The organism is Massilia sp. IC2-477, from assembly GCF_020707265.1.
Lineage (GTDB): Bacteria > Pseudomonadota > Gammaproteobacteria > Burkholderiales > Burkholderiaceae_D > Telluria.
The window spans coordinates 340533-569061 of the sequence record NZ_JAJFEQ010000001.1 but is presented as its reverse complement, the minus strand read 5'-3'; the positions used below and the strand labels follow the sequence as shown (position 1 = coordinate 569061).

Below are 228529 nucleotides of genomic sequence, written 5' to 3'. Positions count from 1 at the left end.
GTCGAATGCGTCGGCCAGCTGGGCGCGGCTGTACTTGCTGGTCCCGCGCATCAGCATCGCCGACGTCATCCCCGAGATCATGCTCTTGCCGAACAGGTTCTTCTCATCGCCCATGTGCTGGCTCAGGCGCACGGTCACGGTCTCGCCCCGGTTCTTCTTGGGGAGCAGCGCCAGCTTCACGCCGCCTGCGGTCGTAAGCGTGGTGCGCTTCATGATGTTGGCCTGGCTGGGGTCGAAGTCTTCCGACACCAGGCTGGAGGCGGACGGCTTGTAGTCCTTCATCACGGTTTCGACCGGCGGCGCGGCCGGGATCACGGCGCGCACCGGCGCGTCCTCGGGCAGGAAGCTGCCGGTGACGCGGTTGCTGCGCACGAAGTAGCGGCCGGCGCTGGCAGCCACCTCCTCCGCCTTGACGTTCTTGATGCGCTCGCGGCCCAGGAAGTACAGGCGCCAGTCGCCCAGCGCGATCGCCTCGGACAGGGCGACGCCGAAGCCCTGGGCGTCGTTGATGCTGCGTTCCAGGCTGTTGAGCCAGGAACGGCGCACGCGCTCCATCTCCTCTACCGTGGGCGGCTGCTTGGCCAGACCCTCGACCGCCTCGGTCAGCGCTTCGCGCACCGGCTCGATCGGCTCGCCCTTCTTCACGACGGCGCCGTAGAACTGCAGGCCGGGGGCGTAGCCGGTCTGGCCGAAGCTGAAGACCTGGCTGGCCTTGCCGGTTTCGACCAGCAGCTTGTGCAGGCGGCCGTTGGGCGCGTCGCCCAGGATCTCGGAGGCGAAGCCGAGGGATTCCGAATCGGCCTGCAGGTCGGACGGGATCTTGTAGCCGGCCGCGACGATCTGGATGTCGCCCTGGCGCCGCACGGCGAAGCTGCGCTCGCCGTCCTGGGTCGGCTCGACGGTCCAGAACTGCGGCAGCGTGCGGGTCGGCTTCGGGATCGCGCCGAACAGGCGGCTGATCGTGGCCAGGGTCGCATTCGGCTCGAACTTGCCGGCTACCAGCAGCACCGCGTTGTCGGGCTGGTAATAGGTGCGATAAAAGGCCTGCAGGTTGGCGATCTTGACGTTCTCGATGTCGCTGCGGTTGCCGATGGTCGAGCGGCCGTAGCTGTGCCAGTCGTAGGCGATGCTCTGCATGCGCTTGAACAGCACCTGGGCCGGCGAATTCTCGCCGCTCTCGAACTCGTTGCGCACCACGGTCATCTCGGAAGCGAGGTCCTTCTGCGCCACCGGAGAGTTCACCATGCGGTCCGCTTCCATCTGCAGCGCCCAGTTCAGGTTATCCGGGGAGGCCTGGAACACTTCGTAGTAGTTGGTGCGGTCGAGCGAGGTGGTGCCGTTGAAATCCATGCCGCGGCGCGCGAACTGGCCGGTGATGTCCGGATTCTTTTTGGTGCCCTTGAACAGCAGGTGCTCGAGCAGGTGGGCCATGCCGGTCTCGCCGTAGTTCTCGTGGCGCGAGCCGACCAGGTAGGTGACGTTCACCGTCACGGTCGGGCGCGAGGCGTCCGGGAACAGCAGCACCTTCAGGCCGTTGGCCAGGCGGTATTCCGTAATGCCCTCGGCCGACGGGCCCAGGCTTACGCCCTTGGGCAGAGGCGCGCTTTTCGGCTGCGGCGCCGCCCAGGCGGCGCCAGCCATCACGAAGCAGAGGCTGCCCGCCACCAGGGGCGCGGCGATGCCACGCTTGATCGTCATGCGGTTCATGGTGTCCTGTCATGTTGGCAGGACAATTCCGTCCTGCATGTTCTTGAACAATGCAGGATGGTAACAGAGCGATCTGCTATTGGCGGGCGCGGCGTTCGTGCGCTTGTTGATATGGACTAATACGGGAGAGTTCTCCCATCTCTTCGGCCAGGAATTCGAGCAGGTCGTCGGCGCTGACGATGCCGGCCAGGCTGCCGTTATTGTCGATCACGGGCACGCGGCGGATGCCGCGCAGGCGCATGCGCTCGATGGTCTCGTAGACATCGTCGGTCTCGCGCGCGGTGAGCAGGTCGTCGGTCATGATGTCGCCAACCTGCAGGCTGGCCGGGTCCAGGCCGGGGGCGATGACCGAGACCACGATGTCGCGGTCGGTCAGGATGCCGACCGGGACCCTGGCGCCGTCGAACTGGTCGACGACGATGACGTCGCCCACGTGCAGGCGGCGCATCATGAGGGCCGCGCCCTGCACGGTTTCGTCACGGGTGCAGTGGGCGGCTTCGCTGGTACAGATGTCGCGGATGTGCATGGTGTGGTCCTCCCCACCCCAAAACAAAACTGGCGCTACGACTTTCATCATAGCGCCAGTTCCCGAATCCGAAAGGTCTTATGCAGCCGGCTTCTTCTCGTCCGGCGGCGGCACGAAACAGGCGTCGGCCACCTGCAGGTCGTTGTCCTTGGCGAAGTTCAGCACGAAGTGGTAAGCCAGCGGCTCGACCTTCTGCAACTCGCGGCTGACCACCACGGCTTTCACGCCGTTGACCAAGGTCGGGTGGACCCAGGGGGAGAATTGCAGGTGGGAGTTACGACCGGCGACGCCGGGTGCGAAGCACGACATGACCCCGCACAGGCGCTCGGCCCAGTCGCTGGGACGGAACTGCCTGCCGTTGCTCGTGATGCCCAGGATAAAAAACTCGTCCTTGAGTTTCTTCTCCGTGGTCTGGGGTAAGTCGGCCATAGTGCTGCTTGCTGAAACAAGAATACTGCGTGGATGAACAACCTCAGCTCAGTATTATATCTTATAGAAGACTGGCGGACGAGACCCGGCGCGCGAATTCGGCCGGGCCGTCGTCATCCAAGCCACACCACGCTCGACAGCAGGAGCAGCAGGATCATCCACAGGATCAGCGCCCGCCACACCAGCCCTACCGTGCTCTGCAGCGCGCGCAGGTTCGGTTCCTCGCCCGGCAAAACGTCGGCCTCGCTGTCGCCCAGGTCGACCGTGGCCGCATCCGCCGGCAGCAGCTGCGGCGCGTTCTCGTTGGGCGTACCCAGGCGCACGCCCATCGCCCCGCCGCCCGCAGCCAGGATGATGCCCTTCGATTCGTCGGCCCAGCGCCGGGCGAAATTACGCCAGGCATAGATGGCGTCCTCGAAGTTGCCGACCACGGCAAAGGCCACCGCCGTCAGGCGCACCGGGATCCAGTCGATCCAGTAAAAGGCCTTGGCGGCGAACAAGCCGAAGGCTTCGTTGCGCATGTGGTCGGGTTCGTTCCAGGCGCGCGCCAGGTATTCGGACACGCGGTACAGCACGGCACCCGCCGGCCCGAGCGGCATCAGGAACCAGAAGAATACGCCGAATACGTTGCGGTGGGTGGTGATCAGGGATTTTTCGACGGCCACGCGGCAGATCTCGGTGGCGTCCATGCCGACCGTGTCGCTGCGGGTCCATTCGGCCAGCAGCTGGCGCGCGCCGGCTTCGTCGCCCTGGTTCAGGGCCAGCTGGATCGAGGTGAAATAGTGGCTGTAGTGGCGGAAACCCAGGGTCAGGTAGACGATCAGGACGTTCCAGGCAAAGGCCAGCAGCAACCAGTTGTAATGGATCAGGACCCAGTACACCAGCCAGGTCGGGAGGATCAGCGCCAGCATCATCAGGATCCAGCCCATGCGGCCATTCTTCTGCTCGCCCGCATTGAACCAGCCTTCGATGCGCATCGCGAATCCCTTGATGCCAGCGTAGACCTGGTTGTCGGCGCGCAGCGGCTTGAGCTGCTCGATGATCAGCGCGACGAGGATGGAGAAAAATGTCATTCAGGAATCCTTTTTTGTTCTGGCAATACTGTGCTGCCCGCTACGATAGCGGAGAAGCCTGCCGGAATCAAATGACGAGGTGGAGGAAAGTTTCGGTTAGCAGCGTGGGTATATACCGCATCTTGCTGTGTTCACAACATACTTGTTACACTCATCCTTATCGTGTTCTGACAAACCAGACGTCGATGCCTTCAAAGACTGGCGGTGCCAAGTGAACACTCATAAAGGCAAGCAATGAGCTATTTCGTCGAATCACGTTGGGGTGGAAGCGAAGATATTCCGCCTGTGGAGCGTATGCGCGAACTCATTGCGGAACTCGACGTCAAGGATGAGGAACATCCGGATACATGGCTGACGCACAATAGTTCAGGATGGAGTATTCGCTTAGACGAAGACCATTTCGCCTACTTCGAGAATGAAGAATGCGAAATAATCGGCCACATGGCGAACGTCTCTGCAGCGCAGGCTTTAGAGCTATGGTTATGTCTGGCCAAAGACGGCCCAAACGCGGTCTCCGCTCTTAAGTGGATCCCAGGGTCGCGGCCGATCAGTCAGCAAGAAATTGATGAGCGAACAGTCAAGGCAAACGAAAGCCTGCTCGCCTCCGATCGCGCATTTTATGACCAGCTCGGTCCGGAACTCACTGACGCTGTCTGCAGAATGCAGGACTGTGAACGCGGCCGAATTCGATACAGCGTATTCTGCAAAATCCACCATTTTGAGCAGATCCGCCACCGCCCTTGCCCGTTCTCTGATTAACCAAGGTCGTTCGTGGTCACCCTAGCCCGAGGGCGATAGCTTCACGCCCGCAGGAAGTGGTACAGGTTGCGCAGCATGGCCGCCGTCGCCCCCCAGATGAAGTAATCCTGGTAAGGCATCGCATAAAACGTGCGCCTGCCCTGCCCCTCCGGCAGCATTACCGAGCGGCGCTCGTGGTTGGCGCCGGACATCAGGAAGCTCAGGGGGACTTCGAAGATCTCGGCCACCTCGCCCGGATCGGCGCTCAGCGCGAACGGCGGGGTGACGATGGCCACCACCGGCGTGACGCGGTAGGCGCTGATGGTGACGTGTTCCGGCAGCACGCCGATGATCTCGACGTGGCGACGGTGCAGGCCGATCTCTTCCTCCGCCTCGCGCAGGGCGGTTTCGATCGGCGAGGAGTCCAGCTCTTCGGCGCGGCCGCCTGGGAAGCTGATCTGGCCGGCATGGCTCGATAAGTGATCGGTGCGCTTCGTCAGCAGCACGTGCAGGCCATCGGGTCGTTCGACCAGCGGCACCAGGACGGCGGCGCGGCGCAGGCGCAGGGCGGGTGCGGCCAGGGCTTCATCCGAGGCTTCCGGATCCCAGGGCAGCGTGCGCGCAAAGCGGGCGCGTACGGCTTCCACGCTCAGCTGGGCAGGCGCCAGCGCGGCCTCGCCCGCAAGGCCTTCGACCGGCATCTGGGTGGGATCGAACACGGACTTAACCAAAACACATTCCTCTAGCACATAAAGAAAAAGGCATCCTTGCGGATGCCTTTTTCAGAACACAGACGCTATTACTCAGCAGCAGCAACGGTAGCTGCTTTACGCTGCGGCAGCTTTTCCTTGATACGTGCCGATTTGCCCGAACGTTCGCGCAGGTAGTACAGCTTCGCACGACGCACGTCACCACGACGCTTCACTTCGATCGAAGCGATCAGCGGCGAGTACAGCTGGAAGGTACGCTCGACGCCTTCGCCCGACGAGATCTTGCGAACGATGAAGTTCGAGTTCAGGCCGCGGTTACGACGCGAGATGACGACGCCTTCGTATGCCTGGGCGCGCTTGCGGTTGCCTTCGACGACGTTGACGCTGACGACCACGGTGTCGCCCGGTGCGAAGTCAGGGATGCTGCGGCCGAGGCGCGCAATTTCTTCTTGCTCGAGTTGTTGGATCAGATCCATTTTTATCACTCCAAAAACCATCTTGCTGGCGCTGTGTGGATGCCCAGTAGAGGATGGGGTTGAACATGCGGGCAACATGCCCGCCGTCGCATACGCCTTGCGGCATATTCTTACTCGGCAGGCTTGTTCAGCTCTGCCAGAAACTTTTCGTCCAGCTTCGTCAGCTGGCCGGCGGCACGCGCACGCTCCAGCTGGTCCGGCCGTTTCTTCAATGTCGCCTCCAGCATGCGCTGGCGGCGCCATTTCATGATCTCGGCGTGGTTGCCGCCCATCAGCACGGGCGGCACCGGCTCGCCTTCGTACACTTCCGGGCGCGTGTAGTGCGGCGAATCGAGCAGGCCATTGACGAAGCTGTCTTCGACCGCCGAGGCTTCGTCGCCCAGCACGCCGGGCAGCAGCCTGACTACCGCATCCATCAGCGCCATCGCCGGCAATTCGCCACCCGACAGCACGAAGTCGCCGAGCGAGATTTCCTCGTCAACGCAGCGGTCCAGCAAACGCTGGTCCACCCCTTCGTAGCGGCCGCACAGCACGACCAGTCCGGGCTCGTCCTTCAGCGCCACGACACGTTCGTGCGTCAGCGGTTTGCCCTGGGGCGACATGAACACCACGCGCGGCGCCGGCAGGCCCATCTCGACCTGGCGCGCCTTGGCGGCAGCGATCGCGGCTTCGAGCGGCTTGGCCAGCATCACCATCCCGGGGCCGCCGCCGTAGGGGCGGTCATCCACGGTACGGTGGCGGTCCTGCGTGAAATCGCGCGGATTCCAGATCGCCAGGCCCCAGCGCCCCTGCTCGATGCCGCGCCGGGTCACGCCCGACTGCGTCAAGGCAGCAAACATCTCTGGAAACAAGCTCACGACGTCAAACTGCATCGGGACCTCGCTTCACATTAGACAGGTCAATAATCCAGACCCCAGTCCAGGGTAATCAGCTTTGCGCCGAGATCGACCTTCTTGACGAAGGCGTCGACAAACGGCACGAGGCGCTCCGACACTTTCGCATCCGGAGCACCAGCATCTTCTGATGCCACGGGCGTGATCCGGAGGATCGACTGCGCGCCGTTGTGCATCATGTCGGTCACCTTGCCGAGGGCTTCGCCCTCCAGGTTGACCGCATCCAGCCCGATGAGATCGGACCAGTAGTATTCGTCTTCTTCGAGTTTCGGGAACTCGCTACGCGACACGTGCACCGCTGCGCCCTTGAGCGCTTCGGCGTCGTTGCGGTCGCGCATGCCGACCAGGGTGGCGACCACGTCGCCGCCATGCATCTTTGCCGTACGTACCGAGACGGAACGCAGGGCCGGCTTGTCGAGCCACCAGGTTTTGACCTTCAGCAGCGCGTCGGCGTCCACCGAGAACGGAGTGACGCGCAGGCCACCCACGATCCCGAATGCGCCGGACACATAGCCGACCTGGACCAGGTCGTCGGGCACTGCCCCGCTTGCTGCTGAATCGGTCAAACCTTGAACCTGATGCTTAATTAAGCAGCCGGGGTCTGGTTGGCAACCAGGCGAGCGACGGTCGGCGACAGTTGTGCGCCAACGCCTTGCCAGTGAGCCAGACGGTCAGCAGCGATACGCAGACCAACTTCAGCGCCCGAAGCCATCGGGTTGTAGAAACCGATGCGCTCGATGAAACGGCCATCGCGACGGTTACGCGAATCGGTTGCAACGATGTTGTAGAACGGGCGCTTTTTTGCGCCGCCACGAGCCAAACGGATAACGACCATAATATTTCCAAAAAGTTGTATTGGACGGAGAAAGCCGACGATTATAGCGCGTAAGCCTAGATAGGGGCAAGCGTTTATAGCAACACGGCGGACACGCAGCGTGAGGTTCGGCGAATTGAGCATTATCGCTTATTTTTCGCCACATGACCACCGCCGGGCGCTCCGCCCTACTCCTCGCCCATCAGCACGCGCAACATCCGTGCCGGATTGGCAAGGAAGTCGCGGGTGACGCGGTAGTGTTCCGTATCTTCGTAGGCGACTTCGCGGATGCCCTCTTCGCTGAAGGCGTAGATGGTGGCGTTCGGGTAGGCCATCAGGATGGGCGAATGGGTGGCGATTACGAACTGGCAGCGTTGCCCCACCAGGTCGTGCATGCGGCTCAGCAGCGCGAGCTGGCGCTGGGGCGACAGGGCCGCCTCGGGCTCGTCCAGCATGTAGAAGCTCTGGCCGCCGAAGCGCTCCATGAACAGGGTGAGGAAGGATTCGCCATGCGACTGCGCGTGCAGGGACTTCCCGCCAAAGGAGTCGATGCTCGGCGGACCACCGGGCCCCTGGTCGAGGCGCTCGATCTCGCTGCTGACGTTGTAGAAGCTTTCGGCGCGCAGGAAGAAGCCGTCACGCGGGCGCTCGAAGCCGCGTACGAAGCGCAGATACTCGTGCAGGTCGGAATGCGAGGCACGGGTGGCGAAATTGAAGTTGCGGCTGCCGCCCTCGGCGTTGAAGCCCATGCCCACGGCGATGGCTTCCAGCAGGGTCGACTTGCCGGAGCCATTTTCGCCGACGAGGAAGGTTACGTTCGGATGCAGCGCCAGGCGCTCGAGCGAGCGGATGGCCGGCAGCGTGAACGGGAACAGCGGCGGGTCGACCGGGGCGGTCGGCTTGAGCTGGACTTCCGCCAGGTAAGAGCGTGTCTTGAACATGGTTTAGGACCGATGAGCTTTGGCGGGTTCACGCAATGCGTGCCTTCCTTGTCATTTTGCACGATACTGCTGTCTTCCTGAACTTTTGGCAATGCTCATGGCTGTCGCGCACAAGAACAAGACCTTCGCCACCCTGCTCGCCCTGCTGCTGGGGGGCTTCGGTGTCCACCGCTTCTACCTGAAGGGCGGCACCGACCGGCTCGGCTTGCTGCACCTGTGCAGCCTGCCGCTCGTGGGCATCCTGTACGGCGCGGTGAAGCCGCATCCGTTCTATGTGGTGCTGCCATTGCTGGTGTCGTATATCGCGGGCTTCGTGGAAGGCCTGATCATCGGCCTGACGCCGGACGAGGCATGGGATGCGCAGTACAACCAGGGCAGCGGCAAGACGTCGCGCTCGAACTGGATGCTGGCGCTGCTACTCGTGCTGATCCTGGGAGTGGGAGCAATCGTGCTGATCGGGACGATCGCGCGGGTGTTCGATCTGCTTTATACGGGTGGGTCGTACGGCTGACGACGTTCATGCAGAACTTGAGTTCCCGCCTACGCGGGAACAGTGCCACTGGCACTATTCCCCCCAAGTTTATAAGCGGACCACTAGCTGTTAAACAGGCCGCCGACACCCGACTAGTCGTGCTCCTTGTCGTCGTCCTTGTCATGATCCTTGTCGTGATCATGATGCTTGCCCAGCTTGCCGGCTTCGTCGACCAGGTCGTGCTGCAGGTGGTCGAGCTTGCGCGCGAAGATGCCGAGGCGTTCCAGCGCGCTCTTGATGAAGGCCTTGTGTTCGTACAGTTCCTTCTTGTACTTCCAGGCCTTCTTCTTCCACTCCTCGCGCTCCTTCTTGTACTCGTCGCGCTCCTTGCGGTATTCGTCGCGCTCCTTCTTGAACTCGGCCCGCTCCTTCTTGCACTTGCAGTAGTCGCGCTCCTTGTCGTCGTCCTTGCCGTCATCCCTGTCCCGGTCGCGGTCGTGGCCGCAATCTTTGTCGTCGTCGTGATCGTGGTTGTCGCCGTATTTCTCGATACCCATGATGATCTCCTCGTCGAGCCGGTGTGATGGAGGGCCGCACGGCTCATGTGCGGCTTGATGACAAGGTAGTTCCATAAGGATGAGATCGCCTTGAGCCAAACTAAGTATTGCGATACATGTTTATAGGCACATTTCCTTTGCACATAATGGATTTGGTGCAAAGATTATTTGCAGACACCTAGCTGTTTGGAAACAGCCTCAACGCAAAGCGACAGACAATAAAAAAGCGGCCCGCAGGCCGCTTCCGGAAGAGCGCAGGACGCTCTTAGAACTGCTCCACCTCCAGCGCCAGCACACCCGGCGCGCCTTCGACGATCGCGGTACGCAGGCCAGGGGCCGAGGACAGCACGTGGTCGGCGAAGAAGCGCGCAGTCGCGATCTTGGCGCGCAGGAAGGACGCGTCGCCCTCACCCGCCGCCAGCTTCTTCTGAGCGACCACGGCCGCACGCGCCATCTGCCAGCCGCCCAGCACGATGCCGGCCAGCTTCAGGTACAGCACGCTGCCCGCGAACACGGCGCGCACGTCCGACTTGGCGTTGGCCACGACGAAGTCCACCACTTGCTCCAGCGCGGCGGAACCGAGCGCCAGCTGGCGGCGGATGGCCGCAAACTCGTCACCCTGCAGTTCGCCCAGCTGCGCCTCGGTTGCGCGCACCTGTTCGATCAGCGACTTGGCCACGGCGCCGCCGTCACGCACGGTCTTGCGGCCGACCAGGTCGTTGGCCTGGATCGCGGTGGTGCCTTCGTAGATGGTCAGGATCTTGGCGTCGCGGTAGTGCTGGGCCGCGCCGGTCTCTTCGATGAAGCCCATGCCGCCATGGACCTGCACGCCGTCGCGCGCCACGTTCTCGCTCATCTCGGTCGACCAGCCCTTGATGATCGGGACCAGGTATTCGTACACCGACAGGTTGGCCTTGCGCGTTGCCTCGTCCGCGTGGTTGTGCGCCAGGTCGGACAAAGCGGCGCCGACGTAGGCCAGCGCGCGCGCCGCCTCGGTCTGCGAACGCATCGACATCAGCATGCGGCGCACATCCGGGTGGTTGATGATGGCGACCGGACCAGGCGAGCCGGCCACTTCGCGCGACTGGATGCGGTCCTTGGCGAACGCCACGGCCTGCTGGTAGGCGCGTTCGGCCAGGCCGACACCCTGCATGCCGACGCCGAAGCGGGCCGCGTTCATCATGATGAACATGTATTCGAGGCCGCGGTTCTCTTCGCCCACCAGGGTGCCGATGGCGCCGCCGTGGTCGCCGAACTGCAGCACGGCGGTGGGCGAGGCCTTGATGCCCAGCTTGTGTTCGATCGAGACGCAGTGCGCATCGTTGCGCGCGCCCAGCGAGCCGTCTGCGTTCACCAGGAACTTCGGCACGATGAACAGCGAAATGCCCTTCACGCCCGGCGGCGCATCGGGGGTGCGCGCCAGCACGAGGTGGATGATGTTCTCCGCCATGTCGTGCTCGCCGTAGGTGATGAAGATCTTGGTGCCGAAGATCTTGAAGGTACCGTCGCCCTGCGGCTCGGCGCGGGTGCGCACGGCGGCCAGGTCGGAGCCGGCCTGCGGCTCGGTCAGGTTCATGGTGCCGGTCCACTTGCCGCTGATGAGCGGCTCGAGGAACAGCTTCTTCTGTTCGTCGGAGCCGGCGGTGAGCAGCGCCTCGATGGCGCCGTCGGTCAGCAGCGGCGCCAGCGCGAAGGACAGGTTCGCGGCGTGCAGCATTTCCATGCACGGCGTGGCGACCAGCTTCGGCAGGCCCTGGCCGCCGAATTCGCTTGGGTGCTGGATGCCCTGCCAACCGCCGTCCGCAAAGGCGCGGAAGGCATCGCGGAAGCCCTTCGAGGTGGTGACGCTGCCGTCGCGCCAATAGCTCGGCTCCTTGTCGCCGGCGTGGTTCAGCGGCGCGATGACTTCGCCGCAGAACTTCGCGCTCTCTTCCAGCACGGCGTCCACGGTGTCCGGGGTCGCATCTTCGCAGCCGGGCAGCTGGTTGATCTCGGCCAGGTTTGCCAGCTCGTTCAGCACGAACTGCATGTCTTTCAGCGGGGCTTGATAGCTCACCTTTGTCTCCTGATTTAGACCTGCGACGTCGAACGCCACAGGATACGTACGCTATAAAGTACAACGTCGTTCCCGCGCAGGCGGGAACCCAAGTTTGTTCGCGTTTCCGATCACGTCAAACGCAATCACATCGCATCGAAATTGGGTTCCCGCCTGCGCGGGAAGTCGGAGGCGCCGGTGGCGCGTACGACGGTTTTACGGACAGGGGCTGAGAATTAACCCAGTTCCTTGACCAGCTGCGGCACGACTTCGAACAGGTCGCCCACCAGGCCGTAGTCAGCCACCGAGAAGATCGGCGCTTCCGGATCCTTGTTGATGGCGACGATGGTCTTCGAGTCCTTCATGCCGGCCAGGTGCTGGATCGCGCCCGAGATGCCGACTGCGATGTACAGGGTCGGGGCGACGATCTTGCCGGTCTGGCCGACCTGCCAGTCGTTCGGCACGAAGCCCGCGTCCACCGCAGCGCGCGAGGCGCCCATGGCGGCGCCCAGCTTGTCGGCCAGCGGCTCGAGCAGCTTGAAGTTCTCGGCCGAGCCGATGCCGCGGCCGCCGGACACGATGATCTTGGCGGCGGTCAGTTCCGGACGGTCCGACTTGGCCAGCTCGCGGCCGACGAAGGAAGACTTGCCGACGTCGCCGACGGCTGCTACCTGCTCGACGGCGGCCGAGCCACCGCTTGCGGCGGCGTCGAACGCGGTGCCGCGCACGGTGATGACCTTCACGCTGTCGCTCGACTGCACGGTGGCGATGGCGTTACCGGCGTAGATCGGGCGCTCGAAGGTGTCCGGGGAGTCGACCTTGGTGATTTCCGAGATCTGGGCCACGTCCAGCTTGGCGGCTACGCGCGGCAGGATGTTCTTGCCGTAGGCGGTGGCCGGAGCCAGGATGTGCGAGTAGCTGCCGGCGATCGCCAGGATCTGCTCGGCGACGTTCTCGGCCAGGCCATCGGCGAAGTGCGGCGCATCGGCGACCAGCACTTTCGCGACGCCGGCGATCTGGGCGGCTGCTTCTGCAGCCGCACCGCAGCCGGAGCCGGCGACCAGGATGTGGACTTCGCCGCCGCACTGGGCGGCCGCGGTCACGGTGTGGTGGGTAGCGCCCTTGAGGGAGCCGTTGTCGTGTTCAGCAATGACGAGTGCGACCATGTTCTTTCCTATGTATGAGGGACGCTGCGATCAGATGACTTTGGCTTCGGTGCGCAGCTTCTGCACCAGGGTCGCCACGTCCGGGACCTTGACGCCGGCCGAGCGCTTGGCCGGCTCGGTGACTTTCAGGGTCTTCAGGCGCGGGGTCACGTCGACGCCCAGGTCTTCCGGCTTGATGGTTTCCAGCGGCTTCTTCTTGGCCTTCATGATGTTCGGCAGCGTCACGTAGCGCGGCTCGTTCAGGCGCAGGTCGGTGGTCACGATGGCCGGCAGCGACAGGGCGACGGTTTCCAGGCCGCCGTCGACTTCGCGGGTCACGGTCACTTTACCGTCTTCCAGCACCACTTTCGATGCGAAGGTGGCCTGCGGCCAGCCCAGCAGCGACGCCAGCATCTGGCCGGTCTGGTTCGAATCGTCGTCGATTGCCTGCTTGCCAAGGATGATCAGCTGCGGCTGCTCCTTGTCGGCCAGCGCCTTCATGATCTTGGCCACGGCCAGCGGCTCGGTCTCGACACTGGTCTCGACCAGGATGCCGCGGTCGGCGCCGATCGCCATACCGGTACGCAGGGTTTCCTGGCACTGGGCCACGCCCACCGACACGGCGACCACTTCGGTGACCTTGCCGGCTTCCTTCAGGCGCGTGGCTTCTTCCAGCGCGATCTCGTCGAACGGGTTCATCGACATTTTGACGTTGGCGATATCCACGCCGCTGCCGTCGGATTTGACGCGGACCTTGACGTTGTAGTCGACCACGCGTTTGACGGGTACCAGGACTTTCATAGGGTGCCTTTAGAAAATGGAATGGGTGACAGACGAAAATGGCCTAGATTATAAGAGAAATTCGGCTTCAGGTCGAAATTAAAGCACGATCGTGCGATTTTTAGTTAGAGGATTCCGACTAAATCGTCATCATGCCGGAATCGGGAAACTGAAAACGGGGCTGGCGCAGGCCTGCCCCGCCGTTGCGATGCGCTGTGGAGGATTATTTGCGGCGCATCAGGAAGGTGAACTCACCGTTCTCGACGGTGTGGGCCAGCAGGGCGTTGCCGGTCTGCTTGGCAAACGCCTGGAAGTCGCGCACGGAACCGGTATCGGTTGCCACGATACGCAACACCTGCCCGCTCTCCATCTCGGCGAGTGCCTTCTTGGCTTTGAGGATCGGCAGCGGGCAGTTCAGCCCGCGCGCATCCAGGTCTCTCTGGAATTCCATGGTATCAATGTCGATAGTGATGTCGCTCATCGCTTGCCTGCTCAGTAGGAGGTGCTCGGAAGTCGAATACTACTCCTTTTCCGGCAGTATGACGCAGCGCACCAAAATAGTCACATATTGTTGCATGACTGCAACCGATTGTAAAATTATCTATGCTTGCGCACCATGACGCGACACAAGCATTCATGGATGGCACTGCCCTGGTGCGACACCCCGTAAATGCGGTTCAGCACCGCAATTGCAAGCGAGCACGGCATCGAACTTCCATGTCGGAAAAGATTACACAAAATGGAAACGTTACCAATCCCGTTTCGCTAAGTCCTTGATTCAGCAAGGAACCGCTTAGTTGGCACAGGTTTTGCACTTCTGGTAACTCCACAACAAGGAGACCACCATGTTTGCAAACCTGCTTCGCACTACCCTGCTGTGCACTGCGTTCTTCCTGAGCGGCGCCAGCGTCGCCGCGCCGATCGAATTCGTCCCGCCGAATGACGCCACCGGCACCGACTACGCTGCCGCCAACGACAGCTGGTGGATGGGTCGCGGCATCACCTTCGGCGTCGACACGCGCCAGTCGCTCACCAGCATCGGCTTCCGGCACGACCTGAGCAACATGGATGTGACATACGGCCTGTACGAGATCTCGACCAACGGCATCACGCTGAACAAGCTGAATACGCTCGCCAGCGGCGGCTCCACCGTCAGCACCAATGGGCGCGACTGGATCGACTACGCGCTGGGCGGCGTCGTGCTCGAGACGGGCCGGCTGTACCTGCTGGAGTTCGCGTTTGCCGGGGAGGCCAACAGCAACTTCTACTACAACAACGAGAATGTGCAGTGGAACCAGGGCGCGTTCATCGGCCTGGATGGGGCAATGGGGCCGGAGGTGCAGAACTTCGTGGTGGCGGCGTTCCGGCTCGATGCCACGGATGCAGCGGCGGTGCCGGAGCCGGGTTCGATCGCCTTGTTTGTCATCGGTGCAGCAGCGCTCGTCCGTCGACGCTCGCGCCGCTGATCCGTAGGGTGGGCGGGGTATTTCAGGCCAGTGGCCTGAAATACGAACGCCCACGCGGTGATAGTTGATGCTCGATGTGCCGAGCAGGCTGATCTTGCTTGGTTTGAACGCGTGGGCTGCGAAGCCGCCCACCCTACAAATACAAAACGCCGCCCGAGGGCGGCGTTTCACTTGGCATGGAGCGCCGCTTAAGCGCGCTCACCCACCCAGCCGGCCACGCCAGCCAGCGCTTGCGGCAGACCCGCCGGATCGGTACCGCCGGCCTGCGCCATGTCCGGACGGCCGCCGCCCTTGCCGCCCACCTGCTGGGCGACGAAGTTCACCAGCTCGCCGGCTTTCACTTTGCCGGTCGCGTCCTTGGTCACGCCCGCGATCAGGCTGACCTTGCCGTCGGCGACGCTGGCCAGCACGATGGCGGCGGTCTTCAGCTTGTCCTTCAGCTTGTCCATGGTTTCGCGCAGCGCGGTGACGTCGGCGCCTTCCATGGTCGCGGCCAGCACCTTGATGCCGTTCACGTCCACCGCCTTGGTCAGCAGCTCGTCGCCCTGCCCTGCGGCCAGCTTCGACTTCAGGGTCGCCACTTCCTTCTCGAGCGACTTGACCTGGTCCTGCACCTGCGCGATACGCGACGGCAGTTCGTCCGGGCTGGTCTTCAGGGCGCCGGCGGCTTCCTGCAGCTTGCGGTTGATCGACTGCACCAGCGCCAGCGCGCCCTCGCCGGTGACGGCTTCGACGCGGCGGATGCCGGCAGCGACGCCGCCTTCCGACACGATCTTGAACAGGCCGATGTCGCCAGTGCGGGTGACGTGCACGCCGCCGCACAGCTCTTTCGAGGAGCCGATGTCCAGCACGCGCACGGTGTCGCCGTACTTCTCGCCGAACAGCGCCATCGCGCCGTGCTTCACGGCGTCGTCAAACGTCATGTGCTGCGCCTGGGTGGCGTGGTTCTCGAGGATCTCGCGGTTGACGATCATCTCGACCTTGGCAATCTCTTCCGCGGTCAAAGGCGCGCCGTGGCTGAAGTCGAAGCGGGTCTTGTCCGGATCGACCAGCGAGCCTTTCTGCTGCACGTGCGGGCCCAGCACTTCGCGCAGGGCCTTGTGCATCAGGTGGGTCGCCGAGTGGTTGCGGATGGTGCGCGCACGCTTGCCGGTGTCGACCTGCGCGTCGACGGTGTCGCCGACCTTCAGCGTACCTTCGCGCAGCACGCCGTGGTGACCGAAGACTTCCGCCTGGATCTTCAGGGTGTCTTCGACTTCGAACACGTTGCCACCCGAGCGGATTTCGCCCTGGTCGCCCACCTGGCCGCCCGACTCCGCGTAGAACGGGGTGGTGTCGAGCACCACGATGCCTTCCTGGCCGGCCTTCAGTTCCTGCACCGACACGCCTTCCGAGTACAGGGCCAGCACGTGAGTGTTGTGGGCCAGCGATTCGTAGCCGACGAACTTGGTCTTCTCGCCCGCGTACTCGACCTTGGCGGCCATCTTGAACTTGCCGGCGGCACGCGCGGTCTTCTTCTGCTGCTCCATGGCGGCCGTGAAGCCCTCTTCGTCCAGGGTCACGCCGCGCTCGCGGCAGATGTCGGCGGTGAGGTCCAGCGGGAAGCCGTAGGTGTCGTACAGGGTGAAGGCGGTGGCGCCGTCCAGGTTCTTGGCATCCTTGGAGAGTTGCGCTTCCAGGATCTTCATGCCGTTTTCCAGCGTCTCGCCGAAACGCTCTTCCTCGGCCTTCAGCACCTGCGCCACGCGCGCTGCCGCTTCGTGCAGTTCCGGATAGGCGGTGCCCATCTCGATGTCGAGGTCTGCGACCAGCTTGTGGAAGAACGGCTTCGTCTGGCCCAGCTTGTGGCCGTGGCGCAGCGCGCGGCGGATGATGCGGCGCAGGACGTAGCCGTGGCCTTCGCTGCTCGGGATGATGCCGTCGACGATCAGGAAGGACGCGGCGCGGATGTGGTCGGCGATGACCTTCAGCGAGTTGTTGTTCAGGTCAGTGGCGCCGGTTTCGCGGGCGGCGGCCTTGATCAGTGCCTGGAACAGGTCGATCTCGTAGTTGCTGTGCACGTGCTGCAGCACGGCGGCCAGGCGTTCCATGCCCATGCCGGTGTCGATCGACGGCTTCGGCAGCGGGGTCAGGGTGCCCGACTCGTCGCGGTTGAACTGCATGAACACCAGGTTCCAGATCTCGATGAAACGGTCGCCGTCTTCTTCCGGCGAGCCCGGAGGACCGCCCCAGATGTCGGCGCCGTGGTCGTAGAACACTTCGGTGCACGGACCGCAGGGACCGGTGTCGGCCATCTGCCAGAAGTTGTCCGATGCGTAGCGCGCGCCCTTGTTGTCGCCGATGCGGATGATGCGCTCTTTCGGCACGCCGATCTCGTTGGCCCAGATGTCGTAGGCCTCGTCGTCCTCGAAGTAGACGGTGACGGTCAGCTTCTCGGCAGGCAGCATGTACACCTTGGTCAGCAGCTCCCAGCAGTAGTTGATCGCGTCGCGCTTGAAGTAATCGCCGAAGCTGAAGTTACCCAGCATTTCGAAGAAGGTGTGGTGACGCGCGGTGTAGCCGACGTTTTCCAGGTCATTGTGCTTGCCGCCGGCGCGCACGCAGCGCTGCACGGTGGTGGCGCGCGAGTACGGGCGCGTATCCAGGCCCAGGAACACATCCTTGAACTGCACCATTCCGCTGTTGGTCAGCAGCATGGTCGGGTCGTTGCCCGGCACCAGCGGGCTGGAACGGACGATGGTGTGGCCTTTGGACTCGAAGAACTTGAGGAACTTTTCGCGGATTTCGGAGGATTTCATGTCGTAGGGGCGGAATGAGGGAGCGTGCGCTATAAAAAAACGATTATAGCGTAGCTGCTTGCGGGAATATTAGTCCGGGTGATATTTACGGGGTATGGGGAAAGGTGCCGCGGCGGGGGTGCGTCGAAACTTGGGTTCCCGCCTGCGCGGGAACGACGGTCTTGAGGCTAATGGAAGAATAGTGCTGCGATTATTTCAACTGTCGCCATAGCACGTCGTCCCGGCGTAGGCCGGGACCCAATTTGACTTTTGCAGTTTAACGAAGCAGCGACAGCACCGCCCGCGGCTGACTATTCGCCTGCGCCAGCATCGCCGACGCCGCCTGCTGCAGGATCTGCGCCCGGGTCAGCCCCGCCGCAGAGCCGGCGTAGTCGATGCCCTCGATCCGCTCCTTGGCCGCCGCCATATTGGTGGAGCCGGCCTGCAGCGAGTCCGCCGCCATGTCCAGCCGGTTGCCGGACGCCCCCGCCACCACGCGCTGCTGGTTGACGTATTCCAGTGCCTGGTCCACGTGCAGCAGCGCCACCGCGCCGCGTTTCATGTCCAGGTTCGCCAGGCCGAGCGCGGAAGCGTTGATGGCGCCGAACTGCAGGTCGATCAGGTCGCCCGCGTTGTCGCCCACCTGTACCTGCACCCGGCGCGTGCCGGTCACCCCGCCCAGCTCCGGATACACCACGTCGAAGCCGCTCAGGCCATCGCTGGCATTGTTGTCGCCGGTATCGGCAACCACGCTGCGCGCGGTCTTGACGGCCTTGCCGTCGGCGTCGAAGCCGCCGATGGCGCCCGTGTCGGCATTGGTCACATTGATGCGGGAACCGATGTAGGCGACTCCGTTGTTGCCGAAGTCGGTAAGGAAGGCCCCCGTGCTGGCGATCCGGCCACCTGTCACGGCGTTCAGCGCGGTGCTCAGGTCGGCGCTCTGGTTCTGGGTCAGGTACTGCATGACGCCCTTGATGCCACCCTCCACGCCCAGGCCCTTGAGCTTGTCGTGCAGGTAGCGCGAGGCGACGTATCCACCCTCGTAACTGAAGCCGCCCCCTGCGATGGTGCTGACGATACCGGCCGCGGCGGCAGGATTCACCCGCTCGTCGGCGCCATGGATGAGTTCCGCCGTGCCTTCGATGAACCACTGCGGCAGCGCATTGAAGTTCATCGAGCGCGACATGATGGCGTGCGCCATCTCATGCGCGATGATGCGGTCGCTGTAGAAGGGCGCGCCGCCGCCGTCGGCGGTGGTGCCGGTGCCGAAGTCGGCCATGTCGATGTTCAGGTGGACATTGGTGAACTTGCCGCCGGAGATCGTGCCCGATACCGAAGCGAGTGTGTTGGAGGCGCCGTCGCTGTCTTCGAGGTTGACGGTGAGTTTGACGCCGTCCGCCTCCAGGCCGAACAAGTCCTTCAGCATCTTTTCCGATGAGCTCAGCCAGCCCGTCTTGAGTCCGTCGATCACTGCCCGCTTCTTTTCGTCCTGCCCGCCGATGCTGAGCCGGTCCTGCGAAAAAATGGTTTCGCCATTGAACTCGGTCTGCGCCGCCACCTGGTTGATGTGGTTCAGGATCTCGTTCGCCTCGTTCTGCAGCGTGGTGCGGTCCTTGTCGCCGTAACTGCCGTTGCCGGACGCGACCGCCAGCTCGCGCAGGCGCTGCAGGCTGTCGCCGATGTTGGCCAGCGCGCCGTCCGCCACCTGCAGCATCGAACTGCCGTCGCTGATGGCGCGCATCGCCTGGGTGTTGCCGCGCAAGCCGGCGTCCATGCGCGCGGCAATGGCCTGCCCTGCCGCGTCGTCCGAGGCCTTGTTGATGCGCGTGCCCGCCGTCAGGCGGTTGATCAGCGATTCCTGGGCGGCGACGTGCTTGCCCAGGCTGCGCTGGGCGCTGAGCGACAGCGAGTTGTTATTGATTGACAATGACATGACAGTCATCCCGTTTTGGCAGTTGTCACAACTTATCGACAACCGGTCAATTTTCTGAAGGGCGTTCTTAAAATATTTACATGGCCACTTCAGGCCATGTTGGGCCCGATCAAATCGATGCGGTCCGTGCAGAAGGCTTCGACGCCCCAGTCCAGCAGCTCGCGCGCCCGTGCCGGCTCGTTGACCGTGTAGCAGAACAGCCCGAAGCCGGCGTCGCGCACGGCCCGGGCCAGGGCCAAGGTCAGGTGGCGGTGGTTGGTGTGGATCGCGACTGCGTCGATGGAGCGCGCCAGCGGTTCCCAGCCGGGCGGCAGCTCGCTCATCAGGAAGGCGCGCGGCAGCTCGGGGGCGGCATTGACCGCGGCCTCGAGCGAGGCCAGGCTGAACGAGGACAGCAGCGGCACCCGGTCCAGCTCACCGGCCGCGATCTGGTCGGCGAACATGGCGCGCGTGATGCGCGCCACTGTCTCGCCGGTCTCGCGGTCGAAGCCGCGCGCCGGCTTGAGCTCGATGTTCATCCAGATGCCATTGGCCTTGCAGTACTGGGCGAATTCGACGAACAGCGGCACCGGCTCGCCCCGATAGTCTGCGCCGAACCAGCTGCCGGCATCCATCCGCGCCAGCTCCAGGGCGTCGTAGTCGAACACATGGCCGGCGCCGCTCACGGTGCGCCCGAGATAGGGATCGTGCATGACCACCGGCACGCCGTCGCGCGCCAGCATGACGTCGAATTCCACCGCGCGAAAGCCGAACTCCATGCCGCGCTTCAGGCCCGCAAAGGTGTTTTCGGGAGCCAGCGTGCCGCCGCCGCGATGGGCCAGGATCCGGGGATATCGCCACATGCTCACACCTCCGCCAGGTCAGGTAAGCGGGTAGCTGCCGATCTGCCGCCCCATGACCAGGAACAGCACCACGTTCAGCACAACCGTCAGGTAGAACTTCCACTGGAACGACGTTTTCGACGTCTTGTGCCGCAACCACTGCTGGGCCAGCAGGCCGCCCGGCCAACCGCCGCACAGGCCGAGCAGCAGCAGGGTCGATTCCGGCGTGCGCCATTCTCCGCGCCGGGCCGCCGACTTGTCGATCGCATAGGCCACGAAGCAACCCAGGCTGATCGCCAGGTAGGCGCCGCCGACCGCCAGCGGCAAGTCCCACGCGGCGGTCGCGGCAGCGTAGAGGACGGCGAACAGCAGGAGCGGCAGGTAGGGCATGCGACGAGCTTAACCCGCTTTCCAGGTTGATGTCCACATGGAAACAAAATACTTCTTTCCCTCGGCGGGCGTTCGATACCGAACAGAGAATGCGAGGTCAAAACCCTACGCTCGACCTTCGAACCAGTCAAGCAAGGAGTACGACATGGCATTTGATCTCGGCAATTTACTGAATCAGTACCTGGGTGGCGCCAACGCCAACCAGCAGCAGGCCCACGACGACTTCGACCGGGTGGCGCAAAACGCGCCCCAGGACGCGTTGGCGCGCGGCCTGTCGGGCGCGCTGCGCTCCGACCAGACCCCGCCCTTCCCGCAGATGGTCAGCCAGATGTTCGGCCAGAGTAACCCGAACCAGCGCGCCGGCATGCTGAACCAGCTGCTCGCCACGCTCGGCCCGGCCGTGCTGGCCCAGCTGGGCAATGGCGGCCTCGGCAACCTGTTCGGCGGCCGTACGCCAACCCAGGTGACGCCGGAACAGGCTTCGCAGGTTTCGCCCGAACAGGTGCGCGAACTGGCCGAGAAGGCCGAACAGCAGAACCCGAGCATCGTCGACCGGATGGGCGACTTCTATGCCCAGAACCCGACCCTGGTCAAGGCCATCGGCGGCGCCGCGCTCGCCATCGCGCTCGGCCACATGGCGCAGAACATGCGCCGCCAATAATTCATCCACCAACACGAGAGGACTGTATGGGCATCCTGAGCAATATCTTCAGCAAGATCTTCCCGAAATCGCACGCCGCCAACAAGGGCCCGGCAGCACAGCCGCAGGCCCAGGCGCCGGCTGCACCGCAGGCCGCGCCCCAGGCAGCGCCACAGGCGGCTCCACAGGCTGCCCCGCAAGCCCAGCCGCAGGCCGCGCCGGCCATGATGGACCAGGTGGACGTCGAGGAAATCCTGACCACGATGCAGAAGTCCTCGGGACAACAGCTGAACTGGCGCACCTCGATCGTCGACCTGATGAAGCTGCTCGGCCTGGACAGCAGCCTGCAGGCGCGCAAGGAGCTGGCCGCCGAGCTGCACTACACCGGCGACACCAGCGACTCGGCCTCGATGAACATCTGGCTGCACCGCCAGGTCATGAACAAGCTGGCGGCGAACGGCGGCAAGGTTCCCGCTGATTTGCGTGACTAAACCGGGCTAGTCGGCCAAGGACGTATTGGCCGGCGTCCCGCACGAAAAGCAAAAGCGGGCGAATGCGTTCTTGCGGCTGCTGCAGCGGCCGCAGCGGTCGAACAGGCCGATGCCGCAGTGCGGGCAGAAGTCGACGCTCGTGTCCTTCAGGTCGACCGGCCGCTCGCAGCCCGGACACACGCCCTTGCCCAGTCGGGCCAGGGCGTTGTCGTAGCGCAGCGTCTGGCGGCGTTGCACGTCCGGCAGCGCTTCCGCTTCCCTCTGCCGCGCCAGGTAATGCTGCAGCGCTTGAATCGCGTAGCGACCCACCAGCACCGTTACCGCAATGCCGACCAGGTAGCGCACATAGCCGCCGTAGCTCGGCAGGTAAGGCACGAGTTCGAAGAAGAAGGCGAACAGTGCGAAGAAGATGAATCCCCACACGAAGGGCCAGTACTGGCTCTGGCGCTTGCGCGCGAACAGCCAGCCGGCCAGCACCAGCAGCGGCAAGGTCACTGCCAGGCGATACAGGAACACCCGCAGTTCCTTGGCCGTTTCCGCTTTCGCATAGGCGGCGCGCGCCGGTGTTTCCATGCGTTCCCAGCTGGCTTGCGCACGCTGCAGGGCCTGCTCGGCGTCGAGCATGCGCTGCTGCTGGGCCTGCACAAGCGACAGCGCGCTGCGCTCGTCGGCTTCGAGTTTATCGAGCCCACGGGTACGTTCGATCAGCTCGGGATCCTGGTCGGGACGGGCGGTGGCGCGGCGCGTGGCCAGCCAGTTGTCGAAGGTCTCGCGCGCCGAACGGGTGTTGGCGCGCGCCACCTCGTGCTGCTGGGTCGCCTGCTCCAGGTCGAGCTGGGCCGCCTCGCGCCGCGCCCGCGCTGACGCTTGCCCGGCGCGCAGTTCCGCTACCCGGGCCGGGTCCATGAACTGCTCCAGTGTCAGGGGCTGTTCGACGTCCCACAGGTTGCCGACAATCTTGCCGCCGAGGCCGATCAGGAAGGCGGCGAATGCGAACGCGACCAGCCACAGGGCGCGCTGCATCCATTTCTCGGTGAGGCGCAGGCCTTTGCTCATGGGATTCCTCCGATGACGATGAAGGTCCTAGCTTGCCACCGAAAGAACGTGCGCTCCAGCATCAAAGGCAAGAGCGGCACGCGGTACGACGTTTGGTATCAGGAAGCGATACCCGTAGGGTGGACGGGGTAATTCCGGGCAGTGCCCGGAATTACGAACGACCGCGCGTTCAACATGTGCACGCGCAGTCGAATTGCGAGCCAAAGTCGGACGCTTAGAAGTACGACAGGCCCAGCGCTTTTTTCACCTCATCGGTGGTCTGCGCCGCCACTTCGCGCGCCTTCATGGTGCCTTCCTTCAGGATCTGCAGCACCTGGCCACGGTCCTTGGCGAACTCTTCGCGGCGGGCGCGGATCGGCGCCAGCATGTCCTGCAGGATGCCTTCCAGGCGCTTCTTGACCACGCTGTCGCCCAGGCCGCCGCGGGTGTAGTGGGCCTTCATCTCTTCCAGGCCCGCCTTGTCGGTATCGAAGGCGTCGAGGTAGATGAAGGCGACGTTGCCTTCCAGGTGGCCCGGGTCCGACACCTTCAGGTGCAGCGGGTCGGTGTAGACCTGCTTGACCGCGGCGCGGATCTCGTCGGCGCTGGCGCCCAGGTTGATGGTATTGCCGAGCGACTTGCTCATCTTGGCGCGGCCGTCGATGCCCGGCAAGCGGCCGACTTCCGGCACGATCGCCTTGCACTCGACCAGGATGTCCTTGTCCGGGCTGTAGGTACGGTTGAAGCGGCGCACGATCTCGTTGCACTGCTCGATCATCGGGATCTGGTCTTCGCCCACCGGCACCACGCTGGCCTTGAAGGCGGTGATGTCGGCGGCCTGGCTGGCCGGGTAGGTCAGGAAGCCGGCCGGGATGTCGCGTTCGAAACCACGCTGGATGATCTCCTGCTTCACGGTCGGGTTGCGCTCCAGGCGCGCCACGGTGACCAGGTTCAGGTAGTAGAAGGTCAGCTCGGTCAGTTCCGGGATCTGCGACTGGATCAGGATGGTCGTACGGGCCGGATCGATGCCCACTGCGAGGTAATCGAGCGCCACTTCCACCACGTTCCGGTGTACCTTACCGATGTCATCCATGTTGTCGGTCAGCGCCTGGGCGTCTGCCAGCATGACGAACTGGCGGTAGCTGTCCTGGTAAGCGACGCGGTTGCGCAGGCTGCCCACGAAGTGGCCGAGGTGCAGGGGACCGGTCGGACGGTCGCCGGTGAGGATGATGGGTGCGGTGTTGTTTGGGGTCGTGGAGCTCATCGGGTTTCCTTGTTAGTGCCCCGATCCCTGCCGCGCTAGATGTGAAAACGCCACCCGGATCGAGGCGGCGTTAGTCGAAATGCAGATCATTCCTGTGGCCGCGCGTTAGGAGCGGCGCCACCAGGTCAACAAAAGATGATGTGCTTTCGGAAAATTCATGGACCGCATGGTTGCAGGTTGGCGCGAGGATGTCAACCGCTTCGGGTCCCATGGCCTGCGGGCCGGCTCCCCTTTCGACACTTTATTTCCTGGGACGCCGAACTGTAGGGAATTTGTTGTTAGAAAACTAATATTTGGTGAAACTGATGAATCCACAAAAGAGCACGAACAGCCAAATCCCCCCACTGGAACTGTGGGGCGGCCTCGAATGCACGGTCAACCGTGTCCGCGACGAGTACTTCAGCCAGCTGGAGCGCAATGGCCACCACGGCCGCGCCTGCGACATCCAGCGTTTCGCGTCCACCGGCATCCGCGCAATCCGCTATCCCGTGCTATGGGAACGCACCGCGCCTGACGGCATCGACAAGGCCGACTGGAGCTGGGCCGACGAACGCCTGGGCGCGCTGCGCGACGCCGGCGTGACGCCGATCGCCGGCCTGATCCACCACGGCAGCGGTCCGCGTCACACCAGCCTGGTCGACCCGGCCTTCCCCGAGCAGCTGGCCGAATACGCCGGCGCTGTGGCGGCGCGCTATCCGTGGATCGAGTACTACACCCCGGTCAACGAACCCTGCACCACCGCCCGCTTCGCCGGCCTGTACGGTGTCTGGTACCCGCACGGCCGCGACGACCGTACCTTCATCGAAGCCCTGCTGGTGCAGTGCCGCGCCGTGGTGCTGTCGATGCGCGCGATCCGCGCCGTCAACCCGAACGCCAAGCTGGTGCAGACCGACGACCTCGGCAAGACCTACGGCACGCCGGAGCTGGCGCATGTCGCCGAGTTCTACAACGAGCGCCGCTGGCTGGCCTGGGACCTGCTGTGCGGCATGGTCGATGAACACCACAAGCTGTGGAAGTACCTGACCAAGACCGGCATCCCGGCCGAAGAATTCCTGTGGTTCCGCGATAACCCCTGCCCGCCCGACATCATCGGCGTCAACTACTACGTCACTTCCGAGCGCTGGCTGGATCACCGTCCGGAACGCTTCCCGGAACACCACCGCGGCGTGGCCGACGGTATTCCCTGCGCCGACATCGAGGCCTCGCGCGTGCTGGCCACGCCGACCCCGGGCATCGCCCCGCTGCTCAGCGAGACCTGGGACCGCTACGGCATCCCGCTGGCCATCACCGAAGCCCACATCGACGCCAACCGCGAAGACCAGCTGCGCTGGCTGCTCGAGATCTGGGAAGCGGCCCAGCAGTCGCAGCAGAACGGCGTCGACGTGCGCGCCGTCACCGTGTGGTCGCTGCTTGGCTCCTTCGACTGGAACAGCCTGGTCACGCAAAACAAGGGCTACTACGAGCCGGGTCCCTTCGACGTGCGCTCCCCTAAGCCGCGCCCGACCGCGCTGGCCAAGATGATGAAGGAACTGTCGTCGGGCTCTCCGCTGTCGCACCCGGTGCTGCGCGGCCAGGGCTGGTGGCGCCGCCAGGGCCGCTTCCTGTGCCACCCGCCGGTGGCCACGCCCGCGGCCCTCACCTCGATCTCGGCCGACGGCCACCGCCTGGTAGGCACGAGCGCCGCGCCGATCCTGATCCTGGGCGCGACCGGCACTCTGGGCCGTGCCTTCGCCCGCGTCTGCCGCAAGCGCAACCTGTCCTACCGCCTGCTGTCGCGCAAGGACATGGACATCGCCGACGCCGCCTCGGTCGAACGGGCCCTGGCGCAGTACCAGCCCTGGGCCGTGATCAACACCTGCGGCTACGTGCGCGTGGACGATGCCGAGAACGACGCCGAGCGCTGCTTCCGCGAGAACACCGCCGGCCCGGCGATCCTGGCCGCCGCCTGCGCGCGCCATGGCGTGCACCTGACTACCTTCTCCAGCGACCTGGTGTTCGACGGCAGCAAGGACCGCCCGTATGTGGAGTCCGATCCGGTGGCGCCGCTCAACGCCTATGGCCGCAGCAAGGCCGAAGCCGAAGTCGCGGTGCTGGACGAGAACCCGGACGCCCTGGTGGTGCGCACCAGCGCCTTCTTTGGGCCGTGGGACCAGTACAACTTCGTCACCCTGGCGCTGAATGCCCTCGAGCGCGGTGAACCCTTCGTCGCCTCGAACGACCTCACCATCACGGCAACCTATGTGCCGGACCTGGTGCATGCTTGCCTGGACCTGGCGATCGACCGCGAGGCCGGCATCTGGCACCTGTCCAACGGCGGGGAGCTGACCTGGGCTGAACTGGCACTGAAAGCGGCAGAGCGGGCCGGCTTGGATGCGAGCCGGCTGGAGGCGCGGTCGATTGCCTACCCTGCGGCGCGTCCAGCCTACTGCGCCTTGACGAGCGAGCGCGGCATCCTGCTGCCGCGCCTGGACCAGGCACTGGACCGCTACCTCGAACTGCGCAATGTGGAGGATCCGGAAATCGAGGAACTCCAGCACACCGCCGAAAGCCGCCAGCCGGTGGCCAGCGGGCACCGGCAGCAGGAAGAAACGCCGCCGGAGGCGGTGCAGGCGGGGAACTGCTGATAGCGTAGTTAAAGTCAACTTGGGTCCCGGCCTGCGCCGGGACGACGGTTTCGCAGTCGCATGTCGATAGCAATGCCGTCAGTACGCAACCTAAAGACCGTCATCCCGGCGAAGGCCGGGATCCAAGTTTGTACCGCAGCCCCTAGCCTCCCAGCCCCGCTCCCACGTTACAATCCGGCCAACAACAACCTTTGGCCGCCCCCACCGTGCAAGAGCAACACGCCTTCCCCTTCCTGCGGGAGATCCTGCTTTTCCTGATCCTCTCCGGCATCCTGATCCCCATCCTGCAGCGCCTGCGCATCAACCAGGTGATCGGCTTCCTCGCCGTCGGCACCCTGGTAGGCCCCTTCGGCCTGGGCCTGCTGGCGGACGACCTGCCTTGGCTCGCCTTCCTCACCTTCCCGCGCGACGAAGGCATCTCGATGCTGGCCGAGATCGGCGTGCTGTTCCTGATGTTCATGATCGGCCTCGAGCTCTCGGCCGCGCGCCTGTGGGCCATGCGGCGCTGGGTGTTCGGCGCCGGCACCGCGCAGGTGCTGGCCAGCGCTGCGCTGATCGGCGGCGCGCTGGTGCTCTACGGCCTGGATGCGCAGGCATCGATCATCCTCGGCCTGGTGCTGTCGCTCTCCTCCACCGCCGTGGTGATGCAGCTGCTGGCCCAGCAGCAAACCACCGGCAGCCGCCTGGGCCAGGCCGCTTTCGCCATCCTGATGCTGCAGGACCTGGCCGTGGTCCCGATCCTGCTCCTGATCGGCGCGCTCGGGCGCGGTGCCGGCGACGGCGTCGCCATGCTCGCCCTGACCACGCTGGCCAAGGCGGCGATCGCGATCGCCCTGATCTACCTGGTCGGCGGGCGTGTCGTCCACAAGCTGTTCCGCGCATTCGCCGAGCACCGCCAGCCCGACGTCTTCATGGCCCTGATCCTGCTCAGCACCTTCGGCATCGCGGGACTGTCCGCGGCCGCCGGCCTGTCGATGGCGCTAGGTGCGATGATCGCCGGCCTGCTGCTGGCCGAGACCGAGTTCAAGCACGAAGTCGAGCTGATGGTCGAACCATTCAAAGGCCTGCTCATGGGCCTGTTCTTCATGACGGTCGGGATGAGCATCGACACCCGCCAGATCCTGGACGCGCCGCTGCTGCTGGCCGGCGCGGTGGCCGGCCTGGTGCTGCTCAAGGCGCTGGTGGTGGCGCTCTTGGGCCGCATTGGAGGCCTGCCCTGGGGCCGCGCTGTGGAGGGCGGCCTGCTACTGGGCCAGGGCGGCGAATTCGCCTTCGTGGCGATCGGCTACGCCATCACCTCCAAGGTGCTCGAGCCAGGCCTGGGCGCGCAGGTGATGCTGGTGGTCGGCCTCACGCTGTTCATTACGCCGCTGCTGGCCCGTATCGGCCGCGGCATCGGCGACCGCCACGAACACGCGCAGCACGAACAGGACGCTGCGGCCGACGACGGGGAACTGGCCTCGGCACGTGGCCGCATCATCATCGCCGGCTTCGGCCGCGTGGGCCAGCAGCTGGCCAAGCTGCTGGGCGAACAGAACATCCCCTTCGTCGCCTTCGAGTGCGACGCCAAGCTGGTCTCGAAACTGCACGCCGAAGGCAAGCCGGTCTACTTCGGCAATGCCTCGCGCCCGGAACTGCTGCGCCGCGTGCACGCCGACGAATCGCCCGCCATCGTGCTGACGATGGACCATCCGGCGTCCGCGATGCAGGCGGTACGCGGCATCCGCCGCGAATTCCCGCACGCGCGCCTGTTCGTGCGCTCGCGCGACGAAAAGCACGCGCGCGCCCTGCGCCAGGCAGGGGCCAGCGTGGTGGTACCGGAGACGCTGGAAGCAAGCCTGCAGCTGTCGGCCTTCGTGCTGGAGGCAATGGGGCTGGACGAGCGCACCGTGGACGGGATCGTCGACCACGAGCGCGATCTGGTCACGGCCAAGCTGCTGGAGCCCGAGCGCACGGCCTGACTTCGCTTGGCCCGCATGGCCTGGCGTAGGTGCTTACGCCTTCTCATGCAGCGACCGCTCCGCTGCGCGTGCGCCCCACCATGCTGCCTCTTCAAACACGGAAAGGCCGGACAGATCGGCATGCGCGAACTGAATAGGTCCGCGCGCGTCACGCAGGGCTTCCAGTCCAGCATTGGAGCGAAAGCCCGGCCGCGGCACCGCCATCGCATGCGCACGCAAGGTGATGTCCACCCGTTCCACGCAGGGCGCAAACGCCCAGTCATAGGCTTCCTTCAGGTCACTGCTGGCCAGCTCAAGCAGTTCGCCCGGACTGGCAGACTGCAGCCAGCGCCGCGCTTCCACCGGCGTGCGTGCCGATAGGGCCGTGTAGGCCGTGAACACGGTCTTTTCGGGTGGGCGCGAGCGGATGTCCTGGTGGGTAGAAACGACGTAGCCGAGCCCCCTGCCCTGGTAGACGACGTTGTCCCAGGCCAGCTGGGCATCGGGCAGCTCGCGCGGGAAGTCGCGCATCAGGAAGTTTGACACCATCCAGGGCGCGTTGTCCGGCAGGTGCTCCCTTGGATCGAAACCGTAGCGCCCGATGTCCTCGACCACGCGGCTGGCGACGAACAGCGGCATCGCGCAAATCGCGCGCCGCGCCTTGACGAGGAAGCTGCGCGGCTGTCCCTTCTCCAGCACGAAGCACAGCGCCTCGACCTTGCCGTCCACTTCGCGGACCGAAGCCGCCGTTCCCGCACGGCGGCGCGGCCCCGCTCTTGCGGCCAAGGCCTCGGCCAGCGGCGCCAGCCCGCCGGGCCAGGTGAGGAGCGCATTCTCGTCGGCGTTGGCGGCCTGGCCGCAGCGGCCGGCAAAATAATGGATGCCGGCCCAGGCCGAGACGCGATCGATGCCGGCGCCGTAGTCGTCACGGCAGCAGTAATCCAGGTACCAGCGCAGGGTCGCGGAGCGGTAGCCCTTGTCGCCCAGCCACTGGGCAAAGCTGAAGCGATCGAGCGCGGCAAATTGCGGATCGCTGGAGGACAGCACCAGCGGGAACACGAAGGCGCGCCGGCCATCGCTACCGCGCGCATGGCGGTAGCGGGCCATCTCGTCGAAGAACTGCTTGTGTTCGGCGGCATCGCTCGCATCCGTCGGCACCAGGCCCTCGTGCCAGACGCCGTCGCGCAGCAGGCGTTCTTCCGGACCGTGCAGGATGAAGCGTTCGTCGTAGTAGGGCTTGTCCTTGTCGGCGTCGCGCAGCAGGATGCCGAGGTCCGCCAGCATCTCGCGCACGTGGGTCGATTCCGGTCCCGGCAGCGGCAGGTAGTGTGCGCCCGTCGGGCAGGCCAGGTCGCCGTAGCGGCTGCCGGCGGCGTTGCCGAAGGCTTCGGGGCCGTCGAGCAGGAGGAAGTCCCCATGGCCCAGCTTCCCCAGCTTCCATGCCGCACTCAGCCCGGCGATGCCGGAACCGAGGATGACGACATCGGTCTCGATCATTTGCGATGGCGGCGGCAGCTGACCGCGGTCGCGCAGGTAGTGCCCTTCCGCCCGCCCGGGGTAATGCACCGAGGGCGCCACCTCTTGCCAGCGGTAGAAGCCGGCCGCGGTCGCGAGGCCCGCCGCGCCGGCACCAAGCGCCGTCATCAGGAAGGAACGGCGATCCATCAGCGGATCACCTGGCGCCAGTCTTCCTCGAACTCGCGCACCAGCGACTGGGTGTCGAGGCGGTTCGGCACCATTGGGCGGCGCGGCATGTCGGGCGGCCAGTCGAACATCGCGCGCGTGGTGTCGCCATTCAGATAACGCATCGGCAGACGGTAGCTGGTGGGCGGTACGAAGCGGCCCTGGGGCGAAGCCATGATGAAGCCCCATTCGCCGAAGGACGGAACATACAGGTGATAAGGCCAGGTCTGCAGGCCGACTTCGCGCAGGGTCGCTTCGATGGTCCAGTAGGCGTTCGGCGCAAAGAACGGGGACGTCGACTGCACCGCGATCAGGCCATTGGCCGCCACGTGCTTGCGCAGCATGCCGTAGAAGGGCACCGAGTACAGCTTGCCGAGGGCAAAGCTTGACGGGTCCGGGAAGTCGACGATGGCCACGTCGTACATGCCGGCTTCTTTCTGCAGCCAGATGCCGGCGTCGGCGTTGATGATCTTGACCCGCTTGTCCTTGAGCGCGCCCTTATTCAGTTTTACCAGTTCGGGCCGGGTGGCGAATGCGCCCGTCATAGCCGGATCAAGGTCGACCAGGGTGACTTCTTCCACCTGCGGATAGCGCAGGATCTCGCGCAGCGCCAGGCCGTCGCCGCCGCCCATCACCAGCACCCGCTTGGCCCAGGGCAGCGACTGCATCGCCGGATGCACCAGCGCTTCGTGGTAGCGGTATTCGTCGCGCGAAGAGAATTGCAGGTTGCCGTTGATGTAGAGGCGCAGGTCATCCTTCCAGCGGGTGATCACCAGGCGCTGGTAGGGCGTGGTGGTCGAGTACACGACGTCGTCGCCGAACAGGCCATGCTCGCCCCACTCCACCATGCGGTCCGAAAAGCCAAAACCCAGCACCAGCGTGAACAGCACCACGCAGGCGCGGATCGCCTTGCCGCGCAAGTGGGTCAGCTCGGCGCGGAACACGTACAGGGTCCACATCGCCACGCCGACGTTGAGCATCCCGAACAGGAAGCCGGTGCGCACCAGGCCCAGGGTAGGTGCCAGCACCAGCGGGAACAGCAGCGACACGGCCAGTGCGCCCAGGTAGTCGAAGGTCAGCACGCGGCTGACGATCTCGGCGAACTCGGTGCGGCGCTCGTTCAGCGCGCGCATCACCAGCGGTACCTCCATGCCGACCATCGCGCCGATCATGAAGACGGTCAGGTACAACACCGTGCGGAAGGGGGCGCCCATCCAGGTGAAGGTCATGAACAGCATGGCGGCGGACACCCCGCCGATCAGGCCGACCGCCAGCTCGATGTCGATGAAGCGCGACAGCACGTCTTCGTCGCGCACGTATTTCGAGAAGTGCGCACCGACGCCCATGGCGAACAGATAGCAGCCGATGATGGTGGAAAACTGGAGCACGGAGTCGCCCAGCAGGTAGCTGGACAATGCACCAGCAATAAGTTCGTAGGCCAGTCCGCAGGAAGCGACAACGAATACCGACAGGATCAGAATTTTTTTGGTCATTGAACAACTTTTGTTCTAAGATCGCTGCTGCAATCCCGATTATTTTCTTTGGAGAATGTTGTGCCCGCCATCCTAAACTATGTGCTGCATCTTGCGACGGCAATCGCGCTGGTTCTGGCATTTTTTGTGGTGTACACGCGGGTCACGCCTTACGACGAAGTGCTGCTCATCCGCCAAGGTAATTGCGCTGCCGCGGTCTCGCTGGGCGGCACCCTGCTCGGCTTTTCGGTGACGATCGCCTCGGCGCTGATGCACACCGACGACTACTACGAATTCTGCGGCTGGGCCGCACTGGCCATGCTCATCCAGGTGCTGGTGTTCGTGATCGCTACGCGCCTCTTGCGCATGTCGAAGGACCAGATCGAGCACAACAACCTGGGCTTCGGCACCCTGCTCGGGTCCATCTCGCTGTCGATCGGCCTGATCAACGCCGGCAGCATCTCCTGATTTCATCCCACGCGCATAAAGAGGAACCATCATGTCTCTCGGCTCATTCATCAAGAAGCAGTTTCTCGACGTCCTGCAATGGAACGAGGAAGGCGAAGGGGTTCTCGCCTGGCGCTACCCGATGGAAGACTTCGAAATCCAGAACGGCGCCACCCTCGTCGTGCGCGAGTCGCAGGTCGCCGTGTTCGTGGACGAAGGCCGCGTGGCCGACGTGTTCGGCCCGGGCACGCACCGCCTGACGACATCCACCCTGCCAGTGCTGACCAACCTGAAGAACTGGGACAAGCTGTTCGCTTCGCCCTTCAAGTCGGACGTGTACTTCTTCAGCACGCGTGTGCAGACCGGCCGCAAGTGGGGCACGCCGCAGCCGGTGACGATCCGCGACAAGGATTTCGACATGATCCGCGTGCGCGCCTTTGGCATGTACTCGTACCGTATCGCCGATCCGCGCCTGTTCTTCACTGAGATCAGCGGCACCCGCGCCGTCTACACCCGCGAGGAAGTCGAAGACCAGCTGCGTGGCCTGATGCTGGCCACCATGGCCAACTCGCTGGGCGCGTCGAAGATCGCTTTCCTCGACATGGCTGCCAATCAGACCCTGATGGCGCAGCAGATCCGCGGCGACCTGGCTACTGCCTTTGGCCGCTACGGCATTGGCCTGGACGAATTCAACGTCGCCAGCGTCAGCCTGCCGGAAGAGCTGCAGGCGGCCCTGGACGAACGCATCTCGGCCGGCATGAAGGCCAGTCTGGGCGCCGACAAGATGGGCGGCTTCACCCAGTTCCAGGTGGCGAGCAGCATCCCGCTGGCGGCCCAGAACGAAGGCGGCATTGCCGGCATCGGCGCCGGCGCCGGCGCGGGCATCGCCATCGGCCAGGCCATGGCCCAGGGCATGCAGGGAGCGTTTGCCCCGGGCGTCGCTACGCAGCCGCAGCCGGCCAGCGTTCCGGCCGGTTCGGAATCGATCGAAGACCGCCTGGCCAAGCTGAAGGGCCTGCTGGACAAGGGCCTGATCTCACAGGGCGACTATGACAGCACCAAGGCCGAGCTGCTCAAGAAACTGATTGGCTGATGCAGACCGTTTCCTGTCCTTCCTGCGGCGCACCGGTTGAATTCCGCTCGCACGCCTCCGTCCTGGCGGTGTGCGAGTACTGCCGCGCGACCGTACTGAAGGAAGCGGGTGCGGTACGCGACCTCGGCAAAATGTCCGAGGTGCTGGAAGACTATTCGCGCATCCAGATCGGCACGTCGGGCATCCTGGCGGGACGCAGCTTCACGGTGGTGGGCCGCATCCAGCAGCGTTACGCCGCCGGCATGTGGAACGAGTGGTATGTGCTGTTCGACGACGGCCTTGATGGCTGGCTGGGCGACAGCTCGGGCCAGTACGTGATGACCACCAGGCGCGAGCTGGCGCCCGGCTGGCCGGCGTTTGACGCTATCCAGGTCACCCGCCAGTACGACATCGGCTTCGGCCCTTACGTCGCCTCGGACAAGCGGGTAGCGAAATGCACCGGCGGCCAGGGCGAGCTGCCCTTCCGCGTCGGCGAAGGCTGGGAAGCGCGCGTGGCCGACTTCCGCCGCGGCCCGAGCTTCGCCACGCTCGACTATTCGGATGGCACACCCCCTCTCCTCTACGCCGGCACTGCCGTCACGCTGGAAAGCATGAAATGCCAGCTGCTGCGCGACGACGAGCAGATCAAGGCGAGCGCCGGCAAGTACCGCGGCAAGGTCGACATATTGCAGTGCCCGTCCTGCGGTTCCTCGATCCGCTACGTCCCCGGCCTGGCGGCGAACTGCGTCTGCCCCTCCTGCACGGCGCGGCTCGATGCCTCGACGCCCAAGGTCGAGGTGCTGCTCAAGGGCGAGCAGAATGAACGCGTGCCGTTTACCCTGACCCTGGGCGCGATCGCGAAGATCGGCGGCTACGACTACCGCGTGCTGGGCGTGATGCGGCGCGAGGACAACGAGGGCGAGGCCTGGAACGAATACCTGCTGTACTCGACCCAGGGCCCTTTCTTCTGGCTGATCGAAACGAACGAAGGCTGGTCGCGTTCGGACGTGATGGACGACTGGCCCACGCCGCCCCTGCCGGCCATGAACACGGTGCAGGTCGATCACATCGAATACAAGCGCACCTGGGTCTACCAGGCGCGCGTGCTGTATGCGGCCGGCGCCTTCAACTGGCGGGTCGCGGCCGGCGACGTGGTCCACGTGGCCGAGTACGAGCATGGCCAGAATGGTCTCGCGGCCGAGCACACCAACGAAGAACTGACCTGGTCGCGTTCGACGCCGGTCGCGGAAGACCAGGTGCGCGCCTGGTTCAAGCTTCCGGTCGCGGCGAAAGAGGCAAAGGCTGCCTTGAGCGGCAGCGACATCGCGTGGAAGGCGCTGCTGTGGATGTTCGGCCTGAACTTCATCCCGCTGGTCGCCAACTTCGGCACCACGCTGGCCTGGATGCTGGTCGGGATGATCGCCCTGTTCCTGCCGCTGCTGCTGACGCCCGAAAAAAAATGAATGTGCCTGCATGAGAACTAAATTCATCCTCTACGCCATCGTGGTAACCGTCATCACCACCATCATCTGCTGGGTCAGCATGGCGTCTTCCGCCCGCAGCAGCGGCGGCAACAGCTGGCGCAGCCACAGCTACGGCAGCGGCAGCGGCGGCTACTCGGGCGGCGGTCACAAGTGACGATTGAACATCGCCCTGCGGGCATCCATCTGCTGGCCGACCTGGCCGGCATCGACGGCGGCCTACTGGCCGACCCTGCCGCCATCGACACCCTGCTGCGCGACGCGGCGCTGGCGGCCGGCGCCCACATCCTGCACAGCCACTTCCACGCCTTCGGACCGGAACAGGGCGTGACCGGGGTGCTGCTGCTGGCCGAATCGCACATCTCGATCCACACCTGGCCCGAGCACGGCTTCGCCGCGGCCGACATCTTCATGTGCGGCGCCGCGCAGCCGGAACGCGCACTGGCCGTCATCGACGCGGCGCTCAGGCCCGCCCACCGTTCGGTGCGGACGATCCCGCGCGGACAGCTATAATCCGGCTTCGCTCGCCTATACAACCCAGCAGGAACAAGATGACGCAATCCGGTACTCCTTCCAGCGCGCTGCCGAAGGCGCTCGGCCATATCCGCGTGCTCGACCTGTCGCGCGTGCTCGCCGGCCCGTGGTGTTCGCAGAACCTGGCCGACCTCGGCGCCGACGTGATCAAGATCGAACGCCCCGGCAACGGCGACGACACCCGCGCCTGGGGCCCACCCTACGCCAGGGATGCGCAGGGACGCGACACCAGCGAAGCGGCGTATTACCTGTCGGCCAACCGCGGCAAGCGCTCCGTCACGGTGGACATCGCCAGCAGCGAAGGCCAAGCCCTGCTGCGCGAACTGGTCAAGCATTGCGACGTCGTGCTGGAAAACTTCAAGGTAGGCCACCTGAAGCGCTACGGCCTCGATTACGACAGCCTGAAAGCCATCAAGCCCGACCTGGTGTACTGCTCGATCACCGGCTTTGGCCAGGACGGCCCGTATGCGCACCGCGCCGGCTATGACTTCCTGATCCAGGGCATGGGTGGCCTGATGTCGGTCACCGGCGAACGCGACGACCTGCCGGGCGGCGGCCCGCAGAAAGCAGGCGTGGCGCTGACCGACCTGATGACCGGCATGTACGCGACCGTGGCCGTGCTGGCGGCGCTGACCCACCGCGACCGCAGCGGCGAAGGCCAGCACATCGACATGGCCCTGCTCGACACCCAGGTGGCAATGCTGGCCAACATGGGCAGCAACTTCCTCAACAGCGGCAAGCCGCCCAAGCGCTGGGGCAATGCGCACGCCAACATCGTGCCCTACCAGACCTTCGCCTGTGTCGACGGCCACATCATCGTCGCCACCGGCAACGACGGGCAGTACCAGAAGTTCGTGGAAGCCGGCGGCCGGCCGGAGCTGGGCCTGGATCCGCGCTTCGCGACCAATCCGCTGCGCGTGCAGAACCGCGATGTGCTGGTGCCGATCCTGGCCGGGATGGTCAAGGAAAAGAAGCGCGACGAATGGATCGCGGTACTGGAGTCCGTGGGTGTTCCCTGCGGGCCGATCAACGACATCGGCGAGGTCTTCGCCAACGAGCAGGTACAGGCGCGTGGGGTCGCGATCGAGCTGCCGCATCCGGCAGCGGGCACCGTCAAGCTGGTGAGGAACCCGATCAGGATGTCTGCCACGCCCGCAACCAGCGACAAGGCCCCGCCCCTGCTGGGCCAGCACACCGACGAAGTACTGCACGAAGTGCTGGGCCTCGGCGAGGCGGAGATTGCCGCCTTGCGCGGCAAAGGGGTCCTCTGATTATCGTAGGGTGGGCGGCTCGTGATCTGGTCCACTGGACCAGATCACCCCACGCGGTGATCGCTTGTCGCAAGATCATCGGGGCGCGAAAGCGGAGCCGATAACAATGACCGCGTGGGCGGGAAGACCCGCCCACCCTACGATTCAATGCAGCTGGTGCTTGAGGTCCGACAGGACGTCATGCACCCGCGTCACCACCGAGGCGACCTGGGGCGACGGCTGGGCGCTACGGCACATCCGTTTCGCTTCGTCGCCCATCTCTTCCAGCCGGTCGATGCATTCAATGATGTCGGACTGGTCGTTCGACTGCATCACGCGCTGGGCCTGCGGCATTTCGTGGGCGATCTTCTGGATGCAGTCGCGGATCTCGCTGGGTGCGCCCTGGTCGTTCCTCGTGACCTCTTCGGCCTGGTTGACGGTTTGCTGGATCTGGCTGAAACGCTGTTGAATTTCGGCAGGTTGCAACATGATTGACCTCCTGAAAGTAGTGCGGCGAATCCGCTGGAATCAATCACTTTAGTCTTCCTGCCGGGGATATCAAGCACACATTTCAGCCGTGCCCGTGTCAACCCTGGGGCAAGGGGCGCTTGCGCTCCAGGCGCCACAGTTCATAGCGTTCCGCCCCGGGTGCGACCTGGCCGGAGAAGTGCCGGTTCAGCGCGCTCGCGGTGAAGACCAGCGCACCGTCCGGCCCAAGCGTGAGCGTATCGGGCCAGTACACTCCGTCGCTGGAGGCCACCAGTGCCATGCGCCCCGTTCCCGGATCGAACTGGACGATGCCGTTGCGGGTGACATCGGTCAGGTAGAGCTTACCGTCCCCGGCCACCACGATGCCATCGGTATTGCCCCCGACCTCGCCCAGGTCGCGCAGCGCCGCGCCCAGGCCCTGCTCGTCCACGCGCGCATCGCGCAGCAGCCCCGTAGGCATGGCGTAGGCCCGGGTCCCGCTGGTGACGGCCCAGTACAGGGTGTCCCCGTCGGAGGACAGGGCAATGCCGTTCACCCCCAGGACCAGCGGCTTGCCTGGCCAGACTTCCTCGCCATGCGACTTCACGCTCAGCCCGGGCTGGGGCAGCACGGCAGGATGGCGGTCGAGCACCCTGCGCGCGCGGCCTGATGCGAAGTCCACGACAATGAGCGCGGCCTGGTTGGCTGGCGCGCTGCGCAAGCCGCTGTCGGAAACGTAGGCCACCCGGCGCCGCTCGTCTACCACGATATCGTTGAGGAAGCTGCCCTTTCGATCCGCCACGCCGTCGAGCGGAATCCGCTTGACCGTCCTGCCGCTGCGCAGGTCGAGCACGACGATCTTCTGCGCACCCGCCGGCGCCTCCGCTTCGCCAGCAACGAAGCCCTGGTCGAGCGCCCACAGCCAACCGTTGCGCCGGTCGATATGAAAGCCCAGCACGTTACGCAGGTGGGTTGCGGGAGCGGCCCCGGTCGCATTCGCGGCCAGCGACGGGAAGGCACGCAGGCGCGCCGGGCCTTCGGTACTGGTCGTGTCGAGGATGCTCAGTGTGGCCGGCGCATCGGCCGCCACCAGGCGCGGCGTGCTGACGAAGGCGCGCCCGGCGCCGTCGAAGTGGATGCCGGCGATCGGCGCATTTACCGAGTTCGCGAACGGCGCCGGCACCTTGCCCGCACGCGGAGCGTCCCAGCTGACGCCCGCATAACTGCGCCAGCGTTCGAGTACGAGCCCGTCGTCGGCCACGGCGGAGCCGGCCAGCATCGTGGCTGCCAACAGGCCAAGGATTCGCTTGTTCATGCTCGCCTCCGCCATCACAGGATCGAACGATAGCTGCCGCCTTCGACCCGCACGGCCGCGCCATTGGTCGCGGCGCCGAGCGGGCTTGCCAGCAGGGCCACCATCGCGGCCACTTCGTCGGCCTCGATCATGCGGGCGATCAGCGAGCTTGGACGATAGGACGCGAAGAAATGGGCTTCGATCTCGGCATCGGTCATCCCCGGACGCGGGGCAGTCTGGCGCAGGTAGTCGACAATGCCTTCGGAGCGGGTGGCGGCAGGCAGCACGCTGTTCACCGTCACGGCGGTGCCGCGGGTCAGCTCGGCCAGCCCGCGCGCTACCGCCAGTTGCGCCGACTTGCTCACACCGTAGTGGATCATGTCGGGCGGGGTAAAGGCTGCCACTTCACTGGACACGAAGATGACCCGTCCGGTGGCGCGCGCCAGCATGCGCGGGAAGTACTCGCGCGCCAGGCGTACGCCTGACATCACGTTCAGGTCGAACATGCGCAGCCAGTCCTCGTCCGTGATCTCGGCGAATGGCTTGCCTTCGTAGTAGCCGAGATTGTTGACGAGGATGTCGATGTCCCCGGCCTGCTCGGCCACGCTGGCGGCGCCGCCGGGCAGCGCCAGGTCGGCCAGCACGGTCGTGACGCGCGCGCCCGCTGCGGCCTCGCGGATGCTGGCTGCGGCTGCCGCCAGCTTGTCTTCGCTGCGCCCGGTAATGGCGACCGCGGCGCCCTCCTTCGCCAGCGTGCGGGCGATCGCCAGACCAATGCCAGCGGTGGCGCCGGTGACCAGCGCGCGTTTGTCCTCCAGTTGCAAGTCCATGTGCTTCCTTTCCTTGAAAATGAAGCCCGACTGTATTCTTTGCACAGGAAGAGATAAACTGGCTTGAAAACAAATTATTTGTTCTCGGGAGGACAAGATCAGCCGACAGTTCGATTACCTGGATGACCTGGAAGGCTTCCTGGCAGTGGCAGAGCATGGATCGTTCACGGCCGGCGCGGTGGCCTTGTCGACCACGGCGTCGGTGCTCAGCCGCGCCGTCATGCGCCTTGAAAACCGGCTCGGTGCGCAACTGCTGCGCCGGACCACGCGCCGGGTGACCCTGACCGACACCGGCCGCCAGTATATGGAGCAGGCGCGCGCCGCGTTCACGCTGCTGGGCGACGCCGAACGCGAGGCTGGCGGCCAGGGGGACGCGCTGCGGGGACGGGTGCGGATGAGTGTTCCGACCACCTATGGCCACTTCCGCCTGCCTGCCGTGCTGGCCCGGTTCGCAAGCGACTACCCGCAAGTGAAGGTGGAGCTCAACATCACCAACCGCAGCGTCGACCTTACCGCGGAAGGTTTCGACCTGGCGGTCAGGCTGGGGGAATTCAAGGACAGCGGCCTGGTCGCGCGCAAGCTGGCCGACGAGGCGCTATGCCTGGTCGCAGCGCCCACTTATCTCGCCCACGCCGGCACCCCGCGCGCGCTGGCCGACCTCGCCGGCCATGCCTGCCTGCCCTTCATCCTGCCGCGCACCGGCCGTATCGCGCCATGGGTGTTCCGCGACGGCGGCGCCGATGTCGAATGGAGCGCGCCGGCGACAATCGCCGTCTCCGATGACGTGCTGGGGGTCGTGTCGCTGGCGGTAGCCGGCATCGGGATCGCGCAAAGCTACGATTTCATCGTGCGCGAGCACCTGGCGAGCGGCCGCCTGGTCGAAGTGCTGCCGCAGCTGCGCGGCCGCAGCCGGCCCTTCTCGGTGTTGTACGCGCCGCACCGGCGCCAGTCCGCGGCAACGCGGGCGATGATCGCCCTGCTGACCGCAGCCTGAGGATTCAGTCCGGATCCGCCACTGGCAGCCAGGCCGGTTTCGTATCAAGGTACAGCTCCCGCTCGACCGGACCGGTATAGGGCGCATCCAGGGTGCCGAGGGTGACGGCGATCCGCTGGGGCGACTCTTCGCTGCGCCAGAACAGCGTGGAGCCGCATTGGCGGCAGAAGGCGCGCCGGCCGTGGCTCGACGACGCGTACTCCGTGATGAAGGCATCGCCCTGTTCGATCGTCAAGCCGGCGCGGGCAAGGTTGGCATAGGTCCCGGCGCCGGCGCCGTGCTGCTTCTGGCACATCGTGCAGTAGCAGTGGCTGGCGCTTTCGACGGGACCGGCGGCGCTATAGACGACGGCGCCGCACAGGCAGCTTCCTCGTAACATGAATGGCTCCTCGTGGTGGTGAGTCCATGCATTGTAGAGCTTAGCGGGCCTCGATGTACTGGAGCAGCTTCGACACCGGGATCAAGACGACAGCAAGCGCCATGAAGCAGAGCGAGGCCTGCCGGAACTTCCATCCCTTCTCCGTAAAGTCACTCTTCTCGCGCCAGAAGAACACCCGCAACGGGTCCTGTTTCCCGGGACGCAGATGGGCGTTCGCGAGCACCGAACAGGCGATGGATGCCGCGATCGAGGCATACAGGGCATAGGTCGCAAGGACGGAGCAAGGCATGTCAATATCGCGCTTCGAGGGTCAGGCGCGCCATCGCATAGCCCGGAAACACCCTGGTCCGGCATTGCGTGCCGCTGGCGTCGGTGTAGACCGAATCGTCCAGGAAGTCCTGGCGCAGGATATTCGACACGGCGAAGCGCAGCTGGTACTTGGGATTGAATTTGTACAGCGCGTACATGTCGAGGTCGCGCCGCACGCTCTGGTAGCCGGACTGGTTGAGGTTGATGCGTACCGGTCCGCCGCTCTTGAAGGCGAAGCTGGAACCGGCCGACAGCTTGCCGCCAGGTGCGCGCCAGTCGACGCCCAGCGTGGCGGACAGGGGTGTCTGCTGGTCGAGCCGGTTGTGCGGCCCCGGTACCTCTTCCACACGCGACCAGTTGCGCGAGATGCTGGCGCGCAGGTCGAGGTCGGGGCCGCCCTTGCGCACTGCCGACAGCGGGAACTTGGCCTCCAGTTCGAGGCTGCGCGTCACCGCGTCGCCGTCGTTGACGGGCGTCTGGATCCAGCGGCCATTCTCGAGAATCAGTCCCTGGCGCGTGAAGTCCTGGATGCGCCGCACCGACACGCTGGCGCTCAGCAGGGCCTTCTCGGCCCAGTAATGCTCGTAGGAGGCGTCGATGCCGGTCGCCAGCTCCGGCTTGAGGTCCGGGTTGCCGCGGTAGTCCGGGTCGGTCTGGCTGTTGTTGGGCGTGGTGAAGCGGCGCGGGATCAGGCTGCTGGCGGCCGGCGCCTTGTAGGTGCGCGTCAGGGCCAGGCGCAGCTGGTCGCGGCTGTCCGGCAGCTTGTACAGGGTCTGGGCCAGCGGGCTCCAGACGCTGCTGCGGTTGGTCGTGGTGGCGAAGGTATTGCCCTCGCTGGTCGTCTCCAGGCCTTCCCAGCGCAGCCCAAGGTACATCGACCAGCGCGGCGTGAGGTTCCACTCGTCCTGCACGAACAGGGCCAGGCGGCCGAGCTTCGCTTCGTAGCGCTCGTCCGAGTATGCGCTGCGGCCGCCCTGCGGGAAAGCCTCGTCCTCGATGCGGGCGTCGTCGCGCAGGGTGTAGCCGCCGTCCCAGCCCATCGACAGCGCATGGTCCTTCTTCCAGGACGTCGCATACTTGCCGGTCGACGTGAGGCCGCGCTCCGAGGTGCGGCTGAGCACCAGGGCGTCGCGGCCGCGCAGGCCCATGCTGTCGTCGTGCTCGCGCCAGGTGCCGCGGTTGCGCATGCCGTTCACGCCCAGCTTGAGGTCGATTTTCGCGCCTTCTCCCAGCTCGCGCACCCAGTTCAGGTCCGAGCGCAGGATCGCGTTGGTCCCCTTGCTGTCGGTGTCGCGCACGTCGTACAAGGGCGCCTGGCCGAGCAGGGTGTCGGTGACGGCGTAGCCGTGGTAATCGTTGCGGTTGGCGGCCACCAGCGACTGCCAGGTAAGCGTGCCGCCCTTCTTGCCGGTCCAGTTGATGCGCGGCGCCAGGCTGATGCTGTAGGGCGTGCCCTGGTCGTGGGCGCGGGTGCGGCGCAGCATGGCCAGCCGGCCGTCCGGGGTGAGCGCGGATTCCTCGACCGGGGACTGGCGGTCGTAGTCAACCATCATGGCGTTGGCGCTCACCGAATACGACATGCCCTCGACCCGGTCGGACATCTGCAGGCTCGCGCTCGGGTTGCTCGCATCGCGGCTCCTGCCGACGCCGGCACGCAGCTCGCGCTGCGCCTTCTGCACCGACTTCTTGAGCACGATGTTGATGGTGCCGGCGATCGACTGGGTCGAGAATTCGGCGCTGGCCGCGCGCAGGATCTCGATGCGTTCGATCACGTCGGGCGAGAGCTGGTCGATCGAAAAGCCGGCCGGCGCGCGCTCGCCGTTGATCAGGATCTGCGTATAGCCACTGCCCAGGCCGCGCATGCGGATCTCGCCGCCACGCCCGGACGCGCCGCTCACGGTGATGCCCGGCAGGCGCTTGAACACGTCGAGTACCGAGGTGTCGCCGTAGCGCTTGATCTCTTCGCTCGTCACCACGATCTTGCTGGCCGTGTCGTCGCGGCGCGGGTCGTAGGTGTTGGCATTGCCCTTGATTTCAACCTGCTGGATCTTGTCCGGCGTCGCGGCTTTCTTCGTCGTGGCCGGCGCGCTGGTAACGGAAGTGGCACTGGTCTGGGCGTAGGCTGGGAGCGCGGAAATACAGAGGGCAATGAGCGAGGGGCGAAGCATGGGAGTACAGCCAAAAGACATGTGGGGACGGGCATTGTGCCCTACTCCGCTTGCTCTACTGTTACTTTTGCTAAAACAATTTATTTGGCATAAATGCTCTACCGTGGTGCCGCTTGGGTAAGCTATACGGTGTCCATGATGACCAAGCCCAGCCTGCCATGCGCCTTCGACTCGTCGTCCCGTTTGCCGCCGTATCAACGCTGCTCTGCCTGCCGGCGCAAGCCCAGTTCCATACCCCGTTTCCGGATTGGACCAGCGCGAAGAGCGCGCGATCGGCGCTCCACGATCCTCCCATCAGTCCGGTTCCCAACTGGTACGAAGTCCGCCTCGGTACCTGGCAAGTACCCCTGGAGACCGTCGCGCACATGGTGTCCCTGATCGATGCCCGGCTCGTCTCGAACAAGCTGTTTGGCGACAAGGCACGCATCGCAAAGTACGCCATCCAGTTTCGCGGCGAAACACGGGAAGATCGTCGTGTGGTACGGCTTGCGGGCGCCTGCCAGGTCTTCGACACCCCCGCATGGGAACTGTCGGCGCAGTTCATGCACGTGGACGATGGCGGGCAGTGCTTTTTTGACGCCGAATACGATCCGGTGGAAAAGCGTCTCAGCTATTTCACCTACCACGGCTACGCATGATGTCGAGGTTGTCAGTTATCCTGCCAGCCTGTTCACGCAAGCGGCAATTACCTGGAGTTGCGATGTCCATGTTCCGACCATATCTGAACGCGCTACTGGCGAGCCTTATGTTCTCCGCCTGCGGCCTGTCGTCCGCCGCGCCCTACCCCAATACCAGCAACTTCGGCGTCCCGTTTTCCGAAGATGAATCCTGGTACCGCCAGTGCATGCGCGTGGCGCAGCGCAGCGCGCCGGATCTCGGCAGGGTAAAGGAGCCGGCGCCGCGCTGCAATGCGGGCGACCTGTATTACGTCAAGCGCAGCCAGGCCCTTACCTCGCCTGCGGAGTGGCGGCAGGTGCGCGAATGCGCGCTGGCGCAGGAGGACGATGCGGTCCTCATGATGCTGTACGCGAACGGCTTCGGCGTCGCGCGCGATCCCGATATCGCGATCCACTATGCCTGCAAGCTGGAGTTCATCGCCAAGGCAGAGATGGAAGCACGTATCGCCCATCTGGCGGGACCGCAGGGCGCCGGCGCCGTGTTCGACCAGTGCGACCACATCACCAGCGGCTACATGGGTGCCGTATGCGCGGGCATTCGCGAAGGCCAGGCGGACCGTGTGCGCAAGGCGCGCCTCGAGCGCACGGTGGCGGCGCTGCCGGGTCCTGCCCGCGACGCGCTCGGGAAGCTGCGCCAGGCGGCCGAGCGCTATGCCGGCACTGCCGAGACCAACATGCAGGGAACCGCCGCCCCCGGCCTGGCGATTGAGCGCGAAGGCAAACTGCTGGCGCAATTCGACGAATTACTGTTTGATGTCCTCGGCAAGCGCCTGCCCGCCGCTTCGCCGCAAGATCTGGCACGGGCCGACAAGGAACTCAACACCGCTTACCGCGCCTTGATGGCGCCGACGCCGGCCGAGCGCGAACGGCCGGACCGGGTCGGTGACTCGACCATCACCCGCGCCGACGTGCGCCAGGCGGAGCGTGCATGGATCGCCTACCGCGACAGCTTTGTCACCTTCCGCGCCAGGCTGCCGTCCGGACCGGCGCCGGAGGCGATCCAGCTTGCGCTGACCAGGCAGCGCCTTGCGGAGCTCAAGCGGATCATGGAATATCGCCGGTGATGTGCTATCGAAGATGTCCAGGATCACGGCTATCCGTGACGCTCGACGCTGGCGCCAAGGACCGCAGCCGCAGCGCGATCGCCAGCGCCACGCCCAGCAGTGCGCCGAGCACGGCCACCACGCCGCTCCATCCCCAGTGCTCCCACACGTAGCCCGTGAACCACCCGACCACGCTCGAGCCGACGTAATAGCAGAACAGATAGATGCCCGAGGCCAGCGCCTGTGGCGGCCGCGCGCGCCGGCCCACCCAGCTGCTGGCCACCGAGTGCGCTGCAAAGAAGCCGAAGGTCGCGAGCCCGACGCCGAGCACAATGGCGAACACCGACTCGTGCAGCGTCACCAGCAAGCCCGCAATCATGACCGCCATGAACAGCCACAGCACATTGCGCCGCCCGAGCCGGTCCGCCAGCTTCCCCGCCCACATCGAACTGAACATGCCGAGCAGGTAGAGCAGCGACACCGCGCCCACCGCGCTCTGGCTCAGGTTGAACGGCGGCGCCAGCATCCGGTAGCTGATGTAGTTGTACAGGCTGACGAAACAGCCCATCAGCAGGAAAGGCAGCACGAACAGCCAGGGCAGTCCTTGATCACGCAGATGGATGCGCAGGCCGTCGAGGAAGCCCGGCCCGTGCACCCGCTTCGTTGCGCCATGGCGCGAGGGTGGCAGGCTGCGCGAGAATTCCCAGGCCGCGTACAGCCCGGCCGCCCCCAGCAGGCCGACGGCGACGCGCCAGGAAACGAAATCGCTGATCACCGAGGACAGCACGCGCCCGCTCATGCCCCCGAAGGCGCTGCCGCTGATGTACATGCCCATCGACAGGCCGAGCGAGCCGCCTTCGATCTCGTCGCTGAGGTAGGCCATTGCCACTGCCGGCAGGCCGCCCAGCACGAAGCCGAGCAGGACCCGCACGCCGACCAGCTGGGTGTAGTCGACAGCGAAGCTCGACAGCAAAGTCAGCAGCGCGCCGCCAACCATCGAGGCCACCATCAGCTGCTTGCGGCCAATGCGGTCGGCCACGCTGCCGGAGGCCAGCAGCGCCACGGCCAGCGTGGCGGTGGACACCGACAGCGCCAGGCTCGATTGGGCGGGCGTGAGGGAAAAGTCGCGCGCCAGCAGCGGCATCAGCGGCTGGACGCAGTACAGCAGAGCAAAGACGGAAAAGCCGCCGAAGGCCATGGCGCGGTTGATGCGGCGGAATTCAGGGCTTCCCGCCGCGATCCGCCCCTGCGCCGCGCCGTTCATGGGGCCTTACGGCAGGTCCGGGTCGAGCTCGGAACCGGCGTAGTTTTCCAGCTCGGTGAAAAGCTGCTTCATGGTGGCCTTGGTGCCGATGTGCTGCAGCACCGTGCAGTGCTCGCGGTAGGTCGCGATGCGCTCGGCGATGATCGGCTGGTGCGCCGCCGGGACCTGCGCCATCAGCTCGGCCCATCCGCTTTCAAAGTCCGGCTTGTTCTTGCGCACCGATTTCACGAGGCGTTCGAACTCCTTCTGCCCGGTGCGCGCCGTGACGCGCCCGCCGCCCTCGACCGCGAAGATGATCGCCAGCGCGATCACGCCTTCGGCGTTCAGGTCCGGGTCATTGATCGGCCCTTCGTAATGATGGCGGCGGATCCACTGCGCCGCGCGCACGATCGCCTGCACCCCCTGCCGCTGCTTGAGCTGGCCGAGGTAGCGCTCGTAGCCGCTCCAGCTCTCGCCAGGATCGGCCGTGCACAGGTCGACGAACAGTTCCTTCAGGCGCCGCTGCGCATACACAGGATCGACGTCATACTCGCCCACCAGCGTGTCTTCGGGCAGTGCGGACAGTTCCTTCACCAGGCGGAAGCCCTGCTGGAACACGAGCTCGGCGCCCTCCTCGATCAGGATATCGAGCGCGTCGAGGTCGTCATCACTGTCGCACAAGTGCTCCAGGCCGAGCGAGACTCCGCCCACGGTCAGGAGCTGTGCACGCTGGATGCCTTCGGCGGTGCGGTCGTTGGTGAACTTCTCGGCCACCATCGCCGTGATGCCGGCCAGCTCGTCGGCCAGCACCACGGCTTCGTCCGGGGTTGCTTCGCCGGGCAACAGCTTGATCACCCGCACCAGGCGCGGCGGCTTCTCGATGACGATTGCAGGCAACATGGATCCTGGCGCTCCGCTCACGAGAAGATGTCCGTGCCCATGCTGCGGCGGGTACCGCGGCGCGGCATGCTGCGCACCGACGGCACCTGCTTGCGCAGGCGGTACAGAAGTTCGCGCGTCGTGCGCTGCATGAAGGGCGATTCCTCGTCCGGGTCGTCCGGCAACTCGACGTCGGCCATCTCGGCGCTGTGGCGGAATTCCGGGAACAGCTCGAGCAGCGAGCGCTCCCAGCCGTCTTCACTGGCCTTGGCCAGGTCGACCGCCAGCGGCGCGATATCGCTGTCACCGCTGGTCTGGGCGGTGACGTAGCGGCCCTTGGACAGGATCTCGCCGGCCACTTCCAGGATTTCCTTCGGCGCCAGCGACCACAGGATGGCGAACACGGTGGCGCCGTGGTCGGTGGCGGAAGCTTCCTGCAGCAGCTCGTGGCGGCGGTCTTCGTCGTCGTTGGCGTAGACGATGCCGTGCACGTGGTTGAACAGGTTCTCGGCGATGCGTTCCGGATCGTCCTCGATCAGGTTGTCCGGCCAGGTGGCCGCGATATAGGCCAGGCTCTCGGCCCAGGCCTTGGGCGGCACCAGCAGGGTCGCGACCGAGGTCTTGGCGCCGTCGAAGCCGGAAAGGTGCAGTGCGGTGACTTGCGGCGGCAGGGTCGACAGCACTTCGACGACCGCGTAGTCGCCATGCTCGTCGGCGGCCTGCGAGAAGGCCTCTTCGGCGTGCTCGAGCGAGCCGGCCAGCACCAGTTCGCTGACCTGCTTCGTCAATGCCGGCAGGTTAGCTTTGTTGGACTCGTCGCTCATTCGCGTTCTCCTCCTTCCGGATCGAACAGCTGGGTGAAGTCGTCGCTGGCGGCGGTGCCGTCCATGTCGTCGTCCTCATCGCCCTCATCGCCCTCGCCGAGGCGGGCGAGATCGCGGTCTTCGTCTTCCCACCTAGCCTGGTTCTTGTACAGGAAGGCCGTGATGATCGCCTGGCGCGCCAGTTCCGGGTAATTCGCCGTCATGGCTTCGTACATGGCGCGGCCCTGTTCGCCGTCGCACTCGGCCATCGCGAACACGCGCGCCGGGTCGGTGCCTTCGTAGTCGGCAGCCTCGCGCATGAGGCCTTTCGGATCCTTGAACTTGATGCAATCAACGAGCGCGAAGGCCATCAGGTTGACGTCGTCCAGGCCCGAGCCGCCGGCATATTCCGAGACCAGCGCGCTGACCATCATGTCGTAGTTCTTGCGGTTGGGCGGATCGCCCAGCGTGCCCTCGATCTGCCCTTCCAGTTCGCGCGACTGGAACGAGAATTCGGGATGTACGTTCTTCATTGTTGTGTCCTGTTGATTCGTGGGGCGCGGCTGCGCCGGGCGGTCAGGCCTGCAGGTTCACGCCGTTCAGCGCGAATAGCGAGCGCCACAGCTCGAAGGCTTCGGCCTCGGCATCCAGCACGATGCGGTGGTTGACGCTCTGGTTGTATTCGGCGCGCTTGGCCGGGTCGGACAGCACCTCGTAGGCCTTGGTGACGGCCTTGAAGCGTGCTTCGGCGCCCGGGGCCTGGTTGCGGTCCGGGTGGTAGCGCATCGCCAGCGAGCGATAGACCTTCTTGATCTCGTCGTCGCTGGCATTCGGCGCGACGCCGAGGATCGCATATAAATTTTCCAAAGAAACTCTCCCGGCAAAGCCGTCAGGCAGCGCCGCAAAACGGCAAAAACGAGATTATCCTATAGAAAACGGCAACTTGCCCAGAAGGCAGGCGCTCAGTGGCGAACCGGCGCTTGTGGGGATTGCGGCTTCTGGTCGGGGGCTTGCGAACGGGCTGTCGTCAGGGGCGGCAGCGGCATGCCGGCCTGGGCCAGCAGCCAGGCACGCACCAGTTCCGGATGGGTGGCGAGGGTTTTCATGTTGAGCCTTGCGAATAGACCTAGTTGTCCCCAGTATGTATTCATATAATCGGGCTGACCGTGCGCTCCACCACATACTGGGGCGGCTGCCTCCTGCGTTACGGTAAAATGTCCGTAACTTACCTATCCAAAACTTTTTTTCATGAGCAACGAAAAGAACACCCCGGCGGCTGCGGGCAATCCCCCGTCGTCGAATTTTCTGCGTGCCATTATCGAGCACGACCTGGCAGCGGGCACCCATGCGCGCGAGGGCATGCCGCCCGTCATCACCCGCTTCCCGCCGGAGCCGAACGGCTACCTGCACGTGGGCCACGCAAAATCGATCTGCCTGAACTTCGGCCTGGCACGCGACTATAACGGCCGCTGCCACCTGCGTTTCGACGACACCAATCCGGAGAAGGAAGACCAGGAATACGTCGACACCATCATGGATTCGGTGAAGTGGCTCGGCTTTACCTGGGAACAGGGCGACGGTGAATACCTGCACTACGCCAGCGACTATTTCGACAAGCTGTACGAGATGGCGGAATACCTGATCCGCGAAGGCAAGGCCTATGTGGACAGCCAGTCTCCGGAAGAGATGGCCAAGAACCGCGGCAACTTCAGCACGCCCGGCACCAACTCGCCTTTCCGCAACCGTCCGGTGGAAGAGTCGCTGCAGCTGTTCCGCGACATGAAGGCCGGCAAGTACAAGGATGGCGAGCACATCCTGCGTGCCAAGATGTCGGAAGACGCGATGTCCTCGCCGAACATGACCAACCGCGATCCGGCACTGTACCGCATCCGCCATGCGCACCATCACCGTACCGGCGACGACTGGTGCATCTACCCGATGTACGACTACACGCACCCGATCTCGGATGCGCTGGAGTCGATCACCCATTCGATCTGCACGCTGGAATTCCAGGACCACCGCCCGATGTACGACTGGCTGGTCGACACCCTGGCCGACGGCGGCTTCTTCCCGCGCCCGGTGCCGCGCCAGTACGAGATGGCGCGCCTGAACCTGACCTACGTCGTCACCTCCAAGCGTAAGCTCCGTCAACTGGTGGACGAAGGTGTGGTGACCGGCTGGGACGACCCGCGCATGCCGACCATCGTCGGCCTGCGCCGCCGCGGCTATACCCCGGAATCGATCCAGCTGTTCTGCGAGCGCATCGGCGTCTCCAAGGCCGACGGCTGGATCGACATGAGCACGCTGGAAGGCGCGCTGCGCGACGACCTCGATCCGAAGGCGCCGCGCGCGATCGCCGTGCTGCGTCCGCTGAAGCTCATCGTCGACAACTTCCCGGAGGGCGAATCGGTCGAGTGCTCCTCGCCGGTCCACCCGCACCATCCGGAAATGGGCGTGCGCAGCTTCCCGTTCACGCGCGAGCTGTGGATCGAGCAGGAAGACTTCATGGAAACCCCGACCAAGGGCTACCACCGCTTCACCCCGCCCGTTGGCGACCAGCCCGGTTCGCGCGTGCGCCTGAAGTACGGTTTCGTGGTCGAGTGCACCGGCTTCGACAAGGACGAGAGCGGCAAGGTCACTGCCGTGCACGTGAAGTACTTCGAGGATTCGAAGTCCGGCACCCCGGGCGCCGACAACTACAAGGTCAAGGGCAACATCACTTGGGTCAGCGCCGCCACCGCGCTCGAGGCCGAGGTGCGCCTGTACGACCGCCTGTTCACGGAACCCCAGCCGGACGCCGGCGGCAAGGATTTCAAGGCCGCGCTCAACCCGAACGCGCTGGAAACCGTGACCGCCTACCTGGAGCCGGGCATGAAGGATGCGGTGCGCGAGCAGCGCTTCCAGTTCGAGCGCCACGGCTACTTCGTGGCCGACCGCGTCGATTCCCAACCCGGCAAGCCGGTGTTCAATCGCGTCACCACACTGAAAGACAGCTGGGGCAAATAAGAGCGCCTAACAATTCCCCCCATGGCAGCGTTGGATCGTCTCGCCGTACTAGCGTACTGTCTTCGTGGTCCGCCACTGCGGCGATCCGCCTTGCCCTGGGGGTTTTGTTAGACGCTCAAAGCCGCTGTCGACTGAAAAGGGCCGCGCATGCGCGGCCCTTTTCATTGCGAAACGTTTCCATTTTGTCTACTTCGTTGCATTGCCGCTAAACCTATCAAACCTGATAGGTTCTTCGTTTCCTAAACAAGCTTAGCGTATGAATGTTTGTCGCATTAACGCGACGAGTTCACCTAGCAAGCGAGTTTACGGATCATGTCTTCCCGCCGTCCCCACAACCATCTTGTCGCCATACCGACTGTGATGCTGACCGGGGCCTTGCTGTCCGTGACGGTCGGCACCGCGCTCTATCTGGCCACAGCCCATGCCATCGAAAGCGATGCCGAAACGCGCTTTCGCGGCATGGCGCGCACCGCCCAGTTCGCGATCGACGCCCGCATCAAGAGCTATACCGACGTCCTGCGCGGCATGGCCGGCCTGTTCCACGCCAATCCCAAGGCCAGCGCCGACGATTTCCGCCACTATGTCGAGCAGCTCGACACGCCGCGCAACTTCCCCGGCATCCATGCCATGAACTACGCGCGCGCCGTCGGCCCGTCTGAACTGGCGGCCGTGGACGCGGACGTGCGCCGCCGCCTGCGCCAGTACGGCATGCCCGAGCCTGCCAGGAAGCTACATCCCGTGCCGGGACGCGACAGCTATACGATCATCGTCTACATGGAACCGGCCAACCCGGAAACGCTCGACAAGCTCGGCCTCGACCTGGAAGCGCGCAGCTACATCCGCAGTACGGTGGAGTCGGCGCGCGACAACAATTCCTTTACCTCCTCGGGCCTGCGCGTCAATGTGATGCCCGACTCCGGTCCGCGCCAGAACATCCTCGCGATGCGCCTGCCCGTGTACCGCAGCGGCGTGCCGATCGATACCGTCCTGCAGCGCCGCGCCGCCTACATTGGCACCGTCGGCATCGGTTTCGGGCTCAGCACGATGGTCAACGGCGCACTCGAGGGCTTCCCGGTCGACGGCGTGCGCCTGGTGCTCACCGACCTCGACGATGTCCCTTTGGAGCCTGGCGAGGCGCAGCCCAGCGCGGTCCTCTACGACAGCGACTGGACCGCGCGCATTGCGCCACTGCCGCGCGAAGCCGACCTGCTGCGGGCCAGCCTCCGGATCGAGTTCAAGAAGCGCCAGTGGCGCGCCGATTTCAGCATCCCCCGTTACGCGATGTACACGCGTTTCGACTTCTATTACCCCTGGCTGGCCGCCCTTGCCGGCACGCTCAGCACCGCCTTGCTCTACGCGCTGTTCCAGACCATGGCCTCGTCGCGCCGCAGCGCCCTGCGCATGGCCGAGGACATGACGCGCGAGCTGCGCGCCAGCCAGTCCAAGCTGCAGGCCACCAACGAGAAACTACGCCAGCTGGCCGCGCATGCCGAACAGATCAAGGAAGGCGAACGCAAGCGCATCGCGCGCGAGATCCACGACGAACTCGCGCAGAACCTGCTGGCGCTGAAGATCGAGGCCGAGATCCTGGCCAACCGCACGCGCAGCCGCCATGGCCGCCTGCACGAGCGCGCCAGCGCGACGGTGCGCCAGATCGACCTCACCATCCGCAGCGTGCGCCAGATCATCAACGACCTTCGCCCGAACGTCCTCGACCTCGGCCTGGCCGCCGCAGTCGACTGGCAGGTCGCCGACTTCGCGCGCCGCACCGGCATCGAATGCGAACTGGTCGAAGACGAGACCGAACACCATCTCGATGACCAGTGCGCCACCGCGCTGTTCCGCATCCTGCAGGAGTCGCTCAACAACGTGGCGCGGCACGCGCGCGCGAGCCGCGTACGCATCGACCTGCACCAGCACGCCGACATGCTGACCATGACCATCCGCGACAACGGTATCGGCATGCAGCCTGGCAGCCGCAACCGCAGCGGGTCCTTCGGCCTGGTAGGCATCGAAGAACGCGTCAATATCCTTGGCGGCAGCTTCTCGATCAGCAGTGGTCCCGACACGGGCACCACCATCGTCGTCAGCATTCCCTTGGCGGCACATGCATCCGACTCGCCCTCCCTCTCCTCGCAGGACAATGAGGTCACGTTTCCGCTGATTGCCTAGGTCCCTGGCGCTTTTTTTCCTGTGTTGTCGTGTTTCTACACAGCAGTTTCTTGGTTGACAGAGGTCAACATTGGAACTGACCGTACGCAGGACAATTTTTCTCACTGGCACCGCTCAACACAGGGTGCCTGGCTTCCGATTAACGCCCACCCTCATCCAGGAGGACCCTCTGCAGTACCGCTTCAACTAGGGATAAAAAAGAGTGCCTCAACCAACAGATCTACAACAAAAGGTGATAACTATGTTGACCAATGAATTCGCAGCTTTCGAAACGCTGGATCTCGATCCGATCAAAATGAAACTGATGCATGTGCACTCCGGCGAAGGCTGGACCGCGCTGCGCGCCGATGCCGTGGAGACGGAATACCGCCGTTTCCTCTTCCTGATGAAGAAGTACCCCAATGCAGAGGCATCGCCAACGGTTGACGTGGATATCTTCTGGCACTACCACATCCTCGACACGCTGAAGTACGCCCGCGACTGCGAAGCCGTGTTCGGCTACTTCCTGCACCACTATCCCTATGTCGGCATGGGCGCCAGTGCGAACGATGACGACCACGCCGCCGGCGGAGAGCGCATGCGCAGCATCTACGAAGCGGAATTCGGCACCGGGGCTGCGGCCAACAGCGCGCACGCATACTGCGCCGGGCCGGGCATGCCGCGCGAAGCTGCCATCGCCGCTTACGCATACTGCGCCGGACCGGGCAAACTGCGCCAGGCTAGCGACGCCGCGTTCGCATACTGCGCCTCGCCAGGCACGCCGCGCGAAGCTGCCAACGCTGCCCACGCATATTGCGCCGCGCCGGGCAAGCCGCGCGAAGCCGCCAACGCCGCCGCCTACGCCTACTGCGCCTCGCCGGGCCAGCCGCGTGAAGCCGCCAATACTGCCTATGCATACTGCGCCTCGCCGGGCCAGCCGCGCGAAGCCGCCAACACTGCCTATGCATACTGCGCCTCGCCAGGCCAGCCGCGCGAAGCCGCCAACGCTGCCTACGCATACTGCGCCGCGCCGGGCCAGCCGCGCCAGGCTGCCAGGGCGACCTACGCGTACTGCGCGTCGCCGGGTACCCCGCGCGAAGCCGCCAACGCTGCGTATGCCTACTGCGCCTCGCCGGGCAAGCCCACGCAGGTACAGCGTGACGCCGCAGCAGGCAAGGAACTGGCACACGCCGCCTGAACCCTTCCCCTCACGGCCGGGTGGCGACGTTTGCGTCCCCCCGGCCGTTCTTTTTGGCGCTGTCACCGCTACGTGTAGAAATTGAACTGCTGAGCCGCATGGATGTCCAACCTGGGTCGATGATCAGGAGGGACCATGAATGCCGCCGGCTTTCGTCGTTTGCTGCAGCAGGCAGGCTTGCTCAGCCGCCAGCAACGATCACTGCTGATCGAATTCCTGCGCCCGGCGCTTGGCCTGGATCAGGTGTGCGAAGCCATCGATGGGGCCCGGCCTGTTCCCCTGTGTTGTCCCGGCTGTAGCGGCACTCGGCATTATTGTCACGGCCTCGATCGTGGGCTGCAGCGCTACCGCTGCCGCGCTTGCGGCCGCACCTTCAGCGCCTTGACCGGCACGCCTCTCGCCAGGCTGCGCCACCGCGCGAAATGGATCGACTACCTCAGGGACATGCTCGACTCTCGCAGCGTGCGCGCGGCAGCCAAGCGTATCGGAGTGCATCGCAACACCAGCTTTCGCTGGCGTCATCGATTCCTTGACGGGGCGCGGCTGGACCAGCCCGAGCGCCTCGCGGGCATTGCTGAGGCGGACGAGATGTTCATCCTCGAATCGCAAAAGGGTTCGCGCTGCCTGGACCGGCCTGCCCGCAAGCGCGGTGGCAGCGCACACAGCCGGGGCATCAGCCACGAGCACGACTGCATCCTGGTGGCCCGTGACCGCAACGGTCAGACCTGCTCCTGCGTGACCGGACGGGCTGCGGTCACGGCCAGGCAGCTGCACCGGCACCTGCTGCCCGTGCTCGACCCCGACGTCCTGTTGGTGACCGATGGGCATGTTGCGTACCGCACTTTCGCGCGCGAGGCCGGCATTGCGCATGCGTTTGTGAACCTGCGGGCCGGTGAGCGCATGCGCGGCGCCGTTCATGTGCAGAACGTCAATTCCTATCACCAGCGTCTGCGCAGCTGGCTTTCGCGTTTCCATGGCGTGGCCTCACGCTACTTGCCAAACTACCTTGGCTGGCGCTGGGCGCTCGATGAAGAGCGTATTACCGAGCCTGAGCATCTGCTGCGAGCAGCAATCGGCATTTTCCACATCCAACGCTGACAGCGCCTTCTTTTTTCAGGCCGCGAGCGGCTGCAGCGCGTCCGTAGGCTTGACCATCAGCGCACGCAGTTCACGAATGCTGAACTCGCTCTCCTCATGCATGCGCAGCAGCAGCGTGGCGCCGATCGGCAGGATGTTGTGGCGGATCTTGCTGATCACCGGCGGCGCCACTTCGAGCACGCGCGACAGGGCGGCGTCGTTCTTCAGGCGCAGCCTGGCGATGATGGCGTCGAGGAGACGGTTGGGGTCGTATTCCGCGCCGGGCGGAAGGCGTCTGATGGGCATGGGACTCTTTCAGGATTGTTAAATATTTGTCACTTTCCGTGATCTATCGCGATTTATTTGCATACAAGGCCGCAATGGCATCATTTGTATGGCTTTTCTCGTCAAGGGCGAAATGATACACATTCAGCATGTTATTTGCACAAGATGCTGCTGTTTTTGAAGGCATGCTCCAGACGTGCGCAGGCCTCCGAGGCAGGCCGGATGGATGGAAGATTGGAGAGGCCGTCCCGACCGGGGACGGCAAAGGCTTACTTCTTCTTGCCGGACTTGGCGAGGCTGGCCTGGTACAGGTTGCGCGCGTCCGTATGGGCGCGGTCGAGGGTGCGCATCTCGGGCTTGTCGTCGTGCGCCACGAAGTATTCCTTGTCCTGCGCATCGACGACGATCTTGATCGCGGCGGCGTCCGGGATGCCGTATTTTTCGACGATCAGGGTGGTCACTTCGTCGAGGTATTCTTCGTAGGTCATGCTGGCCTCTTTCATTGGGAGCCCGATTGTACTCCGCGCGCCAGCGCCGCGGCCACGTCGGGATAGCGCAGGCGCACGCGCAGCTCGCGCTTCAGGCGCGTATTGTCGAGGCGCCGCGACTCCGACATGAAGGACAGCAGCATCGGCGTGACCACCGCCTGCAGTTCGCTGCGCGGCAGGCGCGGCGGCCGCGCCAGGCCATATGCATCGGCCACGGCGTCGAAATACTCGCCCATCTTCATGCGGGTGTCGTCCACCGCATGCACCACGCGGCCCGGCAGGCCACGCAGCAGCGCCAGCGCGACGATGCGCGCCAGGTCGTCGGCGTGGATGTGGTTGGTGTAGACGTCGTCTTCCGGCCGCAGCGCCGGCGTGCCCTGTTCCAGGCGCTTGAGCGGCAGGCGGTCGGCGGCGTAGATACCCGGCACGCGCAGGATCGCCAGGCGCGCGCCATTCGCCACGGCCCAGGCGCGCAGCACCTGTTCGGCGTCGACGCGGCGCTGCGCGCGCGCATTGCGCGGCGCCACCGGGCGCGTCTCGCGTACCAGTTCGCCGCCGCAGTCGCCATACACGCCGCTGGTGCTCACGTAGACCAGGCGCCGGGCCTGGCCGAGGACGGCGACCAGGTGGCGCGTGCGCCGGTCGATGCCGCCCTCGGGCTGCGGCGGCGCCAAGTGCAGCACCCAGTCGGCCAGTCCGCGCAGGCGCTGCAGGCTCGCAGGCCGGTCGAGGTCGGCCACCACCGGCACCGCGCCGGCGGCGCGCAGCTCGGCGCAGCGCTCGCGCTGGCTGGTCAGGGCGAACACGCGGAAGCGTCCCGCGAGCAGGGGCAGCAGGCGCATGCCCACGTCGCCGCAGCCGACGACGAGCAGGCGCGGGCGTCCAAATGGCGTCGATTGGTTCTTCATGGGCTCAGGCCAGCAGCTCGTCGGCGGCGCTGGCCGCGGCGCAGGCCAGCACCGGCATGGCCACGATCAGGCCCAGCCCCAGCAGCAGCATCGACAACAGCAGCATCAGTGTGCCCAGCACCGCCACCGTCAGGAAGGGCAGCGGATTGCGCAGCGAAGCGGCCACGCTCAGGCCCAGCGCGCGCGCCACGCCGATTCTCCGTTCCACCACCAGCGCCGGCGCCAGCCACAGCGTCGACAAGGCCAGCCACACCAGCAGCTGGGCGGCGGCGAACGCATAGAACAGGCCCTTGCCGATATGCGCAGCGCTGTACATCCCCTGCATCGCGGCGCCGGCCCCGATCGCGCCGACGAGCATGAGCTGCGCCAGCGAGGCAAGGCCGACCACGATGGCGAGCGCCCACAGCGCCGGATTCTTCCAGACGCCGCTGCCGGCCAGGAAGACTTCGCCTCCGCGCGCCATGCGGCACCAGGCCGCGACAATGCCGAGGTAGACGGTGGCGAGGACAGGCACCAGGATGCTGGCCCGCGGGATGAACAGCCACAGGAGGATCAGCAGGCCGGCGCTGAGCACCGCCAAGGGCTGCCAGCGGCGCTGGAACATGGACCAGCCGGCAGCCAGCCAGGCCAGTCCCCGGCCGTGGGGCGCCTGGTGGATCGTCAGGGTCGGGGTATCGCTGGCTTGCATGGCGCTTCCTTCAAAGGGTCGGTTCGGTGCCGCAGGATTGTATCCCAGCCCGGGTAGCGTCTGCGGCCCCCGCCCTGCTCCGTGTAAAATAGCCAAGACATTCCAATAGCAACATCAGAGCATCCATTTATGACGTTCCAGATCACCGTCCAGCCCAGCGGCCACCAGTTCAGCTGCGAAGCCGACGAAACCGTCCTCTCCGCCGCGATCCGCGCCGGCATCGGCCTGCCTTACGGCTGCAAGAACGGCGCCTGCGGTTCCTGCAAGGGCAAGGTCCTCGAGGGCGAACTGACCCACAAGCCGCACCAGCAGCGCGCCCTGAGCGACATCGAGAAGACCCAGGGCATGTCGCTGTTCTGCTGCGCCGTGCCGCAACAGGACCTGGTGATCGAGGCGCGCGAAGTGGGCGGCAGCTCGGATTACCCGGTGCGCAAGATGCCGACCCGGGTCGCCGGCATTCGCAAGGCCGCGCCCGACGTGGCCATCGTCACGCTGCAGCTGCCGGCCAACGAGGCGCTGGCCTACCGCGCCGGCCAGTACATCGAATTCCTGCTCAAGGACGGCAAGCGCCGCGCCTACAGCATCGCCTGCGCGCCCTCGTTCAGCGGCCCGCTCGAACTGCACATCCGCCACCTGGCGGGCGGCCTGTTCACCGACCACGTGTTCGGCGCCATGAAGGAGCGCGACATCCTGCGCTTCGAAGGCCCGCTCGGCACCTTCTTCCTGCGCGAAGAGTCCGACAAGCCGATCGTGCTGCTGGCATCGGGCACCGGCTTCGCCCCGGTCAAGGCCCTGGTCGAGCACCTGATGCACCTGAAATCGACCCGCCCCGTGCGCCTGTACTGGGGCGGCCGCCGTCCCCAGGACCTGTACATGGACGAGCTGTGCCGCGCCTGGGAAACCACGCTGCCGGACTTCCAGTACGTGCCGGTGATCTCGGACGCGCTGCCTGAAGACGCCTGGCAGGGCCGCGCCGGCTACGTGCACGCGGCCGTGATGCAGGACATCCCGGACCTCTCGGGCTACCAGGTATACGCATGCGGTGCGCCCATCATGGTGGAATCGGCGCGGCGTGACTACGTGGCGCAGTGCGGACTGCCGGAAGACGAGTTCTTTGCGGATGCATTTACGTCCGAGGCGGACCTCGCGTAGCGTGGGCGGGTCTCCCGCCCACGCGGTGATAGTTAGCGGCGAGATCATCCGGCGCGAAACAGGAGCTAGGACCGATCACCGCGTGGGGTGCATCGTGCCGGTGGCACGATGCACGAGCCGCCCACCCTACGAAAGTCCAAATTTCGGGCACAATGCATAGCGATCCCTAGCATTGTCCCGAAAGCCCTTCATGTCCCTGCTGTCCTCGTCCAGCGGCCTGGCCGTTCTGCGTAACCGCAACCTCTCGTTCTACCTCTCGGCGCGCTTTCTCGGCACCCTCGCGGTGCAGATGCAGAGCGTGGCCATCGGCTGGCAGGTCTACCAGATCACGCGCAGCCTGTTCGACCTCGGCCTGATCGGCCTGGCCCAGTTCGCGCCCTTCCTGGTGCTGATCCTGTGGGCCGGCCACGTGGCCGACCGCTATAACCGCCGCAACATCGTCCTGCTGTGCATGGCCACGCAACTGCTGTGCAGCCTGCTGCTGGTGGGCTTCACGGCCAGCGGCAGCAGCGTGGTGTGGCCGGTGTTCGCGATCCTGGTGCTGTTCGGCTCCGCGCGCGCTTTCATGATGCCGGCCTCGCAGGCGGTGCTGAAGAACCTGGTGCCGGACCGCGACTTCAGCCAGGCCGTGGCCCTGAGTTCCTCGACCTTCCACGTGGCCGTCATCGCCGGCCCGATCATCGGCGGCCTGCTGTACGCCTTCGGCCCGATGACGGTGCACATGGTGGCCGCCAGTCTGCTCACGGTCGCGGTGCTGTGCATGGCCGGCACCCGCGCCGCGCCGCAGGCGCGCAGCCAGGGGCCGGTGAGCCTGGCGTCGCTGCTGGAAGGCCTGCGCTTCGTGTGGTCGCGCCCGATCGTGCTGGGTGCGATCTCGCTCGACCTGTTCGCGGTGCTGTTCGGCGGCGCCACCGCCCTGCTGCCGGCCTACGCCCACGACGTGCTGCACGCCGGCCCAGAAGCGCTCGGCCTGCTGCGCACCGCACCGGGCCTGGGTGCGGCCCTGTGCTCGATCCTGCTGGCCTTCTTCCCAATCACGCGCCGGGTCGGCCTGTGGATGTTCGGCGGCGTCGCCGTGTTCGGCCTGTGCACCCTCGTCATGGGCATGACCGACAGCTTCCCGGTGGCCCTCGGCGCCCTGTTCCTGCTCGGCGCGGGCGACATGGTGAGCGTCTACATCCGCCACCTGCTGGTGCAGTACGAAACGCCGGACGACATCCGCGGCCGCGTCAGCGCGGTCAATTCGGTGTTCATCGGCGCCTCCAACGAGCTGGGCGAATTCGAATCCGGCGTCACCGCCGGCTGGCTCGGCCTGGTGCGCGCCATCCTGCTCGGCGGCGCCGCCACGCTCGCCGTGACCGGCCTGTGGGCGCTGCTGTTCCCGGTGCTGTCGCGCATGGACCGCTTCCCTCACCACGAGAAAGAACAGGAGCGGGCCAGGGCATGAAGCGCCCCGTGCTGAGCGTGCTGGTGGTGGAGGACCACCCGACCATCGCCCGCCAGCTGGTCGGCTTTCTCGAGGGGCTCGGCTGGCAGCCGGACCACGCGGGCACCGGAGAGCTGGCCATCCGGCTCGCTACCACGCAGCCCTACGACGTGGTGCTGCTCGACCTGAACCTGCCCGACATCGACGGCCTGCAGGTATGCCGCGCAATCAAGGCCGGGGCGCCGCGCAACGTGCCGGTGCTGATGCTGACGGCGCGCGACGCGTTCGAAGACAAGGCGCAGGGCTTTCGCGAAGGCGCCGACGACTATGTGCCCAAGCCTTTCGACCTGCGCGAAGTCGCCCTGCGCTGCGAGGCCTTGGCCCGGCGCGGCGCCCTCTACCAGCCGCAGGAGCTGCGGGTCGGGCCATTCACGCTGATGCCGCGCGAACGGCGCGCACTCTACGGCGACGCACCGCTGGCGCTGACCCAGACCGGCTTCGCCATCCTGCTTATGCTGTGCCGCGAGCACCCGCATCCGGTGCCGCGCTCGGCGCTGGTCCAGCACTTGTGGGGTGCGACCCCGCCCGACAGCGATGCGCTGAAGTCGCACATCTACACGCTGCGCAAGACGCTGGAAGCGGCCGCCGGCCGCAAGATCCTGGCCACCATCCTGCAGCTCGGCTACCGCCTCGACCTGGATCCGCCCGGCGATGCTTAGATCGATCCGCCGCAGCCTGTTCGCCGCGCTGGCCGGCTTCACGGTCCTGATCTGCCTGGGTTATACGGGCCTGGCGGTGGTGATCGCCTACGTCACCGAAGACATGCTGGTCGGGCGCCTGCTGGAACGCGAGGCCCGGGCCATCGAGCAGCACGCCGCCCGCCACGGCGCGCTGCCGCGCCCGTCCAGCGACCTGGTCGCCATCCACGCCAGCCACGCGAGCCTCCCCGCGGCGGTACTCGCCGCCACCACTCCCCTGCAGGAACGCGCCGAAATCTTTACCGACACCGGCCAGCACTACCACCTCCTGGCGCGCGAGCTGCCGGGCCAAGGCCGCGTCTACCTGCTGGCCGATGTCGCGCCGGTGCTGGTGGTGTCGAAAGTGGTGCAGGACGTGGGTGGGGTGCTGATCTTCGTCGCGCTGCTGCTGATCGCGCTGGCCCTGCTGCTGGCCTGGCTGCTGGCGCGGCGCCTGGTGCTGCCGCTGCAGGTGCTCGCGCGCGAAGCGCAGGCCCTGGCGCCCGGCGCCACGCCCGCCTTCAGCGCGCGCGGGCGGCTTGACGAGATCGGCGTGCTGGCCGAGCGCCTCGACACCAGCTTCGGCGCGCTGCAGGCCGCGCTGAGCCGCGAGCACGATTTCACGCGCGACGTCGGCCATGAACTGCGCACGCCCCTGACGGTCATGCGCAACACGCTGGTCCTGAGCGAAGGCCGTGCGCTCGGCCCCGAGGAACTGGCGCAGCTGCGCAGCGGCCTGCACGACATCGGCGCCACCATCGACGTCCTGTTCGCGCTGGCGCGCAGCCAGCAGCTCGGCCAGGAAAACGTCGACCTGTGCGCCGTCATCGAGACCTGCCTGCTGCGCCTGCCCGGCGCAGAGGATTGGCACGAGGAGCGCTTCAGCCTGTCCTTGCCGGAGCGGCTGCCGGTGCTCGGCAACCGCCAGCTGGCCGGCATCCTGCTCAACAACTGCATCGGCAATGCCCTGTTCCATGGCGGGCCGCAGGTCGTGCTCGCGATCGCGTGGGAAAACGGGCGGCTGTGCATCGCCAACAGCGTGGATGGAGAGCGGCGCGGCCAGGTCCAGGGCTTCGCGCACGGACAGCTGCTGTTGCTGCGCGCGGCGCAGGCCATGGGCTGGGACATCGCCTTTCATCCGGGCGTCAAGGACTACCGGGTCGAGATCACGCCGCGCCACGCGGCCTGAAAAAGCGGGCGGATTTCACCGCGATTTCACCTGAGGATCCGTACGCTGGTGGCTCCATCACTACGGAGTCGCCATGAAACACATCCTGATCGCCTTCCTCGTCCTCGCCGCCGGGTGCGGCAGCGCGCTCGCCCAGGTGAGCAGCCTGGTCCACAAGGAAGAAAAACGCCGCTACATCGTCTATACCCCGCCTTCGTACGCGAGCGACACCCGGCCCTACCCGGTCGTCTTCAACTTCCACGGCAGCGGCATGAGCATGGCCGAGCAAATGCTGTACACCGGCATGAACCGGGCCGCGGACCGGCACCGCTTCATCGTGGTCTACCCGAAAGGCATCAAGGAAGACTGGAACGTCGGCTTCGGCCAGCCCTACCTGGGCGGCAGCGACGACGTCGGCTTCACCGAGGCGCTGCTCGCCAAACTCAGGAAGGACTACCGCATCGATGCCAGCCGCGTATACGCCACCGGCCTGTCGCGCGGCGGCTTCTTCGCGCTGCGCCTGGCGGCCGAGCTGCCGCAGACCTTCGCCGCCGTGGCCTCGGTGGGCGGACCCACGCCGGAGCCGGTGGTCCAACACCACGGCAAGCCGGGCAAGGTAGGCGTGATGCTGGTCCACGGCAGCGCCGACCAGGTGGTCGCCTACGACGGCAAGGCCACTGGATACCTGTCCGCCGTCGACAGCCACCGCTACTGGCTCAAGCACAACGGGCTGCTGGCCAGCGCCGAGCAGTCGCGCGTGCTCGACACCGACAAAGCCGACGGCACCGAGGTCCACTACCTGGAACAGGGCGATGCCGACACGCGGGTGGCCCTGGTAACGGTCAAGGAGGGGGGCCACACCTGGCCGGGCGCCGATGCCTTCAATGTGGGCCTGCCGATCGGAAAGACCACGCGCGACGTCGATGCCAACGAGCTGATGTGGCAGTTCTTCCAGCGGCACCGCCGCTGAGGCGACTCCTGAATATGGTCGGCCTTGCAACTTGCGGGGCCGACCCCACCTGTCATAACGGGACGCGGCCAAAATCGCGCCGCAGGTAAGATGTAAGCGTTATGACAACAGGAGCAATCACATGCAGATCAACGTCAATACCGACCGCACCATCACCAACCACCAGGGCCTGGACGAACACGTGGAAACGGTTGTCCGCAGCTCGATCGATCGCTTTGGCGAGCACATTACCCGTGTGGACGTGCATCTGAGCAATGAGAACAGGGAAAAAGGCGCCGACGGCGGCAACTATTGCATGATGGAAGCACGCGTCAGCGGCTACCAGCCGATCGTCGTCCATGAGCACTCCGACGACCTGCGCCAGTCGATCAAGAACGCCGGCGGCAAGCTGGCGCGCGCCCTCGACAGCGCCCTCGGCCGCCTGCAGGACAAGAACAAGCATACCTCCCCGGCCATCGACGATCCGCTGTCGGACAAGCACCTGACCGATTCGTGATCCACTCGCGCACGCCCTGCTCCTGGGCGTGCGCGTGTATCAGGCAGCGCCTTCCACCATCGCCCGCAGCTCGCGCAGGTAGCGCAGGCCGGCCAGTGCGCGGCTGCCGTACCACGACATCATCTCTCCGTCGACCAGGAACACCGGGATGCCGAGCTGCTTCTCGAGCGCGTCCGCATGCGCTTCCGTAAAGCGGTAGGGTTCGGTCGACAGCAGCACCGCATCGAGCTGGTCGACCAGCCCTTCCGACCACTCGAAGCGCGGATAGCGCGCCTGGCCCAGGTCCGGCACGCGCCAGCCCAGTTCGGCCAGCATGGCGGCGATGTAGGTGTCTTTCGATACGCTCATCCACGGGTCTTGCCAGATGCAGTACAGGACGGTGCGTTGCGGCGCCCGTGGCATGGCCTGCAGGGTCGCGTATTCCTGTTCGAAGGCAGTGCACCAGCGTTCGGCCGCCCCTTCCACGCCGAAGATTCCTCCCATCAGGCGCGCCAGCGCCAGGTTGTCCGTTGGGACCAGCGGGTGGGTGACGACGATGTTCGGCACGAACTCCGCCAGCCGCTCGACGGTCGGCTTTTCGTTCTCGTCGATGTTCACCACCAGGTGGGTCGGCGCCAGCTTGCGAATCTTTTCGATGTTGACGTCCTTGGTGCCACCCACTTTCGAGATACGCTCGACGATGTCCTTCGGATGGATGCAGAAGCCGGTGCGGCCGACCAGTTGCTGCGCCAGGCCGAGCTCGCACAGCAGTTCGGTGATCGAGGGCACCAGCGAGACGATGCGGGCGCCCTGCGCCGGAGGGTGGGAATGGCCGAGCGCGTCGATGTAATGGGAGGAATTCGTCATGGCCGCCATTTGACCACTGTTGTTTCTGGAACGCCACCCCATCCGCATGAGTTGCAATGGGTTATCATTCCATGTCGTAATGACGCTTTCATTAGAGAATCCCCTTGGACCCGATCGGCACCTTCGGTGCATCCCCCTACGCCGTGCGCGACCTGCAGCTGTTCCGCGACGCCGACGACCCGGCCGTCACGGCCGCGCTCGCCCCTTGCACGGTGCTGCGCGTGGCGGCCGGCCAGCGGGTCGAGGACGGCCTGCGCGCGCGCCTCTACATCGTGCTGTCCGGCACGCTGGAGGTGGCGCCGGACGCCCACAGCGGCAATGAGGATACGGGCGTCACCCACGTGCTGCCCGGCGAAAGCGTGGGCGAGCAGGCGGTGCTGGACGACGCGGTCAACCTGGCGGCAATGACGGCGCTGGAAGACTGCGAACTGCTGGTGATCGAACCGGAACTGGTGTGGCAGCTGATCGACCGCTCCAACGTGCTGGCGCGTAACCTGCTGCGCCTGCTGTCCTTCCGCGTGCGCGCCGCCAACGCCCAGCTCAGGCGGCGCCAGAAGCTGGGCGAGTTCTACCGCCAGCTCTCGCTCAACGACGGCCTGACGGGCCTGTACAACCGCGCCTGGCTCAACGAAATGCTGCCCAAGCTGGCTGCACGGGCGGGCCAGGACGGCAGCCCGCTCTCGGTCATCATGATCGACCTCGACCACTTCAAGCGCTTCAACGATACCCACGGCCACATCGCCGGCGACGCCGCCCTGTCCGCCGCCGCGAACATCATCCGCGAGTCGCTGCGTCCCTCCGACTTTGCCGTACGCTACGGCGGCGAAGAACTGATGGCGGTGCTGCCCGATACCCAGACCGGCCTGGCCGAGATGGTGGCGCAGCGCCTGGCCGAACGCCTGCGCACGGCCATCGTGTTCCCCGACATGCGCCTGCCGCTGCCCCACATTACCGGCTCGTTCGGCGTGGCCAGCCTGCCGCTCGGCGGCACCGAGCACGAGCTGGTGGCGGCGGCCGACGCCGCCCTGTACCGCGCCAAGCAGGCCGGTCGCGACCGCGTCAGCATTTAGTTCGGTCTCGAGCGCTGATCGCGACGGCTGACGCCGCGCCCATTCTGTGCCACCATGGCGCCTGCCCGCTACAGCACAACAATTCATGAGCACGCATACCTTCCTCTGGCACGACTATGAAACCTTCGGCGCAGTCCCCCGCCGCGACCGCCCGGCCCAGTTCGCAGCCATCCGCACCGACGCCGAACTGAACGAGATCGGCGAACCGATCATGCTGTACTGCCAGCCGGCGCCGGACTTCCTGCCCGATCCGCAGTCCTGCCTGATCACCGGCATCACGCCCCAGCACTGCCTGGAACACGGCGTGCCGGAACACGAATTCGCCCGCCACATCGAGGCCGCCTTCAGCGAGCCGGGCACGGTCGGGGTCGGCTACAACACGATCCGCTTCGACGACGAAGTGACTCGCCACCTGTTCTGGCGCAACCTGATCGACCCGTATGCGCGCGAATGGCAGAACGGTTGCGGCCGCTGGGACCTGCTGGATGTGGTGCGCATGACCTATGCGCTGCGTCCCGACGGCATCGAGTGGCCGATGAAGGAAGACGGCAAGCCCAGCTTCCGGCTGGAAGACCTGAGCAGGGCCAACGGCCTGGTGCACGACGCAGCCCACGACGCGCTGTCGGACGTGCGCGCCACCATCGCCCTCGCCCGCCTGATCCGGCAAAAGCAGCCGAAGCTGTTCGACTTCTGCCTGGAACTGCGCCGCAAGGACCGCGTCGCCGCCGAGATGGGCCTGCACCTCGAGCCGGCGCAGCGCCAGCCCTTCCTGCACGTGTCCGGCATGTTCCCGGTCGAATACGGCTGCCTGGGCCTGGTGTGGCCGCTGGCCCAGCATCCGACCAACAAGAACGAGGTCCTGGTGTGGGACTGCCGCCATGATCCATCGGAACTGTTCGACCTGGACATCGACACCATCCGCACCCGCATGTTCACCCGCAGCGCCGACATGCCGGAAGGGATGACGCGCCTGCCGATCAAGAGCGTGCACCTGAACAAGTCGCCGATGCTGGTAGGGAACCTCAAGACCCTGCACCCGAGCATGGCGGCGCGCTGGGACATCGACCTGGAACGCGGCCGCGCCCATGCGGCCCTGGCAGCGGCCGGGCGCAATATGGCGGCGATCTGGGCCGAGGTGTTCAAGAAGCCGGCGTCGAGTGACGAGGTCGATGTGGACGAAGACCTGTACGGCGGTTTTGTCGGCAACGGCGACCGGCGCAAGCTGGAGTCGCTGCGTGCCGAAAAACCGCAGGCCCTGGCCGGCATGCGGCCCTCGTTCGAAGACGAGCGCCTGGGCGAGCTGTTCTTCCGCTACCGCGCCCGCAACTTCCCGCAGACCCTGTCGGAAGCGGAAATGCAGCAGTGGGAGGCGCACCGCGCGGCGCGCCTGTTCGATGGCGCGAACGGGGCGCGGACGGTGGACCAGCTGTTTGCAGAGATCGATGCGCTGTCCGAGAATGCGGACGAGCGGGCGGAAGAGATCCTGGGGGCGCTGTATGACTATGCGGAGGGGATTGCGCCGAGCAGGTATTGATGTTTGGTTCGCATCTGCACAACGAACTTGGGTCCCGGCCTGCGCCGGGAGTCATGGGCGCCAGTGGCGTTCATGACGGTTCTTAGGCTAACTCAAGAATATCGTTACCGTACTTTCAAGCGTTAGCCTGAGCACGTCATCCCGGCGCAGGCCGGGATCCAATTTCTTCAGCAATCCACCAGCGTAACCTTACCCCCGCGCCCCATTAATCGCATCCCGCGTCTCCATCGCCACCCGCCGCGCCGCCGCCGCGAAATCCTCACCCGCCTGAGGCGCCGCATACAGGATCGCCCGCGACGAATTGATCATCATCCCGGCCCCATTCGCCGTACGCCCCGCCTTGACGGTCGCCTCCACATCCCCACCCTGCGCCCCGACACCCGGGATCAACAGCGGCATATCGCCCACCAGCTTGCGCACCTGCGCGATCTCTTCCGGGAAGGTCGCCCCCACCACCAGCGCCAGCTGGCCGTTGCGGTTCCACTTCGTGGCCACCAACTCGGCCACGTGCTGGTACAGCGGGCGTCCGCCCACGTCCAGGAACTGCAGGTCGGAGCCGCCCGCGTTCGAGGTGCGGCACAGCACGATCACGCCACGGTCGGCCCACTCCAGGTAGGGCTCGACCGAATCGAAACCCATGTAGGGGCTGACCGTCACCGCATCCGCGCCATAGCGATCGAAGGCTTCGCGCGCGTACTGGTGGGCGGTGGCGCCGATGTCGCCGCGCTTGGCGTCGAGCACCAGCGGGATGTGCGGATAGCGTTCACGCAGGTAGCGGCAGATTTCTTCCAGCTGTGCTTCCGCACCGAGCGCCGCGAAATAGGCGATCTGGGGCTTGAAGGCGCAGGCCAGGTCGGCGGTAGCGTCGATGATCGCCTTGCAGAACTGGACGATGCCGTCCGGCTGTCCCTGCAGGTGGGCGGGGAAGCGCGCCAGGTCAGGGTCGAGTCCGACGCACAGCAGGGAATTGTTGCGGGTCCATGCAGCGGATAGTTTGTCGATGAAAGTCACGTCGGGCCCCTTGATGGTCGAATATTGCAAACCCAATATTGTACCCGCGAGCCATGCCGCTCCACGATGATGCGCCAGAAGATCTTTACATCATGTATATTTTGACCATTCGACAACTTGCCATGGACAAAACGATCATGACATCTACCCTCTTCTCCCGTTGGACCCGTACCCTGGCCGTGGCCCTCCTGACCGGCACCCTGCTGTCGGGCTGCGGCTATAACGAGTTCCAGACCAAGGACGAGGCCACCAAGGCGGCCTGGGGCGAGGTGGTGAACCAGTACCAGCGCCGCGCCGACCTGATTCCAAACCTGGTGAACACCGTGAAGGGCTATGCCTCGCACGAGCGCGAAACCCTGGAATCGGTCACCCGCGCACGCGCCGCCGCGACCAGCTTCCAGATCACGCCGGAAGTGCTGAACGACCCGGCCGCCTTCCAGAAATTCCAGCAGGTGCAGGGCGAGCTGTCCGGCGCGCTGTCGCGCCTGATGGCCGTCTCCGAAAAGTATCCAGACCTGAAGGCCGACACCAGCTTCCGCGACCTGCAGTCGCAGCTGGAAGGCACGGAAAACCGCATCACGGTCGCGCGCCAGCGCTACATCGCTTCGGTGCAGGACTATAACGTCACGGTCCGCAAGTTCCCGACCAACCTGACGGCCATGATGTTCGGCTACGAAGCCAAGCCCTCGTTCACGGTCGAGAACGAGAAGGCGATCTCGACGGCGCCAACGGTCGACTTCGGCAAGTAAGCGGACGTACACGATGCAGCTAGCTAGCGGCCAACTTCTGCGTTTCCTGCGTTCCCTGTGGCTCCTGCTGCTGGCGGGCCTGCTGGCCGGCCCGGCTGTTGCGCAGCTGAAGCCTGTGCCGCCGCTCACGGGGCGGGTGGTGGACGAAGCCGGCATGCTCGACGCCAGCCAGCGCGAGCGCCTCACGGCCGTGCTGGCCGACTACGAGGCGCGCACCGGCAGCCAGATCGCGGTCCTGCTGGTCAAGTCGACCGAACCGGAAGCCATCGAACAGTTCAGCATCCGCGTCACCGACGCCTGGAAGCTCGGACGCAAGGGCATCGACGACGGCGTGCTGCTGATGGTAGCGCGCGACAACCCGAGTTCGCTGCGGCGCCTGCGCATCGAGGCCGGACGTGGCGTGCAGGGCGTGCTCACCGACGCCCAGTCGAAACGCATCCTGCAGGACGTGATCGCTCCGCACTTTCGCCAGAACCATTATTACGAAGGCTTGGTGGCCGGCGTGGGCGCCATCGCGACCTTGCTGAACAAGGAAAGCTTCCCGGCCCCGGCCCAGCAGCAGCTGCCGCAGCGCCAGGTCCAGCAGGATAGCGGCGGTTTTTCGCTGTTCGGCATCATCCCGCTCCTGATCGGCTTCTTCGTACTGCGTTCGCTCTTCAAACCGCGCCGCAGCCGGCTGTCGCCCAACCACTGGGGCCATCGCCGCAGCAGCGGGCTGGGCGACGTCGCCACCGGCATCATCCTCGGTAACGTCCTGGGCGGCATGGGCCGTGGCGGCGGCTTCGGCGGCGGCGGTGGCGGATTCGGTGGCGGCGGCTTTTCCGGCGGTGGAGGCAGCTTCGACGGCGGCGGCGCCTCGGGAGACTGGTAATGGGTTTCACACAACGATTCAAGCGCGCCTGGCGCCACCTGGGCAGCAGCAGCGCGGACGCCAAACGGGCCTTCCCCGAGGCGACCCTTGGCGCAATCACCGAGGCCATCACGGCCGGCGAACAGACCCACCGCGGCGAAGTGCGCCTGATCGTCGAGAAGGCCCTGCCTTTCGACGACGCCTGGGACGGCGTCACCAATCGCCAGCGCGCGCTGGCCCTGTTCGCCGACTACGGCGTGTGGGACACGGAAGACAATTGCGGCGTGCTCATCTATATCAACCTGGCCGAGCACAAGGTCGATATCGTGGCCGACCGCGGCATCGACCGCCGGATCGACAGCGCCACCTGGCAGGCGGTGTGCCGCACCATGACCGAGGGCTTCAAGGCCGGCCGCTTCCACGACGCGACCCTGGCCGCCATCGGCCAGGTGAACGAACTGCTGCGCCAGCACTTCCCGGCGAACGGCAACCGCAGCAACGAATTGCCGGACAAGCCGCTGATGCTGTGAGCCGGCGGCCGGAGCGGCGGCGCTTCGGCTGCCTGTTCGATTGAGGCAGGTCTGCATTCGGCCGCCGCAGCTCACTACGATCGGAGCATTCCTGGATGATGCAGACCGCCTTGGCCAATCAGACCACGACCACCCCGCCTCGCCTGGCGCGCTGGCATCCCCGCATCGCACCCCGGCCCCTGCTTGCCGCTACCTGCCTGGGCGCCTGCATGGGCTTGCTGGGCACGCTATGCGCGCTGCTCGTGCTCGGCCTGGCCCTGCAGTTCCTGCCGCCCGAACTATGGGGCGATTCCGCCGCAGCCAGCCTTGCCGGGCTCGGCCAGGACAGGATCTTCGTGCTGGCGATTCTGTATGCGCCGGTGATCGAAACCCTGCTCGGGCAGCTGCTGCCGGTGGAGCTGGCGCGGCGCCTCGGCGCGCCAGCCCTTGCCTGCGTGCTGCTGAGCGGCCTGGTATTCGGATGCGGCCACCTGGTAAACGGCGGCCTGGTCCACGCGCTGACGACGTTTTTCAGCGGTATGGTCTTTGCCTGCGCCTATCTGGCGATGCGCTGGCTCGGCATCGGACCCGCCTTCCTGGCGGCAGGCAGCGCGCACGCCGTACAGAACGGCACAATCCTGTATCTCATCGCACCCCTGTTTCCAGGAAGCGCCTAGCAGTCGCCAGCCAACCAGCCCGTGGAGGCGGAATGAAACGCTGTATCCCTTTGCTCGCGATCCTGATGGCACTGGTGTGCCCGCCCTCGCCCGCCGCCGAGCCGGTACTCGCCCTGAAGGCCGGCCGCGTATTCGACAGCCGCGCCGGACGCGTGGGCGGCCCCCAGGTCATCCTCGTCGAAAAAGGCCGGATCAGCGCGATGGGCCCCGGGCTTGCGATCCCCGACGGCGCGACCGTCATTGACCTGAGCGGCTACACGGTGATGCCGGGCCTGATCGAAGCCCATGCCCACCTGCTGCAGGAGCATCCCGGCGACGAGCACAATACGCTGACGGTCACCAAGGCGGTGGTCATGGAAGGCGATCCGCTGCGCGCACTGCGCGGCGCCGCGCGTGCCCGCAGTTATCTCGAGGCCGGCTATACCACCGTCCGTGACCTCGGCAACGCCGGGCGCTTCGCCGACGTGGCGCTCAAGCGCGCCATTGACGAGGGCTCGGTGCCCGGCCCCCGGCTGTTCGTCTCCGGTCCCGGACTGGCGCCCGAAGGGGGCCAGGTGCCGAACCTGGCGCCGGGCCACGCCGGCCTCATCGACGGCGACTACCGCATCGTGCGCGGCGCCGAGGATGCGCGCATCGCAGTGCGCGAGAACGTCTACCATGGAGCCGACCTGATCAAGATCTATTCGAACAGCTCGCCCAACCGCACCCTGCTCTCGCTGGCGGAGATGAAGGCCATCGTCGAGGAAGCGCATCTGTACAAGCTGAAGGTCACCGCGCACGCCACCACCGACGAAGCGATCGAACGCGCGCTCGAAGCCGGCGTCGACGCCATCGAGCATGGCTACAAGCTCAGCGACACCACGCTCAGGCAGATGCAACGTAAAGGCGTGTTCCTGGTGCCGACCGACATGGATGTGTCGCTGGCCGAAAAGCAGGTGCGCAAGCTGAACATGCCGCTGACGCGCGAACAGGTCGTCGGCCTGGCCAAGCCCTATCATGAACGCCTGCGGCGCGCGCGCGACACCGGCGTCACCATCGCCGCCGGTTCGGACATGTACATGGGACTGGGGCCATCGCGCGGAGAAGCGGCCAAGCGGGTGCTGTTCGCCTATGCCGAAGCGGGACTGGGCACGCGCGAGATCCTGCAGGCGGCCACCATCAACAATGCGCGCCTGCTCGACCAGGAGGGGCTGGGCGTGCTGGCCGAGGGCGCGCACGCGGACATCATCGCCGTGGACGGCAATCCCCTCGACGAGCTGGCGGCGATCGAACGGGTCGTTTTCGTCATGAAGGGCGGCGTGGTGGCGAAGGCCTTGCCCCGCTAGCCAGCGCCCTGCCGCGCAAGATCGATACAATGGCGGCTTTCCTGTTTTCCATGAAAGTATGCACGCCATGAAACTAGCCAACAAAACCGCCATCGTGACCGGCGCCAGCCAGGGCATCGGCCTCGCGTGCGCTACCCGCCTGGTGCAGGAAGGCGCGCGCGTCATGCTGGTAGACATCCGTCCGGAGGGCGCGGATGCTGCCGCGGCGCTCGGCGAGGCGGCGCGTTTCTACCAGGCGGACGTCAGCATCAAGACCGAGGTCGACGCAATGGTTGCCGCCACCCTGGCAGCCTTTGGTCAGATCGATATCCTCGTCAACAATGCCGGCGTCACCCATGCGGCCAGCTTCCTCGACCTGGAAGAAGACGACTTCGACCGCGTCCTGCGCATCAACCTGAAGTCGATGTTCCTGTGCAGCCAGGCGGCCGCACGCGAGATGGTGAAGCGCCAAGCCGGCTGCATCATCAACATGTCCAGCGTGAACGCCGAGCTCACCATCCCGAACCAAGTGCCGTATGTCGTGTCGAAAGGCGGCGTCAACCAGCTGACGCGCGTGGCCGCGATCAGCCTGGCCGAACATGGCATCCGCGTGAACGCCATCGGCCCTGGAACCATCCTGACCGAGCTCGCCAGGAAAGCCGTGCTCGGCAGTCCGGAAGCGCGCCACACGATCCTGTCGCGCACGCCGCTCGGACGCTGCGGCGAACCCGAGGAAGTGGCCGCCATCTGCGCCTTCCTGGCGAGCGATGACGCCTCTTACATGACGGGCCAGACCCTGTACGCCGACGGTGGCCGCATGGCGCTGAACTACACCGTGCCGGTGCGCGACTAGGAGCGCCTACACGCTCCGGGGCGGCAGGAACGGCTTGTCGGAACAGATATATGAAAAAACCATGTCTGGTATCCGTATTCTAAATTGGACATATATCGGGCCGGCCAACATAATGGCACCTGTCTCCACTATTCTCCTCCAAGAAAATAGTTTTAAGCCCGCCTAGAGCGGGCTTTTTTTTTGCCCTTCGCGACCGCGCGTCCTGCGCGATATTGTTGAGATCATGGCCGGGCCGTACAGTTCGGGCACAGCGGCTCGCATTTGATCCCTGTCACAGCGTGGTCACAATCAAGCCATATACTTTGAATCACCTGCCGTACACGCAACCGATATGCCTGATGGCAGCAGGTGTGCTGCACCAGCGTGCAACACACCAACCGATTACGTCTCTTGGCCCGATCTTGGGTTGTGCCCACCAGTTCCTGGTGGGCATTTTTTTCTTCAGTGGCAAGGCACCAACAAAAACTTCCGGCAAGGCTTGAAGCCGCGCCGTATTTGGCTATCATGAATCTCCCGCCCTGCGATTTTCCTCATCTGCAGGGTTGCGGAGACAACACAACAAGATAATGGGAGCCTGTCCTATGAATCTACGTGTATCCGAGAGCTACGCACATCCGCAGGAATCCGCCGCCGGACGCCGCCAGCATGCCGACGGCAGGCTGGTGCTCAGTGAACTCAATCCCCTGGCCGTCATCGACCGGCTCGACGACGACAGCGTGCCGCTGAACCTGCTGACTTTCGGCAGCGTGCGCGAGATCTGTCCCAAGTGCCGGCAAACCCACCTCAAACTCGTGCTGCGGCAGAACAGCGTTCGCATGGCACACCTGTTCTGCGCCGACTGCGAAAGCTGTTTCGACGCCCACTACGCGAACGGCGCACCCGCGCTGACGATCTGAGCCTGCGGCTGCCCGGGGCGGCCGGTCGGTGTGGCCAGTAACAAGATCGGCATGGTATCGTTGGCATTTGCCCAACGCCGCACCGCCATGCCCGCTTTCCTGTCGCTCCTGCTGCTCGATCCCCGCCTGCGTTCCGCCCGCATCAAGGCAGCCCTGCTGCTGTACGCGGGCGTGGTCGTGGCCGGCTCGGTTCCGGGAGCGCGTGCCGAGGTCGGCGAATTCGCGCCCGGCGTCGTGCTGCACGGCCTGACCTACGCCTTCCTGACGCTGCTGTGGTTCCTCGGCAGCACGGGAAGCGGCCAGGTGCGCGCCGCCAAGGCCGTGCTGGCGATCGCCCTGATGGGCGCCGGTGACGAACTGGTGCAGAGCTTCCTGCCCTACCGCAACGGCGACGTGCGCGACTGGATGGTCGACGTGGCCGCGGCGCTGCTGACCAGCACCGTGCTGGCCGCCCTCGTTCCCCGACAGGCCGCGGCCGACCGGCACTGACCTCCTCTCCCCCCGAAAAATCCACCGTCCCGGTGGCCTCCTTGACGCAGCTCAGCTTCAACCCGAGTCAGCTGGAACGCTGACGCACTTCCCGCCTCTCACTCCAGTGGCACGTGGCATCGTCACGCATCCGATTGAACATCCACGATCGAACATCCACCATAAGGAGTAAATCATGAAGCAAAAACACCAGAGCACCATCCTGGCGGGCTTGCTGGCTGTATCGCTGAGCCTCGCCGGGTGCTCCAGCATGCGCGGCGGCGGCGACACATCGAGTGGCGCGAGCGGCAGCAGCGGCACGAGCGGCAGCACCTCGGGCGGTTCCAGTGGCACCACCGGCGCCACCGGCACCGGCGGCTCCAGCAGCTACGGCTCGGGCAGCGCCACCGATGCTTCCGGCAACCCGACCGGCAGCAGCGGCAGCTCGAGCAGCATGGGCACCATGGGCACCGGCACCTCCGGTTCAGGCAGCTCCGGCAGCTCGGGTAGCTCGGGCAGCTCGGGTAGCTCCGGCAGCTCGGGCAGCAGCAGCGCTTCCAGCTATGACCAGTCCGGCAGCTCGGGCGCGATGGGCAGCACCGGTTCGTCCGGCTCGGCGGCGACCGGCACCTCGACGGCCGGCAGCGCCTCCCCCAACAGCACGGTGCTGGCGATCGAGGTCATCCCGCGCGCCAGCGGCAGCATGGGCAGCTCGGGCGCCTCCGGCAGCACAGGGTCGAGCGGCGCCACCGGCTCGAACAGCTACCGCGTCACGGTGCGCATGGACGACGGCAGCACCCAGGTCGTGACGCAGGACACCACGCCGGACTTCCGCAGCGGCGACCGGGTCAACGTCACCAGCGGCGCCATCCAGCGCTGAGGCGCGCCGCACCAAGGCCAGGCCACAAAAAAACAGCGCACCGAAACCGGTGCGCTGCTCAGTCTTGCTGCCCGGCAGAGCCTTATGGCATGCCGGTGCCGCCAGGGATGCCGTCCCCTTCGGTCTCGATGTCCTTGCGCTGCAGCGCCACATTGCGCGTGGCGGCGCTGATGACTTCCAGCGGCAGCTTCGGCGTGCGGTCCGCATTGAGCAGGCCGTTCGCCTCCTGGAAGGTGTCGGTGAACTGGGTATAGCAGAAACCGCTGAACATGAAGGTCTCGTTCACCACCCGCAACAGGTCGCGGTACAGCGACAGGTAGCTTTCCGCCGAATGGGCGCGCGAATAGCCCCAGGTGGTCTTGTCCGCATCCGGATCCTGCTTCGGATCGTAGGCGATGCCGCCGAACTCGGTCAGCACGATCGGCTGGCCGCGGTGCGGGAAACCGTCCAGTGTCAGGATGCGGCCGCCCGGACGCCGTTGATCGAACAAGGTGCGCACCGGGTCGGTGACGGCGTAGCGCGCCTGCAGCTTTTCCGGATCGCAGTCGTAGTCGTGGATGCCGAGAATGTCGGTGGCCGAGGCTTCCCAGCCGTCGTTGCCGATCACCGGACGGGTCGAGTCCAGCGTGCGCGTCAGGTGGTACAGCGCCTCCACCGCGTTGCGGTGCGCCTGGGTGAGCGTGAGGTTCGGCACGCCCCAGGATTCGTTGAAGGCAACCCACACGATGATGCAGGGGTGGCTGTAGTCGCGCTGGATCGCCTCGGTCCATTCGCGCACCATGCGCGTGATCGCACGCGAGCTGAAGCGGTAGGCCGAGGGCATCTCTTCCCATACCAGCAGGCCCAGCTTGTCGGCCCAGTACAGGAAGCGCGGGTCCTCGATCTTCTGGTGCTTGCGCACGCCGTTGAAGCCCATCAGCTTGACCAGCTCGACGTCGCGTTTCAGGTGCTCGTCGGACGGCGCGGTCATGAAGGATTCCGGCCAGTAGCCCTGGTCCAGCACCAGGCGCAGCTGGTAGGGACGACCGTTGAGCATGAAGCGGTCGCGGTTGATCGATACCGAGCGCAGCGCCGTGTACGAGCGGATGCGGTCGAGCACCTTGTCGCCGCAGCGCAGGGTCACTTCGGCGTCGAGCAGGGTCGGGCGTTCCGGGCTCCACAGGATCTCGTTGCGCGAGTCGTCGATGCCGGGGTCGGACAGCGCGATCTTGCGGTTCGCTTCGCCCGCCAGCAGCTTGTAGTAGTCGTCCGCCAGCAGCTGTTCGCCGTGCCAGATCTTGACCTCGACGAACAGCTCCTGCTGGGTATGACCGGCGGCGAATACCTCGCAGCCGATCTCGTAGGTCTCGAAGATCGGGGTCCAGCGCAGCGAAGCGATATAGGTGTCCTCGACCTGCTCGACCCACACGGTCTGCCAGATGCCGGTGGTGCGCGGATACCAGATCGAGTGCGGCTCCAGCAGCCAGTCCTGCTTGCCGCGCGGCTTGGCCAGGTCGGCCGGGTCGTCTTCGACGAACACCGTGACCACCTGCCTGCCGTCCTCGTTCATGACGCCGGTGATGTCGGCCGAGAACGGCGTGTGGCCGCCCTCGTGCTCGGCCACCAGGCGGCCATTGACCCAGACCCGGGCCGCGTAGTCGACGGCGCCGAAGTGCAGGATGGTGCGCTTGTTGTTGGGCGCCAGCTGGAACTCGCGTTCGTACCAGACGGCGCGGTGGAAGCCGGTATCCTGGATGCCGCTCAACTCCGTCTCGACCGCGAACGGCACGTTGATTTCATGGGTCCATTCCGGCGCGCCGTCCGGCAGCCGGTATTTCATCTCGTCGTCAAAGCAGAAGCGCCACTTCCCGTTCAGATTGATCCAGTTGTCGCGCACCAGCTGGGGACGGGGGTATTCAAACTGATTCATTGTTGTCCTTTCTGTTCAGTCGGTACCGGAACCAGGATCCGGCCCTGTCGTCCTTGCTTGCTGTTATAGGCCGCCAGCGCGGCGGCGGCCGCTTCCTGTGCCTGCCCTGCCCGGCACAGCGCCACGCAGGCGCCGCCGAAGCCGGCGCCGGTCAGGCGCGCCCCGAGTACGCCGGGCGCGGCGCGCAGGTGCTCGCACAGCTCGTCCAGCTCGGGGATCGACACTTCGTAGTCGTCGCGCAGGCTGAAGTGCGAGGCGTTCATCAGTTCGCCGAAACGCTCGGCGCTGACGCCTTCGGCCGCTTCCAGCACGCGCAGGTTTTCCATCACCACGTGGCGGGCGCGCTCGCGCATCGGCGAGGGCAGCGTCTCCACCGAGGCGGGATCCGTCACGTCGCGCAGCGCCTGCACGCCCAGCTTGCGCGAGGCTTCCTCGCATTCGGCACGCCGTTCGTTGTACTTGCTGGCGGCCAGCTTGCGCGCCACGCCCGAGTCGATCACGATCAGCTCGGTATCCGCGGGCATCTTGACCAGGCGGTGCTCCAGCGTGCGGGCGTCGATGAACAGCATGCTGGTCTCGTCGGCCAGGCTGGACGCCATCTGGTCCATGATCCCGCAGTTCACGTGGGCGTATTCGATCTCGGCGCGCTGGGCGATGCGCGCCAGCTTCACGTCGTCGAGCTCGAAGCCGAGCAGTGCGCGCAGCGCGCGCAGGGTCGCCACCTCGAGCGCGGCCGAGGACGACAGTCCCGAGCCGACCGGCAGGTTGGTGGTGATGTAGACGCGCAGCGGCGGCACCTCCACACCCTCCGCCTGCACCAGCCGGATGCAGCCCTCGACGTAGCTGCCGTAGCCCTGCGGCGCGCTGCCGTCCTGGGCGAAGGTGACGGTGTTGTCGAAGGTCGGCGAATAGAAATGGAAATGGTCGTCGCCGCTGCGGCTCATCGCCACCATGGTGCCCTGGGGCGTGGCCACCGGCAGCATGAAGCCGTCGTTGTAGTCGGTGTGCTCGCCCAGCAGGTTGACGCGTCCGGGCGCCGACGCGTTCACTTCCGGCGCGCCGCCGAAGAAGGTGTCGGTGTTCATCATGTTGCTTGCGCCTCCAGCCAAAGGGGCCGCTTGCGGCCATGTACGTCCGCCGCCGGCCAGCCGGGGTCGAACGTGAGATTCTCGAGCCCATCGGGGCCGAGCAGGAAAGTGTCTTCGATTTTTACGCCTGCGAAGCTCGGGTTGAATGCGAACGCCATGCCCTCTTCCAGCTGGGTCGCGGTGCTCGGTCCGGCCACGATCTCGCGCGCCTTGTAGCCGGTGATGCCGCCTTGGTGGTGCTCGCGGATCGCGTTCTCGCGGTCGGCGTGGTGATAGGCCGCGGCGAGCGCGTGGTACACCGCCGACAGCGACTTGCCCGGCTCGACGGCCGCCAGGCCCGTGGCCTCGACCTCCATCAGCGCGCGCTGCTCGTCCACCGGCGCCGCCCCCGCGAAGGACACGAAGCGGGTCAGATTGGCATACAGCCCATGGCGGCGCGCACAGAACACCAGCATGGCGCGTTTTCCCAGCGGTTCATGGGAGGGCGTCGGATGGCGCCAGGCCGGCAGGCGGCGCTCGCCGGCGGCCAGCACCAGCGCCGGATGGATACCGCGCCGCCACAGCGCTTCGGCGCCGGCCCCGGCCAGCCCCTGCTCGGTCCAGTCGGGCCGCGCGCGGCGCAGCACCTCGCCCATCGCCTCGGCCGCCTCGCGTCCCAGCGCGCGGTAGCGTTCGCGCTCGCTCTGTCCCAGTACCAGGCGCCGCTGGCGCAGCGCGTAAGGCAGCGGCTGCTCGCCGCCCTGCGGGCGGTCCGACATGATCGTGCGCCCGGCCGCCGCGTTCTGCACGTAGCGTTCGCGCAGCTCGGGCTCGGCCCAGGGCTCGACGTGGTAGGTGAAACCCTCGGGCAGCTCTTCGGCGCGCAGGCGCTCGGCCTCGATGGCGTCGGTCAGGATGCAGGCCTCTTCAGGCGTGACCAGCACCTCGGCCACGCCGCCGTCGGTGGTATGCAGCACGGCGCTCGATCCGCCCGCCGTCACCCAGGCGAACCAGTCGACGCCGCGCAAACGGATCGCCCCCGCGTTCGCCGCGGCCAGGTGCGCACGCAGGACCGCCAGCTTGTCCGCGACCTCGAGGGCGCGTGGCTGGAGTCCGGTCATGCGCGCCCCTCCCCGGGCCCGCTGTCGCCATCCAGGCTGACCTCCACCTGCTGCAGTTCGTAGGCGGTGGTCTCGGGCAGCACGTCCATCGCGAACATGCCGGCCGCCAGCTCGGTACCGGCCAGGTATTTCAGGCGGTCCTTGGTGCGGTATGGCGGATAGAACTGCGCGTGCAGCTGGGTTTCCGGATGCTCGGCGCCGTCGGTCGGCGCCTGGTACCAGGCCATCAGGTAAGGGAAAGGCCGGTTCCACAAGGCCTCGAACTTGAGCAGCACGGTCTTGAGCGCGCGCGCCAGGCCGGCGCGCTGCGGCGGCGTGAGCGCCGCGAAATCCTTGCAAGGCGCGGTCGGCATCACCCACACCTCGTAGGGGTAGCGGGCGCAGGCCGGCACGAAGGCGATCGCATGCTCGTCCTGGTACAGCACGCGCTTGCCATCCGCCGCCTCGTCGCGCGCCATGTCGCACAGCAGGCTGGTGCCGTGCTGCAGGAAGTATTCGCGCTCCTGGGCCAGCTGGCGCGCCGGCACCGCCGGCACGAAGGGATAGGAATAGATCTGGCCGTGCGGATGGTGCAGGGTCACGCCCACCTCGGCGCCGCGGTTCTCGAACGGCAGCACGTAGTGGATGTTCGGACGGCTGCCGATACGCTGGGTGCGGTCGCCCCACGTGTAGAGCAGCAGCTCGATGCGCGACAGCGGCAGCGAGGCCAGCGAGGAATTCGGGTCCTGGGTGAACACCACCACTTCGCAGTGGCCGTTGGCCGGCGCGGTCGGCACCGTCACGGTGGGCGGATCATGCGATTCCAGCGCCAGCGAGGGGAAGCGGTTGTCGAACACCGCGATTTCGTAATCACCGGCCGGCATCTCGGTCGGGTGCTGCGGGTCGCTGATCGGCGCCAGCGGGTTGTACTGCGGCGGCGGCTGGTAGGTGCGGTTCTGGCGGAAGGCAGCATAGGTCACCCACTCGCCGCGCAGCGGATGCCAGCGCAGGTGCGGATTGGCATGCTGGGGATCGGGGAAAGGACTGGGCGCAGTCAGGCCTTCCGGAATGGGCTGGTTGCTGTACAGGGTGATGTTGCGTCCGTCCGGCTTCTTGAGATCTTTGCTGTGCATGGCATCCAAAAAATGTCGGGCAATTGGCTTGTTAGTGAAGCAAATGCGCGCAAGCGGGCACCGGGGATCCCGGTCTGCTCGCGGTCTGTAACAATGATCCTATCATGCTGCTTTCGCCACATTTTCCCTCTAGAACCGAGGGATTTTCCGGTCGTCAATGACGTGGCGCCAGAGGGGAAAAGCCGCTCTCGAAGCCTGCCCCGCCGCTCCTAGGGAAAGGCGAAAAACCACAGTCGAGGCAGCTCACTTTTGTAAGTACATTCCTACAGCACGATGAGAAAATTTTACACATTTCAGCGCGGTTAATGCCTACGAACTCAACATGATCACGATGTTGAGCACTGCCGGTGAATGGGCAAAAAAAAGCCCCGGCGCTGCCGGGGCTCATGGCGTGATGGCGCGGGCTTACTTCGCCAGTTCGACCAGCACTGCCGTGTACATTTGCAGATTCAGCAGCAGCTGCTTCTCGGTGATGAACTCATGCTCGGAGTGGCCGGTATAGACCTTGCCGGGCATTGCGGGACCAAAGCTGACCGCGCCGGGGAACAGGCGCGAATTGGTGCCGCCGCCGACCGACACCGGTTGCGGGTTCTTCATGCCGGTGAAATAGGAAAACACGTTCATCAGGATCGGCAGCTGCGGCGCGCTCTTCTGCACCCAGGGATCGCTGATGCGCACCGTGACGTTGGCCAGCGGCAGGCGGCGCGCCTGCCATTGCGCCAGCGCCTCGTTCACCTCTTTGGTGAGCTGTTCGTTGCTCTTGCCCTGCGGGCGGCGCATGTTGATCGAGACTTCGATGCCGTCCTCGCGCTGCTTGATGACGGTCGGCGCGAAGCTCATCGGGCCCATGAAGCTGTCGCGGTAGGCGATGCTGCCGAACTTCTCGCCGTAGATGCCGGTGCCGACCATCTCGTTGAGGAAGTTCACCACGCCGCCGGCGACCGTATTGGCCCAGGGGCGCACGGCCAGCGCGTCGGCCAGCATGCTGACCGCGTTCACGCCGTCTTCCGGTTTCGAAGAGTGGGCCGACACGCCCTTGGCCTTGATGCTCAGGGTGCTGTCCTGCCAGCTGAAGCTGTACTGCATGCCCTCCTGTTTCGCGCCGCGGGCACGCACCGCCTTCTCAATCTCCGGCGTGGCATTGGCGATGACGGCGTTCGCATCTTCTGGAATCTGGCTGCCGAAGAAGCCGCCGCCGAATTCCGCCACATACGGCTCGCCCGCCGGCGCGGCCACGGCGGCCGCCTTCGGCACCGTCACGGCCACCGTGCCATAGCCCTTCTCCGCCGTCACCGCCGGGTATTCGGCGTCGAGCGTGATGTTGACCTGCGGCGGCTGGTGGGTCTTGAGGAATTCGACCAGCGGGGCCCAGTCCGATTCCTCGCCCATGTACACGTAGAGCTCGATGCGCTTGGACAGCGGCAGCCCCTTGTCCTTGATTGCCTTCATTGCGTACAGCGCGGTGGCGATCGGACCCTTGTCGTCCTCGGCGCCGCGCGCCAGCAGCTTGCCCGGCTCGCTGGTCCGGTCCAGCACAAAGGGCGACTTCTTCCACTTGCTGGGGTTGACTGGCTGCACGTCGCCGTGGGTGATCACGCCGACCCGCTCGCTGCCATTGCCCAGGCCGATGACCACGGTCCAGCCGTGGTCGGTGTAGTCCAGGCCCAGGCGCTGGGCCTCGAGCTTGAGCGCTTCCTTGAACGCGATGTGGACGGGATTCTTGTCGGACGGGACGGCCTTGTCGGCCACCGTGTTGTAGCTCACCAGCTTGGCGAGGGTGTCGACGACGTCCTTGCGGTAGGTGGTCGCCGCGTACTTGGCGGTCTTGACGGCGCTGTCGCTTGGAGCGCTGTTCGACTTCGTGGCCGCTGCCGCCGGCAGGGAAAGGGACGCCAGCAGCAGGCTGGCAAGCATCGTTTTTTTAAGCATGGGTTGCCGTCTCCGAAATGCACAGTGCGTGTTGCAAAGCGAAAAGAGTCTAGCACAGGCGTGTGCGCCCGGCAGGCGGCCTTCGGTTATCGTGAAGGCATGTGCATCCACCGGAGTGTTCCATGACCGCCCGCAACGTCCACCGCCTGCATCCCGCGATGCGCGACGATATCGGCGACCTCATCACGCAGCGTCCCCTGCCCGGCCGCCTGGTCGACCAGATCGATCCCTTCCTCTTCCTCAACCACCACGGACCGCAGACCTATCCGCCGCACAATCGCGGCCTGCCCTTCGGCCCGCATCCGCACCGCGGCTTCGAGACCGTCACTTTCATCCTCGAGGGCAGCCTGGCGCACCGCGACAATGCCGGCCACGAAAGCGTGATCCATGCGGGCGGGGTGCAGTGGATGACGGCCGGGCGCGGCATCGTGCATGCGGAAGTCTCGCCGCGCGAATTCCTCGAACGCGGCGGCCCGGTCGAGATCCTGCAGCTGTGGGTCAACCTGCCCTCGCGCCTGAAGATGAGCGAGCCGGCCTATGTCGGCCTGCAGCGCGCGGACATCCCTGTCCTGTCACTTGATGAAGGCCGGGTGAGCCTGCACCTGATTGCGGGGGACTATGAAGGCCAGGCTGGACCGATCCGTTCGCTCACCGGAGTGTTCATGAGCACGGTCGAGATGCGGGCGGGCGCCAGCATCCGCTTCGGCGGACTGGATGGGCGCAACGTGTTCCTCTACGTCGCGCGCGGGGTGGTGCAGGTCGGCAGCCATGCCGACCTGGTGAGCCCGATGCACCTGGTGGAACTGGACGAAACCGGCGATACGGTCGAGATCAACGCGAGCCAGGACGCGGTACTGGTGTTCGGCCATGCCGACCCGATCCGGGAACCGGTGGTATCGCATGGCCCCTTCGTGATGACGACCCGCGAGGAGATCGCGCAGGCCATCAGCGACTATCAGGCGGGGCGCTTCGGATCAGCGCTGGGCTAGCGCGACGTAGCGGCCGGCCAGGTTGGTGATGCGCACGGTGTCAGGCAGGCGGCGGCTGTTCGGGCGCTCGAAGGAGAAGCGCAGGTCCTTGCCGACGGCCACGAAGCGGCTCTTGCCGACGTGGACGATCTCGGTCGGGCCGTCACCGAAGTCGGCGTACAGGGTGCGGGTCTTGCCGTCCACCTTGCCGGTCACGGTCAGCATGCGGCCATCTTCCAGCTCGAAGAGGCCCTGCACATTGTCGAACATGAAGGGCGCCATCTGCACCTGGCGCGGCTGGGCGCCGACGACGTCGACGCGTTCGGTGCCTGCGCCCTGCGGAGCGGCGGTGGCGGTGAGGGTGAAGAAGGTGGCGGCGGCGGCCAGCAGCAGTTTGGTGCGCATGATGGGTACTTCCTTTCAGGTCGAAGTGAATGGTCCGGACCTGTGCGGCTGTTTGTTCGCGCCGCGCGGTCCACATAATCAGTTTCGCCAGCGTTTTTCTCGGTTTGTCTGGCGATGAGGGAAGTCTAGCGGGATGCCGCACAAGCTCAAGCGGCTCGCGCCGAAACGTCGGAAACGCGTGACGAAACGTCGAAAACGCGGACCAGACGGGAGGTACATATTTGTGCCTTGCGCAGACATCTGCACGCCGTGCAGATGTCTCGAATCGCCTGGATTGGCGGGCGAAACGCCGAGTTCGAAGGAAGCTGCCGAACGTGCGTCTGCATGTCGCGCAATGCCTTACAGTAGGGCTGTTTACCTTCTAACCAAGACCGTCCATGCACCCCATTCCCCTCGTCGCCACCACGCGTGGCTACCCCGACACCGGCAAGGTCATCGAGAACGTCCACGCAGGCTCGATTGCGGTGGTCGATGTCCGCGGCCGCCTGCTGTACGCCGGCGGCGACCCGCACTACCCCACCTTCACGCGTTCGGCGCTCAAGCCCTTCCAGGCCCTGCCCTTCATCCTGTCCGACGGGCCGGCGCGCTTCGGCTTGAGCCGCGACGAACTGGCGCTGCTGTGCGCCAGCTACTCCGGCGAGGACAAGCACCTGGAAGGCGTGCAGTCCATCCTGAACAAGATCGGCCTCGACCCCGGCCACCTGGAATGCGGCTGCGCCACGCCCCTGTTCTACGAGTTCACCGGAGAGAAGCCGCCGCAAGACCGCAGCTGGACCCCGCTGCACCACAACTGCTCGGGCAAGCACAGCGGCTTCCTGGCCTGGTGCCGCCTGCATGGCGCGCCTACCCGCGGCTACGTCGAGCCCAGCCATCCGCTGCAGGGGGCGATCCGCAGCACGCTGGCCGAGGCGGTCGGGATGCCGGCCGAGCACATGCCGACCGGGATCGACGGCTGCTCGGCGCCGAACTACGCCATGCCCCTGTCGAAGCTGGCGCACCTGTATGCGCGCCTGGCGCAAGGAGCGCGCGACCCCCAGCTGGGCGGCGCCATGGGCCAGCTGTGCGATGCGATGACGGCGCGCCCGGACCTGGTCTCGGGCACGGCGCGCACCGACCTGGCCTGGATGACGGCCGGCGGCGGCGACTGGGTGGCCAAGATCGGCGCCGACGCCGTGCAGGCAATCGGCATCCGCTCGGCGGGCCTCGGCATCGCGATCAAGATCGCCGACGGCAACCCGCGCGCCCTGCACCCGGCCGTGTACGGCGTGCTCGAGCAGCTTGGCCTCTTGAACGAGGAGCGGCGCGCCCTGCTCGAACCCTACCGCCAGCCACCGATCCGCAATGCGCGCGGCACGGTGGCGGGCGACATCCGCACCCTGTTCACTCTCGCGCCGGCGCCAGATTCCGGACCGTAACGTACGCATGCCAGGCCGGGCGCCATCGTAGGATGTTCCGGAACCGACTCTGGGGGTGCAATGAACCTGTTCCGACTCGATGTGCGCGGCCTGCTGCCGCGCGCCTGCCTGGCCTGCATCCTGCTGCTGCTCGCCGTCCTGCTGGGCGGCTGCGCCACCACGCTCTCGTCCAGCGAGGGCGCGCAGGTGGCCGGCAAGACTTACGTCGTCACCGGCGCCTCCAGCGGCTTCGGGCGCGGCGTGGCCGAGCGCCTGGGCGGCCTGCGCGCCAACGTGGTGCTGGCGGCGCGCCGCGTCGAGCTGCTGAACGAGGTCGCGGCGCGCGTCAACGCCGCCGGCGGCAGCGCGCTGGTGGTGCAGACGGATGTCGCGCGGGCCGAGGACGTGCAGCGCCTGCTGGCGGCCACGGTGGCGCGCTACGGCCGGGTCGATGTCTGGATCAACAACGCCGCCGTGGGCGGCATCGGCGTTTTTGACGCCATCCCGCTGGAAGACCATGCGCGCATCGTCGACGTCAATCTCAAGGGCGTGATCTACGGCAGCCACGTCGCGCTGCGCCAGTTCAAGGCGCAGGGAGGCGGCACCCTGGTCAACATCGGCTCGGTCGAGAGCGAGGTGCCGCTGGCCTACCACGCCTCGTATGCATCGACCAAGGCCGCCGTGCTGGGCCTGGGCCGGGCCCTGAACGAAGAGCTGCGGCTGGCCGGGGTGGGCGAGCGCATCAAGGTGGCGACGGTGATGCCCTGGGCCGCCGACACGCCCTTCTTCGCCAACGCGGCCAATTATTCCGGCCACCGCCCGCGCATGCTGGCGATGGACGACCCTTCGAAAGTTGTCGAAGTAATCGTGCGCGCTTCGCTTTACCCGAGCGAGGAAGTGCCGGCCGGCTGGAAGGCGCGCGGCGCCGTGTGGTCGCACAAGATCGCGCCCGACCTGACCGAGCGCATCTCGGCCAACATCGCGCATGCCGAACAGTTCGAGAAGGCGCCGCCGACGCCGACCACCAGCGGCGGCGTGCACCAGCCCAACCCGGCCGCCACCGGCATCGACGGCGGCGTGCGCGCCCGCATGCGCCAGGAAGACGAAGCGAGGAAAACGGGCACGACGCCCTGAGCGTATCTAAGCTGCGAGGCGGCGCAGCATGGCCGCGATGGCGTCGATCACGCTCGCATCTTCCCAGTAGCTGTTGTGGGCCAGCGGGTTCCAGCTGCGCAGCAGCAGGCTGGCGACGCCGCCGCTGGCGTTGACGACGCGGTCTTCCACCAGTTCGCGGTAACCGCCCGGCAGCGGCTGCAGCGGCCAGCCGAGGATGTCGTCCGGGTCGTAGAAGTTGATCCACTTGAACAGCGAAGTCGGACGCTCGATCGGGATGATGTGCATCACCTTGTGGGCGGCGATGAAGACCGGGATGTTGCAGCCGGTGGTGACCAGCGCGGCGCAGGTGCCCGCGCCCAGGAAGCTCTTCTCGCTGGCGGTGAGCGCGCGGCCCAGCGTGCTCGAAGCCCAGGCATCGATGTTGCGCCAGATGCCGGCGCCCACCGGGTGGCCCCTGGCCGCTTTCTGGGCGTCGTAGATATAGCTCGACAAGACCTGGCAGCCGAGCGACTGGGCCGCGAACACCACCGGCATGTCGGGACGCACGGCGTGCGCCGACAGCAGGGTTTTCGCGATCTCGCCCTGGGCCAGTTCGTAGACCGAACCGGGGATCTCCTTGCGGTTTTCCAGCCCGGCGGCGTCGCCGAATCCGAACAGCACGAACTTGCGCAGGTCTGCATAGCGCACCGTGGCATGCGCGCGGGTCTGCTCCCAGATGCTGTTCTGGTTGTCCTGCAGGATCTTCTGGTAGTACACGGAGCGCATCACCACCTGCCCCGCCAGCGCCCCGAGCCGCCCGCGCAGGCTGTCCATCAGCCCGTCGGCATAGGTGGGCGGGGTTTCCCCCATTCCGTGCACCGTGATCAGCGCCACTTCAGCCATGGCATCCTCCCCTACCTGCGGGCGCGTCTGCTGTCCTGCGCGCCTCGATATTGATGGGGACAGCCTACCACTTTTCCTGCCCATGCACCCGTCCCGCGCTGCCGTGCGCGCCTGCGCTACCATGGGGGTTTTCAGCCTCGACCACGCCCATGCCGGAAGTCCTCTTCAGCCGCTACCGCGAGCTCATTCGCGGCCTCGACCTGGCGCAAGTTACGACGCCCGCGCAGATTCCCGAGTCCTTCCTGCTCGGCCGTGAGGGGCGCTACAGCGCCCACTACATTCCCTTCGAATCGGTGCACGCACAGGCGCGCGTGGTGGTGGCCGGCATCACGCCCGGCTTCGCCCAATGGAAGAACGCCATGCGCGAGGCGCAGCGCCAGCTGGCCGCCGGCAGGGGCGACGACGAGGTGCTGCGTGCGGCGCGCCTGGCGGGCGCCTTCAGCGGCGCGATCCGGCCCAACTTCGTGGCCCTGCTCGACGCGATCGGCGTGCAGCGCTGGCTCGGCATTGCCAGCTGCGCCAGCCTGTTCGGGGCGGATGCCGGCCTGGTGCAGGTGGGCGCCATCCTGCGCCACCCGATCTTCGTCGACGGCAAGAACTACAGCGGCTCGCCCTCGCCGCTGCGTCAGTCCTTCCTGCGCGATCAGGTACTGCGCTGGTTCGCCGAGGAAGCGCGGATGCTGCCGGACGCCCTGTACATCCCGATGGGCGCCAGCGTCAGCGAGACGCTGGACTGGCTGGTGGAAGAAGGGGTGATTGCGCGCGGGCGCGTGCTGCATGGCCTGCCGCATCCGTCGGGCGCAAATGCGGAGCGCGTGGCCTACTTCCTGGGCCGCAAGGAGCGCGCCGCGCTCTCGGGCAAGACCAACGGCGCCCAGATCGACGCGGCGCGCGCGGCCCTGCTGGCGCAGATGGATGAGCTGCTCGTCCGTAGGGTGGGCGGGTTTTCCCGCCCACGCGGTGATCGCTAGCGGCAAGATCATCCGTCACGATCACGGAGCCCGTCGCGATCACCGCGTGGGCGGCAGCCGAGCAATCGGTCGTGCAGACGATCGGGTGGAGCCGACCACCCTACGCAATAGACAATGCAAACTCCGTGACCCCATCCACGCCGCCACGCAGCTGATCGCCCGGCCTGAGCGCGGCGACGCCGGCCGGCGTGCCGGTATAGATCAGGTCTCCCGGCGCCAGCGTGACCAGGCCGGACAGGTAGCTGATCACCTCGGGAATCGACCAGATCATCTCGTTCAGGTTTCCCTCCTGGCGCAGTGCGCCGTTCACTTCCAGCCAGATGCGCGCATCCTGCGGGTGGCCGAGGGTGGCGGCGGGAATCAGGGGGCTGCACGGCGCCGAGGCGTCGAAACCCTTGGCCATGTCCCAGGGCCGGCCCGCGTCTTTGGCCACGGCCTGCAGGTCGCGCCGCGTCAGGTCCAGGCCCACGCCATAGCCCCAGACCAGGGCCAGCGCATCCGCCGGGTCGACATTGGCGCCGCCGGCGCCGAGCGCCACCACCAGTTCGACCTCGTGGTGCAGGTCTTGGGTGGCGGGCGGGTAAGGCACGGCGGCGCTGGCCGGCACCACGGCGTCGGCCGGCTTGGTGAAGAAGAAGGGCGGCTCGCGGTTCGGATCGCTCCCCATCTCGCGCGCATGGGCGCCGTAGTTGCGGCCGACGCAGAACACGCGGCGGATCGGGAAACGCTCGGGAGATCCCGCCACGGCCAGCGAAGGCTGGGCCGGAGCAGTAATGACGTAGCTGGACATGCTGATCCTTTCATGGACTGGACGCCCATGATAACCGGCTGCACCCGGTGGCGTCAGGCCTGGCGGTCGACCGAGAACCTGAAGCGCGACTCGGTCTGGTATACCTCGCCCGGACGCAGGATCACGTTCGGGAACTGCGGCTGGTTGGGCGAATCGGGGAAGTGCTGGGGCTCGAGGCAAAAGCCGCTGCGGTGGGCGTAGACCTGGCCCTTGCCCTGGAGCGACCCATCGAGGAAGTTCCCGCTATAGAACTGCACGCCCGGCTCTTCGGTGAACAGTTCCAGCACCCTGCCCGACTGCGGCTCCAGCACGTGTGCGGCCCGGGTCATCGCCTTGCCCTGCGGCTTGTTGAGGGCGAAGCAGTGGTCGTAGCCCTGGCCGTTGGCCAGCTGCGTGTCCGCTTCATTGATGGCCGCGCCGATCGGGCGCGCCTTGCGGAAGTCGAAGGGCGTCGCTTCTACCGGCGCCAGCGCCCCGGTGGGAATCGACTCGCCGTCGATCGCAACGAAGGTATCGGCATCGATGGTGAGCAGGTGCTCCAGGATGCTCCCGCCGCCCGCCAGGTTGAAGTAGCTGTGCTGGGTCAGGTTGACCGGGGTGGCCTGGTCGCTCACGGCGTGGAAACGCACCACCAGTTCGTTGTCGTCGGTGAGTTCGTAGACCACGCTGACGTCCAGCCTTCCCGGATAGCCCTGCTCGCCGTCGCGGCTGGTGTAGCGCAGGCACAGGCTGTCGCCCTCGATGGTGGCCTGCCATTTGAGCTTGTCGAAACCGGGCGCGCCGCCGTGCAGGTGGTTGTTGCCGTTGTTGGTCGGCAGGCTGAATTCTCGGCCGTCGAGCGTGAAGCGGCCGCGCGCGATGCGGTTGCCATAGCGCCCGATCAGGGCGCCGAAATATGGGCTGTCGGACTCGTAGGGGGCGAGCGTGTCGAAGCCCAGCACGACGTCGGCCAGCCTGCCGTCGCGGTCTGGCGCCAGGAGCTCGGTGATGACGCCGCCGAAGTCGATGATTTTGGCCACCATGCCATTCGCGTTGGCGAGGGTGAACCGGGTGATGGTCTCGCCATCGCGGGTGCGGCCGAAAGGCGCTTGCGTGATACCGGTACGCACGTTGTGATCGTCCTTGGTCTAGTGAATGGGCCGATCCTAACATGGGCCACGGACAGCCCGCGCACGCGGTCCGGCCGGGGTCAAACGAGCGCTTTCGTTACGCATTTACAACAACCGCCTCAGTAAAAACACGTAGTTTGCGCTGGCTCGTGCGGCTTTTTGGCTACGCACACATCCTTCACAGAAACCGAATAAGCAAAGAGTTAATGTTTCGTGGCATCATTTCGATGGCACTGGTAAGGTAAGCTTTTTGCAAGCGCGCGTATTGTCGCGATTTGTCCTGCCCCGGTACTGGTCGACAACGAGAACGGCGTTCGGAAACCCCATTCAACCACTGGAGATGTCAATGAAAAAGAAGAGCCTCGCCATCGCGGTATTATCCCTCCTGCCCCTGGCGGCTGCCCATGCGCAGACCAGCGTCCAGATCTACGGCATCGCCGATGCATCGATCGGCATCGAAGACACCGACGCACCGGGCGAAGACAGCCGCACCGTGATCAGCTCGGGTACGCAGTCCACCAGCCGCATTGGCTTCCGTGGCACCGAAGACCTGGGCAACGGCCTGAAAGCGCTCTTCAACATCGAAGCCGGCGTCGCCCTCGACAACGGCGCCTCGGATGCCGCCGGCACCTTCCAGCGCCGCGCCGTGGTCGGCCTGCAAGGCTCCTTCGGCACCATCACCATCGGCCGCGAGTACGGTCCGATCGCCGCGGTGGCGCAGTCGGCCGACCCGCTGGGCCATGGCTTCTACGGTTCGACCCTGACCGGCTTCGGCACCGGCCGCCTCACCCGCCGCCTGTCGAACTCGGTCAACTACAAGAGCGAAGCACTGAGCGGCTTCACCGTGCTGGCCGCCTACAGCGCCGGCGAGCGCCAGACCAGCGACCCGTCGGGCAGCCTGGTAGGCGCCGCGGTCGAATACAAGAACGGCCCGCTGTACCTGGGCGCCGGCTACCAGCAGACCGAACGCCTGGCCACCGGCGACGACAAGGAATGGACCTTCGGCGCGGGCTTCACCGCGGGCGCCTTCGACTTCCGCGCGGCCTACATGGAAGCCGATCCGGAAGGCGTGAACAACGAGTTCAAGTACACCACCGTGGGTGGCGTGTACACCGCGGGCCCGAACAAGTTCTACGCTTCGGTGCACCAGCAGAAGCTGGAAACCGGCGCCAAGGGCAACGGCTTCTCGCTGGCCTACAGCTACACCCTGTCCAAGCGCACCAACCTGTACACCAGCTACGGCCGCGTGCGCAACAACGCGCGCGGCGTGTTCGGCCTGTCCTCCGCCGGCGGCACCTTCGCACCGCCGACCACCGCACTGGGCGCCGATCCGTCGGTGTTCAACGTGGGCGTGCGCCACTCGTTCTGATCAGGCAAACGCCAACAAAAAGGGCAGGCCTCGCGGCCTGCCCTTTTTTTGTAGGGTGGTCGGCTGTGCCGACCGCGCGTTCAGCCAACGCATGAACAGTCGTTTTGGCCGTTCGAATCTGCTTTGAACGCGCGCACGGCAAAGCCGCCTTTCGTGGCCCGGTGCACCCTACCTATTACGCCGCCAGTGCCTTCAGTGCACGTTGCGGCGCGCGCACCGCTGCTGCCGGTGCCGGCGCCTGAGCCGCTTCACCGCCGGCGATGCGGAACACCGCCATCGCCTCGTTCAGCTTGGCCGCCTGTTCCTGCATGGCCTCGGATGCCGCCGCCGCCTGTTCCACCAGCGCCGCATTCTGCTGGGTCACGTGGTCCATCTCGACCACGGCCTGGTTGATCTGCTCGATGCCGGCGGTCTGCTCCTGGCTGGCCGAGCTGATCTCGCCCATGATGTCGGTCACGCGGCGCACGCTGTCCACGATTTCCTGCATGGTGGCGCCGGCTTCGGCCACCAGCTGGCTGCCGCTCGCGACCTTGTCGGTCGAATCGTTGATCAGGGCCTTGATCTCCTTGGCGGCAGCGGCCGAGCGCTGGGCCAGGTTACGCACCTCGGTCGCCACCACGGCAAAGCCGCGTCCCTGTTCGCCCGCACGCGCCGCTTCCACGGCGGCGTTCAGCGCCAGGATGTTGGTCTGGAAGGCGATGCCGTCGATCACGCCGATGATGTCGTTGATCTTGCCGGCCGAGGCGTCGATTTCGGTCATGGTGCCGACCACCTGGCCGATCACGGCGCCGCCACGCTGGGCCACCTGGGAGGCCGCTTCGGCCAGCACGTTGGCCTGGCGCGCGTTGTCGGCGTTCTGCTTGACGGTGGAGGTCAGTTCTTCCATCGACGACGCGGTTTCTTCCAGCGAGCTGGCCTGCTGCTCGGTACGGCTTGAGAGATCCTGGCTGCCGGCCGCGACTTCCGACGCCGCCACGGTGATGGTCGCGGTGCCGCTGCGCACGGTGCCGACGGTGTGCGCCAGGTTTTCGTTCATGGTCTTCAGGGCCTGCAGCAGCTGGCCGGCTTCGTCGCGGGTCGTCACTTCGATGCGGCTGGTCAGGTCGCCGGCAGCGACCGTATTCGCCACTTCCAGCGCGCGCTGCACCGGACGGGTGATCGAGCGCGTGATCGACCAGGCCACGAAGGCGGCCAGGCCCAGGGCCACGGCGCCCAGCGCCCACATCAGGCGCACCGTGCTGTCGTAGGTACGCTGCGCTTCCGCGGCCTTCTCGCTGGCGATGGCCTTCTGCAGTGCGGCCTGGTCGTTCACCGCCTTCTTCAGCTGCACCAGCAGCGGACGCAGTTCTTCAGCCAGGTGCTGGCGCGCTTCTTCGTGCGAGCCGGCATTGACGTGCTTGATCAGCTGCTCCTGGCCCGCCGTATAGCGGTCGGCGTGCTGGTTCATCTGCGCCAGCAGCTCGCGGGCTTTAGGATGCGCCAGGGTCTTCTCGAGCTCGTCGAGTACGCGGTCGATTTCCTTGCGCGACGCAAGGACTTCCTCGACCTGTTTCTGGCGATCCGCCTGTTCTTCGGTAAGCATCATGTTGCGCAGCGCGATCGCGATGTCATTGATTTCGCCGATCAGGCGCGTGGTCGCCTCGATCCGGGGCATGCGGTTGTTGACGATTTCGTCGGTGCCGGCATTGACCCTGCCGAGCATCATGTTGCTGGTCGCGATCATGCCGACGAGCATGATGCAGATGACGCCGAAGCCGAGGCCAAGGCGCTTGCCGATGTTGAGGTTTGCGAGGTTCATGGTAGTTCTCCGTAAGTGCGTGCGGGCGTCCTGCCCGGCATGTGTCGGCTTTATGCCGCTTTTTGTACGTTGGTAATCAGGCCGAGCTGTTCCGAGCTCATCAGCTTGTCGATGTCGAGCACGATCAGCATGCGCTCGCCGACGGTGCCCAGGCCGGTGATGTAATCGCCGTCCGCGGTCGTGCCCATCTCGGGCGCCGGACGCATCTGCTCGTCGCTCAGGGTGACCACGTCCGAGACGCTGTCCACCACCATCCCGATCACGTGGTTCTTGATGTTGAGGACGATGACGACGGTGAACTGGTCATAGACCGGCTCGCCCAGCTTGAACAGGATGCGCATGTCGACGATCGGCACGATCGAGCCGCGCAGGTTGGTGATGCCCTTGATGCAGGCCGGCGCACTCGGCAGCATGGTCGGTTCTTCGTAGCCGCGGATTTCCTGCACCTTCAGGATGCTGATGGCGTATTCTTCCTTCGCCAGGCGGAACGACAGGACTTCGTTGTCTTGGTTGCTCTTGGTATCCATCTTTTTTTGCTTTCGTTGACTTTCGCACAGCGCACAATTGCCGTAGCGCAAAATACATTACGTCCAAAACAGTGCAGACTCGATGGTGAAAAGGCAAAAGCGGGCAGTTTTTTTCCAAACCGGTGCATGCGTATTGCGTAGGTACAACGCTCGTATAGATGAGTTGGCTACTTCTCTTATCGCGATGAAAATTTAAGGAACGCCCGTTCGTTCTATTTCCACGTTGGCACGACTCCTGCATGGTGTTGTACATGCAGAACAGGAGACGACGATGATCATCCGCAGACTCGATGCACGCGCCATCGGGGAAGTGCGCACCCAACTGGCCACCCTGCTGCTCGATGCGGTGGCGGACGGCTTTTCGCTCGGTTTCCTCGCCGGGCTCGACGACCAGCAGCTCGACGCCTACTGGAGCGGCGTGGCAGCCGACGTGGCGCGCGGCAGCCGGGTGCTGCTGGCGGCCGAACGCAACGGGCTGCTGGTGGGCACGGTCCAGCTCGACCTGTGCCAGAAACCGAACGGCAGCAACCGCGCCGAAGTGCAGAACATGCTGGTGCATTGCACGATGCGCCGGCGCGGGGTCGGCTATGCCCTGCTCGAGGCGGCCGAGGTCGAGGCGCTGGCATTGCGCCGCGGCCTGCTGTTCCTCGACACCGAGGCCGGTTCCGGCGCCGAGCAGTTGTACCAGAAGGCCGGCTATACCCGGGTGGGCGAACTGCCCGACTATTGCTGCAGCCCGAACGGCCACTGGCGCGCCACCGCGATCTACTACAAGACCCTGTTCTCGCGCGCACGGCGCTGAACCGATGGCAGTATGTGCACGCCAAAGGTGTGCATGAGCGAAATGTCACGTAGAATCAGGCATTACCCTGAGTCCAAGAGACAACGTGACCGGCACTTCTCCCCCGATCGTCCGCAGGCCGCTGCGAGCCTACCTGCTGTGGCTGGTACTCGCCACCCTGCTGCCGGGGGTTGTCGGCGCCACACTGCTGTTCGTCCACCAGTACCAGAAGGCGCGCGCCCAGATCGAGCAAAAGACGCTGCTGACGGTGCGCGCGCTCGTGCACAGCACCGACAACAAGTTCCTGCAGGCGCAATCGATCGCCCAGACGCTGTCCACGACCGACGCTTTCAAAGAAGGTGATCTGGCTGGGGCGCACCAGGAGGCACGCGCTGCGCTGAGCTTCACCGGCAAAGGCATGAATGCGGTACTGCGCGACCGCAGCGGTCAGCAGCTGTTCAACACCACCGTCGCTTACGGCACGCCGCTGCCGCGCCATCCCACGCCCAGTATCGAGCGCGTCTTCGCGACTGGCCGGCCGGTAGTGTCGGATGTCTTCCAGGGCGTGTTGCGCAAAAGTGTGCTTGCCAGCGTCGACGTGCCGGTTTCGGTGGGTGGCCAGGTACGTTTTGTGCTGAGCATCGGACTCGGGCCGGAAGAATTCGATGACCTCCTCACCCCGAAATCCGTCCCCGATGGCGCAGTTGCGTCGCTGTTCGACCGCAATGGGACCATCTTCAACCGCAATCTCAACCGGAACAAGTCGATCGGCCAGCCGATCAACCCGCTGCTGCGCGCCGCCGCCCAGCGCAGCGATGAAGGCATCATCGCGTCCATTTCGCGCGAAGGCAGGCCCTTGACCAGCACCTTTGCGCACTCGCCCTACAGCGGCTGGGGCGTGGTCATCGGCATCCCGCGCGAGTCGGTGCGCGCCGAGCTGACGGACCAGCTGGCCCTCATGGCCCTGGTCGCCCTGGCCCTGTTCGCGATCGGCCTGTGCCTGGCCTGGCTGATCGGCGGGCGCCTGGCGCGTTCGGTGCAGGCCCTGTCGGGGCAGGCGCTGGCGCTGGGACGCGGGGAGACACCGCCGCCGCTACCCGAGGTGCACGTGCGCGAGGCCGCTGACGTGGCGGCCGCGATCGGCGACGCCAGCACGCTGCTGGCCGAACGTTCGCGCCAGCTGGCGGCCAAGGAGTCGGCGCTGCGCGAAACGCACATGCTGGCGCGCTTCGGCACCTGGCAGTGGAACCTCGACAGCGAGGAGATCGAGGTCTCGGCGTCGGTGCCGCACATCTTCGGCCGTGCAATGCCGCCCTTCGCCGAGCAGCGCGGCGCCGTGCTGCTGGAAGAATCCTGGCTGCAGGTGCAGCGCCTGACCGGCGATCTACTACGCGTGGGCGGCAGCGGCAAGCTGCAGCTGCACGCGCTGCACGCCGACGGCCACCGCATCTGGCTCGACTACCGTTGCGAAAGCGTGCACGGGCCGGACGGCCGCGTGGTGGCGCTGCGCGGCACGATGCAGGACATCACCGAGCGCGTGCGCGCCGAGGAAGCCTTGCGCCAGGCCGACCAGCGCAAGAACGAATTCCTGGCGATGCTCGCGCACGAGCTGCGCAACCCGCTGGCGCCGATCTCGTCCGGCGCCCAGCTGCTCGGCCAGGACGGGCTGGACCCGGCGCGCACCCGGCAGATCAGCGCCATCATCGCGCGCCAGGCGCGCCACATGGCCGGGCTGGTGGACGACCTGCTGGACGTCTCGCGCGTCACTCGCGGCCTGGTGGTGCTCGCGAAGGACCGGATCGACATCAACGCGGTCGTGCTCGACGCCGCCGAACAGGTGCAGGCGCTGGTGCGCGACAAGGGCCACCGGCTCGACCTGCGCCTGCTGCCCCAGCCCTGCTTCGTGCTGGGCGACCGCAAGCGCCTGGTGCAGGTGGTGGGCAACCTGCTGCACAACGCCGCCAAGTTCACCGACCGCGGCGGCGAGATCACGGTGGTGCTGAACGCCGGCAGCGACGCGCTGCTGCTGGAGGTGCGCGACAACGGCATCGGCATGCTGCCGGCGGAACTGGAGCGCGCCTTCGACATGTTCGTGCAGGGCGAACGCACGCCCGACCGCTCGCTCGGCGGCCTGGGCATCGGCCTGGCGCTGGTGCGCAGCCTGGTCGAGCTGCACGGCGGCACCGTAGCGGTGGCGAGCAGCGGCCAGGGCATGGGCACCACCTTCACGGTGCGCCTGCCGCGCTGCGCGGAACGCGGCGCGTTGGACGCGGAAAGCAGCGAAGGCGTGGCAGCCGAGGGTGGGCGCCTGAAAGTGCTGGTGGTGGACGACAACGTCGATGCCGCCCAGGTGCTGTCGATGGTGGTCGGCAGCATGGGCCACGAGGTGCGGGTCGAACACGGCTCGCACGCGGCGCTGGCGCAGGCCTCGAACTTCGCGCCCGATTTGTGCCTGCTCGACATCGGCCTGCCCGAGATGGACGGTTACGAACTGGCGCGCCGCCTGCGCGAGCTGCCGGCCACGGCCCACGCGACCCTGGTCGCGGTGACCGGCTACGGCCAGGACCAGGACCGCCGCAACAGTGCGGCGGCGGGCTTCGACCACCACCTGGTCAAGCCGGTGGACATGGAGGCGCTCGACCGGATCGTGGCCGCCGAGTCGACTAACGCTTGACGCTTCCGAAGGGGTCGCCCTTCTTCCACGTCGGCATGGCGGGCGCGTTCGCCACCGCGTAGCCGAGGTTCAGGGTGAACTGGGCCTGCTGCACCATGCCCGACAGGTCCCAGTCGGCGCGGTATTCGTCGCTGACCTGGTGGTAGTCCTTCTTGAAGCCCACCATCTTCTCGCTCGACGCGGTGTGGTCGTGCGCGAACTCGAAGTGCCCGTCGCCCGAGAACACGGCCGAGCCCACGTTAAACGCCGGCACGCCGGCCTTGGCGAAGTTGAAGTGGTCGGCGCGGAAGTAGGAACCTGACAGGTCGGGGATGGTGGGCGCGAGCTTCAGGCCCATGCCTTTGGCCACCGTTGCCGCGGTCTCGTACAGGCTGCTGCGCTCTGCGCCCGGCACCCCGATATCGCGGGTAGGGCCGACGAAGTTCAGGCTGTCGAGGTTCAGGTCGGCCGCCGTTTTTGCCAGCGGCACCACCGGGTTCTTGACGTAGGCGGCGCTGCCCAGCAGGCCCTGCTCCTCGGCCGCCGGCCACAGGAAGACCTGGGTGCGGCGCGCCGGTTTCTTCACGGCCTCCTGGGCCATCGCCAGCAGCGCGGCGGTGCCGGAGGCGTTGTCGATGGCGCCGTTGTAGATCCGGTCCCTGCCCTTCTGCGTGCCTTCGTCGATGCCCATGTGGTCCCAGTGCGAGGAATACACCACCGCCTGCTCCTTGAGCTTCGGGTCCGTGCCCGGCACGATGCCGACCACGTTGTACTGCTCGACGCTGCGGATCGCGGACTTCAGTTCGACCTTGGCCGCCACCTTCAGGTCGACCGGCCGGAAGTCGCGCCGCTCGGCCTGGGCGCGCAGGGTATCGAGCTCGAAGCCGCCGGCCGCAAACAGCTCGCGCGCCGTGTCTTCGTGCAGCCAGCCTTCGATCGGGTTGCCCGGTCCGGCCAGGTGGAAGCGCTCGTGGCCGAAGCCGTTGGCCGGCACGCTCCATGGATACGAAGACGACGGCAGCGTGTGGATCAGCAGCACGCCGGCCGCACCCTTGCGCACCGCTTCCTCGAACTTGTACAGCCAGCGTCCGTACCAGGTGTAGGCCTTGCCGTCGAAGCGCTTCGGTTCTTCCGCGGTAGGCTGGGGGTCGTTGACCATCATGACCAGGATCTTGCCCTTCACATCCACGCCCTTGTAGTCGTCCCACTGTTCTTCCGGGGCCGAGACGCCGTAGCCGACGAACAGCAGCGGCGCGTCGAAGGCGAGCTCGGTGCGCCCGCTGCCGGTGCCGAACACGATGCCCTTGCCGATCTCCGGAGTGATGCGCTTGCCGCCGGCCTGGAAGCTCACCGCGCTGCCGGGGAGCAGCCTGGTGCCTTCGATCTCGACCTTCTGGCGGTAGCCGCCGCCGGGGATCTCCTTCAGGCCGATGATCGCGGCCTGCGTCTCGAGGTAGCGCACCGCCAGGTCGCCGCCGCGCTGGCCGGTGCCGCGGCCTTCGAACAGGTCGTCGGCGAGGAAGGCCAGGTGGCCGCGCAGCACCGGTTCGGCAATGCGCGGGGCCTGCTGGGCGTGGGCCGCGGAGGACAGGACCAGGGAAGCTGCAAGGGCAAGACGGGAAAGTCGCATCGGGTATTCCATTCGGGAGAGGCCTGCTTGGCAAACCCCCATCTTAGCGCAGCCCACCGGGACTTGTTTATACTTGCTGTTTATTTAATCGGGAGCTGCCATGACGATGAACCGACGCACGGCCGCGAAGACCCTGGCGGCACTCGCTGCCCTGCCCATGGCCACCCAGGCCGCGCCAGAACAGAAGGAAGCGACACCCATGTACGGATTGATCGGAAAAATGCGCGCCCAGCCGGGCCAGCGCGACGCCCTCATCGCCATCCTGCTCGAAGGGACGGGTGCGATGCCGGGCTGCCTGAGCTACGGCATCGCCAAGGACAAGGCGGACCCTGATGCGATCTGGATCACCGAGACCTGGGATAGCCAGGCCAGCCACAAGGCTTCGCTCTCGCTGCCCGCGGTGCAGGCCGCGATCGCCAGGGGTCGCCCCCTGATCGCCGGATTCGGCGAACGCTTCGAGACCGAACCGGTCGGCGGCCACGGCACCATGAGCAAGCGCAGCGCCTAGGTTCTAAGCGGCGGTCGGTGCGCCGGCGAACGGCCGCGCGTCGGCCGGCAGGTCGATCACGAAAGCGGTGCCGTCTTCCACCGAGCTGGACATGATGACGCTGCCGCCGTGCGCTTCGGCGACGCGCCGTACATAGGGCAGGCCCACGCCCCAGCCCTGGCCCGGTCCCTGGCTGCCGGCGCGGCGGTAGAGCTGGAAAATGCTTTCGCTGTCTTCCGGCGCGATCGGCGGTCCCTGGTTATGCACCATCACCTGCACACGCTCGACCGTGGTCGACAGGGTCACCGTGATCGGGACCTCGCGCGATCCGTACTTGATCGCATTATTGACCAGGTTCTCGATAGCGCGGCGAATCGCCTCTCCGCACCACCAGCCTTCGACCGGATCGTCACCCAAGGCCAGCTCGATGGCGTGGAAAGGCTCGGCCGACTGCACTACGTCGCGCACCAGCGCCGCCATGTCGAAGCGCTCGAGGCGCAGCCGTACCGGCCCGGTCTTGCAGAAGGCGATGCGGTCGAGCAGCTCACGCGTCATGCCGTCGATGCGCTGGGTGCTGGCCACGATCTTCTCGGCGAAGCGGCGCACGTTCTCGTCGCTGGAAGTATGGTTGATCATCTCGGCTGCCAGCTGGGCGGTGGACAGCGGCGTTCGCAGGTCGTGCGCCATCGAGGCGACGAACTGCTCGCGCAGGGCCGCCTGCACCACCGTGAAGGCGTTCGCGCTTTCCCGGATCGTGGCATCGACGTGGGCGAACAGGGTGGCGCGCTGGCCCTCGTCGAGCGTCACGCCATGGCGTCCCAGCTCGCGCACCAGCACGTCGCGGAAGATCTGCAGCTCGTGAATCAGGGCGGTGGCATCGTACAGCGTCAGGCGCGCGCGCTCGCCGCCATGCTCGCTCGCCAGCGCGCCGAGGTCGGTGACCACGCGCGCCGAATAGTTTGGCGTGAGCAGCGCAGCCAGGGTGTCGAAATAGGCCGGCAGCGTGTTCTCGAGGACCGGCAGGGAAAGATCCTCGGCCTGCGGAACGGCACTGCGCACCTCGTCCATCCAGGCCTGCAGCACCTGCCCGCGCAGGGCGACCATGGCGCGTGTGATGGGGAAAAGCTCGGGATCGTCCGGCGACAGGTGTCCGGTCAGGTTTGCACTCATGCCTCAGCCGTGTTGTCAAAGTAGAACGTCAACCCAGTCTACACGACGGCTATCCTGGACGGCGCGTGAATGCTCATGACGTGTTGCGCCGCCGGGTCAGCCCAGCCACAGGCGGTAGCCGACCCCGGTCTCGGTGAGCAGGTGGCGCGGCTGGGCCGGGTCGTCCTCGAGCTTGTGGCGCAGGTGGCCCATGTAGATGCGCAGGTAGTGGCCGCTCTCCGCATGGCCCGGCCCCCACACGGCGCGCAGCAACTGGGGAGCGGTCAGGACCCGCCCGGCATTGCCGACCAGGACCGACAGCAGCCGGTATTCGGTCGGGGTCAGGTGCACATGCTTGCCGTCGCGCGTGACGCTGCGTTCCTGGGGATAGACGGCCACGCTGCCGAAGCGCACGCTGCCGTCCTCGCGGGTGGCGGGCTGGCGCTGGCGCCGCAGGGTCGCGCGCACGCGCGCCAGCAGCTCGCCGGTGCCGAATGGCTTGGTGAGGTAGTCGTCGGCGCCGGCGTCGAGCGCGCGGATCTTTTCGCTTTCCAGGCTGCGTGCCGACAGCACGATCACCGGCGCCGCCGACCACTTGCGCAGGTCGGCGATGAAGTCGATGCCGTCGCCGTCCGGCAGGCCGAGGTCGAGCACCACCAGGTCGGGGCGGCGCGTGCCGGCGTCGATCAGGCCGCGCGCCATGCTGGCGGCTTCGTGCACCTGCCAGCCTTCCTGCTCCAGCGCGGCGCGCACGAAGCGGCGGATCTGGGGTTCGTCTTCGACCAGCAGCGCGGTCGGCTTGTCACTCATGTGGGCTATCCGTAGGCAATTCGGGTTCGGGGGTCGCGGGCGGCTGGCCGGCGGGCAGCGAAAACACGAAGCCGGCTCCGCCCAGCGGCGAAGCGCAGGCGCGGATGCGCCCCCCATGGGCCTCGACGATGGCGCGGCAGATCGCCAGCCCCAGGCCCACGCCCGGCAGCGCCGATTCGCACTCGCCGCGGGTGAACTTCTCGAACACCGCTTCCTCGCTGCCGGGCTTCAATCCGGGACCGCTGTCGAAGACCATGACCTCGACCAGCGCGTCGCGCACGGCCGCACCGATTTCGATGCGCGAACCCGGCGGCGTGTATTTTGCGGCATTCTCGAGCAGGTTGCACAGCACCCGCTCGACCAGCACGGCGTCGAAGCGTAGCAGCGGCATGTCGTGCGGCAGGCGCACGGTCACGTGGTGCCGGCGCAGCGCGGCGCTGCTGGCGCGCAGGGCCGCCCCGACCACCTCTTCCAGCGCCTGCCAGTCGAGGTTGAAGCGCACCTGGCCGCTTTCGATGCGCGCCATGTCGAGCAGGTTCGCCACCATGGTGACGAGGCGCAGCGACTCGTCGTGCAGCGCCTGGGCCAGCTCGCGCGGCGCCTGCGCCAGCGGCGGCTCGGCACGCAGCAGCGACTCGGACAGGCCCACCAGCGATGTGAGGGGCGTGCGCAGGTCGTGCGACAGCGCCGCCAGCAGCGAGTTGCGCAGGCGCTCGGATTCCATGCCCACCAGCGCCGACTGCGCCACCTCCACGTAATGCACGCGCTCGAGCGCGATCGCGGCCAGCGCCGCCAGGGCGTCGAGCTGGCGGCGCTGCTCCGGCCCGAGGGTCCAGCGCCCGCGTTCCGGCCCACCCTGCGGCTCGATCGCCAGCACGCCGCGGGTACGCATCGGCGCCACTAGCGGCAGGTAGAACACGGAACTGGCCGGCAGCGTGTCGGTGCCCAGACCCGCAACCTGGGCATGGTCGAAGGCCCATTGCGCGATTCCGGCATCGAAGCCGGGCGGCGGAGCATCGGGCAGCACCAGCTTGCCGTCGGCGTCCGGCGCGAGCAGGGTCGCGCGGGCGCCGAAGGCTTCCTGGACCAGGGCCTGGGTCGCTTCGACCACCTGTTCCGCGACCAGCACGCCGGACAGCTCGCGCGCGAATTCGTAGAGGGCGCGCACGCGCTGCTCGCGCCGCGCCGCCACCCGGGCCTGGAAGCGCAGGCCGGCCGTCAGGTGGCCGGTGATCAGGCCGACGGCCAGCATGACCCCGAAGGTGATCACATACTGGAAATCGGACACCGCCAGGGTGAAGCGCGGCGGCACGAAGAAGAAGTCAAAGCAGGCCACGCCGACGCAGGTGGCGGTCACGGACGGCGCGCGCCCGAAGCGCACCGCCACCAGCACCACCACCAGCAGGAACAGCATGGCGATGTTGGCCAGGTCGAGCCAGGGCAGGAGCGGCGTGACGGCAGCCGCCGTGAGCAGGCTGGCGCCGGCCGCCACCAGGTGCGGCAGTGGGCGTATCCTGCCAGCGGGCGCCTGTGCCGCCGGTGGGCGCGGGGTGGTGGACGGCGCGACGGCGGGCGCGCCGACCTCGATCAGGTCGAGCCCGGGCGCCAGCCGCGCCAGGCGGCGTGCCACCTGGCGCTGCCAGGGCCAGCGCAGGTGCGAGCGGCCCAGGGCGATCTTCGACAGGTTGTGGCTGCGCGCATAGTCGACCGCGGCCTGGGCCACCTCCCCGTCCGCCACCGTGGCAGTGGTCGCGCCGAGGTCCTCGGCCAGCGCGAGCGCGGCCAGCATGCGCGCGCGCGCCGCCGCCGGCAGGCGCGCCAGGCGCGGGGTTTCCACGTACAGCGCGTGCCAGCCGGTGCCCAGCTGCGAAGCCATGCGCGCGCAGCTGCGTACCAGGTGCTCGCCGGCGGAGTCTGGCCCGATGCACAGCAGCAGGCCGGCCCCGGTCTTCCAGATGTCCTCGATCGACTGCTCAATGCGCCAGGCGCGCACCTCGCCTTCGACGCGGTCGGCGGTGCGGCGTAGCGCCAGTTCGCGCAGCGCGATCAGGTTGCCCTTCCTGAAGAAGTTGTCGGCCGCTCGCTCGGCCTGGGCCGGCTGGTAGACCTTGCCCTGCTTCAGACGCTTCAATAGCGCATCGGCTGGCAGGTCGACCATCACGATTTCGGCCGCCTCGTCGAACACGCTGTCGGGGACCGTTTCGGCGACGCGGATGCCGGCGATGCCCCCCACCACGTCGTTCAGGCTTTCCAGGTGCTGGACGTTCACCGTGCTCAGGACGTCGATGCCGGCCTCCAGCAGTTCTTCGACGTCCTGCCAGCGCTTGGGGTGGCGCGAGCCCGGCGCGTTCGAATGCGCCAGTTCGTCGACCAGGACCACGGCCGGACGCCGCGCCAGCGCCGCATCGAGGTCGAATTCGCCGATGCGTACGCCGCGGTGCTCGACCTGGCGGCGCGGCAGCTGCACCAGGCCCTCCAGCAGCTGCGCCGTTTCCTGCCGTCCGTGGGTCTCCACCACGCCGACCAGCACCTCCCTGCCCTCGGCCTGCAGGCGGCGCGCTTCCTGCAACATGGCGTAGGTCTTGCCCACGCCGGCCGAAGCGCCGAAATAGATGCGCAGCCTGCCGCGCGCCGCGCTGCGCTCCTGGGCATGCATCTGCGCCAGCAGGGCATCGGGGTCGGGGCGTTGGGGGACGTTCAGCGGCATGGTTCAGCGAGTATCGCGCACTTGGGCGTCGAGCGCCAGATTCAGGGCCAGCACGTTGACGCGGGCCTCGTCGAACAGGCCCAATACCGCCTGTTCCGCGTGCGCATCGATCAGCTGCTGGACGTCGGCCAGGGCCAGGCCGCGCGCCCTGGCCACCCGGGCCGCCTGCCAGCGCGCACCCGCCAGGCTGATCTCGGGATCGAGCCCGCTGGCCGAGGCGGTGACCAGATCTTGCGGGATCGGAGCGCCGTTGTCCGGATCGGCGGCGCGAAGCGCCTCGGCGCGCCCCTTGACCGCCTCCAGCAGGGCCGGATTGAGCGGCCCCTGGTTCGAGCCGGAAGAGCCGCCGCCGTTGTAGGGCGCCGGTGCGGTTGCCGAGGGACGGCCCCAGAAATACTGCGGCGCTTCGAAATGCTGGCCGATCAGGCGCGAGCCGACTACCCGGTCGCCCTGCTTCAGCAGGCTGCCGTTGGCCTGGTCCGGAAAGGCGGCCTGGGCGATGCCGGTGACCAGCGCCGGGTAGGCGAGGCCGCAGACCAGGGTGAGTGCGCCAAACAGGACAAGCGCGGGACGGAGAATGGATTGCATACGCGATTCCTCAAACAAGGTTCAGGGCGGTCAAGACCATGTCGATCAGCTTGATGCCGGCGAAGGGCAGCAGGATGCCGCCCAGGCCGTACACCAGCATGTTCCGGCGCAGCAGGCTGGCGGCCCCGATTGCCCGGTAGCGCACGCCCTTCAAAGCCAATGGAATCAGGAACACGATGATCAGGGCGTTGAAGATCACCGCCGACATGATGCTCGATGCGGGACTGGTCAGCTGCATGACGTTAAGCGCCTGCAGCGCCGGATAGGTGCCGACGAAGGCGGCCGGCACGATGGCGAAGTACTTGGCGATGTCGTTGGCGATCGAGAAGGTGGTCAGCGCGCCGCGTGTCATCAGCATCTGCTTGCCGATCTCGACGATCTCCAGCAGCTTGGTCGGGTTCGAGTCGAGGTCGACCATGTTGCCGGCTTCCTTGGCCGCCTGGGTGCCGGATGCCATCGCCACCGCGACATCGGCCTGGGCCAGCGCCGGCGCGTCGTTGGTGCCGTCGCCGGTCATGGCCACCAGCTTGCCTTCCCCTTGGTAGCGGCGGATCAGCTCCAGCTTCTGCTCCGGCGTGGCCTCGGCGACGAAGTCGTCCACGCCCGCCTCGGCCGCGATGGCGGCGGCGGTCAGGCGGTTGTCGCCAGTGATCATGACAGTCTTCACGCCCATGCGGCGCAGCTCGGCGAAGCGTTCGCGGATCCCGCCCTTGACCACGTCCTTGAGTTCGACTACGCCCATCACCTGGCCGCCGTCGGCCACCACCAGCGGGGTGCTGCCGCGACGCGCGGCGGCGTCGGCGATTGCTTCCACTTCGGCGGACCAGGTCGCGCCGAGCGCTTCCACGTAGGCGCGGATGGCGCTGGCCGCGCCCTTGCGCAGGCGGCGAGCGCCGATATCCGCGCCGCTCATGCGGGTCTGTGCGGTGAACGGAACGAAGCTGGCGCCCAGGGCAGACATGTCGCGCTCGCGGATATTGAAGCGGCTCTTGGCGAGCACCGCGATGCTGCGCCCTTCCGGGGTCTCGTCGGCCAGCGAGGCCAGTTGCGCGACGTCCGCCAGTTCCTGTTCGCTCACGCCCGGCGCCGGCAGGAAGGCGGCGGCCTGCCGGTTGCCGAAGGTGATGGTGCCGGTCTTGTCCATCAACAGCACGTCGACGTCGCCCGCCGCCTCGACCGCGCGGCCCGAGGTGGCGATGACGTTGGCGCCCATCATGCGGCTCATGCCGGCCACGCCGATGGCCGACAAGAGGCCGCCAATGGTGGTGGGAATGAGGCAGACCAGCAGCGCGACCAGCACCGTGATCGTCACCGGCTGCCCTGCCCCCGCGGCTTCCACCGAGAACAGCGAGAACGGCAGCAGGGTCACGGTCACCACCAGGAATACGATGGTCAGCGCCACCAGCAAGATGGTGAGCGCAATCTCGTTTGGCGTCTTCTTGCGTGAGGCGCCTTCGACCATGCCGATCATGCGGTCGAGGAAGGTCTCGCCGGGGTCGGCCGTGACGCGCACCACCAGCCAGTCCGACAGCACGCGGGTGCCGCCGGTGACGGCGCTGAAGTCGCCGCCGGACTCGCGGATCACGGGGGCGGATTCGCCGGTGATGGCGCTTTCGTCGACCGAGGCGACGCCCTCCAGCACCTCGCCGTCCACGGGAATCACATCGCCCGCCTCGACCAGGAAGTGCATGCCCTTGCGCAGCTCTTCCGATTTCACCGGGTACCAGGTAGCGCCGTGGTGCGGCGACGGCAGCTTCTTGGCCATCACGGTCTGTTTCAGGCTGCGCAGCGACGCCGCCTGCGCCTTGCTGCGGCCTTCGGCCAGGGCTTCGGCGAAGTTCGCGAACAGCACCGTGAACCAGAGCCAGGCCGCGGTCGCCGCGATGAAGCCGGCGGGCGCCTCACCCTGGCCGGCAAAGGCATCGATCGCCAGCAGGGTGGTCAGGATGCTGCCCGCGTAGACCACGAACATGACGGGGCTGCGCAGCTGGGTGCGCGGGTGCAGCTTGCGGAAGGAGTCGGCGATGGCCGGGCCGAGCAGCGTCGAGTCGAAGAGGCTCAAGCTGCGGCGCCCTGGGATCGCCTGGGGAATGGTGGTGTCGATGACAGGTGGTTTCATGATCATTTGGCGAACAGTTGAAGATGCTCGACCACCGGGCCCAGGGCGAGCGCCGGCACGTAGTTGAGGATACCGACCAGCACGACGGTACCGGCCAGCAGGCCGACGAACAGCGGACCGTGGGTCGGCATGGTGCCGGCATTGGCAGCGAGGCGCTGGCGCGCGGCAAGCGAACCGGCGATTGCCAGCACCGGGACGATCACGCCGAAGCGGCCGAACCACATCGCCACCGCCAGCAGGGTGTTGTAGAACGGCGTATTGGCGGAGAGGCCGGCGAAGGCGCTGCCGTTGTTGTTGGCGGCGGAGCTCAGCGCATACAGGACTTCGGAGAAACCGTGCGCCCCCGGGTTGGCGATGCCGGCCTTGCCGGCGCCCGCCACCACCGCGATCGCTGTGCCGACCAGCACCAGGCAGGGCGTGATCAGGATGACCAGCGAGGCCATCTTCATTTCGAAGGCGCCGATCTTCTTGCCCAGGTATTCCGGGGTGCGGCCGATCATCAAGCCGGCGATGAAGACCGCCAGGATGGCGAATACCAGCATGCCATACAGGCCCGATCCGACGCCGCCGAAGACCACCTCGCCCAACTGCATCAGCACCATCGGCACCATGCCGCCCAGGGGCATGAAGGAGTCGTGCATGGCATTCACCGCGCCACAAGAAGCGGCGGTGGTGACGGCCGCAAACAGGCTCGAGCCAGCGATGCCGAAGCGGGTCTCCTTGCCTTCCATGTTGCCGGCGGCGGCATCGACGCCGAGTGACGTGAGCAGAGGATTGGTCGCGCTTTCCGCCGCATAGGTCAGCATGGCGGCGCCGACGAACAGCACGGTCATGGTGGCGAGCACCGCACAGCCCTGGCGCATGTCCCCCACCATGCGCCCGAAGCTGAAGCACAGGCCTGCGGGAATCAGGAAGATGGCGATCATCTGCACGAAGTTCGACAGTGCGTTCGGGTTTTCGAAGGGGTGAGCCGAATTGGCGTTGAAGTAGCCGCCGCCGTTGGTGCCCAGCAGCTTGATGGCTTCCTGCGAAGCCACTGGTCCCATCGGGATGCTCTGGGTCGCGGCCTCCAGCGTATGCGCATCGACATGGCCTGAAAAATTCTGCACCACGCCCTGGCTGGCGAAGAACACGGCGAACACGATCGACAGCGGCAGCAGCACGTACAGGGTGGCGCGGGTCAGGTCGACCCAGAAATTGCCGATGGCGCTGCTCGAGCGGGCGGCAAAGCCGCGGATCAGCGCAAAGGCAACGGCGATGCCGGTGGCGGCCGAGAAGAAGTTCTGGCCCGCGAGCGCGACCATCTGGGTCAGGACGCTCATGGTCTGCTCGCCGCTGTAGCCCTGCCAGTTGGTGTTGGCAACAAAACTGACGGCGGTGTTGAACGAAGAATCGGGGCCGACGTTGGCCATGCCTTCGGGATTGAGCGGCAGCCAGGCCTGCATGCGCTGCACGCCATAGACGGCAATGGCGCCCACGGCGTTGAAGGCGATCAGCGCCAGCGCGTACGCTTTCCAGGTCTGCGCTGCGGTACAGCCCTCTCCGGCCGCGCGGTAGAACAGCGCTTCGATCTTGCCCATCCAGCGCATGCCGGGAACGGCAGCGCTATCGGCAACACGGGCCATGAACAGGCCCAGGGGATAGCCCAGCAGGAGCAGGACCAGCAGGAAGACCGCCAGCAGCGGAACGAAGTCGGAGAACATGCTCACAGGTCCTCCGCCTTGAACAGGGCCACCAGCAGGTAGACCAGCAGCCCGGCGGCGACCAGGCCGCCGACGATGTAGAAACCGTTCATTGCTTGCCCCCCAGCTGCTCGCAGCCGGCCAGCAGCAGCCAGGTCAGCACAAAGAAGAGGAGGAAGGCGCCGATGAAAAGGACGTCCATGGGTACTCGCTTTCGACGTTGTTGTTATGGGAAGGAGCGTAGTGGCGCCGCGCGAAACGGGGCGTAAAAAGGGCGTGGCGCCGTGTAAACGCGTTGTAAACGCGCTGTACCTAGAAGATGGCGCCGACAGTCAGCTGCAGCGCGCTCTTGCCGAGGAACTTGCCGTTGGCAGGCGAGGCGTAAGCGATCTTGCCGGCGTTGGTGCCGATCACGGCCAGGGTCACCGTCGCGGGGCCATAGGCACGGGCGGCGCCGATCTTCCAGTCGGTATAGCTGGCCGCACCGTTGTTTTCGACACGCTGGCGGCCGGCGTGCAGCTGCACGGTAAGGCCGTCGCCGGCGTCGATGCTGGCGCCCATGTCGAGGTAGCCGCTGCCCTTGCTGTCGACAAAGCCGAACAGGTTGGTGGTCGCGTGCGAGTACTTGACGTAGGCCGGGCCGTAGCCGATCTGGCCGTAGACTTCGGTGGTGTGGGCGTTGGCAAAGCCGCTCACCTTGCCCAGTTCATTGCCGGCATAGAGGTAGCGCAGGACACCGGCGTCGTAGCTGAAGCCTGGAGCGAACTCGCCACGCTTGCCGCCGTAGAGGTCCAGTTCGAGCTTGCCGTCGCCGCCTGCGTCCTCGATCCATTTGATGGTCGAGACCCAGGCGCCGGCATACCAGCCGGACGAATGCGCGTAGTCGGCGCCGCCCTGCAGCGCGGGCTGCAGGCGGGTCTGCGAGATGCCGCGGTAGCGGTAATCGCTGGTGACGGCGGCGTTGAAGGTGGTTTGCGCGTGGGCGCTTGCGGCGAGGGAGGCGCCGGCCAGGATGGCGGCGTGGATCAGTGCTTTCATGGTGTCCTGCGTGTTGTTGTTGGAGCAGGTGAAAGCGTATGGTTTGGGGTGTAAAAACGGGCTAAAAGCTTCGGTGCGGGGTGTAAACGGGATGTATAGGTGCTGCGGGGGAGTGGGCCCCGGCCTGGGCCGGGGCGACGGATCATGCTTTGACAGTGCTCTTCAGGTATTGCATGTATTTGGCGACGCCGGTAGCCACGTCCGTGAACGGCTCGGTGTAGCCGGCGGCGCGCAGCGCGCCAATGTCGGCCTGGGTGAAGCTCTGGTACTTGCCCTTCAGTTTGTCCGGGAAAGGCAGGTATTCGAGCAGGCCCTGTTCGACGAGCTGCTCGAGGGTCAGCGCCGGCCTGCCTTCGTTGGCCAGGGCGTTGACGGTGGCGACGGCCAGGTCGTTGAAGGGCTGGGCGCGGCCGGTGCCGAGGTTGAAAATGCCGCGCTGGTCCGGGTTATCGAGGAAGAACAGGTTCACCTTCACGACGTCTTCGACGTAGATGAAGTCGCGCATCTGGGTACCGGCCTCGTAGCCTTCGTTGGCGCCGAACAGCTTGACCTTGCCCTCTTTCTGGAACTGGTGGAACTGGTGGAAGGGAACCGAGGCCATCGTTCCCTTGTGCCCTTCCAGCGGGCCGTAGACGTTGAAGTAGCGCAGGCCCACGACCTGGCTGCCCTTCCCCATCCCGTGCTGCTGCCAGTAGCGGCGCATGTACTGGTCGAACAGGAATTTCGAATACCCGTAGACGTTGAGCGGGCGCTCGTACTGGCGCTCTTCCTTGAACACGCTGCCGCCGCCGTACACCGCGGCCGAGGACGCGTAGATGAAGGGAATGCGCTCGCGCTGGCAGTACTCGAACAGGGCGATCGTGTACTCGTAGTTATTCGCCATCATGTAGCGGCCGTCCGTCTCCATGGTGTTGGAGCAAGCGCCCTGGTGCAGCACGGCGCTGAACTTGCCGTCGAATTCGCCGGCCTTCAGGCGCACCAGGAAGTCTTCCTTGTCCGCGTAGTCGGCCACCTCGGTATCGACGATGTTGAGGAATTTTTCAGGACGCGACATGTTATCGACCGCGAACACGCTGAAGGGCTTGCGGCTTGACAGTGCGTGCACCAGGTTGGCTCCGATGAAGCCTGCTGCGCCAGTAACCAGTATCATTTTCTAACCTCGTATCTTGTTCGTTCAGGCTGCGGCCAACACCGGCTGCAGCGGTTGCCATACATCGTTAGGCAGGATCTGTTTCATGCAGTTCTGGTGCCCCAGCGGGCACTCGCGCTGCTGGCAGGGCGAGCACTCGATGTGCAGCCACAGCACCTTGGCCAGTTCCGACAGGGGCGGCGTGTGGCGCGGGTCGGTCGGGCCGTAGATCGCCACCACCGGGCGGCGCAGCGCGGCGCCGATGTGCATCAGGCCGGAATCGTTGGTCACCACCACCGCCGCGCGCGCGATCAGCGCGATCGCTTCGCTCAGCGAGGTAGTACCGGCCAGGTTGTGCGCCTGCGGCACGATGGCCGTGATCTCGTCGCACACGGCGCGGTCCTTCGGGGAGCCGAGCAGCAGGATCTGCGCATCCGGACGATTCGCGAGGATGGTCTGCGCCAGCTCGGCGAAGTAGGCGGCGGGCCAGCGCTTGGCCGGGCCGAACTCGGCCCCGGGGGCAAAGGCGACATAGGTCCCGGCCGGCAGCTTCAAGCGCGCAACCGCCGCATCGGCTTCTTCCGATGCCACCGCCATCTCCGGCTCGGGCAGCCTGTCGGGACGCGGCAGGTCGCGCACCGGCTCGTCCGCCAGCGCGGCGTAGAACTGCGCCATCGGGCGCGGCGCCGCCTTGTCGTCGTGGTGCATCACGTTGACCAGGCCGTAGCGCATCTCGCCCTTGTAGCCGACCCGGCGCGGGATACCCGCCAGCCAGGGGATCAGCGCGAACTTGAGCGTGTTGGGCAGCACATAGGATTCGGCATAGCGCCCTGTGAGCATTTTCGCAAAGGCCTTACGCTCCTTCCACTGGAGCGAGCCATGCTTGAAGGGCGACTCGATGAGGGTGTCCACTTCGCGCATGGCGCGCCACACCGGCGCAACCCAGCCAGGGGCCACCACGTCGATCGGGCGCTCCGGATATTTCTGCTTCAGGCGGCGCAGCAACGGCTGCGCCATGACGGCGTCACCGATCCAGTTAGGGGAAATGACAAGCGTGCGCGACATGTTCTTCGTGTTCCTGCAATGGGATCCGCGATTATAGCAACCGCTGCCGCCAGCCGCCCGGGCCGGCTTCCAGTAAATGGGTCAGCTTGACGCGCTCCAGGAAGACCGCGTCGTGCGACACGACCACCAGCGCGCCGGCGTACCCGTTCAGCATCTCCTCTAGTGCTTCGAGCGCGGCCAGGTCGAGGTGGTTCCCCGGCTCGTCCAGCAGGAGCAGGCGCGCGGGCGGATCGGCATACAGCGCGCAGGCCAGCGCCGCCTTCAGGCGCTCGCCACCGCTCAGCTCTCCGGTGGCCTGGGCCACCCGCTGCGCGTCCAGTCCGAGCTGGGCCAGGTAAGTACGCAGGCGGTCCTGGGGCGTGCTGCGGTTGCGCTCCAACAGCTGTTCGATCGTGCTGCGCGCCGGGTCGAGCAGGGACAGGCGCTGGTCGAGCCAGGCGCAGGCCGGGTCGCGCCGCACCTGCCCTTCAAGGGGCGCCAGCGCGCCGGCGATCACCTTCAGCAGCGTCGACTTGCCGCTGCCGTTGGGACCAATGATGCCGATGCGCTGCTGGCCGCCGACGACCAGGCTGATGCGCCGCAGGGCCGGCGCCACGAAAGGCAGCTCCACCTCATCCAGTTCGAGTACGCGGCGCTGTGCGGCGGCGCTGACCCCATTGGCGTGCACCCGCACGGCGCTGTCCTCGCGCAGCGCCTGGGCCGCCTCGCGCACGCGCTCCTGGTGCTGGCGGCGCGCCTCGTCGTGCTGCTGGCGCAGGCGTCCGGTGCTGTTCTCGCTCCGTTCTTTTTGCCGTCCCAGCAGGATCTTCGCCTGGTTCGCCGCTTTGCCTTCGCTGGCTCCTCTCGCCTGGCGACGCTGCTGACGCTCGTGCTGCTCGCGCATGGCACGCTCGTCGCGCTGCATGGCCTGACGTGCGTGTTCGAGCTCGCGCAGGGCCCCGGCCTGCTCGGCGGCGCGCGCCTCTTCGTAGAACCCGTAGTTGCCGCCATAGCTGCGCAGGCCCTGCGGCGACAGCTCGATGATGCGTTCCATCTGCCCCAGCAGGGCGCGGTCATGGCTGATCACGATCAGCCCGCCGCGCCAGTCGCGCAGCTGCTCCGCCAGCGCCGCGCGGCTCGGGGCGTCGAGATGGTTGGTGGGCTCGTCCAGGATCAGGAAGGCGGCGCCGGAGAGCATCGCGCCCAGCAGCGCCACGCGCATCGCTTCGCCGCCGCTCAGCTGCTGCGCCGGCGTGGCGGCATCGAGGTGCGCCAGGCCGGCCTGGTCGAGGGCATGGCGCAGGCGCGCCGGCAGGTCCCAGCGCTCACCGACCAGTTCGAAATCAGCCGCGTCAAAGCTGCCGGCTTCGACGCGCGCCAGGGCGTCGAGTACCTCCTGCAGGCCGGCCAATGCGGCGACGGTTGTTGCGTCTATCTGGTCAAGCTGCTGCGACAGATAGAACACGGTGCCGGAGCGGATGCAGCGGCCGGAAGACGGCGCAAGCTCACCCGCCAGCAGGCGCGCCAGCACGCTTTTGCCGACGCCGTTGCGGCCCACCAGGCCGGTGTAGCGCGTGTCGAACTGTTCGCTGAGATCGGACAGCAGGGTCTTGCCGTCGGGAAGCGTAAAGGATGCGCTGTCGAGCGCAAGGTGAGGATGCGTCATGAGACCTCCATGGATGCCGGTTGCTCCCTGCTTTCGCGGGAAGGTGGGAGTACTGGCCGTCACGTAGACGGCGGCATCAATGGCGCATCGGGCGTTACCTCGCAAATTGGAATGTGCTTGGATGATATCAAATATCCACCAGGCAGGCGAGCGCGGCCTGCGCGGCCGCTCGTTATAATGATGGCATGTTCCGCTCATCGACAAGACAGGCCCTGCGTACATGGATCGCCCTTGTGGCCTTCGTGTTCAGCCTGTTCGCCCCGAGCCTGTCGCATGCCTTCGCGCCGCAGCAGTCGATGCCAATGAGCGAAGTCTGTACCGCGGCCGGCATGATGATGATGCCGATGGCAGATAGCGCGGACCAGCATGCCGGCAGCGCGAAAGGCATGACGCATTGCGACCTGTGCTGCTCGCACCATGCGCCTGTCGTGCTGCCCGCGCCGCCCCTGCTGCCCCTGACGCTTGCCGGCGCGCGCGACACCTATCCGCCCCTCTTCTACCAGTCCCCTTCCCCGCAGTTCGCGTGGACGCCGGCGCAGTCACGCGCCCCGCCCGCCAGCTTCTTCTAACCGCTCAATTGGCACCGGCGCCTGGCGCCGGAACGATCGCTATCGCGCGTGACGCCACACGTGTCCCGTCACGCGCCAAGGAAACGCAATGAAGAAGCTCGCACTTACCCTGCTGGCCGCCGCCACGCAGGCTGCGTCCGCGCAGGCACAGGATGGTCCCATCAAGCAGCTGGGTACCGTTACCATTACCGGCAGCCGCCCCACCTCGCTGCCGGTCCAGATCCCGACCACCATCGAAGGCATCACGGGGGCGCAGATCGAACGCACGATCAACGCCCTTGACTCGGAAGACGCGCTGAAGTACCTGCCAAGCCTCCTGGTGCGCAAGCGCTACATCGGCGACTACAACCACGCCGTGCTGTCCACGCGCGCCTCCGGCACCGGCAACAGCGCGCGCTCGATGGTGTACGCGGATGGCATTTTGCTGTCGAACTACCTGGGCAACGGCGCCACGTTTGCCCCGCGCTGGGGCATGGTCACGCCGGAGGAGATCGAGCGCGTGGACGTGCTGTACGGCCCCTTCTCGGCAGCCTACGGCGGCAACTCGGTCGGCGCCGTGGTCGACTACGTCACGCGCATGCCGACGACATTCGAGGCGCACGCCAAGTTTGGTTTTACCCACCAGCCTTTTGAGCTGTACGGCACCCGCGAGCGCTACCAGGGCAAGCAGGCCAGCGTCTCGCTCGGTGACCGCAGCGGCCGCTGGTCCTGGTTCATCGACGTCAACCGCGCCGACAACGAAGGCCAGCCGCTGACCTTCCCCACCCGCTATCTCGACGCCGGCGCCGCGCCGGGCGGCGTGCCGGTGATTGGTGCCGTGGTCGGCCGCGATCGCACGAACCGCGCCTGGTACCTGCTCGGCGCCGGCACCCAGTACCGCACCGTGCAGGACCACCTGAAGGCCAAGATCGCCTACCAGCTCACGCCCACCGTGCGCGCCAGCTACACGCTTGGCCTGTGGCAGAACGATTCCGAAGGCCGCCCCACGTCCTACCTGCGCGACCGTGCCGGCCAGCCGGTGTACAGCGGCCGCATCGACATCGGCGGCAAGGGCTATACCCTGGGCGCCACCGATTTCAATGCCTCGAACGAAGACCTGCGCCACCTGATGCACGGCCTGTCTCTGAAGAGCCACAGCAAAGGCGTCTTCGACTGGGAACTGGCCGCGAGCCTGGTTGACTACGACGAAGACACGCTGCGCGCCCCGACCAGCGCGCTGCCCGCTGCCCTGAACGGCGGGCCGGGAAGGATCGTCGACATGGCGGGCACTGGCTGGACGACCTTCGCCGCCAAGGGCATCTGGCGTCCGCAAGGCGCGCACGTGGCGGAATTCGGCTACCAGCGCGAAGCCTACAAGCTGGCCAGCATCGAACACGCGACCGCCAACTGGATCGATGGCGTGCCCGGCGCGCGCAACCAGGCCTTCTCGGGCCGCACCGAGATCCAGGCGCTGTGGGCCCAGGACACCTGGAAGTTCGCCCCGGGCTGGAAGACCGTACTGGGCCTGCGCGTCGAGCACTGGCGCGCGCACGATGGACGCACGTCGAACGCCGCTACCTCGGTGGCGCACGGAGAAAGGCGCGGCACCTGGATCTCGCCGAAAGCGGCGCTGGCCTGGCAGGCCACCTCGGACTGGGTGCTGAAGGCTTCGGCCGGGCGCGCGGTGCGCATGCCTACCGTGTCCGAGCTGTACCAGGGCGGCATCAGCGGCAGCGGCACCCTGATCAATAACGATCCGGGTCTGGAGCCGGAGCGTTCGTGGACGGGAGAGCTGAGCGCCGAGCGCAGCCTGGAAAAAGGCCTGCTACGCCTGACGGCCTTCGGCGAGCGCACGAGCGATGCGCTGTACTCGCAGACCAACGTGCTGGTGACGCCAAACGTGACGAACGTGCAGAACGTGGGCCGGATCGAGACCAAGGGACTGGAGCTGGCATACAACGCGAGCGACGTCGCGGTGAATGGCCTCGACCTGCAGTCGAGCCTCACCTGGACCGACTCGGAAATCACACGCAACGACAAGTTCCCGGCCAGCGTCGGCAAGTGGCAGCCGCGCATCCCGCGCTGGCGCGCAACCAGCGTGGCCACCTGGCGCGCGAGCGATCGCCTGGCCGCTACGCTGGCGGCGCGCTATTCGGGGCGGCAGTTCTCGACGCTCGACAACTCGGACCCGAACGGCTTCGCCTACCAGGGCGCGAGTCGCTATTTCACGGTGGACGCGCGCGTGCACTGGAAGCTGGCGAAACAGTGGAGCGTGGCGCTCGGGGTGGATAACCTGAACAACTACCAGTACTGGAACTTCCACCCCTACTCGCAGCGCACCTGGGTGCTGGAGGCGCGCTACGACCTGTAGGCAGGCGTCACGCCTCGCTGGCGTCGAGCTCCGGCAGCGGGATCCCGTGCAGCGCATTGCGCCAGCTGTTGCCGATGTTCCCGCACACCAGGCGGCAGAAGGATGCCGCCTGCTGCTGCAGCTGGCGCTGGTGGTTCGCCTGCAAGAACTTCCCCAGCGCCTCGTACAGGTCCCACATCACCTCTTCGGTGTCGTGGGCGCCGAGCTTCATCGGGATCACGGTGTCCGGATCCAGCATCGCTTCGCGCAGCGCTTCGATCATCTCCGGCACCGGCATCTTGCGCCACATGGCCGCCAGGCGCGGCACGTGGTGGAAGATGTGACGGAAGTAGATGCGGTTGTGGGCGTATGCGTCCCAGTAGGCCTTGCCGCGTTGGGTGCTGCTCAGAAAAGCTTCGAAGCGGCCCAGCAAGGTCTCGCTTGAGGCGCGTACCGGGTCGCTCGCGGTGAGCACGCTCACGCCGAAGGTTTCCAGGATGCGGTCGATGGGCGTGGCCACGCCGATCCGGTTCGCATCCGGCGCCTTGCCCCACAACAGGCCGGTGACCAGGTTGTGGTCCTCGTCGATGCGGTGCACGATGGCCGAACCCGAATCGCCATGGTCGACGAATTCGTCGCCGCGGCCGTCGATGAACAGCATGTCCTGGAACTGCTCGAGGTTGGCGGCCACGCCGCTGTAGTGGATCGCCACCACGCTGCCGTGGGTCAGGCCGGTGGAGGCGCCGCGCTTGGCGATCGGGTACGGCAGGTCCTGGCGGCCGATGTCATGGGTGCCGCTGATGGCGCCGATCTCGCGGATGTAGGCCAGGCCGGCGTCGTAGTAATAGTCCAGGCTCGCGATCGCGGCATCCATCTGCGAGCAGTCCTGCACCTCGGTCGTGCTGCCGATCTCGTCGCACTTCACTTTGGCCGGCTGGTACACGGTGGTGCCGGCCTCGCCCAGCACGTGGGCGGCCGACAGCGCATGGCAGCTGCCGTCGGGCTTCCGGACGATGCAGCCGAGGGTGCCGAAGGAATAGCCGGCACTGAGCTTGGTGCCGCCGACGAGCGGGCGGTATTTGCTGTTGTCCTCGTACATGGCGCGCCGTTCGGACTGGGCGTCGCAGCGGATGATGGGCGCGTGTTCGATCACGTCCGTCATGAAGCCGTCCACTTCAAGCGGAATCTGTTCGTCAGGCGGGATCGTGGCCAGCGGTCGCTTGCGCGTTAGGTGGACACAGATCGCAAGCTGGTCGGTCGGCTTGCCGTCAACGCGCTTCACACCGATGCTGGTGCCGTGCACGCCGGGAATCGTCATGGCGGTGGCGTGGAAGTACTCCTTCGCCTGTTTCATCTGCTCGAATTTTGGATCATCCATCGTTCCTCTCCCCCTCGAAAGTCACGTCGCAGTAAATTATTATTCTGATACGAAAGTATCAATTTAGCACTAACTTATGGATGAGTCATCGGATATTTACATAGGGGACCGACAGTGGTGGCGTAATTCGCACGGCCAAGAAAGTGGTTACTTTTCGGCAGCTTCCTTGAAGACGAGGCAGGTATGAAACCCGGTCGTGGCCGTGCTGATCACCTGAGAACCATTGCCGGCTTCGCAGCAGAAGCAATAGAGCAGCACCGTGCAGCACAGGTACGACTCGCGTTCGCGCGCGCCGCTGCGAACAGGGCCGTTGTGAAGCAGCGGGTCCTGTGCTTGCGCTTCGATTTTTGCAAGCGCCTCGGCCACGCAATAGTTATCAACTTCAATACTTTGAATGGCGATTACGCTTCTGTTGATCAAATGGGTCTTTGGTTCACCACCAGAGTTCATTTTCATATGGGTTCAACGTGGGTAGCGAGCAACAGCACCAAGGCTGTGCTTGTACGTCGCAATGGCGGATCAGCACTGGTTCCTGTGCCCCAGTGTGAACTCGTCCCATCAACGAAAGGAGCGAAACATACAATTTTTGTCGGAAACTTTGACAGCCTTGGGGCATTAATCCGTTATGGTACCTAAGAACCCTTTACAAACAAGCATTTGCAAGCCGGAAATTCACAGGCCCGAAAATTGCATGTGAGATAAGCCGATAACTAAGGAGTTCTTATGAAACGTCTTTTCGCCACACTAGCTTTGCTCAGCGCGTTTATCCCATCAGTTTGCTTAGCCAACATCGTGTACCAGTGGCAGGTGCAAAATGATCTGCCACCGCAGTACATTCAATTGCGCTTGGACTTTGCACAAGAGGTCTACGACCAAGGCTCATTTAGCTTCCATCAGGCGCCTCGCGGTCCGATCCTCCCGGATTCCGGTCTGATCTCGTTCTTCTATACGTTCCCAGCCAACCTTTCGCCGATGGACTACTATCCCAGGCTGCAGCCATTCCGTTTTGGCTTGGGCGCGCTGGACATGGAAGTAAAGTTCGAGGCCAATGGCTTGCTGAGTGGCTGGATACGCGCCAATGATCAACATAGCAGCTTTGAAATGCGTTCCCGTAGAGAACTGTGGGAAGTGATCGCCGCAGAATCCGATCAGTCGATGCCCAACTGTGGATGGACGACCAACGTCAAGTGCCAGGGAGCGCTGGGCAAAATGGTATTGACTGACATCCCTGAACCTGGCTCGATCGCGCTGATTGCGGCCGGTTTTGCCGTGTTTGGCATCCGCCGACGTTCGAAGTAGACTTAGTGCCTTACCATGCGAATGGCTACGAGGTCCAGATGCCAGAAGCGTGCCATTCCCAAAGATCCGGTTGAATTCATGGAAGACTTTGAAGAGTGGTTTATGGATGTCATTTCTTCAGGTACGTCGGCCCGAGCTTGCCCGCCACACCGACAAAAGTCTTGCCACTCTTGAACGAGCGCTGCTTTTTCGCTCCGATGTTCTTCCGGCATGGCGGGCGAATCCTAGAACTTTGGCGAGACCTGGCTGTCAACGATGTCCTGGACATGGCTGGAGACACCGAGCCCAGCTGCCAACAAGTAGCCCGTACGTAGGCCGTGGTTCTAAATCTTCGAACTTGTCTCGGCAAGTTTGGTATGCGCGAGGTCCCATTGTTGTGCCAGCGCTGCTACTGATGGCCACTGTGCCAAATCCAGTGGAAGCATCAGAGGGGCTTCGTTAAGGTCTCGGTATGTCGAGTCCGTAATTTCGGGGCTTACCCATACAGTCCGAGTCTCTGGCTCCACTGCGATCAGGCTCAAGTCCCACAGGGTGTGAATGTCTGCACGAAGCAGGAGCCCGTTCGTAATGGAGTTCGTTTCAGGTCCCAGGTAGGGCGTGATGTGAGCGGCCTCTAACAGAGGTGCAACTGAACAGCCAGTAATCGCACAGTACCCGCCATAGGCGTCGATCAGCGCCTTCCTGAACTTCTGCTGCCCTCGTCGCTGTACGATTTCGCGCAACACTCGCTTGCGTGCGTCGTCCTGGTTTTTCGGATCAAACGGTTCACCAAACGCGGACTCGATTTGCGCTACCTGCTCGCGGTGCGGCCCGTACTCCACATGGCTCTTTTTAGGAAGCGAGTTGCTGGCTTGCAGGTACTTTTGATAGTTGCTGAGCGCAGCGGCATACATCCCATTACCGGTTGCATTCCGATCAAGGAATTCTGGGGTTTGCCTTAACTTTTCAGAAACGGCGATGAACTCTAACAGGTCTGGGATCTCGGCAATCGGCTTCGTCGTAAGTCCATGCATTCGAGCCCAGGTGCTCAATCGTCCCTTGATCGCCCCTTGGTAACTGTTGGCCGATTTTTCCGAGAGCCCGGTCGATTTCATCCATTCGATAAAGTCCATAATGCTTGCTCAAGAGATATTGAACAAGCAAGATAACATCGAACTGAATAGCGCATATCAAATCTATAGCGCAAAAATGCAAAGGGCCGCTTGAAAGCGGCCCTTATAAATGCTTGGCGGAGAGAGGGGGATTCGAACCCCCGATAGGCTATGAACCTATACACGCTTTCCAGGCGTGCGACTTAAACCACTCATCCATCTCTCCTGATGGGGTCTCGTGTGTCCACGAAGCCGCCTATTATAGCAAGTATTCTCTTCTGTACAAGACCGTTCTGACTCGCGTCATGCCTTCGCCTCCGTCGGCCAGCGCCGACGCCACGGCCGCAGCACCTGGCGCACCGGGTTCACCTGGGTGCCGACGTCCTCTTCCCCGACCAGGCCGCGCCGCTTCAGGTGGCGCAGCGCCACCTGCACCGCCGACTTCGACAGCCCCGTCTTGACCGCGATCGTCTGCAGGCTCGCCGGCACCTGGTCGCGGCCGAGCGCCTGGGCGCTGGTGAGCAGGTAGAGATAGACGACAAAGGCGGCGGGACGGCGGTCGTGGCCGACGAGGTCGGGCATCAGGACTTCGAACACGTAGGCGTCGAGCGGGCACTGGCGGGTAGTCATGAATACTATAGTGTTAAACGTTACATACAGCCGCGAGTCTGCCACGATAATGCTCGCCACGACAACCACTGCCACCCACCATGATCACCCAACTGAAATTCGTCAGCATCGCCGTTTCTGACCAGGACCGCGCCCTCGCCTTCTACACCGACAAGCTCGGCTTCGAGATCTCGACCGACCAGCCAATGGGCCCGGGCAAGCGCTGGATCGAGCTGCGCATCGCCTCGTCCGGCACGCGCGTCGTCCTGTTTACCATGGACGGCCAGGAAGACCGCATCGGCAGCTTCTTCAACGGCGCTTTCGCCTGCGATAACGTCGAAGCCACCTACCGCCAGCTGAGCCAGCGCGGCGTCGAGTTCGTCGAGCCGCCGACCGTGCAGCCCTGGGGCTCGTTCGCGAAGTTCCGCGACCCGGACGGCAATACCTTCGTGCTGTCGTCTTCCTGATACAGCCACTAAGCACTGCGCATAAAAATGCCGCCAAATGGCGGCATTGTCGTTTCCTGGGGATGGGCTAGTGGTTTTCCTCAACCGGCGCCCGCAGCCCGGTGGTATTGTTGCCGGATAATAACTTTTTACTACCCGCCCGCCGTGAAACGCAAAGTCCTGTATTACGTCGTCTTTACCGTCGCAGCCGCGGGCGCCGCCGCCGGCAGCTGGATCGTCAGCCTCAAGTCGCCGTCTCAAGCGGCCGCCAGCGCGCCCGCCGCCGGCCCGAGGATGGATGTCAGCGCCATCTCGGCCGACATGCAAACCATGCTGGCGTCCTACCGCAAGATCATCGTGCTGACCCAGGACGAAGCCGGCCTGTCCGCCGATGAACGGGCCCAGGCCAACCGGGTTGGCCAGCAGCTCTTCCACGAGAACCAGGAACGGGTCAGCAAGGTCGAAACCGCCCTCGCCCAGCTGCTTGCCTCGAACAATCTGGCGCGTTTCGAAGCGCTCGGCTCCCTGCTCGACTATGTGGAGTCGGGCGAAGGCCTGTACGACGCCGACCGCCTGGCCTTCCGCGAGCTGATGCAGTCCCTGCTGGCCTTGGTGGCCAAGGATTCCTCGCTGCCGGCGATCAAGCTGCACAAGCGCATTTCGGAAGACCTCGACGCGCTGGCCGAGATCGAGCGCAACTATGAGAAGGAAATCCGCGCCGTGTTCGGTCGCTTCGAGTCGCGCTCGATCGAGCTCAAGCGCGAGAAGTGGAGCAGCTACGTCGCCTACCTGAAGACCCTGTACCAGCGCGAGCGCATCCTCAAGGAATACGGCGTCATCACGCCCTACCCGGCCAAGGCCGAGCCGCCGGCGCAAGCTTCACAGCCAGCGCAGGCCGGTGTGGAGGAAGGCGAGATCTTCGGCAAGACGCTGCCGAAGAAGACCGTGGTGCTGACTTTCGATGACGGCCCGCATCGCCGCTACAGCGAAGAAATCGCGGCCATCCTGAAGCAGTACAACGCGCCGGCGATCTTCTTCAGCGTCGGCCGCAACATCGGTTCGCTCGACGCCCAGGGTAAAGCCAAGCTGAACGGCGGCGCGGACGTGATGCGGCGCCTGAAGCAGTCCGGCTACGTGCTGGCCAACCATAGTTTCTCGCACGCCCAGCTCTCGAAACAAACGGGCGACGGCCTGAAGGCCGAGATCCTCAATACCGACGCGCTGCTCAAGGCGGTGGATCCGCAGCGATCGAGCCTGTTCCGCTTCCCCTACGGCGCGCGCAACCGCGAAGGCTTGCAGGCGCTCGAGAACGCGCACCTGAAGTCGGTGATGTGGAACATCGATTCGCTCGACTGGGCGGACCCAGTGCCCTCCTCCATTGCCGACCGCGTGCTGCGCACCGTCGACAAGGAAGGCCGCGGCATCATCCTGTTCCACGACATCCACGAGCGCACCGTCAAGGCGCTGCCCGCGATCCTGGACCGGCTGGTCGCCGAGGGCTACCAGTTCGCCGGCTGGGATGGCAAGCGCTTCAAGGTGGACGGCGGCGCAGCGCCCGCGCCGGTGCAGCGCACGGCCGCGACCGGCTACGCCAATTCCTGGGCGATCGTGGTCGGCATCGACAAGTACCAGAAATGGCCGCAGCTGCAATATGCGGTGCGTGATGCCGAAGGGGTTGGACAGGTATTGGTACAGAAGTTCGGCTTCGCACCAGAGCGCGTGATCACGCTCAAGAACGAACAGGCGACTCGCAACAACATCCTGGCCGCCTTCCACGACAAGCTCGCGCACGGCAACCTGCAGCCGAACGACCGCATCTTCGTGTTCTTCGCCGGCCACGGCGCCACGCGCAAGCTCAGCTCCGGGCGCGACCTCGGCTACATCGTGCCGGTCGACGCCGACCCGAACAATCTCGCCACGGATGCGATTCCGATGACCGAGATCCAGAATATTGCGGAAAGCCTGCCGGCCAAGCATGCGCTGTTCGTGATGGACGCCTGCTACAGCGGCCTGGGCCTGACGCGCGGCGCGGCGAACGCTTCCTTCCTGCGCGATAACGCCAAGCGCCTGGGCCGCCAGATGCTGACGGCCGGCGGTACCGACCAGCTGGTATCGGATGGCGGGCCGAACGGCCATTCGGTGTTCACCTGGACCCTGCTGCAGGGGCTTGGCGGCAAGGCGGACCTGAACGGCGACAGCCTGATCACCGGCACCGAGCTGGCGGCCTATGTGGCGCCAGCGGTGTCCAGCGTGTCGCAGCAAACGCCAGCCTTCGGCAGCCTGCCGGGCTCGGAAGGCGGCGAATTCGTGTTCGAACTGCCCGAGGAAAGCGAGTTCCTGAATACCTCGACTGCCCAGCTGTCGAACGATGCGATTGCGCTGAACACCAAGCTCGATGCGCAGGCCTCGGCGCCGGCGGCTGCGGTGGTGGTGAAGGACCTGCAGGGCGGCGAAACGAAGATCGTGGCGCCGGCGGCGGTGCCGGTGTCAAGCCGCCAGAAAGCGCAGCGGGCCAACGACCAGGGGCTGCTGCTCTATAAAGAGAAGCAGTATGCGCAGGCGGAGGCGCAGTTCACCGAGGCGCTCAAGCTGCGGCCGAACTTCGCGCTGGCGGCCAACAACCTGGGCTTCGTGTTCTACAAGCAGGACAAGTTCCTCGAAGCGGCGCGCTGGTTCGAGAATGCGATCAAGATGGACCCGTCGCGGGCGATCGCCTACATGAACCTGGCCGACGCGTATGCGCGCGGCGGCGAGAAGGAAAAGGCCAAGGGGGCGTACAAGACCTACCTGGAGCTGGCGCCGACCGGCTCGCAAGCGTCTCACGCGAAGCAGCAGCTCGAGAAGCTGTAGACTGTCTTCAGGCACCGGAAGGAGAGCAAGATGGAAATGAAGAAGATCAACGCCGGCAAGCTGCGCGCGATCGGCTATGACGCTCGCGAACGCAGGCTGCGGGTGGAGTTCGACGACGGCAGCGCCATCGACTATGACGCCGTCGGCACCGAGGTCTGGCGCAAACTGTCGAGTTCCGGTTCTCCCTGGAGCTATTACCGCGACAACATCGAGGAAGAGTTCAGCGGCCGCCGCGGCCGTGCCGGGGTCGATGCGGAGAAAAAAGCCCTCGACCGCGAAGCCCTGATGAAGGCATTCGGCGGCGGTTCGGAACCGGACGGCGCATAAAAAAACGCCGCCCTGTTGTCACGGGGCGGCGTTGTCAGTATCGGACGTCAAGCGCCCGCCGGCTCAGGCCGTTTCTTTCAACTGATCCAGGATAGCCGGATTTTCCAGGGTCGAGACGTCCTGGGTGATGTTTTCGCCCTTGGCCAGCACGCGCAGCAGGCGGCGCATGATCTTGCCGGAGCGGGTCTTCGGCAGGTTGTCGCCGAAGCGGATCTCCTTCGGCTTGGCGATCGGGCCGATCTCCTTGCCAACCCAATTGCGCAGCTCGGTTGCCAATTTCTTGGCGTCTTCGCCGCTTGGCCGGGCCTGCTTGAGCACCACGAAGGCGCAGATCGCTTCGCCGGTGGTGTCGTCTGGCTTACCCACCACCGCCGCTTCCGCCACCATCGGGTGCGCCACCAGCGCCGACTCGATTTCCATCGTGCCCATGCGGTGGCCCGACACGTTCAGCACGTCGTCGATGCGGCCCGTGATGGTGAAGTACCCCGTGTCCTTGTTGCGGATCGCGCCGTCGCCGGCCAGGTAGTACTTGCCGCCCAGTTCCTCCGGGAAGTAGCTGGTGCGGAAGCGGTCCGGATTGTTCCAGATGGTGCGGATCATCGACGGCCATGGACGCTTCACGACCAGGATGCCGCCCTGCCCGTTCGGCACGTCGGCGCCGGATTCGTCCACGATCGCGGTCATGATGCCCGGCAGCGGCAGCGTGCACGAGCCTGGCACCAGCGGGGTCGCGCCCGGCAGCGGGGTGATCATGTGGCCGCCGGTCTCGGTCTGCCAGAAGGTGTCGACGATCGGGCAGCGCTCCTGGCCGACGTTCTTGTAGTACCACATCCAGGCTTCCGGATTGATCGGCTCGCCGACCGAACCCAGCAGGCGCAGGCTCGACAGGTCGAAGTTCTTCGGGTGTACCTTTTCGTCCACGTCCGAGGCCTTGATGAGCGAACGGATCGCGGTCGGCGCCGTGTAGAAAATCGAGACCTTGTGCTTGGCGATGGTTTCCCAGAAGCGCCCGGCGTGCGGATAGGTCGGCACGCCTTCGAACACGATCTGCGTGGCGCCGACGGCGGTCGGACCGTAGGTGATATAGGTGTGGCCGGTGACCCAGCCGATGTCGGCCGTGCACCAGAACACGTCGGTCGGCTTGATGTCGAAGGTCCACTTCATCGTCAGCGCGGCCCACAGCAGGTAGCCGCCGGTCGAGTGCTGGACGCCCTTCGGCGTGCCGGTCGAGCCCGAGGTGTAGAGGATGAACAGCGGGTGCTCGGCATCGACCCATTCCGGCTCGCACTCGGCCGGCTGGCTGTCGACCAGCTCGTGCAGCCAGATGTCGCGGCCCTGCTGGTAAGCGATGTCGCCACCGGTGCGCTTGTAGATGATGACGTCGCGGATGCTGTCGCAGCCGCCCATCGCCAGCGCCTCGTCGACGATGGCTTTCAGGGGCAGCGACTTGCCGCCGCGGCGCTGTTCGTCGGCGGTGATGACGGCCACGGCGCCGGCGTCGATGATGCGTTCCTGCAGCGACTTGGCCGAGAAGCCGCCGAACACCACCGAATGGGTGGCGCCGATGCGGGCGCAGGCCTGCATCGCGGCGATGCCTTCGACCGACATCGACATGTAGATGATGACGCGGTCGCCCTTCTTGATGCCGCGCGACTTGAGGCCGTTGGCAAATTTGCAGACGCGCTCGTGGAGTTCGCGGTAGGTGACGCGGGTGACGCTGCCGTCGTCCGCTTCGAAGATGATCGCGGTCTTGTCCGCGTTGCCGTTCGTGAGGTTGCGGTCGAGGCTGTTGTACGACGCGTTCAGCTGGCCATCGGCGAACCATTTGTAGAAAGGCGCGTTGGATTCGTCGAGGGTGGAGGTAAACGGTTTGTGCCAGTCGATATTTTCACGGGCCAGTCTAGCCCAGAAGCCCTCGTAGTCGCTGGCCGCCTCGGCGCACAGCTTGTCGTAGGCTTCCATGCCGGAAATCGCAGCCGTGCCGGCGAACTCGGCCGGCGGCGGGAACACGCGGTTCTCCTGCAGCGTGAATTCTTGATTGCTCTCGTTCTCGGCCATACTAGTCTCCATAGTCGTAGTAATAAGTTTTACCGGACACCTTAGGGGCGCTCGCTTACTGAGCCCTTACATGGGGTTTCTTGGCCCGCCCGCGGCTGGAGTGCCATTCTACCAACCTTGCTACCAACCTTGCATGCAAACCGGAGAAGTACGCCGCAAGGACGCGCCGGCGGGTGTAGAATGCTCGGCTGTATTTGTCCAGCTTTCCAGGAGTCAGCATCTCGATGGCGCAGTTAATTCCCCCGAACGAAGCAAAGAAGCTCACCCCACTCAATAGCCTGATCTTTGCCAGCCGCTGGCTGCAGCTGCCGCTCTACCTCGGCCTGATCCTGGCGCAGTGCGTCTACGTCTTCCATTTCTGGGTCGAGCTCAAGGACCTGATCGGCGCCGCAATGGGCAACGCCGCTTCGCTCGCCCACATCCTGGACGCCGTCACCGTGCCCGGCGCGGCCCGCCCGGTCAAGCTGACCGAGACCACCATCATGCTGGTGGTGCTCGGCCTGATCGACGTGGTGATGATCTCGAATCTGCTGATCATGGTGATCGTCGGCGGCTACGAGACCTTCGTGTCGCGCATGCACCTCGAAGGCCACCCGGACCAGCCCGAATGGCTGTCCCACGTGAACGCCTCGGTACTCAAAACCAAGCTGGCGATGGCAATCATCGGCATCTCGTCGATCCACCTGCTCAAGACCTTCATCAACGCGGCGGCGTACAACGAGAAGACCCTGCTGTTCCAGACCATCATCCACTGTGCTTTCTTGCTGTCGGCCATGGCCATCGCCTACACCGACCGCATTGTCATGACCACGCATACGAAACATTAATTCCTCCCGAACGAGAAAATTATGGCAACCGTCATCACCCAAAGCGACCTCATCGAATCGGTCGCGGCAGCCCTCCAGTACATCAGCTACTACCACCCGGCCGACTATATCCAGCACCTGGCGCGCGCGTATGAGACCGAGCAAAGCCCGGCCGCGAAGGACGCCATCGCCCAGATCCTGACCAACTCGCGCATGTGCGCCGAGGGCAAGCGTCCGATCTGCCAGGACACCGGCATCGTCAACGTGTTCCTGAAGGTCGGCATGGGCGTGCGCTTCGAAGGCTTCACCGGCACCGTGACCGACGCTGTCAACGAAGGCGTGCGCCGTGCCTACGCGTTCGAGGACAACAAGCTGCGCGCCTCGATCGTGGCCGACCCGCACTTCGAGCGCAAGAACACCAAGGACAACACCCCGGCCGTGGTCCACATGGAACTGGTCGAGGGCGACACCGTCGACGTCAAGCTGGCGGCCAAGGGCGGTGGCTCGGAGAACAAGACCAAGTTCGTCATGCTCAACCCGTCCGACTCGCTGGTCGACTGGGTCATCAAGACCGTGCCGCTGATGGGCGCCGGCTGGTGCCCGCCGGGCATGCTGGGCATCGGCATCGGCGGCACCGCCGAGAAGGCGATGCTGATGGCGAAAGAGTCGCTGATGGAAGACATCGACATGTACGAGCTGAAGCAGCGCGGCCCCTCGACGAAGCTGGAAGAGCTGCGTATCGAACTGTGCGACAAGATCAACGCACTGGGCATCGGCGCCCAGGGCCTGGGCGGTCTCACCACCGTGCTGGACGTGAAGATCAACATGTACCCGACCCACGCGGCTTCCAAGCCAGTGGCGATGATCCCGAACTGCGCCGCTACCCGCCACGCCCACTTCGTGCTGGACGGCTCGGGCCCGGCCTACATCGAACCGCCGGCGCTGTCGACCTGGCCGGACGTGCAGTGGATGCCCGACACCGAAAAATCCAAGCGCGTCGACCTGAACACCCTGACCAAGGAAGAAGTCGCGTCGTGGAAGCCGGGCCAGACCCTGCTGCTGAACGGCAAGATGCTGACCGGCCGCGACGCCGCGCACAAGCGCATCCAGGACATGCTGGCCAAGGGCGAGCAGCTGCCGGTGGACTTCACCAACCGCGTGATCTATTACGTCGGCCCGGTCGACCCGGTGGGCAGCGAAGTCGTCGGCCCGGCAGGCCCGACCACCGCGACCCGCATGGACAAGTTCACCGAGATGATGCTCGATAAAACCGGCCTGATCTCGATGATCGGCAAGGCCGAGCGCGGCCCGACCGCGATCGAAGCGATCCAGAAGCACAAGTCGGCCTACCTGATGGCGGTCGGCGGCTCGGCCTACCTGGTCTCGAAGGCGATCAAGTCGGCCAAGGTGGTCGGCTTCGAAGACCTGGGCATGGAAGCGATCTACGAGTTCGAAGTGACCGACATGCCGGTCACCGTGGCCGTCGATTCGACCGGTACCTCGGTGCACAACACCGGTCCGAAGGAATGGTCGGCCAAGATCGAGTCGCTGAAAGGCATCCCGGTCAACGCGCTCTAACGTAGGGTGGTCGGCTCTGCCGACCGCGCGTCCAACTATCTTTGCGCCGCTATGGTATCTCCTACCAACCAATATGACGCTCCCGTCGGCATTTTCGACTCGGGCGTCGGCGGCCTCTCGGTGCTGCGCCATATCCAGGCGCAGCTGCCGAACGAACACCTCCTCTACTTCGCCGACTCCGGCTTTGCCCCGTATGGCGATAAACCAGAAGACGTCGTCATCGACCGCGTTCTCGCTATTGCCGCCTTCCTGGTGGGGCGCGGCGTCAAGGCGCTGGTCGTCGCATGCAATACAGCCACCGTCGCCGCCGTACGCATCCTGCGCGAGCACTATCCCGACATGCCGATCGTCGGCGTGGAGCCTGGCCTGAAACCGGGCGCGGCGAGCACCCGCAACGGCACGGTCGGCGTGTTGGCCACCGAGCGCACCCTCGCTGGCGAAAAATTCCTGCTGTTGCGTGACCAGATCGTCGAGACGACAGGCGCGCGTTTCCTGCTGCAGCCCTGCGTGGGCCTGGCGGACCAGATCGAATTCGGCGAGCCCGGCGCCCCGGCACTTAGCGCCATGCTGGAGCGTTACATCGCCCCACTGCTGGTGCAGGGCGCCGATACGCTGGTGCTGGGCTGCACCCACTATCCGCTGGTGCAGGCGTCGATCGAGCAGGTCATTCGCCGGCATACGGACGCCAAGGTGACGCTGATCGACACGGGCGACGCCGTGGCGCGCCAGCTGGCGCGGCTGCTCGAGGCATCTAGCCTGCTGCGTGCCGGCGCTGAAGCGGCGCACCTGACCGGATTCACCAGCGCCAGCGGCACCGCCCTGTCGGCCGCTTTTGCCAGCCTGTTGGGGCAAAACCCGCCCGTGCACGAGGTCGCACTCGGCGCCACGCTGTCGAACCCGGCGGGGACGCACATTTAAACTTGCCAGTTCGGGAAGCGCTTTGTATAATCTTGTTCTGTCTCGGAAACAGCGAGACACAAGCAAGACAATGGTGGCTGTAGCTCAGTTGGTAGAGTCCAGGATTGTGATTCCTGTTGTCGTGGGTTCGAGTCCCATCAGCCACCCCAAGAATTCAGCAGTAAAACAAAGGGTTACAAGCTTTCGGCTTGTAGCCCTTTTGTCTTTTCGGGATGGATTCGCGATAGGCGGAGGCCCGCCGCCGAAAGGTCGCGGGCTTTGTGCATGCTAGACCGTTAGCTTAAGCGTCTCGCCTGGCCCGACCAACTACAGAGGAATCCCGCTATTGCAGTTGGGGCAAGCCAACACAGTCTTCTGAATGAAGGTGACTCCACACGCAATAATTCCGATTAAAAAGGCCCACCAGTTTGACAGTCCAGGAAGGCCCTTCATTCCCAAGTACAGTGAGGCCACAAAAAAAGGGATGAAGAGAGCAAGACCGACTGCCCAGGCAGCTCGATTGCTAAAGCGGCGTTCTTTGCTATGAACGCCCATTAGGCCAATGTAACCGCAGTGGAGACACGTGCACTGGAGGTGGGAATGGTACTGAGCTAGGTGTGCTCGGATGTGTTCTGGAAGAATCTGCATTTTGAGTTGTGGCGAATTATAGAGTTTTGTGTTTCCACACAGAAAGCATTCTAGCTGCTTGCTTTAGCTAGATAGTCACCAAATCTCACGCCACCTGTGCCTGCTGCCGAGCAAACTTAGTAGTGCTACATATCCTGATCCTAAGGCCCTGCGCAAATGCATTAGCAGGCAAGGTCTGGCAGTAAGCATCATCCAGCCTTGCCTGGCGCTGCGATTGGTGTCGCTGCGCCATTGTTGCCCCACCTTCATACAGATTCCCTCATGCCTAGCGAGGCTGGTCGCGCTTATCCAGAGGGCGCTCTATATCGCAGGCCTGACCTCGCCTGCCGGCACTGTCCGTCTGTCCATGTGCGAAGCCTGCCTGCCGTCGAATCAGGGCGAAGCCGACAAGCGTTCGCGTGTACAAAAACTCTCACAAAGGCGTTTGGCAAGCTTTCCACCTTCTCGTGATAGCGCATCAATGCGGATTTTGAACCTGCCCCGATTCGCAGCCAAGCAGTCCTAAAGCCTTGGCAAAACGTTTTCTCACATTGTCCTGCAGTCTCTTCATTTCCGCCGATTGATGCGTGTCCCCTCCCTGATACCTGAAGAAAAGCAGCGGCACAACAGGCTAGTTAAGCGTTTTCCTAAAATTGTTGACTTTGCTTCAATCTGTCACTAGGATTTACTCAAGCACAAAAAAATATTCTGGAGACAGTCAACATGCGGCACACCCAACCCGCCTTTTTTGCCGTCCGTACCGCGAGCATGCTGGTCGGCGGACTCCTGCTCGCCACCGCTGCAAGCGCTGCGCCGGCCGAGGAATCGAACGCCAGGCTGATCAGCCGAAGCCTCGACAGCGCCGCCAGGCAGTACAGCGGCATGCTGGCAAGCGTCCAATCCAAACCCGGATTCCCGCGCACCGTGGAAAACGGCCAGGTGAAAATCGTCGAAGTGAAGGACTGGACCGCCGGCTTCTTCCCAGGCTCGCTGTGGTACCTGTTCGAAGCCACCGGCGACAAGAAATGGCGCGCGGCGGCCGAGGACTACACCGCACGCATGGCGCCGGCCAAGTTCGACAAGACCCACCACGATCTCGGCTTCATGCTGGGCGCCAGCTACGGCAACGGCTACCGCCTGACCAAGAACCCCGCCTACCGCGATGCCATGCTGGCCGGCGCTACCACCCTGGTCACGCGCTTCAACCCGAAAGTCGGCAGCATCCAGTCGTGGGAACTGTGGAAGAACACCACCTGGGCCTTCCCTGTCATCATCGACAACATGATGAACCTGGAGCTCCTGAGCTGGGCCACCCAGGCGTCGAAAGAGCCGCGCTACCGCGAGATCGCAGTCATCCACGCCGACACCACGCTCAAGAACCACTTCCGTCCCGATCACTCGAGCTACCACCTGGTCGACTACGACCCGCAAACGGGCGCCGTGCGCGGCAAACAGACGGTGCAAGGCAATGCCGATGCGTCCTCGTGGGCGCGCGGCCAGGCCTGGGGCCTGTACGGCTACACCATGATGTACCGCGAGACGAAGAAGCCCGAGTACCTGCAGCAGGCGCACAACATCGCCGCCTTCTTCATGAACCATCCCCGCCTGCCAGCCGACAAAGTGCCCTACTGGGACTTCGACGACGCCGCGATCCCGAATGCGCCGCGCGATTCGTCGGCCGCGGCCATTGTCAGCTCGGCCCTGCTGGACCTGGCCCAGTTCTCGGATAAACAGCTGGCGCAGCGCTACCGCAGCTTCGCCGAAGCCCAGCTGCGCAGCCTCGCTTCGCCCGAGTACCTGGCGGCGCCGGGCGAAAACGGCGGCTTCCTGCTCAAGCACGCCACCGGCCACAAGCCGGCCGGGAAGGAAATCGATGTCCCGCTCAACTATGCGGACTACTACTTTCTCGAAGCACTGCTGCGCCTGAAGGCCAGCAAGAACTAGTCATTTAAAAAAACCGAGGAGACAGCGTTGAACAAGAACAGAATCGAAGGTTTTCACGTCGCGGTGAAACCGCTGGCAGCCGTGGTTGCGGTCGCCGTCGCACAATGGGCCCTGCCCGCCTATGCCCAGGAAGCGCCGGAAGCGCAGCCGGATCCGAACAGGCTGCAGCAGGTCGTGGTCACCGCCAACAAGCGCGTCGAAAAGCTCGAGAGCGTGCCGATGGCGATCTCGGTCCTCTCGGAAGAGGAACTGCAGCGTAACAACGTGCGCGAGATCGAGGACGTCATCGCCCTCACCCCCTCGCTCACCCAGGCTTCCGGCACCACCGCCGCCAACAACGCGTTGTTCATGCGGGGCATCGGCACCGTCTCGGTCGGCATCGGCGTCGAATCGGACGTCTCGGTGATCCTGGACGACATTCCGATCGCGGTGCAGTTCCAGGCCTTCCGCGACCTGGCCGACGTGGCCCGCGTCGAAGTGCTGAAAGGCCCGCAGAGCACCCTGTTCGGCAAGTCGGCGGTGGCCGGTGCGATCAACATCGTCACCAAGCCGATCAGCGGCCCGATGACCTACCGCGGTAGCGCCTATTACACCAACGACCATGAGTACCGCCTGGCGGCCTCGATGGGCGGACGCCTGACCGAGACCTTCGGCATGCGCATCGCCGCCAACAAGAGCGACATGCCGGGTAACTTCACCAACCTGACGAACGGCCAGAAGGTCAACGGTTCCTCGGGCAAGACCATGATGGCGAAGTTCAGCTGGACGCCGATCCGGAACCTCGACATCGACTTCATGCCGCAATATAACGAGCAGGAGAACACCCGCGGCGTGACCGCGGTGAATGGCTTCTACCGCACCACCGGTTCGGCCGCCGCCGGCAACCTGACCCGCGTCCCGGTCGACATCAACACCGCCTACATGAACGGCAACCCGCTGCTGCCGGCCTCCGTCGTCCTGGCGGGCATCGACCCGACCAATCCGCGCAACCGCCTGGTGCGGCGCGACTTCCCGACCGGGATCGCTTCGCGCACCCACGGGGCCGGCCTGAAGTTCTCGTACACGCTGCCGAACGATGCGACTCTGATGTCGATCTCGTCCTACCAGCGCTACAAGGCCAACGACTCGCGCGACCAGGACTTCACCGACGTCCCGACCATCGCCCGTCCCGGCGAAAGCAGGCTCACCGTCGGCAACAACCAGTTCGGCACCTACGACATCAACTCCAAGACCCAGGAATTCCGCCTGGTTTCGCCGGACAACAGCAGCCTGCGCTACGTGGCTGGCCTCTGGTGGGCACGCAACGAGATCGAGCGCCACTTCATCCGCGGCTTCTGCGTCGCGCCGACCCGCTGCGCCGCCAACTCGCCGTCGAGCCCGACCAACTACTACACCGACATCTACAACGTGAACAAGGCCGTGTTCGGCCAAGCCACCTGGGACTTCGCGCCCACCTGGACCCTGGTCGCCGGCCTGCGCCGCAACCTCGAGGAATCGGGTTTCAATTACGAGCGTAACTTCTACACCGACCAGCTGGATCGCTCTACCTTCGTGCCGGGTCCGGTCGGCGTGGACGTGTTCTCGAGCAGCGGCAACGAGGACTGGGCCACCACGGGCAAGCTGAGTATCCAGAAGCAACTGACCCCGGACGTGATGGTGTACGCCATGACCGCCACAGGCCACAAGGGCAAGGCCTACGACGTGACCAGTGGCCTGCGCGCCTCGGCGGCCTTCCCGGTCGATCCCGAAACCAGCCGCACCTTCGAGATCGGCACCAAGGCCAACCTGTTCGACAACCGCATGTCGGTGGCCGCGGTGATCTACAAGACCGACTTCAAGAACTACCAGCAGAACACCTCGTTCGTGCTGCCGAACGACCCGACCATCTACACCCAGCTGAACTCGATCCCGGAGATCGGCACCAAGGGCTTCGAGCTGGACGCCAACATGCTGCTCACCACCGGCTGGTCGGTCAACGCCTCGATGGCCTATACCCGCCCGAGCATCAAGGACTGGAAGAACGGTCCCTGCTACCAGGACAACACCAACCCGGCAATCGGCACCACTGGCCTGGGTGAAGGCGGTTCGCTGGGCGGCTGGAACCGCGCCTGCTTCCCGATCCGCGCCGGCTCCACCACCGGCATCCAGGACCTGTCGGGCGGGATCTTCCCGGGTACGCCGAAGATCAAGGTCAACATCGGCAGCAACTACGACCTGCGCTTCACCTCGATGCCCTTCCGCGCCTTCATCAACGGCAATGTGCGCTACCAGAGCGACTACCAGACCAACATCAACAACGATCCGCGTTCGGTCAACGACGGCTACACCATCGCCGACCTGGGCTTCGGCCTGCGCGAGAACAAGGACCGCTGGCGCCTGAGCTTCCGCATCAACAACCTGTTCGACAAGTTCTACATCCCGAACGCGAACGCGAGCGGCCCGAGCTTCCGCGCCGGCCCGACCTCGACCTCGCCGGGCATCAACGTCGACAGCTGGGTGCCGCCGCGTGATGTGTTCCGCTTCTACAGCGTGAAGCTGGACGTCAAATTCTGAGTTGACGGGTTTTCGTAGGGTGGGCGGTCTCCCGCCCACGCGGTCAAGAAGCAGATGCGTTACGGCAGTGCGACCGATAGCTGACCGCGTGGGCGGCAAAGCCGCCCACCCTACGGTTCTCGCAAATCACACGTTCTAAAAATTGCGGCGCCTTTCATGGAAGTGAAAGGCGCCGCAAGCTTGTGGAAAGCAGCGCCGTGCGGCGCACGGCGCGGGTGGTGGTTCAGTCCTTGTAGATCGGACCGGCCAGCACGAACGGGCCGCCCTGGTAGGTCGCGGTGGCGTCGTCCGCCGGCGGACGCGCCCCGCTCGGCGGGAAGCGGTCGGCGAATTCGCGCGAGCTGCGCTTGGCTTCGTAGCCGAGGTGGCCGGCCAGGCGGTTGTCCCACCAGCGGGTCGGGTTGTCCGAGACGCCGAAGGTGATGGTGTGGCCGACGCGCGGCGTGAACAGCGCGCAGCGCACCAGCTCGACCAGGTCGTCGTGGGCGAGGAAGGTGGTCATCATGCGCGCGTTGCGCGGTTCCTCGAAGGAGGAGCCGATGCGCAGGCAGACGGTCTCGATGCCGAAGCGGTCGTAGTAGTAGCGCGACAGGGCTTCGCCGAAGCACTTGGACACGCCGTAGATGCAGTCCGGACGCAGCGGCGCGCTGGCGTCGATCACCTGGGTGGTCGGGTAGTAGCCGACCACGTGGCTGGAACTGGCGTAGATGACGCGCTTGACGCCCTGCTTGTGGACGGCTTCGTACAGGTGGTGCAGGCCCACGATGTTGGCCTGCACGATGTCGTCGATCGGCTGCTCGACCGAAACGCCGCCGAAGTGCAGCACCGCGTCGACGTCTTCGAGCAGCGCGAGCACGGCGTTACGGTCGGCGAGGTCGCAGCGCACCACTTCTTCGCCCTCGTCGGCCGGGGGGATGACCTTGACGTCGCTGAGGCGGACGACGTCGGCCCAGGGCTTGATGCGCTCGCGCAGCATGGTACCAAGGCCGCCTCCGGCGCCGGTCAGCAGCAGACGGTGGAAGGGCTTGCGCGGTGTCGCTTCATTCATGGATGGTGCTCCAGTGTGTTAAGTTAAACGTTTAACTTAAGTATAGCCGAATCCGCGCATGCGTCAATGCCGAACCCGCCGCTTTTGCACTCCGGGATATTCGATCTTCCCCCGGCGCCGGCTGGTTTCCTGCCCGGCGCTGCATGTTAAGATGCTCTGTCAAATAACGATTACCCGATCATGAAAAGTTCCGCGCCAACCATCCGCGACGTCGCCGCAGCCGCCCAGGTGTCCACCGCCACCGTGTCCAAGTACATCAACGGTGCACAGCGCTTCTCGCCCAAGGTCGAGGCGGCGCTGGATGCGGCGATTGCCAGCCTGGGCTACCGGTCCAATCCGCTGGCCAAGTCGATGATCACCGGGCGCACCAATACCATCGGGCTGTCGGTGCTGGACGTGACCAACCCCCACTTCAGCAGCATCCTGAAAGGCGCCAACCGGGTCGCGCACGACCACGAGTATTCGGTGGTGCTGGTCGATACCGAAGAAACGCCCAGCCGCGAGCGCCGCACCCTGGAAGACCTGAGCCGGCGCGTGGACGGCATGATCGTGTTCTCGCGCCTGCGCGAGCACGAGATGGCCTGGATGGCCGAGATCGACAAACCGCTCGTGTTCTTCGGGTCGCTCAATGAACTGTCGATTCCGACCGTGGCGAGCGACGACCATGGCGGCGCCTTCCTGCTGGCCCAGCACCTGCGCATGCTCGGCCATCGGCGCATCGCCTACCTCGGCTTTTCGAAGTCGCGCCGCGACGAGGAGCGCCTCGGCGGCATCCGCGAATGCCTGGACGGGAGCGGGATCGAGCTCACCGTGTTCGACGGCGAGACCCCGTCGATGGCCGAGGGGGAGCGCATGTGCTCGGCCATCGTCCTGCAAGCGAAGCGTCCCGACGCGGTGATCTGCTATAACGACCTGATGGCGCTCGGCTTCATGAAGGAAGCCGCCAATCTCGGTCTGTCGATTCCGCGCGACCTGTCGGTGGTCGGCTTCGACAACATCCCCTACGGGAAGTACGTGACGCCGGCGCTCACCACGGTCGACCTGCAGAGCGAACGCATGGGCGCCACCGCCATGAGCAAGCTGCTGCAAGTGATTCGCGGCGAACAGGTCGAGAAACTGACCAAGGTCGCCCCCCAGCTGGTGCTGCGCGCGTCTACCCAGGCGCGTCAGGCCTGATACAAAATCCGGCCCTGCAATACTTTACATTCCGGAAGCGTTCGCCTATATTTAGGAAAACGTTTAACAACACCGGAGACATCCTTCATGCGTCACGCTCTTCCCCTGCTTGCAGCATCGCTGCTGGCCCTGCCTGCCTTCGCCCAGGTCACGCCGCCGCTGCAGCGCAGCGTCGAGCAGGCCTACCCGCAGCTCGAATACCTGTTCCAGAAGCTCAGCAAGGAAAAGGCGGGCATGACGATGGAAGGACGCGAGTCCTTTAAGGCCAAGGACAAGTTCCTGCCCGGGAAAGTCGCCACCGGCCTGGCCGACGTGCTGCTGCACCTGCCGAAGGACGATCCGCGCCTGCCCGGCATGCTGCGCGAGTATGCCGACATCGCCGACCTCACCATCGGCATGGACAACGAGTCCTGGGGCATCTATTACTACATCGGCGCCCTGCATCGCCTCAAGCAGGCCGGCCTGCTCGAACGCGCGGTGCGTCCGCAGACTCTGGAAGCGCTACGCAAGAAGCTCGACTGGCGCAGTTTCGTGCGCACGCCGAGCTATGAGCTGATCAGCCTGCCGACCAACTACTACGGGGTCGCTTTCAGCATCGCGCGCCTGCGCATGCTGATGGGCTGGGAAGACACGGCCGGCAGCGAAGTCCTGCTCGACAAGATGATGAAGCATTACGCCGCCTACTCGGGCGAATTCGGCTTCAGCGACGAAACCGACGGCCAGGGCCGCTTCGACCGCTACAGCATCCTGCTCGCCGCCGAGATCTGCGAACGCTTCATCGAGACCGGTCTCGAAGTCACGCCCGAACTCAAGGCCCTGCTGCGCAAGTCGGCCGACGTGGCCCTGAACAGCGCCACTGCCGATGGCAGCGGCTTTACCATGGGCCGCAGCCTCGGCCCCTATGGCGAGACCGCGATGCTGGAAATCCTGTCGACCGCGGCCTACCTGGGCGTCCTGACTCCGGAAGAAAAGGAATACGCGTACGCCTACTCGAGCCGCATCGCCGAGCGCTACATGAAGTTCTGGTACAACCCTGAGATCCATTCGGTCGACATGTGGAATGGCGGGCGCCGCACCGACACCTACCGCGGCAAGCACCGCATCCTGGGCGAGAATTTTTCGCTGCTGCACCAGCTGATCGCCACCAACGAGATGTGGAACAAGGCCGGCATGAAGGACGTCGTGCCGCGCAAGGACCTGGCCGCATGGCTGGAGCGCACCCGTCCGAAGTTCAGCCTGACCCGCTTCGCACGCGGCGAATACGACCGCGCGCTGGCGATCTGGCGCGACAAGGGCCACGTGTTCAGCCTGTCGATCATCAACGGCGGCCAGAGCCAGCACGACAACAGCCCCTACTTCCCGCTGCCCTTCGCCCACAACGTGATCTCCGGCGTGGCCGACAGCGGCCCGCAGAACACGCAGCTGCTGCCCAAGTTTACGCTGGCCGACGGCAGCGAGCTGATTGCGACCGCGTGGATGAAGGATATCCAGGTCACGCCGCGCGGCGCCGGCCAGGTGCTCACGTATCGCCAGGACGCGCTGTCGAAGCTGGGCAAGAACCTGCCGATCAAGGATGCGCGCATCCGCGTCGAGACCGAGTACTCCCTGCAACCGGGCGCCATCACCCGCACCGACCGCTACATCCCGACGGCGCCCCTGAGCGTGTCGACGCTGAGCCTGGACTTCCCCTCGTTCTCGAGCGGCGCCACGGTCGAGGGCAATACCGTGCGCTTCAAGGAAGGCGCGGTACAGGCCTTCGAGGTGAGCGGCCTGTCCTCCTGCACGGCCCAACCAACCGGCGGCAGCGAGCTGTATCGCGCGCCTTACGGTGCGATGAACACGATCGTTCGCTGCAGCAGCGGCGCCTTCAGCATGCGCGAGCCGCTGGTGGTGCGCTGGACCATCCGCTACCAGTAAGCTTTCACCTCAGCTCTCCACGCGTCTCCTCGCGTTTGCTCCGGACCGCGGCCTCGCCGCCGGTCCGGCTTTTTTTGGTAGTGGGGACTAGCCGCGGCGCGGATGCTCGAGCGGATTGGGCAGGCTGCGATCGCCACCCATGCGCGCGTCCCAGTTGTTGGCAGGAGGCGGCACGGTCGACACGGGCTGCGTGGCGTGGCGGTCGTAGATCGCGACCCAGCCGGGCATGCGCGAGGGCCGCTCCTGCGCGGCGCCTGCCATGCGTTCGATGGCGGCCGGGTTGGCGACGTTCTCCGCGCCAAAGCGCACCAGGCGGTCGAGGTGCGGATGCTGGATGTCCAGGATCGAGGCCATCAGCACCAGGGGCGCGGCGGCGTACAGGTGGTAATGCAGGGCCTTGGCGGCGCGCGCCATCTCGTGCGGCAGCGAGCCGTCCGGCTGCACCTGCCCCATCGCATGGTCGAACACCTTGCGGCCCCAGGCCAGGTAGCGCGCTTCGCCGGTCACGGCGCCGACCGCGGTGATGGCCAGGCCTTCCCAGTAATAGTGGTTGTTGCGCACGCCCTTGTGGGCGTCGGCGTGCGCGATGGTCGGCTCGGCCAGGGCGCGCAACCAGGCTTCGATGGCCTTGCGCTGTTCAGGCGAGGCGGCCGCCTGCACGCGCGCGTAACTCAGCGCCAGGCCGCCCAGGGTCCACTTGCGGGTGTACCAGGATTGGTTGGTGCTCATCTTGCCTAGCAGCGCGCCCTGCTTTGCCCAGGCTTCCAGCCAGCCCAGCGCGCAGCGCGCGTCCTGCGGATCGCGCTTGCGCTGCCAGGCGTCGGCACTGCGCGCGACCGCTTCCAGGTAGTCGTTGACCGGCTTGACTGCGGCCTCGTTGCGCGCCTTGAGCACCGGGTCGATGACCGAGCTGCGCGCATCCGTGTAGTAGCGGTTGGCGTCGATGTCGAACACGGGCGCCGGCGGCGCGTCGCAGGCCAGTGCGCCCGCCGGCCCGAGCGCCAGCAGCAGCATGGCCGCCGCCAGGGGCCGCAGGCGCGCCGCACGACGCCTTGTCGCAAGGTGTAAAACAGTCGCTCCGTGCTGCATCTTGCCTCCTTTTTTGGAAAACGTTTAACTTATTCTAGAAGGCTTGTCTTCCCGTGTAAACCAGCGGCCGCCCACCAAGCGTGCGCGTGCTCGACTTTTACATGCGGCATGGATATGCTCAGTCCATGGCAACCTGTCACGTACGTGACCTTCCCGATGACCGAACACCATACCGCCCCTACGCCCATCAGCAAGCTGACGGCCAAGAAGCGCCCCGCGGTCCGCTATGCAATCCGGGTACTGGTCTCGTTCTGCGTGCTGCTGGTCGCGGCGCAGGGCTGGAGCGCATGGACTGCGCGCCAGAGCCGCCTCGCCGAGCACGCGTCCGCGACCTCGAACATGGCGGGTGCGCTCGCGGCCCAGGCCGAGAGTACGGTGCGGATCGTCGACACGGTGCTGGCAGGCGTGGTCGAGCGCGTCGAGCACGACGGCAGCAGCCCGGCCGCAAATGACCGCTTGCACGCCCATATGCGCAACATGGTTTCCCAGGTAAAGGAAGTGCACGGCCTGTTCGTGTACGGCCCGGACGGCAGCTGGCTGGTGACGTCGCTCGAGCGCCCGATCGCCGCCAACAACGCCGACCGCGAGTACTTCCAGTACCACGAGCACAACCGCAGCCGCGCCGTCCATGTCGGCAAGCCGATCCGCAGCCGCTCGAGCGGGGTGTGGGTGCTGCCGGTATCGCGGCGCATCGACAAACCGGACGGCAGCTTCGGTGGCGTGGCGCTGGGCACCATCGAGATTTCCTTCTTCGCCGAGCTGTACGAAAGCTTCGACGTCGGGCACCAAGGCGCGGTCGTGCTCGCGCGCGACGACGGCACCCTGGTCTACCGGCGCCCATTCAACGAGAAGCTGGTGGCCACCAGCGTGGCGAACGGCCCGATCTTCAGCATGTATCGCTCCAGCGGCCCGGTCGGCACCGCCATGCTGCGCTCGAACATCGACGGCGTGACGCGCCTGTACAGCTACCGCCACCTCGGCACGCTGCCGCTGATCGTTGCAGTAGCCAAGTCCAAGGGCGAGATCCTGTCCGAGTGGCACCAGTCGACCGTGCTGCTGTCCGCCGTCACACTGCTGGCGGTGCTGCTGCTGGCGGGCGTGGGCGTGCGCCTGGTGCGCCAGATCATGATCCGCGACCAGCTCGAGGCCGAACTGCGCACCGCGAAACAAGGACTGCAGCAGCGCAACCAGGAACTGACGGTGCTGGCGACCAACGACGGCCTGACCGGCATCGCCAACCGCCGCCACTTCGAGGAGACCCTGCGCCTCGAGCTCAAGCGCGCGCGCCGCACCGGCGCGCCGCTGTCGCTGGTGCTGCTGGACGTGGATTTCTTCAAGAAGTACAACGACCGCTACGGCCACGTGGCCGGCGACGAATGCCTGCGCCAGGTGGCGGGCGCGCTGGGCGGGGTGCTGGCGCGCCCGACCGACCTGGCGGCGCGCTATGGCGGCGAGGAGTTCGCGATGATCCTGCCGGCCACCGGCCAGGTCGGCGCCCGCTACGTGGCCGAGCGCCTGCGCCTGGCCGTCATGGACCTGGGCATTCCGCACGCAGACAATCCGCTCGGCATCGCGACCATCAGCGCCGGCGCCTGCACCTTCCATGGCACGCCGGGCGAGAACGAGGATCCCGAGGCTTTCGTGATGCGGGCCGACGCCCTGCTCTACCGCGCCAAGGCGCAGGGGCGCAACCGGGTCTGCACCGACCTCGACGCCGTCGGCATCGTGCCGGCGCCGCCGCTCGCCATATAAAAGGCGCTGTCAGCAATGACAGCGCCATGTAAAAAAACCGCCCCGGAGGGCGGTTCGACTTGCTTAGTAGCGGTTCGGATTGTTCGGACGGGCGTCATGGCGGTTCGGGACGCCGTCGCCGTCACGGTCGCGGCGAGCCAGGTGGCCGCGGTCGCGGGTCCAGCCGCCGCGCTCGAGGTACCAGCCGTTACGGTCCTGGCGCCACACCGGTTGCTGGTAGACATAGCCGGCACGCACCCGCTCGTAGTGGCCACGTTCCCACACGTAGCGGCGGCCGTCATAGCTCCAGTAGCCCGGCACCCACTCGTAGCCGCGGCGGGCGGCGGGAATCGCCTCGTGGCGCATCGGGGGCGGCGCCTGGCGCACCACGATCACTTCAGTGCGGCCCTGGGCCTGCGCCTGGACCGGCGCGAAGGCTGCGGCAGAGATCAGGACAGCTGCGGTAGCGGCAAGAATGCTTTTCATGGTACTTCTCCTTTCGGTTGTGTTGGAACCACTATAGCCAAGCCCAACCGCGCACGGGAGGAATGAAAAAAGTTCTTACATTCGAAACATGCTGCCATGAAAATGTAACTGATGCATAAAAGAAAACAGCCGGCATGCGCCGGCTGCTTTGCGTGGAGGAAAAACCGGATTAGTCCAGCTTCCAGGCGTAGTCGACCTTGGTCCAGGTCGCTGCCGGTGCGCCGTCCTTGGTGCCCGGCTTGAACTTGCACGACGACAGGCCTTTCAGGGCTGCCTTGTCCAGGTTCTTGAAACCGCTCGACTTTTCCAGCTTCGATTCGGTCACGGTGCCGTCGGCGCTGACCAGGAACGATGCCGAAGTGGTGCCCTGCTCTTCGTTCATCAGCGAGGCCTTCGGGTATTCGACCGCGCACTTCTTCGGGTCGAACGATGCCGGCACTTCGGCAGCGAAGGTAGCGCCAGCGGCGGCGGTCAGGGTCATTGCAGCGATCAGTTTCACGGTCAGGTTTTTCATGTTTTTCCCCAATAAGGTTTGTTTAAAGTTGTTGGCAGTCTCACTGCGAGCCGGCCCGAAGACCGGCACTACTTCTCTCTTAGAATTCTTCCCACTCGTCGCTGGCGACGGTGGCTGCCTTCTTCGGCTTGGCTGCAGGTGCAGCCGGTGCTTCTTCCTGCGCCGCAGCCGAAGCTGCAGCCTTCTTCACCGGCTTTTTCAGGGCCGGCGCCGGACGCTTGGCAGCGGCCGGACGCACCACCACGGCGGTGCTGGTGACCGGAGCCGCAGTTGCTGCCTGCGCTTCGGCCTGGTACTGCTCGCCCTCGCTCAGCTTGAAGATGCTGACGACGCGGGCCAGTTCACTTGCCTGGTCCTGCAGGCTCTGCGCGGCGGCAGCGGCCTCTTCAACCAGGGCGGCGTTCTGCTGGGTCATGCTGTCCATCTCGATAATCGACATGTTGACCTGTTCGATACCGGCGCTCTGCTCGGCGCTGGCGTTGGCGATCTCGCTCATGATGTCGGTAACGCGTTTCACGCTCGTCACCACTTCGTCCATCGTCACGCCGGCCTGGCCGACCAGCTTGCTGCCGCGCTCGACCTTCTCGACGGAGTCGCCGATCAGGGTCTTGATTTCTTTTGCAGCCGCAGCCGAACGCTGGGCCAGGTTGCGCACTTCCGATGCCACCACCGCGAAGCCGCGGCCCTGTTCACCGGCACGTGCCGCCTCCACCGCGGCGTTCAGCGCCAGGATGTTGGTCTGGAACGCGATGCCGTCGATGACGCCGATGATGTCCGAGATCTTGCTTGCGGAGCTGTTGATCTCGCCCATCGTGCCAACCACCTGCGACACCACTTCGCCACCCTTGCGGGCCACGTCCGAGGCGGTTGCGGCGAGCGCATTGGCCTGGCGGGCATTGTCGGCGTTCTGCTTGACGGTCGAGGTCAGTTCTTCCATGGCCGACGCGGTCTTTTCCAGCGAGCTGGCCTGCAGTTCGGTACGCGAGGACAGGTCGATGTTGCCGGCGGCGATTTCACGCGAGGCGGTGCCGATGGTCTCGGTGCCGCGGCGCACCTGTTCGACGATGCCGACCAGGCTGTTGCGCATTTCTTTCATTTCCACCAGCAGGCTGCCGCGGTCGGACGCTTCGGTCTCGATGGCGATCGACAGGTCGCCATGGGCGATGCTGCCGGCGATCTTGGCGGTGTAGGCAGGCTCGCCACCCAGCTGCTGGCGCAGGCTGCGCGAGATCACCCAGGCTGCCGCCACGCCCATGGCAACGGCGGCCAGCAGCATGACGATCATGAAGTTACGGGCGTTGACGTATTCCGCTTCGGCGTCGACCTTGCTCTGGGCGCTCTGCTTGACTTCCAGGGCGGCCAGCTGCTCCAGGGCTTCGGTCCACTTCTTCTGCACCGGGCGCACTTCGCGGATCATCACGCGGGTGGCGTCCATGGCGTTGTTGGCCAGGTAGAGTTCCGAGGCCTTCTGGATGGCCGGCATGGCCTGGCCTTCGAATTCCTTGATCTGGGCCAGCAGGGCCTTTTCCTTGTCGCTGGCGTGGGCCGCGAACAGGGACGACAGCTTCTTCTGGGCTTCTTCGTACTTCTTGGTCTGTTCCTTGAACTTGACCATTTCCGGTTCCATGTCGGCCGGATCGGTCATCAGGGTCAGGACGCGCAGCGAAGCGACGCGGTCGCCCACGTTGTTGCGCATGTCGATCACGAGACCGGTCGACACGTTGTTGACGCTCACCACCTGGTCAAGACGGTCCTGGATCTGCGCCATGCGCATGATGCCGACTGCGGTCACAACGATCAGCAGCACCAGCACCAGTGCGAAACCGAGTGCGAGGCGGGTACCGACCTTCAAGTTATTCAAAAAAGACATTCCTGTTCATCCCTGTGTTTATTGATCGAATTCGCCCGGATTCCCGCGCCGTGCGACGCATGCAGTGGTCATCAATGACGCACTGGTATTTCCAACAGGATAAATCAAAAGTTCCTACCGGAAAGTCAGAAATCGACTGCAAGATTCGAACTGTTTCAGCTCAACAACAGTGTTAATGACAATCAACGTGTGGGGAGCGAAGGAAATTATGCGTGTACTCTTGCCGTCCGGCAAGCTTTACACGACTTGCCTATACATTTCAGACAAGAAAATGTCGCTATTTGCCGACAGGCAATGAAAAAAGCGCACCGAAGTGCGCTCGACGTGGTCCTTTTGGGAGAGAAATCGGCCCTCAGGCCGCGACCGGCATGCGCGCGGCCGCTTCCAGCAGCAGGCCAGGATCGCCGCCGGCGAGTCGTTTCGAATCGGACAGCACCTGGCGGAAGGCGCGTGCTCCCGGCAGGCCGGTCATGATGCCGAGCATGTGGCGCGTGATGCTGTTGAGCTTGAGCCCGTGCTGGCCATACAGGCGCAGTTGCTCGGCGACATACGGGATCATGGCTTCCAGCACCTGCTGGCGCGATTGCAGCGGCGCCTCGGTATCGCCATAGAAGCGCCGGTCCCAGGTCGCCATGACCCAGGGGTTGTGGTAGGCCTCGCGGCCCAGCATCACGCCATCCACGTGCTGCAGGTGCAGCGCAATTTCCTCATCGGTCTTGATGCCGCCGTTGATGATGATCTCCAGCTCCGGGAACTCGCGCTTGAGCTGGTAGGCCACCTCGTAGCGCAGCGGCGGGATCTCGCGGTTTTCCTTGGGCGACAGGCCCTTCAGCACCGCATTGCGTGCGTGCACGATGAAGGTGCGGCAGCCGGCATCGGCAATGGTGCCGATGAAGTCGCGCACGAAACCGTATTCCTCGTTGTAGTCGATGCCGATTCGGTGCTTGACGGTGACGTCGATCGAGACCGCGTCGCGCATCGCCTTGATGCAGTCGGCCACCAGCTGCGGCTCGCCCATCAGGCAGGCGCCGAAAGCGCCCTTCTGCACCCGCTCTGACGGGCAGCCGCAGTTCAGGTTGATCTCGTCGTAGCCATACTGTTCGCCCAGCTTCGCGCTTTTCGCCAGGTCGGCCGGGTCGCTGCCGCCCAGCTGCAGCGCCACCGGGTGCTCGACCGCGTCATAGCGCAGGTGGCGCTCGACATCGCCGTAGACCAGGGCGCCGGTGGTGACCATCTCGGTGTACAGCCAGGTGTGGCGGGTGATCTGACGGTGGAACACGCGGCAGTGGCGGTCGGTCCAGTCCATCATCGGGGCACAACTTAGTGTTCTTTTGCGATATTTCATACTATTCACGATCTTTTTCGCTCAGTTCTTGACTAAGCTCAAACCTGATCTGCTGCTGGTGCAAGCGACATATGTCTGGTCAGGAGGGGAATTATAACCCTTGGCAAGTTCTTATCAGGTCGTCTTCCCCAACCTGAATCGCTCCAGAACACCCAGATATGAAATACCGTCACTCAAACGGGGAAGGCTGTTAACGTGCTGTGGAAGCATCGCTTTCGTGATACTTCCACAGGTATGAACTACGAACTTATGTAAGGACTACTGCGGATTGAACCTTCACCGGAAGAGAACCAGGTGCAGAGCCGGCAGTGGCCCGCCGGGGAATTGGAACAACTTCCCGCCCGCAGCCAGATCGCCAAGGTCGATACCGTAGAACCCGAGGCGGCCAATCAGGCGCGCGACATCGCTCTTCGCTGCAGCGTCGTCGCCAGCCATGAACAGCACGCGTCGTCCTCCTTCCGCTGTCGGATCATTGGACAGCAGCGGCGGCTGCAGATGGCTGAACGCTTTCACTACGCGAGCACCAGGCACCATGTCGGCAAACACTTCGCTCGAGGTGCGGCCTTTCAGCGGGAAGGGTTTGAATGTGGGCGATTCAATCGGATTGTTGGCATCGATCACGATGCGTCCATCCCACGGGCCCAGACCGTCAAGCGCTTTTGGTATCTTCGACCAGTTCACTGCAACGAACACGATGTCCGCCTTTGCAGCCTCCATGACGGTGACTGCCTTGATATGCGGGCCGAGTTCAGCGACCAATCCAGACAGCGATTCCGGTCCGCGGCTGTTGGCGATTACCGCGTCGATTCCGGCGCGCGCAAGGGCCTTTGCGATTGCCGACCCAATCGAGCCAGCTCCAATAATCCCGATAGTCATGATGCTCTCCGGTAGTATGTAGGGCACCGTTTACGCGGTGAAGCCGCCGTCCACCATCAGCTCTGCACCAGTGACGAAAGCCGCTTCGTCCGACACGAGGAAGGAGACCGCTGCGGCCACATCACTGCCTTGGCCGTAGCGTCCGACTGCAATGCCAGGCTTGACGAAATCAGCTACAGGACCGTCGGCTGGATTCATGTCGCTGTCGGTTGGGCCAGGATGGATGGTGTTGACAGTGATGCCCTTCGGGCCCAGGTCACGTACAAGGCCGCGGGTGAAGCCGGCGACCGCGCCCTTGGTCAGGGTGTACGCCGAAGCCGTTGGGAAGGCAGCGTACTGCACCATCGAGCTGCCGATGTGCACGATGCGGCCACCACTGCCCATGTGGCGCAGAGCTTCCTGGGTCGCGACGAACACACCAGTAACGTTCACGGCCAGGATGCGCTGGAAGTCCTCGAATGCGATATCGGTCGGTGCGCCGAGCACGCTAATGCCGGCGTTGTTGACCAGGATGTCGATCTTGCCGAAACGGTCCGCAACGGCCGCGACTGCATTGCGCACTGCTTCAGGGTTAGCAGCATCCGCTCTCAGCGCGATTGCGCGGCCACCTGCGGCCTCGATCGAGGCGACGACTTCCTGGGCCTTTTCTGGGGAGGCGTTGTAGGTGATCGCGACGCTCGCGCCATCTGCCCCTAGGCGCTTGGCAATTGCCGCGCCGATCGAGCGGCTAGCACCGGTGACGATGGCAACTTTGCCGTTCAATTTTTGTGTGGTGTTCATGGTACGTCCTTTCAGGTGGGGTGGAAGATGGGTCCAGTATGTCCCGCCAAACCGGCAAGCGGTACTAGCAGCTGATTTGGAACACTTTCAACTAAATGTTGAAAAGATCCGTTGGGCTATTCCTCCTGTTTGCCCATGTGGAGTACTCCGCAGCGCGTCTCACTGCATTAGCACTCATTCTAGGTTTTGTGTTTCAGACGTCTATGTAACTACAGGCCATATAGCACGGTCCTTTGTGTGCGCTTTGAGTACAAAAAGTTGCTACGAAGGTGTGCACATCGCACATACGCAGCGAACACGGCAAGCGCTAGAGTGAGACCATGACTTTGTAGTCAGTTCACTCAACTTTGGTGGGAGCAACCATGACACGTCTTTACTCTGCGCCGGCGTCAGAAGCTGGCGAGCACGCGAAGCGGCTTTTTGCGGGAATCAAGGCTTCGGTTGGGACACTTCCCAATGCCTACCTCAACATTGGCACAAATAGTCCGCAAGCTCTGGAAGGATTGCTGTTCCTCGACGCGGTGTTAAAGCAAAGCTCACTTCCAGTGCGCGACTCCGAGGTGGTCAAGCTTGTCGTCAGCGAGTTGAGCCAATTCGACTACTGCCTTGGCGCTCATACCTTTCTCGGCAAGCGCGCAGGCCTTGACAAGGAGCAGATACTCGCTATCCGTCGCGGTAAAGCAAGCGGCGATGCCCGTATCGATTCCCTATCCCGATTTACACGCAAATTGCTCTCAACCCAGGGCCCATTACCAGAAGCCACGATCAATGAACTTCGATTCTCAGGAATATACGATGCACAGATCGTCGACATAGTACTTGCGATCACCAGCATCACATTTACCAACCTGTTCAATCGCATTAACGATACCGCCAAGGACTTTCCCCCGGCGGATGAGTTGTAAGTGGCTAGGAGACTGACATGACTACGCTGCATTCAAAGAAGCACTCCTCGGTCGCACGGCGCCTCTTTCTGGGACTGGCGCTTTTCGCAATGCTCACGGCTGCCGGATGCGGCTCAAGCAACGCCCAGGGAGTTACTACACCGAATCGAGGATCGGCCTCGGCTCCTAGCGTCGTTCTGGTTCACGGCGCATGGGCAGACGGGTCCAGTTGGGCCAAAGTCATCGAGCTTCTTCAGAAACGCGGCCACAAGGTTGTGTCGGTGCAGCTGCCACGAGCCACTCTAGCCGGCGACGCGGCCGCGGTGCGACGGGCCATAGAATCAGAACCTGATCGTGTCATTCTCGCAGGTCATTCGTATGGAGGTGTCGTCATTACCGAAGCCGGCAACAGTCCGAAGGTAGCTGGGCTAGTGTATGTCAGCGCCTTTGCACCCGGCGATGGCGAATCCATATTCGACCTGGTCAAGCCCTATCCTCCTGGCGAATGGCAAAAGGGACTGGTTCCGGATTCGGCAGGCTATCTGGGGATGAATGCCGAGACCTTCCGCGCTTACTTCGCCCAGGATTTGCCAGCGAAACAATCCGCGGTCCTCGCAGCTACGCAGGGGCCGATATTCAATCACGTGCTCGAGGATAAGGTCACAGTCGCCGCTTGGAAGAGCAAACCCTCATGGTGGGCAGTTACTGGCGCAGACAAGATCGTACCAGCGGCGTTCCAGCAGGGGCAGGCGGCGAGGATCAAGGCGAAAGTGACTGTCATCCCAGGCGCAAGCCACGCCGGTCTTCTGTCCAGACCAGAAGCGATCGCGGCGGTCATTCTCGATGCGCTCGGATCCATTTCAAAGCCATAAACGCCCTTGGAGACGTGATGAGTGGAGCCATGTAGCTCAGGTCTTGATTGTTCTTAGGAATCGGATAACATTATTGAACAAATTCCAAGTCCTTTAGGTAGACCGCCGTGGAGTACGCGCTTCCCTCCGATCCGAATCCACTTAGTTCTGCCGACATGACGGCAGACAAGCAGCTCTTCGATTTGTTGCCGGCATTGGTTTGGCGCGCGGACCCGGAGCATGGTTTGACGTTCGTGAACGAGCGCTGGTCCGACTATACCGGCTTGGATTCGAAGGCGATTCTAGGCTGGGGTTGGCGAAGCGAGGGGCTGATCCATCCGGAGGACATTCCGGTGACAACCACGTTCTGGACAACGCCGCCCATCGAAGATGGCTACAGGAGAGTCGAACTGAGGATACGGAGCCGGGATGGCTGCTACCGCTGGTTCCAGTGCACCGCTTCCCCTCGTTCCGGGAATCATGACTACCATGGAAGCTGGTGGGGTCAAAACGTCGACATCGACCGGTACAAGCGCGAAAGCATGATGCTGTCAGGCCGCACCAGACTGTTGGAGATGATCGCACGGGATGAGGCCCTGCCTTGCATTCTCGATGGGATCTGCCGGTTGTGCGATGAGCTTTCAGATACGTCGTATGCTGCGATCATACTTATAGATGGTTCAAGCCACGCGCTGAAAGTTGGCGCTGCGCCGAATCTGCCGCCACTCGTAGCCCAGGCCTTACGTGACGAGGTTTCTCACGATGGCCCGACTTCGCGTTCACCCATACAGTACATTTCCTTTCCTGTCTTATGCGCCGCGCAGCGACCGCTCGCTCATCTTCGGATATATTCGGCCGAGCTCAAGCCGTTCGGAGCGCGCGAGGCTCAGGCTGCAGGTGCCTTGGTTGACCTGTTGCGTACTGCAATTGAGCGCACGGACAACCTTGCAGCGCTGAATAGCTCACGCGAACGCTTCGCCATTACCGTCGAAGCCGCCACTGATGGTCATACGGAGTGGATCGTCGCAACCGACACGTTTTACAGCTCTCCCCGCATGCTCAAACTTTGCGGGCTGCCTCCCGACACCGTCTTCAAGGGCCGGATGGATTTCGTCAGGCAGTTCCCATTCCATCCGGATGATCGCGAACAGATCGTATCGACAATGACAGCGCACTTTGCAGGTCGTGAAGTGCGCCTCCATGACGAGATGCGTATGGTCGTGAATGGCGAGATCCGGTGGATCGAAATGAATGGTATCTGCACCCGCGACACCAGCGGTGCCCTGGTTCGCTGGAACGCTGCAATCACCGACATCACGGATCGCAAGCGCGCACAAGATGCCCTGCGAGAGTCTGAAGAGCGATTTACGCTTGCGGTTACAGGATCGAACCAGGGCGTTTTCGACTGGAATCGTCAGAGCGATCGCGTTTTCATGTCGCAAAGGGCACAGGAAGTGATCGGGATAGTACCTGGCGACCTGTGGCGTTCCTACGATGAATGGAACTCACTGACACATCCGCACCAGGAGGACAATGCCGTACGAAGGCAGGCGATGCGCGCCCATTTGAAAGATCCGCAGCTGGCCTATGATGTCGAGTATAGGCTCTCGCCCAATGGCAGCGACGTGCGCTGGATTCGACAACGCGGAGTCGCCCTTCGTGACAAGGCAGGTCGAGTCTATCGCATGGCCGGCTCCATCGAAGACATCACTGAGCGTAAAGCCCGCAGCGAGCACCTCCTCACCATGCAGGGACAACTGCGCCAAGCCCAGCGCCTTGAGGCCATGGGAAGGCTCGCAGGAGGTATTGCTCACGACTTCAACAACATTCTTGGGGCGATACTGGGGTATGGCGAGATGGCTCTATCCGAGCCATCCCTTCCACCTCGTCTACGCCGCGATCTCGACAATATCATCATCGCTGGAGAGCGCGGCCGCGCCCTTGTGGACCGGATTCTCGTTTTCAGTCGAAGCAGTGTCGGAGAGCGGCAGCTTGTCTGCGTGGAGCGTATTGCGCGCGAAGCAGTAGCGTTGGCGCGAGCGACCATCCCAGAGCGCGTCGTACTTCGGACCCGCTTTCGCGCTGGCCTGGCTTCAATTTCGGGCGATCCGACCCAGCTTCACCAGTTACTAAGCAACCTGATTTCGAACGCAACCGGCGCAATCGGACATGAAGGTGGCTTTTTAACTGTGGCTGTTCTTACCGCAATCTACCCAAAGGCCCGGCTTGCCACGGTTGGGGCCATCGAACCCGGCGCCTGGATCATCCTCAAGGTTGCCGATAGCGGGTGCGGCATCACCAGCGACGTCATGGAACACATGTTCGAGCCGTTCTTTACGACGAAAGAAGTCGGCGTCGGCACTGGATTGGGTTTGTCCCTCGTCCATAGCATCGTAACTGACCTGGGCGGTGCGCTGGACATCGAGAGCAAGCCTGGTGAGGGGTCTGTCTTTACCATCTATCTGCCGCGCGCAGCGGACGCGCCCCGGACGCGAACCCTTGTTGACGCCTTTCTGCCGCAAGGCAGCAAAGAACGCATCACGGTTGTCGATGACGATGAGTTGCTTCTCAAACTAGCCTGCGAAAACCTGGCCGGTCTTGGCTACGATGCCCGCGGGTTCACTGCAAGTAGTTCGGCTCTAGCCGGGATCCACAGCTCGCCATCAGAGCTCGACCTCTTGATTACCGACGAACGAATGCCTGGCATGTCGGGGATCGAACTTATCCGACACGTACGGCAACTAAGACCCGAACTTCCGATCATCCTGGTGAGTGGTTATCTCGGCGGTACTGTCATACAACGCGCCAGGGAAGCCGGAGCCAACGAGGTTCTCAAGAAGCCACTTTCGCGCAAGGATCTGGCGTTGAGCGTTCACCGGGTGCTCGGGCGCGATTAAACCCGCCTACTAGATCGCGATCAGAAAGTATGACGAATCCCAGCGACTAGCATCTGCTGTGTCTGGTCTGAAGCGACGCTACCGGCAAATGGAATCGCAGCACGGCCGCCCCTGAACGCACGTTGGCTCAGCCACTGAAGATACACGGCGCTTCGCGTCGACAGAAGCTGCGTCGCGGTCGCGCCGACGGTGGCCCACTGAGCATCCCCTATCCGCGAAACGCTTAAACTTGCTGCGTAGCGTAACTGTGTATTCGGTGACCAACGGGCTGCGACATCGGCATTCTGGGTGCTAACCACTCGCCCGCCAAGCTCGATTCTGGTGCGCGTTACCAATGCAGTGACGATGGTCGTTCCTTGCGCGTGACGCCATCCTATTGCGAAGTTCGTCACGCGTTGAGCTAGCACGGCTTCCATACCGCCCTCTGTGCCCGGAAAGGGTGAAAGTCCAATTTGCGACAACGTGCGTAAGTATCGGTCGTGGTCGCTCCCGTAGCTTATTGTTGCTGCACTGGTGGGTGTCGAGTAAGCGATGGCGACTTGCATGTTCCTGCCGGATGCGGTTCCAGCGCTTCTACCCGGCTGGCCGACCACCACCGCTGCCTCCCACCCATTTAACACTGGAGTTCGGTACTTCAGTGAGCGTAGTGTTGCCGACATGTTAGCCAGTTCGTCAAGATTTCCAGGATGGAAAGCGAAAGTCGAACCGATTGTCGCACCTGCTGAATGGCGAGGCATGACAAGGTCGAAGTTCAACCGCGAATGACGCCCGACCGTCAGGCTGCCGAATTGGCTGTTCGACAAGCCTATGAACGCCTGTCTATCGAAAAGCGCTCCTGGGTTGTTCTGGCTGCCTGACGAAGCACCGAACCCGTTCTCCAAGTTGAATCTGACAGACCATGCGGTGCCAAATCGTTCTACGCCACGCACGCCAACGACCGTGGGCAAGGAGACACTGTTTACCGCCCGGGTACTGTTACCGCTGCCGACGTCACTGAGAAACGCCACACCAGCGTCCACTACGCCATAGGCCTCTACCTGCGCGTTTGCTGTCGCTGTTACCGCCGCGAGACAAAGGCCACCCACTACGAGCGCGTTATCTCGCCCTAGCCTGGTCACACCGGTACTTTCACAGGAAAGGGAACACCACTGTGGTCGGGCGCGCCGCAAGGATAGCGATAGGGGCCTAGGCGCAGGATGAGTAACCCACCAATTAGCGCGAGAGCTCCGCCTATGATCAAGGCTGGCGAGTACGTACCGAAAATGTCGAAGCACAGGCCGAGCAGATAGGCGCCCAGGCCATTAGCCAGGCAAAAGGCGAAGAAGAGCATGCCGTATACTCTCCCGAACATTCGAATCTCGAAGTACCGGCTAACTAAGTACCCCATAATGTCCACTTCAGCTCCAAGCGACAGTCCGATCAATACGGCCGCAAGAAAATACAAGGCGACTGGTGCGGGATTATCGCCTGCAAGGAGAAACAGACCAATGCCGGCAATGAGAAACGCCGAGCAAGCGACAAGGGGGGCGAAAATATGATCCATGACGACGCCAGAAATTAAGCGCCCGAGACCCGAAGCAAGGCCTGCAACTGCCAGAACCGAGACCGCTATGGCGTCCGATACGCCGCGATCAGTCAACATCGGCACACACTGTGCCAGCGCACCCGCAACGCCGATACAAGCCAGGAAGGTTGCTCCAGCCAGAACCCAGAACAGCCTACTCAATACCACTTCCGACCAGGACGGCAACGGAGGGCGAGTATCTGCAGCCTCGAGGGTGGTCACTTTAGCCTCCGGCTTCTCGCGCACGAACAAGAGAAGTGCCAAACACGCGATTACCAAGGCGGTCCCAGCGATTGCTAAGTATGCAACACGCCACCCGAGGTTCTCGATCAGGTATCTGGCGTAAAGCGGCATGAGTGCCGTCCCAATACCTGTGCCAGTCATCGCTAGAGCCAGTGCTCCGCCTCGCCGCTTTGCGAACCATTGCGCAACCAGCTTTGCATACGGAATCGGCGTGAGCCCGCCACTGGCGAGACCAAACACGCTAAAGACCAGCAAAAAACCGGCGAGCTGATTCACTGTAGAAAGGCATCCGAAAGCGGCCAAACCTAACACTGCCGATATCAGGGATGGCCAACGTACGCCAAAGCGATCCAAAAGGATGCCGAAGAGTGGGCTTGACATCCCTACTAACAGCGTGAATGCGGTTAGCGCGGACGCCAGTTCACCCCTACTCCACCCAAACTCCGCAATAAGTGGCCCGGCGAATACCGCGAAGGTAAACACAGCAATGGGAGCGTTACCGACGGCCAGAACGGCAGCAGACGCTCCAACGGAACTGAATGCCCAGAACCTCTGCGACTTTTGCCTCATACGAGTGCCCTCGGTTTGTTACGACTATCTGCAGTATTTCCGAAAAACCGCGCATCGGGATGGATTTTTGCCACAGCATAGATGTCAGTTGACATAAACCTGTATCAATTGGCATGGGTGAGCTAACGGTCAATGAAGAACATGTTAGCAAACGCTTTGGACCTGAGTCTGGTGCTCATTGCCGTGTCGGCTGATATACGACGCGTGTGTAATGGCATTACGTAGAGACACGAGAACACGATGCTACCGGAGCGTTATGGTGAATCGACTTTGAGGAACAGTGAGGAGGCATTATGAGCATGCTAAGCCAGCCCCTTAAGCAGCTACCCAGCATTGTGCGTACACAGGGCCCCGTGCTGGACGAACCCATTAGTGTCACCCGTGTTCGCCTATGGCGCAGCGACAACCATTCCAGCGTGTCACTCGGCGGTATCGATATGGCCAATCAGCTGGTGGCAACCTGGACTTCGGCCGCGACGCAGACGATCCTCATTCGGTATGAAGTTTCGTTTTCGGACGACTCCGTCCAGCGAGGAGCCTGTCATTTGCGATGCACTCAGCGCGAGCGACGAAGCTTTGCGTGGCACGTACGGAACGCACTTGATGTCTCGATGCCCGAAAACCCTGGGAAAGCAGAGCACTTGGCACGCTACGAGCTCTAGACGGCCCTCGCACCGCCCTGCTCCCTTTGCGTCAAATGACACCGAGAGAATGGACGCATTGGCAATCCCCAGGTGTAAGATACTGGCGCGTACAGAAAAAATAGGGGCAGCGCAGGTGATAGCCATGAGTCCAGCAATGGAATCAGTCCATGTTTTGACGGTCGAAGACGATCCTTCGATCCGTCAGATGATTGTCGATTATTTGGGAGACAACGATATACGGGTAACTGCCTTGCCTGATGGGCGAGGCATGTTTGAGCTGATGCAGCGTGAAACGATCGACTTGGTAATTCTGGACTTGAAATTGCCCGGCGAGGACGGTATGCAACTGGTACTGAAGCTGCGCAGCGACTCAGACATCCCGATAATCCTACTCACAGGCAGGAAAGAAGAAGCTGACCGAGTGATGGGACTGGAACTTGGCGCCGACGATTACCTGACCAAACCTTTCTCACCTCGCGAGCTCCTTGCCCGTATTCGGGCCTTACTGCGCCGAGCGCGGGGACAGAAGACCGTCGCAGATACATTGTCGCGCATCCGGGCGTATCGATTTGCCGGTTGGGAGCTCAACGTCCGGCTTCGCCGGCTCGTCACGCCATCCGGCACAATCGTCGTCTTAACTAACAACGAATTCAATCTGTTAGCAGCTTTCCTAGCCTCGCCAAAGACAGTACTGTCACGTGAGCAGTTACTTGATCAATCGCGACTGCACAACGACGAGGTGTATGACCGCGCCATCGACGTGCAAGTAGGACGCTTGCGCCGCAAGCTCGACGCCGACGGGGTCGAACACCATTTTATCCACACTGAGCGTGGTGCCGGCTATATGTTCGTTGCGGACGTCGATGCTGTTCACTAGCATTCATTTGCCGGCACATGTCTTTTGACACGTTCTGGTCGGCTACCGCCAATAACTGGACACGTTTCCATGCAATTCTGCGACAGTGCGCCGGGCAGGCTTCCACGGCCGATTACTGTCAGGAGAAACCATGGTTACCCTCTTTGCTCGTACTCGTTGGCCAGACACGGAACCGCGTTCGAACCTCAGCGGCCCAAAGAACTCGTGGCAGGCGCGCAAGCCATCATGAAGCCACTGCAGAACATGCCTGCGGCACTACGCAGCGCTGTGTGGGAAGCCGTTGGCCTGGATCCTGAAGAAGCATCCTTGCATGCCGCGATTTTTACCGCAATCCATGAGGAGGATGCTGGGCAATTGACGGCTTTGGCGGAAGTCGCGGATAAGACAGCATGCGAACGTCAGAGGCAGGGGCTCATTGAAACCCTGCACAAGGCACGCGAAATCATCGATCGGCTGGAAAAACGCCGCAAGACAGAACAGCGCCTGGCAAAACTCATCGACGCCTGTGCGAAGCTTTCCTCGCAACTGGAGCTTGACTGCATTTACAATGCCATTGTCGACCAAACTCGACGCCTCATGTCATGTGACGTCGCGTTTTTGACACTATACGATGAGCCCGCTGATGAATTCTTTGTCCGCGCCGCCGACGGAATACTGAGCGACCGATTCATAAGCGCCAGGATTTCAGGCAACGCCGGGTTGACGGCGTACATCCTACGCTGCGGTAGTCCGCAAAGTTCAGTCGACTATGTTCAGGATCAGCGCTTTTCGCACTCAATAGCCATAGACAGCACAGCCAATCGAGAAGGCATCCATGCGATTTTGGGCGTGCCCATTACCATCCACGGCCGCCCACTTGGGGTTCTATTCGCCTGCGACCGGCACCCGCGGCGCTTCGGGCAAGATGAAGTCGATGTTCTTGCGACTTTTTCAAAGCATGCGTCCAACGCAATCGACACTTCGAGTCGCTTGGCGGACGCTGCAGAAAAATTGGGTAATGCAGTCGCGCTGAACGCCGAACTGGCCCTTGGTATTGATAGTGCGCGACAAGCTGTAGCGGAGTGTGCAAAGTTATCGGCGCATTTGGCAAGTGGAGCTAGCCTTGACGAGCTCTCAACGCTCCTATCCAATCGCCTCGGCGGACAAGTGCTTGTACTTGATTGTGGCGAGCAGTTGGCATGTGCGAGTCAAACGAAGCTCAGCGAGCGTTCTGCTTTGCAGGACTGCCCAAAGTGGCAGCGCAGCATTCATCTCGCACTCGATGCCAGTCGCACGATGGCGCACTCGGTCGAATTGAATGGAGAGGACGGAAGCTTCTACCGCGTGCTCAGCCTGCGAACAGAACGCGGACGCGGCGGCGCTTTGATCGCCGTGACCTCCTCACCTTTGAACGAGTCACAAACATTAATCTTCGAAGGCAGCAGCGTACCGATAGCGATCGCCTTAGCGGAAAGAGCAACCCAGCTTGCGGCTTGGCGCAAGGACTTCCCTCGTCTGGTGCGCGAGCTGATTGACGAGTGGCCGATGCGGGATGCGCACAGTAAGTCTGTTTTACGGCATTTCGGAATCGACATCGAGCACCCATTACGACTTGCTTCAATAGATGCAGGTTCAGGCGCTTCGGACTTTGTTCTAGGATATCTCGACCGATTGCCAAGCAGCGGTCAGTCGATTTATGCTGAAGTCAATGGGGCCGTTCTGGTCATCTTCCAAGACAGTTGCCATGAGTCGTACATCGACGCGCTACGTGGCCTATGTGCCACAGGTACTCGCGCGCGCTTGAGTGCAGTAGTCTCTAACTCTGTGCCAGCAACGCGGTCGTTGCGCAGTGCCCTGTACACCCTACGGCAATGCCATCGTTTGACGAATCAACTTGGCCTGCAGGGTACATTACAAACCGAAGCATCGCTGGGCATGTATGCACTTCTGTTCTCGGAACAGTCCGACGAACATGTGCGAGGCTTCATCGGCGCTGCCTTGGGCCGGCTTGCTCCACTCGACAGCGAACGCAAAGAGGAGCTCGCGCATACGCTGCTCACTTACCTTGATCATGGCCAGAACGCTCGAGCTGCAGCAAGTGCCCTCGACATCCACGTGAACACCTTTCGTCAGCGAATGGATTCGATCCTGTCCCTGCTAGGAGAATGGCCACGACATGAACGCGTTCTGGAAATGCACAACGCGCTGCGCTTATGGCGTCTGTCGAATACAAACAGACAGCTAGACCGCGACTAGAGAACACACTATTGCAAGTCAAATGTGGCGCTTCTGCACATACTCGCAATAGCTACAGATTCCTACACTGGTTCTCACGATGCAAACGCTGGCAATTTTCGCGCAGCACATCAGGCCGGGAAAGGAAGATCATGGACACGTCAGCTCAATGCGGCGCAATGCCGAAAGTGCTAGTGGCATCACTGGCAGCCGCTGCGATGGCAGCAGCGATCGGCGGCTGTGCCGAAGCCAATAGCGGAACTGAAAACAACGTACGACAGACGCCAGCTGTTTCCGCAGCTCTCGTGCTTGAAAAACCGGTAGCGAAGACGCAGGAGTTCTCGGGTCGACTTGAGGCTGTTGAAGTCGTTGAGATCCGGCCACGCGTACGTGGCTATATAACGGCCGTCAACATCCAGCCTGGTGCCGAAGTGAAGAAGGGCGACGTACTATTCGTGATCGACCCTCGTCCATACCAGGCAGAGGCGGACCGTGCGATTGCGGCGGCGAATGCCGCCATGGCGCGCGCTGACCTCGCTCGCCTAGAGCTGCAACGGGCTGAACGCCTGCTCGCCGACCGCGCCATCGCGCAGCGTGAGTTCGAAGAACGTGCTGCAACCTACAAGGAACTGGATGCCACTGCCCGTGCCGTACAAGCCCAGTGCGAGGCGGCGCGTCTAAACCTAGCCTATACAAAGGTTCTTGCTCCGATTGATGGCAGGGTATCGAAAGCAGAAATCACACTTGGTAACCTGGTCGATGAAACCGCCATGCTCACGTCTATCGTATCGCTTGATCGCATTTACGCGAGCTTCGACGGCGATGAGCAAACCTACTTGCGTGTCGGGTCACGCGCCCAGAGAGGGCAGCCTACCGTTGTCAGTGTTGGGTTGGCTAGTGAGACTGGATTTCCCCACAAAGGTAAGCTTGAGTTCATCGACAATCGGCTCGACCCGCGAACGGGTAGCGTTCGCATGCGGGCAACGCTTCCAAACTCGGACCGAAGCCTGGTTCCGGGGCTGTTTGCCAGGGTATTGGTTGGTAGCGGCATTCCCGAGAACGCAATTGTCATCGATGACCGTGCCGTCGGAACCGATCAGAGCCGCAAATACGTCATGGTCGTCAACGCACAGAATAAGACTGAATACCGCCCCGTCATCCTCGGTCCGATGGCCGACGGATTACGGGTCGTGAACAAAGGCCTGCGTCGTGGCGAAATCATCATCGTCAATGGATTGCAGCGTGTGCGTCCAGGCGCTGAGGTTTCCCCGCAAATGGTGTCGATGGACAGCGTCGCGCTGCTCAAGGAGTAAGCGATGAATTTCCCGCGCTTTTTTGTCGACAAACCGATTTTCGCGGCCGTGCTCTCAATGATTGTGTTCGTGGCCGGCTTGATCTCGGTGTTTGTTCTTCCGGTATCAGAATATCCCGACGTCGTTCCGCCTTCGGTTGTCGTTCGCGCACAGTATCCCGGGGCCAATCCAAAGGTTATCGCTGAGACAGTGGCCGCTCCACTCGAAGAACAGATCAACGGAACCGAAGATATGCTGTACATGTCCTCTCAGAGTACGTCGGACGGAGCCCTGATGCTCACCCTGACGTTCGCTATCGGAACCGACATTGATCGGGCAGAGAGTCAGGTGCAAAATCGAGTTCAGCGCGCGCTTCCACGTCTGCCAGAGGAAGTGAGGCAGATTGGAGTTACTACCGTCAAAAGCTCCCCGAACTTGACGATGGTCGTCCACATCCGCGCGCCGGATGGGCGATATGACGACCTGTACCTGCGCAATTACGCTGTTCTGAACATCAAAGACCAACTTGCCCGGCTCAAGGGTGCTGGAGACGTGCAGCTCTTCGGAGCGGGCGATTACGCAATGCGTGTCTGGCTCGACCCACAAAAAGTGGCTGCCCGCAGTCTCACAGCCGGCGATGTTGTCACTGCGATCCGCGAGCAAAACGTTCAGGTCGCAGCTGGCGTGGTTGGTCAGGGTCCCAGCGAAGGGGCGCAATTCCAGTTGACCGTCAACACGCTCGGACGTCTGCAGAGCGTCGAGGAGTTTGGGGATATCGTCGTTAAAGCAGGTGCTGATGGTGCCGTCACCCTGCTCAAGGACATCGCCCGGCTCGAGATGGGATCAAATTCCTATGCTCTACGCTCCCTGCTCGATAATAAGTCGGCGGTTGCCATTGCCGTTTTTGAGGCGCCGAACGCGAACGCGCTACAGTTGTCCGGCGCGGTGCGCGCGACGATGGCCGAACTTTCTAAAGATTTTCCGGAAGGCGTCGAGCACAGCATTGTGTACGACCCGACCCAATTCGTACGCGAGTCGATCGACTCGGTTGTGCACACGCTTCTCGAAGCGATCGTTCTCGTCGCTCTGGTCGTCATCGTGTTTTTGCAGACGTGGCGCGCTTCCATCATTCCTCTTTTGGCAGTGCCAGTCTCTGTCGTTGGCACGTTTGCGGTCATGCTGGCGTTCGGTTTTTCGATTAATACGTTATCGCTATTCGGCCTCGTGCTTGCTATTGGTATCGTGGTCGACGATGCGATTGTCGTGGTGGAGAACGTCGAGCGCAATATTGCGGGCGGTCTGGCCCCGCGGGAGGCAACCATTCAGGCGATGAAAGAGGTGAGCGGTCCAATCATCGCCATCGCTCTCGTGCTCTGCGCCGTGTTCGTTCCGATTGCCTTTGTGTCTGGACTAACAGGCCAGTTTTACCGCCAGTTTGCGTTGACCATCGCGATCTCTACGGTCATTTCGGCATTCAGCTCGCTTACCCTGGCGCCGGCTCTTTCAGCCGCCCTGCTCCGTGCACATGACGCACCCAAGGACAGACTAACGCGCATCATGGACGCTGTGTTTGGCCGCTTCTTCGCTGCATTCAACCGATTCTTCGCGCGTTCGTCAAATCAGTACGAAGTCGGCGTAAAGGTGGTGTTGCAAAGGAAGTTGGTAACCCTTGTCGTGTATGGCGTGCTCGGTTTTGCTGCCATCCTGATGTTTAGGGCCGTCCCTCCGGGATTCGTGCCTGCTCAGGACAAGGCGTACCTGGTTGGATTTGCCCAGCTGCCCGATGCCGCCTCGCTCGATCGAACTGACGGCGTGATCCGGCGCATGTCCGCCATCGCCCAGGAGATACCCGGCGTCGAACACTCTGTCGCTTTCCCTGGTCTGTCGATCAACGGCCTGACCAATGCACCGAACGCCGGCGCCGTGTTCACAACTTTGAAACCATTCGACGAACGAAGCGGCAAGGATGGTTCGGCCCAAGCGATCGCTGGGGAAATCAACAAGCGCATGGGCGTCGTCGAAGACGCATTTGTCATGGTGCTGCCTCCCCCTCCAGTCAATGGGCTCGGCACCACAGGTGGCTTCAAGCTGATGCTAGAAGATCGCAGCAATCTGGGCTACGACGAGTTGTTCAAGGCGACCCAGGCACTGCAGGCTAAAGCTTCCCAGACGCCACAGCTAGTAGGTGTTTTTTCCAGCTACCAGATCAATGTCCCGCAACTTTACGCTGACATCGACCGCGTAAAGGCCAAGCAACTTGGCGTTCCTTTGCAGACGATCTATCAGACCCTGCAAATAAATTTGGGATCACTGTACGTAAACGATTTCAACCAGTTCGGACGGACGTACCAGGTCAGGGTGCAGGCCGATTCGCAGTTCCGTTCCCAACCGGAGCAAATTGCCCAACTCAAGGTTCGTAACGAGAATGGGGAGATGATTCCCCTCTCCTCCTTGGTTCATATAAGAGATAGCTACGGCCCGGATCGAGTCCAGCGATATAACAACTACCTCGCCGCGGACATCAATGGCGGCCCAGCTGCTGGAGTCTCGTCAGGCCAAGCTCAGGCCATCATGGAGCGCCTTGCAAAGGAGACTCTACCAAAAGGCATCGCATATGAGTGGACCGAGCTCACTTACCAGGAAATCCTTTCCGGGAACACAATGGTCTACGTTTTTCCGCTTTGCGTGTTACTGGTGTTTCTTGTGCTCGCCGCGCAGTATGAAAGCTGGACGCTACCTCTTGCTGTCATCTTGATCGTGCCAATGTCGATCCTTTGCGCATTGACAGGTGTGAAGCTTACGGGCGGGGACAACAACATCTTCACGCAAATCGCACTGTTCGTGCTCGTTGGGTTGGCCTCGAAGAACGCGATTCTCATCGTGGAGTTCGCGCGCGAGCTCGAGAACCATGGGCGCAGCACGGTCGATGCTGCGCTCGAGGCTTGTCGTCTTAGGCTGCGCCCGATCCTCATGACTTCGATTGCTTTCATCATGGGCGTAGTGCCACTTGTCTTCTCCAGTGGCGCAGGAGCCGAGATGCGACACGCGATGGGCGTTGCCGTGTTTGCAGGTATGCTGGGCGTTACCTTTTTTGGTCTCTTTTTTACGCCGCTGTTTTATGTATTGCTGCGCATTGTAGGCAAGCGCTTCGAGACTTCACTACCTCCGCGCAAGGCAGCTCGTGGCATCGAAGGAGTACTCTGACATGAAGACAAAGCGCTTGGCATGGCTGCCGCTGTCCGTGTCGGTTCTGGCAACGGGGTGCGCCGCCCCAACGTTTGAACAGCCCTCGATTGACGTGCCGCCACAATACCGTGAAGCTCAGCTTCCAGTTCAAACCGAATGGCCAGGCATAGAAGGCACACGCTGGAAGCCTGCAGCACCGGCAGCGCCGCAGGCTGCAGGTCAATGGTGGCTTGCATTCAACGATGCCATACTAACGGCACTGATCAAGGAAGCTACCGACAACAACCCGGTTCTGACCGTTGCTGCCGCCCGAGTCGTTCAAGCTCGCTCGATCGCAGTCGCGGTAGAGGCAGACGAGATACCGCAGATCGCAATCGGCGTGGGAACCGAGCGTAGTAGACAAGACCGCTCCCTTGGTCAACTGTCAAACTCGTCTCTCACTCAACAAACTATCAATTCCGCCGGATTCAGAGCGAGCTATGAAGTCGACCTGTTCGGGCGTGTTTCTGCCGGCACGCTTGCGGCAAAGGGGGATGCGGAAAGCGCGGCAGCAACTTTCCGTGCCGTTCTCCTCACATTGCAATCGGATGTCGCAATGGCGTACTTCCGTTTGCGTACGATAGACTGCGAGCTTGAGACTGTCGCGCAGACGGTGCGATTGAGGGAGGAAAGCGTAGCAGTGACCCAGCGGCGATTCGATCTGGGTGACATTGGAGAATTTGATCTATCACGAGCAAAAACCGAACTAGCAACCGCGCGCGCTGATGCCATAGGTCTACAACGCCAGCGAGCCCTCACAGAGCATGCGCTTGCCGTGCTCTTGGGTAAGGCACCTGCCCGCTATTCGGCAAAACCCAGTCCGCTAGTAGATACTGGTGACTTACCCAGCATTCCTGCCGGTCTTCCTTCTTCCCTACTCGAGCGTCGCCCGGACATAGTAGCTGCACAGCGGGCCATGGAAGCGGCAAATGCCCGCATTGGTATGGCACGTTCAGCGGTTTTTCCCGCATTGACCATCAATGCCACTGCAGGCGGAGCCGCAGGCACCTTTAGCGACGTTTTCAAGTGGAGTAGCCGCGCCTGGGTTGTCGGCGCTTTGCTCTCCGCGCCGCTCGTTGACGGCGGACGCAACCAGGCCAATATCCGTCGCGCCGAAGGGGCGTTGGCCGAGTCGGTTGCAAACTACCGTCAGTCGGTCCTGATTGCGTTTTCAGAAGTTGAAGACCAGCTTGCGAGCCTGCGGATCCTGGCCGGGCAAGCCCAAGAGTTAGAAGCAGCGCTGGTATCCGCACGCCGATCTGCCGACCTGGCACAAAAGCTTTATGACGCGGGCCGCTCAAGTTACTTTGAGCTCCTGGACGTACAACGCAACCTTGCAACCGTCGAGCGTACTGCGGTACAGCTCCGCGGCAGCCGTGCAGTGGCTACCGTATCGCTTGTGAAAGCTCTTGGAGGGGGCTGGGAAGTTCTTCCTGCTGGCCAGAATATCGCTGCACGTTGATTCTGGCCATGAGGAGATACTTTTGGACTGTTCGCGGACTTAGCGCCGCCCGAGTATGCCGACCAGCGCGGCAGCAGCTAGCGTACAAACAGCACCCATCCACATGGCTCCGAGCAGTCCAAGATCATCGACAACAAGACCTCCAACAAGTGCACCGGCGCCGATCGATGCCTGCGCACTCGATACGAATACGGCGGAGACGCTTTCCAACTGTTCGGGCGCTGCACTGAAGAGCCAGCTCTGAATTGCAATCGGCAACATGCCGAATGCGACGCCCCAGACCAGGAGCAGGCCGATGACAGGAGCGATGCTCGTGCCCGCAGCTGGCAGCAGAAGGATCGAAGCGCCCATCATGATGGCAGTGGCGATCAGGGTTGCTTTGACACTGCGTGCCGAAGCCCAGCCGGCAAGAAGATTGCCGACGAAGCTCGCGGCGCCATAAGCAAAAAGGATCGGGCTGACCGCGCTTGCGGGAATTGCCGCATGCTCGAGCAAATAGGGGGTGACGTAAGTGTATGAGCCGAACTGCCCGATGAAGATCAGCAGGATCGCAATCAGACCCACCTGTACTTTTCGAAGTCGCAGCACCTGGAGCACGCCACGAAGGTTTGACGCTTCGGCCGGACGAAGCGAGGGCAAAGCCATCACCAATACAGCAACCACCAGCAGCGACACGACGCTTGCAGCGGCAAATGCCATCCGCCAGCCGAGCAGGTCTCCGACTAGTGTCCCAACTGGCACCCCTGCTACGGTACCGATTGAAACGCCTGAGAAGATGATCGACGTGGCCTTGGACGCATCTGCTCCTGGACGCAAGCGAGGCCCCAATGAGCCGCCGATGGTCCAGAATCCCCCGATGGCGATCCCCAGAAGCACACGACCAAAGACAATCATTCCAAAGCTCGATGCAAGGGCTACGAGCACGTTGGATAAGGCGAGCAGCCCAAGAAGGGCCCACATGACATGGCGCCGATCGAGCGTTCCGGCAAATGCAAGGGTCAATGGTGCGACTAGCGCCGCAGCGATTCCCGGCATCGTCACCATGAGGCCTGCTACTCCCGACGTAACGTCGAATTCCCTTGCGATTTGGGGAAGCAGGCCGACTGGCAGGAACTCGCTCGTCACGAGGGCGAATGCGCCGATTCCAATGGAGGCAACCGCGGTCCACGATCCCGTCGGTGCTCTCCCTGACGATTCCGGCGCCGCGGTGAGGTTTGGGGAGGCCGGATTCATTGCCGGTCTCCTGAAGGGCTATCGGCTGCGCCTCGAATCGGGAGGCACACCGCTTGCACGATCTTTTTCATGGGAACTCCTTGGGTTCATAATGACAGCCTGGAGTATTCCTTTGTTCAGATAACAGCGGTACTGGAAGGCCTTTATAATCAGTTACAAGCAAACCTTTAAAGCGAATATGGAGACGCTGTCAAATCTGGAGTGCTTTGTACGTAGCGCAGAATCTGCGAGCTTTTCGGCGGCAGCACGCCGTCTCGCACTGACGCCGGCCGCGGTCAGTCGCAATGTCGCGCAACTCGAACGCAATCTGGGGGTGCGTCTATTCCAGCGAAGTACCCGCGGGCTTACCTTGACTGAGGCAGGAGAACGTTTCCTGAACGCTGTCACAAGCGGCTTGGACAGCATCCAGGGAGCGATCGCGGAGGTCACCGCCAAAGCCGGTCAGCCGGCGGGAATACTGAAGCTGAATGCAGCCCACCGTTTTGGATGCGATTTTCTGCTTCCGATGATGCCGGCCTTTCTCGAACGCTATCCGGCCGTTCAGCCTGACTGGCATTTCGACAATCGCCAGGTCGACCTCATCCGTGATGGTTTTGATGCCGCCGTCGGCGGTGGCTTCGAGCTGCCGCCGGGTGTCGTTGCTCGTGAACTGGCGCGGGTGCATGTTGTTGCGGTAGCTACGCCGCAATTTATGCAAGGCCGGACGATGCCGATGCGGCCCAGTGACCTCGCCGAATATGATGGAGTGGTCATGCGATCAGTGTTTAGCGGACGGGTAATCCATCGGACGTTCAGAAACCGTGCTGGAGATGCGCAGCAGTGCGAGCAGAACGCTCGTATCACTGTTAACGACCCAGATGGTCTGGTTAGAAGCGTACTTATGCATATGGGCATCGGCTTGATGGCCATGCCACATGTCGTGCGCTTTCTCGAGAGCGGAGAATTGATCCGGGTTCTCCCTGACTGGTACGAGGACGCGGGAGCAATCTCTCTGTATTTTACGAGCCAGAAGCTCATGCCAGCTAAAACCCGGGCCTTCGTGGACTTTGTAATCGATCAGTTCAGGGAACAAAAGCTTGCGCAGCGGTTTCTCGCGACTTAGTTCCGCAGCGTCACCTCTTACCTGGTGAAACTGCTGGACGATTGCGATCTCTTCTACCATAGTATTGACACTACAAGCAAGCGGCGCTTACCCGAGAAATAGAGGACGTCATGGAACACTCCTGCGTCAGCATCAAGCACTCCCCATATCACGCGGCATTTCACAACGCCCCAGTTCCAATGCTGCTGTGTGATCCCGACACACTTCGTTTACTCGAGGTGAATGACTGCGCTGCACATGCATACGGCTACTGTCCCGGGACCTTGGACAAGCTTGACATGTTGTCCCTCTATGCGCCGAAAGATTGGGAACGTGTCAGACACGCTGTTGCCAGTGCAATCCGGGACGGTGAAGCTAGACTCGACGACGTACAGCCAGTCCGACGTGACGGTCACACAGTCCATGGACAAACGCGGTGCCACCGGGCCGATCGCGATGATGCTGGTCCGGCGGTACTCTTCACAGTCTATGATGATCCGTCGGAAAGCCAAGCGAAGGCTCGCTTGGCCCACCTGACTGACATCCTGGTCGTGTCGCAGGAGATCACGGGGCTGGGCTGCACTATCGTGAATCTCGAAGACGGCCAGGTCAGCTGGTCGGTCCAGCAGTACCGTAATTTTGGAGTGCTTGCCAACGCGGTCGAGCCGACCCTCGAAGCCCTGATCGAACGCGTGCATCCCGGAGACAGGCAAAGGCTGCGAGATGCTATCGACCAGTGCATCTTGCTTGGACAATGCTTTGCCCTTGACCTCAGGGTCCAATGGCTCGACGAAACTTGGCATATTCTGCGTACGTGTGGACGCCGGGTCGCTGGGGAATCGTTCGAGCGTACCTGGTTCGCTTGCGCCACCGTGGACGTCACCGAACAGCGCCACCTGCATGATCAATTGCTCCTGGCCCGGTGCGACCTCGAGCATGCACAGGAGATCGCTCACCTTGGGACCTGGGCAATCGACCTGGAAAGTGGACTGGTCCAGACGACGTCCGCGGAGACCTACCGGATATTCCGGATGCAACCGGGATCGGAGCCTGCCCGCATCGACGATCTGAACCGGCGTATCCATCCCAACGACCTCGGCCGGGTGCTGGCTACCCGGTCAAACGTTGTGAAGCATCCCGCTGAGCGCTATGACTGCGAGTATCGACTACTACATGAGGACGGAGAGATCCGTTACGTGCATTCGATGGCCGACGTAGTCACCGACAGCAGTGGCCAGCCTTCGCGGATGATCGGCATGATCCAGGATGTTACCGAGATCCGGCGTGCCCGCGAAGAGATCCACCGGCTGGCATTTTTCGATGACACGACCGGCCTGCCCAACCGGGTAGCCATGCACCACCGCTTGCTGGAATTGTTCAGCGAAGCCGAGGAATTGCCAATCGCCGTCGTCACGATCGAACTGTCCCAGTTCCGCGAGATAAATTTCACCCTTGGACATGTCAATGGTGATGACCTGCTGCGAAACGTCGCGCAGCGTCTTGGACAACTTCTCGGTGGGAGGGCCCATCTTTCGCGTAGTGGCAATGCACAGTTCACTGCTGTTTTGCATGGGGAGCTGGCTGACGGCGCAGCCAGGATCTGCGAGCAGGTGGCCATCGCCTTCGAGACCACGTTCAAGATCGGCGGTATCGACTACGACGTCAATGCGCACGTCGGTACCGCAATCGCTCCCCTGCACGCAAAGGATGCTGTCGACATGGTACGCAAAGCCGATGTCGCGGTGTTCCAGGCGCGTCGGCGCGGGCAGCGCTGCATGGTCTACTCAGCCAACGACGATCCGTACGACCCTGAGCGACTCGCTTTGCTCGGGCAGTTTCGCCAGGCCATCGTTGATGGACAGATCGAATTGTATTGCCAGCCCAAGGTGTCCATGATCACTGGGACCTTGCTTGGCGTCGAGGCCTTGGTAAGATGGAACCATCCAGAACGCGGAATGGTTCCACCTTCCGATTTCGTGCCGCTCATCGAATCGAGTGAACTCATTCACGCGTTGACAAAGCACATGTTGCAGGAATCGGTTCGCCAAGCCCACGAGTGGCATAGCGAGGGTTTGGACATCCCCATCGCGGTCAACCTTTCGACACGCAACCTGAACGGCCGCTCGATTGCCAGTGATCTGCAGGCAATGCTCGAGCGCTGCGGCGGAACACCCGACTGGATTGGGCTGGAGATTACTGAAAGCAGCCTGATACTCGACCTGGAAGCGTCTATTGCGGAACTGAATACCTTGAGCAGCATCGGTTTTCAGCTCTACATCGACGATTTCGGAACCGGATACTCTTCCTTGAACTATCTGACCAGACTGCCAGTCAACGTCATCAAGATCGATCACGGGTTTACTGCGAACATGCTTACGGATCCGCGGGCGGCAACCATCGTGAAAGCGACCATCGACATGGCGCACGAGCTGGGGCTGTCGGTGGTGGCCGAGGGAACGGCCAACCAGGACATCTGGAATGCGCTTGTGGAATACGGCTGCGACGTAGCCCAGGGCTTTTATGTTGCTCCGCCCTTTCCTGCGCGGGAGCTGAGCCATTGGGTCCGCAGCAAACAGTTCAGCGTTTTTTGAACGCAGCGAAGGGAGGTCGTCCGCATTCCACGACAGTCTTTGAAAGCATACGGGTCCTGCGCCAGCCATCGTGATCGACTCAGGCTGACGCGACTCACCGTGATTGTTGGCGCAAGCTCCAGGACTTGGCAGTCCTTGATTCGGCTACCTATGCCAGGCTTGCATCGACCATGGTCGCCAGTGGCGTCGTGGGATGCCCCGTCAATTTGCTCAGGTCCTTGCTGTCATCGAACAGGCCACCCTTGGATGCTCCGGTCTCAGACTCTGCAATAAGCGTTGCCAGGAATGCCGGCAAACCCGCTTTTACCAGCACAGCCTGGAATTCGTCTTCGGGCAGATTTTGGTAGCGCACTGGCAGCCTGGACTGCCGCGCGACTTCGGAAGCGAACTCGGCAAGCGTAAAGGAATGGTCGCCTCCAAGTTCGTATGTTTTCCCGGCGTGCCCGTCATTGGTAAGGACGACCGTGGCTGCCCTGGCGTAGTCCGCGCGTGAGGCCGAGGATACCTTTCCGTTACCCGCACAGCCATACATGACACCGTGTTCCAGGACAGCTGACAGGCTTCCCAGATAGTTTTCGGTGTACCACCCGTTGCGCAGCAAGACGTGCGGCAGGCCCGACTCCTTGAGCATCACTTCGGTTTCCCTATGCTCTGCTGCCAGGGGAAGCGGAGACGTATCCGCGTGCAGCAAGCTGGTATACGCGACGAGTTGAACGCCGCTGCGCTTGGCGGCTTCGATGACGGCCTTGTGCTGCGGACCGCGTCGACCAACATCGCTCGATGAGATGAACAGCAGCTTGCTCAGGCCGGCGAAAGCGGCATCGAGCGACTGCGGTTCGTTATAGTCTCCAAAACGGACTTGGACACCCTTCCCCGCCAAGTCAGCGGCCTTCTCCGGACTGCGTACGACAGCCACGATCTGCGCTGCAGGAATTTGGGCCAGCAATTGTTCTATGACGAGGCGCCCAAGATGGCCGTTTGCGCCAGTAATACCAATCATGTGTTCTCCTTCAGGTCAAGATGGGCAAATGTGCCAGCATCGTTGATGACTGTACCGGTCGTCCGGAGTCGCCACTAGATGGTAAAGTCTGGAAACATTGTGCAGATTATTGGACAGTCCATGGACCTTGATGCGATCACTGTTTTCGTGAAAGTTGTCGAAGCGCACAGCTTCTCCGGCGCTGCCAGGTTATTGAAGATGCCGAAGACGACCGTAAGCGCGAAAATCGCAGCCCTTGAGAAGAGGCTTGGCGTGAGCCTCCTGCATAGAACAACACGTCAACTCCACCTTACCGAGGCCGGCAGACACTATTACGTCCACTGCGCCAAAGCGGTGCAAGAGCTCGAGCTCGGAGAATCCGCGCTCCTCGCTGCCCGCGGGAGACCTGCCGGCCCGCTTCGGATTACTGCTCCCATCGATATAGGTCATACCCTACTGCCCAAAATCGCCCGGGCCTACCTAGAGAAGAATCCGGGCACTAGCATCGAGATGATCCTCTCGAACCGCGTGTCCGACCTGGTGGCAGAAGGTATAGATCTTGCAATCCGTGTCGGAAAGCTTGCCGATTCTTCGCTTGTCGGCCGGCGCTTTTTCGATTTGTCGATGCGGCTGTGGACTTCGGCATCCTATCGAGATGCAACAGGCATCCTGGAACATCCCGAACAACTGATGAAACACCGTTTTGTCGCCTACACGGGTATGGCGCCTGTGATGCTGACTGACGGCTCAACCGATGTTGAAGTCGCCCCGCGACCTCGTGTAACAGCAGACGACTTCGAAGCCATCCGTTCCATGCTGGTGCTGGGTGAAGGAATCGGATTGCTACCCGATTTTCTGGCGATGGATCCAGCGTATGCGGGAGCGTTGGTACCGGTCCTGCCTCGCTGGAAGTTTCGGACCGATAGTGCATTTTCGTTCATCTACCATAGCCGCAAGTACACCTCTCCCAACGTCCAGGCGTTCATACATACCGCGATGGAACTGCTAAGCGACATAGACGTATCGCCTGCGGAAAACGCTCTACGACGAAACGCCAGCACAGCGGTCTAGCCACTTTGCTGCGAGCACCAAGTCAACGCGCAGCCAGTCGCGTCCATTCCCGAATCGTCTGCCTTGCACCCTGGCCCCCATCGTCGATCCTGTCTCTCCACGTACGTCCGCCTACTGCTACAAAGTTGCTACAGCCGCGCCATCCCCACTCTGCGAACTACGTTTCCTCGGTCCAGTCCATCACCGGGGCTACAGATAGCCGCCTCTGGTTTTTCAACGAGTTTTGATCGGTGTTTTCGGTCATGTGGATCCGACGCGTCGAGTGATACCCGACAGCATCCATGGTAGTAGATCGGGCGGATTATACGCGTCCCGGATCGTCCCGATCGGCAGGTCATGCATCCCGAATAAGAATGCGCGAGTCATCGACCGGTCACGCAATCGTCACGGCTTGGTCATTTACCAAGCTTACGCTTCGCTCCACCTCAACCACCCTACCTTGCCGAATGATCACCATGAAATCGTCCCATGCTGCCAACGCCCTGCGTCACTCCTCGATTGCGCTGGCGTCCGGCATCCTGTGCGCCTCGCTGGCGCATGCCGCTCCCACCGAGGACCTGCCCACCGCCGAGAATGAAGCGCTGGCGCTGCAGGAACTTCCCGCGCCAGGTGCGGTGAACACAGTGGCGGTCTCGACCCGCAAGACGCGTTCCTCGGTCGCGATGTCGGGCGCCGACATGCAGAAAGTCATCCCCGGCGTGAACCCCTTGAAGGCACTGCAAGCCCTGCCGGGCGTCAGCTTCCAGACCGCCGACCCCTGGGGCAACAACGAGCAGAACCTGTCGCTCTTCGTGCACGGTTTCAACGGCCAGCAGCTCGGCTACACGATGGACGGTGTGCCCCTGGGAGACCAGCAGTACGGCAACTATAACGGGCTGGCGCCGCAGCGCGCCCTCACCAGCGAGAACGTGAAGGGTGTGGTGCTGTCGACCGGCGCAGGCGACCTCGGCACGCCTTCCACCAGCAACCTGGGCGGGACGATCGAAACCTACTCCCGGGATCCTTCGGGACAACGCAATGTCAATGTGCAGCAGACCGTCGGCAGCCACAAGGCCAGCCGCAGCTTCGTGCGCTTCGACTCGGGCGACCTTGGCGGCGGCAACAGCTTCTTCCTGTCGGGGCTGCACCACGAAGCCAAGGCATGGGACTTCAACGGCCGCCAGAGCAACGACCAGGTCAACGCCAAGTTCGTGCATGCGGGCGATGCCGGCAAGCTGACCATCTTTGCCGACTGGTCGGACAAGATCGAACCGAACGAAGACTCGACCTTGCACCAGGGCAGCCTGACAGCGCCCTATACCCGGCCTTTCCTCTACCCCGACTTTGCCGCCGCCCTCGCCTACCTCGGCAGCAACGGCGCACCGCCGGCAGAGGTAGGAGCGAATTTCCGGAACTACTACAGCGCCGCGCACCGGACCGACAAGCTGGCCTATGTGAAATACGAAGCCGAGCTGACCGACAGGCTGAGCTGGACAAACCAGTACTACTACCACCGCAACAGCGGTTTCGGCGTGGTGGCCGGTCCGATCAACCAGGCCGGCCTACCCGCCCTGTTCCGGGTCTACTATCCGAACCAGGACCTGAAGACGGTGTTCGGCAACTCGGGGTATGCGACCCGCACCACCGAATACCAGATCAACCGCCAGGGCATCACCTCGATTCTGCGCTGGGACGCTGGCGCGCACCGCGTCCAGGCCGGGATCTGGTTCGAACACAACAATTCGGGCGCCTACCGCCGCTGGTACGCACTGGATGTGAACAATCCCAGCACGCCCTATCAGCGCCCGAGCAAGCCACTGATCACCCAGTATGGCAGCGACATCGACAACAAGGTCGTCCAGCTGCACCTGCAGGACGAATGGAAGCTGCGACCCGATCTCACCGTGCAGGGCGGGTTCAAGTCGAGCCTGCAGTTCGCGGAAGGCCTGTTCCCGGTCCAGCAACTGCCGGCGGCGATCGGCAATGGTTCGCAAGGACTTCCCGAGGGCAGGATCACGACCAAGGAATGGTTCCTGCCGCAACTGGGGGCTCGCTGGGACTTGTCCGGCAGCACGCAAGCCTTCGCCAACATCCAGAAGAACATGCGCCAGTTCGTGACCTATGGCGGTGGCGGCAATTCGCCATGGAGCCTTTCCTCGCAGCCCGCGTTCGACTACTTCAAAGCGACCGCCAGGCCGGAAACCGCGCTGACCTACGAAATTGGCCTGCGCGACTCGCGCAGCCTCGATCTTGGTCCCCTCAGTGCCTTCGACGGCCAGGTGACCCTGTATCACGTAAATTTCCGCGACCGCCAGCTGGCGATCAGTTCGAATCCGATCATCACGTCCTTTGCCGGCGGCACAACCATCCTGTCCAACGTGGGCGGCGTGAAGACCGATGGTGTGGACCTCGGCGGCACCCTGCATTTCGGGCGCGCCTTCTCGTTCTACGACGCCATCTCGTACAACCGTTCCCGCTACCAGGACAGCTACCTGTCGGGCACCACGCCCGTCCCGACCGCGGGCAAGACGGTGCCGAACACACCGGAGTGGATGAACAAGTTCGTTGCCAGCTACAAGCCGGGTGCCGGTCTCGAGATCCAGCTGCAGGGCGACTACGTCGGCAAGCGCTTTGCCACGTACACCAACGACCTGCAGGTCGGCAGTTATTTCCTTCTCGGGCTGAATGTCTCGGGCGAGATCCCGTTCCCGACGGGCATCCTGAAAAACATGCGCTGGAGCGTCAACGTGACCAACCTGGCCGACCGCAAGGGCGTACTGCAGCCGAACGTGGGCCAGGCCAGCGGCAGCTATGCGACCTATCCGATTCCCCCACGCATGGGCTTCCTCACCCTGAAAGCGGATATCTGATGCCCATTGTCCTGCCTGCCGGCACCGGCCGCCGCAGCCTGATCCAGGGCCTGGGGGCGGGCCTGGCCCTGGCGGCCTTGCCTGCCTTCGCGCAAGTGCCGCCGCCAGCCCCCCAACGCAAGGCCGGCGTGGCGCCGGGCGTTTATGCCCACCGTGGCGCCAGTGCGCTGTTCCCGGAGCACACACTGGCGGCGTATGCCCGCGCGATCCAGGACGGGGCCGACTTCGTCGAGCCGGACCTGGTGTGCACACGCGACGGGATACTCGTCGCGCGCCATGAATACGCCATCACCGATACCACCGACGTTGCCCGTCGCGCCGAATTCGCCGGCCGCAAGACGCGCAGGCAGATCGACGGCGAGACCCATGAAGGCTGGTTCGTCTGCGATTTCACACTGGCGGAACTCAAGACCTTGCGCGCCGTGGAGCGCTTGCCGGCCATGCGCGGCACCCGCCATGATGGCCAGTTCCAGATCGTGAGCCTGGAAGAGCTGATCGATTTCGTGGCGGCCGAAGCGGCCGCGCGCGGGCGCGTGATCGGCCTGATTCCCGAGCTGAAGCATTCCAGCTGGTCCGCCGGCGCCGGCCTGGCGCTGGAAGACAGACTGGTGGCCACCCTGAACGCGCATGCCTACACACGGCGCGCCCCGGTGACCGTACAGTCCTTCGAAACGGCCAACCTGAAACAGCTGCGAAAACACCTGGGCCGTTCCACCCACGTCCGCCTTGCCCAGCTGGTCGTCGCCGGCGGCCGCGCCGACACCATGCGCCCCGCCGACGTGGCGCTGTCGGGCGGTACGCTGACTTACGGAGAGATGGTTTCCCGCCGTGGCCTGCGCGACGTGGCGGCATACGCGGACATCGTAGCGCCTATCCACCGGGCCGTGATTCCGCTCGGGCAAGACGAGCGCCTCGGCGCACCGGCGACACTGGTTAGGGACGCCCATGACGCCGGCTTGCAGGTTGTGGCGTGGACCTTTCGCCCTGAAAACGCCTTCCTGGCAGCCGATTTTCGCAACCAGGACGGCCCCAATGCGCGTAACGAAGCGGGCTCGGTGGCGGAGATCCGGCGTTATCTCGAGACTGGCATCGACGGATTGTTTTCCGACGACAGCGCAGTAGCGCTCACGGCTATTCGCGGCTGAGCCCGCGAATAGCGGGCTCAGCCCTTGGACCTGCGGCGCAGTGCGCCCATGCCGGCCAGGCCCAGCGCGAGCAGGCCCAGGCTGGCCGGTTCCGGCACCTCGGCCGCGGTGTCGAAGCGCAGGTTGTCGAGGATCAGGTGGCCGAACTGGTCGTCACCCGCGTGTTCCGCGAAGCGGATCTCGTCGAACAGCGCGCCCTCGATGCGCAGGATGCCGGCGCGGCTGACCAGGGTGTTGCCGAACTGGCGGCCGTCGATCGTGGCCAGGCCACCCATCACCAGCCCATCGTAGGACAGCGTCGGCATCGAGAAGCTGGTCACCAGGCTGCCCTTCAGGTACAGGTCGAGGGTGGCGATGCGCAGGTTATCGGCCAGGAAAGCGTCGAAGGCCAGGGTGGAGACCGTGCGGTCGAAGCGCAGGTGGAACGCGTCGTCGACGCTGTTGGTCTGGCAAGCGGGTCCGAACGTACCCAGGCTATTGCCGCGCATACTGTAGTGGTTCCAGCTGTCGTACCCGCAGCCGTTGGCGCGGATCGACCCGGAGAAGTGCAGGCCCTGCCCCGCGAACTGCTCGGTGACGAGGGTATCGACGGCCAGCTGGCCCACATTGTCGAAGCTGACCGTGTTGCCGTACACGTGATTGTCGGTGGTGCGCCAGCCTGCGCTCGGCAAGGCCTGGGCCTGGCTTGCGCAGAACAGGACACACAGGGCGGCGGCGCTACGAGAGAACAGTTTCATGGCATTTCCGTTAATCGATCCAAATAAATGATCAGAAGCAATTTTTATGCCAATAATGCAAGTGTTTGATACTTGAGGAGTTTCCTGGCGCCGTTCAGGAGGCTTGTAAAGTTTCCCGACAAAATTTTTTCGGGTTGGACGCAACAATCCCAAACCATTGCGCAGCGGGGCGATTTACAATCGCGGGTACTTTCCGCACAGAAATCTCGACTGTCATGAATCTCCACGTCCAACCGGCCACCCCGGATCCGCTCGACCAGCACCGCCGCGCCGTGCGCCGCAACCCGCGCGACGCCAATGCCCACGCCTTGCTCGGCCTGGGGCTGCTCCGGGCGCGCCAGCTCGAACAGGGTGTCGTTAGCCTGCGCCGCGCCCTCGAACTGAACCAGAAAGTGCGCGGGCTGCAGGGTGTGCTGGCAGCCGCCCTGTTCGAACTCGGACGTTTCGAAGAAGCGGTGGCCGCCTACCGCGCCGCCCTGCGTTTCGAGAACGGCATCGACCTGCAGCAGGGCCTGGCCGATGCGCTGCTGCGCCTGGGCCGCGCGTCCGAGGCGGAAGCGCCAGCGCGGCGCGCGGCCGGACTGGCTCCCGATAATGTGTCCGTACTGCTCAGCCTGGGCAATACCCTGCACAAACTGGAACATACCGAAGAAGCGGCCACGGTGTTCGCCCGGATCGTCCAGCTCGACCCTACGCTGGTGGACGCGCGCTACGACCTCGGGCTCCTGCTGGTCATCCTGGGGCGCCACGCCGACGCTTCAGCCTGCTTCCGTACCGTGCTCGAGATGCAGCCGACACACGCCGGCGCCCTGCTCCAGCTGGGGCGCAGCTGCCGCACGCAGAAATTGCACAAGGAGGCCGTTGCCTGCCTGACGCGCCTGCTGGAACTGTCTCCGGACAACACCGAGATCCTCGTCGAACTGGGCGGCGCGATGCGCCAGTCCGGCGACCTGGCCGGCGCAGCAAGCCAGATGCGGCGTGCGCTGGAATTGACGCCCGACGATACCCAGGCCATGTACGGCCTGCTGGGCGCCTGCTTCAGCATGGGCGAATGGGAGCTGGCGCTGCAGCTGGCGCGCCAGGCCCTCGAGCGGGCCCCGTCGGCGGCGGCCCACAGCGTGATGCTGTTCATCCTGAGCCACTGCTGCATGGACGCCGAGGAGCTGACCCGCGAACACCTGGCTTTTGCAGAGCGCTGGGAGGCGCCGCTGCGCGCGCTGCGCCAGCCGCACCCGAACGGCCGCGACCCGCGGCGGCGCCTGCGCGTCGGTATCGTCTCGGGCGACCTGTATGACCACGCGGTGACCAATTTCATCGCCCCCGTGTTCGAAGCGTTCAAGGACAGCGAGAGCGTGGCCCTGTACGCCTACTATAACAATACGATCGAGGATGTGATGTCGGCCCAGCTGCGCGAATGCGCGGCCGGCTGGCGCCAGATCGCGCGAATGGACGACGAAGCGGCAGAACGCCTGATCCGCGAAGACGAGATCGACATCCTGGTCGACCTGGCCGGTCACTCGGCGCTCAACCGCCTGACCCTGTTCGCGCGCAAGCCGGCGCCGATCCAGTGCACCTGGATCGGCTATGCCGGGACCACGGGCCTGGAAGCGATGGACTATGTGCTCTGCGACCAGTTCGCGACTCCCATAGACCGCTTCGAGAGCCAGTTCAGTGAAAAGATCGTGTGCCTGCCGCTGGGTGCGCCTTTCACTTCCGCCACCCATGCGCCGCCGGTCAACCCGCTGCCAGCCCTGAGCAATGGTTACATCACCTTCGGCAGCTTCCACCGCCTGAACAAGTTGAACCGGGACGTGGTGAGACTATGGTCGCGGCTGCTGCACGCGGTACCAAACGCCAAAATGCTGTTAGGCGGCATGCAAAACGGCACCGACGAGGTCGTGACAGCGTGGTTTGCAGAACAGGGCATTCCGCGCGAACGTCTGATACTGCGCCCTCGCACCCACGTCTACGGCTTCCTGGAACAGCACCACGAGGTCGACATCTGCCTCTGCCCCTTCCCCTATAGTGGTTCGACCACCATCGGCCATGCGCTCTACATGGGCGTGCCGACCCTGGCCACCGTCGGGGAGACCAGCGCCAGCCATGCATCCGTGTCCCTGCTGGCACACCTCGGCCTGGGTGATTTCATTGCCAGCAACGAAGAGGCCTATATCGCCTTGGGCGTGTTCCTGTCGCAGAATTTCAGCGCCCTTGCTGCCATGCGCGCCACCATGCGCGACCGCTTCGGCAAGTCATTGCTGGGCTACCCCGGCATCGTGGCGGCCAGCGTCGACCATGCCTGGCGCATGATGTGGGAACGCTGGTGCGCCGGAGAATCGGCGGCGGCGCTCAGGGTGCGGCTGTCCGACCTCACGTTTGCCGCCTGAGCGCGGATGGCCCGTCCTTGCGAAGGTCGGGCCATCGTCAACCGGTGAAAACGAAATTTAAAAAAATTTCCGTGTGGAACTTAATGAAGCCACGAAGACGGTCGCCTTGTCCAGTTGAGAGCGAGTGACGCACTCGAAACCGAACCCACAAGGAGTTTTACATGCTGAGCCTTCACACCAACAACGCCGCCCTGTCCGCGCAGACCTCGATCAACCGTACCCAGAACTCGCTGTCGACCTCGATGACCCGCCTGTCGACCGGTTATCGCATCAACTCGGCAATGGACGACGCTGCCGGCCTGCAGATCGCTTCGCGCCTGAAAGCGCAAACCTCGGGTATGGCCGTCGCCATGCGCAACACCCAGAACTCGACCTCGATGCTGCAGACCGCCGAAGGCGCGCTGGACGAAGTCGGCAACATGCTGGTCCGTATGAAGGATCTGGCAACCCAGGCCGCTGACGCTTCGTCGACCGACGACGACAAGAAGGCCATGCAGTCGGAATTCGACGCACTGGGCCTGGAACTGAAGAACGTCCTGGAGAACACCACCTTCGGCGGCACCAAGCTGCTGGTCGGCGGCACCGTCGCTTCGTCGATGACCTTCCAGATCGGCGCTTCGTCGAGCGAAACCATGGCCGTGGACCTGGGCACCGACGTGAGCCAGATGGCCTCGGACGTCGGTACCGCCACCGCCAACTACTCGTCGGCGACCACCGGCACCGAACTGACCGGTTCGAACGCCAACGGCACCATCGGCAAGCTGGAAACCGCACTGAACTCGGTGAACAAGGTCCGTTCGGGCCTGGGCGCTGCCGCCAACCGCCTCGAGCACGTGTACAACAACCTGGCCAACATCAGCACCAACAGCAAGGCTGCTACCGGCCTGATCATGGACGTGGACTTCGCGACCGAAAGCGCGAACATGACCTCGAACCAGATGCTGCTGCAAGCCGGCACCGCGATGCTGAAGCAGTCGAACAGCATGTCCTCGATGGTCATGTCGCTGCTGCAGTAATGGCCGCCAACCCGGGCCTGCCCGGGTGATGTTTCAAAGGCCAGCCCTGCGGTTGGCCTTTTTTATTTTGATCGGGGTCCATCATGACCGTCACCCTGCCTGCCCTCCCTCCTGCCACCGTAGGCCCGCTGCTGCCCAGCCCGGTGCTGGCGGCGGCGCCTGTCGCCCTGCTTGCCCAGGGCGCCGGCGCGCCGGCCCTGCCGTTTTCAAACGCGGCGGCCGACGCCGCCCTGTCCCCGCCCGCGCAAGCGGCCGAAGCGGGCGCCGAGGGCGCGGCAATGCGCCCCGACCAGGCCTTGCTGGCGCGCCAGCTGGCCTATGCCCCGCAGGACGGCGCCACCCTGGCGCGCCACTGGCGCGCCCAGGTGCGCGGCGTCGGCAGCCAGCTGAGCGGCCTGGCGCTGGCAGCCAGCGGCGGGCAGCTCTCGCCCGCCCAGCTCGCCACTGCCCAGCAGGGCCAGGCGGTGCGCGCCGCCGAGCAGCAGCTGCCGCATCCGGATGCCTGGCGTTTTGCCGTCCATGCCGGCGCCGCGCGCGACGCGCACCTGGCGGTGCTGGCACGCGACGCCGACCAGCCGCCCGGCCGCCGCAAGCGCGGGCGTGCGGCGCTCCGGCTGGAACTCGAACTGGCCGACGGCAGCACCGTCGTGGCCCAGGTCGAGCCCCTGCCTCAGGGTGTGGCGATCGAATTGTGCGCCGCGACGGCGCAGGGAATGGAACAGCTGCGGCGCTGGCAGCCGGAACTCGAAGCGGCAATGGCGCGTGCCGGCGTCACGGTGCTGCGCTGGCAGCTGCGCGACCGGCTGCCGCTGGGCAGCAGCCACGCCACGGTGGCCAACGCGCAGGCCGCGGCCGAGTCGCTGACGCTGGACGTGTTCCGCGCGGTAACCGAGCTCGCCCTGCGCCTGCCGGCCGAGGGGGCGGCGCGCGAAACCTGAGACTCAGGCTTCGCGGATCAGGCGGGCGATGCGCTCGACATCTTCGAGCGCCAGGTTCGGGTAGATCGGCAGGCACAATACGCGTGCCGCCGCATTGGCGGCCACGGGCAGGTTGTCGCGCCGCGCTGACGGCAGTCCGCGGTACATCGGGAAATCGCTGATCAGCGGGAAGAAGTAGCGGCGTGCATGGACGCCGGCTTCCTTCAGGTGCGCGTACAGGGCGTCGCGGGTCAGGGGGAAATCGTCGCCGACCAGGATCGGAAAGTAGGAGTGGTTGATGGCCTCATCGTCGGCATGCCCCATGAGCCCGATCCCCGGCACACCGGCCAGCAGCTCGCGGTAGGTGCGGTCGATCAGGCCACGGCGCGCGATCGCCTCGTTCACGCCGCGCAGCTGCAGCATCCCGAAGGCCGCGTTGATCTCGCTCATCTTGCCGTTGATGCCGGGAGCCACGACCGTCACTTCGTCGACGAAACCGAAATTCTTCAGGTGATCGATGCGCTGCTTGGTCTTGGCGTCCGGGCAGATGATGGCCCCGCCCTCGAAGGTGTTGAATACTTTGGTCGCGTGGAAGCTCAGCACCGACAAGTCTCCGTGGCGCAGAACGCTGCCGCCGGCGTCGCGCACGCCGAAGGCATGGGCGGCGTCATAAATCACCTTCAGGTTGTAATTGTCGGCGATGCGCTGGATCGCCTCGACGTCGCAGGGGCGGCCATAGCAGTGCACCGGCATGATGGCTGTGGTCTGGGGCGTGATGGCCGCCTCGATCTTCGCAGGGTCGAGATTGAGCGTGTCGGGATCGACGTCCACGAACACCGGTTTGATGCCGTTCCACAGCAGCGAGTGCGCGGTTGCGACGAAGGAGTATGGCGTGGTGATCACCTCGCCGGTCACGCGCAGGGCCTGCAGGGCCGTTACCAGCGCCAGGGTTCCGTTGGAAAACAGGGCCAGGTGCTCCACGCCGAGGTGTTCGCACAGCGCCGCTTCCAGCTGTTTGTGGAAAGGCCCGCCGTTGGTCAGGATCTTGTTTTCCCAGATCTGCTCGAGGTAGGGATAGAAGTCCTCCAGCGCAGGAAGCTGGGGTTGGGTCACGTAGATCGGTTTGCGGTTCATGATGGCTTCCTTCGCTTGGACTTAGCCCACGGTGCCGACGATCGAGACGTCGCGGTTTTCCGGGATTTCGTTGTAGGACAGGACGTGCAGGCCGGGGGCGAACAGGCGCGCATAGCGCGCCAGCAGCGGACGCACCTGCGGCAGCACCAGCAGCAGCGGAGGGGTGTGCTGCTGCTTCATCTGTTCACGCGCCACCGGCATGTTGATCTGCAGCTGGGACAGCAGCTGCGGATCGATCGGATAGTTGTCCAGCGCGACCTTGCCGCCATTGTTCTGGCGCGCCTGGTTCAGGGAACCGAGCAGCATGTTTTCCAGTTCGGCCGACAGGTTAAACGCGGGCATGTCCTTCTTCTTGCCGAACATGCCGGACACGATCTGGCGCCGCAGCGCGCAGCGCACCTCGGCCGCCAGCAGGATCGGGTCCTTGGTGGTTTCCGAGCTGTCCAGCAGCGTGGTGGCCACCACCACGATGTCCTTCAGCGACACGCCTTCCTGCAGCAGCACGCGGAATACGCGCAGCAGCTGGGTGTGGCTCAGCGACTTTTCCAGCGCGCCCGCCAGCTTGGGCGACAGCGCCTGCAGGCGCTCGATGATCGCCGGCACGTCCTCATGGCGGAACAGCTCGTGCAGGTATTCGCGCACCACCTTCGAAGTGTGGGTCGCGATCGCGCTCGCCACCTCGACCACCTGGTAGCCCAGGCCCAGCGCGTCGGCCTTCTGTTCCGGCAGGATCCAGGTGATCGCCATGCCGTAGGCCGGCTCGATGCCCGGGATGCCATCCAGTTCGCCGTAGACGTTGGGCGACGGGATCGCCATCAGGTGGTCCGGCATCACTTCCGCTTCGGCCACCACGGTGCCCGACAGGCTGATCGCATACTGGGTCGGACGCAGCGCCAGGTCGTCGCGCACGCCGATGTTCGGCAGCAGCATGCCCATCTGCTCGGACAGGCTCTGGCGCACGCCCTTGATGCGCTTGGTGAGCGGCTCGCCCTGGGCGGCGTCGATCAGGTTCACCAGCTTGTAGCCGACGGCCACCGTGACCGGCTGCACCACGGGCAGCGCCTGCCAGTCGAGGTCGGGCGCACGCTCGTCGCGCAGGGCGGCTTCGATCGCCGCCACGCCCTCGTTGTCGGGAGCCTTGACGATCTTGGTCAGGCGCCAGCCGACGTAGCCCACCACCGCCGCGAAGATGAAGAAGGTAATGGTCGGCATGCCCGGCACCAGGCCGAGGATGATCATCACGCCGGCGGCCGAGAACAGCACTGCGGGCTGGGCCAGCAGCTGGCCGCCCACCTGCTTCTCGAGGTCGCCCGATTCGCCGATGCGGGTCACCAGGATCGCGGCCGCCGCCGACAGCAGCAGCGCCGGGATCTGGGCCACCAGGCCGTCACCGATGGTGAGCAGTGCGTAGACGCGGAAGGCCTCGCCCATCGGCAGGCCGTGCATCAGGGCGCCGATGGCGATACCGCCGACCAGGTTGATGATCAGGATCAGGATCGAGGCGATGGCGTCGCCGCGCACGAACTTCGAGGCGCCGTCCATGGCGCCGTAGAAGTCCGCTTCGGCCGCCACGTCGAGGCGGCGCTGGGTCGCCTTTTCCTGGTTGATCAGGCCTGCGTTCAGGTCGGCGTCGATCGCCATCTGCTTGCCGGGCAGCGCATCCAGCGTGAAGCGCGCCGAGACTTCCGAGATACGCTCCGCGCCCTTGGTCACCACGATGAAGTTGATGATCATGAGGATCACGAACACCACCAGGCCGACCACGAAGTTACCGCCGATGACGACGTTGGCGAAGGATTCGATCACATGGCCCGCGGCATCCGGTCCCTGGTGGCCGTTGAGCAGCACGACGCGGGTCGAGGCCACGTTCAGGGCCAGGCGCATCAGGGTGGTGCCCAGGATCACGGTCGGGAATACCGAGAAGTCGAGCGGGCGCTTGGCCGTCACCGACACCAGGATCACGATCAGCGCCAGCACGATATTGAACGTGAACAGCACGTCCAGCAGCACCGGCGGCAGCGGCAACATGATCATCGCCAGCAGCGCGATCAGGAACACCGGCGCGGCGAACTTCTGGCGCTTCAGCTCCGAAATGAAGGCGTTAATGGAATTCATGCAGTAACCTCGCTCAAATGAGATGGAACGACCACCTCGTTGGGGAACCGTGGGGGCGCCTGGCGCCGGCCTGCACGGAACGCGTTCAGTTGTAGGACGTAATTCAGTACCTGCGACACCGCCTGGTACAGCTGCGCAGGGATCTGCTGCTGGACCTGGCTGGTGTTGTAGATCGCGCGCGCCAGCGGCGGCAGCGACAGGGTTTCGATCTTGTGCTCGCGCGCGACGCGGCGGATGTACAGCGCCATCTCGTCCACACCCTTGGCCACCACGAAGGGCGCCTCGGCGCGGTTGGTGTCGTACTTCAGCGCCACCGCGTAGTGCTCGGGGTTGACGATCACCACGTCGGCGGTCGGCACGGTCTTGCGCACGCTGCGCTGGGCCAGCTGCTGCTGCAGCTGGCGGATGCGCTGCTTCACCTCGGGCCGGCCTTCGTTGCTCTTGTGTTCTTCCTTCATCTCCTGCTTGCTCATGCGCTGGTTTTTGGTGAACAGGAAGGCCTGCACCGGCACGTCGATCAGCGCGAACACCACGAACACCGCCACCAGCGCCATCAGGCCGTCCAGCATCAGCGCGGTGCCGCCGGCCAGCGCGTCGCCCAGCGGCAGGCGCTGCAGCTCGACATAGGCCTTGATGCTCGACTCGGTCACGTGCCACAGCACCAGGCCCAGCACGATCGCCTTGGCCGCCGAAGTGGCAAAGCCGATCCAGTGCTTTTGCGAGAACAGGTTGCCCAGGTTGGTGAGCGGGCTCAGGCGGCTGAACTTGGGCGCCATGTTCTTGCTCGAGGCGACCCAGCCACCCGGGAACAGGCCCGCGACGACGATCACCATGGGCACCACCAGCAGCGGCAGCACCATCTGCACCAGCAGCATCAGGGCGCTGGAAAACACCACCGACATCGCATTCTCGATCGCGCCCGCCTCGCCCAGCGGCACGTAGATGAGCCGGAACAGCGAGCGGAAGGATTCGAGGTAGCCCGGCAGCAGCATCGAAAAGAGCTTCAGGCTCACCAGGATGCCCACCGCCGTCGACAGGTCGCGCGAACGGACGACCTGGCCCTCGTCGCGCGCCTTCTTGAGCTTCTGCGCTGAGGGCTTTTCGGTCTTGTCGCCACCGGTGCCGCTATCGGACATGCGCGCTCCTCATCTGCTCCTGCAGCATCTCCAGGATCTGGTTGGTCATCGCGATGTAATGCTCGGGGATGAAGCGCACCACCTGCACCAGCATCAGGAGGCCAAAGATCGTCACCAGCGAAAAGCCCAGCGAAAACAGGTTCAGACTCGGCGCGACCCGGTTCAGGAAACCGAACCCGACCTGCACCACCATGGTCGAAAACACGATCGGCAGCGCCAGCAGCACCGCCGCCGAAAATATCCAGGCCACGTTCAGGGCCACCGCCTCCAGCAGCAGCGGCCCGTAGCCGGCGCCCACCGGCCAGGCCTTGAAGCTCTGGCCGATCACGCCCATCAACACCAGGTGGCCGTCGATCCCGAAGAACACCAGGATCGCCACCAGCGACATCAGGCCGGACACCACGTCCGAGGCCTGGCCATTGACCGGGTCGTTCATCTGCGCCATCGAAAAACCGATCTGGCTCGAGGCCAGGAAACCGAGCATGGTGACCACGGCCATCGCGAACTGCAGCGCGAGGCCGATCACGCCGCCGATCACAGCCTGCTCCATCATGGTCACCACGCCCGCCAGAGAAAACGGGTCGGGCATCACGGCCACTCTGGTCACCGGCAGCATCATGAAGCTCAGGGCTACCGACAGCAGCGCGCGCACCGGCATCGAGACCGCGCCCTCGCCCAGCACCGGGGCGGTCGAGAGCATCGCCATGATGCGGCAGAAGGGCCACCACAAGGCATTCATCAGGGGCAGCAGGAAGCCGACCAGCTCCATCGTCGCAGGCTACCCGGTCAGCTTGCGAGCGTCGCCGCGCGCTGGAACACCGAGACGCAGTAATCCATCAGCGTCGAGGTCATCCAGTGGCCGGCCAGGATCAGCGCCGCCAGCGTCACCAAGAGGCGCGGCAGGAAGCTGAGGGTCTGCTCGTTGATCTGGGTGGCGGCCTGGAACAGGGCCACGATCAGGCCCATGACCAGGCCCGGCACCACCAGCACCAGTACCAGCAGCATCACGACCTGCAGGGCTTCGACCACCAGGTCGACGGCGATATCAGGACTCATTCGCGGGACTCATTTCTGTTTAATCACTTGTCGCTAGAAGCCGTGGATACTGCCGACCAGCGTGTTCACGGTCAGGGTCCAGCCGTCCACCAGCACGAACAGCAGCAGCTTGAAGGGCAGCGAAATCACCAGCGGCGACAGCATCATCATGCCCATCGCCATCAGCACCGAGGACACCACCAGGTCGATGATCAGGAAGGGGATGAACAGCATCGCCCCGATCTGGAAGGCGGTCTTCAGCTCGGACAGCACGAAGGCGGCCAGCTTGACGGTAAAGCCGCGCTGCTCGGGCGCCAGGTTGGCCGGCTCGCCCGCCAGGTGCGCAACCTGGGCCAGCGAAGTCTTGCTGGTCTGGGCCAGCATGAAGCGCGATACCGGCACCTCGGCGATCTTCAAGGCCTGCTCCAGGCCGATCTTGTCGCGGTCATAGGGCAGGAAGGCGTCGCGCCACACGGCTTCGCCGACCGGACGCATCACCAGGATGGTCAGGATCAGGGCGATGCCGGTGATGATCCGGTTCGGCAGGCCCTGCTGCAGGCCGAGTGCCTGGCGCAGCAGCGACAGCACGATCACGAAACGGGTGAAGCTGGTCATCATCATGACCATGACGGGCAGCAGCCCGAGCAGGGTCATCAGGACCAGGATCTGCGACTTGACCGTCATGCCCTGGGTCGAGCCGGGGATCACGCCGGGCAGGATGCTCGGCTGTGCCTGCTGGGCCGCAGCCGGCAGTGCGAACAGGACGAGCAGGAGCAGCAACGCGCCGCCGAAGAGCGGCGCGGCACGGCGCAAGGGTGCAGCGACCCGTGCGCCGCGGAGAGCCAACATCATGACGTCAGGGCATCCAGGTTCAGGCCGTCGAGATCGATGACCTTCAGGCCATACTGCTCGCCGGCGACGACGACTTCGGCGCGGCCGATCGGCGTGCCGTTGACCTTGATGACCAGCGGTTCGCCGGCCAGGGCGTCCAGCGGCACCACCGAGGACGGGCCGATCGCCATCAGTTCCTGCAGCGAGATGCGGGCCGAGCCCACTTCCAGCGTCAGGGTCACCGGGATGCGGCGCATCATCTGCGGCAGCTGGCGCGCCGCGTTCTTGCCGGCGACGGCGGTGGCGGCATCGACGCCTTCGAGGTCGTCGATGATCACGTCGCCATTCAGTTGGCCATTCAGTTGATCGTTCAGGTTCATATCAGATTTACTCGGCATCTTCAAAAGAGGTTAGACAGAGTTTTCCTTTGTGCTCGCCCACGGCGGCCGTGAACAGGCGCGATTCGTCCAGCAGCACGTCGGCGCGGCCGACCGACACGGGGATCACATCCCCCACTTTCATCTCGAACAGCGCACCCAGGGTCACTTCCTTGCTGACCAGGCGTCCCTCGAGCTTGACGAACAGGCCCGAGGACAGGCTGTCGTTGCCGGCGCGCGCGGTGCGCACGCTGTTGCGTTCTTCCTTCAGGCCCTGCAGCACGTGGGCCATCAGTTCCTGGTCCAGGCCGATCCAGCACTGGCTCTGCTGCTCGCCTTCCGCGCCCAGCGCAGACAGGGTAATGCGGATCACCCAGCCGGCCTTGCCGGGGGCGCTGGCCGGGCCTGGGGCTTCCACCACCGCGGCGTCGGCGCCCGGCACTTCCACGCCGACCGCGGCCAGGCCTTCGGCCACGCGCGCATGCAGGCATTCGGCCAGTTGCACGGTCAGGGTCGCGGCCAGGCGCTCCTCGGTCGCGGTGACGCGCTCGAGTGCCGGATCGCGCGGTGCGCCGGGCCCCTTGTTCTTGCGGCCGTAGCGGCCTTCCAGCAGTCCCAGCAGCAGGCTGCGCTCGAAGGCCACGGCGGCGGTGCCGAGGGGCCCCGCCAGCGCCAGCCAGCGCAGGCTTTCGTCGTCGGGAGCGCGCTCGAAGGCCAGGTTCGCCAGGCGGTAGGCGCCCCAGTAGCGGCGCCCGCCGGGTCCGCTCATCGCCGTGCCCAGGGCATCGGCGAAGCGGCGCGCGAACTTCGGCAGCAGGTGCACCGGGCGCCCCAGCAGGCTCGGATCGAGCACCTGGTAGCTGCCCTGGTATTTCCCGGAACGGTCGGCCCCGTCCTTGCGCGAGCGGTCGAGTGGATTCATCGGCATTGGTTTATTGGTCACTGGGAAACGGCGAATGACTTTTTTTCATTCCTCAAGGAAACTATTATACATGGAGATTTGCGCCAAATACTTTGACATTCGCCTTTGATTTCCCACTTGCCCTACGGTAATATCTCTCCTATCGCATTGCGGCAACAGGCCATTTCCCCAGCACGTACCAGAGGAAAGCCCAGTAACAGGCTCAAGAATAAAACGGCCGTTCGTAGACATCGATTTAACAATTGCAGTGACGGACGAGGCTTTTTCCCGACAAATCACGCCGCACTCTGTCGCCTTGGCACAACAACGCAGCACTCCTGCAGTACAACTTTTTAGCACTGGAACGACGAATGGGAACCGAACTTGCCGGTCTGATCAAAGCTGACCTTGCAGCACTGACAAACGAAGCCAACCGCCTCGCGATTGCCCCGGCCGCCAACCTGACGGCCGGCAGCGCATTTAACAATCCGCAGGGCGCGTTTTCCTTTACCCAGACCATGAAGGACGCCATTGCCAGCGTCGACCAGGAAGACCGCGCCGCCGGCGAACGCATGGCGGCCGTGGATGCCGGCAAGAGCGACGACCTGGTGGGCGCCATGCTGGCCAGCCAGCAGGCCAGCCTGTCCTTCTCGATGCTGATGCAGGTACGTAACAAAGTGATGGGCGCCGTGGACGAGCTGATCAAGCTGCCGGTCTGACCTCTCCCATATTGCAGAGAAGCGAAGAGAATAATCCGTGATTTCCTCCCTTAAAGCCGCCATGGGCGGCAAGAAGCCGGCCCTGCCCGCCCTGCCGCCCGCGCTGCGCAACAACCTGTCCCTGCTGCTCGGACTGGCTGTGGCCATCACCGCCGCCGTCATGATGTTCCTGTGGCAGGACCAGTCGAACTACAAGCCGGTATTCGGCGCCCGCGAAAAGGTCGCCGCGAGCGACATGATGGGCGTGCTCGAAGCCGAGCAGATCCCCTACCGCGTCCATCCGGAAAGCGGCCAGGTGATGGTGCCGGCCGGCGAGCTGGGCAAGGTGCGCATGCTGCTGGCCGCCAAGGGCGTGACCGCCCAGCTGCCGGCCGGCCTCGAACTGATGGACAAGAGCGACCCGCTTGGCGTGTCTTCCTTCGTGCAGGACGTGCGCTTCCGCCGCGGCCTGGAAGGTGAACTGGCGCAAAGCATCCTGACCATGGACGCGATCGCGTCGGCACGCGTGCACCTGGCGATCGCCAAGACCAGCTCCTTCGTCGCCGGCGCCACCGACCAGTCCTCGGCTTCGGTGGTGGTCGCAGTGAAACCGGGCCGCTCGCTGTCGAACGAACAGATCGCCGCCATCGTGAACATGGTGTCGAGCAGCGTCGCCAACCTGAACCCTTCCCGGGTGTCGCTGGTCGACCAGGCCGGCAACTACCTGTCCTCGCGCGTCGACCTGTCCGACGGCTTCGATGGCCAGGTCCAGGGCGACGGCGCCTCCAAGCGCTATACCGACGAAGTGCGCACCAACGTCAACGAACTGCTGGCCCCGGTGCTGGGCGCGAACAACTTCAAGCTGTCCGTGACCGCCGAAGTCGACAACGACAAGGTCGAAGAGACCCAGGAAAAATACGGCGAAGCCCCGAAGGTCACCAGCGAAGCGATGCGCGAAGAGATGGAGCGCAGCCGCATGGCCCTGGGCGTGCCGGGCACCCTGTCGAACCGTCCGCCGCAGGTCGACCCGGCCGCAGCCCAGGCCGATGCGCAGAACCCGGATGCGGCCGCCAAGCCGGACGACGGCAGCGCGCGCAAGAACGCCACCACCCGCCAGTACGCCTATGACCGTGCGATCACCCAGATCAAGCGTTCGCGCGGCCGCCTGAAGAAGCTGTCGGTGGCGGTGGTGCTGAACAATGCCAGCGCCGCCAACCCGAAGGTCGGCTACACCCCGGCCGAACTGGCCAACATCGAAAAGATCCTGAAGGGCGGCCTGGGCATCGACGCCAGCCGCGGCGACGTCCTGACCGTCTCCAGCCTGACTTTCCCGGCAGCCGCTCCGGCCCAGGAATGGTGGCAGGAACGCGACAACGTGGTCGACATGACGAGCTACGGTATGTATGCTCTCGCGGCCCTGCTCGGCTACCTGCTGCTGGCCCGCCCGCTGCTGCGCGCGGTGACCACGCGGCTGGCGCCGCAGCCCCCCCTCGTCCCCGCTGCACCGGCACTGCCGGGCGCACCGGGTGGCGCCGCCGCTAGCGCCGACGGCAGCATCGCTGCCCTGCCGGCAGGCAGCCCGGCCGCGCTGGCCGCACCAGGCGCCGCCGGCGCCGCCGAGACCACCGAAGGCAAGATGCCGGTGGTGCCGCTGCTCGAAAACTACGACCTCCCGCCGGCCGGCTCGGCCGTCGACGTGATGGTCGACCACCTGAAAGTCCTCGCCGGCAAAGAGCCTGAGCGCGTTGCCGAAGTCGTCAAACAATGGGTACAGAAAAAACATGGCCGAACTGAATAACCTTGACGACGGCGAAGCCGTCCTGACCCCGGTCGAGCAGGCCGCCATCGTGCTGCTGTCGATCGGCGAGGAAGGCGCCGCCGCGGTGCTGCGCTGCCTCGAGCGCGAAGAACTGCTGGAACTGACCCAGGTCATGTCGCGCATGAGCGGCATCAAGGTCGACGCCGTGAAGTCCGCGGTCCAGAACTTCTTCGACGATTATCGCCAGCAGAGTGGCCTGCACGGCGCCTCGCGCAGCTACCTGAAGCGCTCGCTCGACCTGGCTTTGGGGAGCGACATCGCCAACAGCGTCCTGAACACCATCTACGGCGACGAGATCCGCCCGATGATGGCGCGCCTGCAGTACGCCTCGCCCAAGTGGCTGGCCGAGTTCATCTCGAGCGAGCACGTGCAGATGCAGGCCGTGTTCCTGGCCTTCCTGCCGCCGGCGCTGGCCTCGCAGATCCTGGAGTCGCTCCCGGCCGACGGCCGCGAGCTGGTGCTGCTGAACATGGCCCACCTCGACGAAATCGAGCGCGACGTGCTGCACGAACTGGAAGAACTGGTCAACCGCTGCCTGTCGGCCCTGGATACCCAGAGCGCCAGCGTGGAAGGCGTGCGCCAGGTCGCAGAGATCCTCAACCGCCTGCAGGACAACCGCGCCGGCATGGTGGAGCTGCTGCGCGCCCACGATCCGGAAGTCGTGACCCAGATCGAGATGTCGATGTACGACTTCTTCATCCTGTCGCGCCAGACCGAACAGGTCATCACCCGCCTGCTCGACGAAGTGCCGCTGGAGCAGTGGGCGATCGCGCTCAAGGGCGCCGAGCCGGCCCTGCGCGACGCGATCCTCAGTGCGATGCCGAAGCGCCAGGCGCAAAGCTTCGAAGACCTGATGCGCCGTTCCGGCCCGGTGCCGATGTCGCGTATCGAACAGACCCGCCGCGAGATCATGGCCACCGTCAAGGACCTGGCCGACTCCGGCGAAATCGACATCCAGCTGTTTGCCGAGGCGACTGCCGAATGAAGCAATTCCGGCCCTATCACTTCCCTCCCCTGTACCAGCTCACCAGCGCCCTGCCCAAGGGGGCGACTGCGGGCGATGGCGTCGGCTCGGCCGAGGAATGGCAGGCGGCGCTGTCCGACGGCTACCGCCAGGGCCAGCGCGAAGGCTACGAGGCGGGCCTGGACCAGGGCCGCGCCGACGGTTTCCCGGTCGGCCAGGCCGAGGGCCTGCAGCGCGGCATCGAGGAAGGCCGCACCCTGGCCGCGGAAGGGCTGGAACAGCTGGCCAAGCCGATCGACGCCATGTTGAAAAGCCTGAAAAAGCTCAAGACCGACATGCGGGCAGCCCAGCGCAAGGAAGTCGTGGAACTGGTCGGCAAGATCGCGCGCCAGGTGATCCGCGCCGAACTGGCCCTGCAGCCGGTCCAGCTGCTCGCCCTGGTGGAAGAAGCGCTCAGCGTGATGCCGCCGTCGCGCGACACCGTCGAAGTGTTCCTGAATCCGGAAGAACTGCGCCGCGTGCTCGAACTGGATCCGAAGCGCGCCAAGAAATGGACCCTGCTGCCCGACCCGGCGCTCGAACCAGGCGAATGCCGCGTGCGCTCGGGCGACAATGAAGTCGACGCCGGCTGCCAGGGCCGCCTGACGGCAGTCATGGACCAGGTGCGCGAACAGCTGCTGGACGAGGAGGATGGCGAATGACGGCCATCGCCGCCAAGCTGCGCGCGGTCGAACTCGGGGCGGTGCCGGTCGCTACCCCGACCGGTCGCCTGGTGGGCGCCCAGGGCTTGCTGCTGGAATCGGTGGGCTGCCCGCTGCACACCGGCCAGCGCTGCCGCATCGAGACCGTCGACGGCGGCTGGATGGACGCGCAGGTGGTCGGCTTCAAGGAAAAGATCAGCTACCTGATGCCTTTCAAGAAGGCTTCGGGCCTGGCCACCGGCGCCCGCGTGCTGCCGGTGCAGGAAAAATCGGAACTCATGATCGGCCCGTCCTGGATGGGCCGCATGGTCAACGGCATGGGCGAGGCGATCGATGGCCTCGGCAAACTCGGCGGCGACCAGCCGCTGTCGACCACGCCGCCCAAGGTCAACCCCTTGCGCAAGGCGCCGGTGGAAGAGCCGCTGGACGTCGGCGTGCGCGCCATCAATTCGATGCTCACCATCGGCAAGGGCCAGCGCGTCGGCCTGATGGCCGGTTCCGGCGTCGGCAAGTCGGTGCTGCTCGGCCTGATCACGCGCCAGACCGTGGCCGACGTGATCGTGGTCGGCCTGATCGGCGAGCGTAACCGCGAGGTGCGCGAATTCGTCGAGAAGTCGCTCGGCCCCGAGGGCCTGAAACGCGCGGTGCTGGTGGTGGCGCCGGCCGACGAATCGCCGCTGATGCGCGTCATGGCCACCGAACTGTGCCACTCGATCGCGGCCCACTTCCGCGACCGCGGCCAGAATGTGCTGCTGCTGTGCGATTCGCTGACCCGCTATGCGATGGCGCTGCGCGAAGTGGCGCTGTCGCTGGGCGAGCCGCCGGCCACCCGCGGCTACCCGCCGTCGGTGTTCTCGAACCTGCCGCAGCTGGTGGAATCGGCCGGCAACGGCGAGAACGCAAAGGGGAGCATGAGCGCGATCTACACCGTGCTGGCCGAAGGCGACGACCAGCAGGATCCGGTGGTCGATTCGGCGCGCGCGATCCTGGACGGCCACATCGTGCTCACGCGTGAACTGGCCGAACGCGGCCACTATCCGGCGATCGACGTCGCCCAGTCGATCTCGCGCTGCATGGCGCAGGTGGTGCCGCAGGAGCATGCCCTGGCCGCGCGCAAGCTGAAGGCGGCGCTGGCGAAACACGCCCGCGTGCGTGACCTGATCCCGCTCGGCGCCTACGTGCCTGGGGCGGATCCGGAAACCGACAAGGCGGTGCGCCTGCATCCGCACATCGAAGCCTTCCTGTGCCAGGGCACGCGTGAAGAAGCGCCGATGGCCGGCTGCGTCGAACAACTGAAGGCGATGATGGCATGAGCGGCATGAAACGCGAAAGCACCATCGCCAGCCTCGGCACCCTGGTCGAACTGCGCACGCTCGACGTCGACCGCCTGCAGGCCGACCTGGCCAGCCAGGAAGCGACCCGCACGCGCTACCAGAACAACCTGGCGCGCCTGGATGCGCTGGCCAGCGGCAGCGGCGCCACCGGCAGTCTGCCGCCGGCGCTGGCGCTCAATTGCGGCGCCTACAAGCAGAACGTGATGGCGATGGCGGACCTGCATCGTACCGACCTCGCCCTGCACGAAGCCAATATGGCGGTGGCCCAGCGCAAGCTGACCGACGCCTGGACCAAACGCGAGCTCCTTGGCAAGGTGCTCGAGCAGCAGCAGGTCGCGCATGCGCGCGACCAGGAACGCGCGCAGCGCAAGCGCGAAGACGACATCGCCACGCAGTCGTGGATGGCAGGCCGCCCGGCGGCATAACAAGAGCAAGGAGAAGCACATGGCAACGGCAATCACCGCACCTACCTACGATCCGGTCAACACCGCGAATATGCTGGCGGACAAGTACGTCCTGGCGCGCCAGCAGATCCTCGACGCCCAGCTCAAGGAGGCGAATGCGACGGAGAAGGGCTTGACCGAACTGAATTCGGCGATGACGGCCTTCCAGACCAGCCTGGCGAGCCTGACCGGCTTCAACAAGAGCATGTATGCCCAGGCCGCCACCTACGGCGACACCAGCTTCGGCAGCGCCACCGCCAGCGCCACCGCGGCGGCCGGCAGCTATTCCTTCTTCGTCAAGCAGCTGGCCACGGCCAGCCAGGTGTCCTACACCGGCCTGACCGAGACCAACAGCAACGGCACCCTGGGCATCAAGATGGGCGGCGCCCTCGCCTTCAACGTCAACCTGAACGCGGCCGACACCGACGCCAACGGCAAGCTGTCGCCGCGCGAACTGGCGGCGGCGATCAACAGCGCCACCGGCAACACCTCGCTGGTCACCGCGTCGATCGTCACCACCGGCACTACCAGCGAACTGGTGCTGACCGCGAAGAACACCGGCGCCAACACCGCCATCACCATCGACACCTCGGCGGTGGGCGGCCCGGCCAGCATCAAGCAGGCCAACAACGATCCGGCCCGCGTGCACACCCTGGTGGCTGCCAAGGACGCGGAGATCCGCATCGGTTCCGAGAACGGCACCCCGATCATCCAGGCCACCAACACCTTCACCAACATCGACGGCGTGAAGATGACCTTCACCAAGGCGCACGCTACGGGCGCCGCGCCGCTGACGGTCACGGTCGGCCCCGATGCGAGTGCCACCACCGCCAACGTGCAGGCTTTCGTGGACGCCTACAACAAGCTCAAGGGCATCCTGAACAAGCTGACCGACGCCGGCGACCCGTCCAAGGGCGCCGCCGGCGGCGTGTTCGCCCACGACGGCGGCATCCGCGCACTGAACGACCGCCTGGTCTCGCTGCTGCGCCCGACCACCAGCGGCGATACCTTGGCCTCCTTCGGCATCATCGCCACCAAGGACGGCAGCCTGGAACTGCGCAGCGACCGCCTGCAGAAGCAGCTGGCGCTCAAGCCGACCGGTCTCGACACCATCATCGGCAGCGCCACCTCCTCGCCCGCGACCGGCATCGCCGGCGCGCTCGACAAGTTCGTCAAGGGCTGGAGCAACAGCGCCGACGGCCAGATCAAGAAGCGCAAGGAAGCCACCGCCAAGGAACAGGACCGGGTCGCCGACCGCCAGGCCTTCCTCGACAAGCAGCACGAAGCGGCCTACAACCGCTACCTGAAACAGTTCACGGCCCTGGCCAGCCTGCAGGGCGCCATGACCAACAACCTGTCGATGTTCGATGCCCTGTTCGGCAACAACAAAGACTGAACCGCACCCCACGAACGGAACCCATCATGTCCTACCAGGAAGCCTACGGCAGCTACCACGCCGTCAACCTCGATGCGCAGACCTCGCGCGCCTCGCCGGTGGAGCTGGTTTTGCTGCTCACCGACGGCCTGCTCGACGAGCTGGCGCGCGCACGCGCCCACATCGCCGCCAAGCGCTACGAAGCCAAGGCGGCCAGCATCGACAAGTGTGTCGAGATCATCAACGGCCTGTCTAGCTCCCTCGACTTCGAGCAGGGCGGCGAGACCGTCGCCAACCTGGCACGCATCTATGACTTCTGCGCCAACCACCTGCAAGGCGCCGGCATCAAGCTCGACCCGACCATGGTGGATGAAGTGATCCGCGTCCTGAGCACCATCCGCCAGGGCTGGAAAGGCGTCCAGGAACGGAATGGATAGGACCCGCGCCATCGATCGCCTGGCCAAGGTGCTGACCGACGCCGGCGCCGCCGCCGACTGGGCCCTGCTGGGCGCGGCCGTGCGCGAGCTCGGCCCGCAGCTGCAGGCGCTCGGCGCCCGCGGCCCGTGGAGCATGCAGGAGCGCGGCGCCCTGGCGCGCCTGCGCGCCGCCCACGAGGGCGCGGCCGATGCGGTGGCGACGGCAAGCGGCCAGCTGCAGGCGAAAATGGACGAGATGACCGCCAACAAGGAAGGCTGGATGGCCTATGCCCTCGCGGACGAACACGACACTGGTAGTACCCAACCATGAACATCACGATGAATAGCCCAACCCTGCCGGCCCAAGGCGACGCCGCCACCGTCAATGGCGCGGCCCCCGCCGACGCCGTCCTGCTCGACCCGGCCCTTGCCGCGGCCCAGCCGGGCCAGGCGACGCCCCTGGCCTTCCTGCAGTTCATGCAGATGGATGCCGTGGACCCGGGCGCGCCGCTGGCGCAGCCGGAACTGGCGGGCGAGGTGCTGGCCGCTGCGCCAGCCGTCGTCGAGCCGGCCGACGCCGAGGCGCAGGAAGACGGTGCCGAGGCCGCGGCCGCGGCCGAGCCTTTGACGGCCGCCATGAGCATGCCGATGACCCCGGCCATGATGCTGGCGCTGCCGACCGCTGCGCCGGCCGCCATGCCTGCCGCCATGCACTTCGGCGCCGGGCAGCGCCAGGAACGCGCGCTCGACGCGGTCGCAGCAAAGGCCACCGGCGGCGCTGCCGCCGGCGCCGTTGAGCTGCCGGCCGCCGCCGCCCTGCCCCAGGCCACCCAGCAGGTAAGCGAAGCGGCTGCGCTGGGCGCGCGCGCCGGTGCAGCCGTGGCCCAGCCGAGCGCCGCACCGCAACCGGCGCCGGCCGCTGCTGCTCCCGCCGTCGTCGCCGCCGCGGCGCCGGCACGCGAGTCGGGCGACGGCCAGGCCGCCGGCAACGGTGGTGGCAACAACGGCGGTGGTGCGAGCCATGCCGGCTTCGGCGTCACGGCCCCCGCCGCCCCGAACGCCGCGCCGCGCGAGGCATCCACCTTGGCCCTGTCCGGCCCGCCGACCGCATGGCGCCAGAGCCTGCAGGATGCGCTGGGCGAGCGCCTGAACCTCCAGCTCGGCAAGAATGCGGAACAAGCCGTGATCCGCCTCGAGCCGCCGATGCTGGGCCGGGTCGAGATCTCGATCCGCCACGCCGCCGGCAGCCTGGAAGTGAACATCACCGCGACCCACAGCGAAGTGCTGCGCCAGCTGAACACCGTCAGCGACAACCTGCGCAGCGATCTGGCGCAGCGCCAGTACCTTGATGTGTCGGTCAACGTCAGCCAGGCCGCCCCGCGCGCCCAGGCGGCGCAGGCAGGCAGCAGCTTCGGCGCCGATGCCCAGGGCCGCGGGCGCCAGCAGGGCCAGGACCAGGACGAGCGCGCTCCGGGCGCGGCCCTGGCCGAAGCCAACCAATCCACCACCGCGTTCTCCCTGAACGGGCGCGCGTGAGTCTGAACTGAGGCAAGAACATGAACAGCAAAGCCAAACTGATGGTCGCCTTCCTGGGCGTCGCCCTGCTCGCCGCCGGCGCCGCCGGCGGTGCGATGTGGTACCTGGCGCCGGCCCATGCCGCCAAGGGCGCCTCCGCCGAGGCGCCGAAACCGGCGGCGGAAAAGAAGCCGACCAAGTACGTCACCCTCGACAAGGTGATCGTGATGCTGCGCCGCGCCCCGAACGAGACGGCGGCCCACTACCTGTCGGTGGACCTGGTGCTGGCCACCACGCCCGAGCAGGAAAAGGAAGCCAAGGAGCACCTGCCGCTGCTGCGCTCGATCGCCGTCTCCTCGCTGTCCTCGCACACCCTGGGCGAGGCCAACGCCATGACCGTGGACCAGTACGCCGAGCAGCTGAACAAGACCTTCAATGCCAGTTATGAAAAGGAAAACCACGAAAAGCCGTTTTCCGAAGTCATGATCGGCAAGCTGATCATCGAATAAAGCGTGAGCAGCGGGGACACCGTGGCCTATCAAGCCGAGTATGCCGACACCCAAGGCGCCGCCCTGTACGGCGAAGCGCCGGCCAACGCCGGGATGACGCCGGGCGAGGAGCAGCGCCACCTGGTCGCGTACGCGCCGCTGGTCAAGCGCATCGTGCGCCAGCTGAACTCGCAGGTGTCGGGCGCGGTGTCGCGCGAGGACATGGAGCAGATCGGCCTGATGGGCCTGCTCGAAGCCCTGCGCCGCTACGGCGTCCCGGACCAGGGATTCGGCAGCTACGCCTCGCTGCGCGTGCGCGGCGCGATCCTGGACGAACTGCGGCGCCAGGACTGGCGTCCGCGCGCGGTGCGCCAGGACAGCCACCGGGTGCGCGACGCGCTGCGCGAGCTCACCCGCAAGCTGGGCCGCGAGCCGCTTGAAAAGGAAGCCGCCGCCGCCCTCGGCGTCACGCCGGAAGAATTCCGCCAGCACGTGCTGGACGACTGCGCCGAAGAAATGCTCAGCTTCGACGAAGTCCTGCAGGAAGCCACCGAGCATGCCCACAGCGCGCCCAGCCCGGAAGAAGCCTACCTGGTGCGCCGCAGCCTGGAGCAGGTGCTGGGCAGCCTGAACGAAAAAGAACAGCGTGTGATCCAGATGATCTACGAGTTCGAACTGAGCTACAAGGAAATCGCCGCCGTGCTCGACCTGTCGGACGCGCGCGTCTGCCAGCTCAACAAGAGCGCGCTGGCCAAGATGAAGGCGGCGCTGCAGCGCGGCTGACCAGGACAAACAAACAAGCAAGCCAACAAGAAAGGCAGTACGTCATGCAGCAATTACTCGGTATCGCGATCGTGCTCGGGTGCGTGTTCGGGGGCTTCACCCTGATGGGCGGCACCTTCTCCGCGATCTTCCACCCGATCGAGCTCCTGATCATCGGCGGCGCCGCCCTCGGCGCCCTCGTGCTCGGCAACCCGAAGCACGTGCTGGCCGAACTGGGCCACCAGCTCAAGAAGGTGGCGGCGCGCAAGAAGCACGATTCGGAATTCCAGCGCCAGCTGCTGCTCTTGATGTACGAACTGCTGCAGACCGCGGCCGGCGGCCTGAAGGCCCTGGACGCCCACGTCGAAGCACCTAGTGAAAGCCCGCTGTTCCAGCGCTACCCGCGCATCCTGGAAGAGCCGAAGCTGCTGGCTTTCATCGTCGATAACTTCCGCCTGATGGCCATGGGCAAGATCAACGCCCACGAGCTGGAAGGCGTGCTGGAGCAGGAACTGGAAGCCATCCACGAAGAACTGACGCAACCCGCCAAGTCGCTGCAGAAGATCGCCGAAGCGATGCCGGGCTTCGGCATCCTGGCCGCGGTGCTGGGCATCGTGATGGCGATGTTCTCGGTCTCGGGCGGCGCCGACTCCGGCGAGATCGCCGAAAAGATCGGCGCGGCGATGGTCGGTACCTTCATCGGCATCTTCTTCTGCTACGGCCTGCTGGAACCGCTGGCCAACATGATGAAGCAGCTGGTGAACTCGGAAGCCTCGACCATGGAAACCGTGAAGGTGGTGCTGTGCACCCACGTGGCGGGCAAGCCTGCCCTGCTGGCGATCGACGCCGGACGCCGCCTGATCCAGCTGAACACCAAGCCTTCCTTCGCCCAGCTCGAGCAATGGATCAACGCCATGGGCGGCGAAGACGAATCGCAGAACAAGCGGCGCCGCAACACTGACCGCATGGCAGGCTGATCGTGTCGAACGGAAAAGACAAACACGAAGCCACCATCGTCAAGCGCGGTGGCGGCAAGCACGCGCACGACGAGCACGGCGGCGCCTGGAAGGTCGCCTTCGCCGACTTCTGCCTGGCCTTGATGGCACTCTTTCTAGTGTTGTGGCTGATTGCTTCGCGAGAACAACAGAATCTCAAGAAAATCGTGCGCGACGTCACCGAGAGCGGTATGCTCGAAGGTGGCCACAAGCCGGATATCGCGTCGGAACCGAGCGGCAGCCTGATCGAACGCTTCCAGCTGCCGGTCGCCGGCAGCGGCGGCAGCAGCGGTCCGGGCGCGCCGAGCCAGCCGCGCGTGGCCTATGAATCCCCCAGCGAACTGGCGGCACTGTCGAAGGCGCTGGGCGAGATGAGCCGCGAGGCCGGCCTGGCCGCCAACCTCGACACCGTGGTGACGCCCTACGGCCTGCGCGTGATGCTGCACGATACCGACCGCCAGGGCATGTTCATGCGCGGCAGCGCCCTGCCCACCGGCCGCTTCGTCAAGCTGTTGCGCAAGATGGGCCCGCTGTTCGCGCAGATGGAAAACCAGATGCTGATCGTCGGCCATACGGATTCGTCGCGCTTCGCCGGCTCCGACAAGGGCGGCTATTCGAACTGGGCGCTGTCGACCGACCGCGCACTGTCCGCCCGGGCCGAACTGCTGGGCGGCGGCATGCGCACCCAGACCGTGCTGCAGGTGGTCGGCATGGCCGATCGTGCGCCGATCGACGCGGACGAACCGCTGGCCGGCATGAACCGCCGCATCGAACTGTTGATCCTGACCAGCGGGCAATCGCGCCTGGTGGCCAGCATGTTCGGCAAGCCGGGCGCCACCATCCCCTTGGGGAAGGAAGCGTCGATCGGAATGCCGGATGCGGCGGCGCTGGAAAAGCTGCGCAGCCAGTTGCCGAAGTAAGCCGAGGCATGCAATGAGTATTCAATCGAAACGAGGACCCCGCATGAAGATCACTGGCGCGATCACTTCCACCGTGAGCGTCGGCGCCCAGCGCGTCACCGTGCAGGCGCCCGCCGAGGCGACCGCCGCCGGCGCCGCCGCGCCCGCGCTGCAATCGGAAGTGCTGCAGCCGGCTGCCGCCGCCTTGAAAGCGATGCCGGACTTCGACGCCGCCCGCGTGGCCGAACTGCGCGACCAGCTCGCCAAGGGCGAACTGCCCTTCGACGCCGGCCGCCTGGCCGGCCTGATCCAGCGCTTCCACGGAGGCCGCGGATGAGCGCGAATCAGCCGCGCCTGACCCGCCAGCAGGCCAATCTGCTGCTCGCCGATGGCGTGCAGGCCGACGTGCGCGACAGCGCCGAGGTGCTGGCCCTGCTCGAACGCCAGTTCGACGCCGCCCTGCGCCACCGCAGCAGCGAACTGACCGGGCTGGCCGAACGCCTCACGCCCCTGCTCGACGCCATGGAAGCGCGGCGCCAGCAGCGCGTCTCGCTGGTGCGCGCCCTGCTCGGTGAGCGCGGCAGCATGGACGACTACATCGCCGGCCTGGCCGAGCCGGCGCGCGGCGCCCTGGCCGCCGCCTGGTCCGACCTGGAAAGCACCGTGCAGGCCTGCAAGGCGGCCACCACCCGCAACGGCAGCCTGCTGGCGGAACAGTACACCGTGATGCAGCGCGTGCTGCACGGCGAGGACGACACCTATGCGCCACGCTGATTTCTCCACCCCCGCCTTGCTGCCGACCGCGCCGACCGCGGCCACCCGCCCCACCGCCGGCATCGGCGGCGGCGATGGCAGCAGCTTCGGCCGCATGTTCGGCGAAGTGCAAGGCGAAGTTGCCGCCTACATCCAGAACGGCGATGCCGGCGAATCGGGCAGCGGCGCCGCCGGACTGACTGCGGAAGGCGCCATGTGGCGCGCCCGGGCGACAGGTCTCATCAGCGGCGAGGCCGAGGTCGACGCCGCGCAGGAACTGTCGGCCGCCGGCGTCAACACGCCCGAGCAGCGAGCATTTTTGGAAAGTATCGCGCCCTGGGCCCAGCAGGCCGCGCAGCAGCTGGGCGTGGCCCCGGAACTGGTGTCGGCCCATGCCGCACTGGAATCGGGCTGGGGCCAGCGTCCGCTGAAGATTGCCGGCGGCGCGTCCAGCCACAACCTGTTCGGCATCAAGGCCGGCGGCAGCTGGGATGGCGCCGTGAGCGATTCCGCCACCACCGAATATGTCGGCGGCGCTGCGATCAAGACGCGCGAACGCTTCCGCGCCTATCCGGATGCGGGGGCGGCCTTCCGGGACTATGCCCAGATGCTGATCGATAATCCGCGCTACAAGGGCGCCCTGGGCGTCGGCAGCGACGCGCGCGCCTTTGCCCAGGGGCTGGCGCGCGGCGGCTACGCGACCGACCCGGCCTATGCGGCCAAGCTGGAACGCCTGGCTACCAAACTGCAGCGCACTGAGGGGTAACTCTGGCCAGTGGCCAGAGTTACGGCCTACGGCCAGGGTCAGGGACGGCTGATGCCCGGCGGGGTCTCGACCGGCTCCACCGTCCCCGCCCCCGCCACGCGCATGCGCACCACCTGGCCGCTGGCGCTGTTGCGCACCCGGACCACGGCGCCGCGCGCGCCGGCGTCGAGCGCCTCGCCCGCCATGCTCACTTCGATGCCTTCGTAGCGCGCCACCATCAGGACCTGGTCGCCCCGCTTCACCATCTGGGGCGAGGCGAGCTGGCTGGAACGCAGCACTTCGCCGGCGCGCAGGCTGCGCCGGCTGGTCTGGCCGAGGGCGTCCTGGGGGCTGCCGATGGCGTCGTTCATGATGGTCACGTCGCGCCGCTCGAGGGTGAGGTGCTCGTCGGCCAGGACTTCGCCGGCCTTGATCGGGGCGGCAGTGACGGCGACCACCGCGCTGACGCGGGCCCGCACCACGAAGTCGTGGCGCCAGCCGCCCGGGTCCGGGCAACGCGCAATGAAGCGCATGCGGGCGAACTGGCGGGTGTCGACCGGCTCGACCTGTACCTCCGCACGGCAGGCTGGCGCCGGGCGCGTACTGACGACCGTGAGCTCGACTTGCGGGTCGGACAAGCCGCTACTGAGCAATTGTTTGTCAATTTGTTCACGGGCTTGTTGTTCTATCCGTAAAGAAATAGATTGCGCAGCAGCACTTGTAGCAGATAAAAGACAGGATACAATGAGAACGGTTGCCGTACGGAAAGCAATCATTGTTAAATAGAGGGTCGCGACGAATTTAATTGCGCCCATTTTACCGAACAACCTGCCGAACACCGACAGAGGATCGCCATGACGATTAATTTCAAGGACGCCCTCGGCGTACACGCCGACGCGCTGCAGCTGCGCGCCGAACGCACGCGCGTGCTTGCCGCCAATATCGCCAACGAAAGCACGCCGGGCTACACCGCACGCGACATCGACTTCGCCTCTGCCCTGCAGGAGCAGATCGATGCGGAAGCCGGCGAGCCCACCCTGTCGGGCGACGGCCCGCTGTACCGCGTGCCCTTCCACCCTAGCGCCGACGGCAACACCGTCGAGATCGGCGTCGAGCAGGCCGCGTTCTCGCAGAACGCATCCGACTTCCAGACCAGCCTCACCTTCATCAACATGAAGCTGCGCGGCCTGGCCAAAGCCATCAACGGACAATAACCAGGAAACCGAGCATGGGCTTCAAGGACATTTCGAATATCGCCGGTTCGGCCATGGCCGCCCAGACCGTGCGCCTGAACACGATCGCCAGCAACCTGGCCAACGCCAATGCCGTGGCCGGCTCCGAAACCGAAGGCTACCGCGCGCGCAAGCCGGTGTTCGCCTCGGTGATGGGCGAGGATGGCGGCGCTAGAGTCCAGGTGCTGGACGTGGTGCAGTCGAGCGAGCCGCTGCGCAAGATGTACGAGCCGGACAATCCGGTGGCCGACGCCGACGGCATGGTCTACTACGCCAACGTCAATGAAGTGGCCGAGATGGCCGACATGATGGCTGCGTCGCGCGCCTTCGAGACCAATGTCGAAGTCATGGGCCGCATCAAGAACATGCAGGCTTCCCTGCTGAAGATGGGCGAGGGCTGAACGCATGGTCACCACCACTAACTCTTTCGGCTTCCCGGCCTCGACCACCCCGGCCAGCGACAAGATCGCAACCGGCGTCGCCACCAGCGAGAACAAGGACATGTTCACCAAGCTGCTGGTCGCCCAGATCCGCAACCAGGACCCGCTCGCGCCTTCGGACCCGAGCCAGTTCGTGAACCAGCTGTCGCAGCTGTCGCAGACCGAAGCGCTGCAGAACCTGGCCCAGACCACCAGCGCCAGCGCCAGCGTGCTGCAGAGCCTGCAGGTGCTGGCGATGGGCGCCCAGGTCGGCAGCGAAGTCTCGGTCGAGACCAATCGCGTGCGCATCGACGGTGACAAGCTCTCCGGCAACATCCAGCTGGGCGGTTCCAGCAGCGCCACCACCCTGGTCCTCACCAGCGTCGGCGGCCAGGAGCACCGCGTCAGCCTGCCCGCCCATGGCGCCGGCAGCCTGCCCTTCACGATCGATCCGGCGGCGCTTGGCCTGGCCCCGGGCAACTACAGCATCAGTGCCGAAGCATCGGACGGCACCAAACCGGCGGTGGAAATCACCGGCCGCCTCGACAGCGTACGCATGTCGGCCGGCGGCGGCATCCTGCTGCAGGTCGCCGGCATCGGCGAAGTCGACCCGTCGATGATCACGGGCTTCAACGGCAAGGCAACCGCCCTGGCCTCCCTGGAACACTGAAAGGAATTCACATGAGCTTCAATATCGCACTGTCCGGCATCCAGGCCATCAACGAGCAGCTGGAAGCCGTTTCGAACAACATCGCCAACGCCGGCACCTACGGCTTCAAGAGCAGCCGAGCCAACTTCGCCTCCGTCATGGCCGGCGACCAGATGAACGGCGTGGAAGTCGCGTCGCTGACCCAGAACATCGCCCAGAACGGCGGCCTGGTCAACACCGGCCGCAGCATGGACGCAATGATCCAGGGCCGCGGCTTCTTCACCAGCCGTGACGACCAGGGCGTGGTGCAGTACACCCGTGTCGGCATCTTCTCGGCCAACAAGGACGGCTTCCTGGTCGACGCGGCCGGCCGCAGGGTGCAGGGCTATGGCGCGGCGCTGGGCGGCACGGCCGGCGTGATGGGCGACATCAAGATCCCGACCGGCCAGATCCCGGCCGTCGCCACCACCAAGATCGCCTACGTCGGCAACCTGTCCTCCGACTGGAAAGTGCCGACCGTTACCACCTTCGACCACACCAACGACAAGAGCTACAACTTGGTCAAGCAGTCGGTGGTCTACGACTCGCTCGGCACCCAGCACACCATGTCGCAGTATTTCGTCAAGAGCGCAACCACCAACACCGTCGAGGTCCACTACGCCTTCGACGGCGGCGCGCCGCTCGCAACGCCGATCAAGACCCTGAGCTTCGACAGCAAGGGCGCGCTGGCAGCGGGCACCAACCAGGCGCTGACCTACAATCCGGGTGCCGGCAAGGATTTGGTCAACCTCACCATCGACTACGACGGCACCTCCTTTGTCGCCGGTGAATCGACCAACACCACCAACCGCAGCAACGGCTATGCTTCCGGCAGCTTCGTGGGCGTGCAGCTGGCCAACGACGGCTCGGTCATCGCCAAGTACAGCAACGAACAGCAGCAGATCGTCGGCACCCTGGCGATCGCCACCTTCCCGGACGAAGGCAGCCTGTCGCAGACCAGCGACACCAGCTGGGTCGCCAACAACTCCTCCGGCGCGCCGCTGTACAGCGCACCGGGCGTCGGCCTGGCCGGCGGCCTGTCGACCGGCACCCTGGAAGGCTCGAACGTCGACATCACCTCGGAACTGGTGGGCCTGATGACCTCGCAGCGCAACTACCAGGCCAACTCGAAGGTGATCACCGCCGAGAACCAGATGATGCAGGCCCTGATGCAGGCCCTCTAAGCCTGAGCAAAGAGCATGGATAAACTGATCTTCACCGCCGTCAGCGGCGCCGAGCGCACCCTGAAGGCCCAGCAGGTGCGCGCCAACAACCTGGCCAACATCGAGACCGCGGGCTTCCGCGCCAACCTCGAGGTGGCCGCGACCCAGGCCATGCAGCAGGGCTATGGCTATGACAGCATGCACCTGGCCAAGACGCAGGCCGACACCATCTCGACCCGCGCCGGTTCGGTGCGCGAGACCGGCCGTCCGCTCGACGTCGCCCTCAACGGCAACGGCTACCTGGCGGTCCAGTACGGCGAAGGCGAAGCCTATACCCGCGCCGGCAGCATCGCCATCGATGCCAACGGCGCGCTGTCGGTGAACGGCCATCCGCTGCTGGGCGAAGGCGGCCCGATCGTGCTGCCGCCGCACCAGGCGGTCGAGATCGGCAATGACGGCACGATTTCCGTGCTGACCGAAGGCGCCACCCTGATGCAGCCGGTCGACAAGCTGCGCCTGGTGAATGCCGAAGGCGCGGAACTGACCAAGAACGAAGCCGGCCTGATCGTGTCGCGCCAGGGCGATCCGCTCGAGGCGGACCCGAACGTGAGCGTGCGCGGCCGCGCCCTCGAGGGCAGCAACGTGTCGGCAGTGGAAGAGATGGTCGCCGTGATGAGCCTGAACCGCAGCTTCGAGATCCAGATGAAGCTGTTCAAGGCCAGCGACAGCATGAACGACGTGGGCAACCGCCTGATCGGCGCTTAACGCCGGACACTACAAGGAGCAAGACATGAATCCAGCAATGTGGATCAGCAAGACCGGCGTGCAGGCACAGGATGCCAAGCTGCAGGCGATCGCCAACAACCTGGCCAACGTCAACACCGTCGGCTTCAAGCGCGACCGCGTCGTGTTCGAAGACCTGTTCTACCAGGTCGACGCCCAGCCGGGCGCGCAGAGCGCGGACAACACCATCTCGAACGGCGTCCAGCTCGGTAACGGTACCCGCATCGTCGGCACCCAGAAGATTTTCACCAATGGCAACATGCAGACCACCAGCCAGGCGCTGGACGTCGCCATCAACGGCGCCGGCTTCCTGCAGGTGCGCCGCCCGAACGGCGAACCGGCCTTCACCCGCGCCGGCCAGCTGGCGGTCGATTCGAACGGCACCCTGACCAATGCCCAGGGCCTGCCGCTGGTGCCGCAGATTACCGTGCCGCAGAACGCCACCGCGATCACCATCGGCGAAAACGGCATGGTCTCGGCCACCGTCGCCGGTTCCACCGCCCCGACCGAACTGGGCCAGCTGACGCTCACCAGCTTCGTTAACCCGGCCGGCCTGCTGGCCCTGGGCGAGAACCTGTTCCAGGAAACCGCTGCGTCGGGCACCGCCAACGAAGGCCGTCCGGGCGACGGCGGCTTCGGCAAGCTCAAGCAAGGCGCGCTGGAAGGCTCGAACGTGCAGGTGGTGGAAGAGATGGTCGACATGATCGCCGCCCAGCGCACCTACGAGATGAACACCAAGGTGCTGTCGGCCGCCGACAACATGCTCCAGTACCTGGCACAGGCTGCACGCTAATCCGATGAAATTCCTTACCGCGGCGCTTGGCGCCCTTCTCCTCGCCGGCTGCGCTTCCGCGCCGCCGCGCCAGGTCACGAACGACGACGACAACGTGCCGATGCAGCGCATGGTGTCGCGCGGCGTCTCGGGCGGCGTGTTCACGGGTGACACCGTGTCGCTGACCTCGGACAGCCGTGCCTACCGCGTGGGCGACGCGGTCACCGTAATCCTCCAGGAAACCACCCAGGCCAGCAAGCGCGCCGGCACCAGCTTCTCGAAGGGCTCATCGGCCTCGGTCGCCCCGATCGGGGCGCTGGGCAAGACGTTTGGGAAGACCGGCATTGAGATCGCGGCCGACCGCAATTTCGAAGGCGACGCCACCAGCACCCAGCAGAACGCCCTGTCCGGCGCGCTGACCGTGATCGTGCAGGAAGTGCTGCCGAATGGCCTCCTGCGCGTGGCCGGCGAGAAGAATCTGATGCTGAACCAGGGCGAGGAATTCGTGCGCCTGAAGGGTTTCATCCGCGCCCAGGACATCGACAACGACAACCAGGTGTCCTCGCTGCGCGTGGCCAATGCCCGCATCGCCTATTCGGGCAAGGGTGCGCTGGCCGACGCCAACCAGCCGGGCTGGCTGACGCGCTTCTTCAACAGCCCCCTGATGCCGTTCTGAGGAAGACATGATTCAATTTTTGAAGGCATCCCGCGTTTTTCGTATCATGTTGTGCGCGGCCGCGCTTGGCGCCGCCGCCCTGCCCGCGCACGGCGCGCAGGCCCTGCGCAACCTGGTCAGTGTCGAAGGCGTGCGTGAAAACCCCCTGGTCGGCTACGGCCTGGTGGTCGGCCTGAACGGCAGCGGCGACTCGACCCAGGTCAAGTACGCCAGCCAGTCGGTCGTCAACATGCTCAAGCAGTTCGGCGTGCGCCTGCCGGAAGGCGAAGACGCCAAGAACAAGAACGTCGCCGCGGTCATGGTCTCGGCCGTGTTCCCGCCGGGCTACCGCCGCGGCCAGGCGATCGACGTCACCGTGTCCTCGCTGGGCGATGCCAAGAGCCTGCGCGGCGGCACCCTGCTGCTCACGCAACTGCGCGCGGCCGACAATGAGATCTATGCGCTGGCCCAGGGCAACCTGGTGGTCGGCGGCCTGAACGCCACCGGCAAAAGCGGCTCATCGGTGACGGTGAATACCCCGACCACCGGCCGCATCCCGAACGGCGCCATGATCGAGCGCGAGATCGCCAGCGACTTCGCGACCCGCCCGCAAGTGATGCTGCGCCTGCGCCAGCCGCATTTCGAGACCGCCACCAACGTGGTCAACGCGATCAACGCCAAGTACGGCCCGATCGCCACCACCGCCGACGGCACCAGCGTCGAAGTCATCGCGCCCGAAAATCCGACCGAACGCGTGGCCTTCATGGCCAGGCTGAACAATCTGTCGATCGAAGCCGGCGTGGAAACGCCGAAGGTCGTGTTCAACTCCCGCACCGGCACCGTCGTCATCGCCGACGGCCTGCGCGTGAAGGCGGCCGCCGTCACCCACGGCTCGCTCAAGGTGATCATTTCGGAAAGCTCGCGCGTGTCGCAGCCGGGCCCGTTCTCGCGCGGCCAGACCGCGGTGACGCCGGAGTCGAAGCTGTCGGTGGACCAGGGCTCGGGCCAGATGTTCCGCTGGCCGGCCGGCGCCAAGCTGCAGACCATCATCGACGTGGTCAACAGCCTGGGCGCGTCGCCCGACGACATCATGGCGATCCTGCAGGCGCTCGACCAGGCCGGCGCGATCGAAGGCGAACTGGTGGTGATCTGATGAAAATCGAACAGAACCAGCCGCTGCCGCTGAACGCCGCCGAGGACACGAAAGTCGCGCCCGCCGCCGACCAGCCCGATCCGGCGTCGGCGGACCGGGCGTACGTTGCCAAAGCCACCAAGGCCGCCGTCGAGTTCGAGCGCTTCTTCATCTCGCACATGCTGAAGGAGATGCGCTCCTCGACGCGCGCAATGGCGGCCGAAGACAGCGTGTTCAATAACCGGGTCAACCAGGACATGCAGGACATGGCCGACGACCTGCTGGCCGGGAACATGGCCGGCCAGCGCGCCTTCGGCATCGCCGACGCCATCCTGCGCCAGCTGGTTCCCGAAGCCAAGGCCGGCGGCAAGGCCTGACATCGGCCGGTGCGCAAAGCTTTGCGCATAAAAACTTAATGGACAGCAATAATCGGTCGCCTTTACCAGGTATACCCGTTCGAGGAAGAATTCCGCACCATGCCGATCATCAATAACGCGCTGTCGGGCGCCCTGGCCGCCCAGGTGGCGCTGACCACCAGCAGCCACAACATCGCCAATCTGCAGACCAAGGGCTATACCCGCCAGGCCGCCCTGCTCACTACCGTGGGTGCGGACGCCAATCCTCGCTCGCCGGGCAATGGCGTGCAGGCCAGCTCGCTGCTGCGCTTCTCGGACAACTACAAGAGCCAGGCCATGTGGCGCGCCGCCGCGGAACTGGGCTCCTACTCCCAGGCCCAGCCCTACCTGAACCAGCTGGAACAGGTCATGGGCGACGACACCGCCAGCCTGTCGGCCGGTATCGACCAGTTCTTCGGCGCACTGAACGCGGTGGCCGGCGAGCCGGGGTCGACCCCGCTGCGCGAACAGGTGCTCACCGCCGCCAACCTGATGGCGGAACGCTTCAACGGCCTGAACAACGTCTTCAACGCCCAGCTCGAGTCGATCCGCAACCAGCGCAGCGCGATCGTCGACGCCGCCAACGCCCAGATCGCCACCATCGCGCGCCTGAACACCCAGATCAGCGAAGCCCAGGCCGGCGGTCTGAGCGCATCGGCCATGATCGACGCGCGCGACCAGGCCATCGACGAACTGGCCAGCAAGATGGCGCTGGAAGTTTCGGACAACGGCGACGGCACCCGCAACGTCTCGCTCAAGACCGGCCAGGCGCTGGTGCTGAACGGCGTCCACGGCACCCTGGCGGCAACCACGACCAAGCCCCAGGCATTCAGCCTGACCTTCGCCGGCTCCACCTTTACCCTCGACGCAGGCAAGCTGGGCGGCCAGCTGGGCGGCCTGACGAAGTACGAAACCGAAAAAGTGATGCCCTTGCAAAACGACATCGCAAACATCGCCGAGCAGATGAGCATCAAGGTCAACGCCCAGCTGAAACTCGGCTACAAGCCGGACGGCAGCCTGGGCACCGACCTGTTCGTGTACACCCCTGGCAACAATGCCGACATGCTCAAGCTGGCCCCCGGCTTCAAGTACGCGGATCTGGCCTTCTCCGGTGACGGCGCCCCGGGCGACACCGGTAACCTGAAGAAACTCGTCGCCATCAAGAGCCAGTCGGTCACGATCGGTACCCTCGGCACCGTGCTGCTGAGCGACGCGGACGCCCAGCTGGTCGGCAAGCTCGGCGTGGACAGCCAGCTCAACAAGGCCGGCCTGAAGACCACCCAGACCGTGCGCACCCAGTCGATCGACGACTGGCAGTCGACCAGCGGCGTGAACCAGGACGAGGAAGCCGTCAACCTGGTCGAGTACCAGAACATGTACCAGGCGAACATGAAAGTGATCGCTGTCGCCAACCAGCTGTTCGACGCCACGCTGGCGATGATGGGCTAAAGGAAACACCATGCGTATCGCGACCACCCAGTACCAATCGACGATGAACCAGTCGCTCCAGACCAACCAGGAGCGCATCACCCAGCTGACCCAGCAGATGGCGTCCAACAAGCGCATCCTGGTCCCCTCGGACGACCCGGTCGACAGCGTGCGCCTGGCGCGCCTCGCGCGCGAGGAAGCGACCGTCAAGCAGTACCGCGACAACATCGCCTCGATCAAGATCGGCCTGACCAAGGTCGAAGGCTACATGAACAACATGGCGAAGGAAATCGTGCAGGGCCGCGACCTGCTGGTCTGGGCCTCCGACGGCGGCAACGTGCCGGACGACCTGAAAGCCATGGTCAGCCCGCTCGAATCGCTGCGCGACAGCGTGTTCTACAACGCCAACTCGATCGACCAGGAAGGCAACTACCTGTTCTCGGGCACCCTGACCAAGACCGCACCGATCAAGTACGATCCGACGGCCGCGCTCGGTTCGCGCTACACTTTCGTCGGTAACACGAATACCCAGGACGTGGTGGTCGGCAACGGCATCACCCAGCCGGCCAACCAGGACCTGAAGGGCATCGAAAAGCTGCTGAACCACCTCGACCTCAGCCTCGACAAGCTGAAGGCGCCCGGCGCCTCGGCCAACGATCCGGCAGTGCGCACCGTGCTGGGCAATGCCCTGGCCGGCTTCGACGCAGCGCATTACCTGGTCACCAGCAAGATGGCTTCGCTGGGCGGCGCGCAGAACATCATGAAGACCCTGGACGCCAACCACGAGAACGTCAGCCTGTCGAACAAGATGGCGATCACCGACATCGGCGCGCTGGACGTCGGCGAAGCGGCGACCTCGCTCAACGGTTATTCGACGGCCCTGCAGGCCACGTACAAGGCGTACAGCCGTATCGGCCAGATGTCCCTGTTCTCGGTGTTGTAATTCGGTAAAACGTTCAAATGGAAGCAGCCCTCCGCCCGGCCAACCCGGCCAACCAGTCAATCGGCAACAGCGCCGCCGCGGCCTCGACCGCGGCAGCGGTCCGCACGTCCGCCGTCAAGCCGGCCGACCCCGACAGCCGCGTCGTCACACCCAACGCGCCCGCGCCCACCAGCGCCCCGCTCCAACGCGGCATCCGCTGGAATGCCAATACCCAGGGCAATGTCGCGCGCGCCCAGCAGGCCCTCGACTATCTCGAACGCGTCGCTTCGCAGCTGGAAGCGCTGAAGGCCGACCTGAGCGCCAAGATCACCGGCCGCGCCGACCCGGCGCGCCAGATCGAAGCCCGTTCGCAACAGCTCGGCAACCTGCTGGAAGCGCGCCGCAAGCAGTCCGGCGGCGGCGTGGACGCGCAGCTCGACTTCAGCGACGGCCAGCCGGCCCAGACCCGCTTCCGGATCCGCGGCTTCGACATGGCGGCCCTGCAGTCGGGTGGCCAGCAGACCTATGCCTTCTCGGTCGGCAGCAATGGCGGCCCGCAGCTGACAGCCACCATCGAGCCGGGCATGACCCCGGAAGAAATCGCCGCGCGCCTGGACCGCACCCTGTCGCCGGTCAAGGTACGCGTCTCGCTCGACAAGGACCAGCAGCTGGTATTCAGCGCGCCGGAAGCCGAATGGGTCGGCATGAAGGATGCGATCGCAATCTCGGGCCGCGGCCGCGTCGACGCGGTCGAGGAGCCGGCCTCCCTCGCACCCGAGCAATGGAACATTGGCAACCCGGACGCCCTGCGCCAGAGCCTGCGCGAAGTGCTGCAAGCCCTCGCCCGCGTGCGCCGCGCCCAGGATGCCGCCAGCTCGGCGCTCAGCGCGGCCATGGCGGACACCGCCCAGCAGGCGATTCCGGAAGTGGAACTGCAGGCGATTGCCGGCGACTTCGCGGCAACCGCGGCCAGCCACGACTACCAGTCGCTGCTGGCGATTACCTCGGCCCTGGTCGGCGTCAGCCGCGACCGGGTGCAAGCCCTGCTCGGCCTGCGCTGACCGGTCTAGCTGGAATAAAAAAAGCTCCTGCACGGGTTTCCCCGGCAGGAGCTTTTTTCATGGATGCGCCTGATTAGAAGCCGTATTTCAGGCCGGCACTCCAGACATTGGCGCGGGCGCCGTAGTCCTTGGTCTTGCCGTAGCGCTCATATTCCGCCACCAGCGAGGCGTTCTGGTTCAGCTTGTACTCGACACCGAGGCCACCATAGCCGCTGGTATCGTCGTCCTTGATGTTACCCAGGTTGGTGTTCAGCTTGCGCTCGTTGTGCGAGACGCCCACCTTGCCGTAGGCCGACACTTTCTCGTTGACGGGCACGGTGTACTTGGCAGCGACATAGGTGCCGTAGCCTTCAGTACTGCCACGCACGCCACCGTTGGCGAAATCGCTCTTGTGGTGATTGGTCCAGCCTGCCTCGACACCCAGCTGCTCGGTAAAGTTATAGCCGCCGAACAGCTTGCCGTCGGCCTTGTGGGCATCGACAGTGGTGTTCTTGGACGTTACCGCGCTGGCGCCGACATAGGCGCTGCCCGGCGTGTTCTGGGCTTGGGCGGCGCCGGCAACGGCGGCAGTGGCGATCAAGGCAATCATCAGCTTTTTCATACGTACTCCCTTCAAATATCTTCAACTGGTTCGCAATTCACAATGAATCGCGTTGTTGAAACAATAGCATCCGGGAACCGCCTAGCCCAAGCGAACGGCCGGTAAGAACTGTAACAAGATGCAAAATGAAGACCAGATCAGCACTTATGTGCGCCCGATAACGGAACTTGTCGCCAAAAGCAAAAAACCCGCTGCAAGCAGCGGGTTTTCGTGAAGCCGAGGGCGATTACGCGCCTTCGCGGCTCGCCTTCTTGCGTTCGTGCTCTTTCAGGAAGCGCTTGCGCAGGCGGATCGACTTCGGGGTGATCTCGACCAGCTCGTCGTCCTCGATGAACTCGACGGCGTATTCCAGCGACATCTGGATCGGCGGAACCAGGCGCACGGCTTCGTCGGTACCCGACGAACGCACGTTGGTCAGCTGCTTGCCCTTGATCGGGTTGACGACCAGGTCATTGTCGCGCGAGTGGATGCCGATGATCATGCCTTCGTACACCGGGGTGTTGTGCTCGACGAACATGCGGCCGCGGTCCTGCAGCTTCCAGATCGCGTAGGCGACGGCGGCGCCGTCGTCCTGCGAGATCAGCACGCCGTTGCGGCGGCCGGCCAGGTCGCCCTTGGTGTTGTCGACCGGTGCGTATTCGTGGAACACGTGGCTCATCAGGCCGGTACCGCGGGTCAGGGTCATGAATTCGCCCTGGAAGCCGATCAGGCCACGTGCCGGGATCAGGTATTCCAGACGGACACGGCCCTTGCCGTCCGATTCCATGTTCTGCAGGTCGCCACGGCGGCGGCCCAGTTCTTCCATCACGCCGCCCTGGTTCACTTCTTCCACGTCAACGGTCAGGTTCTCATACGGCTCGCACTTGACGCCGTCGATTTCCTTGAACACCACGCGCGGACGCGAGACGGCCAGCTCGAAGCCTTCACGACGCATGTTTTCCAGCAGAATCGTCAGGTGCAGTTCGCCGCGGCCCGACACTTCGAAGATGGTGTCGTCGTCGGTCGGCAGCACGCGCAGGGCCACGTTGGCCTTCAGTTCGCGCTCGAGGCGCTCGCGCAGCTGGCGGCTGGTGACGAACTTGCCTTCGCGGCCGGCCAGCGGCGAGGTGTTGACCATGAAGTTCATGGTCAGGGTCGGCTCGTCGACGGTCAGCATCGGCAGCGCTTCCGGGGTATCCACCGCGGTCACGGTCACACCGATACCGATGTCTTCGATACCATTGATCAGGACGATGTCGCCGGCGACGGCTTCTTCCACCTGCACGCGCTCCAGGCCCTTGAAGTTCAGCACCTGGTTGATGCGGCCCTTGATCGGGTTCTTGTCGTCCTGGCCGTTCACGACCAGCACGTCCATGCCTGGACGGACGCGGCCACGGTTGATGCGGCCGATGCCGATCTTGCCGACGTAGGACGAGTAGTCCAGCGAGGTGATCTGCATCTGCAGCGGGCCGTCCGGGTTGTCGTCACGCACTGGCACGTATTTCAGGATGGCATCGAACAGCGGCTTCATGTCGCCGCCGCGCACGCTCTCGTCCATGCCGGCATAGCCGTTCAGGCCCGAAGCGTAGACGATCGGGAAGTCCAGCTGCTCGTCGGTGGCGCCCAGCTTGTCGAACAGTTCGAAAGTCTGGTTGATCGCCCAGTCGGCGCGCGCGCCCGGACGGTCGATCTTGTTGACGACCACGATCGGCTTCAGACCCAGGGCCAGCGCCTTGCGAGTCACGAAACGGGTCTGCGGCATCGGGCCTTCCTGGGCGTCGACCAGCAGCAGCACCGAGTCCACCATCGACAGCACGCGCTCGACCTCGCCGCCGAAGTCGGCGTGGCCCGGGGTGTCGACGATGTTGATGTGGGTGCCTTCGTACTCGACCGCGCAGTTCTTCGACAGAATGGTGATGCCGCGTTCTTTTTCGAGGTCGTTCGAGTCCATCACGCGGGTATCCACCGCCTGGTTTTCACGGAAGGTGCCCGACTGGCGCAGTAGCTGGTCGACCAGGGTGGTCTTGCCGTGGTCAACGTGGGCGATGATTGCAATATTACGAATTGCGCGTTTGGTGTCTGACATGTGTGTATTCAACAGTGAATGTTGCGTGATGGATGGAGGCGGTGATGATTCGAGAGCATTACCGATTTCCGTAACCCGCTACTATAGCATGGTTATCGGCCTTGCTGCGCTGCAGCGAGGAGGAAATGAAGAAATGTCGACGCTTTGCCGCCGTCGAATGGTAGCGGCAGGGTGTTGCAGGAGGATGACGGACCGGGCGCCGCGGGGCAGCCTGTGGCTGCCGATCCCGATACAGGGAGCAATATGGGAACGAACAAAGGAAATTCAAGACCCGTGTCGACGGGTCTCGCATGCTTCCTTGCTTATTGCGCGGCCGCGATCAGGCGTTCGGGCGCCAGGATTGCGTATTCCTGCAGGTTCGCCGTGCCGAGCAGCTTGCCTTCTTGGTAGACGCGCACCCGGCCCAGTTCGCTTGGCACCGCCACCGCTTCCTTGCCCAGCGCCAGGCGCTGGCCATTCAGGAAACGCTTGGCCAGTTCAAGCGTGAGTTCGACCGACGGGAAGCTCGACAGCAAGGCATCGACCGGCGCCAGCAGTGACAGCGGAACCGGGTGGGCCTGCAGGTCTTCCAGCGTGATCATGCGCTCGGTCGACAGGCTGCCCACCTGCACCCGGCGCAGCGCGTTCAGGTGCGCGCCGCAGCCGAGCGCGGCGCCGATGTCTTCCCCCAGCACGCGCACATAGGTGCCCTTGCTGCAGGTCACCAGGATCTTCAGGTATGGCGCCTGGTAGTCCACCAGCGACAGGCCGTGGATGGTCACCGGGCGCGCTTCGCGCTCGAGCGTGATGCCTTCGCGCGCGTATTCGTACAGTGCCTTGCCGTCACGCTTGAGCGCTGAATACATGGGCGGGACCTGGGAGATGGGGCCGCGAAAACGCGCCAGCGCGGCTTCGATCTGCTCGCGCGTGACGTCGACCTCGCGCTCCTCGATCACCTCCCCTTCGGTGTCGCCGGTGGTGGTCATGATGCCGAGGTGGACCGTTGCCTCATAGGTCTTGTCGGCTTCCAGCAAATCCTGCGAGAACTTGGTCGCTTCGCCGAAGCACAGCGGCAGCAGGCCGGTGGCAAAGGGATCGAGGGTGCCCGTATGGCCGGCCTTCTTCGCATTGAAGACGCGCTTGGCCTTCATCAGCGCATCGTTCGAGGACAGGCCGACCGGCTTGTCGAGCAGGAGCACGCCGTCGACCGGGTCGCGCGGCTTCCTGGGTGGACGTGCGTTCACTCGGAATCCGCCGGCGGAGCCGAGCGCTCGCCTGGCGTCGTGTCGAGCGCTTCGTCGGCGTCGGCCGCGCGCACCGCATTGGCCTGGTCGATCAGGGCCGACATCGCCAGGCCGCGCGTGGTCGAGGTGTCGTGCACGAAGTGCAGCTGGGGAAGCGTGTGGATGTGCAGGCGCTTGCCGAGCAGGTTGCGCAGGTAGCCGGCGGCTTTCGACAGGCCCTCGAGGGTCTGCTTGACCTCTTCCGGGCTGTCCTTCAGCAGGGTGAAGTAGACCTTGGCGTGGGCGTAGTCGGGGGTCAGCTTCACTTCGCTGATGGTGACCATGCCGACGCGCGGGTCCTTCAGTTCGAAGGCGATCAGTTCCGACAGGTCTTTCTGGATCTGGTCGGCGACGCGCAGGCCGCGCTGGGGGATGCTTTTACTGTGTTTTGCCATGATGTTGCTGGTGTTGTTCTTGTGATGTGAGGACGACGCAGGGGCGCCCAAAAACAAGGGCCAGGCCCTCCGCGGCATTCGCCGCGAAGCGTCCTGGCCCCCATGGTACGCCCAATGTCGAAATTACAGCGTACGCGCCACTTCGGTGACTTCGAACACTTCCAGGGTGTCGCCAACCTGGATGTCGTTGTAGTTCTTGAGCGACAGGCCGCACTCGAGGCCGGCGCGCACTTCCTTGGCGTCGTCCTTGAAGCGCTTGAGCGAGTCGATCTCGCCGGTCCACACGACGATGTTGTTGCGCAGCAGGCGGACCGAGGAGGTACGCTTGACCACGCCATCGGTGACCAGGCAGCCCGCAATCGCGCCGACCTTCGACACCAGGATGACCTGGCGAATCTCGACCTGGCCGGTGATGGTCTCGCGCTTCTCCGGCGCCAGCATGCCCGACAGTGCCGTCTTGATCTCGTCGATCGCATCGTAAATGATGCTGTAGTAACGGATGTCGACGCCGTTGGCTTCCGCCACCTTGCGCGCCGACGCATCGGCACGGGCGTTGAAGCCGATGATGACCGCTTTCGAGGCCACCGCCAGGTTGACGTCCGACTCGCTGATGCCGCCGACCGCCGCGTGGACGATCTGGACGCGCACTTCCGAGGTCGACAGCTTCTGCAGCGAGCCCACCAGCGCTTCCTGCGAACCCTGCACGTCGGTCTTGACGATGAGCGGCAGGTTCTTGACTTCGCCTTCGGCCATCTGGTCGAACATGTTCTCCAGCTTGGCGGCCTGCTGCTTCGCCAGTTTGACGTCGCGGAACTTGCCTTGACGGAACAGGGCGATTTCGCGCGCCTTGCGCTCGTCGGCCATCACCATCGCTTCTTCACCAGCGCTCGGCACTTCGGTCAGGCCCTGGATCTCGACCGGGATCGACGGACCTGCTTCGGTCACCGACTTGCCGTTCTCGTCCAGCATCGCACGAACGCGGCCGAACGAGGAACCGGCCAGCACCACGTCGCCGCGGCGCAGGGTGCCCGACTGCACCAGGATGGTGGCAACCGGACCACGGCCCTTGTCCAGGCGCGCTTCGACCACCAGGCCGCGTGCCGGCGCTTCGGTCGGGGCGGTCAGTTCCAGCACCTCGGCCTGCAGCAGCACCTGCTCCAGCAGGTCGTCGATACCGGTACCGATCTTGGCAGACACCGGGACGAAGGGCGAATCGCCGCCGTATTCTTCCGGCACCACGCCTTCGGCCACCAGTTCCTGGGTGACGCGGTCGGCATTGGCGCCCGGCTTGTCGATCTTGTTGATCGCCACCACCAGCGGCACGCCGGCCGCTTTCGCGTGGGCGATCGCTTCCTTGGTCTGCGGCATCACGCCGTCGTCCGCCGCCACCACCAGGATGACGATGTCGGTCGCTTTCGCACCGCGGGCACGCATTGCCGTGAAGGCCTCGTGACCCGGGGTATCCAGGAAGGTGACCATGCCGCGCGGGGTGTCCACGTGGTATGCACCGATGTGCTGGGTAATGCCGCCGGCTTCGCCAGCCGCCACTTTCGCACGGCGGATGTAGTCCAGCAGCGAGGTTTTACCGTGGTCGACGTGGCCCATGACGGTCACGACCGGTGCGCGCGGCTTGGCTTCGAACTCGGCGTGCTCGCCCTGGTCGGCCAGCAGCGCTTCCGGATCGTCGACGGCGGCCGGGAAGGCCTTGTGGCCCATCTCTTCCACCAGGATCATCGCGGTTTCCTGGTCCAGCACCTGGTTGATGGTGCACATCTGGCCCAGCTTCATCAGCTGCTTGATGACTTCCGACGCCTTCACCGACATCTTGTGGGCCAGTTCGGCCACGGTGATGGTTTCCGGAACGTGGACGTCCTTGACGATCGCCTCGGTCGGCGCCTGGAAGTTCGATTCGCGGTCATCGTTGTGCGACGAGCGGCGACCGCCGCTGCGTCCGCCTGCGCGCCAGCCGTCACGGCCCGTGCTCGCCGGTGCGCCACGACCCTTGCCTGCGCCCGGTGCGCCACGCTTCTTGGCGTCGTCCGACCAGGTCGAGGAGACATTCGCCGACTTGATCGACTTCTTGTCGCCCGGCTTCTTGTCGCCCGGCTTGGCTTCGCCCGGCTTCTTGTCGGCCGACGCGGCCGGCTTGTGCAGGGTACCGGCCGGTGCTGCGGGAGCAGCCGGCTTGGCAACCGGTTCCGGCGCCTTGATGACGCGGCGCGGCTGGCTCATCATGAGCTTGATCTGGGCCACTTCGTCGGCCACGGCCTTGCGTGCGCGCTCGGTGGCGGCAGCGCGTTCGGCGGCTTCCTTGGCGGCTTCTTCCGAGCGCTTCTTGGCTTCGGCGGCAGCGGCTTGCGCGGCCTCTTCGGCTGCGGCCGACACCGGCGCGGCAGCCGTCTTGGCGCTCGCGGCGGCCTTGGCGGCGGCAGCGGCTTCGGCGGCTTCGCGCTTCGATTTCTCTTCCGCGTCGCGCTTGGCCTGCTCTTCCGCGGCCTTGGCCTGTGCAGCCTCTTCCGCTTCCAGCTTGGCCAGGCGTTCCTGCTTTTCACGCAGGTCCGCTTCCTGGCGGGCGATCAGCTCGGCCTGGCGGCGCGCGTCTTCGTCGCGGCGCGCCTGCTCGGCGGCGTCGACCACCGGAGCGGCGGCTTCGGCGGCTTTCGGGGTGACCAGGTCGTCACGCTGCACGAAGGTACGTTTCTTGCGCACTTCGACCTGGATGGTGCGCGACTTGCCGCTCGCGTCAGCCTGCTTGATCTCGGTGGTTTCCTTGCGGGTCACCGTGATCTTCTTCTTTTCACCGGTTTCCGAGGCGCCGTGGGTACGGCGCAGGTGGTTCAGCAGCTTGTCCTTATCATCTTTCGACAAGGGATCTGACGTCGAACTTTTGTCGACGCCGGCCGAGCGCAGCTGTGTCAGCAGCAGGTCTGCGGGCATCTTCAGTTCGGTGGCAAATTGGGCTACGTTGTTACTCGCCATTCAGTCCTCTTTTCTATGTGTCGCTGAGATGATAAAGATTTGCAAATTACGCCTTGGCCGTTTCTGCCAGGCTCCAGGCTTTCGCCTGCAGCGCCTTGGCGCGGTCATCGTATTTGCTGTCGACCAGCTTCATCTCTTCGTCGGTCACATCATTAAATTCATTCTTGATCAGGTCGCGGGCACGGTCCGACGACAGCGCCAGGATGGCGCCGAATTCGTCATACGCGAGTGCCGCGAAGGCTTCGACCGTCTTGATGCCAGCCAGGCCGAGCTTGCCGGCGGTGGTGCGGTCCATGCCTTCCAGGTTCACGAGGGCTTCTTCCATCCCTTCGAGGCCTTCTTCGGAAGCGATCGCTTCGGTCACCAGTGCGTCACGGGCACGGGTGCGCAGTTCGTTGACGGTGTCTTCGTCGAACGACTCGATTTCCAGCATTTCGGAAATTGGGACGTAAGCGATTTCTTCAAGGCTCGAGAAACCTTCATCGACCAGGATGTCGGCCACTTCCTGGTCCACATCCAGCTTCTCCATGAACAGCACGCGGATCGCGGCGGTTTCCTGGGCCACCTTGTTCGCCGATTCTTCGGCGGTCATGATGTTGATCTTCCAGCCAGTCAGTTCCGAGGCCAGGCGCACGTTCTGGCCCGAACGGCCGATCGCGATCGCCAGGTTCTCTTCGTCCACCACCACGTCCATGGCGTGCTTGTCTTCGTCGACCATGATCGAGGAGACGTTGGCCGGCGCCAGCGCGCCGATCACGAACTGGGCCGGATCGTCCGACCACAGCACGATGTCCACGCGCTCGCCGCCCAGCTCGCCGGTCACGGCCTGCACGCGCGAACCGCGCATGCCGACGCAGGTGCCGATCGGGTCGATGCGCTTGTCGGCGGTGAACACCGCGATCTTGGCGCGCACGCCGGCGTCACGGGCAGCCGATTTAATCTGCAGCAGGCCCTGTTCGATTTCCGGCACTTCCAGCTCGAACAGCTTCATGATGAATTCCGGCGCGGTACGCGACAGGATCACCTGCGGGCCACGCATGTTGCGGTCCACGCGCAGGATGTAGGCGCGGACGCGGTCGCCGATACGCAGGTTCTCTTTCGGGATCATCTGGTCGCGCGGCAGGCGCGCTTCGATCTTGCCCGACTCGACGATGGCGTCGCCGCGCTCCATGCGCTTGATGGTGCCGGTGACCAGCGAGTCGCCGCGCTCGAGGAAGTCCTGCAGGATCTGCTCGCGCTCGGCATCGCGCACGCGCTGCAGGACGACCTGCTTGGTGTCCTGGGCGAAGCGGCGGCCGAACTCGACCGATTCAATCGGGTCTTCGATGTATTCGTCGACTTCGATGTCAGGGATTTGCTCCTTGGCTTCGAAGTGCAGGATTTCCTGGTCGGGCAGCTGCAGGCCGGCCTCGTCGGGAACGACGTGCCAGCGGCGGAAGGTCTCGAATTCGCCGGTGTCGCGATCGATGCTCACGCGAATGTCGACCTCGCCTTCATAGCGTTTTTTCGTGGCCTGCGCGAGCGCGAATTCGAGCGCTCCGAAAACCACTTCCTTATCGACGTTCTTTTCGCGCGCGAGCGCATCCACCAGCAATAAAATTTCGCGACTCATGCTTTGCGACTCCTAAAATCCACCTGCGGCACCAGACGTGCCTTGTCCAATTCGGCCAGCGTAAATTCCAACAACGCTGCACCATCTTTATTATCAAATTCCAGACCAACCTTGTCGCCTTCGACGCCGCGCAGGATCCCCGTGAAGGTTTTCCGGTTCGCGGTGCCGGGCATGGCGAACCGCAGTTTCACCGTGCATTCATGCCCGGCAAAGCGCGCGAAGTCGGCCAGGGTCCGCACCGGGCGATCGAGGCCCGGCGACGAGATTTCCAGCCGTTCGTAATCCACATTCTCGACGGTGAGCAGGTGCGACAACTGGTGGCTGACCGTGGCGCAGTCCTCGACCGTGATCGGGCCCTTCTCTTCCACCACGTCGGCGGGGAAATCGATGTACACGCGCAGGATGCCGCGCTCGCCCCGTTCCACATCCACGAGTTCGTAGCCGAGGCCACCCACTGTTTTTGCGATGAGTTCAAACTGCTGCACGGCGCTTCTCCACGACTCGAAACCGATTTAACAAAAAAAAAATGGGCATCTGCCCATCTTTTTGTATTCACAACCCAACCAGATGAAAGCACTTGCACCAAGAAAATATGGGAAGAACTTTGATTAGGCTGCAAATTATACAGAGATCCTGCCTCTCTCGCAATCGCCGGGCCAAAAATGGACGGGCGCTAGCATAAAAAGCAACAGTTGGCAGGATGACCATAACGGGGCATGCGCTGCATTCTACGGCATTGCAGCATCGCGTGCCCGGCGGCGCAGAAAATTATCATGAAAATCATGATATTTCCCCGTTTTTCGCCGCCTCTCGCGCTTTCTCGGCCTTAACCGCGACGACCGCGGCGCGGCAAACCGTGCTCGGAGCCACGCGGACCCTGGCCACCACGGCGACCGCCGCCGGTGCCGGCGAAGCCGAAGGTGGTCTGCAGCGGGTCAGGCTGCTTCGGACGGCTGCTGCCTCCCTTGTTGCCGCCGAAGGGGCCGGCGTTGTTGCCGCCGCGGCCCTTGCCGCCGGCTGCACCCTTGCCGCCCTGCCCCTGCGGACGACCGCCTGCGAAGCCGCCCGGACCCTGCTGGCGCGGCGCGCCGGCGCGCACCACCGGCGGGCCGAAGGGGTCGACGTTGCGGTTGGCGTCGGCGCGGTCGATGCGGTTGCCGTCGGAGCGGCGCGCATCGTCACGGTTGCCGCCTTGCGGCTTGCCGCCCTTGCCCTTGGCATTGTTGTCGCCGCCGCCCTTCTTCTCGACGCCGAAGGCCGCCATCAGGGCGCGCACGTCGTTGTCCTGCAGCTCTTCCCAGCGGCCGCGCTTGAGACCGGTGGGCAGGGTCATGGCGCCGTAGCGGGTGCGGATCAGGCGCGAGACGGTCAGGCCGACCGCCTCGAACATGCGGCGCACCTCGCGGTTACGGCCTTCGCCGATGACCACGCGGTACCACTTGTTGATGCCTTCGCCGCCACCGTCCTGGACTTTCGAGAACGAGGCCAGGCCATCGTCCAGCTCGACGCCGGCGAGCAGCTTCTGGCGCATGCCCTCTTCCAGCTCGCCCAGGGTGCGCACCGCGTATTCGCGGTCGATGTTGTAGCGCGGGTGCATCAGGCGGTTGGCCAGGTCACCGGAGGTCGTGAACAGCAGCAGGCCCTCGGTGTTGAAGTCGAGGCGGCCCACGGCCAGCCACTTGCCGGTCTTCATGGTCGGCAGGCGGTCGAACACGGACGGACGGCCTTCCGGATCGTCATGGCTGACGATCTCGCCGGCCGGCTTGTGGTACACCAGCACGCGCGGCGGCTTGCTGTTGTTGACGCGACGCTGGATCAGCTTGCCATTGATGCGCACCGCATCGGTCGGCAGGATGCGCTGGCCGATGTGGGCCGGCTCGCCGTTGACCGACACGCGGCCGGCGACGATCAGTTCTTCCATGTCGCGGCGCGAACCCAGGCCGGCCTCGGCCAGCACCTTGTGCAGCTTGGGCGCGTCGTCGTCCGCGGTCAGGTCGCGGCGCACCGGCTTGGCTGGCGCCTTGCCGCGGCCACCTTCGTTGGCATCGAAGTCGTCCGAGGTGACGAACGAGAACACGGCGTCGGCGTCGTTAGCCTTGCCGCCCTTGCCCTGCTGCGGCTTGCCTGCCTTGCCCTGCTGCTTGCCCTGTTTGCCCTGCTGCGGCTTGCCGGCCTGCTGCCCACCCTGCTGTGGGCGCTGACTCTGCTGGCCGCGCTGTTTTTTCTGGTTGCGGTTGCGCTCTTCGCGCTTGACCTCGCCCTGCGGCTGATCGCCTTCGTTTGCCGCCGCCTCGACCGTCGGCTTGGCAGCAGCGACCTCCTGCTGGCGCAGTTCGCGTTCCTGGCGCTTTTCGCGCATCTGGCGCGGGCCACGCGGCTTGCGCACTTCGCTTTCCGGGGCTGCGGCGGCTTCGACTGCCGGCGCGGCGCTTGGTGCCTCCACGGCAGGAGCGGGCGAGGCTTCGGTCGGCGTGGCCTTGGCGCGGGTCTTGCGCGGCTTGGCTGCCGGCTCGGCTGCGGCGGGCGCTTCGACAGCTGCCTCCGCCGGCGCAGCGGCGGCTTTGCGGACGCGCTTCGGCTTCTCGGCTGCCGGTGCGGCCTCGGTCATGGGAGCGGCTTCCGCCTTGGCGGCGGTCTTGCGGGTACGCTTCGGTTTGGCGGTGGCTTCGGCCTCGACGGGCTTGTCGTTCGGTTCAGTTGGATTCATCGTTCGTATCTTTATTGTGCTGATCCGGCCCGGCGGCTGCTGCCGTCTCCCGGTCAAAATGGGGGACTTCGACGGGCATGGCGTCCGTCTCGGTTTCTAGCTCGTTGTCTGTCTCGTCGGCGTCCGTACTCGCGGCCGCCCTGTCAAAGTTGTCGTTCAGCGCCGCTTCCAGCGCTTCCAGGCTGCGGCTGTCCGGTCCGTCGCTGACGGCCTGCAGCGGCGGCAACTGCGACAGCGAGGCCAGGCCGAGGTCGTCCAGGAACTGCTTGGTGGTGCCCAGCAGCGCCGGGCGCCCCACCACTTCGCGGTGGCCGACCACGTCGATCCAGCCGCGGTCTTCCAGCAGCTTGATGGTCTGCGAATTCACGGCGACGCCGCGGATTTCCTCGATATCGCCACGCGTGACCGGCTGCCGGTAGGCGATGATCGCCAGCGTCTCCAGCGTCGCGCGCGAATACTTCGGCGGCTTCTCGGGCGACAGGCGGTCGAGGTAAGGCTTCATCTCGGGCCGGCTCTGGAAGCGCCAGCCGGACGCCAGGCTGACGATCTCGATGCCGCGCCCCTGCCAGTCCTGGCGCAATTCTTCCAGCAGAATCTTGATCGTGTCGCTACCGACGCCGGCGTTCAGCTGGCGGCCATTGGCGTCGACCTCGGCGAAGAGTTTCTTCATGCCGTGGATCGTCATCGGCTCGCGCGCGCACAGCAAGGCGGCCTCGAGGACGCGCTTGGCCTCGTCAGTATTCATATCGCGGTATCGTCACGCTCGAATGCACACTCAAAACTACACTGGTTTGGCGGATGCCAGCCGCGGGGCCGAGACCGGCCACGGTGCGAAGGTGCTGCGCGCAATATGCTGGAATCCGTGGGCCCCGGCTGGAATGCGCGGGGCTGACTCAGGTGGCCGGCTTGGCGCCGGCCCGGGCTGCCCGCGTGCCAGGCGAGCAATCTACGGTTGGTCTTTCAGGGGAAACCCGGGGCCGCGCAGGGCGCAGGCAGGCGAAGGCGTTTCCGACAACTGACGGCCATTGTAACCGATAAAACACAGGAACGGACAAGACGACCGGGGTCGCCCGTGCAGGAATGCCCCTATTTCGTCAAGCGGCGGCCAGTTTTTCCGACAAAATCGCGGCCACACCCAGGAAAGCCGGGTACTCCGCCGTGATCACATAGGTCGGGACCTGGGCCAGGTAGGCGCTGAAGCGCCCCTTCTGCTCGAAGCGGCGGCGGAACGACGACGCGGCGAAGCGCTCGCCCAGGCGCGGCACGATGCCGCCGCCGATGTACACGCCGCCCTGGGCGCCCAGGGTGATGGCCAGGTTGCCGGCGGCGGTGCCGAGCATGCCGCAGAAGGCTTCCAGCACCTCGTCGCAGATGGCGCATTCGCCAGCGAGTGCGCGGCGCGAGATCTCGGGTGCGCTCAGGCTGTCCGGACGGCCGGCGCGCTCGGACAGCGCGCGGTAGATCAGTTCCACGCCGGCGCCCGACAGCAGGCGTTCGCTGGAAACGTGCTCGAACTCGCGCCAGGCGTATTGCAGGATCGCGACCTCGACCTCGTTCACCGGCGAGAAGCTGACGTGGCCGCCTTCGCTGCGCAGCGCGGTCCAGCTCGCGCCACATGGAATCAGGCCGGACACACCGAGGCCGGTGCCGGCGCCCAGCAGGCCGAGCGGCGCGTCAGGCAGGGGCGCCCCGCCGCCGACCTGGCGCTTGTGCTCGCCCAGGTGCGGCAGCGAGCGCGCCAGCGCCGAGAAATCGTTGACCACCACCAGCGTATCGAAGCCGCACTCCTGGCGCAGCGCCTCGATCGAGAAGGCCCAGTGGTGGTTGGTCATGCGCACCTGGTCGCCGGTGACCGGGTTGGCGATCGCGATCGCCGCATGGCGCACGCCGCCGGCAAGCAGCACTACCCGCGGCAGCGCCAGGTAGGCGCGGATGGCGTCGGCCAGGCCCGCGTGCTCCTGGCAGGACAGCACCTCGATCGCCTCGAAACGCCCGGGTCCGGTCTCCAGTGCGAAACGCGCATTGGTGCCGCCGATGTCGGCAAGCAGGCGCGCACCGCCGGCGAAGTTGGTCGAAGCGTGGACGAGGCTGGAGGGAAAGGCAGTCATTGCAGCTATTAAAGAAGCGATGACCAAGCTTACACAAGTTTGTAGTAGTCTTACAAGCGGATTTTGTAGTTTAGGTACAAAGCCCGCTTTTCACGGCGCGAACCAGCGCTTAGACGACGCGAAGTCTGAAGTAGTCGAACTACCTCAACACGGCGCCGGCGCCAGTTCGGGGTCGTTGCTCCCATGCGCGTTCCAGGCATCCAGGCCGCCGCGCAGCGGGCGGGCCCGGTGGAAACCGTTGGCCAGGAACTGCTTGGCGACCTCGGCCGCGGTGACGTCGTTCGGGCAGCTGCAGTAGACGATGATGTGGCGTTCGCGGTCGAGGGTGGCCATCAGCTGGTCCGCCCGGCAGGACTGGAACACGAGGGCGCCGGGGATCGCCGCTTCGAGCTGCTGGGCGGTCAGGCTGCGCGCGTCGATGATGAGCGGATCGTGGCCGCCTTCGATCAGCGCCTTCAGCTCGGCGATCTCGATGCGCGGAATGGCGCTGCGGGCGCGCTGGCGGCGCCGCTCCACGTACTTGACGGCGATGAAGAGCAGCAGCAGCGTGGCCAGCACCGACAGGGCGGTGCCGCCGGCCGTCTCGAGCCAGCCGAGCAGTTCCTGGACGCCGTCGTGGAACAGGATGCCGAGCAGGATGCCGGTGCCGCTCCACAGCGTCGAGCCGGCCACCGAGTAGCCGAGGAAGCGGCGGGTCTGGGTGCCGATCGCACCCGACAGCGGTGCGGCGATGGTATTGAAGCCGGGGACGAACTTGGACACCAGCAGCGACTTGGCGCCGAAGCGGCGGAAGCGGTCTTCGGTCTGGTTGACGCAGGAATCGGGCGACAGCGAGATCTTGCAGAGCAGGCGCAGGATGCGCTTGCCGTAGAAGCGCCCGGCGCGGAACCAGAACAGGTCGCAGACCAGGCAGGCCAGCACCGCGGCCAGCAGGCACAGTTGCCAGCTGAGGGCGTCGTCGACCGAGAGCGCGCCTGCCACGACCAGCACCGGGAAGGCAGGAATGGGCAGGCCGAACTGTTCGACAAGGACAATGCCGAACACGATCAGCACACCGTAGATCTGGAGCAGGTCGACAAGCTGGGGCATCGCGCTAGTGTAGCCCACTTTGACGACCATCGCTGGCCGCCGCTGTTGTTTTTCCGTAGGGTGGGCGGCTGTGCCGCCCACGCGGTGATAGGTAGCAGCGAGATCATCCGGCACGAAATCAGAGCCGCCAACAATCACCGCGCGGTCAGCAGAGCCGACCACCCTACCCTTTCGGTATCGCCGCCAGCAACGCGCGCGTGTATTCCTGCTGCGGATTGCGATACAGCTCGTCCGAATCCGCCATCTCCACCACGCTCCCGTGGTGCATCACCATCACCTGGTCGGCAATGTACTTCACCACTGACAGGTCGTGCGAGATGAAGATGTAGCTCATGCCGTACTCGTCCTGCAGGTCCTGCAGCAGGTTCAGGACCTGGGCCTGCACCGAGACGTCGAGCGCCGACACGGATTCGTCGCACACCAGGATCTCCGGCTTCATGGTCAGGCAGCGCGCGATCGCGATCCGCTGGCGCTGGCCGCCCGAGAATTCGTGCGGGTAGCGGTGGAAGGCCCCCTCCGGCAGCCCAACCCGCCTGAGCAGCTCGTATGCCATCCCGATCCGCTCCGCATCGTCCGCGCCGATACGGTGGATGCGCATCGGTTCGAGCAGGATCTGGCCCACCGTGAAGCGCGGATTGAGCGAGGCGTAGGGGTTCTGGAAGATGATCTGGATGCGCCGCTTGTAGGCCTGGTAGTCGCGCTCGGACATCGCGAACAGGTCGCGTCCTTCGAACATGGCGCTCCCGCCAGTCGCGCGGTGCAGGCGCAGCAGGGTCAGGCCGACCGTGGTCTTGCCCGAGCCGGACTCGCCCACCACGCCCAGGGTCTTGCCGCGCGCCAACGTGAAGGAAACATCCTTGACCGCGTGGAACTCGCGCTTGCCGAACAGGCCCTCGCGCAAGGTAAAACTCTTGGCCAGGTTCTTCACAATCAGCACCGGCTCGTCGCCAGGCGCGCTGCCGCGCGCGCGCTGCGGCAGCTGTTCCTCCAGCGTAAAGCGGCCGCCCAGGTAGTCGTCGATCACGGGCAGGCGCAGCGGCCGGTCATCCAGCTTCGGACGGCAATGCAGCAGGGTGCGGGTGTAGGCGTCGCGCGGGGCGCCGAACACCTGGGCGGCAGCGCCCTCTTCCCGCACCTCGCCATGGCGCATCACGATCACGCGGTCGGCGATCTCGGCCACCAGGCCGAGGTCGTGGGTGATGAACAGCACCGCCATCTGGTGCTTCTTCTGCAGGCGCGCGATCAGGTCCATGATCTGCTTCTGGATGGTCACGTCGAGCGCCGTGGTCGGCTCGTCCGCGATCAGGAGCTTGGGCTCGCAGGCGATCGCCATCGCGATCATCACGCGCTGCTGCTGGCCGCCCGACATCTGGCTCGGGTAGGCGTCGATCTTGGCGGCCGGGTCGGGAATCCCGACCTCGGCCAGCAGTTCGAGCGTGCGGGCCCGCGCCGCTTTCGCATGCATGCCCATGTGCCGGCGCAGCACCTCGCCAATCTGGTAGCCCACTGTGAACACCGGGTTGAGCGAGGACATCGGCTCCTGGAAGATCATGGCGATGTCCTTGCCGCACAGCTTGCGCCGTTCGGACAGGGGCAGCGCGAGCAGTTCGCGGCCGTCGAAATGCGCGCTCGAACCCGGATGGACGACCGTGG

General features: G+C 64.7%; 208 protein-coding genes, 2 tRNA genes and 2 pseudogenes (2 of these 212 only partly in view). 107 read left to right on the top strand and 105 right to left on the bottom strand.

Translation table 11 applies throughout. The features are described from left to right. The 4 genes from LK542_RS02560 to LK542_RS02545 form a co-directional block, all read right to left on the bottom strand. A protein-coding gene (locus LK542_RS02560) for a M16 family metallopeptidase (RefSeq protein WP_374040109.1) crosses the window boundary here: on the bottom strand, window positions 1–1707 show its 5' portion. The gene continues 1038 nt to the left of window position 1, outside the view; the window shows 1707 of its 2745 coding nt (coding positions 1–1707); the start codon lies at window positions 1705–1707; its stop codon lies off the left edge, out of view. A 76-nt stretch (window positions 1708–1783) separates the two neighbouring features. After that, on the bottom strand, window positions 1784–2233 hold the full coding sequence (locus LK542_RS02555) for a CBS domain-containing protein (protein WP_227810682.1): 450 nt from the start codon (window positions 2231–2233) through the stop codon (window positions 1784–1786). Between the two features lie 78 nt (window positions 2234–2311). Continuing rightward, complete coding sequence (locus tag LK542_RS02550; RefSeq protein WP_227810681.1) at window positions 2312–2662, bottom strand: DUF3579 domain-containing protein; 351 nt, start codon at window positions 2660–2662, stop codon at window positions 2312–2314. 113 nt (window positions 2663–2775) lie between these two features. Beyond that, a complete protein-coding gene (locus tag LK542_RS02545; protein WP_227810680.1) occupies window positions 2776–3735 on the bottom strand; it encodes a CobD/CbiB family protein in 960 nt (319 codons plus the stop codon). Between the two features lie 234 nt (window positions 3736–3969). Here LK542_RS02545 and LK542_RS02540 point away from each other — a divergent pair, with 234 nt between their 5' ends. Beyond that, window positions 3970–4494 (top strand): hypothetical protein, encoded by a 525-nt coding sequence (locus LK542_RS02540; protein WP_227810679.1) that lies wholly within the window; start codon window positions 3970–3972, stop codon window positions 4492–4494. A 41-nt stretch (window positions 4495–4535) separates the two neighbouring features. Here the strand turns inward: LK542_RS02540 and LK542_RS02535 are convergent, their stop codons facing one another. From LK542_RS02535 to LK542_RS02510, 6 genes are all read right to left on the bottom strand, one after another. Then, a complete protein-coding gene (locus LK542_RS02535; protein WP_227810809.1) occupies window positions 4536–5174 on the bottom strand; it encodes a CoA pyrophosphatase in 639 nt (212 codons plus the stop codon). A gap of 98 nt (window positions 5175–5272) precedes the next feature. Further along, window positions 5273–5659 carry a 50S ribosomal protein L19 gene (gene rplS / locus LK542_RS02530; protein WP_227800406.1) on the bottom strand — a complete coding sequence of 129 codons (387 nt, stop codon included), beginning with the start codon at window positions 5657–5659 and terminating at the stop codon, window positions 5273–5275. 110 nt (window positions 5660–5769) lie between these two features. Beyond that, the gene (trmD, locus tag LK542_RS02525) at window positions 5770–6531 is read right to left on the bottom strand and encodes a tRNA (guanosine(37)-N1)-methyltransferase TrmD (RefSeq protein WP_227810678.1); all 762 of its coding nucleotides are present in this window, start codon (window positions 6529–6531) and stop codon (window positions 5770–5772) included. Between the two features lie 26 nt (window positions 6532–6557). Further along, entirely contained in the window at window positions 6558–7118 is a 561-nt protein-coding gene (gene rimM / locus LK542_RS02520; RefSeq protein ID WP_227810677.1) for a ribosome maturation factor RimM, read from the bottom strand. A 20-nt stretch (window positions 7119–7138) separates the two neighbouring features. Further along, complete coding sequence (gene rpsP, locus LK542_RS02515; protein WP_227800571.1) at window positions 7139–7387, bottom strand: 30S ribosomal protein S16; 249 nt, start codon at window positions 7385–7387, stop codon at window positions 7139–7141. Window positions 7388–7554: 167 nt separating this feature from the next. After that, a complete protein-coding gene (locus tag LK542_RS02510; RefSeq protein ID WP_227810676.1) occupies window positions 7555–8307 on the bottom strand; it encodes an AAA family ATPase in 753 nt (250 codons plus the stop codon). 97 nt (window positions 8308–8404) lie between these two features. Between LK542_RS02510 and LK542_RS02505 the strand changes: the two genes are divergently transcribed. Further along, a complete protein-coding gene (locus LK542_RS02505; protein WP_227810675.1) occupies window positions 8405–8818 on the top strand; it encodes an NINE protein in 414 nt (137 codons plus the stop codon). Between the two features lie 113 nt (window positions 8819–8931). On the opposite strand, the gene LK542_RS02500 is transcribed toward LK542_RS02505, so the two are convergent. The 5 genes from LK542_RS02500 to LK542_RS02480 form a co-directional block, all read right to left on the bottom strand. Beyond that, the gene (locus LK542_RS02500) at window positions 8932–9336 is read right to left on the bottom strand and encodes a hypothetical protein (RefSeq protein ID WP_227800401.1); all 405 of its coding nucleotides are present in this window, start codon (window positions 9334–9336) and stop codon (window positions 8932–8934) included. Window positions 9337–9601: 265 nt separating this feature from the next. Then, complete coding sequence (locus LK542_RS02495; protein WP_227810674.1) at window positions 9602–11392, bottom strand: acyl-CoA dehydrogenase C-terminal domain-containing protein; 1791 nt, start codon at window positions 11390–11392, stop codon at window positions 9602–9604. A 215-nt stretch (window positions 11393–11607) separates the two neighbouring features. After that, complete coding sequence (locus LK542_RS02490; protein ID WP_227800399.1) at window positions 11608–12537, bottom strand: electron transfer flavoprotein subunit alpha/FixB family protein; 930 nt, start codon at window positions 12535–12537, stop codon at window positions 11608–11610. Window positions 12538–12567: 30 nt separating this feature from the next. After that, entirely contained in the window at window positions 12568–13317 is a 750-nt protein-coding gene (locus tag LK542_RS02485; RefSeq protein WP_227800398.1) for an electron transfer flavoprotein subunit beta/FixA family protein, read from the bottom strand. A 202-nt stretch (window positions 13318–13519) separates the two neighbouring features. Continuing rightward, entirely contained in the window at window positions 13520–13747 is a 228-nt protein-coding gene (locus LK542_RS02480; RefSeq protein WP_036216507.1) for a sulfurtransferase TusA family protein, read from the bottom strand. 394 nt (window positions 13748–14141) lie between these two features. On the opposite strand from LK542_RS02480, the gene LK542_RS02475 reads away from it, so the two are divergent. Next, complete coding sequence (locus LK542_RS02475; protein ID WP_227810673.1) at window positions 14142–14762, top strand: PEP-CTERM sorting domain-containing protein; 621 nt, start codon at window positions 14142–14144, stop codon at window positions 14760–14762. A 188-nt stretch (window positions 14763–14950) separates the two neighbouring features. On the opposite strand, the gene alaS is transcribed toward LK542_RS02475, so the two are convergent. The 4 genes from alaS to LK542_RS02455 form a co-directional block, all read right to left on the bottom strand. Continuing rightward, a complete protein-coding gene (gene alaS, locus LK542_RS02470) occupies window positions 14951–17560 on the bottom strand; it encodes an alanine--tRNA ligase (protein WP_227810672.1) in 2610 nt (869 codons plus the stop codon). A gap of 256 nt (window positions 17561–17816) precedes the next feature. Further along, window positions 17817–19472 (bottom strand): flagellinolysin, encoded by a 1656-nt coding sequence (locus tag LK542_RS02465; RefSeq protein WP_227810671.1) that lies wholly within the window; start codon window positions 19470–19472, stop codon window positions 17817–17819. Window positions 19473–19561: 89 nt separating this feature from the next. Next, a complete protein-coding gene (gene ugpQ, locus LK542_RS02460) occupies window positions 19562–20314 on the bottom strand; it encodes a glycerophosphodiester phosphodiesterase (protein WP_227810670.1) in 753 nt (250 codons plus the stop codon). A gap of 18 nt (window positions 20315–20332) precedes the next feature. After that, window positions 20333–20683: a DUF1294 domain-containing protein gene (locus LK542_RS02455; RefSeq protein ID WP_227800393.1), complete on the bottom strand. Its 351-nt coding sequence runs from the start codon at window positions 20681–20683 to the stop codon at window positions 20333–20335. Window positions 20684–20828: 145 nt separating this feature from the next. Here LK542_RS02455 and LK542_RS02450 point away from each other — a divergent pair, with 145 nt between their 5' ends. Further along, entirely contained in the window at window positions 20829–21344 is a 516-nt protein-coding gene (locus LK542_RS02450; protein WP_227800392.1) for a hypothetical protein, read from the top strand. A gap of 26 nt (window positions 21345–21370) precedes the next feature. Continuing rightward, a complete protein-coding gene (locus LK542_RS02445; protein WP_227810669.1) occupies window positions 21371–21814 on the top strand; it encodes a DUF3597 domain-containing protein in 444 nt (147 codons plus the stop codon). Window positions 21815–21820: 6 nt separating this feature from the next. On the opposite strand, the gene LK542_RS02440 is transcribed toward LK542_RS02445, so the two are convergent. Then, window positions 21821–22870, bottom strand: coding sequence for a zinc ribbon domain-containing protein (locus LK542_RS02440; RefSeq protein WP_227810668.1), 1050 nt, complete (start codon window positions 22868–22870; stop codon window positions 21821–21823). Window positions 22871–23084: 214 nt separating this feature from the next. Further along, window positions 23085–24113 (bottom strand): tryptophan--tRNA ligase, encoded by a 1029-nt coding sequence (trpS, locus tag LK542_RS02435; RefSeq protein WP_227810667.1) that lies wholly within the window; start codon window positions 24111–24113, stop codon window positions 23085–23087. A 305-nt stretch (window positions 24114–24418) separates the two neighbouring features. Here trpS and LK542_RS02430 point away from each other — a divergent pair, with 305 nt between their 5' ends. Together LK542_RS02430 and LK542_RS02425 are read left to right on the top strand one after the other, a co-directional pair. Continuing rightward, on the top strand, window positions 24419–26737 hold the full coding sequence (locus tag LK542_RS02430; RefSeq protein ID WP_227810666.1) for a family 1 glycosylhydrolase: 2319 nt from the start codon (window positions 24419–24421) through the stop codon (window positions 26735–26737). Window positions 26738–26943: 206 nt separating this feature from the next. Beyond that, complete coding sequence (locus LK542_RS02425) at window positions 26944–28698, top strand: cation:proton antiporter (protein WP_227810665.1); 1755 nt, start codon at window positions 26944–26946, stop codon at window positions 28696–28698. Between the two features lie 33 nt (window positions 28699–28731). Here LK542_RS02425 and LK542_RS02420 read toward each other — a convergent pair whose 3' ends face one another. Both LK542_RS02420 and LK542_RS02415 read right to left on the bottom strand, forming a co-directional pair. Continuing rightward, on the bottom strand, window positions 28732–30342 hold the full coding sequence (locus tag LK542_RS02420) for an FAD/NAD(P)-binding protein (RefSeq protein ID WP_227810664.1): 1611 nt from the start codon (window positions 30340–30342) through the stop codon (window positions 28732–28734). After that, the gene (locus tag LK542_RS02415) at window positions 30342–31853 is read right to left on the bottom strand and encodes a polyamine aminopropyltransferase (RefSeq protein ID WP_227810663.1); all 1512 of its coding nucleotides are present in this window, start codon (window positions 31851–31853) and stop codon (window positions 30342–30344) included. The genes LK542_RS02420 and LK542_RS02415 overlap by 1 nt, the downstream gene beginning before the upstream one ends. Before the next feature lie 60 nt (window positions 31854–31913). On the opposite strand from LK542_RS02415, the gene LK542_RS02410 reads away from it, so the two are divergent. The 6 genes from LK542_RS02410 to LK542_RS02385 are packed head-to-tail and all read left to right on the top strand — an operon-like array spanning window position 31914 to window position 36637. Next, on the top strand, window positions 31914–32300 hold the full coding sequence (locus tag LK542_RS02410) for a DUF350 domain-containing protein (protein WP_227800384.1): 387 nt from the start codon (window positions 31914–31916) through the stop codon (window positions 32298–32300). A 31-nt stretch (window positions 32301–32331) separates the two neighbouring features. After that, window positions 32332–33372, top strand: coding sequence for an SPFH domain-containing protein (locus tag LK542_RS02405; protein ID WP_227810662.1), 1041 nt, complete (start codon window positions 32332–32334; stop codon window positions 33370–33372). Then, on the top strand, window positions 33372–34814 hold the full coding sequence (locus LK542_RS02400) for a DUF4178 domain-containing protein (protein ID WP_227810661.1): 1443 nt from the start codon (window positions 33372–33374) through the stop codon (window positions 34812–34814). The genes LK542_RS02405 and LK542_RS02400 overlap by 1 nt, the downstream gene beginning before the upstream one ends. Before the next feature lie 10 nt (window positions 34815–34824). Beyond that, complete coding sequence (locus LK542_RS02395) at window positions 34825–34989, top strand: hypothetical protein (RefSeq protein ID WP_227810660.1); 165 nt, start codon at window positions 34825–34827, stop codon at window positions 34987–34989. Further along, window positions 34986–35345, top strand: coding sequence for an adenosylmethionine decarboxylase (gene speD / locus LK542_RS02390; RefSeq protein WP_227810659.1), 360 nt, complete (start codon window positions 34986–34988; stop codon window positions 35343–35345). Before LK542_RS02395 ends, speD begins: the two co-directional genes overlap by 4 nt. 38 nt (window positions 35346–35383) lie before the next feature. Beyond that, on the top strand, window positions 35384–36637 hold the full coding sequence (locus LK542_RS02385) for a CaiB/BaiF CoA-transferase family protein (protein WP_227810658.1): 1254 nt from the start codon (window positions 35384–35386) through the stop codon (window positions 36635–36637). Between the two features lie 144 nt (window positions 36638–36781). Here LK542_RS02385 and LK542_RS02380 read toward each other — a convergent pair whose 3' ends face one another. The 3 genes from LK542_RS02380 to LK542_RS02370 all read right to left on the bottom strand — a co-directional run bounded on the left by LK542_RS02380 (window position 36782) and on the right by LK542_RS02370 (window position 39208). Next, window positions 36782–37105 (bottom strand): hypothetical protein, encoded by a 324-nt coding sequence (locus tag LK542_RS02380; protein WP_227800378.1) that lies wholly within the window; start codon window positions 37103–37105, stop codon window positions 36782–36784. Between the two features lie 97 nt (window positions 37106–37202). Continuing rightward, on the bottom strand, window positions 37203–38399 hold the full coding sequence (locus tag LK542_RS02375; RefSeq protein WP_374040108.1) for an L-dopachrome tautomerase-related protein: 1197 nt from the start codon (window positions 38397–38399) through the stop codon (window positions 37203–37205). Between the two features lie 14 nt (window positions 38400–38413). Continuing rightward, window positions 38414–39208, bottom strand: coding sequence for an SDR family NAD(P)-dependent oxidoreductase (locus tag LK542_RS02370; protein WP_227810657.1), 795 nt, complete (start codon window positions 39206–39208; stop codon window positions 38414–38416). Between the two features lie 97 nt (window positions 39209–39305). On the opposite strand from LK542_RS02370, the gene LK542_RS02365 reads away from it, so the two are divergent. Continuing rightward, complete coding sequence (locus LK542_RS02365) at window positions 39306–40202, top strand: LysR substrate-binding domain-containing protein (protein WP_227810807.1); 897 nt, start codon at window positions 39306–39308, stop codon at window positions 40200–40202. 4 nt (window positions 40203–40206) lie between these two features. Here LK542_RS02365 and LK542_RS02360 read toward each other — a convergent pair whose 3' ends face one another. From LK542_RS02360 to LK542_RS02350, 3 genes are read right to left on the bottom strand one after another with little or no spacing between them, the layout of a single operon-like run. Continuing rightward, window positions 40207–40581, bottom strand: a complete 375-nt coding sequence (locus LK542_RS02360; protein WP_227810656.1) for a GFA family protein — start codon at window positions 40579–40581, stop codon at window positions 40207–40209. 40 nt (window positions 40582–40621) lie between these two features. After that, window positions 40622–40870, bottom strand: a complete 249-nt coding sequence (locus tag LK542_RS02355) for a hypothetical protein (protein WP_227810655.1) — start codon at window positions 40868–40870, stop codon at window positions 40622–40624. Between the two features lies 1 nt (window position 40871). Next, window positions 40872–43058, bottom strand: coding sequence for a TonB-dependent siderophore receptor (locus LK542_RS02350; RefSeq protein ID WP_227810654.1), 2187 nt, complete (start codon window positions 43056–43058; stop codon window positions 40872–40874). Window positions 43059–43216: 158 nt separating this feature from the next. On the opposite strand from LK542_RS02350, the gene LK542_RS02345 reads away from it, so the two are divergent. Both LK542_RS02345 and LK542_RS02340 read left to right on the top strand, forming a co-directional pair. Then, the gene (locus LK542_RS02345) at window positions 43217–43696 is read left to right on the top strand and encodes a hypothetical protein (RefSeq protein WP_227810653.1); all 480 of its coding nucleotides are present in this window, start codon (window positions 43217–43219) and stop codon (window positions 43694–43696) included. Window positions 43697–43764: 68 nt separating this feature from the next. Beyond that, window positions 43765–44799: a lysozyme inhibitor LprI family protein gene (locus tag LK542_RS02340; RefSeq protein WP_227810652.1), complete on the top strand. Its 1035-nt coding sequence runs from the start codon at window positions 43765–43767 to the stop codon at window positions 44797–44799. Window positions 44800–44803: 4 nt separating this feature from the next. On the opposite strand, the gene LK542_RS02335 is transcribed toward LK542_RS02340, so the two are convergent. The 6 genes from LK542_RS02335 to LK542_RS02310 form a co-directional block, all read right to left on the bottom strand. After that, the gene (locus LK542_RS02335) at window positions 44804–46042 is read right to left on the bottom strand and encodes an MFS transporter (RefSeq protein WP_227810651.1); all 1239 of its coding nucleotides are present in this window, start codon (window positions 46040–46042) and stop codon (window positions 44804–44806) included. Between the two features lie 6 nt (window positions 46043–46048). Beyond that, complete coding sequence (locus LK542_RS02330) at window positions 46049–46921, bottom strand: hypothetical protein (protein WP_227800371.1); 873 nt, start codon at window positions 46919–46921, stop codon at window positions 46049–46051. 17 nt (window positions 46922–46938) lie between these two features. Next, complete coding sequence (locus LK542_RS02325; protein ID WP_227800370.1) at window positions 46939–47724, bottom strand: hypothetical protein; 786 nt, start codon at window positions 47722–47724, stop codon at window positions 46939–46941. Next, on the bottom strand, window positions 47721–48236 hold the full coding sequence (locus tag LK542_RS02320; protein WP_227800369.1) for a hypothetical protein: 516 nt from the start codon (window positions 48234–48236) through the stop codon (window positions 47721–47723). The genes LK542_RS02325 and LK542_RS02320 overlap by 4 nt, the downstream gene beginning before the upstream one ends. A 43-nt stretch (window positions 48237–48279) precedes the next feature. Next, window positions 48280–48570, bottom strand: a complete 291-nt coding sequence (locus LK542_RS02315) for a DnaJ domain-containing protein (protein WP_227810650.1) — start codon at window positions 48568–48570, stop codon at window positions 48280–48282. A gap of 95 nt (window positions 48571–48665) precedes the next feature. Next, the gene (locus LK542_RS02310; RefSeq protein WP_227810649.1) at window positions 48666–48809 is read right to left on the bottom strand and encodes a hypothetical protein; all 144 of its coding nucleotides are present in this window, start codon (window positions 48807–48809) and stop codon (window positions 48666–48668) included. 142 nt (window positions 48810–48951) lie between these two features. On the opposite strand from LK542_RS02310, the gene LK542_RS02305 reads away from it, so the two are divergent. The 4 genes from LK542_RS02305 to LK542_RS02290 all read left to right on the top strand — a co-directional run bounded on the left by LK542_RS02305 (window position 48952) and on the right by LK542_RS02290 (window position 55156). Continuing rightward, window positions 48952–50709 (top strand): glutamine--tRNA ligase/YqeY domain fusion protein, encoded by a 1758-nt coding sequence (locus tag LK542_RS02305; protein ID WP_227810648.1) that lies wholly within the window; start codon window positions 48952–48954, stop codon window positions 50707–50709. 360 nt (window positions 50710–51069) lie between these two features. Continuing rightward, on the top strand, window positions 51070–52881 hold the full coding sequence (locus LK542_RS02300) for a CHASE domain-containing protein (RefSeq protein WP_227810647.1): 1812 nt from the start codon (window positions 51070–51072) through the stop codon (window positions 52879–52881). 241 nt (window positions 52882–53122) lie between these two features. Beyond that, window positions 53123–54058, top strand: a complete 936-nt coding sequence (locus LK542_RS02295; protein WP_227810646.1) for a glycine-rich domain-containing protein-like — start codon at window positions 53123–53125, stop codon at window positions 54056–54058. Between the two features lie 135 nt (window positions 54059–54193). Beyond that, window positions 54194–55156, top strand: coding sequence for an IS1595 family transposase (locus tag LK542_RS02290; protein WP_307728875.1), 963 nt, complete (start codon window positions 54194–54196; stop codon window positions 55154–55156). 15 nt (window positions 55157–55171) lie between these two features. On the opposite strand, the gene LK542_RS02285 is transcribed toward LK542_RS02290, so the two are convergent. The 4 genes from LK542_RS02285 to LK542_RS02270 form a co-directional block, all read right to left on the bottom strand. After that, window positions 55172–55441, bottom strand: a complete 270-nt coding sequence (locus tag LK542_RS02285) for a hypothetical protein (RefSeq protein ID WP_227800363.1) — start codon at window positions 55439–55441, stop codon at window positions 55172–55174. A 248-nt stretch (window positions 55442–55689) separates the two neighbouring features. Then, a complete protein-coding gene (locus tag LK542_RS02280; RefSeq protein WP_227800362.1) occupies window positions 55690–55908 on the bottom strand; it encodes a hypothetical protein in 219 nt (72 codons plus the stop codon). 11 nt (window positions 55909–55919) lie between these two features. After that, complete coding sequence (locus LK542_RS02275; protein ID WP_227810645.1) at window positions 55920–56816, bottom strand: SDR family oxidoreductase; 897 nt, start codon at window positions 56814–56816, stop codon at window positions 55920–55922. 4 nt (window positions 56817–56820) lie between these two features. Beyond that, window positions 56821–57504, bottom strand: a complete 684-nt coding sequence (locus tag LK542_RS02270; RefSeq protein ID WP_227810644.1) for a hypothetical protein — start codon at window positions 57502–57504, stop codon at window positions 56821–56823. Between the two features lie 129 nt (window positions 57505–57633). Here LK542_RS02270 and LK542_RS02265 point away from each other — a divergent pair, with 129 nt between their 5' ends. From LK542_RS02265 to LK542_RS02240, 6 genes are all read left to right on the top strand, one after another. Then, on the top strand, window positions 57634–58656 hold the full coding sequence (locus LK542_RS02265) for a CDP-6-deoxy-delta-3,4-glucoseen reductase (RefSeq protein ID WP_227810643.1): 1023 nt from the start codon (window positions 57634–57636) through the stop codon (window positions 58654–58656). A gap of 190 nt (window positions 58657–58846) precedes the next feature. Further along, entirely contained in the window at window positions 58847–60103 is a 1257-nt protein-coding gene (locus LK542_RS02260) for an MFS transporter (protein WP_227810642.1), read from the top strand. Continuing rightward, window positions 60100–60801, top strand: a complete 702-nt coding sequence (locus tag LK542_RS02255; RefSeq protein ID WP_227810641.1) for a response regulator transcription factor — start codon at window positions 60100–60102, stop codon at window positions 60799–60801. Before LK542_RS02260 ends, LK542_RS02255 begins: the two co-directional genes overlap by 4 nt. Then, window positions 60794–62008: a HAMP domain-containing sensor histidine kinase gene (locus LK542_RS02250; protein WP_227810640.1), complete on the top strand. Its 1215-nt coding sequence runs from the start codon at window positions 60794–60796 to the stop codon at window positions 62006–62008. The genes LK542_RS02255 and LK542_RS02250 overlap by 8 nt, the downstream gene beginning before the upstream one ends. A gap of 73 nt (window positions 62009–62081) precedes the next feature. After that, a complete protein-coding gene (locus LK542_RS02245; protein ID WP_227810639.1) occupies window positions 62082–62957 on the top strand; it encodes a PHB depolymerase family esterase in 876 nt (291 codons plus the stop codon). A 121-nt stretch (window positions 62958–63078) separates the two neighbouring features. Next, window positions 63079–63453 carry an HPF/RaiA family ribosome-associated protein gene (locus LK542_RS02240; protein ID WP_227800354.1) on the top strand — a complete coding sequence of 125 codons (375 nt, stop codon included), beginning with the start codon at window positions 63079–63081 and terminating at the stop codon, window positions 63451–63453. A 39-nt stretch (window positions 63454–63492) separates the two neighbouring features. Here LK542_RS02240 and LK542_RS02235 read toward each other — a convergent pair whose 3' ends face one another. Next, window positions 63493–64299, bottom strand: coding sequence for a helical backbone metal receptor (locus LK542_RS02235; protein WP_227810638.1), 807 nt, complete (start codon window positions 64297–64299; stop codon window positions 63493–63495). A gap of 104 nt (window positions 64300–64403) precedes the next feature. Between LK542_RS02235 and LK542_RS02230 the strand changes: the two genes are divergently transcribed. Together LK542_RS02230 and sbcB are read left to right on the top strand one after the other, a co-directional pair. Continuing rightward, window positions 64404–65369, top strand: coding sequence for a GGDEF domain-containing protein (locus LK542_RS02230; protein WP_227800352.1), 966 nt, complete (start codon window positions 64404–64406; stop codon window positions 65367–65369). An 85-nt stretch (window positions 65370–65454) separates the two neighbouring features. Further along, window positions 65455–66903 (top strand): exodeoxyribonuclease I, encoded by a 1449-nt coding sequence (gene sbcB, locus LK542_RS02225; protein WP_227810637.1) that lies wholly within the window; start codon window positions 65455–65457, stop codon window positions 66901–66903. A gap of 189 nt (window positions 66904–67092) precedes the next feature. Here the strand turns inward: sbcB and pyrF are convergent, their stop codons facing one another. Beyond that, a complete protein-coding gene (gene pyrF / locus LK542_RS02220) occupies window positions 67093–67914 on the bottom strand; it encodes an orotidine-5'-phosphate decarboxylase (protein WP_227810636.1) in 822 nt (273 codons plus the stop codon). Window positions 67915–68051: 137 nt separating this feature from the next. Here pyrF and LK542_RS02215 point away from each other — a divergent pair, with 137 nt between their 5' ends. From LK542_RS02215 to LK542_RS02175, 9 genes are all read left to right on the top strand, one after another. Then, a complete protein-coding gene (locus LK542_RS02215; protein WP_227800349.1) occupies window positions 68052–68663 on the top strand; it encodes a LemA family protein in 612 nt (203 codons plus the stop codon). Window positions 68664–68676: 13 nt separating this feature from the next. Further along, window positions 68677–69534, top strand: a complete 858-nt coding sequence (locus LK542_RS02210) for a YgcG family protein (protein ID WP_227810635.1) — start codon at window positions 68677–68679, stop codon at window positions 69532–69534. Further along, entirely contained in the window at window positions 69534–70043 is a 510-nt protein-coding gene (locus LK542_RS02205; protein WP_227800347.1) for a TPM domain-containing protein, read from the top strand. Before LK542_RS02210 ends, LK542_RS02205 begins: the two co-directional genes overlap by 1 nt. A 110-nt stretch (window positions 70044–70153) precedes the next feature. Further along, complete coding sequence (locus LK542_RS02200) at window positions 70154–70699, top strand: type II CAAX prenyl endopeptidase Rce1 family protein (RefSeq protein WP_227810634.1); 546 nt, start codon at window positions 70154–70156, stop codon at window positions 70697–70699. 32 nt (window positions 70700–70731) lie between these two features. Then, complete coding sequence (locus LK542_RS02195; protein WP_227810633.1) at window positions 70732–72024, top strand: amidohydrolase family protein; 1293 nt, start codon at window positions 70732–70734, stop codon at window positions 72022–72024. Window positions 72025–72091: 67 nt separating this feature from the next. Continuing rightward, the gene (locus LK542_RS02190; RefSeq protein WP_227810632.1) at window positions 72092–72856 is read left to right on the top strand and encodes an SDR family NAD(P)-dependent oxidoreductase; all 765 of its coding nucleotides are present in this window, start codon (window positions 72092–72094) and stop codon (window positions 72854–72856) included. Between the two features lie 581 nt (window positions 72857–73437). Then, window positions 73438–73752: a hypothetical protein gene (locus LK542_RS02185; RefSeq protein ID WP_227810631.1), complete on the top strand. Its 315-nt coding sequence runs from the start codon at window positions 73438–73440 to the stop codon at window positions 73750–73752. Window positions 73753–73803: 51 nt separating this feature from the next. Continuing rightward, window positions 73804–74241 (top strand): VanZ family protein, encoded by a 438-nt coding sequence (locus LK542_RS02180; protein ID WP_227810630.1) that lies wholly within the window; start codon window positions 73804–73806, stop codon window positions 74239–74241. A gap of 175 nt (window positions 74242–74416) precedes the next feature. Further along, on the top strand, window positions 74417–75100 hold the full coding sequence (locus LK542_RS02175) for a hypothetical protein (protein ID WP_227810629.1): 684 nt from the start codon (window positions 74417–74419) through the stop codon (window positions 75098–75100). Window positions 75101–75182: 82 nt separating this feature from the next. Here the strand turns inward: LK542_RS02175 and LK542_RS02170 are convergent, their stop codons facing one another. From LK542_RS02170 to LK542_RS02150, 5 genes are all read right to left on the bottom strand, one after another. Continuing rightward, window positions 75183–77009, bottom strand: a complete 1827-nt coding sequence (locus LK542_RS02170; RefSeq protein WP_227800340.1) for a glycoside hydrolase family 2 protein — start codon at window positions 77007–77009, stop codon at window positions 75183–75185. Beyond that, complete coding sequence (galK, locus tag LK542_RS02165; RefSeq protein WP_227810628.1) at window positions 77006–78097, bottom strand: galactokinase; 1092 nt, start codon at window positions 78095–78097, stop codon at window positions 77006–77008. Before galK ends, LK542_RS02170 begins: the two co-directional genes overlap by 4 nt. Beyond that, window positions 78094–79197 (bottom strand): Xaa-Pro peptidase family protein, encoded by a 1104-nt coding sequence (locus tag LK542_RS02160; RefSeq protein WP_227810627.1) that lies wholly within the window; start codon window positions 79195–79197, stop codon window positions 78094–78096. The genes galK and LK542_RS02160 overlap by 4 nt, the downstream gene beginning before the upstream one ends. Beyond that, complete coding sequence (gene galT, locus LK542_RS02155; RefSeq protein WP_227800337.1) at window positions 79194–80309, bottom strand: galactose-1-phosphate uridylyltransferase; 1116 nt, start codon at window positions 80307–80309, stop codon at window positions 79194–79196. The genes LK542_RS02160 and galT overlap by 4 nt, the downstream gene beginning before the upstream one ends. A 405-nt stretch (window positions 80310–80714) precedes the next feature. Further along, on the bottom strand, window positions 80715–82238 hold the full coding sequence (locus LK542_RS02150) for a dipeptidase (protein WP_227810626.1): 1524 nt from the start codon (window positions 82236–82238) through the stop codon (window positions 80715–80717). A gap of 122 nt (window positions 82239–82360) precedes the next feature. Here LK542_RS02150 and LK542_RS02145 point away from each other — a divergent pair, with 122 nt between their 5' ends. Then, window positions 82361–83227, top strand: coding sequence for a pirin family protein (locus LK542_RS02145; RefSeq protein WP_227800335.1), 867 nt, complete (start codon window positions 82361–82363; stop codon window positions 83225–83227). On the opposite strand, the gene LK542_RS02140 is transcribed toward LK542_RS02145, so the two are convergent. Next, a complete protein-coding gene (locus LK542_RS02140; RefSeq protein WP_227810625.1) occupies window positions 83213–83611 on the bottom strand; it encodes a hypothetical protein in 399 nt (132 codons plus the stop codon). The genes LK542_RS02145 and LK542_RS02140 overlap by 15 nt on opposite strands. Window positions 83612–83988: 377 nt before the next feature. On the opposite strand from LK542_RS02140, the gene LK542_RS02135 reads away from it, so the two are divergent. Both LK542_RS02135 and LK542_RS02130 read left to right on the top strand, forming a co-directional pair. Continuing rightward, window positions 83989–85026, top strand: coding sequence for an asparaginase (locus LK542_RS02135; protein ID WP_227810624.1), 1038 nt, complete (start codon window positions 83989–83991; stop codon window positions 85024–85026). Between the two features lie 60 nt (window positions 85027–85086). Further along, window positions 85087–86139, top strand: a complete 1053-nt coding sequence (locus LK542_RS02130; protein ID WP_227810623.1) for an SDR family oxidoreductase — start codon at window positions 85087–85089, stop codon at window positions 86137–86139. 6 nt (window positions 86140–86145) lie between these two features. Here the strand turns inward: LK542_RS02130 and LK542_RS02125 are convergent, their stop codons facing one another. Beyond that, window positions 86146–87003, bottom strand: a complete 858-nt coding sequence (locus tag LK542_RS02125) for a hypothetical protein (protein WP_227810622.1) — start codon at window positions 87001–87003, stop codon at window positions 86146–86148. 149 nt (window positions 87004–87152) lie between these two features. Here LK542_RS02125 and LK542_RS02120 point away from each other — a divergent pair, with 149 nt between their 5' ends. Further along, window positions 87153–87974: a hypothetical protein gene (locus tag LK542_RS02120; RefSeq protein ID WP_227810621.1), complete on the top strand. Its 822-nt coding sequence runs from the start codon at window positions 87153–87155 to the stop codon at window positions 87972–87974. Window positions 87975–88074: 100 nt separating this feature from the next. Here LK542_RS02120 and LK542_RS02115 read toward each other — a convergent pair whose 3' ends face one another. Then, on the bottom strand, window positions 88075–88764 hold the full coding sequence (locus LK542_RS02115) for a fumarylacetoacetate hydrolase family protein (protein ID WP_227810620.1): 690 nt from the start codon (window positions 88762–88764) through the stop codon (window positions 88075–88077). Window positions 88765–88817: 53 nt separating this feature from the next. Continuing rightward, window positions 88818–89873: a galactose-1-epimerase gene (locus LK542_RS02110; protein ID WP_227810619.1), complete on the bottom strand. Its 1056-nt coding sequence runs from the start codon at window positions 89871–89873 to the stop codon at window positions 88818–88820. 346 nt (window positions 89874–90219) lie between these two features. Between LK542_RS02110 and LK542_RS02105 the strand changes: the two genes are divergently transcribed. Beyond that, entirely contained in the window at window positions 90220–91242 is a 1023-nt protein-coding gene (locus LK542_RS02105) for a porin (protein ID WP_227800327.1), read from the top strand. 175 nt (window positions 91243–91417) lie between these two features. Here the strand turns inward: LK542_RS02105 and LK542_RS02100 are convergent, their stop codons facing one another. Together LK542_RS02100 and LK542_RS02095 are read right to left on the bottom strand one after the other, a co-directional pair. Next, window positions 91418–93040 carry a methyl-accepting chemotaxis protein gene (locus LK542_RS02100; protein WP_227810618.1) on the bottom strand — a complete coding sequence of 541 codons (1623 nt, stop codon included), beginning with the start codon at window positions 93038–93040 and terminating at the stop codon, window positions 91418–91420. Window positions 93041–93090: 50 nt separating this feature from the next. Continuing rightward, window positions 93091–93567, bottom strand: coding sequence for a chemotaxis protein CheW (locus tag LK542_RS02095; RefSeq protein ID WP_227810617.1), 477 nt, complete (start codon window positions 93565–93567; stop codon window positions 93091–93093). Window positions 93568–93838: 271 nt separating this feature from the next. Here LK542_RS02095 and LK542_RS02090 point away from each other — a divergent pair, with 271 nt between their 5' ends. Both LK542_RS02090 and LK542_RS02085 read left to right on the top strand, forming a co-directional pair. Then, complete coding sequence (locus tag LK542_RS02090) at window positions 93839–94369, top strand: GNAT family N-acetyltransferase (protein WP_227800324.1); 531 nt, start codon at window positions 93839–93841, stop codon at window positions 94367–94369. A gap of 85 nt (window positions 94370–94454) precedes the next feature. Then, window positions 94455–97022: an ATP-binding protein gene (locus LK542_RS02085; protein ID WP_227810616.1), complete on the top strand. Its 2568-nt coding sequence runs from the start codon at window positions 94455–94457 to the stop codon at window positions 97020–97022. On the opposite strand, the gene LK542_RS02080 is transcribed toward LK542_RS02085, so the two are convergent. Then, window positions 97012–98631: a M28 family peptidase gene (locus LK542_RS02080; protein ID WP_227810615.1), complete on the bottom strand. Its 1620-nt coding sequence runs from the start codon at window positions 98629–98631 to the stop codon at window positions 97012–97014. The two genes, LK542_RS02085 and LK542_RS02080, sit on opposite strands and share 11 nt — an antisense overlap. 100 nt (window positions 98632–98731) lie before the next feature. Between LK542_RS02080 and LK542_RS02075 the strand changes: the two genes are divergently transcribed. Next, a complete protein-coding gene (locus LK542_RS02075; RefSeq protein ID WP_227810614.1) occupies window positions 98732–99139 on the top strand; it encodes a putative quinol monooxygenase in 408 nt (135 codons plus the stop codon). A gap of 3 nt (window positions 99140–99142) precedes the next feature. Here the strand turns inward: LK542_RS02075 and LK542_RS02070 are convergent, their stop codons facing one another. The 12 genes from LK542_RS02070 to LK542_RS02015 form a co-directional block, all read right to left on the bottom strand. Continuing rightward, window positions 99143–100288 (bottom strand): sensor histidine kinase KdpD, encoded by a 1146-nt coding sequence (locus tag LK542_RS02070; protein ID WP_227810613.1) that lies wholly within the window; start codon window positions 100286–100288, stop codon window positions 99143–99145. A 96-nt stretch (window positions 100289–100384) separates the two neighbouring features. Further along, entirely contained in the window at window positions 100385–101077 is a 693-nt protein-coding gene (gene kdpE, locus LK542_RS02065) for a two-component system response regulator KdpE (RefSeq protein ID WP_227800319.1), read from the bottom strand. Beyond that, complete coding sequence (locus LK542_RS02060; RefSeq protein WP_227810612.1) at window positions 101070–103784, bottom strand: DUF4118 domain-containing protein; 2715 nt, start codon at window positions 103782–103784, stop codon at window positions 101070–101072. The genes kdpE and LK542_RS02060 overlap by 8 nt, the downstream gene beginning before the upstream one ends. A gap of 3 nt (window positions 103785–103787) precedes the next feature. After that, complete coding sequence (gene kdpC, locus LK542_RS02055) at window positions 103788–104372, bottom strand: potassium-transporting ATPase subunit KdpC (protein ID WP_227810611.1); 585 nt, start codon at window positions 104370–104372, stop codon at window positions 103788–103790. Between the two features lie 10 nt (window positions 104373–104382). Further along, window positions 104383–106491, bottom strand: a complete 2109-nt coding sequence (gene kdpB / locus LK542_RS02050) for a potassium-transporting ATPase subunit KdpB (protein WP_227810610.1) — start codon at window positions 106489–106491, stop codon at window positions 104383–104385. Window positions 106492–106493: 2 nt separating this feature from the next. Further along, window positions 106494–108194, bottom strand: a complete 1701-nt coding sequence (kdpA, locus tag LK542_RS02045; protein WP_227810806.1) for a potassium-transporting ATPase subunit KdpA — start codon at window positions 108192–108194, stop codon at window positions 106494–106496. Window positions 108195–108196: 2 nt separating this feature from the next. Further along, window positions 108197–108286, bottom strand: a complete 90-nt coding sequence (gene kdpF, locus LK542_RS02040; protein ID WP_227800315.1) for a K(+)-transporting ATPase subunit F — start codon at window positions 108284–108286, stop codon at window positions 108197–108199. Next, window positions 108283–108375 (bottom strand): potassium ABC transporter ATPase, encoded by a 93-nt coding sequence (locus tag LK542_RS02035; protein ID WP_227810609.1) that lies wholly within the window; start codon window positions 108373–108375, stop codon window positions 108283–108285. Before LK542_RS02035 ends, kdpF begins: the two co-directional genes overlap by 4 nt. Before the next feature lie 110 nt (window positions 108376–108485). After that, entirely contained in the window at window positions 108486–109211 is a 726-nt protein-coding gene (locus LK542_RS02030; protein ID WP_227810608.1) for a TorF family putative porin, read from the bottom strand. A gap of 142 nt (window positions 109212–109353) precedes the next feature. Further along, window positions 109354–110361, bottom strand: coding sequence for an ADP-glyceromanno-heptose 6-epimerase (gene rfaD, locus LK542_RS02025; protein WP_227810607.1), 1008 nt, complete (start codon window positions 110359–110361; stop codon window positions 109354–109356). A 24-nt stretch (window positions 110362–110385) separates the two neighbouring features. Continuing rightward, a complete protein-coding gene (gene waaF, locus LK542_RS02020; RefSeq protein ID WP_227810606.1) occupies window positions 110386–111405 on the bottom strand; it encodes a lipopolysaccharide heptosyltransferase II in 1020 nt (339 codons plus the stop codon). Window positions 111406–111436: 31 nt separating this feature from the next. Further along, window positions 111437–113050 carry an ABC-F family ATP-binding cassette domain-containing protein gene (locus LK542_RS02015; protein WP_227810605.1) on the bottom strand — a complete coding sequence of 538 codons (1614 nt, stop codon included), beginning with the start codon at window positions 113048–113050 and terminating at the stop codon, window positions 111437–111439. A gap of 185 nt (window positions 113051–113235) precedes the next feature. On the opposite strand from LK542_RS02015, the gene LK542_RS02010 reads away from it, so the two are divergent. Both LK542_RS02010 and LK542_RS02005 read left to right on the top strand, forming a co-directional pair. Further along, window positions 113236–113619 carry a DUF2946 domain-containing protein gene (locus LK542_RS02010; RefSeq protein ID WP_227810604.1) on the top strand — a complete coding sequence of 128 codons (384 nt, stop codon included), beginning with the start codon at window positions 113236–113238 and terminating at the stop codon, window positions 113617–113619. Window positions 113620–113707: 88 nt separating this feature from the next. Beyond that, a complete protein-coding gene (locus LK542_RS02005; RefSeq protein WP_227810603.1) occupies window positions 113708–115969 on the top strand; it encodes a TonB-dependent receptor in 2262 nt (753 codons plus the stop codon). Between the two features lie 7 nt (window positions 115970–115976). On the opposite strand, the gene LK542_RS02000 is transcribed toward LK542_RS02005, so the two are convergent. Together LK542_RS02000 and LK542_RS01995 are read right to left on the bottom strand one after the other, a co-directional pair. After that, window positions 115977–117326: a S1 family peptidase gene (locus LK542_RS02000; protein WP_227810602.1), complete on the bottom strand. Its 1350-nt coding sequence runs from the start codon at window positions 117324–117326 to the stop codon at window positions 115977–115979. 147 nt (window positions 117327–117473) lie between these two features. Further along, a complete protein-coding gene (locus tag LK542_RS01995; RefSeq protein ID WP_227810601.1) occupies window positions 117474–117782 on the bottom strand; it encodes a hypothetical protein in 309 nt (102 codons plus the stop codon). A gap of 267 nt (window positions 117783–118049) precedes the next feature. Between LK542_RS01995 and LK542_RS01990 the strand changes: the two genes are divergently transcribed. Further along, window positions 118050–118625 (top strand): PEP-CTERM sorting domain-containing protein, encoded by a 576-nt coding sequence (locus LK542_RS01990; RefSeq protein ID WP_227810600.1) that lies wholly within the window; start codon window positions 118050–118052, stop codon window positions 118623–118625. Window positions 118626–118948: 323 nt separating this feature from the next. Here LK542_RS01990 and LK542_RS01985 read toward each other — a convergent pair whose 3' ends face one another. The 3 genes from LK542_RS01985 to LK542_RS01975 all read right to left on the bottom strand — a co-directional run bounded on the left by LK542_RS01985 (window position 118949) and on the right by LK542_RS01975 (window position 120346). Next, the gene (locus LK542_RS01985) at window positions 118949–119737 is read right to left on the bottom strand and encodes an HNH endonuclease (RefSeq protein WP_227810599.1); all 789 of its coding nucleotides are present in this window, start codon (window positions 119735–119737) and stop codon (window positions 118949–118951) included. A gap of 114 nt (window positions 119738–119851) precedes the next feature. Further along, window positions 119852–119942, bottom strand: a tRNA-Ser gene (locus LK542_RS01980). Window positions 119943–120019: 77 nt separating this feature from the next. Then, window positions 120020–120346 (bottom strand): helix-turn-helix domain-containing protein, encoded by a 327-nt coding sequence (locus LK542_RS01975; protein ID WP_227810598.1) that lies wholly within the window; start codon window positions 120344–120346, stop codon window positions 120020–120022. A gap of 80 nt (window positions 120347–120426) precedes the next feature. On the opposite strand from LK542_RS01975, the gene LK542_RS01970 reads away from it, so the two are divergent. The 3 genes from LK542_RS01970 to LK542_RS01960 all read left to right on the top strand — a co-directional run bounded on the left by LK542_RS01970 (window position 120427) and on the right by LK542_RS01960 (window position 123948). Next, entirely contained in the window at window positions 120427–120792 is a 366-nt protein-coding gene (locus LK542_RS01970; protein ID WP_227810597.1) for a VOC family protein, read from the top strand. A 144-nt stretch (window positions 120793–120936) separates the two neighbouring features. After that, a complete protein-coding gene (locus LK542_RS01965; protein ID WP_227810596.1) occupies window positions 120937–123621 on the top strand; it encodes a polysaccharide deacetylase family protein in 2685 nt (894 codons plus the stop codon). Between the two features lie 30 nt (window positions 123622–123651). Beyond that, the gene (locus tag LK542_RS01960) at window positions 123652–123948 is read left to right on the top strand and encodes a KTSC domain-containing protein (RefSeq protein ID WP_227810595.1); all 297 of its coding nucleotides are present in this window, start codon (window positions 123652–123654) and stop codon (window positions 123946–123948) included. Between the two features lie 63 nt (window positions 123949–124011). On the opposite strand, the gene acs is transcribed toward LK542_RS01960, so the two are convergent. Then, complete coding sequence (acs, locus tag LK542_RS01955; protein ID WP_227810594.1) at window positions 124012–126006, bottom strand: acetate--CoA ligase; 1995 nt, start codon at window positions 126004–126006, stop codon at window positions 124012–124014. Between the two features lie 224 nt (window positions 126007–126230). On the opposite strand from acs, the gene LK542_RS01950 reads away from it, so the two are divergent. The 6 genes from LK542_RS01950 (at window position 126231) to LK542_RS01925 (ending at window position 134411) form a co-directional block, all read left to right on the top strand. Then, on the top strand, window positions 126231–126833 hold the full coding sequence (locus LK542_RS01950; protein ID WP_227810593.1) for a TIGR00645 family protein: 603 nt from the start codon (window positions 126231–126233) through the stop codon (window positions 126831–126833). 21 nt (window positions 126834–126854) lie between these two features. Beyond that, window positions 126855–128390: a fumarate hydratase gene (locus tag LK542_RS01945; protein ID WP_227810592.1), complete on the top strand. Its 1536-nt coding sequence runs from the start codon at window positions 126855–126857 to the stop codon at window positions 128388–128390. A 51-nt stretch (window positions 128391–128441) separates the two neighbouring features. Then, window positions 128442–129308: a glutamate racemase gene (gene murI / locus LK542_RS01940; RefSeq protein WP_227810591.1), complete on the top strand. Its 867-nt coding sequence runs from the start codon at window positions 128442–128444 to the stop codon at window positions 129306–129308. A gap of 73 nt (window positions 129309–129381) precedes the next feature. Next, a tRNA-His gene (locus LK542_RS01935) sits at window positions 129382–129457 on the top strand. Window positions 129458–130637: 1180 nt separating this feature from the next. Beyond that, window positions 130638–131858: a glycoside hydrolase family 88 protein gene (locus LK542_RS01930; protein WP_227810590.1), complete on the top strand. Its 1221-nt coding sequence runs from the start codon at window positions 130638–130640 to the stop codon at window positions 131856–131858. A 27-nt stretch (window positions 131859–131885) separates the two neighbouring features. Then, on the top strand, window positions 131886–134411 hold the full coding sequence (locus tag LK542_RS01925) for a TonB-dependent receptor (RefSeq protein ID WP_227810589.1): 2526 nt from the start codon (window positions 131886–131888) through the stop codon (window positions 134409–134411). Window positions 134412–134634: 223 nt separating this feature from the next. On the opposite strand, the gene LK542_RS01920 is transcribed toward LK542_RS01925, so the two are convergent. Then, window positions 134635–135459, bottom strand: coding sequence for an NAD(P)-dependent oxidoreductase (locus LK542_RS01920; protein ID WP_227810588.1), 825 nt, complete (start codon window positions 135457–135459; stop codon window positions 134635–134637). Between the two features lie 180 nt (window positions 135460–135639). Here LK542_RS01920 and LK542_RS01915 point away from each other — a divergent pair, with 180 nt between their 5' ends. Continuing rightward, window positions 135640–136635: a LacI family DNA-binding transcriptional regulator gene (locus LK542_RS01915; protein ID WP_227810587.1), complete on the top strand. Its 996-nt coding sequence runs from the start codon at window positions 135640–135642 to the stop codon at window positions 136633–136635. A gap of 87 nt (window positions 136636–136722) precedes the next feature. Beyond that, window positions 136723–138552: a hypothetical protein gene (locus LK542_RS01910; protein WP_227810586.1), complete on the top strand. Its 1830-nt coding sequence runs from the start codon at window positions 136723–136725 to the stop codon at window positions 138550–138552. Window positions 138553–138639: 87 nt separating this feature from the next. Here the strand turns inward: LK542_RS01910 and LK542_RS01905 are convergent, their stop codons facing one another. Beyond that, window positions 138640–139641, bottom strand: a complete 1002-nt coding sequence (locus LK542_RS01905; protein ID WP_227810585.1) for an alginate lyase family protein — start codon at window positions 139639–139641, stop codon at window positions 138640–138642. 156 nt (window positions 139642–139797) lie between these two features. Between LK542_RS01905 and LK542_RS01900 the strand changes: the two genes are divergently transcribed. After that, complete coding sequence (locus LK542_RS01900) at window positions 139798–141393, top strand: GGDEF domain-containing protein (RefSeq protein ID WP_227810584.1); 1596 nt, start codon at window positions 139798–139800, stop codon at window positions 141391–141393. A gap of 63 nt (window positions 141394–141456) precedes the next feature. Here the strand turns inward: LK542_RS01900 and LK542_RS01895 are convergent, their stop codons facing one another. The 6 genes from LK542_RS01895 to LK542_RS01870 all read right to left on the bottom strand — a co-directional run bounded on the left by LK542_RS01895 (window position 141457) and on the right by LK542_RS01870 (window position 147243). Beyond that, window positions 141457–141858, bottom strand: a complete 402-nt coding sequence (locus tag LK542_RS01895) for a YXWGXW repeat-containing protein (protein WP_227800284.1) — start codon at window positions 141856–141858, stop codon at window positions 141457–141459. 169 nt (window positions 141859–142027) lie between these two features. Further along, on the bottom strand, window positions 142028–142372 hold the full coding sequence (locus tag LK542_RS01890; RefSeq protein WP_159696123.1) for an energy transducer TonB: 345 nt from the start codon (window positions 142370–142372) through the stop codon (window positions 142028–142030). Window positions 142373–142451: 79 nt separating this feature from the next. Further along, window positions 142452–144242, bottom strand: coding sequence for a methyl-accepting chemotaxis protein (locus LK542_RS01885; RefSeq protein ID WP_227810583.1), 1791 nt, complete (start codon window positions 144240–144242; stop codon window positions 142452–142454). A 352-nt stretch (window positions 144243–144594) separates the two neighbouring features. Beyond that, window positions 144595–145587: a tRNA dihydrouridine(20/20a) synthase DusA gene (dusA, locus tag LK542_RS01880; RefSeq protein ID WP_227810805.1), complete on the bottom strand. Its 993-nt coding sequence runs from the start codon at window positions 145585–145587 to the stop codon at window positions 144595–144597. Between the two features lie 276 nt (window positions 145588–145863). Further along, on the bottom strand, window positions 145864–146463 hold the full coding sequence (locus LK542_RS01875) for an NADPH-dependent F420 reductase (RefSeq protein ID WP_227810582.1): 600 nt from the start codon (window positions 146461–146463) through the stop codon (window positions 145864–145866). 30 nt (window positions 146464–146493) lie between these two features. Then, complete coding sequence (locus LK542_RS01870; RefSeq protein ID WP_227810581.1) at window positions 146494–147243, bottom strand: 3-oxoacyl-ACP reductase family protein; 750 nt, start codon at window positions 147241–147243, stop codon at window positions 146494–146496. 362 nt (window positions 147244–147605) lie between these two features. On the opposite strand from LK542_RS01870, the gene LK542_RS01865 reads away from it, so the two are divergent. From LK542_RS01865 to LK542_RS01855, 3 genes are all read left to right on the top strand, one after another. After that, window positions 147606–148148 (top strand): carboxymuconolactone decarboxylase family protein, encoded by a 543-nt coding sequence (locus tag LK542_RS01865; protein WP_227810580.1) that lies wholly within the window; start codon window positions 147606–147608, stop codon window positions 148146–148148. Window positions 148149–148165: 17 nt separating this feature from the next. Further along, window positions 148166–148999, top strand: a complete 834-nt coding sequence (locus tag LK542_RS01860; RefSeq protein WP_227810579.1) for an alpha/beta fold hydrolase — start codon at window positions 148166–148168, stop codon at window positions 148997–148999. 155 nt (window positions 149000–149154) lie between these two features. Next, window positions 149155–151875 (top strand): PAS domain-containing protein, encoded by a 2721-nt coding sequence (locus LK542_RS01855; protein ID WP_227810578.1) that lies wholly within the window; start codon window positions 149155–149157, stop codon window positions 151873–151875. A gap of 20 nt (window positions 151876–151895) precedes the next feature. On the opposite strand, the gene LK542_RS24925 is transcribed toward LK542_RS01855, so the two are convergent. Continuing rightward, window positions 151896–152960, bottom strand: coding sequence for a porin (locus LK542_RS24925; protein ID WP_227810577.1), 1065 nt, complete (start codon window positions 152958–152960; stop codon window positions 151896–151898). Window positions 152961–152989: 29 nt separating this feature from the next. Further along, on the bottom strand, window positions 152990–154252 hold the full coding sequence (locus LK542_RS01845) for an MFS transporter (protein WP_227810576.1): 1263 nt from the start codon (window positions 154250–154252) through the stop codon (window positions 152990–152992). Between the two features lie 786 nt (window positions 154253–155038). On the opposite strand from LK542_RS01845, the gene LK542_RS01840 reads away from it, so the two are divergent. The 5 genes from LK542_RS01840 to LK542_RS01820 all read left to right on the top strand — a co-directional run bounded on the left by LK542_RS01840 (window position 155039) and on the right by LK542_RS01820 (window position 163966). Further along, window positions 155039–155773, top strand: a complete 735-nt coding sequence (locus tag LK542_RS01840) for a response regulator (RefSeq protein WP_227810575.1) — start codon at window positions 155039–155041, stop codon at window positions 155771–155773. A 225-nt stretch (window positions 155774–155998) separates the two neighbouring features. Next, on the top strand, window positions 155999–158008 hold the full coding sequence (locus tag LK542_RS01835; protein WP_227810574.1) for a GAF domain-containing protein: 2010 nt from the start codon (window positions 155999–156001) through the stop codon (window positions 158006–158008). 131 nt (window positions 158009–158139) lie between these two features. After that, a complete protein-coding gene (locus LK542_RS01830) occupies window positions 158140–159300 on the top strand; it encodes an efflux RND transporter periplasmic adaptor subunit (RefSeq protein WP_227810573.1) in 1161 nt (386 codons plus the stop codon). Window positions 159301–159303: 3 nt separating this feature from the next. Next, on the top strand, window positions 159304–162483 hold the full coding sequence (locus LK542_RS01825; protein ID WP_227810572.1) for an efflux RND transporter permease subunit: 3180 nt from the start codon (window positions 159304–159306) through the stop codon (window positions 162481–162483). A 1-nt stretch (window position 162484) separates the two neighbouring features. Next, the gene (locus tag LK542_RS01820; protein WP_227810571.1) at window positions 162485–163966 is read left to right on the top strand and encodes an efflux transporter outer membrane subunit; all 1482 of its coding nucleotides are present in this window, start codon (window positions 162485–162487) and stop codon (window positions 163964–163966) included. A 39-nt stretch (window positions 163967–164005) separates the two neighbouring features. Here LK542_RS01820 and LK542_RS01815 read toward each other — a convergent pair whose 3' ends face one another. Further along, entirely contained in the window at window positions 164006–165199 is a 1194-nt protein-coding gene (locus LK542_RS01815; RefSeq protein ID WP_227810570.1) for an MFS transporter, read from the bottom strand. Between the two features lie 178 nt (window positions 165200–165377). Between LK542_RS01815 and LK542_RS24870 the strand changes: the two are divergent. From LK542_RS24870 to LK542_RS01800, 4 genes and pseudogenes are all read left to right on the top strand, one after another. After that, window positions 165378–165554 (top strand): annotated as a pseudogene (locus tag LK542_RS24870) (LysR family transcriptional regulator); the annotation flags it as partial. A gap of 39 nt (window positions 165555–165593) precedes the next feature. After that, window positions 165594–166301, top strand: a complete 708-nt coding sequence (locus tag LK542_RS01810; protein WP_307728893.1) for a substrate binding domain-containing protein — start codon at window positions 165594–165596, stop codon at window positions 166299–166301. Window positions 166302–166411: 110 nt separating this feature from the next. After that, window positions 166412–166555: pseudogene (locus tag LK542_RS24920) on the top strand (PAS domain-containing protein); the annotation flags it as partial. A gap of 249 nt (window positions 166556–166804) precedes the next feature. Further along, window positions 166805–168871, top strand: a complete 2067-nt coding sequence (locus LK542_RS01800; RefSeq protein WP_227810804.1) for a bifunctional diguanylate cyclase/phosphodiesterase — start codon at window positions 166805–166807, stop codon at window positions 168869–168871. Window positions 168872–169019: 148 nt separating this feature from the next. Here LK542_RS01800 and LK542_RS01795 read toward each other — a convergent pair whose 3' ends face one another. Beyond that, complete coding sequence (locus LK542_RS01795) at window positions 169020–169871, bottom strand: SDR family oxidoreductase (RefSeq protein WP_227810568.1); 852 nt, start codon at window positions 169869–169871, stop codon at window positions 169020–169022. A gap of 120 nt (window positions 169872–169991) precedes the next feature. Between LK542_RS01795 and LK542_RS01790 the strand changes: the two genes are divergently transcribed. The 3 genes from LK542_RS01790 to LK542_RS01780 all read left to right on the top strand — a co-directional run bounded on the left by LK542_RS01790 (window position 169992) and on the right by LK542_RS01780 (window position 174915). Continuing rightward, the gene (locus LK542_RS01790; RefSeq protein WP_227810567.1) at window positions 169992–170921 is read left to right on the top strand and encodes a LysR family transcriptional regulator; all 930 of its coding nucleotides are present in this window, start codon (window positions 169992–169994) and stop codon (window positions 170919–170921) included. A gap of 455 nt (window positions 170922–171376) precedes the next feature. Next, a complete protein-coding gene (locus tag LK542_RS01785; RefSeq protein WP_227810566.1) occupies window positions 171377–173770 on the top strand; it encodes a TonB-dependent receptor in 2394 nt (797 codons plus the stop codon). Continuing rightward, window positions 173770–174915, top strand: a complete 1146-nt coding sequence (locus LK542_RS01780) for a glycerophosphodiester phosphodiesterase family protein (protein WP_227810565.1) — start codon at window positions 173770–173772, stop codon at window positions 174913–174915. Before LK542_RS01785 ends, LK542_RS01780 begins: the two co-directional genes overlap by 1 nt. Window positions 174916–174932: 17 nt before the next feature. On the opposite strand, the gene LK542_RS01775 is transcribed toward LK542_RS01780, so the two are convergent. After that, entirely contained in the window at window positions 174933–175652 is a 720-nt protein-coding gene (locus tag LK542_RS01775) for a PEP-CTERM sorting domain-containing protein (RefSeq protein WP_227810564.1), read from the bottom strand. A 215-nt stretch (window positions 175653–175867) separates the two neighbouring features. Here LK542_RS01775 and LK542_RS01770 point away from each other — a divergent pair, with 215 nt between their 5' ends. The 3 genes from LK542_RS01770 to LK542_RS01760 all read left to right on the top strand — a co-directional run bounded on the left by LK542_RS01770 (window position 175868) and on the right by LK542_RS01760 (window position 179993). Further along, entirely contained in the window at window positions 175868–178039 is a 2172-nt protein-coding gene (locus tag LK542_RS01770) for a glycosyltransferase family 41 protein (protein WP_227810563.1), read from the top strand. A 161-nt stretch (window positions 178040–178200) separates the two neighbouring features. After that, the gene (locus LK542_RS01765; RefSeq protein WP_227800279.1) at window positions 178201–179055 is read left to right on the top strand and encodes a flagellin; all 855 of its coding nucleotides are present in this window, start codon (window positions 178201–178203) and stop codon (window positions 179053–179055) included. A gap of 83 nt (window positions 179056–179138) precedes the next feature. Beyond that, a complete protein-coding gene (locus LK542_RS01760; RefSeq protein ID WP_227810562.1) occupies window positions 179139–179993 on the top strand; it encodes a hypothetical protein in 855 nt (284 codons plus the stop codon). A gap of 3 nt (window positions 179994–179996) precedes the next feature. Here LK542_RS01760 and LK542_RS01755 read toward each other — a convergent pair whose 3' ends face one another. The 8 genes from LK542_RS01755 to LK542_RS01720 are packed head-to-tail and all read right to left on the bottom strand — an operon-like array spanning window position 179997 to window position 187522. Further along, window positions 179997–181106, bottom strand: a complete 1110-nt coding sequence (locus LK542_RS01755) for a DegT/DnrJ/EryC1/StrS aminotransferase family protein (protein WP_227810561.1) — start codon at window positions 181104–181106, stop codon at window positions 179997–179999. Window positions 181107–181127: 21 nt separating this feature from the next. Then, on the bottom strand, window positions 181128–183221 hold the full coding sequence (locus tag LK542_RS01750) for a flagellar biosynthesis protein FlhA (RefSeq protein WP_227810560.1): 2094 nt from the start codon (window positions 183219–183221) through the stop codon (window positions 181128–181130). Then, the gene (flhB, locus tag LK542_RS01745) at window positions 183218–184357 is read right to left on the bottom strand and encodes a flagellar type III secretion system protein FlhB (protein WP_227810559.1); all 1140 of its coding nucleotides are present in this window, start codon (window positions 184355–184357) and stop codon (window positions 183218–183220) included. The genes LK542_RS01750 and flhB overlap by 4 nt, the downstream gene beginning before the upstream one ends. Then, window positions 184347–185126 carry a flagellar biosynthetic protein FliR gene (fliR, locus tag LK542_RS01740; RefSeq protein ID WP_227800274.1) on the bottom strand — a complete coding sequence of 260 codons (780 nt, stop codon included), beginning with the start codon at window positions 185124–185126 and terminating at the stop codon, window positions 184347–184349. Before fliR ends, flhB begins: the two co-directional genes overlap by 11 nt. 17 nt (window positions 185127–185143) lie before the next feature. Next, window positions 185144–185413, bottom strand: coding sequence for a flagellar biosynthesis protein FliQ (gene fliQ / locus LK542_RS01735; protein WP_227800273.1), 270 nt, complete (start codon window positions 185411–185413; stop codon window positions 185144–185146). A 33-nt stretch (window positions 185414–185446) separates the two neighbouring features. Continuing rightward, window positions 185447–186244 (bottom strand): flagellar type III secretion system pore protein FliP, encoded by a 798-nt coding sequence (gene fliP, locus LK542_RS01730; protein ID WP_227810558.1) that lies wholly within the window; start codon window positions 186242–186244, stop codon window positions 185447–185449. Further along, window positions 186241–186603: a FliM/FliN family flagellar motor switch protein gene (locus LK542_RS01725; protein WP_374040107.1), complete on the bottom strand. Its 363-nt coding sequence runs from the start codon at window positions 186601–186603 to the stop codon at window positions 186241–186243. Before LK542_RS01725 ends, fliP begins: the two co-directional genes overlap by 4 nt. Window positions 186604–186610: 7 nt before the next feature. Then, window positions 186611–187522 carry a FliM/FliN family flagellar motor switch protein gene (locus LK542_RS01720; RefSeq protein ID WP_227800270.1) on the bottom strand — a complete coding sequence of 304 codons (912 nt, stop codon included), beginning with the start codon at window positions 187520–187522 and terminating at the stop codon, window positions 186611–186613. A 350-nt stretch (window positions 187523–187872) separates the two neighbouring features. On the opposite strand from LK542_RS01720, the gene LK542_RS01715 reads away from it, so the two are divergent. Genes LK542_RS01715 through LK542_RS01635 form a run of 17 tightly spaced genes read left to right on the top strand, consistent with a single transcriptional unit; the run spans window position 187873 to window position 201429 of the window. Beyond that, a complete protein-coding gene (locus LK542_RS01715; RefSeq protein WP_227800269.1) occupies window positions 187873–188220 on the top strand; it encodes a flagellar hook-basal body complex protein FliE in 348 nt (115 codons plus the stop codon). Between the two features lie 37 nt (window positions 188221–188257). After that, window positions 188258–189997: a flagellar basal-body MS-ring/collar protein FliF gene (gene fliF / locus LK542_RS01710; protein WP_374040106.1), complete on the top strand. Its 1740-nt coding sequence runs from the start codon at window positions 188258–188260 to the stop codon at window positions 189995–189997. After that, the gene (locus LK542_RS01705; RefSeq protein ID WP_227800268.1) at window positions 189981–191003 is read left to right on the top strand and encodes a FliG C-terminal domain-containing protein; all 1023 of its coding nucleotides are present in this window, start codon (window positions 189981–189983) and stop codon (window positions 191001–191003) included. Before fliF ends, LK542_RS01705 begins: the two co-directional genes overlap by 17 nt. Continuing rightward, on the top strand, window positions 191000–191683 hold the full coding sequence (gene fliH, locus LK542_RS01700) for a flagellar assembly protein FliH (RefSeq protein WP_227800267.1): 684 nt from the start codon (window positions 191000–191002) through the stop codon (window positions 191681–191683). Before LK542_RS01705 ends, fliH begins: the two co-directional genes overlap by 4 nt. Then, window positions 191680–192996, top strand: a complete 1317-nt coding sequence (fliI, locus tag LK542_RS01695) for a flagellar protein export ATPase FliI (protein WP_227810556.1) — start codon at window positions 191680–191682, stop codon at window positions 192994–192996. Before fliH ends, fliI begins: the two co-directional genes overlap by 4 nt. Continuing rightward, a complete protein-coding gene (locus tag LK542_RS01690; RefSeq protein WP_307728868.1) occupies window positions 192993–193442 on the top strand; it encodes a flagellar FliJ family protein in 450 nt (149 codons plus the stop codon). The genes fliI and LK542_RS01690 overlap by 4 nt, the downstream gene beginning before the upstream one ends. 19 nt (window positions 193443–193461) lie before the next feature. Next, entirely contained in the window at window positions 193462–194856 is a 1395-nt protein-coding gene (gene fliD, locus LK542_RS01685; RefSeq protein ID WP_227800265.1) for a flagellar filament capping protein FliD, read from the top strand. Window positions 194857–194882: 26 nt separating this feature from the next. After that, window positions 194883–195272, top strand: a complete 390-nt coding sequence (fliS, locus tag LK542_RS01680; RefSeq protein WP_227800264.1) for a flagellar export chaperone FliS — start codon at window positions 194883–194885, stop codon at window positions 195270–195272. Beyond that, a complete protein-coding gene (locus LK542_RS01675; protein WP_227800263.1) occupies window positions 195265–195582 on the top strand; it encodes a hypothetical protein in 318 nt (105 codons plus the stop codon). Before fliS ends, LK542_RS01675 begins: the two co-directional genes overlap by 8 nt. 8 nt (window positions 195583–195590) lie before the next feature. Next, window positions 195591–196787 carry a flagellar hook-length control protein FliK gene (locus tag LK542_RS01670; RefSeq protein WP_227810555.1) on the top strand — a complete coding sequence of 399 codons (1197 nt, stop codon included), beginning with the start codon at window positions 195591–195593 and terminating at the stop codon, window positions 196785–196787. A 20-nt stretch (window positions 196788–196807) separates the two neighbouring features. Continuing rightward, on the top strand, window positions 196808–197275 hold the full coding sequence (gene fliL, locus LK542_RS01665; RefSeq protein ID WP_227800261.1) for a flagellar basal body-associated protein FliL: 468 nt from the start codon (window positions 196808–196810) through the stop codon (window positions 197273–197275). Between the two features lie 21 nt (window positions 197276–197296). After that, on the top strand, window positions 197297–198037 hold the full coding sequence (locus tag LK542_RS01660; RefSeq protein ID WP_373889525.1) for a FliA/WhiG family RNA polymerase sigma factor: 741 nt from the start codon (window positions 197297–197299) through the stop codon (window positions 198035–198037). A 44-nt stretch (window positions 198038–198081) separates the two neighbouring features. Next, on the top strand, window positions 198082–198993 hold the full coding sequence (gene motA / locus LK542_RS01655; RefSeq protein ID WP_227800260.1) for a flagellar motor stator protein MotA: 912 nt from the start codon (window positions 198082–198084) through the stop codon (window positions 198991–198993). A gap of 2 nt (window positions 198994–198995) precedes the next feature. Next, window positions 198996–199931 (top strand): flagellar motor protein MotB, encoded by a 936-nt coding sequence (locus tag LK542_RS01650; protein ID WP_227800259.1) that lies wholly within the window; start codon window positions 198996–198998, stop codon window positions 199929–199931. Between the two features lie 43 nt (window positions 199932–199974). Further along, a complete protein-coding gene (gene flgM / locus LK542_RS01645; RefSeq protein WP_227800258.1) occupies window positions 199975–200247 on the top strand; it encodes a flagellar biosynthesis anti-sigma factor FlgM in 273 nt (90 codons plus the stop codon). Continuing rightward, a complete protein-coding gene (gene flgN, locus LK542_RS01640) occupies window positions 200244–200684 on the top strand; it encodes a flagellar export chaperone FlgN (protein ID WP_227810554.1) in 441 nt (146 codons plus the stop codon). The genes flgM and flgN overlap by 4 nt, the downstream gene beginning before the upstream one ends. Next, window positions 200671–201429 (top strand): glycoside hydrolase family 73 protein, encoded by a 759-nt coding sequence (locus LK542_RS01635; RefSeq protein ID WP_227810553.1) that lies wholly within the window; start codon window positions 200671–200673, stop codon window positions 201427–201429. The genes flgN and LK542_RS01635 overlap by 14 nt, the downstream gene beginning before the upstream one ends. Window positions 201430–201467: 38 nt before the next feature. Here the strand turns inward: LK542_RS01635 and flgA are convergent, their stop codons facing one another. After that, window positions 201468–202046 carry a flagellar basal body P-ring formation chaperone FlgA gene (flgA, locus tag LK542_RS01630; protein WP_227810552.1) on the bottom strand — a complete coding sequence of 193 codons (579 nt, stop codon included), beginning with the start codon at window positions 202044–202046 and terminating at the stop codon, window positions 201468–201470. A gap of 216 nt (window positions 202047–202262) precedes the next feature. Here flgA and flgB point away from each other — a divergent pair, with 216 nt between their 5' ends. The 12 genes from flgB (at window position 202263) to LK542_RS01570 (ending at window position 212058) form a co-directional block, all read left to right on the top strand. After that, window positions 202263–202622: a flagellar basal body rod protein FlgB gene (flgB, locus tag LK542_RS01625; RefSeq protein ID WP_227800254.1), complete on the top strand. Its 360-nt coding sequence runs from the start codon at window positions 202263–202265 to the stop codon at window positions 202620–202622. A 14-nt stretch (window positions 202623–202636) separates the two neighbouring features. Then, entirely contained in the window at window positions 202637–203041 is a 405-nt protein-coding gene (gene flgC, locus LK542_RS01620) for a flagellar basal body rod protein FlgC (RefSeq protein WP_227800253.1), read from the top strand. A 4-nt stretch (window positions 203042–203045) separates the two neighbouring features. Further along, window positions 203046–203729 carry a flagellar hook capping FlgD N-terminal domain-containing protein gene (locus tag LK542_RS01615; RefSeq protein WP_227810551.1) on the top strand — a complete coding sequence of 228 codons (684 nt, stop codon included), beginning with the start codon at window positions 203046–203048 and terminating at the stop codon, window positions 203727–203729. Between the two features lie 11 nt (window positions 203730–203740). Continuing rightward, window positions 203741–204931 (top strand): flagellar hook-basal body complex protein, encoded by a 1191-nt coding sequence (locus LK542_RS01610; protein WP_227810550.1) that lies wholly within the window; start codon window positions 203741–203743, stop codon window positions 204929–204931. A 15-nt stretch (window positions 204932–204946) separates the two neighbouring features. Continuing rightward, window positions 204947–205675: a flagellar basal body rod protein FlgF gene (locus LK542_RS01605; RefSeq protein WP_227800250.1), complete on the top strand. Its 729-nt coding sequence runs from the start codon at window positions 204947–204949 to the stop codon at window positions 205673–205675. Between the two features lie 25 nt (window positions 205676–205700). Beyond that, complete coding sequence (gene flgG / locus LK542_RS01600) at window positions 205701–206486, top strand: flagellar basal-body rod protein FlgG (protein ID WP_227810549.1); 786 nt, start codon at window positions 205701–205703, stop codon at window positions 206484–206486. Window positions 206487–206490: 4 nt separating this feature from the next. After that, entirely contained in the window at window positions 206491–207141 is a 651-nt protein-coding gene (gene flgH / locus LK542_RS01595; RefSeq protein WP_227800248.1) for a flagellar basal body L-ring protein FlgH, read from the top strand. Between the two features lie 46 nt (window positions 207142–207187). Beyond that, a complete protein-coding gene (locus LK542_RS01590) occupies window positions 207188–208273 on the top strand; it encodes a flagellar basal body P-ring protein FlgI (RefSeq protein WP_227800566.1) in 1086 nt (361 codons plus the stop codon). Next, window positions 208273–208629, top strand: a complete 357-nt coding sequence (locus tag LK542_RS01585; protein ID WP_227810548.1) for a rod-binding protein — start codon at window positions 208273–208275, stop codon at window positions 208627–208629. Before LK542_RS01590 ends, LK542_RS01585 begins: the two co-directional genes overlap by 1 nt. Window positions 208630–208728: 99 nt before the next feature. Then, the gene (gene flgK / locus LK542_RS01580) at window positions 208729–210096 is read left to right on the top strand and encodes a flagellar hook-associated protein FlgK (RefSeq protein WP_227810547.1); all 1368 of its coding nucleotides are present in this window, start codon (window positions 208729–208731) and stop codon (window positions 210094–210096) included. A gap of 10 nt (window positions 210097–210106) precedes the next feature. After that, the gene (gene flgL, locus LK542_RS01575) at window positions 210107–211018 is read left to right on the top strand and encodes a flagellar hook-associated protein FlgL (RefSeq protein ID WP_227810546.1); all 912 of its coding nucleotides are present in this window, start codon (window positions 210107–210109) and stop codon (window positions 211016–211018) included. 17 nt (window positions 211019–211035) lie between these two features. Further along, entirely contained in the window at window positions 211036–212058 is a 1023-nt protein-coding gene (locus LK542_RS01570; protein WP_227810545.1) for a hypothetical protein, read from the top strand. Between the two features lie 73 nt (window positions 212059–212131). Here LK542_RS01570 and LK542_RS01565 read toward each other — a convergent pair whose 3' ends face one another. The 12 genes from LK542_RS01565 to LK542_RS01510 form a co-directional block, all read right to left on the bottom strand. Continuing rightward, window positions 212132–212659 (bottom strand): porin family protein, encoded by a 528-nt coding sequence (locus tag LK542_RS01565; protein WP_227810544.1) that lies wholly within the window; start codon window positions 212657–212659, stop codon window positions 212132–212134. Between the two features lie 226 nt (window positions 212660–212885). Continuing rightward, a complete protein-coding gene (gene typA / locus LK542_RS01560) occupies window positions 212886–214724 on the bottom strand; it encodes a translational GTPase TypA (protein WP_227800242.1) in 1839 nt (612 codons plus the stop codon). A gap of 302 nt (window positions 214725–215026) precedes the next feature. Continuing rightward, window positions 215027–215947 carry a tRNA pseudouridine(55) synthase TruB gene (gene truB, locus LK542_RS01555; protein ID WP_227810543.1) on the bottom strand — a complete coding sequence of 307 codons (921 nt, stop codon included), beginning with the start codon at window positions 215945–215947 and terminating at the stop codon, window positions 215027–215029. Beyond that, entirely contained in the window at window positions 215944–216381 is a 438-nt protein-coding gene (rbfA, locus tag LK542_RS01550; RefSeq protein ID WP_227800240.1) for a 30S ribosome-binding factor RbfA, read from the bottom strand. Before rbfA ends, truB begins: the two co-directional genes overlap by 4 nt. A 123-nt stretch (window positions 216382–216504) precedes the next feature. Continuing rightward, window positions 216505–219360 carry a translation initiation factor IF-2 gene (infB, locus tag LK542_RS01545; protein WP_227810542.1) on the bottom strand — a complete coding sequence of 952 codons (2856 nt, stop codon included), beginning with the start codon at window positions 219358–219360 and terminating at the stop codon, window positions 216505–216507. A gap of 46 nt (window positions 219361–219406) precedes the next feature. Then, entirely contained in the window at window positions 219407–220972 is a 1566-nt protein-coding gene (gene nusA / locus LK542_RS01540; RefSeq protein ID WP_227800238.1) for a transcription termination factor NusA, read from the bottom strand. Next, window positions 220969–221457, bottom strand: a complete 489-nt coding sequence (gene rimP, locus LK542_RS01535; protein WP_227810541.1) for a ribosome maturation factor RimP — start codon at window positions 221455–221457, stop codon at window positions 220969–220971. Before rimP ends, nusA begins: the two co-directional genes overlap by 4 nt. A 341-nt stretch (window positions 221458–221798) precedes the next feature. Continuing rightward, on the bottom strand, window positions 221799–223679 hold the full coding sequence (rluB, locus tag LK542_RS01530; protein ID WP_227810540.1) for a 23S rRNA pseudouridine(2605) synthase RluB: 1881 nt from the start codon (window positions 223677–223679) through the stop codon (window positions 221799–221801). Further along, complete coding sequence (scpB, locus tag LK542_RS01525; protein WP_227800235.1) at window positions 223666–224424, bottom strand: SMC-Scp complex subunit ScpB; 759 nt, start codon at window positions 224422–224424, stop codon at window positions 223666–223668. Before scpB ends, rluB begins: the two co-directional genes overlap by 14 nt. Before the next feature lie 349 nt (window positions 224425–224773). Further along, window positions 224774–225787 (bottom strand): glucokinase, encoded by a 1014-nt coding sequence (locus LK542_RS01520; protein ID WP_227810539.1) that lies wholly within the window; start codon window positions 225785–225787, stop codon window positions 224774–224776. Window positions 225788–225931: 144 nt separating this feature from the next. Next, window positions 225932–226906: a VTT domain-containing protein gene (locus LK542_RS01515; protein WP_307728865.1), complete on the bottom strand. Its 975-nt coding sequence runs from the start codon at window positions 226904–226906 to the stop codon at window positions 225932–225934. Window positions 226907–227039: 133 nt separating this feature from the next. Continuing rightward, window positions 227040–228529 carry the 3' portion of an ABC transporter ATP-binding protein gene (locus LK542_RS01510; protein WP_227810799.1) on the bottom strand. It continues 196 nt past the right edge of the window, so only the last 1490 of its 1686 coding nucleotides appear in the window; its start codon lies off the right edge, out of view — the gene reads right to left on this strand; the stop codon is at window positions 227040–227042.

Coding starts and splice junctions, on each gene's coding strand:
- LK542_RS02555 (WP_227810682.1), bottom strand. CDS start 2,233: ATGCACATCCGCGACATCTGTACCAGCGAAGCCGCCCACTGCACCCGT.
- LK542_RS02550 (WP_227810681.1), bottom strand. CDS start 2,662: ATGGCCGACTTACCCCAGACCACGGAGAAGAAACTCAAGGACGAGTTT.
- LK542_RS02545 (WP_227810680.1), bottom strand. CDS start 3,735: ATGACATTTTTCTCCATCCTCGTCGCGCTGATCATCGAGCAGCTCAAG.
- LK542_RS02540 (WP_227810679.1), top strand. CDS start 3,970: ATGAGCTATTTCGTCGAATCACGTTGGGGTGGAAGCGAAGATATTCCG.
- LK542_RS02535 (WP_227810809.1), bottom strand. CDS start 5,174: ATGCCGGTCGAAGGCCTTGCGGGCGAGGCCGCGCTGGCGCCTGCCCAG.
- rplS (WP_227800406.1), bottom strand. CDS start 5,659: ATGGATCTGATCCAACAACTCGAGCAAGAAGAAATTGCGCGCCTCGGC.
- trmD (WP_227810678.1), bottom strand. CDS start 6,531: ATGCAGTTTGACGTCGTGAGCTTGTTTCCAGAGATGTTTGCTGCCTTG.
- rpsP (WP_227800571.1), bottom strand. CDS start 7,387: ATGGTCGTTATCCGTTTGGCTCGTGGCGGCGCAAAAAAGCGCCCGTTC.
- LK542_RS02510 (WP_227810676.1), bottom strand. CDS start 8,307: ATGTTCAAGACACGCTCTTACCTGGCGGAAGTCCAGCTCAAGCCGACC.
- LK542_RS02505 (WP_227810675.1), top strand. CDS start 8,405: ATGGCTGTCGCGCACAAGAACAAGACCTTCGCCACCCTGCTCGCCCTG.
- LK542_RS02500 (WP_227800401.1), bottom strand. CDS start 9,336: ATGGGTATCGAGAAATACGGCGACAACCACGATCACGACGACGACAAA.
- LK542_RS02490 (WP_227800399.1), bottom strand. CDS start 12,537: ATGGTCGCACTCGTCATTGCTGAACACGACAACGGCTCCCTCAAGGGC.
- LK542_RS02485 (WP_227800398.1), bottom strand. CDS start 13,317: ATGAAAGTCCTGGTACCCGTCAAACGCGTGGTCGACTACAACGTCAAG.
- LK542_RS02480 (WP_036216507.1), bottom strand. CDS start 13,747: ATGGAATTCCAGAGAGACCTGGATGCGCGCGGGCTGAACTGCCCGCTG.
- LK542_RS02475 (WP_227810673.1), top strand. CDS start 14,142: ATGTTTGCAAACCTGCTTCGCACTACCCTGCTGTGCACTGCGTTCTTC.
- alaS (WP_227810672.1), bottom strand. CDS start 17,560: ATGAAATCCTCCGAAATCCGCGAAAAGTTCCTCAAGTTCTTCGAGTCC.
- LK542_RS02465 (WP_227810671.1), bottom strand. CDS start 19,472: ATGTCATTGTCAATCAATAACAACTCGCTGTCGCTCAGCGCCCAGCGC.
- ugpQ (WP_227810670.1), bottom strand. CDS start 20,314: ATGTGGCGATATCCCCGGATCCTGGCCCATCGCGGCGGCGGCACGCTG.
- LK542_RS02455 (WP_227800393.1), bottom strand. CDS start 20,683: ATGCCCTACCTGCCGCTCCTGCTGTTCGCCGTCCTCTACGCTGCCGCG.
- LK542_RS02450 (WP_227800392.1), top strand. CDS start 20,829: ATGGCATTTGATCTCGGCAATTTACTGAATCAGTACCTGGGTGGCGCC.
- LK542_RS02445 (WP_227810669.1), top strand. CDS start 21,371: ATGGGCATCCTGAGCAATATCTTCAGCAAGATCTTCCCGAAATCGCAC.
- LK542_RS02440 (WP_227810668.1), bottom strand. CDS start 22,870: ATGAGCAAAGGCCTGCGCCTCACCGAGAAATGGATGCAGCGCGCCCTG.
- trpS (WP_227810667.1), bottom strand. CDS start 24,113: ATGAGCTCCACGACCCCAAACAACACCGCACCCATCATCCTCACCGGC.
- LK542_RS02430 (WP_227810666.1), top strand. CDS start 24,419: ATGAATCCACAAAAGAGCACGAACAGCCAAATCCCCCCACTGGAACTG.
- LK542_RS02420 (WP_227810664.1), bottom strand. CDS start 30,342: ATGGATCGCCGTTCCTTCCTGATGACGGCGCTTGGTGCCGGCGCGGCG.
- LK542_RS02415 (WP_227810663.1), bottom strand. CDS start 31,853: ATGACCAAAAAAATTCTGATCCTGTCGGTATTCGTTGTCGCTTCCTGC.
- LK542_RS02405 (WP_227810662.1), top strand. CDS start 32,332: ATGTCTCTCGGCTCATTCATCAAGAAGCAGTTTCTCGACGTCCTGCAA.
- LK542_RS02400 (WP_227810661.1), top strand. CDS start 33,372: ATGCAGACCGTTTCCTGTCCTTCCTGCGGCGCACCGGTTGAATTCCGC.
- LK542_RS02395 (WP_227810660.1), top strand. CDS start 34,825: ATGAGAACTAAATTCATCCTCTACGCCATCGTGGTAACCGTCATCACC.
- LK542_RS02385 (WP_227810658.1), top strand. CDS start 35,384: ATGACGCAATCCGGTACTCCTTCCAGCGCGCTGCCGAAGGCGCTCGGC.
- LK542_RS02380 (WP_227800378.1), bottom strand. CDS start 37,105: ATGTTGCAACCTGCCGAAATTCAACAGCGTTTCAGCCAGATCCAGCAA.
- LK542_RS02375 (WP_374040108.1), bottom strand. CDS start 38,399: ATGAACAAGCGAATCCTTGGCCTGTTGGCAGCCACGATGCTGGCCGGC.
- LK542_RS02370 (WP_227810657.1), bottom strand. CDS start 39,208: ATGGACTTGCAACTGGAGGACAAACGCGCGCTGGTCACCGGCGCCACC.
- LK542_RS02360 (WP_227810656.1), bottom strand. CDS start 40,581: ATGTTACGAGGAAGCTGCCTGTGCGGCGCCGTCGTCTATAGCGCCGCC.
- LK542_RS02355 (WP_227810655.1), bottom strand. CDS start 40,870: ATGCCTTGCTCCGTCCTTGCGACCTATGCCCTGTATGCCTCGATCGCG.
- LK542_RS02350 (WP_227810654.1), bottom strand. CDS start 43,058: ATGCTTCGCCCCTCGCTCATTGCCCTCTGTATTTCCGCGCTCCCAGCC.
- LK542_RS02345 (WP_227810653.1), top strand. CDS start 43,217: ATGCGCCTTCGACTCGTCGTCCCGTTTGCCGCCGTATCAACGCTGCTC.
- LK542_RS02340 (WP_227810652.1), top strand. CDS start 43,765: ATGTTCCGACCATATCTGAACGCGCTACTGGCGAGCCTTATGTTCTCC.
- LK542_RS02335 (WP_227810651.1), bottom strand. CDS start 46,042: ATGAACGGCGCGGCGCAGGGGCGGATCGCGGCGGGAAGCCCTGAATTC.
- LK542_RS02330 (WP_227800371.1), bottom strand. CDS start 46,921: ATGTTGCCTGCAATCGTCATCGAGAAGCCGCCGCGCCTGGTGCGGGTG.
- LK542_RS02325 (WP_227800370.1), bottom strand. CDS start 47,724: ATGAGCGACGAGTCCAACAAAGCTAACCTGCCGGCATTGACGAAGCAG.
- LK542_RS02320 (WP_227800369.1), bottom strand. CDS start 48,236: ATGAAGAACGTACATCCCGAATTCTCGTTCCAGTCGCGCGAACTGGAA.
- LK542_RS02310 (WP_227810649.1), bottom strand. CDS start 48,809: ATGAAAACCCTCGCCACCCATCCGGAACTGGTGCGTGCCTGGCTGCTG.
- LK542_RS02305 (WP_227810648.1), top strand. CDS start 48,952: ATGAGCAACGAAAAGAACACCCCGGCGGCTGCGGGCAATCCCCCGTCG.
- LK542_RS02300 (WP_227810647.1), top strand. CDS start 51,070: ATGCTGACCGGGGCCTTGCTGTCCGTGACGGTCGGCACCGCGCTCTAT.
- LK542_RS02295 (WP_227810646.1), top strand. CDS start 53,123: ATGTTGACCAATGAATTCGCAGCTTTCGAAACGCTGGATCTCGATCCG.
- LK542_RS02290 (WP_307728875.1), top strand. CDS start 54,194: ATGAATGCCGCCGGCTTTCGTCGTTTGCTGCAGCAGGCAGGCTTGCTC.
- LK542_RS02285 (WP_227800363.1), bottom strand. CDS start 55,441: ATGCCCATCAGACGCCTTCCGCCCGGCGCGGAATACGACCCCAACCGT.
- LK542_RS02280 (WP_227800362.1), bottom strand. CDS start 55,908: ATGACCTACGAAGAATACCTCGACGAAGTGACCACCCTGATCGTCGAA.
- LK542_RS02275 (WP_227810645.1), bottom strand. CDS start 56,816: ATGAAGAACCAATCGACGCCATTTGGACGCCCGCGCCTGCTCGTCGTC.
- LK542_RS02270 (WP_227810644.1), bottom strand. CDS start 57,504: ATGCAAGCCAGCGATACCCCGACCCTGACGATCCACCAGGCGCCCCAC.
- LK542_RS02265 (WP_227810643.1), top strand. CDS start 57,634: ATGACGTTCCAGATCACCGTCCAGCCCAGCGGCCACCAGTTCAGCTGC.
- LK542_RS02260 (WP_227810642.1), top strand. CDS start 58,847: ATGTCCCTGCTGTCCTCGTCCAGCGGCCTGGCCGTTCTGCGTAACCGC.
- LK542_RS02255 (WP_227810641.1), top strand. CDS start 60,100: ATGAAGCGCCCCGTGCTGAGCGTGCTGGTGGTGGAGGACCACCCGACC.
- LK542_RS02250 (WP_227810640.1), top strand. CDS start 60,794: ATGCTTAGATCGATCCGCCGCAGCCTGTTCGCCGCGCTGGCCGGCTTC.
- LK542_RS02245 (WP_227810639.1), top strand. CDS start 62,082: ATGAAACACATCCTGATCGCCTTCCTCGTCCTCGCCGCCGGGTGCGGC.
- LK542_RS02240 (WP_227800354.1), top strand. CDS start 63,079: ATGCAGATCAACGTCAATACCGACCGCACCATCACCAACCACCAGGGC.
- LK542_RS02235 (WP_227810638.1), bottom strand. CDS start 64,299: ATGACGAATTCCTCCCATTACATCGACGCGCTCGGCCATTCCCACCCT.
- sbcB (WP_227810637.1), top strand. CDS start 65,455: ATGAGCACGCATACCTTCCTCTGGCACGACTATGAAACCTTCGGCGCA.
- LK542_RS02215 (WP_227800349.1), top strand. CDS start 68,052: ATGACATCTACCCTCTTCTCCCGTTGGACCCGTACCCTGGCCGTGGCC.
- LK542_RS02210 (WP_227810635.1), top strand. CDS start 68,677: ATGCAGCTAGCTAGCGGCCAACTTCTGCGTTTCCTGCGTTCCCTGTGG.
- LK542_RS02205 (WP_227800347.1), top strand. CDS start 69,534: ATGGGTTTCACACAACGATTCAAGCGCGCCTGGCGCCACCTGGGCAGC.
- LK542_RS02195 (WP_227810633.1), top strand. CDS start 70,732: ATGAAACGCTGTATCCCTTTGCTCGCGATCCTGATGGCACTGGTGTGC.
- LK542_RS02190 (WP_227810632.1), top strand. CDS start 72,092: ATGAAACTAGCCAACAAAACCGCCATCGTGACCGGCGCCAGCCAGGGC.
- LK542_RS02185 (WP_227810631.1), top strand. CDS start 73,438: ATGAATCTACGTGTATCCGAGAGCTACGCACATCCGCAGGAATCCGCC.
- LK542_RS02180 (WP_227810630.1), top strand. CDS start 73,804: ATGGTATCGTTGGCATTTGCCCAACGCCGCACCGCCATGCCCGCTTTC.
- LK542_RS02175 (WP_227810629.1), top strand. CDS start 74,417: ATGAAGCAAAAACACCAGAGCACCATCCTGGCGGGCTTGCTGGCTGTA.
- LK542_RS02170 (WP_227800340.1), bottom strand. CDS start 77,009: ATGAATCAGTTTGAATACCCCCGTCCCCAGCTGGTGCGCGACAACTGG.
- galK (WP_227810628.1), bottom strand. CDS start 78,097: ATGATGAACACCGACACCTTCTTCGGCGGCGCGCCGGAAGTGAACGCG.
- LK542_RS02160 (WP_227810627.1), bottom strand. CDS start 79,197: ATGACCGGACTCCAGCCACGCGCCCTCGAGGTCGCGGACAAGCTGGCG.
- galT (WP_227800337.1), bottom strand. CDS start 80,309: ATGCACAGCAAAGATCTCAAGAAGCCGGACGGACGCAACATCACCCTG.
- LK542_RS02150 (WP_227810626.1), bottom strand. CDS start 82,238: ATGCTTAAAAAAACGATGCTTGCCAGCCTGCTGCTGGCGTCCCTTTCC.
- LK542_RS02145 (WP_227800335.1), top strand. CDS start 82,361: ATGACCGCCCGCAACGTCCACCGCCTGCATCCCGCGATGCGCGACGAT.
- LK542_RS02140 (WP_227810625.1), bottom strand. CDS start 83,611: ATGCGCACCAAACTGCTGCTGGCCGCCGCCGCCACCTTCTTCACCCTC.
- LK542_RS02135 (WP_227810624.1), top strand. CDS start 83,989: ATGCACCCCATTCCCCTCGTCGCCACCACGCGTGGCTACCCCGACACC.
- LK542_RS02130 (WP_227810623.1), top strand. CDS start 85,087: ATGAACCTGTTCCGACTCGATGTGCGCGGCCTGCTGCCGCGCGCCTGC.
- LK542_RS02125 (WP_227810622.1), bottom strand. CDS start 87,003: ATGGCTGAAGTGGCGCTGATCACGGTGCACGGAATGGGGGAAACCCCG.
- LK542_RS02120 (WP_227810621.1), top strand. CDS start 87,153: ATGCCGGAAGTCCTCTTCAGCCGCTACCGCGAGCTCATTCGCGGCCTC.
- LK542_RS02115 (WP_227810620.1), bottom strand. CDS start 88,764: ATGTCCAGCTACGTCATTACTGCTCCGGCCCAGCCTTCGCTGGCCGTG.
- LK542_RS02105 (WP_227800327.1), top strand. CDS start 90,220: ATGAAAAAGAAGAGCCTCGCCATCGCGGTATTATCCCTCCTGCCCCTG.
- LK542_RS02100 (WP_227810618.1), bottom strand. CDS start 93,040: ATGAACCTCGCAAACCTCAACATCGGCAAGCGCCTTGGCCTCGGCTTC.
- LK542_RS02095 (WP_227810617.1), bottom strand. CDS start 93,567: ATGGATACCAAGAGCAACCAAGACAACGAAGTCCTGTCGTTCCGCCTG.
- LK542_RS02090 (WP_227800324.1), top strand. CDS start 93,839: ATGATCATCCGCAGACTCGATGCACGCGCCATCGGGGAAGTGCGCACC.
- LK542_RS02080 (WP_227810615.1), bottom strand. CDS start 98,631: ATGCGACTTTCCCGTCTTGCCCTTGCAGCTTCCCTGGTCCTGTCCTCC.
- LK542_RS02075 (WP_227810614.1), top strand. CDS start 98,732: ATGACGATGAACCGACGCACGGCCGCGAAGACCCTGGCGGCACTCGCT.
- LK542_RS02070 (WP_227810613.1), bottom strand. CDS start 100,288: ATGAGTGCAAACCTGACCGGACACCTGTCGCCGGACGATCCCGAGCTT.
- kdpE (WP_227800319.1), bottom strand. CDS start 101,077: ATGAGTGACAAGCCGACCGCGCTGCTGGTCGAAGACGAACCCCAGATC.
- LK542_RS02060 (WP_227810612.1), bottom strand. CDS start 103,784: ATGCCGCTGAACGTCCCCCAACGCCCCGACCCCGATGCCCTGCTGGCG.
- kdpC (WP_227810611.1), bottom strand. CDS start 104,372: ATGCAATCCATTCTCCGTCCCGCGCTTGTCCTGTTTGGCGCACTCACC.
- kdpB (WP_227810610.1), bottom strand. CDS start 106,491: ATGAAACCACCTGTCATCGACACCACCATTCCCCAGGCGATCCCAGGG.
- kdpA (WP_227810806.1), bottom strand. CDS start 108,194: ATGTTCTCCGACTTCGTTCCGCTGCTGGCGGTCTTCCTGCTGGTCCTG.
- kdpF (WP_227800315.1), bottom strand. CDS start 108,286: ATGAACGGTTTCTACATCGTCGGCGGCCTGGTCGCCGCCGGGCTGCTG.
- LK542_RS02035 (WP_227810609.1), bottom strand. CDS start 108,375: ATGGACGTCCTTTTCATCGGCGCCTTCCTCCTCTTCTTTGTGCTGACC.
- LK542_RS02030 (WP_227810608.1), bottom strand. CDS start 109,211: ATGAAAGCACTGATCCACGCCGCCATCCTGGCCGGCGCCTCCCTCGCC.
- rfaD (WP_227810607.1), bottom strand. CDS start 110,361: ATGATACTGGTTACTGGCGCAGCAGGCTTCATCGGAGCCAACCTGGTG.
- waaF (WP_227810606.1), bottom strand. CDS start 111,405: ATGTCGCGCACGCTTGTCATTTCCCCTAACTGGATCGGTGACGCCGTC.
- LK542_RS02015 (WP_227810605.1), bottom strand. CDS start 113,050: ATGACGCATCCTCACCTTGCGCTCGACAGCGCATCCTTTACGCTTCCC.
- LK542_RS02010 (WP_227810604.1), top strand. CDS start 113,236: ATGTTCCGCTCATCGACAAGACAGGCCCTGCGTACATGGATCGCCCTT.
- LK542_RS02005 (WP_227810603.1), top strand. CDS start 113,708: ATGAAGAAGCTCGCACTTACCCTGCTGGCCGCCGCCACGCAGGCTGCG.
- LK542_RS02000 (WP_227810602.1), bottom strand. CDS start 117,326: ATGGATGATCCAAAATTCGAGCAGATGAAACAGGCGAAGGAGTACTTC.
- LK542_RS01995 (WP_227810601.1), bottom strand. CDS start 117,782: ATGAAAATGAACTCTGGTGGTGAACCAAAGACCCATTTGATCAACAGA.
- LK542_RS01990 (WP_227810600.1), top strand. CDS start 118,050: ATGAAACGTCTTTTCGCCACACTAGCTTTGCTCAGCGCGTTTATCCCA.
- LK542_RS01985 (WP_227810599.1), bottom strand. CDS start 119,737: ATGGACTTTATCGAATGGATGAAATCGACCGGGCTCTCGGAAAAATCG.
- LK542_RS01975 (WP_227810598.1), bottom strand. CDS start 120,346: ATGACTACCCGCCAGTGCCCGCTCGACGCCTACGTGTTCGAAGTCCTG.
- LK542_RS01970 (WP_227810597.1), top strand. CDS start 120,427: ATGATCACCCAACTGAAATTCGTCAGCATCGCCGTTTCTGACCAGGAC.
- LK542_RS01960 (WP_227810595.1), top strand. CDS start 123,652: ATGGAAATGAAGAAGATCAACGCCGGCAAGCTGCGCGCGATCGGCTAT.
- acs (WP_227810594.1), bottom strand. CDS start 126,006: ATGGCCGAGAACGAGAGCAATCAAGAATTCACGCTGCAGGAGAACCGC.
- LK542_RS01950 (WP_227810593.1), top strand. CDS start 126,231: ATGGCGCAGTTAATTCCCCCGAACGAAGCAAAGAAGCTCACCCCACTC.
- LK542_RS01945 (WP_227810592.1), top strand. CDS start 126,855: ATGGCAACCGTCATCACCCAAAGCGACCTCATCGAATCGGTCGCGGCA.
- murI (WP_227810591.1), top strand. CDS start 128,442: ATGGTATCTCCTACCAACCAATATGACGCTCCCGTCGGCATTTTCGAC.
- LK542_RS01930 (WP_227810590.1), top strand. CDS start 130,638: ATGCGGCACACCCAACCCGCCTTTTTTGCCGTCCGTACCGCGAGCATG.
- LK542_RS01920 (WP_227810588.1), bottom strand. CDS start 135,459: ATGAATGAAGCGACACCGCGCAAGCCCTTCCACCGTCTGCTGCTGACC.
- LK542_RS01915 (WP_227810587.1), top strand. CDS start 135,640: ATGAAAAGTTCCGCGCCAACCATCCGCGACGTCGCCGCAGCCGCCCAG.
- LK542_RS01910 (WP_227810586.1), top strand. CDS start 136,723: ATGCGTCACGCTCTTCCCCTGCTTGCAGCATCGCTGCTGGCCCTGCCT.
- LK542_RS01905 (WP_227810585.1), bottom strand. CDS start 139,641: ATGCAGCACGGAGCGACTGTTTTACACCTTGCGACAAGGCGTCGTGCG.
- LK542_RS01900 (WP_227810584.1), top strand. CDS start 139,798: ATGACCGAACACCATACCGCCCCTACGCCCATCAGCAAGCTGACGGCC.
- LK542_RS01895 (WP_227800284.1), bottom strand. CDS start 141,858: ATGAAAAGCATTCTTGCCGCTACCGCAGCTGTCCTGATCTCTGCCGCA.
- LK542_RS01890 (WP_159696123.1), bottom strand. CDS start 142,372: ATGAAAAACCTGACCGTGAAACTGATCGCTGCAATGACCCTGACCGCC.
- LK542_RS01885 (WP_227810583.1), bottom strand. CDS start 144,242: ATGTCTTTTTTGAATAACTTGAAGGTCGGTACCCGCCTCGCACTCGGT.
- dusA (WP_227810805.1), bottom strand. CDS start 145,587: ATGAAATATCGCAAAAGAACACTAAGTTGTGCCCCGATGATGGACTGG.
- LK542_RS01875 (WP_227810582.1), bottom strand. CDS start 146,463: ATGACTATCGGGATTATTGGAGCTGGCTCGATTGGGTCGGCAATCGCA.
- LK542_RS01870 (WP_227810581.1), bottom strand. CDS start 147,243: ATGAACACCACACAAAAATTGAACGGCAAAGTTGCCATCGTCACCGGT.
- LK542_RS01865 (WP_227810580.1), top strand. CDS start 147,606: ATGACACGTCTTTACTCTGCGCCGGCGTCAGAAGCTGGCGAGCACGCG.
- LK542_RS01860 (WP_227810579.1), top strand. CDS start 148,166: ATGACTACGCTGCATTCAAAGAAGCACTCCTCGGTCGCACGGCGCCTC.
- LK542_RS01855 (WP_227810578.1), top strand. CDS start 149,155: ATGACGGCAGACAAGCAGCTCTTCGATTTGTTGCCGGCATTGGTTTGG.
- LK542_RS01845 (WP_227810576.1), bottom strand. CDS start 154,252: ATGAGGCAAAAGTCGCAGAGGTTCTGGGCATTCAGTTCCGTTGGAGCG.
- LK542_RS01840 (WP_227810575.1), top strand. CDS start 155,039: ATGAGTCCAGCAATGGAATCAGTCCATGTTTTGACGGTCGAAGACGAT.
- LK542_RS01835 (WP_227810574.1), top strand. CDS start 155,999: ATGAAGCCACTGCAGAACATGCCTGCGGCACTACGCAGCGCTGTGTGG.
- LK542_RS01830 (WP_227810573.1), top strand. CDS start 158,140: ATGGACACGTCAGCTCAATGCGGCGCAATGCCGAAAGTGCTAGTGGCA.
- LK542_RS01825 (WP_227810572.1), top strand. CDS start 159,304: ATGAATTTCCCGCGCTTTTTTGTCGACAAACCGATTTTCGCGGCCGTG.
- LK542_RS01820 (WP_227810571.1), top strand. CDS start 162,485: ATGAAGACAAAGCGCTTGGCATGGCTGCCGCTGTCCGTGTCGGTTCTG.
- LK542_RS01815 (WP_227810570.1), bottom strand. CDS start 165,199: ATGAATCCGGCCTCCCCAAACCTCACCGCGGCGCCGGAATCGTCAGGG.
- LK542_RS01795 (WP_227810568.1), bottom strand. CDS start 169,871: ATGATTGGTATTACTGGCGCAAACGGCCATCTTGGGCGCCTCGTCATA.
- LK542_RS01790 (WP_227810567.1), top strand. CDS start 169,992: ATGGACCTTGATGCGATCACTGTTTTCGTGAAAGTTGTCGAAGCGCAC.
- LK542_RS01785 (WP_227810566.1), top strand. CDS start 171,377: ATGAAATCGTCCCATGCTGCCAACGCCCTGCGTCACTCCTCGATTGCG.
- LK542_RS01780 (WP_227810565.1), top strand. CDS start 173,770: ATGCCCATTGTCCTGCCTGCCGGCACCGGCCGCCGCAGCCTGATCCAG.
- LK542_RS01775 (WP_227810564.1), bottom strand. CDS start 175,652: ATGAAACTGTTCTCTCGTAGCGCCGCCGCCCTGTGTGTCCTGTTCTGC.
- LK542_RS01770 (WP_227810563.1), top strand. CDS start 175,868: ATGAATCTCCACGTCCAACCGGCCACCCCGGATCCGCTCGACCAGCAC.
- LK542_RS01765 (WP_227800279.1), top strand. CDS start 178,201: ATGCTGAGCCTTCACACCAACAACGCCGCCCTGTCCGCGCAGACCTCG.
- LK542_RS01760 (WP_227810562.1), top strand. CDS start 179,139: ATGACCGTCACCCTGCCTGCCCTCCCTCCTGCCACCGTAGGCCCGCTG.
- LK542_RS01755 (WP_227810561.1), bottom strand. CDS start 181,106: ATGAACCGCAAACCGATCTACGTGACCCAACCCCAGCTTCCTGCGCTG.
- LK542_RS01750 (WP_227810560.1), bottom strand. CDS start 183,221: ATGAATTCCATTAACGCCTTCATTTCGGAGCTGAAGCGCCAGAAGTTC.
- flhB (WP_227810559.1), bottom strand. CDS start 184,357: ATGTCCGATAGCGGCACCGGTGGCGACAAGACCGAAAAGCCCTCAGCG.
- fliR (WP_227800274.1), bottom strand. CDS start 185,126: ATGGAGCTGGTCGGCTTCCTGCTGCCCCTGATGAATGCCTTGTGGTGG.
- fliQ (WP_227800273.1), bottom strand. CDS start 185,413: ATGAGTCCTGATATCGCCGTCGACCTGGTGGTCGAAGCCCTGCAGGTC.
- fliP (WP_227810558.1), bottom strand. CDS start 186,244: ATGATGTTGGCTCTCCGCGGCGCACGGGTCGCTGCACCCTTGCGCCGT.
- LK542_RS01725 (WP_374040107.1), bottom strand. CDS start 186,603: ATGAACCTGAACGATCAACTGAATGGCCAACTGAATGGCGACGTGATC.
- LK542_RS01720 (WP_227800270.1), bottom strand. CDS start 187,522: ATGAATCCACTCGACCGCTCGCGCAAGGACGGGGCCGACCGTTCCGGG.
- LK542_RS01715 (WP_227800269.1), top strand. CDS start 187,873: ATGGGAACCGAACTTGCCGGTCTGATCAAAGCTGACCTTGCAGCACTG.
- LK542_RS01705 (WP_227800268.1), top strand. CDS start 189,981: ATGGCCGAACTGAATAACCTTGACGACGGCGAAGCCGTCCTGACCCCG.
- fliH (WP_227800267.1), top strand. CDS start 191,000: ATGAAGCAATTCCGGCCCTATCACTTCCCTCCCCTGTACCAGCTCACC.
- fliI (WP_227810556.1), top strand. CDS start 191,680: ATGACGGCCATCGCCGCCAAGCTGCGCGCGGTCGAACTCGGGGCGGTG.
- LK542_RS01690 (WP_307728868.1), top strand. CDS start 192,993: ATGAGCGGCATGAAACGCGAAAGCACCATCGCCAGCCTCGGCACCCTG.
- fliD (WP_227800265.1), top strand. CDS start 193,462: ATGGCAACGGCAATCACCGCACCTACCTACGATCCGGTCAACACCGCG.
- fliS (WP_227800264.1), top strand. CDS start 194,883: ATGTCCTACCAGGAAGCCTACGGCAGCTACCACGCCGTCAACCTCGAT.
- LK542_RS01675 (WP_227800263.1), top strand. CDS start 195,265: ATGGATAGGACCCGCGCCATCGATCGCCTGGCCAAGGTGCTGACCGAC.
- LK542_RS01670 (WP_227810555.1), top strand. CDS start 195,591: ATGAATAGCCCAACCCTGCCGGCCCAAGGCGACGCCGCCACCGTCAAT.
- fliL (WP_227800261.1), top strand. CDS start 196,808: ATGAACAGCAAAGCCAAACTGATGGTCGCCTTCCTGGGCGTCGCCCTG.
- motA (WP_227800260.1), top strand. CDS start 198,082: ATGCAGCAATTACTCGGTATCGCGATCGTGCTCGGGTGCGTGTTCGGG.
- flgM (WP_227800258.1), top strand. CDS start 199,975: ATGAAGATCACTGGCGCGATCACTTCCACCGTGAGCGTCGGCGCCCAG.
- flgN (WP_227810554.1), top strand. CDS start 200,244: ATGAGCGCGAATCAGCCGCGCCTGACCCGCCAGCAGGCCAATCTGCTG.
- LK542_RS01635 (WP_227810553.1), top strand. CDS start 200,671: ATGCGCCACGCTGATTTCTCCACCCCCGCCTTGCTGCCGACCGCGCCG.
- flgB (WP_227800254.1), top strand. CDS start 202,263: ATGACGATTAATTTCAAGGACGCCCTCGGCGTACACGCCGACGCGCTG.
- flgC (WP_227800253.1), top strand. CDS start 202,637: ATGGGCTTCAAGGACATTTCGAATATCGCCGGTTCGGCCATGGCCGCC.
- LK542_RS01615 (WP_227810551.1), top strand. CDS start 203,046: ATGGTCACCACCACTAACTCTTTCGGCTTCCCGGCCTCGACCACCCCG.
- LK542_RS01610 (WP_227810550.1), top strand. CDS start 203,741: ATGAGCTTCAATATCGCACTGTCCGGCATCCAGGCCATCAACGAGCAG.
- LK542_RS01605 (WP_227800250.1), top strand. CDS start 204,947: ATGGATAAACTGATCTTCACCGCCGTCAGCGGCGCCGAGCGCACCCTG.
- flgG (WP_227810549.1), top strand. CDS start 205,701: ATGAATCCAGCAATGTGGATCAGCAAGACCGGCGTGCAGGCACAGGAT.
- flgH (WP_227800248.1), top strand. CDS start 206,491: ATGAAATTCCTTACCGCGGCGCTTGGCGCCCTTCTCCTCGCCGGCTGC.
- LK542_RS01590 (WP_227800566.1), top strand. CDS start 207,188: ATGTTGTGCGCGGCCGCGCTTGGCGCCGCCGCCCTGCCCGCGCACGGC.
- LK542_RS01585 (WP_227810548.1), top strand. CDS start 208,273: ATGAAAATCGAACAGAACCAGCCGCTGCCGCTGAACGCCGCCGAGGAC.
- flgK (WP_227810547.1), top strand. CDS start 208,729: ATGCCGATCATCAATAACGCGCTGTCGGGCGCCCTGGCCGCCCAGGTG.
- flgL (WP_227810546.1), top strand. CDS start 210,107: ATGCGTATCGCGACCACCCAGTACCAATCGACGATGAACCAGTCGCTC.
- LK542_RS01570 (WP_227810545.1), top strand. CDS start 211,036: ATGGAAGCAGCCCTCCGCCCGGCCAACCCGGCCAACCAGTCAATCGGC.
- LK542_RS01565 (WP_227810544.1), bottom strand. CDS start 212,659: ATGAAAAAGCTGATGATTGCCTTGATCGCCACTGCCGCCGTTGCCGGC.
- typA (WP_227800242.1), bottom strand. CDS start 214,724: ATGTCAGACACCAAACGCGCAATTCGTAATATTGCAATCATCGCCCAC.
- rbfA (WP_227800240.1), bottom strand. CDS start 216,381: ATGGCAAAACACAGTAAAAGCATCCCCCAGCGCGGCCTGCGCGTCGCC.
- infB (WP_227810542.1), bottom strand. CDS start 219,360: ATGGCGAGTAACAACGTAGCCCAATTTGCCACCGAACTGAAGATGCCC.
- nusA (WP_227800238.1), bottom strand. CDS start 220,972: ATGAGTCGCGAAATTTTATTGCTGGTGGATGCGCTCGCGCGCGAAAAG.
- rluB (WP_227810540.1), bottom strand. CDS start 223,679: ATGAATCCAACTGAACCGAACGACAAGCCCGTCGAGGCCGAAGCCACC.
- scpB (WP_227800235.1), bottom strand. CDS start 224,424: ATGAATACTGACGAGGCCAAGCGCGTCCTCGAGGCCGCCTTGCTGTGC.
- LK542_RS01520 (WP_227810539.1), bottom strand. CDS start 225,787: ATGACTGCCTTTCCCTCCAGCCTCGTCCACGCTTCGACCAACTTCGCC.
- LK542_RS01515 (WP_307728865.1), bottom strand. CDS start 226,906: ATGGTCGTCAAAGTGGGCTACACTAGCGCGATGCCCCAGCTTGTCGAC.